We start from the raw sequence: 226,166 nt of genomic DNA, 5'->3' as shown, positions 1-226,166 counted from the left end.
CGAGATCTTCCGGCAGTGGGCGGAGAAGCGCTACCGCAAGCCGAAGGCCTTCACCAGCAGGGATGAGAAGACATGAACGCCGCCGACGAACGCCTGACCGCTCCGATCCCGCCGGCCTGTCGCGGCTGCCAGCACCGCGAGCATTGGATAGTCGTCGGCATCGAGCGCAATCGCTGCCTCACCGGACACCCACTCCACAGTAATTGCGGCTGGCACCGGCCGGCGACGCCTTCGATCGACACCGCAACAACCAGGGAGCATGAATGACCGCAACGACGCTAGAGCCGCTGTTCCGTTCGGCGCATGAGGCGCTGACCTTCGCGTTCAACTACTCGACGCAGCAGTACGAGGCGCCGCCGATGGCGAAGCTGATGCGTGGATCGATCGGCAGCGGGCGCGGGCTCGTCGGGCTCGATGGCGCCGCGCAATCCGGATTTGTGCGCGCCGAGGTCGCGCAGCTCGCGATCGAGCAGCAGCAGGCACTCGCCGCACGGTATGCGCCAGCCATGCAGGACTGTGACTGCGGGAAGGCGTGCTGCAGCGGGAAGATGCCCGGCCGTGAGTGGCAGGAGGCGATTGAGTGGCTCACGAGCCACGCGATGCGGGCGGCACTCGCCGGCTGCGTGTCGCACCACCGCCTGCGCCAGGCGCTCGTGATGCGCGCCTTCGGCAGGAAGGCCGCGAGCCTCGACGCGCTGGCCGAGATCGCATCCGTCCACCGCAATACCGTTTCCGACCAGAACCAGCGCGTGCAGAAGTGCATGCGGGAGATCGAGGCCGCAGCCGGTCGAGCGATCGACGAGCGGCTGCGAAATTGCGGAATGGTTGGAGAGGGGTGAATGCGCGCAACCAAGGAAGAGAAGCGCGAGCGCGAGCGGAAGAAGCGCGAAGAGTGGGACAAGGAAATCGCCCGGCTGTATGCGAAACAGAATGAGCGTAAGCCAGACCCCAAAGTAGAGCGCATCAACGCACGAAACGCAGAAACTTTGCATAAGGCCCATGCGACCATGCGAGGCTCGGAGTTCCGGTCGTGGTATGAAGCGACTACCGGCGAGCCGGTCAGTGAGTTCCTCGAAAAGCACTGCATCTCCCGAGAGGCATTCTCAGAAAAGTTCTCCGGAATGGGGATCACGCAGATCGAATGGACGCGGATGGCGATAGAGCGCGTTACGCAGAGCAATCCATGGACAAATCCAGAGACGCGGCAGTTCTGGGTCGAGAAGATCGCCACGGCGAAGCCCTCTGAGCGGCGTCGCTTCCTGTTGAGACTGGCGACGCCGCGGTGGGCGAATCGGGAAAAGGTGGAGGCGATCTATCGCGAGCGGGAGCGCATCATCGCCGAAACCGGCACCCCGCACGACGTCGACCACATCGTTCCGATCGTGCATACCCATGTGTGCGGCCTGCATTGCGAATTCAATCTGCGGATCATCTCGTCTTTCGATAACAGATCTAAGTCGAACGTCTTCAACGGCATTCGCGCAAGGCAGGTCAGGGCCCCGAAGCAAGCTTGACGAAAAATACTTTGCACTGTATAAGCCCGAAACAGATACACAGGAGAAGTCCCGATGCAGCCCGCCTTCGAAAGATCGCGGGCTTTTTTGCGTCCGAAGGCCGGGCTTAGCGCGGATGTGGCCGATGACATGGAGCAATCCATAGCAGGCAGCGCGTAGCGTGCGAGTGGCGATCGCTTAATCGGGTCAATCAGCCTTTCCTCATAGATAGTCGCCGGGCATCACATCAGCCAATCAGCGCATCCATCCGCGCTGATGCTCATGGCCGCCGGACGCTGTAACCGGCACCAATCCTCAGGATGCGTCACCCGACAGGAGGTGATCTGTGTCCGAGCGGGTGAAAGGCCCGCGCCGCCGTGATGGCGACTGATCCCGTAGCCGGAACCCCGAACACCCGAGCCCGCCATGCGCGGGCTTTTGCATTCCAGGAGCACACAGTATGGCCGTCACCTACAGCACCGCAGTCAAAACCCTCCGCATGCAGGCGGTAGCCGACGCCATCGACGCCGGCGCTTCGGCGGGCACGCTCGAAATTGGCACCGCGGCGATGGGCACCGTCCTCGCGACGTTCGCTCTCGTCGAGCCGTGCGGCACGGTGTCGGGCGCAGTCTTGACGCTGGACTTTGATCCGGACATCAGCGACACCTCGGCGGACGCGACCGGCACTGCGGCGGCGGCGCAGATCAAGAACGGCAGCGGCACGGTGGTCATCTCCGGGCTCACGGTCGGCACCTCGGGTACAGACATCGTGCTCGACAACACGTCGATCACGGCGGGGCAGACGGTGACGCTCACGGCCGGAACGTTGACGCACGCCTAAGAGGCCGGCCGTGATCCAGCTCGCGCTCTACCGCCCGCATAAATGGTGGGATGCCGGTGGCCGTCTGGTCTGCTGGTGGACGAAGTCACCGTATTCCCACTGCGAACTCGTCGTTGAAGGTGAGTGCTATTCGTCGAGCATCCGTGACGGTGGCGTGCGCGCCAAGCGCATCGATCTCAGGCAACGGCACTGGGTCGTCATCGACTTGCCGTGGGCCGATACGCTGCGCATCAAGCTGCACATGGCCGAGACCGACGGCGCGCGCTACGGCTGGCTGGACCTGCTGACGACGCAGCTTTTCAATTCGCATCGCGAGGACAGCGACAAGTGGTTCTGCTCCGAGTGGTGCGCAACCGCGCTGGGCATCCCGCGCGCCGAACTCTATTCACCGGGCCTGCTGGCCGAGTACTGCCAGGAGCGCAACAGACATGGTCATTGATGACATCCGCGCAGCAATTGCTGCCGACTCCGCGCTCCGGGCGCTGATCCCCGACACGCAGGCGATCGCTGCGGCGCTGTCGGTCGGGCGCACCCGGCCCAACGGGCGCGAGATCGGCAACGGCACCGTGCTCGAGACGGTCGGCCTCGTCAGCGGCAATCGCCTGCTGGACGTGATTGACACCGAGCCCTCCTACCGCCACGTCAAGCCGCTGCTGGAGCAGGGGCGCCTCGTCGCCTCGTCGCCGGTAGTGGTCGCGGCGCTGCAGTCGATGGTGCCACTGGTGCTGTCGCAGGCCGAGGCCAACGCGCTGATTGCGCTCGGGCGCGACCCCGACCCGGTCGCCGAGATCGACGTGCGCCGCGCCCTTTGGAATGACGATGGAAGCCTTGCCCTATGACCACGACAACCCTGACCAAGAACGCCCGCACGCTCATCGCCGCTGGCACGAGCAACACTGCGGGAGCGACGACCCGCGGCACACTGGATCTGCGCACCGCACAGGGCGGCGTGCTGACGATCAAGCTCACCAACGGCGCGACCGGCCCAACAGCGCAGTGTGAGGGCCGCGTGCTCGTCGCGCATACCAGCGGCGCGACGCCGGCTGCCGCTAGCGCGGGGGCGGACTGGAAAACTGTATGGCGCTTTGGCGGCGGCGTGACGAGCAACGCGATTACCGAGCAGAGCTTCCCGGTCGATGCTGGCGTGATGCACCTCGAAGTCGAATTCGCCGGCAATACCGGCCAGGCTGTGTTGTGCGAGGCAATCCTGTCCGAGATCACGTCCGTCGCGAGCGTGTAAATGGCTGCGCTGATTCTGCCGCGCCGCTTCACGGCCCAACCGCAGGGCGCGGTCGAGATTGATCCGAATAATCGATTCGGCGTCACTGCAATCGCATTGGGCGGCGGATTCGCTTGTACGGTCAATGGCCCTGTAGTTGCAACAGTTTCAGACGGCGTTACCAAAAGCCTGCTTAGTACAGGACCGGCGTACCGTTTTCCTGGAACCAACACGCAAGCTACGTTCGGATCAGAAGGCGCTTGGAAGCCCCCGGCGCCATTCACCGTAATGATGGCGGCAACACCGTCGTCTGACTCGGTAACTGCGGGGTTCGCCACTTCAGACGATGGCGCGGCAACTTATGCCGGGTGGAGCCTCTTGAGTACCGGGGGCGCGTCTTCGTTCAAGCTGACTTTGCGGCTCGGTAACAATGGCGGGGGCGGGGCTTCGAATCGTTCCGATTTTATCCACTCCACCCGCATCACGCTCGATAGGCACGTATTCGGCGTAGTCGTCCGCGCCGTCGATGCCGCGGACGTGATTCTCGACGCCGTTATTCAAACGCCGGTTCGTTCGGGCACGGCATCATCAGTAGTATATACATCGGCAGAGGCGGGGTTCGGTAATCGCGCAACTGGTATTACGTGCGCCGGCGATTATGAGTTCCTCCTCGTCGCCAATCGCGCGCTGACAGTTACTGAGTGGGAGAGCCTCGCCGATAATCCGTGGCAAGTGCTTTGCACCACGCCACGCCGGCTGTATTTCGATGTCGGTGTGAGCGGAGGGGGCGCGCTAATTGGCGCGCTCGCCACAACCGAAACCGGCAGCGACGTAGCGAGCCTGTTCGGTGCGGCGCGTGTTGCTGGCACCCTCTTGGCGCAGGAATCCGGTAGTGACACGGCGGCGCTGACTGGCAGCGCTACGAGCGCCATCACGGGTACGCTCGCGGCGATAGAATCCGGCGCAGATGCCGCGGCAGTAACGGCTGTCGTCGGGGTTGTGGGTGCGCTGTCCGCAGCGGAAACAGGCGCGGATGTCACTGCGGTGTCTGGCGCTGCGCTTGTGCAGGGCGCACTATCAGCGGCCGAGAGCGGTGCTGACGCGTCGAGCATGACCGGCGATGTCCTTGTCGCAGGCGCCTTGGGCGCGAGCGAGACCGGATCAGATACCGCGGGGTTCGCCAGCAGCACCATTGCGACTGGCACACTGGCCGCTGTCGAGAGCGGCGCCGATAGCGCAGCACTGGCTGGCGTGGTGGCCGTGCAAGGCGCGCTGTCCGCAGCAGAGAGTGGCGCGGATGCCACCACGATCGCCGCTGCCGCGCGCATCCAGGGCGCACTCGCGGCGCTCGAAGCCGGGAGCGACACCGCTGCCTTCGCGGGCGACGCAACGCCCGAGTCCATCGGCACGCTGGCCGCAGCAGAAGCCGGCACGGACAGCGCGAGCGTAACCGGTGTGGTCCTCGTGCGCGGCTCGGCGGCAATCACCGAAACGGATGCCGACACTGCCATCGTGGTTGGCAAGGTGTTCATCAGCGGGACACTCGCGGCGAGCGAAGCGGGGCAGGACACGGCAGCGATCAACGGTCTGCTGGTCGCGCCGACCATCTCGCAACTGACCGCGACATTGACCGTTCGTGCCGCATTGGACGCACGACTGAGCAGCACGACGGCGCTGAATGGACGCGCAAGCGCCAAGACCGCCATCAACGCACGACCGCGACTGCGCTAGCACTGAGGACAGACACATGGACGTGCAAACGCTCTACTACGGCAATGACATGCTGCTGGAAGTCGCCGGCCTGCAGGATCAGGCGACCGGGGCATATCTCAACGACGCGACGGTGACGGTGACGCTCAAGACGGACGCCGGGGTGAGCGTGACCGGCGAGACCTGGCCGCTCGCGCTAACGTATGTCACCGACAGCAACGGCGTCTATCGTGCGACGCTCAAGGACACGCTGAGTCTGACCGCCAACGCGCGCTATGTCGCCACCGTGAGCGCGGATGGCGGCTCGGGCAAGCAGGCGCGGTGGGATCTGGATTTCGTGTGTCGGGTGCGGAGAGAGTGAGGCAAGACGTATGGCGCTGAACGACAAGCAGCGCCGTTTCGTGGCAGAGTACCTGATCGATCTCAATGCCACGCAAGCGGCGATCAGGGCAGGGTATAGCGAGAGAACCGCCGGCTCACAGGGCTTCGATCTCCTGAAAAAACCAGAAATTCAAGCCTGGGTCACAGAAGAGATGAAGGCGCGCGAACAGCGCACCGAGATCACGCAGGATCGAGTGCTCGCGGAACTGGCGAAGATCGGCTTCGCGGACATCCGCAGGGCGGTGAAGTGGGGCGACGGAATCGCAGTCACCGATCCCGAGTCGGGCGCAGTTGAGATTTCAAACGGCGTGGCGCTGATCGGTAGCAAAGAGATCGACGACGCCACGGCCGCATCAATCTCCGAGGTGAGCCAGACCGCGCAGGGCATCAAGATCAAGATGCACGACAAGCGCGCGGCGCTCGTGGATATCGGGCGGCATCTCGGCATGTTCACCGACAAGGTGGAGCACACCGGCAAGGACGGCGGGCCGATCGAGACTGCCGACGTGACGACCGACTACAAGGCGCTCCGAGCACAGATCGATGCCAAGCGTCAGCCTGAGTGACTACGAGCGACTGCAATCGGCGCAGTGGGGCACGGATGGCAGCGCAGTTGTCGATGAGTGGGAGCGGTTCGAGGCGAAGTACGGACGCGCAGAACTGGGCAGGGCGGATCGATTCTTCCTGTTGTGCGTGCTGCTGCACCGGCCCGATGCGTGGCATCCGTGGCTGTATGCGCGCTGCCGCGAGGTGGAGGCTGAGCCGGATGGATGCCTGGATCTATGGGCACGCGAGCACTACAAGAGCACGATTATCACGTTCGCCGGGATCGTGCAGGAGATCATCCGCGACCCCGAGATCACCATCGGGATTTTCAGCCACACCAAGAGCGTGGCGCGCGCGTTCCTCGACCAGCTCAAACGCGAGTTCGAGGGCAATGACGAACTGAGGCGCACCTATCCTGGCGTGTTCTGGGCCGAGCCGACCCGCGAAGCCCCGAGATGGTCGGTCGATGGCGGGCTGATCCTCAAGCGCAAGAGCAACCCCAAGGAATGCACCATCGAGGCGCATGGCCTCGTGGATGGGCAGCCGACCGGTCGGCACTTTGGGCTGCTGGTGTACGACGACGTGGTGACGCTGGAATCCATCGGCACCCCGGAGCAGGTGCAGAAGACGACGGACGCATGGGCGCTGTCGGACAACCTTGGGGCGCGCGACGAGCGCGGCATGCTGCGCAAGTGGCACATCGGCACGCGCTACAGCTTTGCCGACACGTACCAGTACATCCTCGACAAGCAGATCCTGACGCCGCGGATTCACGCCGCGACGGACAACGGCAAGATTGACGGCAACCCGATCTTTCTGAGCCGGGATGCATGGGCGGCAAAGGTCAAGACGCAGCCGAGCGGGATTCTCGCGGCACAGATGCTGCAGAACCCGGCAGCCGGCCAGCAGGCGCTGTTCTCGAAGGACTGGCTGAAGTTCTCGGACATCAGGCCCGCGACGCTGAACGTGTACATCCTGGTCGATCCGGCCAGTTCAAAGAAGAAGGGCAGCGACCGCACGGCAATGGCGGTGATCGGCATCGATGCCGGCTGGAACCTGTGGCTGCTGGACGGTTTTCACCATCGCATGAGCCTGACCGAGCGCTGGCAGGCGCTGAAAGGACTGCGCAAGGTGTGGCAGGCGATGCCCGGCGTGCAGCGTGTCGAAGTGGGCTATGAGCGGTATGGGGTTCGCTCTGACCTCGAATATTTCGAGGAGCAGATGCAGAAGGACCGCGACGGCTTCGAGATCCGCGAACTCAACTGGCCGAAGGACGACACGCGGGCCAAGTTCGACCGCATCCAGCGACTCGAGCCGGATTTCAGGGCCGGGAAAGTTTTCCTCGCTGCGGTGACGCCGAGCGAGACCGCCGCACAGAAGCGCGTGAGGGATGAGGGGCAGGCGTTCCGCATTTTCACGCCGACCAAGCGCCGGGACGAGAACGGCGCGCTGTACGCGCTGAACAAGGGGCTCTTGGACGAATACCTCGTGTATCCGTTCAGCAGCCATGACGACTTTCTGGATGCGGTATCGAGGATCTACGACATCGAGGCGGTCGCCCCGGTCATCGTTGATGAACGGACGCTGGAGCCGGAGACTTTCGAGGATGGTATCTGATGCCAATTGACCCGAACGCCCCGCAAGACCCGAAGACCCGCGTTCGGACCTCCGAGCGGCTGTGGTCGCAGGAAGTCGGCGCTGCCGAGGCGCAAGCCCCGCTGCCGCCGAAAGACCCGGGCTACGAGTTCAGCAACGGGCGGAAATTCAACGACGGCGACGGCCCGTATGCGGCCTGAGCTGGAACAGGCGCTGGTGCGCGGCACGCCGGACTACGAGCTGCTGCCGAAGGCCATCCAGCAGTACTACACCCCGGCTGAATACCTCGCGATTGGCGATGCGCGCCGTGCGCGACTGCTGCGCGAAGAGACGGAGCCGGAGCTATTCGAGGATGGCGCATGAACATCATGGACAACCTGGCGACCGACGCGCCGACGCTCAGCGCCAACGATTACGTCACGGCGAAGCACATGGCCGACACCCTGCACCGGCACTACCCCGGCCATCTGTGGGCGGTGACGTGCGACGGCGACACGGGTATCGCGACGATCCGCAACCTGATGCTGTCGGGCGATTGGGGCTTCATCCTCAAGCTGCCGCTGATCTACTCGGCTTCCGAGTGGGACAAGCGCGTGCTGCGGGCCGGCGGCGAGGTGCTCGAACGCTACCGCATCGCCCGCGCCGGTGCCGCGCGCACGATGGATCAGATGCTGTCGGCACCGAAGGATTTCTCGGGCCGCATCCTCAAGGACCTGGACTGACATGGACATGACCGACAACGGCACTCAGGCGGTTGCGCCCGCGCCGGTCGATTGGCTGGGGCTCGCGCGCAACGCCTACGACATGAGCACGACCTGGTTCGATGCATCGGTGCGGCGCGACATCGAGCAGGACATCCGCCAGTTCCAGTCGCGGCACCCGATGGGCTCGAAGTACAGCTCGGACGCCTACGCCGCGCGCTCGCGTCTGTTCCGCCCGAAGACGCGCTCAGCCATCCGCAAGAATGAAGCCGTGGCCGCCGAGGCGTTCTTCAGCACGCAGGACGTGGTGAGCATCGCCGCGCATGACGAGTCTGACCCGGTGCAGCGTGCCGCGGCCGAGCTGATGCAGCAGATGCTGCAGTGGCGCCTGACGAAGACCATTCCGTGGTTCCTCACGGTGTGCGGCGCGTATCAGGACGCGCAGGCGGTGGGCGTCGTGGCCTCGCATCAGCATTGGGAGTTCGACCCGCGCCGGGGGACAGACAAGCCGGTCATCGATCTGGTGCCGGTGGAGAACCTGCGCATCGACCCGGCCGCGAAGTGGGACGACCCGATTGGGTCGAGCCCCTACGTCATCCATCTGCTGCCGATGTACGTCAAGGATGTGCGCGCGCGCATGTCGCAGGCCGATGCCAAGACCGGTCAGGCCTGGCGGCAGGTGTCGGACGCGGAGATCCTGAGCGCGACCAAGGGCTACGGCGACTCGACGCGCATCACGCGCGAAGGGGGTCGGCAGGATTCCAAGGACCAAGCGAGCACCATCAACGACTTCACCATCGTGTGGGTTCATCGCAACATCGTCGAGATGGACGGACAGGACTGGCTGTACTACACGCTCGGCACGACGCAGGTGCTGTCCGACCCGGTGCCGCTCGATTCCGTCTATCACCACGGCCTGCGCCCGTATGTGATGGGCTGCGCGGTGCTGGAGACGCACAAGACCTACCCGTCGAGCCTGCCGCGGCTGTCGCGCGACACGCAAAGCGAGATCAACGATCTGGCGAACCTGCGCATCGACAACATCCGCTTCGTGCTCAACAAGCGCTACTTCGTCAAGCGCAACAAGCAGGTCGATCTGAGGAGCCTCACGCGCAACACGCCGGGCAGCGCCACGCTGATGGACGACCCGGAATCGGATGTGAAGGCGGTCGATTTCCACGATGTGACCAGCTCCGCGTATCAGGAGCAGGACCGCCTGAACCTCGACTTCGACGACGTGACCGGCTCGTTCAGCCAGAGCACGGTGCAGAGCAATCGCCGCCTGAACGAGACGGTGGGCGGGCTGAACCTGCTCACCAGCAACGCCAACCAGGTGAGCGGCTACCAGTTGCGCACCTTCGTCGAGACATGGGTCGAGCCCGTACTGCGCCAACTGATTGCGCTCGAGAAGGCCTACGAGACCGACGAGAATATCCTCACCCTCGCCGGCAAGCGCGCGAAGATCGACGAGACCTACGGCCTGCAGAACATCGCCGAAGTGTTCGACCTGCTGCTCGACCAGGACATGCTCTTGACGGTCAATGTCGGCATGGGCGCGACCAACCCGCACGACCAGGTGAAGAACTTCATGGCCGGTATCGAGAGCCTGCGCGCGGTGCTCGCCGACGGCGTGATGGAACGCTACGGGCTCAAGGTCGATGAGGTGATCCGCGAGATCTTCGGCAAGCTCGGCTACAAGGACGGCGGGCGCTTCTTCGACATGGAAAACGAAGACCCGCGCGTCACGGCCCTGAAGAACACGGTCAGCGAACTGCAGCAGACGCTCGCGCAGAAGCAAGACCCGGCGCTCGTCGCCAAGCAGATCGAAAAGCTCGACGCCGAGATCGAGAAGATCAAGGCCACGTCGGTCGAGACCGGCACCAAGTCGTTCTTCAGCGCGATGCAGGCCGGGCAAGTCGTCGCCTCGATGCCGCAAGTCGCGCCGGTGGCCGACGAGATCCTCAAGGGGGCCGGATACCAGCCGATTCCGGGCGGCGTCGATCCCAATATCGTCGCACCGCCTGCGCCGATGCTGCCCGAAGAGACCATGCTGACCGGCGCGCCGGGCGACACCTCGCCGAACACGCCGATGAGCCCGGAATCCGGCGCGCTGGACGGCATCGAGACGATGGAGGCCGATAGCGTATGAGTAGCGAACGCGAACTGCTGCAGCGCGTGGCGATGGGCATGGAGGCGGAAGCATTCCTCGGCTCGAACATCGGTCGTTACCTCGTCGAACGGGCCGAAACGGAGCGCGACGACGCGGTGGGCGACCTGAAGGCGGTCAGCCCGGACGACCCGAAGGCGATCCGCGACCTGCAAAACCGCATCTGGCGCGCGGAATCGGTGCAGTTCTGGCTTGCCGACCTCATCAACGACGGCAACAACGCCATGCACGAACTGCAGGCGCGAGAAGCGACCGACTGAACCCTGTAGCACCCCGAACGGCCCGCCACTGTGCGGGCTTTGTCATTTCTGGAGCCCCACATGACCGACGCCATCCCGCAGGACGCGCCGCAAGAAACCATTGCCGCGCAACCCGACAACCAGATCGCAGCGCAGCAAGAGCCGCAACCCGAAGAACGCCAACTGTCGCCGCGCGAACAGGCGATGGAAGCCCTTGCCGCGAGCCGACGCGAGCAGATCAGCGAGGAAACCGGCATTGCGCCCGAGCCGACGCCGGACCCCGCGCCGCAAGACCTGCCCCAAGTCGTTGACCAGATCGCCGCGCAGACCGCGCCCGATGTCATCGCGGGCGACTTCGACAAGGTGCGCGTGCGCGCCAAAATCGACGGCGAGGAGGTGGAAGTCCCGCTCGATCAGGTGCTGCGCCAGTACCAGAAGCACAGCACGGCAGACCGTCGCCTGGCGGAAGCCACGCGCCTGCTGCGTGAAGCCGAAGCGCGCGCCACCGCCGCGCCGACGCCCCAAGAGCCGCCTGCACCGCAAGCGCAGGCCCCCAACACCAAGGAATTTCTCGACGCGCTGTTCCAGGGCGACGAGACGACCGCCGCGCAGGCATTCGAGCAGATCATCCAGGGACGGCAGCAACACACGCCCATTCCTGATGCAACGGTGATTGCGCAGCAGGTCAGGCAGCAGATCGAAGTCGAGAGTGCATTGAGCAGCTTCGCCACGGACTTCGCCGATGTGGTGGCTGACCCATACCTCGCCAACATGGCCGACCGCGAACTGGAGACTCGTCTTCAGCAAGGGGAGGCTTTCACCGATGCGTTACGCGCGTCCGGTGAGACGGTGCGAGGCTGGCTGCAGTCCAAGACCGGCGCAGTCCAGGCGACGCCTGCCTCGACCACCCGAAACGAGAGGCTGGACCGCAAAGCGGACCTCGATACGGTCCGCGTCGCAAATGTGACGGCCGTTTCCCCGACGCAACAACCCCGTTCCGAAGAGCAGATCCGAGCCGATGCGCTCGCCGCTCTCATCAAGGCGCGTCCGGGAATGGCCGGCTGAACCCCTTTCCGATTAGGAGAAAACGATCATGGCAGGACAACTCTGGGTCACCAACTCGCTGGGTGGCTACATGTACAGCGACAATCTGTCGCAAGTGCTTCGCCACGCGGTGCAGCCGCTGGTGAAGTTCCGTCAGTTCGCTGACATCAAGGACGCCGCGGTGCAGGGCAAGGGCAAGGGGGACGTTTTTCACTGGAACGTCTATTCCGACATCGCCACGCAGGGCACGACCCTCGTGGAGACCACGACCATGCCGGAGTCGAACTTCACCATCACGCAAGGGACGATGACGATTACGGAATACGGTAAACAAGCCGCCAATGACGCCGCTTTCGCGGTTCGCATGGCTGCCTAACTGCCGCGTCGCTTAACGGCTTTCGAGCCGTAGTTGTGGGTTTTGTAGTGGCATGAGCGGCACAGCGTAATCAAGTTGTCAGGATCAAGAGCAAGAGACGGATCTTCGCAAAGCGCGATGATGTGATGGACTTCCAGCTGAATTCGGGAGCCTCGTCCTTGGCGGTTCTTGTCGCCGCACTCTTGGCAGGTGTAGTTGTCCCGGACCAGAGTTTCACGGCGTAGGCGCTGCCATTCAGCGGTATCAACAGTACCGCGATGACCGCCTTTCCAGTTGCCGTGGCCCGCTCCGCTTGCAATACCGTTCGGGTACTGCTCGCGCGACAAGCCTGTGTTCCAAGCAACCTGACCGCGTTTGTGCTCAAGCCACTTTTTACGAACTTCGATGTTTGAGCGTAGTAGCTCATTGACGTGTGACCAGTCGTTGTGGGGCGCATGCCCAGGCTGGAACCCCATCCGTTCAATAGATGGATGGTCGGCCTTCTTCATCCCCTTGTTCCACGGTTCGGCTCGTCCGGTCTGCGATTTTCTGCAGTTCGGATGATGGCCGCGCTTGTACTCAGGAACACGGAGCCCGCCACCTTCCGCTTTGCTGCGGTAGGTCGGGAAGGCCGAGAAGGTTTCGCCGCATCCGCAGGCGCACGTTACGACGACACGTTCTCGTTGAAGTTTGCTCGTACCCATGACTATTCCTTTTTACCGGCGCAGCGCAATTATACGCCGGTAAAGTGGAAGCGAATGAAAACTGGGTGAACTGCTGGAAACCCCTTAGAGCCTGATGACCACAGCGAAGCTGGTAACGGCAAGCGCGACGGTTCGAAAACGATCAGGATTGGGCAATCAGCAGCCAAGCCGTCGAGGAATCGGCGGAAGGTTCAACGACTAGGCGAAGTAGTCCAGACCGGACAAAACGCCCACGAGTGCCCGGCCCGAAAGGGAAGATATAGTCTGAGCCTGCGGGAAACCGCAGGAAGCGCGGATAAAGAGCCGCGCGATAACACGACTGAATTCCGTGCCCTACACCGGCAAGCTGGACGACCTGTCCGAGCACCCGGTGAAGGAAGTCATCAACAAGGTGCTGAAGAACGACGCCAAGAAGGCGTTCGATGTCGCGGCGCATGCGCAATTCAACGCGACCCCGCTGCGTGTCGTTCCGACCGCCGGCACCGCGACCGACGCCGTGACGCTGACCACCAACGGCACCGCCACCGCGACCAACAACGTCGCGCTCGGCAAGGAGCACGTCAAGGCCATCGTCGACCTGATGAAGGAACGGAACATTCCGGCCTATGTCGGTGACGACTACATGGCACTGGCGCACCCCTCGACCTTCCGTCCGTTCAAGAACGAACTGGAAGCGGTGCACCAGTACGTCGATCAGGGCTTCCAGATGATCCTGAACGGCGAGATCGGTCGCTACGAAAGCACCCGCTTCGCCGAGCAGACCAACATCGCCAAGGCGGGTTTCACCAACGCGCAGTCGAACTGGGCGTTCTTCTTCGGCGCGGATACCGTGGCCGAGGGCGTCGCCGTGCCGGAAGAGATCCGCGGCAAGATCCCGACCGACTATGGCCGCTCGCGTGGCATCGCCTGGTACTTCCTGGGCGGTTACGGACTGGTCCACACCCAAGCTGCTCAGGGCAGGGTAATCAAGTGGGATAGTGCCGCGTAAACGTTTTCCGCCGCAATCAGGGCGTCATCGGGTAACCGCTGGCGCCCTTTTCTTTTCCAGGAGCACAGAGACATGGCATACGACGATCCCGATTACAGCATTCGCCGCGAGTCGGCCCACATCACCACTGCCGGCGCGACCACCGAGGGCGCGAAGTTCCGCCTGTTCCAAGCCGCGCGGCTCAAGAAGGTGCATGCCGCAGTGATCACCGCCGGCACCGCGACCACGCACGGCTATGACGTGTATCACGGCACGACCTCCATCGGCACCATCGCGCTGAGCACTTCGGCGGCAGGCGTGACCGCCAGTTCCGCGCTACTGGATCGCGCGATTGGCTCGATGACGCAGATGTCCGTCAAGTCGCTGGCCGACGCGACCGGCGTGGCGCACATCATCTACGAGTACGAAATCACCCCCGACGCCGTGCAGTCGTAACCACTGGAGCATAGGACCATGAGCGAATCGAACTACCGCCCGAGCGGCGAGCTGCAGGGCGACACCAAGGCAATGCCGAACCGCGGCACCAAGACCGGCCTGAACGGCGACACCTACGGCGCCGATCTGTCCGGCGATGCGACGAACCGCATCGGCAGCATCAAGGGCGGAGCCAAGAGCGACCCCGCCGACTGCGTGATGCCGAAGAAGCCCTGATTCACCCCTCCATCTTCCGACGAGGAATCCATGAGAACCCTGGACCGCACCCGCCCCTATGGCGAAGTGTTCGGCGCGGGCCCGGCGCGCTTTGAACAGGATCACGTCCTGTTCGATGCGCAGGGCCACGCCTTGACCGAGCCTGCCGAGCCCGCCGAGCCCGAGAAGAAGCGCGCGCGCAAGCCTGCCGAGCCCGTCGAGCCGACCGCCACCGATGCGCAGCTCGACGCGCAACTGCAGGGCTGACGCATGGTTTGGAAAATCACCGATCCGCAGGGCGACGAAGCCTCGAAAGTGAAATACCTCGTCGTGCCCTATACCCGCGGCGTCGGCCTCGATCTGGGCTGTGGTCCGCGTAAGGCGTTCCCGCACTTCATCGGCGTCGATTCGTGCAAGGACACCGAACTCTTCGGCGTGCCGATCCGCCCCGATGTGAAGGTCGCAACGTGCGAGCGGCTGGACGAGTTCGAGCCGGCCTCGTGCGACTTCGTGTTCTCCTCGCATCTGCTCGAGCACATCGAGGACTACCGCGCGGCGCTGGCCGAGTGGTGGCAGGTCATCAAGGTGGGCGGGCATCTGGTGCTGTACCTGCCGCACCGCGACCTGTATCCGAACGTCGGCACCTATGGCGCAAATCCGGACCACAAGCACGACTTCGAACCGGTCGACATTTGCAGCGCGATGGGCGACGTGAGTGCGGCAGCCGGAACAGGCTGGGACTTGCTCGTGAATGAGGTGCGCGGCGCTGGCCGCGAGTATTCATTCCTGCAGGTCTATCGCAAGGCCGAAGCGCATCCCGGGGTTGATCGCTTCCGCCACCTGTGGATGAAACCAAAACCTGAGAAGACGGCTTGTGTTTGCCGCTTCGGAGGCTTTGGGGATATGATTATGGCATCGAACGTGCTGCCGGCCCTGAAGCGCGAGGGCTTCCACGTCACGCTGATGACCACGCCGAAGGGGCAGGACATCCTGCAGCACGATCCGCACGTCGATGCGTGGTTCATCCAGGACGACAACCAGGTGCCGAACCACGAACTCGCGATGTTCTGGCAGGCGCAGGCGACGCGCTTCGACCGCTTCATCAACCTGAGCGAGTCGGTCGAAGGCACGCTGCTGCCGATCCCGGGCCGGGCGAACTTCTTCTGGCCGGACCACATCCGCCGCCGGGAGCTCAACAAGAACTATCTCGAATGGACATCTGACCTCGCGGGCGTGCCGTATGCGTCGGAGTCGAAGTTCTACCCGTCGCCCGCCGAGGAAACCCGCGCGCGCAATCGGCTGGTGCCTGGCGCGTTCAACGTCGTCTTTGCGCTCGCCGGGTCGAGCATCCACAAGTTCTGGCCGCACATGGACAGCCTGATTGCACGCTGCATGCTGGAACTGCCGGACGTGCATTTCCATCTCGTCGGCGATCACGCCTGCAAGATCCTCGAGGCCGGATGGGAGTTGGAACCGCGCGTGCATTGCCTGTCCGGCGAACTGTCGATCCGCGACACGCTGACGCTCGCCAAGTTCGCCGACTGCGTGCTCGGGCCGGAGACTGGCGTCTTGAATGCGGTGGCGTTCGAGGCACTGCCGAAGATCATCCTGCTGTCGCATTCGTCGATCGAGAACCTGACGAAGCACTGGATCAACACGGCGACGCTCACGCCGACCTTTGCGGATGACGTGAAGTGCTGGCCGTGCCATCGGCTCCATTACTCCAGCGAACACTGCCTGCAGAACCCGGAAACCGGCGCGGCACTGTGTCAGCAGGCCATCGGGCCGGAACGCGCGTTCGAGCCGCTACGGAGGGCCTAGAGCGGATTGCCGATCACTGTAAGTCATAACCGCAGTGTGCGAACCAGCCGCGGGCATCGGCGGCGGTCACCGTGTTGAGGACCCGTTTGAGGGCCTCATCCAGTGCTTCGCGCGTCCGCGCCTTGGCGGCCCGCAAGGCAGTCTTGAGTTTCGACCAGCACGGTTCGATGGGGGACCAATCCGGGGAATAGGGCGGCAGATAAAGCAGGTTGGCCTGGGCGCCCTCGATCGCTTCGCGAATGCCTTTGACCTTGTGCGCGCTCAGGTTGTCCATGACGACGATATCACCGGGGGCGAGCGTCGGCAGCAGCACCTGGTCGACATAAGCTCGAAACACTGCAGCGTCGGTCGGGCCCTCGACAGTCATGACAGCGTCGATGCCTCGGCAGGACACAGCGCCCAGCAGGGTGACATTGCGACCGTGATTTTTCGGCACCGCGTCGGGCACCCGCTCACCGCGCAGGGCACGGCCGTAATGACGAGTCATCGCAATGTTCACGCCCGATTCATCGATGAAGCACAATCGTGACGGGGGATGTTGGGCCACCTCCTCCCGATAAGCCGCGCGCGCTTCAATTACCGAGTCGGCGTCACGTTCCGTCGCATGGAGCGTCTTTTTTTTCGCGACAGTTGCATCTGCTTGAGCACCCGACACAGTCGGGGCAAGCCGATAGGAATGTCCAATTCGGTCTTCAGGCGCTGCGCCAACTCGTTGAGCGTCAGATCGGACTGCGTGTGCAGCCACTGCGCCAGACGCTGTCGCGCGGCTTCATCCAGACGCGATCGCTTTCCGCCGGCGTGCGGCTTTGGCGCCACTGCTCCGGTGCTTCGCAGCCGCATGAAAAGCTTCTCGACAAACGAGATACTGACGCCAAAAAGCTCGGCTACTTGGCGCTGTGAACCCACCCCGCGCTCGTACGCATCGACCACTTTCTGGCGCAAATCAATTGAGTAAGGTGCCATTGCCAGACGACCACGCTGGCCGCACTTTGGTTCCTTCTACGCAAAGCAAAACCGCTCTATGAAGCTCGGTGAATTGCTCGCCATCATCCGGCGCGACGAACTGGACGACGAATCGCAGCCCTACCTGTGGTCGAACGCGGCGCTGATCGAATACGCCGAGGACGCGGAGAACGAAGCCTGTCGGCGCGCGAGCCTGTTGCGCGATGCGACGACGCCGGCCATCTGCCGCATCACGCTCGTCGCAGGCACGTCCGAATACGACCTCGATCCGCGCGTCATCCGCCTGCGCCGCGTGCGCCTCACCGGCAACTCGACGCCGCTGGTGCCGGTCACGACCGCGCAACTGGACGAGGAACATCCGGGATGGGAGGACGAGACCGGCGAGCCGTCGTGCTACCTGACCGACTGGGAGACCGGGGAAATCCGCGTCGTCCCGACCCCGACCGCAGTTGGCACGCTGGAACTGCAGGTCGTGCGCCTGCCGCTGGTGGCGCTGAACGACATGGAAGACACGCCCGAGATTCACGCGCGGTTCCACCGTGATCTGCGCCACTGGATCGTCAAGCGGGCGTTTTCGGTGCTGGATTCCGAGCGCCAGGACAAGGATCGCGCGAAAGATGCCGAATCGCGCTTTGCGCTGGCCTTCGGTGATCCGCTGTCGGCGCGCACCGAGGAATGGAACGCTCGCAACCTCCCTTCCACCCATCGAGACGGCAGCGAGTAGCCATGCCCGTCACGGAGAGGCCCATGACCGAACACACAGCGCAGTCGGTAGCGCGCGACATGATGCCCGCTGCGCCTCCCGTGGGGGTGGCCGGCATGAGCTGGATGGGCGTACCGCTCGCTGATTGGGTGCTCATTGCGACGCTGATCTATACCGGCGTGCAGATCGTAATCGTGCTGCCGCGGGCGATTGCGGTGGTGCGCGGATGGGTCAAAAGGACATAGCGCGATGATGCGCGCCTACGACAACGGCACGGTTTCCGTGACGATCAAAGAGCGGCGCAGGCCGCGCATCCCGAAGGAGTAAACCATGCGGTACATCATGATGATGCTGGCAGCACTGCTGCTGGCAGGCTGCAGCACGTCCGGCGAATACCGGGACTACCTCACGGCACAGCACGAGGCCAACAAGCTGGCAGCCAATCAGCCGCCGCTGTTCCGGCTCACGGCGCAGGACGGGCAGGCTATCACCGGCCTGAAGTCCGTCGAGGTGTTCATGCCGCAGGCGCCTGCGCAGATTCAGCAGGCGCGGCCGAACGAGTGGGCCGGCGTCCTGAACAACGCCATCAGCACGGCCGGCGGCGTCGGGCAGGTCATCGCCACCGGGCGCGCGGCGGTCGGCATCGCGGACAGCGTCGGCAAGGCGGCGACGCTCGGGTATTCGCACATCCAGGCGCCCGGGGCGGTCACGACCATCGGCGACAACTCCGGCGCGAACTCGGGCAACAGCGGCAGGATCGCGGGCGGCGACCAGATTGACAGCACATCGGCGCCGACGGTTGTGCTGCAGCCCGAGCCTGTCGTCGTCGAGCAGCCGGCACCCCTCGTTGTGACCGTGCCGCAATGAGAGCGCGCATCGTCGTCACGGCGCTGAGCCTGTCGGCAACGGGGTTCGTCGGGCTGATGCTGAGCGAGGGATACACCGACACGGCCGTACGCCCGACGCCGCTTGATGTGCCGACGATCGGCTTCGGCACGACCGGAGGGGTGAAGCTGGGCGACCGCACGACGCCGCCGCAAGCGCTTGAACGGGCGCTGCGCGACATCACCCAGTTCGAGGGCGCACTGAAGCGCTGCGTGAAGGTGCCGCTGCATCAGGCCGAGTACGACCTGTACGTCGACTTCTCCTACAACGTCGGCGCGACGCAGTTCTGCGGCTCGCGCCTGGTGAAGAAGCTCAACGCGCAGGACTACCGCAGCGCCTGCGAGGAGTTCCCGCGCTGGAAGTACCACAAGGGCTTCGACTGCTCGACGCCGGGCAACCGCATTTGCGCCGGGCTGTGGAACAGGCGACTCGACGCCCGCGAGAAATGTCTGGCCGCTCAACAGGAGGATTGAATGTGCAACTACTGGTCATTGTGGGCGCTGTCGCCCTGGTACTTGGGGGCGGCATGGGTTGGTGGCTGGGCGACGGGCTGGCAGCAGGGGCTTGCGCGCAACGCGAACTGGTTGTCGCAAACGCCTATGCCGACAATCAGGACGCCGCTGTTGCGGCGGCACGTCGAGACGCTGAAGCTGAATCCGCACGCCGGGCAAAGCGCGCCGTATCGGATGCGCGGCGAGCCGCTGCAGCTCGTGCCGCGCGACTGACGGGGCAGGCCCATGCGCGCGCCTCTGCTCCTCGTCCTGACTGCCGCCTGCCTGCTGAGCGGGTGCGCGACTTCACCGCCGCCGTTGCCGCTGCGAATGCCGGAGATGATCCGCCCGGAAGCGTGCCTGACGCCGTGCCCGACCCTGCCGACGATCCCGACTGACGACGACATCGGCGCAACCATCTGGATGCTGGACCTGATCGATGTGGCGGGCCAATGCCGGCGACAGCACGACACCTGCCGCAGCGCCAAATAATCGAGGAATACCGCTGATGGACTTCAAAGCCTTCGCCGGCCTGCGCAACGACGTGCAGCCCGAGCGCATGGAAGCGGGCGACCTCGTTGTTGCCGACAACGTGGATATCGACGCGAGCGGGCAACTGTCGCGCCGCGACGGGCTGACGCTGGCCCTCGCGGGTGACTACCATTCGCTGTGGGCGCAGGGCGACTTGTGCCTGATGGCGGGCGGGACGAGCCTGTACCGCGTGGCGCCGGGCTACACGACGACCGCGCTGCGCACGGGCCTCACGCCGGGCGCGAAGATGGCCTACTGCCCGGTCGATGAGCGCGTCTACTACAGCAACGGGCGCGAGACCGGCGTCATCGATGCCGGCGCGTCCCGCTCGTGGGGCCTCACTCCCCCGGCGCATCAGGGCAGCGCGAGCGAGATCATCGGCTACCTCACGGCCGGCACCTATCAATATGCCGTCACCTACCTGCGCGACGACGGGCAGGAGTCCGGCACCGGGATTGCCGGGCGCATCGACGTGGGCGACAACGCCGGCCTGTATTTCGACGACCTGCCGGTGTCCGCTGATGCGGGCGTGGCCGCCAAGATCCTGTATCTGACCGAATGCAACGGTTCGGTGCTGTACGAGGCCGCAACGCTGCTGCCGGCCGCCACCACGGCGACCGTTACCGCGACCGGCAATACCGTTTTGCCGCTGGCGACGCAGCATCTCTCGCCGCCGCCGGCCGGGCAGCTCGTCGCGTACTGGCGCGGGCGGCTGTTCGTCGCTGCGGGGGCCGTCCTGTACTACTCCGAGCCGCACGCCTACGAGCATTTCGATCTGCGCCACTACGTCGAATTCTCCGGCCCGATCACGCTGCTCGCGTCGGTCGAATCCGCTGCCGGCAGTGGCCTCGTGATTTCCGCTGGTGCGATGACCGCCTGGATCGGCGGCACCTCGCCCGAGGAATTCACCTTCACGCAGCTCGCCGACTACGGCGCGTTGCTCGGCACGCTCGCCTATGTCGAGGGCACGCTGTTCGGTGATGGCGCGCTCGCGGGCGTGAAGCTGCCGATGTGGACCAGCAGCGCCGGGATCTGCGTCGCCATGCCGGACGGGCAATTGCTCAACCTCACCGAACAACGCTACCAGATGGACGAGGCCGGCGAGGGCTGTGCCGTGTTCATGCCTGACGAGAGCCGCTACGTCGTAGTCATCAACCACTGACAACCCCTTTCCCATAGTCCCGAAGCCCGCCTCTCAAGCGGGCTTTTTCATTTCCCCTCCCGCTCCCGTTTTCCCTCGCTGAAAAGCGCGGGCCGGGACGCTTTTGTTTGACGCATCCCTAAGGAGCATATCGTGACCCTTCGCTACAGCACGGCAGCGCGTAACCACATCCTGCAACACGGCTCGCTCAAGAAAGCCTTCCAGAACGGCAAGATCCTGATCTACTCGGGTGCGCAACCGGCTTCCGCCGACTCGGCCCCGACTGGTACGCTGCTGTGCACGATCACGCGCAACTCGGGCGCGCATACCGCCGAAGTGCTCGCGACCGGCACCGTGACGCTGACCGGCGGCGCAAGCGGCAGTGTCGATACCGTGACCGTCGATGGCATCAATATCATGTCCGAGGGGGCGGTCGCTTACGACACCTCGCTCACCGTGACGGCGGCGGCCGTGGCGGCGGCGATCAATCGCAGCGAATCCAGCCCGGAATACACCGCAACGAGTTCCGGTGCGGTCGTCACGATCTCGGCAGCGCGCGGCTCCGGGGCGGCGCCGAATACCTTCGCGGTGTCGGCGACGCTGACGACGATCACCGCGAGCTACGGCAACATGGCGGGCGGCGTCACGGCACTGAACGGTCTGCAATTCGACGTGGCGACAGCGGGCACGATCACCAAGAAGGTGGGCGAAGTGTGGAGCGGCACCAACGTCGCCACCGGCACGGCAGGCTGGTATCGCTTCGTCGGCGCGGTTGCCGATTCGGGCGTCGCGGATTCCAGCGAGACCGAGATCCGCGAGGACGGCGCGATTGCGACCTCGGGCGCGCAGCTCAACATGAGCTCGACCACGCTCACCAGCGGCGCCACGACGACCATTGATACGTGGTCGCGTTCGCTGCCGTCGGCCTAAGCGGTAGGGGCGGGCAGTGGCGATCAAGTACATGGACCCCGTTGGGGGCAATAACGCCAACGACGGGAGTTCGTTCGCGCTGCGCTTCAAGTCCTTTGAGGGCGGCGCGACGACGGCCCGTGTGGCGGCAGGCGACACCGTGCGCATCATCGCCAGCCCCGACCCCAACAGCATCGGCACCGGCACATGGACGGACAATAGCGGCACCATCACCCTCGGGGCCGCGGTCACGCAGACCATCGACAATTGCGATTCGGCTTGGACCGCAAGCGCGAACGTCACCTGCTCGACCAGCACCGACAGGAAGCAGGGCACCGCGAGCGCCACCGCAGCAGTCGCTTCCGGCTTCACGACCGGCAAGATCGCCTACAAGGCCACGGGCACGCTCGACCTGTCGGGCTACGAACAGGTTTCGCTGTGGTTCAAGACCAGCACGAGCCTTGCACCGGGGGTGCTGGAACTGCGCCTGTGCTCAGACACGACGGGCGACACCGCCGTCAATACCGTTCCGTTGCCGGTCACGAGTGCGCAATGGGCGGGCACCGGCTGGTTTGTGGTGCTGAAGGACTTCGCTGCCGCCTTGGGCGCATCCATCCAGTCGGTCGCGCTGTATGCCGTGTCCGATCCAGGCATCGTCACGATCACGCTCGACAACATCATTGCGTGCAAGGCCAACGGCGCAGCCAATTGCCTCACGCATCTGTCGCTCATCGGCAAGAACACGGTTGGCGAACCTGAGTGGTATCCGCTGCTGTCGATTGACGGCACAACGGTGGTGCTCGGCGCAGATCGCAACACGAGCGTATCGAGTCCGGCGCGACCCTACCGTGGCACGACCGAAGCGGTGACGACCTACGCACGTCAGCCGCTCGTGGACATCGACTCGACCGGCTACGACGGCAATTGGGTGTCTGCAGGCGGGAGCATCGCATCGCCCGTGACGTACTCTGGCGGATGGAATCGCACCGACATGAGCACGCAGACCGGGGAGACGTGGATCAGCGGCAGCCACCACTACGACAATGATATGGGCACGCCGATCTACACCAGCGGGCTCAATGATGCGGTGTTTCGCACCATCGGCGTGGCCCATGCGCCGCTCTATGGGGCGTATGTCTCGGGCGACCGGCTGGATTTCGGATTTCTTGGCATGGCGGGATGCAATCTGCCGTTTTCGCTCGACGGCAGCTCGACCAATTGCGTCATTGATGGCGGGAGCGTGGTGCACAACGTCGCGCATTTTGGCGAGTCGGCGACCATCGCAGGCTATGGCAACCAACTGATCGCAAGACGCGTGGAAGGCTCCAATATTGTTGGCGTGCAGATCAACGCCGATTCGCTGGCTGTGGTGACGGCAGACATCGACAAGATCGACAACAGCGGCACGTATGGCGTGCAATCCACCGGCAACCTCATCCTGCGCGACACGGTTTTCCAGAACAACACCAGCGGCAGCATCGTCCCTAACCCCGTCTCCGGCGATCCGCTGACGGTGGTCAATGGCACGTTCCCGTCCGAACCGACCGTCACCTCAACGCGCAACTTCCAGATTCGCCTGCACGACTACAACGGCACCGCGGGCGATCACCGCGTCATCGGCAACGGCTGGAAGCTCGTCACCGATACGACCGTGCGCCATACCGCCTCGGGCGTGGCGTGGAAGATCACGATCAGCTCGACCAGTGGCGGGCGGGCGATGCAGCACATCCCGCTTGCCAAGGTCGCCGTGTCCGCAGGGACGCAAGTCACGATGAAAGCGTGGGTGCGTCGCACCAATACCGCGCTTGCCATCGGAATCAAGGTGCTCGGCGGGCAGATTGCGGGCGTGGATGCGGACGTGAGTGCGGAGATCACGGCGGCAGCGGATACGTGGGAGGAGCGCACGATCACCTTCACCCCTTCCGCGGCGGGCGTGGTGGAACTGCTCGGCTACGCCACGGCGACCGCCACGGGGCATTCCGGGTATTGGGACGACCTCACCATCACGCAGGCGTAAATCATGGCACTCCCGACCCGCGACGACCTGCTGACGCTGGATACGGCGCATCTCGGCACGCCCTTCGTTCGCATCGCCACCGGCACGCTCGACACGCAGACGCTGGATGTGGCGCATGGGGGCACACCTTTCGTCGGCACCGCCGAAGCCGCGCCCAGCACCACCAATGATTCAAGCGCCTCGCTGCCGGCCATCATCGGCGACGGCACAACGCCAGGGGTATCTATGGCAAACACGTCGGACGCGAGCCTGCTCGCACTCACTGGCAGCGGTACGGCAGAAAGCGGGCTGGTCGGGCATTCGCGCAACACGAACGGTTCGCCTCTGCTCTTGCAGGCTATCACCGGATCGGGCGCGGGCGGGCCGGTGTGGAGCCTGCCGGCCATCGTGGCGAGCGGCACCGGCTTTGCTGGGGTCATTGCGACCAGCGACCAGGACATCGCACTCACCGGGTCTGCCACGGCGAATCCGGGCTTTACGGCGAGCAGCGCGGCCACACTCGAGGCCATCACCGGCAGCGGCAGCACACCGCCCGAGTCCGTGCAGACCTTGCCCGCGATCACCGGCAGCGCGTCCGCTCTGGTCGGGCACATTGGACACTCGTCGGTCACGCTCGCGGCGATCAGCGGCAGCGCAGACGGGGAAACGCCGATTGTCGGCAGATCCAGTCTGAGTCTGCCGCTGCCGGTTGCCAGTGGTGCGGCGATCACCGCCAACGTCGGCAGTTCGACGGCGACCCTTGCCGCAATCACGCTGGCCGCGACGGGCTTCAGCGGCGCGCTCGGATCGAGCACGCTGACGCTGCCGGTCATCGCGGGCGAGGGGACGGGTTACGTCGAGGTCATCGGTTCCTCGACCGTCACCCTGCCGGCGATCCTCAGCAGCGGGCAGGCCGGCACCGTCGTCGGTGCGACCTATTCGGCCTACGCGCTGAACACCGAGAATCGCGCGCTGACGACCTACAGCGGACTGTCGATCAAGGGGCTCGCCAAGTTCAACGGCGTCTATCTCGCCGCCGGGCCCGGAGGCTTGTTCGTGCTCGGCGGCGATACCAATGCCGGGGCACTGATCAACGCATCGGCCCGCCTTGCTGTGACCGACTTCGGCGACCCGAAGCTCAAGCGCGTCGAAGCGATGTACGTCAATTACCGCACCGACGGGGATCTGACGCTGAAGGTCATCATCGACGAGCACGAGGAATACGACTACACGCTGGCCGCCGCCGGCCACGCGACGCTCGCGGCGGGCCGCACCAAGATCGGACGCGGCGCGAAAGGCGCTTACTGGCAGTTCGAGATTGCCAACCGCGACGGCGCGGACTTCGAGTTCGACCGGCTCAGCGTCGATCCGCTGATGACATCAAGGAAGGTCGGCTGATGGAGCCGATCCGCAAGCGCTTCTTCGTGAATGGCGTGCCGAGTCCCGCGCTCGCCGTCCATGCGGCCTACCTGAAACCCGCCTACAAGCTGCTCGATGAGGTGCGCCGACAGATGAGCGCAGGCGTCGAGCAGTACCAGCGCACGCTCACGCTGGAAGATGGTACGAACCTCGGCGCCTCGCGCCGCCACGGTCAGACCGAGATCCACATCAACATTCACCGGCATGCCGGCGGCCAGAAAAAGAGTGGCGCGTTCTGCGTGTGGGAGGGCAATACCGAGCAGTACGCGCAGATCCTCGACTGGATCATGTCATCGGCAGTGATGGATACGACCGGGAAATTCATCTATGCCCGCGGCGATGACGAGGAAGTCCCGAACGACGCGGAACTGCACCCGGAGCGCCGTCCTGGCGCGGGAACGGTGTATGCGTTCAATGCCGAAACGATGGCGCAGATCGGTTCGTTCAAACTCGATTCCGCTGGACTGAGCTACGTCGAAGTCTCCATCGACACGCGCAGCAATCGTTTCTTCGCGCCGTTCTACCCCGGCGGCGGCACGGCGCACGCGCTGGCCTACTGGTCGCCGGGCGACATGGTCTATCAGCAGATGACGGTGGACGACTCGGTGGTCTATAGCCCGGTCAATGGCGGGCAGTTCGCGATCGACGGCTTTGCTGTGACACTCTTGCGACGCGATCCGGACTTTCACATCAAGCCCGTGCCGTTTTTTCTGTGCGCCTACGACGGCACCACGCTTGCGCGAGCCGGCGAACTGGAACTGCCGACGGATAACAACCAGATCAGCGTCGCCGGTTCGGCCGATGCGGGACTGGTGGCGTCCTACGCCCATCCGACCGGCACCTTCCCGAACACCAATCAGCAAATCACCTTCACGTCCGTCATCAATGGGACGGCGAGCGTGCCGGCGACGCTATCGAGCGAAGCGCTTGGCGTATCCCATGCGTTCGTGATGGACAACGCAGGGCAAAAGGCGTGGCTGTCGCTGGCCGGCTGGCGCGACCCGGACGTGTCCGAATACGACTTTGCCCTATGGACGTACAGCGCCGCAGCGGGGTGGAGTCAAGTCGAGATCGACGGCCTGGAGACCAGGCCCTTTGCCAACACCTTTGGCGGACTGCATGGCGGAAAGCTTGTCGTGCATGACCCGGTGACCGACGCAGTAGCCTTTTTGCTGCCCGATGCGAGCGGTGTGCATGTGTTCAACGCCAAGGACTGCTTCGGCGACCCGATGCCGGCGTTTTTCGTTCGCCTCGCCCCGCCGATGCCGGTCTATGCCGCGCGCGCCTGCCAGTTGTACGGCGGCGTGCTGATCTTCGAGGTCATTGCCGAGCAATACACCTATCCGCGCTACACCACCATAGGTCGACTCAAGATCGGCCGGCTGTTTCAGCACAAGATCGAGCAACTGTAACGGAGTTCTGACATGCCCATCTACGACGAGAACGGCAACATCATCGGGCTGGAGCCGTTCAACCCGATCCCCCAATACACGCGGCCGTTCAACTTCAACGCCGAGGACATCATCCTGGGTGGGTGGGACAGCTCACAGGCGTACTCATCGACCGCGTTCAACGCGTCGATGAACTTCCTCGGCGAGATCGCGAACATCTCGGGGCAGTTGACCGCGCTGCCCGACATCAACGCAGACGTCGCGCTGGCGTCGACGACGCTGACGCCGATCGAGATCCCCGCCGCGCCAGCACGCCCCGACGGTCTGGAGATGAACCTGCCGGCGCCGCCGACCGAGCCGACGCTCGATGTGGTGGCCTCCCTCGACCTTGGCAATGCGCCGGAACTCACGGCGGCGGCCCCTGACATCGACCTGTCGATCGCCGCGCCGGCGCCGTTCGCCGAGAGCCTGCCAGCCGCGCCGGGACTTGAGACAGTGACACTGCCGGAGGCCGTGGCGTTCGACATGCCGGTCACGCCGGCGATGCTGCCGGTCGAAGTCCCCGGCGTGCCGGCGCTCAACCTGCCAGTGTTCGACGCCGCAGTGCCGGAATTCACCGTGCCGGCGCCGGACATCGGCACGTTCAGCTTCGTCGAGGAGCGCTACACCTCCGAACTGCTGACGTCGTTGCGCGCGATGCTGCAGCGCTGGGTCGACGGTGCGGCGACCGGGCTCGACCCCGACGTCGAGCGCGCGATCTGGAACCGCGCTCGCGAGCGTGAGAACGCCCTGACCCTGCGCAAGACACGCGAGGTGCTGCGCCAGTTCGCCAGCCGCGGCTTCAGCCAGCCGCCCGGTGCGCTGTCGATCGCCCTCAGTGACGCCGCACAGGAAGCGCAGAACAAGGACAGCGAGCTGTCGCGCGAGATCATGGTCAAGCAGGCCGAGCTCGAGCAGAGCAACCGGCGCTTCGCTTTCGAGCAGGCGTGGCAGGTCGAGTCCGGCCTCATCAGCTACGCGAGCCAGATCGCGCAGCGTGCGTTCGAAGCCTCGAAGTTCGCGCTCACGATCGCGCTCGAAGTGTTCCAGGCGCAAGTCGCGCAGTACGACGCGCAAGTGAAAGCGTTCGGTGTGCGCGCTGAAGCATTCCGTGCCCAGCTGCAGGCCGAGCTCGCCCACCTCGAAGTGTTCCGCGCGCAGATCGAAGGGCAGAAGCTCATCGGCGAGCTCAACGCGCAGCTGGTGGAGACGTACAAGGCGCAGATCGAAGCGGCCAAGGCGCGTGTCGATGTGTACCGCACCCAGGTCGAAGCGGCGCGGGTGATCTCCGAAGTGAACCGCACCACCATCGAAGCCTACGCGGCGCGCATCGGCGCCTACGAGTCGCTGGTGAAAGCGAAAGCGGCCGAGTACGACGGCTATGCGACACGCGTGAAGGCTGAGGTGTCGAAAGTCGAAGTCTTCAAGGCCCAGGCCGACGCCTACCGCTCGCAGGTCGAGGGGTTCCGCTCGCTGGTCGAGGCGAAGGCCGCGGAGAAGAACGTCGAGCTCAAGATCAAGCAGGAAGCGCCGATCGACCTCTTCAAAGCCCGCACCGAGGCGTTCCGCACGCAGGCCGGAGCCGAAGCCGAGCGCGTGCGCGCCGTGGCCGGCGTACATCAGGCCGAGGTCGAGGCGTTCAGCGCCACCGTCCGTGCGCAGGCCGCCCGGGCGGATGCGGAAGCGACGATCTACCGCGCCGAGTCCGATGTGAACGTTGCTTCGGCGCAGGTGCGGATCGAGGCGGCGAAAGCGACGATTGCCAAGCTCACCAGCCAGGTCGAGATCCTGTCGCAGAACGTCCGCGCTGGCGCCCAGGTGGCGGCGCAGCTCGCCGCTGCCGCGCTGTCGCAATTCAACTACTCGTCCGGCACGTCAGTGTCCGAGAGCGTCTCGACCAGCGACTCGAACGTCAACACGAACAGCGATTCGAACAGCTTCAACATCAGCATCATCAAGACGATCGATTAAGGGAGCCTCACATGGCAAAAGTCCTGAACAACCAGCAGCTCCTCGACCGCCGCATGAAGGGGCTCAGTTTCGACGGCGCACCGCCGGCCGCACCGGTCGGCGCCGTGCAGGGCACCGGCACCGGCACTTCCGACAGCAACCTCGCGGCGCTCTCGCGTGGCGAGTACGTGCTGCCCGAGGCGACGACCGCTGTGGTCGGCAAGGGGCGGCTCGACCAGCTCGTGCGCGACACGACGGGCCAGGAGCCGGGCGGCAAGCCCGTCGCGCCGATGCACAAGAGGCTCAGCGGCTTTGCGCGTGGCGGTGCGCTCGACACGACTTTCAGCGACGGCAACATCGGCCCGTTCGCGGGCGGTGCGCTCGACACGACTTTCAGCGACGGCAACATCGGCCCGTTCGCGGGCGGTGCGCTCGACACGACTTTCAGCGACGGCAACATCGGCCCGTTCGCGGGCGGTGCGCTCGACACGACTTTCAGCGACGGCAACATCGGCCCGTTCGCGGGCGGTGCGCTCGACACGACTTTCAGCGACGGCAACATCGGCCCGTTCGCGGGCGGTGCGCTCGACACGACTTTCAGCGACGGCAACATCGGCCCGTTCGCGGGGGGTGCGCTCGACACGACTTTCAGCGACGGCAACATCGGCCCGTTCGCGGGCGGTGCGCTCGACACGACTTTCAGCGACGGCAACATCCCTCGCGTGGGCCTGATGGGCTTAGCCGGCGGGGGCATGATCGACGACCTCTACGGCGAGACGCAGGCGAAGCGTGCCGCGCTGCGCAACTACACGCCGCAGCCGGGCAACTTCCCCGAGCAACCCGCGCCGCGTGCGCCGGAACTGCGCAACTTCACGCCGGAGCCGGGCAGGCTGCAGCCGGGCGGCACGCCGCCACGCATCAGTGGGATTGCGCCGCCGCCAGCCGCCCCGAGCGTGCCGCCCGTGTCGTCGCAAGGCATCGCGGATCGCGTCGCGCGCAGCGCCGCGCCGAAAGTGGGCGCCGCCCCGGCGGGGATGACGCCGACCCCCGCCGCAAGCATCAACTACGACATCCCGCCCGGCCATCGCGCTCGGGTGGGCACCGCCACGGCGGCCGAGTTCGAGGCCGCGCAGGCCGCGCAACGCGGCGCCGCACCGGCGGCAGCGCCCGCCGCAGCCAAGCAAGGACTCATCAGCCGCTTGGCTGCCGGCGCGAAAGTGGTGCCGCAAACCGTCGCGAACGTCGCCAAGAGCATCCCGGGATTCCAGGCGGCGACGGGCGGGCTCATCGGGGCCGGCCAATCGCTGGCCGACATGGGCAACGGCTACCGCGACGAGTTCAACCGCAGTGTCGGGGCGGAATCCCCGCTGGGCACGCTGGCGGCCGACACCGCACGCACGCTCGCCAACGTCGGCGATGCGGCCACCTTCGGACTGGCCGGGCGAATCGGACGCGGGATCGCCAGCGCGACCGGCGGCGGATCGTTTGGTGAAGGCTTCACCAGCGACTCTGATCGTGATCGCTTCCTCGCCTCACGGCAACCGCAGCAAGTCGCCCAAGCGCCGCAGATGACCGACCGGGAGCGCCAGGACGATATCGCGCGCCGTCGCGCCGCGCTGGAAGGCCCGCAAGCCGCTGTGGCGCCGACCGCGAACGCTGCCCCTGCGCCTGTCGCTGCGCCGGCTGCCGCGCCGAAGCGTGGCCCCATCGCGGGACTCGCCGCGCGTGCCGCGAAACCTGCCGCGGCTGCGCAACCGAGCGCGCCCGCAATCGACCCCGCCGTGATGGCCGACGCGCAGGCCGCGCAGGCCGAACTCGACCAGTCGCCGATCGCCCGCGTGATCTGGGGCAGCGGAGGGGCGACGGTGCAGTACAAGGACGGCACGACCAAGCAGACCACGAACATGGACGAGGTGAATGCATTCCATGCGCTGACCAATCGCGCCGCGCAGCAGTACGCCGCGCAGCCGGTGGAGATCATCGCCGGTCGTGACCGCGCGCAGGCGGTGCCCGAACTCGGCTATCAGATCGTGCCGGATGCGGTGGCGCGCACTGGTAAGACCGGCGACTACGTGACGGGCCTCGCGCAAGCCGCGATGGACCGCGCCGATCCGGTAGCGGCTGAACTGCGCGCGCGCCTCGCCGAGATCGCCGCGCAGGGCGACAACTCGATCCGAGTGAGCAATGCCGCCCCGGATCGTGACGCAGCGGGACGCGGACTGCGTAATGACCTTGCGCGCATTGAGTTGAGCCGCAAACAGCAAGAAGCAGACTTGGAAAAGCAGGCGCTTTCCGGCAACCAGGAAGCGATTCAGCGGCTCAACCTGCTGCGCAGCAACGGCAAGAGCGACGACAGCCGCGGGAAGCTCGTCACCGATCTGGTGAAAGCGTATTCGTCCTCCACCATGCAGCCCGTTGGCGCGGACGGGAAGCCCATGACGTTGGAACAATTCGTCAGCCAGGGCGTGCAACTCGCATCAGGCGGCACGGCACAACCGGGCCCGTCGTATGAGCAGTTCGCCGCGCAGATCCGCGCCAAGAACCCGGGCGCGAACGTCACGGATGCGCAGCTGCAAGCCGCCTACAAGCAGCAATTTCAGAAGGGGCAGTGATGGCACTCGACCTGAGCTACGATCCGAACTGGAAGCCGAAGGCGGATAGCGGGCCGGACCTGACCTATGATCCGAACTGGAAGGCCCCGCCGTCGCCAGAAAAACCCGGCCTGATTCGCAGTCTCGCCGACGTGGCGCTGGAAGTCCCGGCAGGGGCGGCGAACGCGACCAAGGCGCTGGCCGATGCGTTCGGCGCGGGGAGTGCCGTGTCGCAAGGGATCGGCAGCTTCGCCGAAGGGGCGCAAGCCATGCAGTCGCCCGCGCGCCAACTGGAACGCCAGCAGCAGGCGCAACGCTCGCTTGCCGCAGAAAAGACCGGCAGCACATGGGAGGAGGTGAAAGCCGCTGGGCAGAACTTCCTTGAGTCGCCCGTTTCCGCGACCGCGAACGCCGCCGGTTCGCTCGTGCCGGTCATCGCAGGCGGATTGATTGCGAGTCGCTTCGGCATCAAGCCGACTGCCGCCACGGGAACGATTGGCGCCGGCATGGGCGCAGGCGCGGTCAAGGGCAGCATCTACGACGATCAGGTCAAGCGCGCACAGGACGCCGGCCTCACACCCGAGCAGGCGCAGGCACAGGCAACCGCCGCGCAAGCCTATGCCGGGCCGAACACGGACCAGATCGCACTCGGCGCAGGCTTGGGCGTACTGGCTGGCTCAACCGGCGTGGAGCGCGTGCTAGGCGGGGCAACGAGCGGGATCAAGAGTCTTGTTGGTCGCATCGGGGCGGGAGCGGTTCAGGAAGTCTTGCCGGAAGCTGCGCAGGGCGGACAGGAACGACTGGCTGCGAACATCGCCGCGCAACGCTCGGGCTACGATGCGCCGACGTGGCAGGGCGTCGCAGGACAAGCGACGGCGGAAGGTTTGGCGAGCGCAGGCCCTGGCGGTGTCGCAGGCGGGATGACGCGCTACGCTCCCCCCATTGACCCCAACGCCGGCCCTCTCTCCCGCGCCGCAGCGACCGCGCAGGCGACCGGTGCCGATACGCTCGCGCAGGCCGCCCAAGCGGCGCAGCAGGCCGGAGCCGACGCCACGACCGACGCAACCCGTGACGATTCGTCACAGGTTCAGGCCGACCCGTTTGCGGACATTCTCTCGCGCATCACCCCGCCGACCATGCGCGCGGTGCGCCAGGCCGACGGTTACGGCCCGGAATCCGTCAATGAAGTGCTGCGCGCTGCGGCCATCGCGCGCAATCCGGAGATGGACCCGCTGACGCGCCAACAGGCCGCCGAGGCGCTGAACACGTTCTGGCAAGGCTTCGACAGCCGCCCGAACTGGACGAGGCCGAATGCGCAGCCGGAACAGCCGGCGCAACCCGGCACCGATGTCGTGCCGTTCGGTTCTCAGGGTACGGACCTTGCCGCCCCCGGCCAGTCGTCGCCGTTCGATCCGAACACGCTGGACGGCGAGGCGCGCGAAGTCGGCACGCTGCCGCGTCAGATGCTGACCGGGCCCGAGGATGCCGCGCAGCAGTACCGGCGCGAGCTGCTGGAATCGGTGCTGGCCGACCCCGATACGCGCAATCCGCTGCCGCGCTATGAATCCGTGCTGAAGAAGAACGGTTTCGAGCAGCGCCGCGCCACGCCGGAAGAGCGCAAGCTGATTGAGGATCGCACGAAGCCGGTTGAGCCGGAACGTGCCGAGTTGCCGCCGTTCGCCGCCGTGGATCGGGCAATTATGGATTCCGGGATAACGCCCGATAATTCGCGCCGCCCAGGCCTCCCGATGACGCAGGAAGGCGCCCAACGCCGCGCCGCCGAGCAGTCGCAGGCGAGCGGGCAAGCGTTCGAAGCGGTGCCGCATCCGACCGTGGCGGGGCGGTTTGCGGTGCAGGCGGTTTCGACTAGAAAGGAATCAGCCAGCAGCGCTGATACTGTGTTCGCGAATGAATCGACCAACGGAGGTCGCGCTCGACCCGAACTCGGCAGCGATTTGTCGATGGGTAAGGCCGCGCCTGAGCAGCGCGGCAACATCTTCGACCCGGAGAATGGCGTTCTTCCATCTGGCGTCCCTGGTCGATATTCCACGACGCAGGAATCCAGATCGAATCGAGCTTTGACTGACGCCGAAGCGATCGGCAATGGACCTCAGCGTGAGCCCTTCATTGCGAAGGGCGACGGCAGCGTCAATGCTCCATTTGTGAGGCCCGGTCATGAGGTGGATGCGCTGATGCGTCCGCTGGTCGATGACCTCAAGGTTGTCGATGGAGTTGTTGAGCCCGTTCCCGTCGATGTGGTGAACGACTTCGTTTCGCCGAAGCCGTCTTCCGAGCGCGGCCTCGGCGACGAGACGGTGCTCAAAGCGCTGCCGTCTGATGCCGTCAATCTCAACGCTAATGAGACGGTACGCGGTGTTGTGGCGGGGGAACGTACGAACGTGACCGCCAGTGCTCGGCCTTCCCATTTCAGATCTCCTGAAGCGACAAACCAAGGCGCAACATCAGATTCATCAAACGCAGATACTACTGATATTCCATTCAGTACGAAATGGGCGGTGCGCAAAGGCGACACCCGCAAACCGGTTCAACCTGCACAGGAGACTGCAGTCAATGGCGCTACGCCCGCAAAAGCCGTCGAAGCAACGCCGCAACGAGGAACGGCGCAACAAGCCGTATCCGGCGCCGATGCCGTGCGGCCTCCATCTGGCGTACAACCCGCCGTCGCCGGCAGCGGTGGAGTATATGCGGCAGGTGGACGATATCGCCCGCAAGGCGGGAATGAAGCGGCTGCGCAACCCGGGCAGAAGGTAGGCTCCGACCTCGACACCGTCGCCGAGCGCGTGACCGAGCCGACGCACGACGACCCCGGCAAGCAACCCGAGGTCGCGACCGCTCCGGTGATCCGCGAGGCGATCGCGCCCCGCGCCGAGCAAGGGAAGCAGGCGGACACGGCAGCGGACACGAACGAAGCCGCAGGACAGGAGCGGGTGCAGTTCTCGCGTGCCGGCGCAACCGAGTTCGTGCCATCGCCTGACGGCTCCATCGACTTCGGCGAGATCACGTCCGACATGGCACAGGTAATGCGCCGTCAGCCCGGGAAGATCCGCCTTGAGCGTGGAGATGACTCTTACGGAGAGCGTCACATCGAACTGCGCCACGGGAAGGACATTCGGGCGCTAGGCTTTAGGGGTGCTGCAGAGTTCGTGGCGGATATCGCCAAACACATCGATCAGGTGTGGCAGCCTGGCGCGACATCACAACTCGTCGCCATTCATCAGGTTAGCAACGACCGGGTGATGTTCGTGGAATTGCGGCAGGCTCAAGACGAATCCGGCGACTACTACACCGTGCGTTCGGCCTTCCCGGCGCGGAGCGGATTCGTCAATAACAAAGGGTGGAAGGTGCTTTGGGGAGGCCGGGCCCAGCCTTCTATCGATTCCGGTTCGTCGATCCCGTTTGCTGCGCCGACCCCGAGATCTACCGGGGAGTCGGCCACGATCCCATCGGGCCAAAGCACGGATCGAAATGTAGCAGATGGCATCGACGACGGCAAAGAGGCGCGCGCATCAGTAACCGCGCGAGCCACCACCCCCGACGCCATCCGTTCCGCCATCGCCTCCCTCGTCGGCCCGTTCCGCAAGGGGCGCATCATCGTCGTGCAGTCCGCCGCTGAACTCGTCGAGCAGGGCGTCATCCAGTCGCGTGATGCAGCCGGCGCACAGGCCTTCGTCAAGGACGGCAAAGCCTACTTCATCGCCGACAATATCCGACCGGGCAACGAGCGCGCGGTGTTCCTGCACGAGGTCGGCGAGCACCTGGGGATGGAGAAGATTCTTTCTCCTTTCGCAAGAAAAGTTCTCCTGACGAAGATCCGCAACTGGTCGCAGGAATCCGGTACGGTCGAATCGCGTATTGCCAAGGCGGCACTGCGGCGCGTGGAAGCGGCGGGCGAGACGGGCAGCGATTCCGAGACCTTGGCGTATTTCGTGGAAGAAGCCGTAAAAGCCGGCATCGACCCGACCGCAGAGACGCAATCCGCGCTCGGCAAGTGGTTCGCTCAGTTCATGGCCGCCGTCCGCAAGGCGCTGGAATCGCTCGGCCTCGTCAGCCCGAAGCAGCTCACCGCGCAGGACGTGGTGAATCTCGCGCACGGGGCGGCGAAGGTGGCGATGAGCGAGGATGGGGCGAGCGATTACGACCACATCGTCGTAAACGCAAAACCCCCGGCAGGGCTACCGGAGAGCGGCCGCATTGGCTCAAAAGCCTCTGACGACTCACCTACTCCGCCGTTTGCTGGGGGCGCTTCGAGTATCAATGATCAGGGCAGCAAGATCAAGCCGAGCATCCAGTTCAGCCGGGCGGCTACCCTCGCGCCGGATGCCGAGTCGGTCAGCGCGAAGGCGCGCGACTTCCTCGCCGACGTGGTGAAGCGTCCCGGCGTATTCGGCCCGCTCGCGCGCACGCTGCAGACCCAGTACCACAAGAGCACCAAGAACCCGCTGTTCAAAGCCGTCTGGACGCGCGCGCACGCGATGTTCATGGACTCGTCGCGCGCCATGTCTCGGCCGGCCGAGCTCGCGCCGAACCTGTTGCCGAAGTTCGATCTGTCCAACATCAGGGACGCCGCGAAGGCAGTCTTTGGCCGTGGGCAGACCGAGCGCGCGGACCTGAAGGCGGTCGCCGATGTGCTGAGTGCAGGCACGCTCTACGACGGCGCCGGGCCGATGAACGGCGTCGTCTTCACCGAGCAGCACTTGCGCGATGGGGTAAAGGTCGGCGACCGCTTCGTGAAGCTCACCGACAAGCAGATCGACCTGTACCGGCAGGCGCGCGCCGCGCTCGATGCAAGTCTCGACGAAGCCGCAGCCGGCGAAGCGTGGGGCCTGCTGCGCCGGCACACCGACAACGCGGACCTGCGCACCTGGATCGCCGAGAACCCGCAGGACGCGAGCCGAGCGATGGGCGAGGCGCTGTACGGCGTACTCGAGCAGGAGCAGCAGAACCTCGAGGATGCGAAGCTGCGCGCCGCGGAGATGGGCGACGACAGGTCGAAGGCGGCCGTGACGAAGCAAGAGGGTCGCGTCGCCGACATTCAGGACACCGCCGACCGCATCACGGCGATCTTCGACAAGGCGGCGCGGCTGAAGGAAGCGGGGTACATGCCGCTGATGCGCTTCGGGCAATACCGGGTCGCTGTGACGTCGCAGGACGAGAGCGGCAAGCGCACGACCGAATACGTGTCGCGCTACGAATCCGCGTTCGAAGCCAACCGCGCGCGCCGGCAGCTGCTGCAGGACTTCCCGGCGGCCGAGGGCTTCACCGTCGGCGAGGTCGAGGTCACGAACCCGGACGAGTGGAAGATGTACCAGGGCGTCAATCCCGAGACCCTGATGCTGTTCGCCAAGGAGTCCGGCATCGCGGTCGATGACGTGATGCAGTCGTGGTACAAGGAGGCGACGTCGAGCCGCTCGGCCATGCGCCGCATGGTGCATCGGAAAGGCTATCAGGGCTTCTCGGACGACCTGCCGCGGGTGCTGGCGTCGTTCATCACGTCGAACGGCAAGCGGGCCGGCTACGCCTACCATCTGGCCGACATGCAGCAGATGCTGCAGGACGAGTCCATGCCGGGCGACGTGCAGCAGGAAGCGCAGAAGCTGCTGGAGACCATCACCGAGCCGACCGACAAGGGCGGCAACGTGCGCGGACTGATGGCGACGTGGTATCTGCTGGGCTCGGCCGCCTCCGCTGCCGTCAATGCCACGCAGACGCTGACGATGTCCCTGCCGTTCCTGTCGCAATTCGGCGTCAAGGGCTTTGCGCCCGGCGAGGCGATGGGACACCTTGCGCGCGCCTATTCGATGGCGTTCGGCAAGATCAAGGACGCCGAGCTCGCGGATGCGGTCAAGCGCGCCGAGGAAGCGGGCATCGTCGATAGCAATGAGGTCTTCCACCTCTACGCCGAGTCGATGAAGCCGCTGATCTCGAAGCTCGGCAGCGGCGGGCTTGCCTACCGGGCGCGCGCCTTCATGACGCTGTGGGGCGCACCGTTCGCGATCGTCGAGAAGCTCAACCGCAAATCGACGTTCATCGCCGCGTACAACATGGCGAAGGCGCAGGGCAAGGACATGAAGGAAGCCTACGAATTCGGCGAGCGGGCCGTCGTCGAGACCCAGGGCGTGTATGCGAAACACAACCGACCGAACTGGGCGCGCGGCAACGTCGGCGGCGCCATCCTGGTCTTCCGCCAGTTCTCGATCGCCTACCTCGAGCTCGCCGCGCGCATGTGGCAGTCCGGTCCGGAAGGCAAGAAAGCGGCCGCGCTGATGCTCGGCATCCTGTTCGCCACCGCGGGACTGGCCGGGATGCCTGGCGAGGATGACCTGCTCGACCTCATCGACACGTTCTCGCAGGTCTTCTTCGGCAAGGCGACGATCTCGAAGATGGAACTGCGCAACCACCTGCACGACATGCTTGGGAAAGAGCTGGGCGAGTTCGTCAATTCAGGCGTTTCCGCGTTCCTGCCGCTCGACGTCTCGGGCCGGATGGGAATGGGGAACCTGCTCCCGGGCACCGCGGCGTTCAAACCGTCCGAGGCGAACAAGGAACGCGAGGCGCTCGAAGTGCTCGGCGTACCAGGATCGTTCGCGCTGTCGGCAATGAAGGGGGCGCAGTTGCTGATGGCTGGCAATGCGACCGGCGCCGCCAAGGCGTTCGCGCCGAAGGCGGTACAGGACGCGGTGAAGGGCGTCGAGATGGCGCGGACTGGCGAGGCGCGCGACATGGCGGGCCGCAAGATCGTCGACGTTGATATCGGAGACGCCTTGATCCAGATGGCGGGATTCAATCCGACGGTCAAGGCGGAAGCCGGCAGGAAGGCCTTCGAAGTGAACGAACTGATCGGCTATAACAAGCGAATGGAAGCCGAGATCGTCGGCAAGATGGCGCGCGGCATCTCGGACCGGGATACGGATGCGGTACGATCGGCACAGGAAGAACTGGCGAACTGGAATCACAGGAATCCGGACGCCCCGATCCTCATCAACGCGCGGCAGGTTCAGCACCGCATCAGGCAGCTGCAGATGGAACGTTCAGGCCGTATCGTGAAGCTGGCGCCGCCGGAACTGCGTCGGCGCGTCGAAGAGGCGCTCGACGAATGATCGAGGCGCTGATCTGCTTCGTGTGGCTCGGCGCCATATGGTGCGGCTTTGCCTGGATCGGCAAGAAGATCAGCCAGAAGCAGGACGACGACTGATCACCCCAGCCTCATCAACGCCGCAATGATGCCGATGCCGGCGGCTCCTTCGAGGCGCGCTTCGCACATGGAGCCGCCGTTCAGAAAAACTGCTTCGCGAAGTTGGCGATTGCGACGGCAAGAACAGCGCCGAGCATCCAGGACAGCTTGTCCATCTTGACTTCGACTACCGCGAGCTTGGCGTCGAAATGCTCGCGCGTGACGAGATTGGATTGCGCGTCCGACAGCACCCGAACCACGGTTTCAGCCTGCTTCTCGTCGAAACCGGCGTCTCGCAGCTTGCGGGTGGCTTCCAAGGTGTCGAAAGAGATTGTGCTCATGAGCAGAGGATAGCGGGCGGGGGTGGGGCGGGCAAGCTACGGCCGCGGGGGCGGCGCTTTCTGGGGGTAGGCACCTGTTCCTCGGCGACAAAGCCGACCTTCTCCAGCGACTTCTGGAACGTCTCGTCGAACGCCTCCTCACTGGCTGCCTGGCGCAGCGCCTTGATGACCGAGTCGTTCCCGGCTCGCTTCGTCACCTTCTCCACCAATCTGTCCGCAAACGTTCGCGCGTGATCGAGTTCCGGGATCTGTTCGAGAACATCCTTCGGCACGCTGCGCATCGCGCCGGCGAAGATCATCGCGGCGTACTCGGCCATCGCAACCGAGGCGTCCGACGTCCGCTGCTGAAGCACCACTGCTGCCTTGAGCATCTCGATCAGTTCGCTCGCTTCGGCCAGCCGCTGCAGCGTCTGTTCGTGATCAGGGTTGGCGTCGAAGCTCGCAGCGAGGCGGGCGACGATTTCGGCCCCCATCGAGCGCTGGCTCTCCTTTGCTGCATCGATGAGCCTCGCCTTGAGATCTTCAGGCAGTCGGATGTTGGTTTGGATGTCTTTCGTGCTCATGACCTGCAGAGTACTAAGCAAAGTGCTTGCGAACAAGAAAGCACTTTGCTAGCCTAGCAGTGTGCTTGGTTGTCGCTAAGCCACTAACTAGGAGCCTTGATCATGGCATTACAGAAGAAACTTGACGCATGGCGCGGGCAAATTCGCATGCCGATGCCGCTGGCCCTGTGGGTTCAGGAGCAAGGGCAGCGCAACTTTCGTTCGATGAACGCGGAACTCGTCGAGATGGTCCGCCGTTTCCGCGAAGAAGCCGAAGCGAAGAAGGAGGCGCGGGCATGAACATCGTCACCATCACCGGCGGCCAAGCGGTCACAAGCAGCTTGGCGATTGCCGATGGAACCGAGAACGAACATCGGGCGGTCCTTCAGCTTGTGCGGACCTATCTCGCTGATCTCGAAGAGTTTGGAAGGGTCGCATTTGAAATGCGACCCTTTGAAACCGCTGGCGGCACCCAAAAGCGCGAGGTCGCAATGCTCAACGAGCAGCAATCGACCCTCCTGCTGACCTACATGCGGAACAGCGACATCGTCCGCGCGTTCAAGAAGCGGCTCGTCAAGGCGTTCTGGGAACTGGCGCAACGTCCCGCAAGCGACCCGATGCAGGTGCTCAACGACCCCGCCGCGATGCGAGGGCTTCTGCTGAACTACAGCGAGAAGGTTATCGCTCTGGAAGAGAAGGTGGCCGAGCAGTCGCCGAAGGTCGAGGCACTCGATCGGATCGCTGTCTCGGACGGCCGACTGAACCTCACCAACGCGGCGAAGAATCTCGACGTCCCGCCGCGGCGCCTCATCGACTGGATGATCGCGAACAAGTGGATCTACCGGCGGGCTGGCGGTTCGGGCGCCGTCGCCTATCAGGACAAGATCCAGTCGGGCTACCTCACGCACAAGGTGTACGTCGCGACACGCGAGGACGGAAGCGAGAAGACGTGCGAGCAGGTCATGGTGCTGCCGAAGGGGCTGGCGAAGCTGTCGATGCTGGTCCCGCAATCAGGCTCTGGCGCGGGTCGACCACCGCAAGGCGATGCCGCTTCTGGTGCGAGAGTATGATGATGGCCATAAATGAAAGCGCCCCAGCGACTGGCATCGCTGAGGCGCCGATGAATCAGAACCGACTTGAAAGGGAGTTCCGAAATGAAGATTACTACTCAACCCGCTGACATTCAACCGCAACCGGCGCGGCTCCAACGCAAGCCGCGCCAGGAACTCAAATCTGCGCCCACGCTGAAGGTCGTTCCGATCCATGCCGCGAGTTCCCGAGAATGCGAGAAAACCCTCGAAAAGCTCCTGTATCTTGCGAGAGAGGGGCAGATCACGGGTCTCGACCTCACGGTCCTGACCGACGAGCGTGAGGTTCTGACGGTGAAGGCCGGCGTGCTGCAGCGATCGAGCGATCTCGCGGCGCTGGTGTCGCTGAGCAAGGCTGTGCGGGCGTCGCTCGGCGAAGAGGCGTAGCGCCGACGAGCAGCAGCAACATCAAACCCCCGAGAGCATAGCGCCACTCTCGGGGGATTTTGTCGAACAGCCAGATCCCCAGCGCAACAGTGCCGACGATCAGCGGGAATGCATACGGCTCCATGCAGGCACTATAGGCGATCAGCCACGCGCCGTCTTCGGCTGGATCGGCAAGAAACTCGGGAGCCGACCGGCCCGAGTGAGGCGGAGATGATGCGCTGGGATCTGCAGATGGTGCAGTGGGGCGAGCGCTGCGCTCAGGTGGCGGCGGACTGCAGTGAGGCGTCGAGGTAATGTTGACGCCACAGACGAGCGCAAATAGAGCCGTTATTTGGCGAGCGAGACCCTCAATTCGTCAAGATCAATCCACTGAGGGTCTGGCTTCATCGCTCTTTGGGCTGCACTGCGAAATACGACGTTAATGGGCGGGTTGAACTTCTTGATGTAATACTCTTCGAGGACAGCAGCCCTCGATTCTTCGCACAAGATGAAGTAGTACCCATCGAACTCGACACCGTTATTGTTGTGCTGAGCTACGCGCCGCATCAGGTGGCGCGACTTCCCGATATAGGCGATATTTCTGCCATGGGTCAGGAAGTAGATGCCGGACAGCCGAACGAAAGGAAGCGCGTTTCCGACAATCTCGTCTTCGGACAAATGAAGACTCGACACGGACTTGTTAGCGTGAGGCGATACGTTGACCTTGCCTTCTTGCAGCGACGCCCAGGCTTCGGCGGCATCCCTATTTCCAAACGACTTGGATTTGCGTTTTCGATCTACGCAAACCTCAGCCCTCCACCTGCCGTTCCTTTCCGTGATGTGGCCCACTCGATCCGTTCCCCCATTTTGTTACCATGATAGGCGTAATCTGGCGGAAACACTAGGATTGTCAAGGCTCACGCGGAGCATCGACATTACATATTGGGCCATGGGCTGTGGAGTCTGGGTGAACAGGAATGGTAAGACCGCGAAGGATACCGCAAGGCCGTATCGCGTTGCGCCTCCGGAGCTGCGTTGTCCGACCTCCCGACGAAGCAGAAACAGTCGTGCCGAACTCCTGCTCCCTTCTGCCGGGACGTGACCCGGTTGCCAACACAACGAGACGCGAGCATGGCCAACGACTCTAACATCGCGAGTGCCGGAAGCTGGCCGATGCGCCGTCCCGGCCGGATTCTGACGATGACGCTGCTCGCTGCGGCACTCGCGGCGCTCGCGACGTGGGTGGTGTGGGTACGGCAATCCGAGGAATATCAGCGTGATATCGCCGGCCAGTTCGAGTCCGAAGCTGCTGAGATCGCGGTGCGCATCGACGAACGGTTTCTTGCCTACCGCCTCGTGTTGCGCGGAGGGCGAGGCCTGTTCGAGGTGACGGACGCCGTCGATCGCCGGACATGGCGTGAGTACGTCCGTACGCTCAAGCTGGGAGAGGACATTCCCGGTGTTCAGGGTCTGGGCTTCGCGCTCTGGCTCGAACCCGGAGAGCTCGCATCCCACATCGACGCGCTGCGCGCCGAAGGGTTCGACGCCTATCGTGTGTGGCCGGAAGGGCCGCGCGGCGGCTATTCGAGCATCGTCATGCTCGAGCCGCTCGACTGGCGCAACCAGCGCGCACTCGGCTACGACATGTACTCCGAACCGGTGCGCCGCGAGGCGATGGACCGCGCGCTGCGCACCGGCAGCGCTGCGCTGTCGGGCAAGACCACGCTCGTCCAGGAAACGACTGCCGATGTCCAGGCGGGCGTGCTGATCTACACCCCGGTGTTCGTGAGAGGCATGCCGACCACGAGCGAAGACGAGCGGCGGCGGGCGCTGCACGGTTGGGTATATATGCCGTTCCGCATGACGGATCTGATGCAGGGCATGCTCGGACCCCATTCGGAAGGCGTGCGCCTGAGGGTCTTCGACCAGGATGAACGCCCGCAATCCCTGCTGTATGACAGCCATCCGGGCCGGGTTGCCGACGAGCAGCCCGAATTCGCGAGCGTCAAGCACCTCACGCTGGCCGGTCGCACGTGGCTGGTGAGGTTCGAGGCGCTGCCGGGTTATGCGTCGCGGTTCGATGTGCGAGGTGCCGAACTGGCCGCGATCGGTATGGTCGGATTGCTGTTCGTCATGACGACATGGTTTTTTGCGCTGACCCGCGAGCGCGCGAGGGCGCTGGCGCGCACAACGGCGTCGCTGCTGCAGAGCGAACGCCGGTACAGCACACTCGTGAATGTGGCGCAGGAGGGAATTGCGGCCACCGATGAGGAATTTCGCCTGACTTTCGTGAATCCCAGCCTGGCCGAGATCCTCGGGCGCAGCGAAGGGGAATTGCTCGGCCGGCCGCTGGACGAGTTGTGGCGAGGCGGCGAGGCGGAGAAGCGTGAACAGATCCTTGCGCGGCTGGCCAGGGGGCAGGGCAGACGCTACGAGACGGACTTTGTGCGCGGCGACGGGCAGCTGCTCACCGCGCTGGTGTCGGATGCTCCGCTTGCCCGCGCCGAAGACGGGTTGAAGGGCGCGATCGTCGTGCTGCTGGACATCACCGAGCGCAAGGACGTCGAACGCCGCATCGCCCACCTGGCGACGCACGACGTGCTGACCGGCATTCCGAACCGGCTGATGTTCAGCCAGCAGCTGACACATGCGGTGGATCAGGCGAGGCGGTATGGCCACCGGTTCGCCCTGCTGTTCGTGGATCTCGACCATTTCAAGCGCGTGAACGACGAACTTGGCCACCACGCCGGCGATCAGTTGCTGCGCGAAGCGGTCAGACGGATGCAGCACGCAGTGCGCTCGAGCGACATGCTCGGGCGCCGCGGCGGCGACGAATTCGTCGTGCTGCTGCCGGAGATCGAGTCCGGCCACGATGCGGCGGTGGTTGCCGAGAAGATCCGCCTGGCGCTGGAGCAGCCTTTCGTCGTCGACGGGAAAGAAGCCAGCATCTCGTCGAGCATCGGCATCGCGCTGTATCCCGACCACGGCGCCGACGAGGATGCGCTGATGCGGCACGCCGACGAGGCGATGTACCGCGCCAAGGGCGAAGGGCGCAACCGCGTCGGTTACTGATCGCAGTGAGTTCAGCCGACCAATTCGTCGAGGTTGATATCGGCGATCAGGTCGTTCGAAAGACGCTCGAGATCGGCCTTGAGCGCGTCGGCATCGACATGCTCGCCGGCCTTCAGCTCCGCTTCGGCATGGAACAGCGTCTCCGACGACATCGGCGCGGTCGACGTGCGGGTGACGAGTTTTTCGACGTTGACGCCGTGGCGCGCAAACACCTGCGAGACTTCGCGAACGATACCGATGCGATCGTGCCCGACGAGGCTGAACGAGAGCCGGCGATGGCGGTGGGCGGTTTCGGCGGCGCTGTCCATCGAGCATTCCACCATCACGCGCAGCGCCGAGAGTTTCGCCAGCGCAGTCTCCAGCGCCTGCACCTGTTCGGGCGGCACGCTGATCTTGAGCAGTCCGGCGAACTTGCCGGCGAGCTGGGCCATCGACGATTCGAGCCAGTTGCCGTGATGGGCGGTGATGACCGACGAGAGCTCTTCGACGAGCCCGGGGCGATCGTCACCGATCACCGTGAGAACGAGTAGTCTGGACACGAATGCACCTCCGTCGGGTCGTGGGAAGGGAAAAGCCCCTGCGCTGTGCGAGAGCCGGGTCCGGGAATTCTATCCTTCCGGGCGCGCGGCGCGCTCATGCCGCGGTCCGAAGCGGTGCCGTGCGAGAAACCGCCGTGCGGCCTCAGAGTTTGTGAATCTTTCGTTCGCAGGACCGATTAGACGCGCGAGCGGGGTTAACGCCGTTTTGCTGGGCGCGATAGGGTTTTTGCATCGTTTGTGCTGCTATCGACGGTTCATTTGACGTTTTTCCCCATTTTTCGCCCCTTAAACCCCGATTCCGGGAACTGCGGACGCACCTGTCCCTACCCCGAGCAATTCCGGTGCGAGGCTGACCATGCGCATCAGGTTGTGCGCCAAAGCAAAGATCAGCATCACACACTTGACCTTCGCCAGACCCCGCACCCGGAACTGCTGCAGGCCGCGGTTGCGGCTGTGCGCATTGACGCATTCGGCCGTTGCCGCTCGCCGCTTGTAAATGACCTTGGCCTCGTCCGTGCCCATCCGCTGCCGCCAGGCCGCCACCGCTTCGCTGTCGCCGGCCTTCGCCTGGTGCGGATCGACCGCCTTGTCCTTGGGTTGCGGCACCGGCCCATAAACGACGGTGCTCCGGCTCGCCTGCTCGATCTGCTCGTGCCCGACGTAGCCGCCATCGACCAGCCAAGCTTCGGGGGCCTGACCACAGCGCGCGGTGACCTGCTCGATCATCGGCACCATCTGCCCTTGGTCGCTGCCGACGGTGGCCACCTCGACCCCCACGATCACCAGCGAGTCGGCGTCGCTCGCCAGTTGCGGGTTGTACGCCGGCCGAAAGCCGCCGTCGCCCATCTTCATCACCGTCGCTTCGGCATCGGTCATCGACGCGCGCGCCTGGTCGGGGTTTTTGCCTTGCCGCTGCTTGATCGCTTCGATCTCGGGCAGCCGCGCCAGCGCTTTCTCAAGACGCGCTTCACGCTCTTTCGCCGCCCGTAGCCGGGCCGCTTCCCGCGCCCGTTCGGCCTGCGCCGGGTCCGCCTCCACCTCGGCTTTGAGCCGCGCCACGGCCGCGCGCGCCGCCTCCAGGTAGCCTTCGAGCTTCTCCTTGCGGCGAAACGAGCCCGCCCCGGCGCTGGCGCGCACCCGCATCCCGTCCTGCGCCACCTGTTTGAGCTTGACCACCCCGGCCGCCATCAGGCTGGCGATGCTCACACTCAACAACTCGTCCAGCCCTTCGCCCTGATCCTTGCGAAAGTCCGAAAGGGTGTGGTGATTGACCTGAACCCCGCCGCACAACCAGCGGTAGGCGTCATGCGATTCGAGCAGCCGTGACACCGCCCGCGCGCTGCCCACCCCGTCGAGCGTGGCGTACAACCACAGCGCCAGCAAAATCTCCGGCGCGATTGCCGAGCGGCCCACCCCGCCATCGACCGCACGAATCCCGGCGTAGAACCGTGACAGGTCCTGCCGCTCGACGTACGCCCACACCAGGCGCGCCCGATGCCCCTCCGGCAGCAGTGACTCCAGGTCACTTGCCCGAAACTCCATCTGCCCCCGGTTGGGCAGCAGCACCCGTGCTCGCATCTTCGTCATCGGCGCAAATCCAGACCTCGTAGCAAGACCTAATTATAACAACGGCATATAACTGGCCGGGGATTTTTCACAGCCTCTCAGTCCACTTCGATCGTCGCGATGACTTCGCCTTCGTCGATCGGATCGCCTTCCTCGACGCGCACGTCGATGAGGATTCCGGAATACGGGCTGGGAATGTCGAGAGCGACCTTGCCCGTTTCGAGCACGATCAGCGTCTCGTCCGTGCCGATTTTTTCGCCGTTGCGGACCAGCACGCTCTGGACGAACACTTCGCCGGTTCGGCATGAGCCGCAGCTGTCCCAGCATTCCGGATATTTCGGCATGCGGATTTCGACTATGCGGCCCAACGCCGGCTCCCCTTTTGGCGGGACGGCCACACGGCCGGCGGGCACGGCGTGGTGCGGGTGGCGAGGCCGCGCACCACGAACGTGAGGCAGCTGTCGCGCGAAACACGTGCGGCAGCTGACGGTCTGCAAGGCAGCATCAGGAGTTCCGGGTAGAGAAAGCGGAGAAGTCTACTCCTCCCGGCCTCACTTCTCGACGAAGGCGCGCTCGATCACGTAGTCGCCCGGCTCTCCGATATGGCGCGAGATCTTGAAGCCGCGCGCGTCGAGCATCGCGCAGCTGTCCTTGAGCATCGCCGGGCTGCCGCAGATCATCGCGCGATCGTGCTCCGGGTCGAGCGGCGGCAGGCCGATGTCCTCGAACAGCTTGCCGGTCTCGATGAGGTCCGTCAGCCGCCCCTGGTTGACGAACGGCTCGCGCGTGACGGTTGGGTAATAGATCAGCTTGTTGCGCGCGTCCTCGCCGAAGAACTCGTTGTCCGCGAGTTCCCTCGTGATGAAGTCGCGGTAGGCGAGCTCCGACACGGTGCGCACGCCATGGATCAGCACGACGTGCTCGAAGCGCTCATACGTATGCGGGTCCTGCATCAGGCTCAGGAACGGGGCGAGGCCGGTGCCGGTCGCGAGCATGTAGAGGCGCTTGCCCGGCTTGAGGTCGTGCAGCACGAGCGTCCCGGTCGGCTTCTTGCTGACGACGATCGGATCGCCTTCCTTGAGGTGCTGCAGCCGCGACGTGAGCGGCCCGTTCGGCACCTTGATGCTGAAGAACTCGAGATGCTCCTCGTAGTTCGGACTCGCGATGCTGTAGGCGCGGGTCAGCGGCCGGCCGTCCACTTCGAGGCCTATCATCACGAACTGGCCGTTCTCGAAGCGCAGGCCGCGGTCACGCGTCGTGCGGAAGCTGAACAGCGAGTCGTTCCAGTGGTGGACACTCAGGACACGTTCGACAGCGAGATTGCTCATGGCCTTGCCTTTGAGTAAGTTGAAAGCCGGGTAGGTTGATCGATTGCAATTCTAGGATGGGCGTAATATCTGCTGGATGGGTAATTCAGATATTCGTTAGAGGCATTTTCGATATGCGCTATACCCTGCGGCAGCTCGCGATCTTTGTCGCCGTCGCGCGCAACGGCAGCATTTCACGCGCCGCCGAGAGCCTCTCGATGTCGCAGTCGGCGGCGAGCAGCGGACTCGCGGAGCTCGAGCGCCAGTTCGACGTGCAGCTGTTCGACCGCGTCGGCAAGTCCGTCCGCCTGAACGAGCTGGGCGAACGACTGCTGCCGCGCGCAGTGGAGTTCCTCGATCGCGCCGAGGACATCGAGGCGCTGCTGCGGGGGCAAACCGGCTACGGGACATTGGACATCGGCGCGACGCTGACGATCGGCAATTATCTTGCAACGCTGATCGTCGCCGAATTTCTCCAGCGTCACAGCGACAGTCGCATCCATCTCGGCGTTCACAACACGGCGACGATCATCCAGCAGGTGGCGAGCTTTGAACTCGACCTGGGGCTGATCGAAGGCAAATGCCAGCACGCCGAACTCGAGGTCGTGCCGTGGCTCGAAGACGAGCTGGTGGTGTTCTGCGCGCCGACGCATCCGCTCGCCCGGCGCGCCAGCGCCGACGAGGAAGACCTGCTGGAGCAGCCGTGGATCCTGCGCGAGATCGGTTCGGGGACGCGCGAGACGTTCGACCAGGCGATGCGCCACGTCGAAGGGCGGTTCGACGTGCGGCTCGAACTCGAGCACACCGAGGCGATCAAGCGTGCCGTTGAATCGGGCCTCGGCATCGGCTGCATTTCGCGGCTGGCGCTGCGCGAAGCGTTCCGCCGCGGCAGCCTGGTGCCGGTGGAGACGCCGTGGCTGGACCTGCGGCGGCGCTTCCATTTCCTGTGGCACCGGCAGAAGTTCCGCACGCCGGGGATGCAGGCTTTTCTCGAACTGTGTCGCGAGATGACCGCGGGCGCCCAGCGCAGCGACGAGATCGCGCTGAGTTACATTCGCTGACCGTGGTGCGCGGGACATCGTGCCAAGGTGAAATCGGAACTTGCAGCAGCGTGAGCCTGCCGGCCGCGCGGCAAGGGGCGCGACAAGCCGGACTCGCGCGTGCACCGACGAGGCCGGCACGGCGGGCGGCTGATCCGGAGGGACAGCGATGATTGGGGACCTGATTCGGCTGGCTTGGTGGGCGGCCGTTCTAGCGGCGGTGCTCGTCGCGGGCATTCCGTCCGGTGTTGCCGCCCCGGCCGGGCCGCCCGGTGAGACACTTCATGCGGCCGGTGATGGCGCGGTGCTCGACTACGAAGCGCTCGCCAGGCGGATCGCTGCCGCTGATGTCATCTATCTCGGCGAACAGCACGGCAACCCGCATCATCATGCCGCGCAGCTGAAAATCGTGACCGACCTCGTCGCCGCCGGCCGTCGTCCGGCACTCGCGTTCGAGGTCGTCAGCGTCCCGCAGACCAGCGAGTTGATGAGCTTCGTGTTGCTGCCGCAGGTCCCCGCGCATGACACCGCTGCGGCGCTGCGACTGCGGGACGAACTCGGCTGGCAGGCCGGCACCGAGTGGCGCGACTACGGTCCGCTGCTCGAATTCGCGCGCGCCCATCGGCTGCGTGTCGCCGGGATCGATCTTCCGCAAAGCCTGCGCCGCCGCATCAGCCGCGTCGGCATCGACGGGCTCAACGCCGTCGAGCGCACCCAGTTTCCCGACAGCGGGCTGGTCGATCCGGCCTACGAACAGCTGATGCACGAGCGGCTGAACGCGGCGCACTGCGGCTTCGCTTCGCCCGAGCTCGTGGCGCGCCTGTACGCGACCTGGCTTGCCCGCAACGACACGATGACGATGGCCGTGACCGCGCTCGCAGCCGAAAAGCCCCTTGAGCCGGTGGTCGTGATTCTCGGACTGGGCCATGTTGAAAACAACATGGGAGTCTATGAACGGGTCGCGCAGCGCGCGCCGACCCTGCGTCAGCTCAATATCGGCTTCCGCGCCCGCTCCCCGGAACTGCGCATTGCGGATGAGCTCGCGCCGCTCGACCGCTTCGGCAAACAGTTTGCGGCGGCGCATGAAATCCTCTGGGTGACGCCGCCGGTGGCCGCAGACCGGCGGACGCCCTGCGAGGGGCTGGAGCTGCGCATGAAGAAAATGGAGAAGTGATTCCGGCATCGCTCCCCTCGATACCGGAAATCAACCGCTTCGGCGCCTTACCCTCGCTGTGGCGAGAAGGTGTGACCGGGGTCCGGAGGCAGGTCAGCCGCGCGCACGCATTGCCTCGACGATGGGCGTCGTGCTCGACTCCGCGATCGGGGTGATGCTCGCCGCGGGCTTGGTTTCCGGCGCTGGCTCGACCACCGTTGCAGGGCGTTCGGGCATGTACGAGGCGACCTGACAGGCGATCGCGGCGAGGTAGGGGATGCACTGCAGCGCGAGGATGCCGACCCACAGCTGCGCTTCGAGATCCTGTGCGCCGCGCAACCAGACCAGCACCACCGAGCCGAGAATCAGCGCGATCAGCAGTCCGATTTCCTCGCGGATCGGCGAGAAGAACGCGAGCGTCCCCTTGTCCTTCCAGCCCTTCGGCGTGCGGACGAATTCCCCGCGTCGCCTGACGAGGCCCGCGAACACCCCGCGGGCGATCGCGTGCGCCATGCCAACCGACAGGATCGACGCACCGAGGATGTCCTTCCAGGGCGCATCCATGGTGCGCCGGTACAGGATCGGACCGAGGCCGCCCTTGAACGCCATGAATGCGAGGATCGGCAGCGCGAGCGCCGACACCGGCAGGCCAAACTCCTGGGGCATGTACAACATGCCGATCGTCCACGCGAGGCTCGCGAACACGAACACGAGCTGCAGCGCGTCACCCAGCCACGCGAACCATCCGGTCAGGAAATGGTAGCGTTGCGCGATGTTCAGCCGGCTCGGGCCGATCATCGCCGGCAAGTGATGCTTGAGGATCTGCATCGCGCCGAAAGCCCAGCGGAAGCGCTGGCTCTTGATCGCGGCGAAATCTGACGGTGTCAGCCCGCGGCCGAGGATGTGATCGACGTAGCGCGTGTCGTAGCCTTTTTCGATCAGGCGCAGGCCCAGTTCGGTGTCTTCGCAGATGCACCATTCGGACCAGCCACCCACTTCCTCGAGCGCGAGGCGGCGCACCAGCGTCATCGTGCCGTGCTGGATCAGCGCGTTGCGCTCGTTACGGTGATGCATGCCGATGCGGAAGAAGCCGTCGAACTCCCAGTTGCACATGCGCCGGAACGGCTGCGTTTCCCAGTCGCGGTGCGCCTGCGGCGCTTGCACGACGGCGACGTCGGCGGCGTCGAAGTGCGGGATCAGACAGGACAGCCAGTCGGGCGAGACGACGTAGTCCGCGTCGACGACGCCGACGACTTCGGCGCGCGGGTCGGTCTGCTTGAGGCCGAAGTTCAGCGCGCCGGCCTTGAAGCCCGGCCAGTTCTCGAGGTGGAAGAAGCGGAAACGCGGGCCGAGCTCGGCGCAGCGCGCTTCGAGCGGCTTCCACAGCGCCTCGTCCTTCGTGTTGTTGTCGAGCACCAGGACTTCGAAATTGCCGTAGTTCATCGCCGCCAGGCTGTCGATCGTCGCGATCACCATCTCCGGCGGCTCGTTACAGCAGGCCAGATGGATCGACACGAAAGGTTCGCGTTCGGTGGCGAGCGGCGTAAGGGGCAGGAAGCGGCGCTTCCAGCGTCGCTTGAAGAGCACCTCGCCGAATTCGAAACCATGCGACAGCAGCACCGCGATCGTCAGCACCGTCGCGCCGATCAGCATCATCAGCCCGACCAGGTCGCGCTGCGTCAGGTAGTAATCGGCTGGCACGTTCGCGCCGATCACCAGCGTCACGGCACAGGCCTGGATCAGCGCCGAGAGCCACAGCCGCCCGAGGATGCTCCAGTCACGCAGCAGGAAGCAGATCAGGAACATCGGCACGAGCGCGATCAACGCGGCCATCCGTGCCTTCTCGTGCCAGCGGATATCCTGCACGACGAGGCCTTCGAGCGGGAACTTCGCCTGGCGCTCGGCGTTGAACATGCCCCAGTAGGCGCCGGCCCAGCCTTCCAACTGAATCTTCCATGGCTGGTCGATCGCTTCCATGATGAAGTAGTCGAGCGTCGGGCTGCGCGGATGGGCGAGGAACTCGCGGATGAAGCGCGCCTCGTTTTCGACCGACGGCACGGAGGTCGTTTCCTCCGCGCCGAAACTGTTCATGACCGGTCCGCGGCTCGGCCAGCCGACTTCGCCGATGACGATCTTCTTCTTTGGAAACGCTTTCGCCAGCTCGTCGTAGCGCATCAATACGTATTCGACAGCGGATTCGACCGGCACCCCTTCGTGGTAGGGCAGCAGGTGGACGGTGATGAAATCGACGCTTTTCGCCAGTTCCGGATGCTTCAGCCAGACGTGCCACGGCTCGGCCGTCGACACCGGGACCTTCAGCCGTCGCAGAGCCTTGCGCACCTTGTCGAGATAGGCGGAAAGCTCGGCGACGCTCAGGTCGCCGCGCAGCAGCACTTCGTTGCCGACGACCACGCGCTCGATGTGCCGCAGCTCGCGCACCGACTCGATCAGCGCGTCGATCTCGCGATCGTTCGCTTCCGCGTCCGGCGACAGCCAGGCCCCGGCCGTGACGGTCAGCTTGCGGTCACCCGCCAGCCGCACGATTGCCGGTGCGTCGGTGCTGCCGTAGGTGCGGATGCGCTCGCCCGTCTGCGCGAGCAGGTCGAGATCCGCGGCAATTTCGGCCTCGCTCGGATAAGTCCCTTTGAGTGGGCTCTGGTCACGCTGGAAAGGGCTGTAGGCATAGCCGCGGATACTGTTGCCGGCGCCGATGAACTCGGTGCCGCGGTTCCACCGCTCCGCGATGAGGTATTGGGCGCCGGCGACCAGGCCGGCAAGAATCAACGCTACGATCAGACGGTAAATCAGCGAAGCGGCGTATTTCATTAAAATCGGGGTCCCCTCAGGGGGTTGATCGATCGCCGCGGGCCGTCATTCCTCGTGATGCTTCGGAATTGCGGTTTGATGCAGCGCAAAAATCAATCCTGGCCGGGCTTGTGACACAATTCACCAGCTCGACCGCAACTGATGCGGCGCGAAGTTTATTCGTTTTTTCAGTTGCTTAGCAAAGTTTCCCTGTGTGCAATTTGCAACAGGAAGTAGGTCTGCAGGCGGACGCTTGATTTGTAAGGAAAAAGGGAGTTGAGGGAAAATAATTTGCGTCAATACGATCGAAGCCGTATTTCTCTGGCCGCCGCGAGCGCTGTGCTTCTCGCGGCAGTGCTCGGTGTGCGGTACGGATTGCTCGAAGCGGGTGCGTTCCCGCTCGACTGCGGCGGGTCGCTCGCCGAAGGGCTCGGCGCGTGGTGCGCGGCAAAGTGGCTGCTGGTGCAGTCCTTCGTTCATCAGCGCCTGGGCTGGCTGAGCCTTGCGTGCGGCGTTGTGGCCTTCGTGCTGCGCCATCGCCCGCTCGCGTGGGGCGGTTGGCTCAGTGGCCTGGCGGGGTTGGTGCTGTACAGCTTCGACCCGTCCGCGGTCGGCGCGCTGCTGTCGCTACTGGTCCTCGCGCGCGTCGGCGCGCAGCGTCGGCGCGGCGAGGATGAGACCAATGACGAGCCAGGCGACGGCCTGCGGGTTCAACGGCTCGGATAGCCAGCGGCCGACGACCGACACCGCGATCACCGCGGAGCACAGCCGCTCCTCGATCGCGTGGCGGCTGTTCGCGAACCACCCGAGGACGCCAAAGGTCAGTGCCGGCACGATGAACAGCAGCGACGGGAAGTCGCGGTAGCGCGGATCGACGAACAGCAGCAAGGCGCCGACTGCAGCAGCGAACAGCAGCACGAGACGCAGCAGTCCGAGAGCTGCCGGCGCATCGAGCGCCGCCGTGCGGCCTCGCTGCCACGCCGCCCACACCCCTGCGCCCGAGCGTATCCCGCGACCCGAAGCCCAGCGGGCGAGCGTCAGGGGCACGATCATGCCCACGGCGAAGACTGTCCCGAGCATCGCCCATTCGAGTCCGTCGCGATACGCGAACCGGGCGTGTTCCCACTGCAGGACTGCGACCGTGCCTGCCACCGCGCCCATCGCTGTGATGGCGGCCAGTTGCAGCGGCGTGCGCCTCTTCGAGCGGCGTCCCGCGGCGAGAGCGAGGCACAGCAGCACGCCGAACCCCGCGCCGAGCGCCGGCGCGACGAAGGTGTCGCGTTCCGCGACCGGTCCGGCGAGCGGAAATTTCGCTGCCAGGTCGACATCGAGCACACCCCAGTAGCCGCCGACGGTGCCTTCGAGGCGGCGCTTCCACGGCTGGTCGATGGCCTCGATGAGGTTGTAGTCCCAGCCCTCGTCATGCGCGCGGTGGATGAATTCGCGGATGTAGCGGGCCTGGTTGACCAGGGATGGCAGCGACGCTTCGCGCTGGCGCCCGGCGCTCGGCCAGCCGGTTTCGCCGATCATCACCGGTTTGTCGAAGTGTCTGCGAACCTCGTCGAACACCGTAGCGACATGCGCGACGGCGTGCTCGATCGCCACCGGATCGTCCTCCCAGAACGGCAGGATATGCACCGTGACGCGGTCCACCGCACCGGCGAGGCTGGTGTGCCTGAGCCAGAATTCCCACACGTCCGCATACGTCACCGGCACTTCGGTGCGGGCGGCGGCGTACTCGATCAACCCGCGCAGTTCGTCCTCGGTGCGCTCGCGGCGCAGCAGCACTTCGTTGCCGACGATCAGCATGCGCACGACGTCCGCGTTGTCGTTGGCGATGCGGAGCGCCTGGTCGAGCTCGATCGCGCTGCGCTTGCGGTCGGAGCTGATCCATGCACCGAGCAGCACTTTGAGCCCGAGTTCGCGCGCCACGCCCGGCACCTGCTCCAGCCCCTGGGCGACCGAATAGAGGCGCACGCATTCGGTCAGGTGCGACAGCGCGGTGAGATCGGCGACGATCTGCTCGCGCGAAATCTTCAGCGTCTGGTCGTACGGCGTCTGGCCGGGAAGGTGGTAGGGCGCATACGACACGCATTTCAGCCGTTCGCCGTCCGCCAGCTGCAGGTCATGCATCGGGACGGGCTGCGTCTGGCGCGCGATCAGCACGCCAAGGCCCGCCAGCGCCGCGACGTGGACGAGCAGCAGGGCGAGCCAGGGAACGAAGGACCAGCGTGGCGGGCGAAAGTCGGGCATGGCGAGGATCAGGCGTCGGGTGGATGCAATCGGGATAGGGGCGGCCAGAGTACCTGACCGTTCCCCTCCCACACCACCCGGCATGCGGGTCCGCACCGGGCGGTTCGAGCAGTTGAGGTCATGAGAGCCGGGGTACGCCGAGCCGGTCGAAGTAGGCAATCGGCATCACACGATTGAGCGCGAGGCGGCTGTTATGCCACCATCGGCGACTGTTTGCGGCGATCCGCTGAGCGTCCGTCTTCGAGGCGCCCAGCGCCAACAACTCCCGATACATCGTTGTCCCCCGACGCCAGTGCTTGAGCTGCAGCGCACGCAGCCGATGACGTAACCACTCGTCGAGTTCGCGGAACACCTTGGGCGTCTGCGCAAGCTGGAAGTATGTCTTCCAGCCCGGCATGTAAGTCCGCAGTCGTTCGGCGACCTCCGGCAGGCTGCGCCCGCCCGAGCGTCGCGTCATTTCTCGGATGCGTTGCTTGAAGGTTTCCAAAGCCTTTCTTGCGACGGCGCATTTGATTCGATCACCCGCACTGCGCCACAGCTCGTAGCCCAGAAACTTGCGACCGGTCGCCTGCGCGACCGCCGTCTTGGCTTCGTTGACCTTCAAGTGGAGCCGGTCGTAGAGCCGACGTAGTCCATCAAGCACCCGCTCGCCCGCGCGGCGACTGCGCACATACACGTTGCAGTCGTCGGCATAGCGCACGAACCGATGGCCACGCTTTTCCAGTTCCCGATCCACCTCGTCGAGCAGCACGTTGGCCAGCAACGGCGATAGCGGACCGCCTTGCGGCGTGCCCTCATACCGCTGCGTAACCACCCCGCCATCCATGATGCCGGCCACGAGGTAGCGACGGATCAGCCGCAGCACGGCGCGGTCCGAGACTCGCCTCGATAGCCGATCCATCAGGATGTCGTGATTGACCCGGTCGAAAAATTTCTCCAGATCCACATCGACCACCATCCGGTAGCCGTCCTGCACATAGCGCTGTGCCATTAGCACTGCGTCATGCGCTCGGCGGTATGGCCGGAAGCCGTAGCTGTGTTCGGAGAACGTTGGATCAATCTTCGGCTGCAGGACCTGTAGCAGGGCTTGTTGAATCAGCCGATCCGTCACCGTCGGTATCCCCAACTCACGCACCCCGCCACCGGGCTTCGGGATCTGGACGCGCCGCACGGCTTGAGGCCGGTAACTGCCGTCCAGTAACGCTTCCCGAAGCCGGGGCCAGTGCGTCTTCAGGTACGCCGCCGTCTCGGCAATCGACAACCCATCCACCCCGGCACTGCCGCGATTGGCTTTGACGCGTTTCCACGCCAGCACCATGTTCTCTCTCGCGAGCGCCTGCGCGAGCAGGTCGTCTCGCCCTGAGCCTTCGGTTTCATGCCGCGCCGGACGTGCTTCATCACGCATCGCTTCGGGTCTGGCTTCACCTCGTCCTCCCGCGTTGCGCCCCGGTTGCCCGGGCTTCTGATGCACTGCACTTCCGAGCGACATGGCCTTCGGCCCTCCTACTCGTTCGGCCCTTCGCCCCGTACCGGCAGCTAATACGGCCTCTGCTGACTTCTCGCTCCGGCTTGTCACCGTCGGCCTTTCAGCCACAAGGCGAGATCTCCCCAGGTAAGAACGCACTCCTTCGCTGCACAACCGCCGGATCTACGCCACTTCGCCTTGATCACGAGAGCTTCGCGGTTTTCGGCCCGCTCGCCCTGCTCGGCAGCGCCTTTTATCCGATTCTTGTCCATCGGCTCGCAGCTTCGATCCACGCTTCCTTCCCACACTCGGTCGCCCTCATGCAGTTGCGCTTCACTTCGTTCGCTGTGATCAACTTACGGCGGGACTTGCACCCGCAAGAGTGCGCCCATGCTGGGCGCACCGCAAAAAAGCCACGCCTGGATTGGCGTGGCTTCCCGGCGAAGCGGGGCGATTCTAGCTCGCGTAGTCCTCTACCGGCACGCAGGCGCAGAAAAGATTGCGGTCGCCATAGACATCGTCGATGCGGTTGACGCTCGGCCAGAACTTGTTTTCGGCGACCCACGGCAGCGGGAAAACAGCCTGTTCGCGGCTGTACGGGCGGCTCCATTGCGCGCCGTCGGCAGCGATGAAATCCGCCTGCGTGTGCGGCGCGTTCTTCAGCGGGTTGTCGTCCGCCGGCCACGCGCCGTTCTCGACTTCGCGGATCTCGTTGCGGATCGCGATCATCGCCGCGATGAAACGATCGAGCTCGCCGAGATCCTCGGATTCGGTCGGTTCGATCATGATCGTGCCGGCCACCGGGAACGACATTGTCGGCGCGTGGAAGCCGTAATCCATCAGCCGCTTGGCGATGTCGACCTCGCTGATGCCGGTATTCGCCTTGATCGGGCGGATGTCGAGGATGCACTCGTGCGCGACGCGGCCCTGCGAACCGGTGTAGAGCACCGGGTAATGCTCGGCGAGGCGGTTTGCGACGTAGTTCGCGTTGAGGATCGCGACCTCGGTGGCGCGCTTGAGGCCTTCGGCCCCCATCATCGCGATGTACATCCACGAGATCGGCAGGATGCTCGCCGAGCCGAAGGGTGCGGCGCTGACCGCACCCTGGCCCTTGTTCGGGCGCGTCTCGTCGCCGGTCGCCGCGACGACGTGGTCGGCCATGAACGGGGCGAGGTGCGCGGCGAGCCCGATCGGCCCCATGCCCGGTCCACCGCCGCCGTGCGGGATGCAGAAAGTTTTGTGCAGGTTCATGTGGCTGACGTCGGCGCCGATCGTCGCGGGCGAAGTCAGGCCCACCTGCGCGTTGAGGTTCGCGCCGTCCATGTACACCTGGCCGCCGTGGCGATGCACTGTGGCACAAATCTCGCGGATCGATTCCTCGAACACGCCGTGGGTCGACGGGTACGTGATCATCAGCGCGGCGAGCCGGTCGGCATGCTGGGCGACCTTCGCTTCGAGATCGGCGAGGTCCACGTTGCCGCATTCGTCGCACGCGACGACGACCACTTCCATGCCGCACATCTGCGCAGTCGCCGGGTTCGTGCCGTGCGCCGACTTCGGGATCAGGCACACGCGGCGATGCGTGTCGCCGCGGCTGTCGTGGTAGCGGCGGATCGCGACGAGGCCGGCGTATTCGCCCTGCGCGCCGGAGTTCGGCTGCATCGAGATCGCGGTGAAACCGGTGATCGCTTTCAGGTAGCCGGCGAGGCCGTCGATCATCTTGAGATAGCCGCGGGCCTGTTCGCGCGGTGCGAACGGATGCAGGTTCGCGAACTCCGGCCACGTGACCGGGATCATTTCGCTCGTTGCGTTGAGCTTCATCGTGCACGAGCCGAGCGAGATCATCGAATGGTCGAGCGCGAGATCGCGGTTCTGCAGCTTCTTGAGATAGCGCAGCATCTCGTGCTCGGTGTGATGCGTGTTGAACACCGCGTGCGTGAGGATTGCGTCGTCGCGCAGCAGCGCCGCGGGAATGGCGCCGCCCGCGGCACTAACTTTCGCATCGAGGGCGCCAAGCTCGGCCGTCGTACCGAAGAGGCGCAGCAGCGTCGCAACGTCGTCGCCCGTCGTCGTCTCATCGACCGACAGCCCCAGCACCATGTCCGACACCGGCCGCAGGTTGAAACCGGCAGCGTCGCAGGCGGCGAGGAGGGCGGCCGTGCGTGCGCCGGTCTCGACCTGCAGCGTGTCGAAGAACGCGCCGGCCGGCACGTTGAAGCCGGCTTCGCGCAGCCCTTGCGCAAGAATCGCGGCGAGCCGGTGGATGCGTGCCGCGATCGTGCGCAAGCCCCGCGGGCCGTGATAGACGGCGTAGAAGCCCGACATGTTCGCGAGCAGCACCTGCGACGTGCAGATGTTGGAATTCGCCTTCTCGCGGCGGATGTGCTGTTCGCGCGTCTGCAGCGCCATGCGCAGCGCCGTCTTGCCGCGCGTGTCCTTCGACACGCCGATGATGCGCCCCGGCATCGCGCGCACGTTCGCTTCGCGCGTCGCGAAGAACGCCGCGTGCGGACCGCCGAAGCCCATCGGCACGCCGAAGCGCTGCGCCGAACCGAGCGCGATGTCGGCGCCCATCGCGCCGGGCGACTTCAGCAGCACCAGCGCCATCAGGTCGGAGGCGACCGCGACGACAGCGCCTTTCGCCTTCAGTGCAGCGATCGTGCCGCTGAGGTCGACGACCTCGCCGCGCTCGTTCGGATACTGCAGCAGCGCGCCGAAGGCGTCCGCGTTCGCGGCGTCCTGCGCCGGGCCGAACTTCAGCTCGAAGCCGAAGAACCCGGCTCGCGTGCGCACCACGTCGATCGTCTGCGGGAAGCAGCCTTCATCGACGTAGAAGACGTTCGACTTCGACTTGGCTACGCGCCGCGCCATCGTCATCGCCTCGGCCGCCGCCGTCGCCTCGTCGAGCAGCGACGCATTCGCGAGCTCCAGACCGGTCAGGTCGATGACCATCTGCTGGTAGTTCAGCAGCGCTTCGAGCCGGCCCTGCGCGATCTCGGCCTGGTACGGCGTGTAGGCGGTGTACCAGCCTGGGTTTTCCATGACGTTGCGCAGGATCACCGCCGGCGTATGGGTGCCGTAGTAGCCCATGCCGATCAGCGATTTCCTCGCGACGTTCTTCGCCGCGATCGCGCGCAGGTCCGCGAGGGCCTCGTGCTCGGGCTTCGGCCCCTCGAGTGGCAGCGGCGCGGCGAGCCGGATCGCCGGCGGTACGGTCTGGTCGATCAGCGTATCGAGGTCGGGCGCCCCCACGGCGGCAAGCATCGTGGCGATTTCGGTCGCGTTGGGACCGATGTGGCGGCCGATGAACGCGTCGCGTTGCTCGAGCTGGGCGAGCGGCGCGTTCAGGGGCGAAGCAGGGGAAGCATTCGGCATGGCAGTGACTCGGCAGGATTTCCGGGCCGGCGAACCGGTCCGGGGAAGATGTGGCGGGTGGGGTCAGGCGTTCGCGATCTCGGCCTGGTAGCCCTGGGTGTCGAGCAGCGCCGCGACGTCGCCGGCGTTGGCCGGCTTGAGCTTGAACAGCCACGCCGCGTAGGCGTCGGCATTGACCGACTCCGGCGCGTCGACGGCGTCCTGGTTCGATGCGATGACTTCGCCATCGACCGGCGCATAGATGTCGGAAGCCGCCTTGACCGATTCAATGACGGCGCACGCCTCGCCGGCTGCCACTTGCCGACCGGCTTCCGGCAGTTCGAGGAAAACCACGTCGCCGAGCGCTTCCTGCGCGTGGTCGGTGACGCCGATCGTCAGTGAGCCGTCGGCTTCGACGCGGATCCATTCGTGGGACTTGGTGTATTTCAGCTCGGCGGGAACGTTGCTCATGGTGGGCTCCGGAGGAAAAACGTGACAACCGGACGATGCCGTCCGGTTTCGGGTTTGGGAGGTGGCGAAAGTGCCGTTACGAAAAAAGTCAGTTGGACGACGCGTCGGTCGATCGGCGCAATCAGACCAGCGCCTTGCCGTTGCGCACGAACGGCAGCTTAACCGTGCGGGCTTTCAGGCGACGACCGCGAATGTCGACTTCGACCACCCCGCCCGGCTCGACGCCGAGCGGCAGGCGGGCGAAGGCGATCGATTTTTCGAGCGACGGCGAGAAACTGCCGCTGGTGGTCTCGCCTTCGCCGGCGGCGGTGAATACCGTCATGTGCGCGCGCAACACGCCCTTGTCCTCGAGGATCAGGCCGAGCACCTTGCGGCGGGCAGGGTTCGCGACGAGCGCGGCGCGACCGACGAAATCGCGCGATTCATCTTTCAGGTCGACGGTCCAGGCGAGGCCGGCGTCGAGCGGCGAGACCGTCTCGTCCATGTCCTGCCCGTACAGGTTCATGCCGGCTTCGAGGCGCAACGTGTCGCGTGCGCCGAGCCCGCAGGGCTTGACGCCCGCCGCGGCAAGCGCGTTCCAGACTGCTTCGGCGCGCGCGGCCGGCAGCGTGATTTCGAAACCGTCCTCGCCGGTATAGCCGGTGCGCGCGATCAGCACGTCGCCGATGCGGGCGGCCGAAAACGGCTTCAGGCCTTCGCTTGCGGCGCGCATGTCGGGCAGCGCCGCCCAGGTCTTGTCGCGCGCGTTCGGCCCCTGCACTGCGATCATCGCCAGGTCGCGGCGGCTCTCGAGCGTGACGTTCGCGCCGCTTGCCGCGATGCGCTGGCGCATCCAGGCGACGTCCTTGTCGGCAGTGCCGGCATTGACGACGATGCGGTATGAAGTCGGGGAGAAGTAATAGACGATCAGGTCGTCGATGACGCCGCCGTCGGGATTGAGCATGCAGCTGTACAGCGCCTTGCCCGGCTCGTGCAGCTTGGTCACGTCGTTCGCGAGCAGGCCGCGCAGCCACGTCGTCGCGTCCGGGCCTTCGAGGTCGAGGCCGAGCATGTGCGAGACATCGAACATTCCCGCGTCGCGACGCACGACATGGTGTTCCTCGATCTGCGAGCCGTAGTTCACCGGCATGTCCCAGCCGGCGAAATCGACCATGCGGGCGCCGGCGGCGACATGAACGGCGTGAAGAGGGGTGTGTTTTGCCACGGGAGGCTCCTTGGGGTGACACCGGTTCGGTTACGAAGGTCGAAATGCAAAACGGGGCGAGGCCCGTCCAGGCGAGCGTCGCCCCATCTGTCCTTTGTACCTGAGAGATTCCGGCCGACGCCGGGTGCCCCTTCGGTGGATGCGCCGGTCGGGAACGTTTCGACGTTTCCCGGGCCCGCATCGCTCTCCAGAGTTGTGTTCTGTCGGCGGTCCTTTTGCCTGAGCGATTCCTGGGGGGTTACGCCTTCGGCGACTCTCGGGGAGAGTGCTCTCCCGCGCGACCGGCGGACGATAGCATTCAGGGACCGGAACTGGCAACGGGCAGCAGGGCCTGTTTGCTATCATCGCGGATCCTCGCGGACTTGCCGCTGTCCGATGACCAGAACCTGCCCGAGAAGGATAGCGATGAACGCCGATCTGCACTGCCACTCCACGATGTCCGACGGCTGGCTCACACCCGCGGAGGTCGTGCGGCGCGCGTCGGCCAATGGGGTGACGCTGTTGGCGCTGACCGATCACGATGAGGTCGGCGGTCTCGACGAGGCCATCGCGACCGCGGCCGAAGTCGGGATAAGGCTGGTGCCGGGTGTCGAGATATCCGTTTCCTTCAGCGGCGAGACGGTGCACGTGGTCGGCCTGGGGGTTGATCACCGTCATCCCCGACTGCTTGCCGGACTCGCCGAAGTGCGGGCCGGCCGGGACGGGCGGGCGGTGCGCATCGGCGCGGCGCTGGAAGCGGCAGGGATCCACGGGGCGCTCGGAGGCGCGCGAAAATTCGCCCGTAACCCGGCGCTCGTGAGCCGCGCGCATTTCGCGCGCCACCTCGTCGCGAGCGGCCTGATGCCCGACGTCAGCACGGTGTTCCGCCACTATCTCGCGCGCGGCAAGCCGGGGTACGTCGAGCACGAATGGGCAACGCTCGAAGACGCGGTGGGCTGGATCCACGCCGCGGGCGGCATCGCGGTCATCGCCCATCCGGCGCGCTACCGTTTTGCCGAGGCCGAACTCGAGGCCCTGTTCGACCGCTTCGCGGCATGCGGTGGCGAAGCGGTCGAAGTGGTGTCCGGAGCGCATAGCGACGCGGAAGTGCTCAGGTTCGCGAGTGTTGCCCGTCGCCGCAAGCTGCTCGCGTCGCGCGCTTCCGATTTCCACGGCGAAAAGGAAAGTCCGGTCGATCTCGGGCGCTGTTCGCCGCTGCCGCCGGATCTCGTGCCGGTATGGTCGCGACTGGAATGAAGGTGGGGATGAAATCCGGCCGGGCCAGTCCCGCGCGCTCCTTGGCAATCACAATCGAAAAAATCAAGATCAAGAAAAAACAGAATGGCTCAATATTTCGTACTTCATCCCGAGCAGCCTCAACCCCGGCTGATTCGCCAGGCGGCCGAAATCATGCGATCCGGCGGCCTGGTGGCGTTTCCGACCGATTCCGCATATGCGCTGGGTGGCCTGACCGGTGACGCGAGCGTGCTGCTGCGCATCCGCAAGATCCGCGGGGTGGATGAACGGCACCATTTCACGCTGATGTGCCGCGACCTCTCGGAAATCGCCACTTATGCGCGGGTCGATAACATGCAGTACCGCTTGCTGAAGGCAACGACTCCCGGCCCCTACACGTTCATCCTCGAGGGCACGAAGGAGCTGCCGCGGCGGGTTCTGCACCCGAAGCGCAAGACGATCGGTCTGAGAGTCCCCGACCATCCGGTGGTCGCCGCGCTGCTCGCCGAACTGGACGAGCCGATCCTGACTTCGACGCTGCTGCTGCCGGGCGAGGATCTGCCGTTGACCGACGCGGAGGAAATCCGCGACCGCATGGAAAAACAGGTGGAACTCGTCATCGAAGCCGGCTTCTGCGGGCCGGAGGTAACGACCATCATCGACCTGACCTCAGGCGTTCCGGTGCTCGTCCGGGCGGGGAAGGGCGATCCGTCACCGTTCGGTCTCGAAGCATGGTGCCCGATCACGCCCACCCACGCCTTTACCCACCGCACCGCCCTCCGGAATCCGGACTTCGCCTGTCGTCGGGCACGGCGATGAAGGGGCGCGGTCGCGCTCTGCTAGAATGCGCCGTTTTACACCGTGACGTCATGGATTCGCTGATCTCCACCATTGCCATCTGGGCGCTGCCGGTGCTGCTTGCGATCACCCTCCACGAGGCGGCGCACGGATACGTGGCGAGGCATTTCGGCGATCCGACCGCGGATCTGGCCGGTCGCATCACGCTGAACCCGTTCAAGCATATCGATCCGATCGGCACGATCCTCGTCCCCGGGGCGATCCTGACGCTCAGCAGCCTGTTCGGCGGCGGAGGCGTGCTGTTCGGCTGGGCCAAGCCGGTGCCGGTGGATTTCAGCCGCCTGCGCCAGCCCAAGGCGGACATGCTGTGGGTCGCGGCGGCGGGACCGTTCGTGAATTTCATGATGGCGATCGGTTGGGCAGTGCTGTTCAAGGTCGCCCTGAGCATGCCGCACAGTGTCTACACGATACCGATGATGAAGATGGCCGACGCGGGCATGCAGATCAACGCGGTGCTGATGCTGCTGAACCTGCTGCCCATTCCGCCGCTGGACGGGGGCCGGATCGCGGTGAGCCTGCTGCCGCACCGGCTGGCGTGGAAATATTCGCGGATCGAGCCGTACGGCTTTCCGATCCTTCTCGTGCTGCTGTTCACCGGGGTGCTCGGACAGTTGCTGTGGCCGATGATGGCCGCCTTCCGGCTCCTTCTTGCGACGCTTTTTGGATTTTAATTACCGATCATGTACGCAGAACGTGTTCTTTCAGGCATGCGCCCGACCGGGCGACTCCATCTCGGCCATTACCACGGCGTGCTCAAGAACTGGGTCAAGCTGCAGGCGGAATACCCGTGCCTGTTCTTCGTCGCCGACTGGCATGCGCTGACGACCGCCTATGACAGCCCGCAGATTATCGCGGACAGCGTCTGGGACATGCTGGTCGACTGGCTCGCGGCCGGTGTCGATCCGCAGAAGGCGACGTTCTTCATCCAGTCCAAAGTGCCCGCGCACGCGGAACTCCACCTGCTGATGTCGATGTTCTGCCCGCTCGGCTGGCTCGAGCGCGTGCCGACATACAAGGATCAGCAGGAAAAACTCGAGCACAAGGACTTGTCGACTTACGGCTTCCTCGGCTATCCGCTGCTGATGTCGGCTGACATCCTGCTCTACCGCGCCGACAAGGTGCCGGTCGGCGAAGACCAGCTGCCGCACGTCGAGTTCACGCGCGAGATCGCGCGGCGCTTCAATCACCTGTATGGGCGCGAGCCGGGGTTCGAGGACAACGCGAAGGAGGCGATGAAGAAGCTCGGTGCGAAGGGCGCGCGGCTGTTCGACGAGTTGCGCACGCGCTTCCAGCAGGACGGGGACGCGGCCGCGCGCGATCAGGGCAGGCTGCTGATCGAGGACGCGAAGAGCCTCGGCCACGTCGATCGCGAACGGCTGCACGGTTATCTCGAGGGGACCGGCAAGATGGTGCTCGTCGAACCCGGCGCACTGCTGACCGAAGCCGCACGCATGCCCGGCCTTGACGGCCAGAAAATGTCGAAGAGCTACGGCAACACGATTTTCCTGCGCGAGGAGGCCGACTCGATCTCGAAGAAGATCCGCACGATGCAGACCGATCCGGCGCGTGTGCGCCGAACCGACCCGGGCGACCCTGACAAGTGCCCGGTGTGGCAGTTCCACCTGATCTATTCGGACGACGGCGTGCGGGCGTGGGTGCAGGACGGCTGTCGCAGCGCGGGCATCGGCTGCCTCGAGTGCAAGCAGCCGGTCATCGACGCGATCCTGAAGGAGCAGGCCGAGATGCGCGAGCGCGCCCAGCCCTACGTCGAGGATCCGGCCCTGCTGCGCCGGATCATGGCCGAGGGCTGCGAGCGTGCGAGCGAGCTTGCCGAGGAGACGATGCGCGACGTCCGCGCGGCAATGGGGCTTTCGTACTCCTGAGTCGCCCCGCCAGCGGCGCGGCCCTGCTGCCGCCGCGCGACGGTCAACCGCCCCGGCTTCGGACGTCTTCCGCAATGAATCTTCCTCTCGAGCTCGTTCCCGCGGAGACGGTCGCCCAGGTCGAGGCCGTCGCGCGCCTTTACGGCGAGCCGCTGCTCGAACTGCCGAAGGACCTGTACATTCCTCCGGACGCGCTGGAGGTGATCCTCGAGGCGTTCGAGGGCCCGCTCGATCTATTGCTGTACCTGATCCGCAAATCGAATCTGAACGTCCTCGACATCCCGATGGCAGCGCTGACCGCGCAATATCTCGTTTACGTCGAGGCGATGCGCAGCCACAATCTCGAACTCGCGGCGGACTACCTGCTGATGGCCGCGACGCTGCTCGAGATCAAGTCGCGCATGCTGTTGCCGCGTCCGCAGCGCGAAGGCGCCGAGGACGACAGCGACCCGCGGGCGGAACTCGTTCGCCGGCTACTCGATTACGAACAGATGAAGCTGGCGGCGGGGCGACTGGAACTGCTGCCGCGCGCCGAGCGCGACTACGAGCGGGTGAGCATATTCGTCGCCGAGAAGGTCGTCGAGCGTCTGCCCGAAGTGAGCCTGCATGACCTTCAGCTCGCGTGGCTGACGATCATGAAAAAGGCGCGCCTGACGCAGCATCACCACGTGAGGCGGGACGAACTGTCGGTGCGCGAGCATATGAGCGCGATCCTGCGCAAGCTCGGCGGTGGGGCTTTCGTCGTGTTCGACACGCTGTTCGAACCCGCGCGCGGGTCCGCGGGACTGGTGGTGAGTTTTCTCGCGGTGCTCGAACTCGTCAAGGAAAGGTTGGTGCAGGTGGCGCAGAACGAACCTTTCGCGCCGATATACGTGAAGCTCGCCGATGCAGCCGACGACGCCTGAGGACTACAAGCGGGTCGTCGAGGCGGCCCTGCTCGCGGCATCGGCACCTCTTCCGGTCGCCGACCTGCGGCAGCTGTTCGACGCAGACCCGGGGGCGGACTTCGTCCGGCGCCTGCTCGAAGACCTGCGCGCCGACTGGTCGGATCGCGGCGCGGAACTGGTGCAGGTGGCCTCCGGCTGGCGATTCCAGACGCGGCCGGAATACCAGGTCTTCCTCGACCGGCTGAAGCAGGAAAAGCCGCCGCGATATTCGCGTGCAGTGCTGGAGACGCTGGCGATCATCGCCTACCGTCAACCGGTGACGCGTGGCGACATCGAGGACATCCGCGGCGTCGCCGTTTCGCCGAACGTGCTCAAGACGCTGGAATCGCGCGGCTGGATCGACATCGTCGGTCACCGCGACACCCCCGGCCGGCCCGCGCTGTTCGCGACCACCCGGCGCTTTCTCGACGACCTCGGGCTGCGCAGCCTGAGCGAATTGCCCGCGCTAACCGAAATTGAAAGGATCATGGACCTTGTCGACACCAAAGAAATCGAAGCGGCCGCTGCGGCCCCCCACGAAGAAGAACGCTGAGACGGCGGGGGCGGGCAGGCATCCGCCGGGGCCTCCGCCGCGTGCCGGCGGGCGCCCGTCGACGCCCGGCGCGGGGGAAGGTGCGCGGCTCGCACGTCCGCCGCGCGCCGCCGCGCCCGGGGGCGGGGGGCGCGGCGAACAGGAAAACACGGCATTTGCCGAACCCGAGCGGCTGCAGAAAGTGCTGGCGCAGATCGGCATCGGCTCGCGTCGCGAAATCGAGGAATGGGTGGTTGCCGGGAGAATCTCGGTCAATGGCCTGCCGGCCGAACTCGGCCAGAAAATCGGCCCGGGTGATCGCGTCAAATACAACGGCAAGCTGATTCCGTTGCGTTTCACGGTGCGCACGCCGCGCGTGCTGATCTATCACAAGCCCGAAGGCGAAATCGTCTCGCGCGAGGACCCGGAGGGTCGCCCGACGGTGTTCGAGCGGCTGCCGATCCTGCGCAAGGGGCGCTGGATCGCGGTCGGGCGGCTCGACTTCAATACCTCGGGCCTGCTCCTGTTCACGAACGACGGCACGCTGGCCAACCGCCTGATGCATCCGCGCTACGAACTCGAGCGTGAATACGCGGTGCGTCTGCTCGGGCAGCTCAACGACGAACAGATCGAATCGCTGAAGACCGGCATCCAGCTCGAGGACGGTCTCGCGCGATTCACGTCGATCTCCGACGAGGGCGGCGAGGGAGCCAACCACTGGTACCGGGTGACCCTTTCCGAAGGCCGGAACCGGGAAGTCCGGCGCATGTTCGAGGCGGTAGGTCTCACCGTCAGCCGGCTGATGCGGGTGCGCTACGGTCCGGTGGCGTTATCGTCGCGGCTCAAGCGCGGCATGTGGATGGAGATGCCGGAAGCCGAGGTGTGCGTGCTGGCCGGCTTGCCGAAGCCGCAGGGCCAGGCCGCGCGCCCCGGCGAGCAGGTGCGCAAGACGCGCCTGCACCGCACCACCCCGAGGTGATGCGGAACAGATAGCCGGCGCGGCAGATCCATGACGCGCGCCGGCTAAGGGCTGGCAAACGCGGGCACCTGGTTTTTCCGCATCCGGTCCTGGCTGCGGGCCGGCGGCCGGCGGGAGGTCCGGCAGGTGTTGCCTTTCCCCCGCGCTTTGGTGCTAGACTCCGAAAACTTTGTTCCGGCGATAAGAGTTTGCGCAAATGCAAAACGCCGGGGCTCGTTTTTCAGCCCGTCCGCGACGCAGTGCGAACAGCGCCCGCAACCGGACAGAACAGGAGGACAAGGATGGCTTTCGTCATTCTTTCCGCCGGGACGCTGACACAATCGCGAATGCATACGATCAGCGCCCGGGTTTTTGCCGGCGTCATCATCGCGATCGTGCTCGCGGCGCTTGCCGGCGGTTTCGCGCTTGGCTACATGGTTGACGGCAAGGTCCGGAACCCTCCCCAAACCGCGCCGGTGCAGCCGGCCGAGTCGCAAAGCGACCTGCTGATCGGTCGTTTCGGCGAGCTGGCAGGGCGCATGGTGCAGTTGCAGGCCGAGGCGGCCGCGCTCACGGAGCGGATCGGCGCGATCAAGGATTTCGAAGCGCGGATCAACGAAAACGTCGCCGCCGCGCCAGCGGGCCGTATCGCAAAAACGCCGCTCGGTTCCCCGGCCGGCGGGCCGTTGCTGCAGCCGGTTCCCGCGCGCGCGCCAGAGCTGCCGCAGTTCGGCCTCCTGATGCCGCCGCAGTTGCCGCCTGCCGTGGCACTCCACGGCAAGCCGGAAGGACTGCTGGCCGGAGAGCTCGCAGAAATGGAGCGCGACATCGAGCGCCTTGCCCAGACGCTCGCCGGACTGGACCGGCTCGCCACCGGCTACAGCCTCGCTCACATGTCTTTCCCCGGCCGCTCCCCGGTCGCCGGCTTCGGGATCTCGTCCGGGTTCGGCAACCGCAGCGATCCGTTCCGGCGTCGTCTCGCCTTCCACAGCGGAGTCGATTTTCCGGCGCCGGCGGGCACGCAGATTTCCGCCAGCGCAGGCGGGCGCGTGGTCTTCGCCGGGCGCCGTCCGGACTACGGCCTGACCGTCGAGATCGACCACGGCGCCGGCCTCGCGACGCGCTACGCGCACGCGTCGAAGCTCCACGTGAAAGTCGGCCAGGTCGTGCTGCCGGGAGACAGGATCGCATCGATCGGTTCCACTGGGCGATCGACAGGCGCACACCTGCATTTCGAAGTCATGAAGGACGGCCTGATCGTCGATCCGGCGTCGTACCTCGCGCAATTCTGAATGGTCGGGGCGATGCCGTCGCACCGTCGTTACAGCAACCGCAAGCTGACGCAGGACTCGTACGTCCTGACCTCGGATCCGACCTACGGGCTCAAGCGCATCGTGTTCCTGGGGGGGCTCGTCATCGTCGTCCTGGTGATGCTCGGGCTCGGTGCCCGGTATTTCGAGGACCGGCTGGTATCGGAGTCGTCGGTGTCCGCGATGCGGCAGCAGAACCGCGAGCTGCAGGAAGCGCTGAGCAAGGCACGCTTCGATCTCGAGGTGGAACTGGCGACGCGGGGCGAGCTCGAACGCCAGGTGGTCAGTCTGAACGACGAGCTCAAGCAGATCAGGGAAGAGCTGGCGTTCATCAAGTCGGCGACGCCGGGCGTGCCACCTGCCCGTTGAGCCTTCTGCGCGCCCGGTGCGGACGCCATTCGAGGGACGAAAGCGATGTTCGGACGCAAGCGCAACAAAGCAATCCAGGTCACCAAGCTGTCCAGCCTGGTCGCCGACAATCTCGAAATCGTCGGTGACGTGGTGTTTTCCGGCGGCTTGCGGGTGGACGGAAAGATCGAAGGCAACGTCCTCGGCAAGGAGGGTGAACGCAGTCTCCTCGTCGTCAGCAACAGGGGGTCGATCACCGGGCGGGTGCGCGTTCATGACGCGGTCGTCAATGGCCGGGTGGATGGCGACCTGGAAGTCGAACATTTTCTCGAACTGCAGGCGGGTGCGCACATTTCGGGAAACATCATCTACCGGCAGCTGCAGATGGACTGTGGCGCTGTCGTCGCCGGGCGACTCGAGAAGGTCGAAGAGGCCACCGCGGACAAGAAGGTCGTCAACATCTCGGTCGCAGCCTCGCTCCCGGCACGCGCGACCGAACAATAACCGGCGCTGCGGTCGCTGACCGGCCTCCGGAAGGTCAGCGGCCGGCATGGTGGGGCGAAAAACGGATTACCGGTCCGGCACGCTTGCCCGGGCGCCGCATGTGGTTGCCGGCTCGGGCGCGGGACACGGCGATCGCTTACGCGATCGTCGTAAACCCCTGCCAAAAAGTCTTTTACGATCAGCAGCTTATGCTATCCGCTTGTAAACAGGGACAAAAAGGCGTCCACTCTCGCTATTTGCCGAGAGGTCAAGATGACGCTGCAGGGGGCATTTGGGGACATCGAGGATCACCGCTGCGGGCCGGCGCGGCGCCATGATCTGCAGGAGATGATCGTGATGGCGATCTGCGCGGTGCTGTGTGGCGCCGACAGCTGGGTCGATGTGGCCGACTGGTGCGAAGACGAGGAGCCGTGGCTGCGCACGTTTCTGAAACTGCCCTATGGCACGCCCTCGCATGACACGTTCGGCAAGGTATTCCGGGTGCTCGACGCAACGGTGTTCGAACGCTGCTTCCGTGAGTGGATCGCCAGCGTGGTCGGGGTTGTCGAGGGCGTGGTGGCCTTTGATGGCAAGACCTTGCGTGGCTCGACCGATGGGCCCAATACGGCGCTGCACATGGTCAGCGCCTACGCGACCGCGCTGGGGGTCTCGCTTGGGCAAGAAGGCGCGGCCGGCAAGGGCAACGAGCTCGCCGCCATCCGCGCACTGCTCGAGACCTTGGTGCTCAAGGGGTGCATCGTGACGATGGACGCGCTCGGGTGCCAAACGGATGTGGCCGAAAAGATCATTGCCCGCGGCGGCGAGTACGTGCTGGCGGTCAAGGACAACCAGAAGAACCTGTCGGAGACGATCGTCGAGTTCTTCGACACCGCCCGGGCGTTGGACTTTCGCAGCGTCCCAGTGCAGCAGTGCACGACGGTCGAGAAGGATCATGGCCGTCTCGAGACCCGCCGCGCGAGTCTGGTGACCGAGCTGTCGTGGATGGACAAGGCGCTGCGCGCGAACTGGAAGAAGCTCGGCGGCATTGGCTTGGTTGAGTCCGAGCATGAGGTCGGCGGCAAAGTGTGCCGCGATCGGCGCTACTTCATCGTCAGCGCGGGCATCACGAGCGTTGACGAGTTCGCGCGCGCGGTGCGCGCTCATTGGGGCGTAGAGGCCATGCACTGGGTGCTGGATGTAACCTTTCGCGAAGATGGCTGCCGTGTGCACAAGGGCCACGGGGCACGCAACTTCTCGGTCGTGCGCAAGTTCGCCCTCGCGGCGCTGCGCACCGACACGCACCATGCCGAGCGCAGCCTGCGTCGTCGCCGAAAACTCGCCGACCGCCGCCCCGAATATCGGGCCGAGCTACTCGGACTGAAGCCGAGGCAATGAATCCGGGCCGGTCGTTATGATATTTATGTGTGCGATCGCCGTGGGGCGCGGGAACGCGCAGCGGGCGAACCCGCGGGCGTCGGGTATAATTTCGCCCTTCCGACCGGCGAACCCTGTTCGCGTCCACTTTCCCCTTCGCAACGATAGAAATGGCCGAAATCCTCAAGCTGCGCGGCGCTGCGGCGCTTTCTTCCTCCCGCCTCGCGCGCCTTTCCCGTTCCGCAGCCGACGCGCTGCCGAAGCTCAAGGGGCTGGCCGCGGAGTACTGGTATTTCGTCGAACTCGCCGCGCCGCTGGCAGCGGACGAGCGCGACCGGCTCGTCGACCTGCTCGCGGCCGTCCCCGCGTCGCCGCAGCTGCCTCCGGGCACGCAGTTGCTCGTCGTGCCGCGCCTCGGGACGATCTCGCCGTGGTCGTCGAAAGCGACGGACATCGCGCGCCAGTGCGGCTTTGCCAAGGTGATGCGCATCGAGCGCGGCGTGTCGTACTCGCTCGACATGCGCAACGGGTTCGACGACCGTCAATACGCCGCGGTGCTGCCGCTGCTGCACGACCGCATGACCGAGTCGGTGCTGGCGAACCTCGACGCGGCCGAAGCGCTGTTCCATCACTACGAGCCGAAGCCGCTGATGTCGGTGGATGTGCTCGCCGGCGGGCGTGACGCGCTCGTCGCGGCGAACGCCGAACTCGGCCTCGCGCTGTCCGACGACGAGATCGACTATCTCGTCGACAACTTCACGCGCATCGGGCGCAATCCGACCGACGTCGAGCTGATGATGTTCGCGCAGGCCAACTCCGAACATTGCCGCCACAAGATCTTCAACGCCGACTGGGTCATCGACGCGCGGCCGATGGAGAAAACGCTGTTCGGCATGATTCGCGACACGCACAAGGCGCACCCTGAAGGCACCGTCGTCGCGTATTCGGACAACGCGTCGGTGATCGAGGGCGCGACCATCGACCGCTTCTACGCGGACGCCGACGGCCAGTGGCGCTTCCGCGCCGAAGCGACGCACATCCTGGCGAAAGTGGAAACGCACAACCACCCGACCGCGATCTCACCGTTCCCCGGCGCCGCGACCGGGGCCGGCGGCGAGATTCGCGACGAAGGGGCGACCGGCCGCGGTTCCAAGCCGAAAGCCGGCCTGACCGGTTTCTCGGTGTCGAATCTGAACATTCCGGAATTCGGGCAGCCGTGGGAAAAGCCCTATGGCAAGCCGGACCGCATCGCCTCGGCGCTCGACATCATGATCGAAGGCCCGATCGGCGGCGCCGCGTTCAACAACGAATTCGGCCGGCCGAACCTCACCGGTTACTTCCGCACCTTCGAGCAGGAAGTGCAGGGCGAGGTGCGCGGCTATCACAAGCCGATCATGATCGCGGGCGGCCTCGGCAGCATCCAGGCGCAGCAGTCGCACAAGGTGAAGTTCGCGCCCGGCACGCTGCTGATCCAGCTCGGCGGCCCGGGCATGCTGATCGGGCTGGGCGGCGGCGCGGCTTCGAGCATGACGACCGGGACGAACACGGCCGACCTTGACTTTGCGTCGGTGCAGCGCGGCAACCCCGAGATCGAACGCCGCTGCCAGGAAGTCATCGACTGCTGCTGGCAGCGCGGCGACGCGAACCCGATCCTCGCGATCCACGACGTCGGCGCCGGCGGGCTGTCGAATGCGATGCCGGAACTGGCGGAATCGGCCGGGCTGGGCGCGCATTTCGAGCTGCGCGAAGTGCATATCGAGGAGCCGGGCATGAGCCCGCGCGAGATCTGGAGCAACGAGTCGCAGGAGCGCTATGTGCTCGCGATTGCGCCCGAGAGCCTCGCCGAGTTTCGCGCCATCTGCGAGCGCGAGCGCTGCCCGTTCGCGGTGCTGGGTGAAGCGACCGCGGACGGCCACCTGACCGTGGCCGACCGTCACTTCGGCAACAAGCCCGTCGACATGGAAATGCAGGTGCTGCTCGGCAAGCCGCCGAAGATGACGCGCAACGTGTCGCGCCGCGCGGTGCATGTGCCGCCGTTCGACGTCACCGACATCGACCTGAAGGACGCCTGCCTGCGCGTGCTGCGCCTGCCGGCGGTCGCGAGCAAGAACTTCCTCATCACGATCGGCGACCGCTCGGTCGGCGGCCTGACAGCGCGCGACCAGATGGTCGGTCCCTGGCAGGTGCCGGTCGCCGACGTCGCGGTCACCGCGATGAGCTTCCATGGTTACCAGGGCGAAGCGTTCGCGATGGGCGAACGCACCACGGTCGCCTGCCTCGACGCACCGGCTTCCGGGCGCATGGCGATCGGCGAGGCGGTGACGAACATCGCCGCCGCGGACATCGCCGATATCGGCCAGGTCAAGCTGTCGGCGAACTGGATGGCCGCGGCCGGGCATCGCGGCGAGGACGCGAAGCTGTTCGACACGGTCAGCGCGGTGTCGCAGTTCTGCCAGCAGGCTGGCCTCGCGATCCCGGTCGGCAAGGATTCGCTGTCGATGAAGACCACGTGGCAGGACGACGGCGAGAGCCGTCAGGTCGTCTCGCCGCTGTCGCTTGTCGTCACGGCGTTCGCGCCGGTCGGGGACATCCGCCGCACGCTCACCGCGCAGCTGCAGTTCCCCGAAGGCGTCGACACCGAGCTGTTGCTGATCGACCTCGGCAACGACCGCAACCGCCTCGGCGGCTCGGCGTTGGCGCAGGTGTTCGGCTCGGTCGCCGAGCACGCGCCCGACGTCGATGCCACGCAGCTCGCAAGGTTCTTCGGCCTGATCCAGCAGTTCCGCCGCGACGATCTCCTGCTCGCGTACCACGACCGTGGTGACGGCGGCCTGTTCGCGACGCTGTGCGAGATGGCGTTCGCGTCGAAGTGCGGCCTGTCGGTCGTGCTCGACACCGTCTGCTACGACCAGTACATGAACGACGTCGACGGCCTCGACAAGAAGCCGGACACGATCAAGGGCCGCCTCAACGACCGCTTGTTTGCTGGCCTGTTCGCTGAAGAGCTGGGCGCGGTGGTGCAGATCCGGCGCGATGACCGCGCCCGCGTCACCGCGCCGCTGCGCGAAGCCGGCCTCACCTACCACTTCCTCGGCGAGCCGAACGGCAAGGACGAGCTCCGCTTCTGGCGCAACGCGAAGCTCGTGTTCAACGCGCCGCGCGCCGAACTGCTGCAGGCGTGGTCCGAGACCGGTTACCGCATCGCGCGCCTGCGCGACGATGCCGATTGCGCGCGCGAGGAATTCGACGCGCTCGCCGACGCGACGAACCCGGGCCTGAGCGTATCGCTGACCTTCGATCCGGCCGACGATGTGGCCGCGCCGCTGATCGCGACGGCTGCACGGCCGAAGATCGCGATCCTGCGCGAGCAGGGCGTCAATTCGCAGGCGGAGATGGCTGCGGCGTTCGAGCGCGCCGGTTTCGCGCCGTACGACGTGCATATGTCGGATCTGCAGGCCGGACGCCACCAGCTGAGTGATTTCCACGGCTTCGCGGCATGCGGCGGTTTCTCGTACGGCGACGTGCTCGGCGCCGGCCAGGGGTGGGCGAAGTCGATCCTGTTCAACCCGGCGCTGCGCGCACAATTCGAAGCGTTCTTCGCCCGTCCCGACACGTTCGCGCTCGGCGTGTGCAACGGCTGCCAGATGATGGCGCACCTCGCGTCGATCATCCCGGGCGCCGAGCACTGGCCGACTTTCCACCGCAATCGCAGCGAGCAGTTCGAGGCGCGCTTCGTGATGGCCGAAGTACTCGACAGCCCGTCGATCCTGTTTGCCGGCATGGCCGGCAGCCGCATGCCGATCGTCGTCAGCCACGGCGAAGGGCGCGCAGTGTTCCGCGACGCCGCCGACCCCGAACGCGTCCTGACGGCGCTGCGCCATGTCGACAACCACGGTGCGCCGGCCACGATCTATCCGTTCAACCCGAACGGTTCGCCGCAAGGATCGACCGGTTTCACGACCGCGGACGGCCGCTTCACGATCATGATGCCGCACCCGGAACGCACCGCCCGCAGCGTGCAGATGAGCTGGTACCCGGCCGGACTCGGCGAGGATTCGCCGTGGCAGCGGATGTTCCGCAACGCGCGGCGCTGGCTGGGGTGAACACGCCCGGCGGCCGGTCGCGGCCGGCCGCCGGGCTTGACTGCAGTCAATGGCGCGTGCGGTTCAGCTGTTAGAATCGCCGCACCGTTTTGGTCAACCCGGGTCGCTCCGGTTTTTGCCGATGTATTTCAAGCGTACGGCTCGCAGTTTCACCGCCTGGATCGCGCTGTTCGCGGTCCTGCTGGGTGCGCTTGCGCCGGCGCTGAGCCACGCGCTGTCGCGCGCCGACGGCGAGAAGCGCCTGATCCAGGTGTGCACGGTCGCCGGCATGAAGATGGTCGCGGTCGATGATTCGCGCGACAAGGGCGACGCTCACGTGTTTCCCGCCGAACGTTGTGCTTTCTGCGCGACACACTGTGACGTGCCGGCACTTCCCGCGATGCCGTCCGCACCTTTTGCGCTGAAAGCCCGTTCCGACCACCTCCCCCCGCTTTACCTCCACTCGCCGCGCCCGCTCTTCGCATGGGCAGCGGCGCAGCCGCGCGCTCCACCGCTCCCGCGCGCCTGAGTGCCGTCCCGACCGGCCCCGTCTCCTCGCTTGCAGGAGACGGGGCACGGCCGGATGACGCATTCCTGCAGAAACCCTTCCGCGGCATCCGGTATCAAGGCATTCGCTCGCCCCGATCGCGTCGTCTCGCGTCGGTCGCGGGAGCCTCGGCATGCCGGCTCGCGGGCCGATTTGCGAATCGATGGAGTGAACACCATGAAGAAGACCCTTGTAGTCAGCCTGTTTTCTGCCGTGCTGTCGGGCCCCGTGCTCGCCCAGGTGCAGGTCGACGACCCCTGGGTGCGGGCGACGGTCGCCCAGCAGAAAGTCACTGGCGCGTTCATGCGCCTCACCGCGGCACAGGATGCGCGGCTCGTCTCGGCGGACTCGCCCGCTGCGGGAAAAGTCGAGATACACGAGATGGTGATGGAGAAGGACGTCATGAAGATGCGCGCCGTCGCTGCGGTCGAGCTACCGGCCGGCAAGGCCGTCGAGCTCAAGCCCGGCGGCCACCACGTGATGCTGTTCGACCTGAAGCAACCCGTCCGCGTGGGCGACACGGTGCCGCTGACGCTGGTCGTCGAGAGCCGGAGCGGCAAGCGCGAGTCGATCGAGGTGGCTGCGCCCGTGCGGCCGTTGAACCAGGCGGGCCGAGGTGATTATGGGCATTGATACTTGGCGCAATGTGCTGGTGCTGTCGTGCCTCGGCGCTGCAGGTGGCGCCGCTGCGTCCGATGACGCCGCCACCGTTCTCGAACAGGTGACGGTCACCGCGACGCGCGAAGAGGCGCGACTCGTCGAAACCCCGTCCTCGGTCGGCATTGTCAAGGGGGAGGACATCGCGCTGGACAAGCCCGCCCACCCGGCGCAGGTGATGAGCCAGACGCCGGGTGTCGCGGTCGCGGTGACGAACGGCGAAGGCCACACGACGGCGATCCGCCAGCCGTTCACGACGAGCCCGGTCTATCTGTTCCTCGAGGACGGCATTCCGTCGCGCTCGACCGGCTTCTTCAACCATAACGGCCTGTACGAGATCAACATCCCGCAGGCCGGCGGCATCGAAATCAATCGCGGCCCGTCGTCGGCGCTGTACGGGTCGGATGCGATCGGCGGCGTCGTCAACGTGCTGACGCGCACGCCGCCGACGAAGACGGAAGCGAACGGCTCGATCGAGGCGGGGGAGCATGGCTGGCGGCGGGCGCTTGTCGGCGGCGGCAGCGGCTATGCCGACGGCGGCTGGCGGGCCGACCTGAACCTGACCCGGACGGAGGGCTGGCGCGACGACACGGGCTACGACCGCAACAGCGGCACGCTGCGCTGGGATCACTTCATCGGCGACAGCACGTCGCTGAAGACCGTGCTTGGTTTTTCGGAGATCGACCAGGAAACCGGCGCGAACTCGCCGCTCGTGCGTGACGACTACCGGCACGATCCGACGAAGAACTATCTGCCGATCGCATTCCGCAAGGTCAGCGCGCTGCGCCTGTCGACGAACTACGAACACGAGACGGCCGACTCGCTGCTGTCGGTCACGCCGTACGTGCGCGACAACAGCATGGATCTGCTCGCGAGCTTCGCGCTGCGCTTCGACCCGACGATCGCCGAAACCGGCAACCGTTCGTACGGGCTGATGGCGAAGTGGCGCCGGGACTTCGCACCGCTGCGCGCGCGCATGATCGTCGGCGTCGATTTCGACCTGAGTCCGGGCGAGCGGCGCGAGAACCGCATCGACGCGACGACGCGCGGCAGCGGCGCGAGCCGCGAGTTCATCGCCTACACCGTCGGGCCGCGCATCTATGATTACGACGTCGAATATCGCGGCATTTCGCCGTACGTCCATGGCGAAATCTCGCCGACCGACAAGCTGCGGCTGACCGCCGGCCTGCGCTACGACGACATGCGCTACGAGTTCGACAACAAGCTCGGCGCCGGCGAGGTCGTGCAGGTCGGGAGCAACTTCTACGGCCAGGCGGCGAACACCCGGGTCAGCTATCGCCGCGCGACGCCGAAACTCGGCGCGACGTACGCGCTCGGCGAGAACACGCATCTTTTCGCCTCGTACAACCAGGCTTTCCGCGCCCCGTCCGAATCGCAGATCTTCCGCCCGTCGCGTGCCGGCAGCCTCGACGCCGCCCGTGCATTGACGCATTCGGCGCTCGAGCTCGACGCGATCAAGGCCGAGCAGTACGAGCTCGGCGTGCGCGGCGTCGTGGCGGGCCTGTCGTACGACCTCGTCGCGTACGAGCTGACCAAGCGCGACGACATCGTCAGCCAGCGCGACCCGGTCACGACGCAGACGATCACGACGAACGCCGGCGAGACCCGCCACCGCGGCATCGAGCTCGGGCTCGGTGCGCCGCTCGCGAGGCAGCTGCGGCTGGATCTCGCGTTGTCGTACGCGCGGCACGAGTTCGTCGACTGGGTGACCGCGCAGGGGGATTTCGGCGGCAAGGAACAGCAAAGCGCGCCGCGGCTGATGTCGAACGCGCGGCTGACCTGGACGCCGACCGACGCGTTCCGTGCGCAGCTCGAGTGGACGAGGATCGGCTCGTACTGGCTCGACGACAGCAACACCGTGAAGTACGGCGGACACGATCTCTTCAACCTGCGCGGCAACCTGGCGCTGACGCCGGCCGTTTCGCTGTTCGGCAGCGTGAACAACCTCACCGACCGGCGTTATGCGGACAGCGCGCAGCTGTCGACGGGCAGCACGCCGGCGTACTCGCCGGGCTTGCCGCGTACCGTGATCGCGGGGGTCGAGGCGAAATGGTAATGGTGATGATGATGATGGCAGAGCGTGCCACTGCGGGCGCCGGCAGCGAGGACGGCTCGGCAATGACAATGAAGCGAAAGGGCAGCGCGGGCCGGTTGGCCGCTGCGGTCCTGCTCGCGCTGGGATGCGCAGCGGGTGCTTTCGCGCAGCACGCCGACCACGCGGCCGGGAAAACCGCTGCGGCCCGGCCGGCGAGGCCGGAGCTCGGCACGAGCGCGGCATTCGGCCCCGACGGCGTGCTGTACGCGGTTTCGAAGGACGGGCAGCACGTCGTCCTCCACCGCAGCGCTGACGGCGGGGCGAGCTGGGATGCGCCGGTAACCGTCAACGCCAAACCGGAAGCGATTTCCGCCGACGGCGAGAACCGGCCGAAGATCGCGTTCGCCCCGGACGGCAGCGTGCTGGTTTCGTGGACGCGACCGCTGGCGAAGCCTTTCACCGGCGAGATCCGTTTTGCGCGTGCGGACACCGGGCGAGGTTTCGGCGCTCCCATCACCGTTCACCGCGACCGCCAGGAGATCACCCACCGCTTCGAGACGATGACGGTCAGCGGGAGCGGGCAGGTGGTGCTCGCGTGGATCGACAAGCGTGATCTGGAAGCCGCGCAGGGCGCGAAGCGGGATTACCGCGGCGCGGCGATCTATGCAGTGGTGTCCGACGACGGCGGGCGGACGTTCCGGCCCGAAGTGAAGGTCGGCGACCATTCCTGCGAGTGCTGCCGCATCGCGATCGCCAACGATGTCGACGGCTTGCCGCTGATGCTGTGGCGGCACGTGTTCGAGCCGAACGAACGCGACCATGCGCTGGTGAAGCTCGGCCCCGACGGCACGCCCGGGCCGGTGGCGCGCGCAACGTTCGACCGCTGGCGCGTCGACGCCTGCCCGCACCACGGACCGTCGCTCGCGGTTTCCGGCGACGGCACGCGTCACGCGGTGTGGTTCAACGAGAGGAACGGCGAGGGGCGGGTGTTCTATGGCCGCCTGAAAGACGGGCGCGTCGAGGGACAGCGCACCGTCGGCGGAGAACGCGCCGCTCACGCCGACATTGCCGTCGGCGGTGAGCGCGTCGCGATCGTCTGGAAGGAGTTCGATGGCGAACGGACGCGGCTGCGCGCGGAGGTGTCCGATGACAACGGCAGGCAGTTCCGCAGCCTGTCGCTCGCTGCGACCGAGGGCGCGTCCGACCAGCCGCGGGTGATCCGGCGCGGCACGGAGCTGTTGGCGTTCTGGCGCACCCAGAAGGAAGGCATGAAGGGGTACTGGCTGCGATGAAACGACTGAAAAACCTGCTGGCAGTAATCGTCTGGATGAGCGCCGCGACGTGTTCGGCGAGCGACTTCGCGCCGCTCGACCGGCCGGCTGCAACTGCGATCGCCGATCCGGCCAGCCATGCCAGGCCGACGATCGTCGCGCTGTGGTCGTCCGAATGTGTGCACTGCAAAACAAACCTGAAGCTTTTCGCGGAGATGGCGAAAGCGTATCCGCGCCTCCAACTGATCACGGTCGCGGTCGAGCCGGCCGGCGACGGGCTCGCCGGGCCGCTCGACCGCGCCGGGGTCACGGGGAAGCGTTTTGCCTACGGAGACGAGTCGCCCGAAGCGCTCGCCTATGCGCTTGACGCGAAATGGCGCGGCGAGCTGCCGCGGACGCTTCTCTTCGACGGACGGGGCGGCAAGGTTGCGCTGTCCGGCGTCGTCAGCGAGGCGACCGTATGTGGCTCGCTCGGGCTCGCCGCCCGTCAGTGAAGGCTTCTTCCCATCTTTACCCGGCTAAGGTCTCCAGGTCAGGGCAAAGTGAAAAACAACATCAAGACAAAGCGAAGAACAACATGAAACGCATGATTACCGTGAAACCCTATCTGCGCGAACTCCCGCTCGCCATCGCAATCTCGCTCGCGCTGCCCGCCGTCGCGGCCGAAAGTGAAACCATGCTCCGGACGGTGGTCGTCACCGCGCCGGCCGTCGAAACGCCGCTCACCGTCACCACCGACCCCAAGGCTCCGCGGCAGCCGCTGCCGGCGCACGATGGGGCCGATCTGCTGAAAAGCATTCCCGGCTTTGCGGTGATCCGCAAGGGCGGCACCGACGGCGACCCGGTTTTCCGCGGCATGTCGGGCTCGCGCCTCGGCATCCTGCTGGACGGCCAGGAGATTCTCGGCGGCTGCGGGGGGCGCATGGACCCGCCGACCGCTTATGTGTACCCCGAATCCTATGACCGCGTGACGGTGCTCAAGGGGCCTCAGAGCGTGCTCTACATGGCGGGCAGCTCGGCCGGCGTCGTGCTGTTCGAGCGTGACATCAGGCGCATGACGGAGGCGGGCGGGCGGGTCAACGGCAGTCTCACCTTCGGCAGTTGGGGGCGCAACGACCAGCTGCTCGACGTGCGCGGCGGCAATCCTGCCTTCTATGCCCAGGCTGTTGCCACCCGCTCGGACAGCGACAATTACGAAGACGGCGACGGCAAGGAAGTGCATTCCTTCTACACCCGCTGGAGCACCAGCGCCGCGCTCGGCTGGACGCCGGACGACGACACGCGGCTCGAGCTGAGCCTGGGCCGCAGCGACGGCGAAGCCGCCTATGCCGATCGCACTATGGACGGCACCCGCTTCGAGCGTGAAAACGCCGGCTTGAAGTTCGAGAGGAAGAACCTGTCGCCGCTGCTGCGCAAGGTCGAGGCGCAGGCCTATTACAGCTACATCGACCATGTCATGGACAACTTCAGCCTGCGCAGGCTCGCGCCCGGCAGCATGAAGATGCTGAGCAACCCCGACCGCACCACGCGAGGCGGGCGCTTCAGCGCCACGCTGGCGCCCGCCGATCAACTGCAGTTCATCGTCGGCGTCGATGCGAAGGACGACGAGCACACCGCTCGCGGCACTCCGGCTTATCGCAGCCGGCCGCGCGACGAGGATTTGAGCTTCGAGCGCCGCGGTGCGTTCGCGGAGGGGACTTACCTCTTGAACGACGCGCAACGCGTGATTGCCGGCTTGCGCGTCGATGACCATGAATCGAAGGACCACCGCCGTACCAGTGCGACCCGCGGGAGGACGGCGAGCGACACGCTGACCAGCGGCTTCGCGCGTTACGAGTCGGAATATGCCGACGGTGCGGGGACGTGGTATGCGGGCCTCGGCCATGCCGAACGCTTTCCGGATTTCTGGGAGTTTCTGCGTGCCAATGGCGCTGCCGGGCAAAGTTTCGTGTCGCTCCAGCCGGAGAAGACGACTCAGCTCGATCTCGGCACGCTGTGGTCGTCGGACGAATGGTCGGCGTCCGTCTCGGGTTTTTACGGCAAGGTTGACGACTTCATCCTGCTGAAATGGACTGCGCCGGCCGGGGTGCGCAACATCGACGCCACGACCTACGGTCTCGAGAGCGATGTCGCATGGCGCTTCGCGCGGAACTGGACGGCGACCGGATCGCTCGCCTGGGTGCGCGGCAACAACGATACGGATCACAAGGCGCTCGCGCAGCAGCCTCCGCTGGAGGCGCGTCTCGCCGTCGAGTACAACGACAACGTGTTCTCCTACGGCGCCTTGCTCCGTCTGGTCGCCGAGCAGGACCGCTTCGACGTGGGCTCGGGAGGCATCGTCGCGAACGGCATGGACCTCGGCCCGACGTCCGGTTTCGCGCTGTTGTCGCTCAACGCCGGCTGGCGTCCGTCCAAGAGCGTCCTGCTGACGGCGGGGGTCGACAACGTGTTCGACCGTACCTATCGCGAGCACCTGTCGAAGTCCGGCGCGCCGATCGTCGGCTATGAAACGTTGACCGGCGAACGGATCAACGAACCCGGCCGGACCTTCTGGGTGAAGGGACAACTGGCGCTCGACATCTGAAGGAAAAAGCCCTGCCGGAAGGTAGGGCTTTGGTCAGGCAGGGGCCGGCACGCAATGTGTGCCCTTACATCCCCTGGTAGATCGGCCCTTCGCCGCCCTGCGGCACGACCCAGTTGATGTTCTGCGTCGGGTCCTTGATGTCGCAGGTCTTGCAGTGCACGCAGTTCTGCGCGTTGATCTGCAGTCGCGGGTGGGTGCCGTCCGGGTCGCGCACGATCTCGTACACGCCGGCCGGGCAATAGCGCTGTTCGGGGGCGTCGTACTTCGCGAGGTTGACCGCGATCGGCACCGACGAGTCTTTCAGCTGCAAGTGGCAGGGCTGGTCTTCCTCGTGGTTCGTGTTCGACAGGAACACGGACGACAGCTTGTCGAAGGTCAGCACGCCGTCGGGCTTCGGATAGGCGATCTTGTAGCATTCCGACGCGGGCTTGAGCGCAGTGTGGTCGGCCGTGTTGTGCAGCGTCCACGGCGCCTTGCCGCGGAACACCTGCTGGTCGATGCCGAACAGCAGCGAGCCCATCCACAGGCCTTTTTTCATGTAGGGCTTGAAGTTGCGCGTCTGGTGCAGTTCCTCGTACAGCCAGCTCGCGCGGAACGCTTCGGGGAACGCGGCCAGTTCGTCGCGGCTGCGCCCAGCGGCCAGCGCGCCGAAGGCCGCCTCGGCGGCGAGCGATCCGGACTTGATTGCGGCGTGGCTGCCCTTGATGCGTGCGGCGTTGAGGAAACCCGCGTCGTCGCCGACGAGCGCCCCGCCCGGGAACACCAGCTTCGGCTGGCTCTGCAGTCCGCCCGCTGCGAGCGCCCGTGCGCCGTAGGCGAGACGCTTGCCGCCTTCGAGGAACTTGCGGATCTCGGGGTGCGTCTTGTAGCGCTGGAACTCCTCGAACGGCGCCAGATGCGGGTTCGTGTAGTTCAGGCCGACAACATAGCCGACGGCGACGAGGTTGTCTTCGAGGTGATAAGCGAAGCCGCCGCCGTAGGTGGCGCTGTCCATCGGCCAGCCGGCGGTATGGACGACCAGGCCGGGCACGTGCCGCTCGGCCGGCACTTCCCACAGTTCCTTGAGGCCGATGCCGTAGGTCTGCGGATCGATGCCGTCGCGCAGGCGGTACTTTTCCTCGAGCTGCTTGCCCAGATGGCCGCGACAGCCTTCGGCGAACAGCGTGTATTTGGCGTGCAGCTCCATGCCGGGCTGGTAGGCCGGGCCCGGCTGGCCGTCGCGCGTGATGCCCATGTCGCCGGTCGCCACGCCCTTGACCGCACCGCGCTCGTCGTAAAGGATTTCCGCGCCGGCAAAGCCCGGATAGACCTCGACGCCCATCGCCTCGGCCTGTTCGCCGAGCCACTTGACGACGTTGCCCAGGCGCACGATGTAATTGCCCTGGTTCAGGAAACAGGCCGGCAGCAGGCTGTTGGGCACCCTGCGCCCGCCGGTCTCGCTCAGGAAGATCACGCGGTCTTCGGACACCTGGGTATTGACCGGCGCGCCCTGCGCTTTCCAGTCGGAGATCAGTTCGGTGAGCGCGCGCGGGTCCATCACCGCGCCCGACAGGATGTGGGCGCCGATCTCGGAAGCCTTCTCGATCAGGCATACCGCCAGCTCCGTGCCTTTCTCGCTGGCGAGCTGCTTGAGCCGGATCGCCGCCGCCAGCCCTGCCGGGCCGCCGCCTACGATCAGGACATCGAATTCCATTGATTCGCGTTCCATCCTATTCTCCATTTATGTCCGCGATTGTTGGTCTGTAGTCGAGCGAACGGCAGTGTAATACACGCTCGAGGCACGACGCAGGCGCGGGATCGCTTCGCAGCCGTCGAAAACATACGGAGCCGTATGTTACATTAGCTGCCGGTTCCAACCAACAGGGCGCTGTTTTTCATGGAAGATACCCGCAACCTTCAGCTCACGACGAAGATCCCCGTACGCTGGGGCGACCTCGACCGGTACGGTCACCTGAACAACACACTGTATTTCCGCTTTTTCGAGCAGGCGCGCATCGAATGGATCGAGCAGAAGGAGTTCCGTGTCGATCCGGACGAAACCGAAGGCGTGGTCATCGTTCATGCCGACTGCACGTTCCTGATTCCGGTGAATTATCCGGCGACGGCGATCGTCAAGGTCTTCGCCGGCCAGCCCGGACGCAGCAGCGTGATGAACTGGTACGAACTGTACATTGAAGGCGACGAGCGACTTTTCGCGACCGGCTCGGCGAAAATCGTGTGGATCGACAACCGTACCGGCAAATCCCTGCCGCTGCCGGCCAAGCTGCGCGAAGGGTTGTGATGCGTCGTTCTCCGGCTGTCGCACGGCAACGCTTGGCGCACCTGCACGGACCTCTTTGAGGAACATCGAATGCTCATGAATCCCGCCACCTCAGCGCTTCTCGTCATCGACGTCCAGGAACGCCTCGCCCCGGCGATTCACGACGGGCAGCACGTCGCACGCAACTGCGCCTGGCTCGCCGGCCTCGCGGCGCGCGTCGGCGTGCCGGTCGTGGTGACCGAGCATTTCCCGGCAAAGATCGGCGCCACGCTGCCGGCGGTCGCAGCCGCGGCGGCGGGCGCCGACTTCGTCACCAAGGAATGCTTCTCGGCGCAAGCGGACGGCTGCCTCGACAGGACTGCAGTGGACGCCCGGCGGCAGGTCATCGTTTGCGGCACCGAGGCGCACGTGTGCGTGCAGCAGACGGCGCTCGGACTGCGCTGGGCGGGCAAGCAGGTGTTCGTCGTCGCGGATGCGTGCGGTTCGCGCAATCCCGCCGACCGCGAGCTCGCTTTTGCGCGCATGCGCAGCCACGGCATCGAGATCGTTTCGCGCGAGATGGTCGCGTTCGAGTGGCTGCAGCGCGGGGGCACGGAACTGTTCCGCGAGATCAACCGGGACTTCATCCGCTGACGACAACGCGACGGCGGGGCGCTGCGGCGGTGCCGGAGACGGAATGCGCCGGTCAGGTCCGCTTCCGGACCGGCGGCCTCTTCGGTTATCATCGCGCTTTCCCGCAGCAGCGTTCCCATGACCAAATACGTCTTCGTAACCGGCGGTGTCGTGTCCTCACTGGGCAAAGGCATCGCAGCGGCCTCGCTCGGGGCCATTCTCGAATCCCGCAGCATCAAGGTCACCCACCTCAAGCTCGATCCCTACATCAACGTCGATCCGGGCACGATGAGCCCGTTCCAGCACGGCGAAGTTTTCGTCACTGAAGACGGGGCGGAAACCGACCTCGATCTCGGTCATTACGAGCGCTTCACGAGCGCCCGGATGGGCAAGCGCAACAACTTCACCACCGGCCAGATCTACGAGTCGGTGATCAAGAAGGAACGGCGCGGCGAGTATCTCGGCAAGACGGTGCAGGTGATCCCGCACATCACCGACGAGATCAAACAGTACATCAAGCGTGGCGCGGAAGGCGCCGAGGTCGCGATCGTCGAGATCGGCGGCACGGTCGGCGACATCGAATCGCTGCCCTTCCTCGAAGCGATCCGCCAGATGGGCATCGAAGAAGGCCGCAACAGCACCTGTTTCATCCATCTGACGCTGATCCCGTACATCCCGACCGCCGGCGAGCTGAAGACCAAGCCGACGCAGCACTCGGTGAAGGAACTGCGCGAGATCGGCATCCAGCCCGACATCCTGCTGTGCCGCGCGGATCGCCCGGTGCCCGCCGATGAGCGGCGCAAGATCGCGCTGTTCTGCAACGTCATGCCCGAAGCGGTCATCGAGTGCCTCGACGCGAACTCGATCTACAAGATCCCGGGCCAGCTGCACGACCAGATGCTCGACGAGATCGTCTGTCACAAGCTGAACATTCTCGCGCGCGCGGCCGACCTTTCGGTGTGGGAAAACCTCCTTCGCGCACTCGAAAACCCGAAGCACACCGTCGATATCGCGTTCGTCGGCAAATACGTCGACCTCACCGAGTCGTACAAGTCGCTGATCGAAGCCGTGTCCCACGCCGGCATGCACACCGAGAGCAAGGTCAAGATCCACTACATCGACTCCGAGGACATCGAGCGCGACGGCTGCGCGGTGCTCGAGAAGATGGACGCGGTCCTCGTGCCTGGCGGCTTCGGCAAGCGTGGCACCGAAGGCAAGATCGCTGCGATCCGCTTTGCACGCGAGAACAAGGTGCCGTATCTGGGCATCTGTCTCGGCATGCAGCTCGCGGTGATCGAATTCGCGCGCGACGTCGCCGGCATGACCGGCGCGCATTCGACCGAATTCGAGCGCGACACGCCGTACCCGGTGATCGGCCTCATCACCGAATGGCAGGATCGCAGCGGCAAGGTCGAAAAGCGCAGCGAAGCGTCCGACCTCGGCGGCACGATGCGCCTCGGCGCGCAGGTCTGCCATCTCGTCGAAGGCTCGCTCGCCCGCGAAGTGTACGGCGCCGCCGATATCGTTGAACGCCATCGCCATCGCTACGAAGTGAACAACACGCTGCTCGCCCGGCTCGAAGAGAAGGGCCTGCGGGTGTCGGGTCGCGCGCCGGGCACCGACCTGTGCGAAATGATCGAGCTGCCGGACCATCCGTGGTTCGTCGGTTGCCAGTTCCATCCGGAATTCACGTCGAACCCGCGCAAGGGGCATCCGCTGTTCACGGCCTACGTGAAGGCGGCGCTCGCGCGCAAGGCGGCCGCGACGTCGGCCTGAAGGAGTGGCAATGAAACTTTGCGGATTCGAGGCCGGTCTCGACAAGCCGTTCTTCCTCATCGCGGGGCCGTGCGTCATCGAATCGCGCGACATGGCGTTCGAGACCGCCGGCGCGCTGAAGGAAATCTGCGCCGAACTCAGCATTCCGTTCATCTACAAGTCGTCATACGACAAGGCCAACCGCAGCTCGGGCAAGTCGTATCGCGGCATGGGGATGGAAAAAGGCCTGGAGATTCTCGCCGACGTGAAGAAGCAGCTCGGCGTGCCCGTGCTCACCGACGTGCATGCGATCGACGAGATCCCGGCGGTCGCAGCGGCCGTCGACGTGCTGCAGACGCCGGCCTTCCTGTGCCGGCAGACCGATTTCATCCACGCGGTCGCGGCTTCCGGCCGCCCGGTGAACATCAAGAAGGGCCAGTTCCTCGCACCCGGCGACATGAAGAACGTCGTCGACAAGGCGCGCGAAGCCAACGGCGGCGGCGACACGATCATGGTGTGCGAGCGCGGCGCGTCGTTCGGCTACAACAACCTCGTGTCTGACATGCGCAGCCTCGCGATCATGCGCGAGACCGGCTGCCCGGTCGTGTTCGATGCGACGCATTCGGTGCAATTGCCGGGCGGGCAGGGTACGGCTTCCGGCGGCCAGCGCGAATTCGTGCCGGTGCTGGCGCGGGCCGCGGTCGCGGTCGGCATCGCCGGCCTCTTCATGGAAAGCCACCCCGATCCGGCGAAGGCGCTGTCGGACGGCCCGAACGCATGGCCGCTGCCGAAGATGAGGGCGTTGCTCGCGACGCTCAAGGAAATCGACGCACTGGTGAAAGCGCACGGTTTCCTGGAGATGGCAGGCTGAACTTCGCCGCGCACCGCAGAACGCGGTTCCAAAGTTTTCGATTCCCAAGAACGAGAGGAAAAACCATGAGTGCAATTGTCGATATCATTGCCCGCGAAATTCTTGATTCCCGCGGCAACCCCACGGTGGAAGCCGATGTCCTGCTCGAATCGGGCGTCATGGGCCGGGCCGCGGTGCCGTCCGGCGCCTCGACCGGATCGCGCGAGGCGATCGAGCTGCGCGACGGCGATGCCGCACGCTATCTCGGCAAGGGCGTATTGCAGGCGGTCGAGAACGTCAACACCGAGATTTCCGAAACGCTGATCGGCCTCGACGCCGAAGAGCAGGCCTTCATCGACCGCACGCTGATCGAACTCGACGGCACCGAGAACAAGTCGCGGCTCGGCGCGAACGCGACGCTCGCAGTGTCGATGGCGGTCGCGAAGGCCGCTGCCGAAGAAGCCGGCCTGCCGCTGTACCGCTACTTCGGCGGTTCCGGCCCGATGGCGATGCCGGTGCCGATGATGAACGTCATCAACGGCGGTGCGCACGCGAACAACAGCCTCGACATCCAGGAATGCATGATCATGCCGGTGTCGATGACCAGCTTCCGCGAAGCGCTGCGCTGCGGCGCCGAAATCTTCCATCACCTGAAGAAGCTCACCGACAAGAAGGGTTACCCGACGACGGTCGGCGACGAAGGCGGTTTCGCGCCGAACGTCGGCAGCACCGAGGAAGCGCTGAACCTGATCCAGGACGCGATCGCCGCGGCCGGCTACGAGCCGGGCCGCGACGTACTGCTGGCGCTCGACTGCGCCGCGTCCGAGTTCTACAAGGACGGCAAGTACGTGCTCGCCGGCGAAGGGCTGACGCTGAGCTCCGAAGGCTTTGCCGACTACCTCGCGACGCTTGCCGACCGCTTCCCGATCGTCTCGATCGAGGACGGCATGGCCGAGAACGACTGGGCCGGCTGGAAGACGCTCACAGACAAGCTCGGCCGCCGCCTGCAGCTGGTCGGCGACGATCTCTTCGTGACGAACACCAGGATCCTCGAGCAGGGCATCGACCAGGGCGTCGCGAACTCGATCCTCATCAAGATCAACCAGATCGGCACGCTGTCGGAAACCTTCGCCGCCGTTGAGATGGCCAAGCGCGCCGGCTACACCGCGGTGATCTCGCACCGCTCGGGTGAAACCGAGGATTCGACGATCGCCGACATCGCCGTCGGCCTGAACGCGATGCAGATCAAAACTGGCTCGCTGTCGCGCTCGGATCGCATTTCGAAGTACAACCAGCTGCTGCGCATCGAGGAAGATCTCGGCGATACCGTCAGCTACCCCGGGCGCCGCGCGTTCTACAACTTGCGGGTGCGCTGAGCGCAAGCCCGGGCGGCTGGCGTTTCGGCGGCCGCTGCATCATGACATGACCGGGGCCGGCGCTCATCCGCCGGCCCCGTTTTTTCAACTCCGATGAATAACGCTGCTCTGCCTGCACGGACCCGTGGGCGAGCTTTTCGGCAAGACCTTCGAATATGCGTTGGCCCGTGATCGTTCTCGCCGTGCTGGTGATCGTCCTGCAGTATCCGCTTTGGCTCGGTAAAGGCGGCTGGCTGCGCGTGTGGGACGTGGATCGCCAGTTGCAGGCGCAGCGCGAAACGAACCAGCGCCTCGAGCAGCGCAACGCGGGACTCGAGGCGGAGGTGCACGACCTGAAGTCGGGCAACGAAGCGATCGAGGAGCGCGCGCGCTTCGAGCTCGGCCTGACGAAACCGGACGAGATCTTCGTCCACATCCCGCGCAAGCCGTGATGCCCGCCACACACCCGGAGCGAAGAGCTTAGAGCAGGTCGGTGATCGCGTCGCGCCGCTCAAGCTCGACTTCGAACGCGACCAACTCTTGGCCGAGCGCGTCGCGCGCGGAAACCATGCCGATCGGCCGTCCGTTGTCAACGATCGGGATGTGGCGGAAGCCGCCGTCGTACATCATGTGCAAGGCGTGCCCCAGCGGAATGTCGGGCATGGCCGTTTGCGGACTGGCTGTCATCACCTGGTCGAGCCGCACCGACTCGGCGTCCAGGCCCGCTGCGAGCACGCGAACGAGGGCGTCGCGCTCGGTGAAGATGCCGACCAGCCGTTCCGCGTCGGTGATCATGATGGCGCCGACCCCGGCTTGCGCCATCCGGCGCGTCGCTTCCCGCACCGATATGTCGCGTGGTGCGGTGAGTATGCTCTGGTGTTCGATTACGTCGCGAATTCTGCGTCTCGGCATGTGGCGTCCTCCGTGTCAATGTGGACCATCACGTTCTTGTGCCGGGCTCGCGGCCCGATTTGTGCAATGCCCGTCCGCCATCGCGTCCGGGGAGCTCAGTTTGCCGCAAGGAGACTGCGGGCGCCATCTATCCGGCTTTTGAAATACGGATTTTCCAGTAATTCGATACGGATACGCCCGCGGCTCGACGGAGCATGGACGAATCGGCCGTCGCCCAGATAAATGCCCATATGGGAGTGTCGCTGGTTGCGCGTGTTGAAGAATACGAGATCCCCGGCCTGCAAGGAGGGGATGGGAATCGGGCGGGTGAGTTGCGCGATCTGCGCCGCATTGTGGGGCAGGCGGCGCCCGCTGATCTGCTCGACGATGTAGCTCACCATGCCGCTGCAATCGAGCCCGGCTTCCGGGTTGCGGCCGCCGAAGCGGTAACCGGTGTCGAGCAGGCCGAGGGCGAAGATCACCATCTCCTGCGAATGGAGGGGGTCGTCGAGCGAGAAATAACTGCCGTCCTCGCGGCCGGATACCGGAGCGGACGGCGTGGCGGTGGGAAGGCCGCTGCAGGCGGCGAGCAGTGCGGCCGCGATCGCGATCGCGGCGAGTCCGACCGGAGCCGGTAGGCGAGTTGGCATGATGGGAACCCGTGACCGGTCTGGCTAACGGTGATTGCGATGGCCGCCACCCCTGATGATGAAAGAGAATTCGGGGTGGAAGGAGGCGGGAAGAGGTCGCGCAATTTTTTGGCGGCTCGACCCCGCAAGCTAACGTGACCCGCCGAACTGACTCGTACCCCGGATTGCTTCCATAGAGAGCGCACGTTAAACAGGCCGTCGGCGACTTGTCGCCTTCAGGCACTTTCAGTTCTGGCACCCGCCCCCTTCCACTGTTGAGTGTAATTCGACGGGAGATGGCATGGAACTGGTAGCGCTACACAAACGAGTCATCGGACTGGATGTGCATCAGGCGCAAATTACGGCCTGCGCGATCCTCGAAGAGGCCGACGGCACGACGCGTATCGAACAGCGGCAATTCGGTGCGTTCAAACGCGATCGGCGCGCACTGGCCGACTGGGCGGCATCGCTTGCTCCCGATCAGGTGGTGATGGAGAGCACCGGCATCTACTGGAAGAGCCCGTATGCCGCACTGGAAGCGGTGGGCATCCGTGGGCAAGTGGTCAATGCCCGGCACGTCAAGAATGTTCCCGGACGCAAGACCGATGTCGGCGATGCGCAATGGTTGGCGACGCTCTCGCGTGCCGGATTGCTGCGCGGTTCGTTCGTGCCGCCGGCACGGCTGCGTGAGTTGCGTCTGATTTCGCGGCAGCGGCAGAAACTGGTGGGTCTGCTGGCCTCCGAGAAGAACCGCCTGCACAAGGTGCTGACCGACGGCGGCATCCGCCTGGGCGTGGTGGTGAGCGATCTGCATGGTCAGTCGGCACGCGCCATGGTCAAGGCCATCATCGAAGGGCACTCGCCGAACGAGGTGCTGAAGTTCGCCAGTCGGCGACTCAAGGCCAGTCGCGAGGAAATCTTCGATGCCTTGCAAGGGGAACTGACCGACAGCCATCGCTTCGTGCTCGATGAACTGATGCACCATGTCGAGGAGATCGAGGCGCGCATTGCGCGCTTCGATGCGCGACTTCTGGATGGACTGCAGGACGAACGAAACGCGCTCGCCTTGCTGCAAACCCTGCCCGGCGTCGATCTGATCGGCGCAGCCATGCTGCTGGTGGAAATTGGCACCGATATGGAGGCATTCGGCTGCGCGGATCGGCTGACGTCCTGGGTCGGCATCTGCCCGGGCAACAATGAGTCGGCGGGCAAGCGCAAATCCGGACGCGTTCGCAAGGGCAACCTCTATGTCCGACGCCTGCTCTGCGAGTTCGCTCATGCCGCCAGCCGCACCAAATCGGCCTTGCAGTCGAAGTTCCAGTCGCTCATCGTTCGCCGCGGCCACAAACGCGCCATCGTCGCCTTGGCACACAAGATTCTGCGCACCATCTACTTCATGCTCAAACGTGGCGAACACTACCGGGATTCAGCCACCGACTATGAGGCGCTTTCCGTTCAACGCAACGCTCCACGCTGGATCAAGGCGCTGACTCGCTTCGGCTTCATTCGCGCAGCCGCCTGATTCACCCGCCCTTCCACCCCATGACCTTCAGCGGTCAGGCGCGCGCTCGTCTCGGATGTGGGCTCTTTCACGTTAAAGATATTCCAATCGCGGCCTGTTCGCACCGAAAAAAGCGGTTCTGCAGACCGCCGATTCCGAAGATCAGTCGCTTGAGCATCGCATCGCGGTGGAGCGGTGCTCGCGACGCGCTTTCAAGAAAACGCCGGGCCGCCCTGGGCCGCCCCAAGTTTTCTTGTCCCCTTGGGGGGCGGAAACGGCAAAGCCGTTTCCTGGGGGCGCTCAGAGGCGCTGATCCTGTGCCCTGCAATCGGCGCTGGTCGCCAGGCCCGGACGTTCGAGCCGCGCTTCCGCTCCCTGCAGGCGAAATACCGTGTGGCCGTCGGAATATTTTTCGCCCGACCCCACCGGCTGAACGGCCAGCGCGAAGATGCCCGCCCCGGTGCGCAGGCGGATGTGGTCGCGGAGGTATTCGACGGTGAAGCGCTCGCCGCCGGGACAGGCGTAGCCGACGACGCGCGAGGCGTCGCGGGTATAGGCGGTGCTCGCGAGCATGCCGGTAGCGCCGCTCAATGCGACCAGCAATGCGACGCGGATTTTCAGGTTTGCTGCGCCGGGGCGCGGGACGTTCGTCATGGGGTTCGGCTTACTCGCTCAGTTCTATCGTGCCGCTGACCGTCACGGCAATTTCGCTTTCACCCGCTTCGATCGCAACGGGTGCGGCCTCTGCGGCGAATGCTGTGGTTTTCATCATCGGCCGGATCGGCGGCGATTCACCGCCATAGCCGATCGACAGGTGGCGGATGCGATACGGCTTGCCGAGCGTCGCGGCGACCGCGTCGGCACGTGCCTGGAAAGCCCGGATCGCATCGCCTGCCGCGAGATCGGCGACGCTTCTGCGTGTTTCGGGCGCCGGTTGCATCACGAGGCCGGACAGGGCGAGCTTCGCCTGGAGCTTGCCGAGCAGTTCGGACAGCGCCGGCAGGTCGCGGCTCTCGAGCTGGATTTCGGAGCGCATCCTCCAGCCTTCGATCTTCCGGCCCTCCTTGCCATAGACCGGAAAAGTGCTGGTGCCGGAACTCCTGGCCTTGACCGCGGGGTAAAGGCGCGCCTGTTCGAGAGCCGACGCGATCACCGCATTGACCTGTCTTGCCAGCGGTGCGGGATCCGCGCCGTCCGCTTCGAAATACAGGCTGGCAACCGCCATGTCGTTCGGCGCCGCCCGGCTGGCGTCGGCCGAGAGGTCAACCGTCGGGACGACTCGTTCGGCATGGGCGGTGGCGGAGGGTGAAGCGGCGAACATGACGAGCGCGAGCGGCAGGGCGAGGAAGTGTCGGGTTGCGCGATGTGCCATGGGCGTAGCCGCAATCGGATGGAATGGAGGTGACGTCGATTTCGCGCCAGGGGCGGAAGCGCACAGGCGCGCAGTGTATAGACCGTTTTCTACCCCGGGGGGCCCGGACGTGTAATGTCTTGTAAGTATCCGCCGGATATGGGAGGGCACGATGCTTTCCTGCCCAGCCGGAAATCTGACGGTGCGACGACGCCCGGACTGGCGGTCCGATTCGCGTGCGGGTATGGCGGACCCACGCACGCGACGAGTGTTGCAATGAGGACGTTACTTCACCGATTTCAACGGATTGATGTGGCGCGACTCCGCCGCATACATCTGTGCATTGGCAACGTAGTTCGCCGCGTTCGTGTGCAGCCCGGCGATGTCCTCGTCCGACAGTTCGCGGATGATGCGCCCCGGCGAGCCGACGACGAGCGAGCGGTCGGGAATCACTTTGCCTTCCGGGATCAGCGCATTCGCGCCGACGATGCAGTTCTTGCCGATCACGGCATGGTTGAGCACGACCGCGTTGATGCCGATCAGCGAGCCGTCGCCGACCGTGCAGCCGTGCAGCATCGCCATGTGGCCGACAGTGACGTTCGAGCCGATCGTCAGCGGCACGCCGTCGTCGTTGTGCAGGATCGAGCCGTCCTGGATGTTCGTGTTGTCGCCGATCACGATCGGGTCGTTGTCGCCGCGGATCACGACGTTGTACCAGATGCTCACATTGCGGCCGGTGTGGACCTGGCCGATTACCGTTGCGTTGTCTGCAACCCAGCAGCCTTCGCCAAAATCGGGAACGCGTTCGCCGAGGGCGTATATCGCCATTCTTCATTCTCCATCGGGGCCGGTCGTCCGAACGCCGGCAGGGCGCAATGATAACAGGTGGTGTTAGCATTCGCCGCTCAGTCAGATAGCGCCGTCTTCATGCTCAGTTACCGCCACGCCTTTCATGCCGGCAATCACGCCGACGTTCTCAAGCACTTTGTGCTGATCGAACTCCTGCGCTACTTCAACCGCAAGGAGAAACCCTGGTGGTATGTCGATACGCACGCGGGCGCCGGCTGCTATGCGCTCGACAGCGAGCAGGCGGGGAAGAACGCCGAATTCGCGGGCGGAATCGGCCGGCTGTGGCAGCGGGACGATCTGCCGGAGGCAATGCGCCCCTATCTCGATGCGCTGGCCCAGTTCAACCCGCACGGCCGGCTGACCTTCTATCCCGGTTCGCCGGCCCTGGCGATGACGCAGTTGCGCGAACAGGACCGCATGCGGCTGTTCGAACTGCATCCAGCCGATGTCGCGCTGCTCGGGCAGACGTTCGCGCGCGACGTCCAGCGCGTCCAGGTGCGCAAGGCGGACGGTTTTTCGGCATTGCGCGGCCTGCTGCCGCCGCCGTCGCGTCGTGTTGTCGTGCTGATCGATCCGCCGTACGAGGTCAAGGAGGATTACCGCCGCGCCGTCGATACGCTGGCCGACGCGATCAAGCGCTTCCCCGCCGGAACCTACGCCGTCTGGTATCCGCTGCTCGCGCGTACCGAGGCACGCCAGTTGCCTGAACGCCTCGCGGACCTCGGCGCCGAAAACTGGCTCGACGTGCGCCTCGCGGTGAAAAAACCGCCGCGCGACGGCTTCGGCATGTTCGGCAGCGGGCTGTATGTCGTCAATCCCCCCTGGGTGCTGCCGCAGACGCTGGAGGCAGTGATGCCGTGGCTCGCGGGCGTGCTGGGGGAAGACGGCGAGGGGAGATTCGATCTGGAGCACCACATCGAATGAACGAACGCGACAAGCTGCTCGCGCTGCGCGACGCGCTGCGGGCCTTTGCGGCCGAGCGCGACTGGGAGCGCTTCCATACGCCGAAAAACCTCGCGATGGCGCTGGCCGGGGAGGCCGGGGAGGTGATCGAGCATTTCCAGTGGCTCAGCGCCGATGAGTCGGCGAATCTGTCCGAAGAGCGGCGTGCCGAAGTGGCGCTCGAACTGGCGGACGTGCTGCTGTATCTGGTCCGGCTCGCGGACGTCCTCGATATCGACCTCAGCGAGGCGGCACAGCGCAAGCTGGCGCTCAACGCGGGGCGTTATCCCGCCGACAAGGCGCGCGGACGTTCGGATAAATACGACAAACTGTGACCTTTGCGATGCAGATCCTGCGCGCCGCAATTGGGGCATCGCACCATTTCTGAAACAATACCGGTCCTTTTGATTACGGAATAGAGCACGTGGAGCTTCAGCACATCAGCGAGATCGAGCGGGCGACCCGGAAAGGCCGGGCGGAACTCTTTCGTCTCGGAACAGGCCTGATTTTCATCGTCGGCGCAATGCTGTACGCCGCGATGATCGGGCAGGGCGAGGGCAGCGTCATGCTGGTCGCGGCAGCGGCGATCGGCTGCTACATGGCGATGAACATCGGCGCCAACGACGTGGCGAACAACGTCGGGCCGGCAGTCGGGTCGAAGGCGCTGACGCTGGGCGGCGCGCTCGTGATCGCAGCGATCTTCGAGGCGGCCGGCGCGCTGATTGCCGGTGGCGAGGTCGTCAATACGATACGCAGCGGAATCATCGACCCGGCCAGGATTCCGGATCCGGACACTTTCGTCTGGGTCATGATGTCGGCGCTGCTCGCCGGCGCGCTGTGGCTCAACATTGCGACCGCGGTCGGTGCGCCGGTGTCGACGACCCACTCGATCGTCGGTGCCGTGCTCGGCGCCGGCATCGCGGCGAGCGGGATGGGGATCGCCAACTGGGAGGAGGTGGGCCGGATCGTCGTCAGCTGGGTGGTCTCGCCGCTGATGGGCGGAATCGTCGCGGCGGCGTTTCTCTACCTGATCAAGCGCAGCATCACGTACCAGCACGACATGGTCGCAGCGGCCACCCGCATGGTGCCGTACCTGGTCGCCTTGATGGCATGGACGTTCGGAACCTATTTGCTGCTGAAAGGATTGAACCGGGTCTGGAAGGTCGATTTCCTGACCGCCGTGCTGACCGGCTTCGGCTTTGCCGTTGCAGTGCTGTTCCTGGTCCGGCCGATCGTCGCCCGCCGCGCGCAGTCGATCGGGAACTCGAAGCAGAGTGTGAACCGGCTCTTCACTGCGCCGCTGATCTTCGCCGCTGCGCTGTTGAGCTTCGCCCATGGTTCGAACGACGTCGCGAACGCGGTCGGTCCGCTCGCGGCGATCGTCGACGTCCTCTCCGCCGGGGCGACCGAGATTTCGCGCTCGGCGCCGATTCCGCTGTGGGTGATGTTGATGGGGGCGCTGGGGATCTCGGTCGGTCTCGCGCTGTTCGGTCCGAAAGTCATCAAGACCGTCGGCTCGGAAATCACCGAGCTCGACCAGATGCGCGCGTACTGCATCGCGATGTCGGCGACGATCACGGTGATCATCGCCAGTCAGCTCGGGCTGCCGGTGAGTTCGACGCACATCGCGGTGGGCGGCGTGTTCGGCGTGGGATTCCTGCGCGAGTACCTGAAGAGCAACTACGCGCGCATGGTCGCCGACATCAAGGCGCATCACCCGGAAGGCGACCAGGCCGCCATCGATGCGTTCCTCGCCAGATTCGAAGTCGCGCCGATCGACGAGAAGGGCCAGATGTTGCGCGAACTGAAGGCCAAGGCCAAGCAGCATCTCGATCCGGCCCACTTCTCGAAAATGGAGCGCAAGGGCCTGCGCAAGGTGTATCGCAAGGAGCTGGTCAAGCGCTCGCAGCTGATGCGCATCGCCGCCGCCTGGGTGATCACCGTCCCCGCGTCGGCGGTGATGGCGGCGATCCTGTTCTTCATGATGCGGGGCATGATGCTCGACTGACCGGCGCGTCGCACCGGTGCCGTCATCACTATCCCGCCATGTCCTCTTTCGAACTCGCCGCCCTGATTCTGTTGTGCCTGCTCGGCTGGTTCTGGCTCGACAGCATCAAGGTGCGCGAACTGGGCGTACAGGCGGCGCGCAGCGCGTGCCGGCGCGAAGGGGTGCAGTTCCTCGACGAGACGGTGTCGATCCGCGCGCTCCGGCTGGCCCGCGATGCGGACGGCCGCCTGCGGCTGCGGCGCGTCTATGACTTCGAGTTTTCCGCTTCCGGCGACGACCGGCAGCGCGGTTCGGTGATGCTGCTCGGCAGCGAAGTCACGATGCTCGATGTCGGCCCCCGGCGCACGCCGGATTTCACCGTGCACTGACCCGCCCGGGCATCGCCTCGTCGCTTCAGCGCCCGGGGGCGCGGCCCGAGATCGCGTGCAGGAATTCGCCGCGCAGGTGCTCGCGCGTCTCGAATTCGCCGGCGAACGCCTGTGTCACGACCCGTTCGTCGCCGCGGCGGTCCTCGCCGAGCAGCAGGCACAGCTGCTCGGCCTCGACGATGCAGGCGGCTCCCCGCGCATGGCCGTGCCGCAGCAGCGCATCGGCGATGTCCCGCGTCATCCATTCCTGATAAGTGAAGCGGTGCCCGATCGCGTCGACGAGGCGCGCAATACGTCCGAAGCCGTGCAGCCGACCGCCGGGCAGGTAGGCGACGTGGGCGACGCCGCGGAACGGCACGAGGTGGTGCGGGCACACGCCATGCACGGCGATGCCGCGTATCACCACCATGTCGGTCCGATCATCGGCGAAACCGTCGCCGAGCGCCTCGGCCGGGTCCATATCGTAGCCGCCGAGCAACCGGCGTTGCCAGAGTTCGCGTACGCGGGTCGCGGTTTTCCCGGTATGTACGGCGTCCGGCGCAACGCCGCACGCCCGCAACAGGTCATCGACGGCCCGTTCGAACGCGGCTGGATCAAAGCTTGCGGTACGAGGGATGCCGATCCCGGTTCGGGAGGGCGGCGGAGGATGCTGGTCGTGAAAGTCCGACATGTGGGAATACCGCGGCGGCTGGGCTCCACATGATACGCCCCACACCGATCGCAGCGCCAAGCCAGCCGGTCAGGCGATGAACACCGGGTCGGAGAACACCAGCGTCCCGTCATTGCGCATCATCAGGTTGTCGCGGTTGAGAAGATCGGGCAGCACACCGTAGGCCTCGACGAAGTCCGACAGGGTCTTCAGCGCCTGCGTCAGGCTGGGGACGAGCTGCGATTCTTCGATTGCCAGGTGATAGAGCGCGAGCCTGCCCATGTCCGCTCCGAGCTCACTTCGTTGCATGCATGCAGCGCGGTAGAGTCCGGTCAGCCGGCCAGCGAGGGATGCGGCAGGCGTGTCGCCGCGCAGGGGATAAAGGCGCTCCATTTCCAACAGGTGCAGCGGAAAACCGGAGCTGGCGCGGCCGATCACGCCGTGGTCGGCGAAGACGAGCGGAAAGTGGATGCCACGCGGCCGGTCGACGGCAGTGAGCAGGAAGACGTCCGCAGGCGAGCTGACGATCTTGTACACCCGTTCGCCGTCCTCGTGATCGAGCACGATGCTGTATTCGCCGCGGCCGATCTCGGCCCTGCCGGCAAGCAGCGGATGCTGCGGGACCGGATCCGGCAGCATGACCGGCTGCGGCGCCGGCCTGGCTCGCGCCTGCCCGGGATCGACCACGGCTTGCCGCCTGCGTCAGGCTACGATGTTGTAGCCGGCGTCGACAAAATGCACGCCGCCGGTGATGAGCCGGCTGGCGTCGGAGACGAGAAACGCGGTCAACCCGCCGATGTCCTCCGGGGTGACGAGGCGGTGCATCGGCGAGCGCTCGACCGCTGCCGCCATCAGGCCGTCGAAGCCGGCGATGCCGGAAGCCGCGCGTGTCATCAGCGGGCCCGGGGAGATCGCGTTGACGCGGATGTTTTTCGGCCCGAGTTCGTACGCCATGTAGCGCGTCGCCGCCTCGAGCGCCGCCTTGCACAGCCCCATGACGCCATAGTTCGCGATGACCTTTTCGCTGCCCAGATAGGTCATCGTCACGAGCGAGCCGCCGCCGGATTTTTCCAGCAGCGGTTCCACCATCTTCGCGAGGCGGATGAACGAATGGGTCGATACGTCCATCGCCATCGCGAAACCGTCGGCCGACGCATCGACGACGCGCCCGTGCAGGTCGTCACGTTTCGCGAAGGCCATGCTGTGAATGGCGAAATCGAGCTTGCCGTGGGTCGCCTCGATCCGCTCGTACACCTCGCCGAGGGTTTCCGGGCGCGTGACGTCCATGAGGTACGCGTCGGTGATCCCGAGGCGCTGGAGGACCGGCTCGATGAAGGCGCGGGTCTTGTCGTTCTGATAGGTGACGACGAGTTTGGCACCCGCCTCGACGCATGCTTCGGCGACCCCGGTGGAGATCGATTTCTCGTTGGCGATGCCGGTGACGAGGCCGACCTTGCCGTCGAGATTGACCAGTGATTTCATGAAAAACTCCCAGGTAAGGCAGACTGCTGCATTGCGGCAACATGGTGCTGAATGGTTTTCGTTGTACTCGTTCAGCCCTCTATTGAGAGGACTTGCGGTAAATGACGCAACGCAGCATGCTACCACCGCGGCAACGCCCTGGAGGCAAACAAGAAATGATCGAGACATCCTACATTTTCCTCGACTTCGACGGCGTAACCCATCCCTGGGGCGAAGTCGAGGATTTCCGCTGCCTGCCGCTGATCGAAGCCGTGCTGCGTGATTACGACGAGGCGCGCGTGGTCATCGCCTCGGACTGGCGCATGCTGTTTTCATTGTCGAAACTCGTCGGCCGCTTCGCCGCGGACATCCGCCCGCGCGTCATCGGCGCGACGCCGCAGATGCTTCCGAAGCATGGCGGGGAACTGCATGGGTTACGCGAGCGCGAAGCGATGTCGTGGCTGGCGCAACACGGGGCCGATGTCGCGCGGACGGCGTGGTGTGCGCTGGACGACGCGCCCGGCAACTGGCTGACGCGCTCGCGGCTGTTGCTGACCGACTTCAAGAGCGGATTCACCGGAGAGGATGCCGCCGCGCTGCGCCGCATGCTCGACGGCTTTCGCACGGGCCGCTCGCTTCCGGCATTCCGGCAGCCTTCATTTTTGCGTCGCGCCTGAGGTTCCCTGCGGCTCGACGGGTGACTTCAGGGTCGCTCTCATGTCGACCAGAGCGGCCGCTCGTCCATCAGCGGGATCTGCTCGCGCAGTTCCAGGATGCGGTCCTGCCAGTAGCGCTGCGTGTTGAACCACGGGAAGGCCGCGGGAAACGCGGGATCGTCCCAGCGGCGGGCGATCCAGGCCGAATAGTGGATCAGCCGCAGAGTGCGCAGCGCCTCGATCAAATGCAGTTCGCGCAGCGAGAAATCGTGAAAATCCTCGTAGCCGGCGAGCACCTCGCCGAGCTGGCGGCTCATGTCCTCGCGCGTGCCCGACAGCAGCATCCACAGGTCCTGTACCGCCGGGCCCATGCGGCTGTCGTCGAAGTCGACGAACTGCGGCCCGGGTGCCGGCGGCGACTCGCTCCACAGCACGTTGCCGCCATGGCAGTCGCCGTGCAGTCGAATCCGCGCGAACGGGCCGGCGCGGTCGAAGCAGCGGCGCACGCCGTCGAGCGCCTGCTCGACGGTGCTGCGCCACGCCGGCAGCAGATCGTCGGGAATGAAGCCGTGGGCGAGCAGCCAGTCGCGCGGTTCTTCGCCGAAACTCGCGATGTCGAGCGTCGGGCGCGCGTGGTATGGCGCCAAGGCGCCGACGGCGTGGATGCGGCCGAGGAAGCGGCCCATCCATTCGAGGGTCGCTGCATCGGACAGCTCCGGTGCGCGTCCGCCGACCCGCGGAAACACGGCGAAGCGCAGGTCTGAGTAATGATGCAGCGTGGCATTGCGCAGCACGAGGGGGGCGACGACGGGGATCTCGCGCTCGGCCAGTTCGGCGACGAAACGGTGTTCCTCGCCGATCGCCTCGTCCGGCCAGCGCCGCGGCCGGTAGAACTTGACGACCACCATCGGGCCGTCTTCGATGCCGGCCTGATAGACACGATTCTCGTAGCTGTTGAGCGTGAGCAGACGCCCGTCGGGGATCAGCCCGACGCTGTCGAGCGCGTCGAGGATGCGGTCCGGAGTGAGATTTTCGAACGGCGGTGTGGCCATGGGGTCGGCAAGCCTTCGGGCGAGGGGCGGCCGTCCATTTTCGCAGGAAACGGGCAGGGCACAAGGGCGAAGGCGTTTCCCGGTGTCCGCCCGCGCCGCATCCTTGCCCCGTGGCATTTGCCGGACGCAGTCGCGGGCCTCACAATGGCGCCCTTTTCCCGGACCTCGCGCATGCATCCCGACCCATCCGCTTCTCACTCGCCCATTCCGCCCGACGCGCTCGCGGCGCTCGCCCGGCCGGAAGTGCAAAAACTGGCCGCGCGGATGGCGCAGGACGGATTCTCGCAGGCTTTCCGGCTGACGCTCGACGAAGATGACGAGGGGCGCGTGCGGGGCGTCGAAGCGCTCGCGTCGGCGTTGCGCAACTGGGGCGCCGCGGGTGAGAGCACGGACGCCTGCGGCCTGCGCCTCGCGCTGGTCGTCGCGGGTCTCGACCAGTGGGGTGTGGCATACAGCCAGGCTTTCGGACTGGCGGCGATCCCCGGCCTGTCCGAACTCCTCGGGGCGCTGCGCACCGGCCTCGATCCGCAGCAGGAGGCGCGTTTTCACCAGCAGTTCGCCGCGATCGACGCGGCTGAAGGCAACGCGATCGACTTCAAGATCGAAATGCGCCGCGGCATCCATCTCGCGTTGTGGCACGCGATGATCGCCGGGGACGAGCGCGAACAGGCGAAAGCGGTCCTCGCCCATCTCGCAGGCATGATGTTCGCGTTGATCCGGGCGATGCCGGAGCTCGGCTGGCGGCTCGTCGCGGATGCGCTCGCGCATATCCAGATCCGCTGTCTCGCCGAGGGCCTCGCCGCGGACGGGCTGGCGCGGGAAATGAACGAGGCGCTGTTCGCGGCGCTTTCCGCCGGACTGCCGGCGCCGCAGCGCGACCGCATCATGGCCCACTCGGCGCAGGCCGTGCTCGCCTGGCAACAGGCGCGGCGTACCCCGCCCGCCGGCCCCGTGCACTGACCGGGGTCCAGACGATGGCGCTCAAGGCAACGATTTTCAAGGTCGAATTGACGATTGCGGACATGGACCGCAATTACTACGCCGATCACAGTTTCACGATCGCCCGCCACCCGTCGGAAACCGACGAGCGAATGATGGTGCGCATCCTCGCATTCGCGCTGTATGCCGATCCGGCGCTCGCGTTCGGCAAGGGCTTGTGCGTCGATGACGAGCCGGACCTGTGGCAGCGGGATCTGACCGGCGCGATCGAGCGCTGGATCGACGTCGGCCAGCCCGACGAAAAGTGGATCCGGAAAGCCTGCGGACGGGCGCGCGAAACCGTCGTTGTCAGCTACGGCCGGGCGGCGGACATCTGGTGGAACGGCGTGCGCGACAAGCTCGCGCGGCAGTCGAACCTGACGGTATGGAACCTCCCACCCGAGGTGGCGCCCGCGCTTGCCGCGCTGACCGCCCGCAGCATGCGGCTGCAATGCACGCTGCAGGACGGCCAGGTGTGGATCACCGACGGCCGGCAGACGGTGCTCGTCGAGCCGGAGCGCAGGATGGGCGCGTGAAGATGGCTGCTGTGCACGGATCGCGACGGCCCCTGTACGGCTGAACCGAAAGGTTTACGCCTGCCCGGATTCACCGGATCTCCACCTTCGGCCTTCCTTCGTGGTATTTTGAATGCATGCGAAGGAGAACCGTCATGAGGCCCTGCTTCCTGCTGTTCCCGCTCATCGGATATGTCGCGGTGGCGCCTGCCGCCGGCCCCGGCGATCTTGCCCTGTCTGCGGATGCCGCCGCACCGCCCTTGGCAGTCAACATGCAGGGCGCCAGCACCGCGGCGGCCGGAACGCCGATCGAGGAGGAGGGCGTGATGGAGCAGGGCCGGCGGGGTGTGCGCGCGATCACGGAAGGTGTCGCGCGCACCGTCGATGGCTGGTTCGGCGACGTCCCGTTCGAGGAGGGCGGCAAGGTGTCCGGCAGCGTCCGCTTCGATTTTCTGGCGCGACAGGACGAAGGCCTGGAGAACAACTTCCGCTTTCGCGTGCGCGTCGACCTGCCGAACGTCAAGCGGCTCGGCTATATCTTCATCGGCCAGGACAACGAGCAGGAGGAGATCACCGACCAGCCGGAAACGTTCAGGCGCCAGCACCAGCTGCTGACCGAAAGCCGCCGCGATGACCAGTCGTTCTTTGCAGGCGTGGGCTACGCGCTGCGCGAGTTCCTCGAATTCCGCGCGGGTTTTCGCGGTGGCGTCGATGACGTGTATGCGCAGGCGCGCTACAAGAAGTTGTGGCGTTTCTCCGACCGGGACGTGTTCGGTTTGCGCGAGACGATCTTCTGGCGATCGGACGATGGCTTCGGTTCGACGCTTGCGCTCAATTATGACCACGCCTATTCGCCATCGTGGTCTTTCCGCTGGCAGGCCGTCGGCACGATCTCGGAGGAGACGTCCGGGCTGAGGTGGGGGAACAGTTTCGGGATGTTCAAGGCCTATCCGAACCTGCGCGAATCTGCACTCGAGGTGCTCGTCAATGGCGAGACGGACCGTCGTGTGGGCGTTGGCGAATACGGCCTTAGGGCGACCTGGCGGCAGCCGATCTACCGCGACTGGACCTTCATCGAACTGTCGGTCGGCCATTTCTGGCCGCAGGATGACGACGATCCCGAGCGCAGGCGCAGCTGGGCAGCCGGCGCCATGGTCGAAGCCCTGTTCTGAGCCGCATTGCCGCAACGCATCGGGAGCCTCGGGCTGCAGTGATGGTCGTGAAGCGGGAGCGGGAAGGAGCGGCCCGCGAGGGGGCAGTGCGTGAGTGTCACGAACCAGATCCTTGTCATTGCGCTGCTGATCGGTATCAGCGCGTTCTTTTCGATCGCCGAGATTTCGCTCGCGGCCTCGCGCAAGATCAAGTTGCGCCTCATGGCCCAGCAAGGCAATGCGGTCGCCGAGCGCGTGCTCGCGCTGCAGGAGAACCCGGGCCATTTTTTCACGGTGGTGCAGATCGGGCAGAACGCGGTCGCGATCCTCGGCGGCATCGTCGGCGAATCGACGCTGTCGCCGGCGGTTGCGCAACTGATCGGCGTGTTCTACGACGGGCCGATGCTCGAATCGATGAGCTTCGTGCTGTCGTTCGTGATCGTCACCTCGCTTTTCGTGCTGTTCTCCGATCTCGTGCCCAAGCGCCTCGGCATGACTTCGCCCGAGCGCGTCGCGATCGCGGTCGTCGCGCCGATGCGTTTCTGCGTGCTCGCATTCGCGCCGCTGGTGTGGTTTTTCGACGGCCTCGCGAATGCACTGTTTCGCTTGTTCAAGCTGCCGAACGTGCGCACCGAGAACATCACCTCCGCCGAGATCGTCGCGATGGTCGACGTCGGTGCGCAGACCGGCGCGCTGCTCAAGCAGGAGCGCCAGCTGATCGTGAACGTCTTCGAGCTCGATTCGCGCACTGTGCCGTCGGCGATGACGAACCGTGAAAGCATCGTCTATTTCACGCTGAACGAAACCGAGGACAGCATCCGCGGCAAGCTCGTCGCGCAGACACACGCAAAATTCCCGGTGTGCGAGAGCACGATCGACACGGTCGTCGGCTACGTCGACTCGAAGGACATTTTCGCCCGCATCCTGTCCGGCCAGAAGCTGTCGCTGCGCGCCGACCCGGTCGTGCGCAACGCGCTGGTGATCCCCGACACGCTGACGCTGTTCGAGGCGCTGGAGCGTTTTCGCGCCGCGCGCGAGGACTTCGCCATGATCGTCAACGAATATGCGCTGATCGTCGGCCTGCTGACGCTGCAGGACATCATGAACACGGTCATGGGCGAACTCGGCAGTGCGTTCCAGGAGGAGCTGATCGTCAAGCGCGACGAGGGCTCGTGGCTGATCGATGGCATCACGCCGATCGAGGACGTGATGCAGGCGCTCGACATCAATGAATTCGTCGGCCACGAGAATTACGAGACGATCGCCGGTTTCATGATGTACATGCTGCGCAAGGTGCCGAAGCGGACCGATTCGGTGAGCTATCGCGACTACAAGTTCGAGGTCGTCGACATCGACAATTACCGCATCGACCAGTTGCTGGTCACGCGCGCGCCCACGAGGGAATGACTGCTGCCCGGACGCGCGTCCGCGACCCGTCAGCCGTCGGCAAGGCCGAAGCGTATTCCCTGTGCGAGCGGCAGCGCGCCCGAGTAGTTGATCGTGCAGGTCGCCCGCCGCATGTAGGCTTTCCATGCATCCGAGCCGGATTCCCGGCCGCCGCCGGTGTCCTTCTCGCCGCCGAACGCGCCGCCGATCTCGGCGCCGGACGGCCCGATATTCACGTTCGCGATGCCGCAGTCGCTGCCGGTCGCGGACAGGAAGCGTTCGGATTCCGTCAGGTCCCGCGTGAAGATCGATGACGCAAGGCCTTGCGGCACGTCGTTGTGCAGCGCGATCGCCTCGTCCAGGGTGCGATAGCGCAGGACATAGAGGATCGGCGCGAAAGTCTCCTCTTTCACGAGCGCCGTCTGTTCGGGCATCTCGACCAGCGCCGGGCGGCGATAGCACGCGCCCTCGCATCCGGGCACGCCGACCGCCTCGCCCCCCTGCACCGTGCCGCCCGATGCCCGCGCTTGGGCCAGCGTCCGGTCCATCTTCGCACCGGCCGCGGCATCGATCAGCGGCCCGACGAGCGTGGCCGGATCGAGCGGATTGCCGACCGTGATCCGTCCCCAGGCGGTGCGCAGGCGCTCCAGCAGCGCGTCGGCGATCGATTCATGCACGATCAGCCGGCGCAGGCTGGTGCAGCGCTGGCCCGCGGTGCCGGCGGCGGCGAACAGAATCGCACGTTCGGTGAGCGTCAGGTCGGTGCTCGGGCAGACGATCGCGGCGTTGTTGCCGCCCAGTTCGAGGATCGAGCGGCCGAGCCGGGCCGCGACGCGCGGCGCGAGCGCCTTGCCCATGGCCGTCGAACCGGTCGCCGAGAGGACCGCGACGCGCCGGTCGTCGGCGAGCAGGGTCGCGAGTTCATTGCCGCCGACCAGCACTTCAAGCAGGCCTTGCGGCAGGTCGTCGAATTCGCTGCGCAGCGAATCGAACAGCGCCGCACACGCAAGCGCCGTGAGCGGGGTTCGTGGCGACGGTTTCCACACCACGCTGTCGCCGCACACCCACGCCAGCGCGGCGTTCCAGGCCCACACCGCGGCGGGGAAGTTGAATGCAGAGACGACGCCGACGACGCCCGCCGGGTGCCACTGCTCCATCATGCGGTGGCCGAGGCGTTCGCTCGCGATCGTCAATCCGTGGAGTTGTCGCGACAGGCCGACGGCGAAGTCGCAGATGTCGATCATCTCCTGCACTTCGCCGAGACCTTCCTGGCGGATCTTGCCCGCTTCGATCGACACCAGTTCGCCGAGATCGGTCTTGTGCCGGCGCAACAGGTTGCCATACTGCCGCACCACTTCGCCGCGCCGCGGCGGCGGGACGTCGCGCCACGTGAAAAAAGCCTGCTGCGCGCGATCAAGTGCGACGCCGGCGTGCGCAGGCGTATGCGGCGCAAGCCGCGCGATGATTTCTGCATCGATCGGGCTGCGTACCGGCAGCTCGCCGCCTTCGAGTTGACCGCTCGCGACGCCGAGTCGCGCGAGCAAGGGGATGACGTCCATGGCCGAGGCCTCCACGCTGGATATGTGGGGTGGACCGCCCGGCCGAGCGGAATGTTCTATCCGTTCGGGATCTTATGCAGCCTTATGCAGCCGCCGTGCGCCGGTAGCGGTACATCAGCTTGTCGCACTTCTTGCAGGCGACGATGCGCTGCGCGTCCTCGCCTTCGTGGAGTCCGAATTCGCGCGTGTCGGTCGACGCGCAGCGCAGGCAGGCGGGGGTCTGCTGGCGGTGTGAGGCAAGGTACTCGTCGCGCTGCGGCAAGTCGCGCTGGGCGTCCTGCTGGCGCCGGTGGATATGCAGGACTGCGAGGCAGCCGAACAGGAAAATCGCGGCGACGAGGATCGGATATGGAAAGTTGGACATGTGGGGCGGCCGGTGGGGGAACTGCAGATTAACGCATCGCGGGGCTGCGGTACTTTGCCCAGATCAAGCGAGCCGGCGCAATCGTGCGCGCCGCCGCCCGGCTTTGCCGCTGCTCTTCAATACGCAAAACGATCGCGAAGCTCTTCCAGGTTGAGTTCGGCGAGGATCTGCGCGAGCCGCTCCTGCGCGTTGCCTCGCGGCTGGCCTGTTGCCCGCGCGATGATCAGCTCGTTCTTCATCGAATGCTCCCAGCCGACAAGTTCGGTCACCGTGAGCTGGTAGCCGTGCGATTCGAGCAGCAGGCAGCGCAGCACGTTCGTCAGCTGGCTGCCGAATTCGCGCGTGTGGATCGGGTGGCGCCAGATCTCGGACAGCGGCGTCTTGCCGAAGGATTCGTTCTTGTGCCGGCGCAGCGCGGCGGCGACCTCGGCCTGGCAACACGGCACGAGCACGATGAAGCGGGCGCGCTTGTGCAACGCGAAGCGGATCGCGTCGTCGGTCGCGGTGTTGCAGGCGTGCAGCGCGGTGACGATGTCGATATGTTCGGGCAGCTCGGGCGACTCGATCGAGTCGCCGACCGACAGGTTCAGGAAACTCATGCGGACGAAGCCGAGTCGCGCCGCGAGTTCGCGCGACTTCGCGACCAGTTCGTCGCGCGTCTCGATGCCGTAGATGTGGCCGCCGCTCTGCCCCCCTTCGCGCGCCTTCAGGAACAGGTCGTAGAGGATGAAGCCGAGATACGACTTGCCGGCGCCGTGGTCGGCGAGCGTCAGGTCGCCGCGCGCGCTCATCACTTCTTCGAGCAGCGGCTCGATGAAGTTGTACAGGTGATAAACCTGCTTGAGCTTGCGCCGGCTGTCCTGGTTGAGTTTGCCGTCGCGCGTCAGGATGTGGAGTTCCTTGAGCAGTTCGACCGACTGGCCTGGCCGGATGTCAGGCACCACGGCGGCTGTCGGGGAGGGCGCAGCGCTCGGTGCCGGGGACGGCTGCGGTTTACCGCGGGTGCGCCCGCGACTCGCCGGGTGCCGGCCCTTTGCGTGGGCCTCGCTCACGGCGTGTCGTCCTCGCCGCCGTCGGGAATGCCGAGCGCTTTCCAGCCTTCGTGGCCGAGACGGTTCATCGTCTCGATGTTGCGCTCGGGGATCGTTTCGGCATCCGGGTACGCGGCGACCGCACGCTCGATGCTGTCCTCGCGCAGCAGATGCAACGTCGGATACGGCGAGCGGTTGGTGTAGTTCTCGATGTCGTCCTCGCCGGTGCCTTCGAAGCGGAAGCGCGGATGGAAGCTCGCGACCTGCAGGACGCCTTCGAGCTCGTGCTCGGCGACGGCTTCCTCGGCGATGCCGACGATCTCGTTGAAATCGAGGAAATCGGGGAACAGCGTCGGATGTACGAGCAGCGTCGTATCGATTTCTTCAGGGTTGGCGGCAGCGAGGAAATCGAGTTCGCGGTCGAGCTCTTCGAGGAACGCATCGACGTGCCGGGCGTCGCTGACGACGATGCGCACCTGGTTCTTCACATACACCGCCTTTGCGAACGGACACAGGTTGAGTCCGATCACCGCCTTCTCCAGCCACTGTCGCGTCGCCGCGAGCACCTTGTCACGATTCATCCGCATTCCCTCGAAAGTTCGCCATTTTGCCCCAAGCTGCCGACGAAGGAGGCGATAATGCGCCCCTTCTCCAGGGCTTTCATTCCAGATGTCGATCCAGTGGTTTCCCGGTCATATGACCTCGGCGCGCAAGAAAGCGGCCGAAACGATGGCGCTGACCGACGTCGTCATCGAGGTGCTCGATGCCCGCATCCCGGAGGCGAGCAGCAATCCGATGATCCACGAGTTGCGCCGGCACCGGCAGCGCGTGTGCCTCAAGGTGCTCAACAAGGCCGACCTCGCCGATCCTGCCGCGACGCACGCCTGGCTCGATTTCTTCAACAGTCAGCAAGGTGTGAAGGCGGTCGCGCTGTCGTGCAAAAAGCCGGGGGACGTCGCGCGCGTGCCCGGCCTGTGCCAGGCGCTCGCGCCGCACCGCAACGACGGCACCAAGCTGCTGCGCATCATGATCATGGGCATCCCGAACGTCGGCAAATCGACGCTGATGAACGCGCTGCTGAAACGCCGCGTCGCGAAAGTCGGCGACGAGCCGGCGGTGACGAAATCGCAGCAGACTTTCGACCTCGGCTCGCACATGACGATCACCGACACGCCTGGCCTGATGTGGCCGAAGATCGCGTACGACTCGGACGGCTTCATGCTCGCCGCGAGCCACGCGATCGGGCGCAACGCCGTCATCGACGAGGAGGTCGCAACGTTCCTCGGCGACCTGCTGCTGGAACGTTACCCGGCGCTGCTGGCGGCGCGCTACGCCATCGCGCCGGAACGCATCGAGGCGCTGGACGGCGTCGGCCTCGTCGAGACGATCGCGGCGCGGCGCGGCTGCCGGCTCAAGGGCGGCGCGCCGGATCTCGAGAAAGCCTCGCAAATCTTCCTCAACGATTACCGCAGCGGCGCGCTGGGACGGATCAGCCTGGAAACGCCCGAAAGCCGCCGGGAGATGCTCGCCGCGGCGGCCGGCATTCCCCGGGCCGATGCAAGGGTGGATTCCGACGCCTCGTGACACTCATTCGCCGGGGACATCGATATTTGGTTGATGCGCGCCGTTGCAGCATCAGTCGGTCACGGGAATCGTCCTGAACAGTCGGCTGTCCCAGATCACCGGTTCAGGAATGGAGACCATCAACTTCTGAAATTCTGGATGCCGGGGATTGATGATCGCATTGAACTCCAGGCGGGCCACGACGGACGGAACGACGAGTACCAGGCTTCGGGCGGACACAAGCCAGTCATCGCCGAATCCACGGGCAACGCTGCTGTCCTCGGCATCCCAGCCGGCCGGCAGGGTGAGCGGGTCGTGGCGTTCTACAGATAGTTCATCCGGCACTTCTGCGACAACGAAGCGCTGGGTACGTGGCACTCGGCCGATACCGGCATGCGCCAGGATCTCAAGCATCGCGCAGGCGTAGCTCAACGAGCCATAGATCACGGATTTTCCGGAACTGTTCCAGCGTCCGCCCACGAGAGCCGCCCCCGTTCCGTCCCAGATCGGGTGTCGATCATCTGCAATCCGGTAAACGCGGATCAAGCGGCAATACCGTAGAACAGTCTCCAGAGCAGCGCTTCGACTCGACGCGCGCCCAGTTCTGTCATGGCGACATCGAGCGGCGTTCTGCCGCCGAGCATCGAATGGGGTGTATGCAGGAACGCCAGTGCATCCTCATCCGAATCCCAGACGTGGCGGGCGGTCGCATAAACCCGCGCAAGCCGCTCCGTTTTCTCCGATTCGGAGGCACTCAACCGATCCTGCCGACGCTTCAACGTCGCCTCGGGCACTATCCGGTGCAGAATCTCGCGACGCTCATCGGCATTCCGACCTATCCGCGCCACGCCGGCCTTGAGAGCGGCCTTCGGCAATCCGTCCGCAACCTGTTCGTCCAGTTCGGCAAAGGAGTGTGGGGCTGGTATCAGCGCCATCACGGCGGCAATCTGTTCGACGGTGACAAGTTCCATCTTCGTCTCTTGAGTATCACTTGATACATGAATCATGGTTCAAGTGATCCTATCCGTCAACCTGCGGTAACCGATTCTCCCGCCCCTCTGCGTTCCTTGACCGGGTCGGCTTCGGCCTCGCCGGATTCCACTTTTGAAGACTGCGCCTGTGCCTGCTTCAGCTCATCCGCGTCGAGGCTGCGCGCGATTTCGTCGCGGTCGCGCACGGCTTCAATGTTCAGCGCGGCGGCGGCGCGGTTGAACCAAACGTAGGCGCGCACCGGGTCGCGCGGGAAACCGACGCCGTCGCGGTACAGGCGGCCCAGCTCGAGCATGCCTTCGGCGTCGCCGCGCGCCGCCGCGGTACGGATCCATCGGGCTGCCTGGTCGTAGTCCTGCAGCACGCCGAAGCCGCTGCGGTAGAGCTTTCCGAGTTCCACCATTGCTCCCGGATGTTCACTGTCTGCCGCCGCCCGCAGCCAGCGAACGGCCTCCAGCGACTGCGCTCGGTCGCTCGCGGAGTCGAGCAGCAGCGTCTTCGCAATCCGGAGCTGGGCCGCGGCATCCCCCTCGTGGGCCGCGCGCAGCGTGTAGGGATCGATCGGAGTCGGCACGCCAGGAAGGTTCTGCGCCGGGATTTCATCGCTGGTCCTCGAGCCGAGGGCGATCACTGCGGCCATCACAGCCACCATTACCAGCACCGGCACCATGAAAGACGCCCCGTTCCGCCAGCGGGACCGCTTGCGTTCCGGGGCGTGGAAGCGATGTGCGCAGGCACGGCACCGATATGGGCGGTTGCCCGTATGCACCGGCTTTTCGCTTTCGGACTGCCATTTCGACTTGCGGCAATCGGTGCTCCCGCAACTCGGACAGGTAACAGTGGCATGAAGTGACATCGTGACTTCCCAACCTGGAAATGGGCTTCAGGCAGTTGCCCGGATTGTCATTCTTCCATTTGGACAAATTATGCGTTACTCGCTTCCAATATTCCCGCTGCGCGGCCTCTTCGGGGAGAAAACTCCTTGTAACGGCGGGTAACTGCGGCGCAACCAGAATATTGACAAGCCGGCTCGCCCAAGGGTGGGGATATTTTCCCATAGTTCCATTCGTAATAAAGAAAGGGGATCTCATGCATGACAGCTTTGGCCGGCTTCGGCTATCGTTCATGCCGCTGACCTTGCCCTTCCGCCACTGGAGTTTTCATGAACAAACTTTCCACCCTGCTGCTTGCGGCCGGGCTCGCACTCGCGACGGGCGTGCACGCTCAGTCGAACCTGCTCAATGTGTCGTACGACGTCGCGCGCGACGTCTACAAGGATTACAACCCGCTTTTCCAGAAGCACTGGAAGGAAAAAACCGGAGAAACCGTTGAAATCCGCCAGTCGCATGCCGGCTCGTCGAAGCAGGCGCGCGCGGTCGCCGACGGACTGGAGGCCGATGTGGTGACGATGAACCAGGCGACGGACGTCGATTTCCTCGCCGAGAAAGGCCTCGTCGCGACCGATTACGCGAAGCGCTTCCCGGACAACGCGTCGCCGTACACCTCGACGATGGTGTTCATCGTGCGCAAGGGCAATCCGAAAGGGATCAAGGACTGGAACGACATCGCGAAGCCGGGTGCCGTGCAGCTGATCATCCCGCACCCGAAGAACACCGGCAACGGCCGCTATTCGTATCTCGCCGCATGGGGCTACGCGCTGAAGCAGCCGGGGGGCAACGACAAGACCGCGCAGGAGTTCGTCGGCAACTGGCTGAAGAACGCGCCGCTGTTCGGTTCCGGCGGGCGCGACGCAACGACGACATTCATGCAGCGCCGGATCGGCGACGTGCTCGTGACGTTCGAATCCGAGGCTGAGCTGATCGCGAAGGAATTCGGCCGCGGCGAGTTCGAGGTTGTGTACCCGAGCCTGTCGATCCTCGCCGAATTTCCGGTTGCGGTCGTCGAGAAAGTCGTGGACAAGAAAGGCACGCGCGAGCTCGCCCGCGCCTACCTCGAATACCTGTGGTCGAAGGAAGGCCAGGAGAACGCCGCGAAAAACTACCTGCGCCCGCGCGATCCGGAAATACTGAAGAAATACGCTTCCGCGTTCCCGCCGATCAAGACCTTTACCGTCGATGAAATGTTCGGCGGCTGGAGCAAGGCGGCCGCGACCCATTTCAAGGACGGCGGCACCTTCGACCAGATCTACGTTCAGAAGTAGAATCCGCCGTTTCGCCCGCTCGACGGCCCGCTCAGAGTTTGTGAATCTTTCGTTCGCAGGACCGATTAGACGCGCGAGCGGGGTTAACGCCGTTTTGCTGGGCGCGATAGGGTTTTTGCACCGTTTGTGCTGCTATCGACGGTTCATTTGACGTTTTTCCCCATTTTTCGCCCCTTAAACCCCGATTCCGGGAACGGCAGACGCACCTATCCCTACCCCGAGCAATTCCGGTGCGAGGCTGACCATGCGCATCAGGTTGTGCGCCAAAGCAAAGATCAGCATCACACACTTGACCTTCGCCAGACCCCGCACCCGGAACTGCTGCAGGCCGCGGTTGCGGCTGTGCGCATTGACGCATTCGGCCGTTGCCGCTCGCCGCTTGTAAATGACCTTCGCCTCGTCCGTGCCCATCCGTTGCCGCCAGGCCGCCACCGCTTCGCTGTCGCCGGCCTTCGCCTGGTGAGGATCGACCGCCTTGTTCTTGGGTTGCGGCACCGGCCCATAGACGACGGTGCTTTGGCTCGCCTGCTCGATCTGCTCGTGTCCGACGTAGCCGCCATCGACCAGCCAGGCTTCGGGCAGCCGACCGCAGCGCGCGGTGACCTGCTCGATCATCGGCACCATCTGCCCTTGGTCGCTGCCGACGGTGGCCACCTCGACCCCCACGATCACCAGCGAGTCGGCGTCGCTCGCCAGTTGCGGGTTGTACGCCGGCCGAAAGCCGCCGTCGCCCATCTTCATCACCGTCGCTTCGGCATCGGTCATCGACGCGCGCGCCTGGTCGGGGTTTTTGCCTTGCCGCTGCTTGATCGCTTCGATCTCGGGCAGCCGCGCCAGCGCCTTCTCAAGACGCGCTTCACGCTCTTTCGCCGCCCGTAGCCGGGCCGCTTCCCGCGCCCGTTCGGCCTGCGCCGGGTCCGCCTCCACCTCGGCTTTGAGCCGCGCCACGGCCGCGCGCGCCGCCTCCAGGTAGCCTTCGAGCTTCTCCTTGCGGCGAAACGAGCCCGCCCCGGCGCTGGCGCGCACACGCATCCCGTCCTGCGCCACCTGTTTGAGCTTGACTACCCCGGCCGCCATCAGGCTGGCGATGCTCACACTCAACAACTCGTCCAGCCCTTCGCCCTGATCCTTGCGAAAGTCCGAAAGGGTGTGGTGATTGACCTGAACCCCGCCGCACAACCAGCGGTAGGCGTCATGCGATTCGAGCAGCCGTGACACCGCCCGCGCGCTGCCCACCCCGTCGAGCGTGGCGTACAACCACAGCGCCAGCAAAATCTCCGGCGCGATTGCCGAGCGGCCCACCCCGCCATCGACCGCACGAATCCCGGCGTAGAACCGTGACAGGTCTTGCCGCTCGACGTACGCCCACACCAGGCGCGCCCGATGCCCCTCCGGCAGCAGTGACTCCAGGTCACTCGCCCGAAACTCCATCTGCCCCCGGTTGGGCAGCAGCACCCGTGCTCGCGTCTTCGTCATCGGCGCAAATCCAGACCTCGTAGCAAGACCTAATTATACCAAAGGCATATAACTGGCCGGGGATTTTTCACAGCCTCTCAGGCGGGCTGCGTCGCTTTCAGCCTTTCGTCACGTCGCCCCTCACATGTTTCCTGCCGCAGCCAAACGCGATGGAGTCCTGCCCGGTTTCCGTCTCGGATTGGGTTACACGCTCACGTATCTGACCCTGCTGGTGCTGATCCCGCTCGCCGGCATGATTTTATTCACGGGCCAGATGTCGTGGAGCGATTTCTGGGCGACCGCGAGTAGCGAGCGTGCGCTTGCGTCCTACCGCGTGACTTTCGGCGCGTCCCTGGGGGCCGCCGCGGTCAACGCGCTGTTCGGTCTGATCGTCGCGTGGGTGCTGGTGCGTTATCCGTTTCCGGGCAAGCGCTTCGTCGACGCGCTCGTCGATCTGCCGTTCGCGCTGCCGACCGCGGTGGCCGGCATCACGCTCGCGACGCTGTACGCGCAAAACGGCTGGATCGGCCAGCATCTCGCCAAGCTCGGCGTCCAGGTCGCGTTCACGCCGCTGGGCATCGTCGTTGCGCTGATCTTCGTCACGCTGCCGTTCGTCGTGCGCACGCTGCAGCCGGTCATCGAGGACATCGAGGCGGAGGTCGAGGAAGCTGCCGCAACTCTCGGCGCGACCCGCTGGCAGACTTTCACGCGGGTGCTGCTGCCGGGGATCTTTCCCGCGTGGCTGACCGGCTTCACGCTCGCGTTCTCGCGCGCGATCGGCGAGTTCGGTTCGGTGATCTTCATCGCCGGCAACATGCCGCTGATCTCGGAAATCACGCCGCTCTTGATCATCTCGAAGCTCGAACAGTACGACATCCTCGGCGCGACCGCGCTCGCGGTGGTGATGCTCGTGATCTCGTTCGTGATGCTGCTGGTGATCAACCTGCTGCAGTGGTGGGCGGCGAACCGCCACACGAAGAGCCGGGATGAGGATGCGCCGGCCGATGCACCGGGGGCCATCGCGATTGCCGGAGGGCGGCCATGACGACGACGCGTCGTGCCACTGCGGAGCCGCGCTGGGTTCGCCTGCTGCTGACTGCGGTCGCGCTCGGCTTCCTGTTCCTGTTCCTCGTGCTGCCGCTGATCGCGGTGTTCTGGGAGGCGTTCGCGCAGGGCGCGCAGACTTACTGGGAGGCGCTGCAGGAAGGCGAGGCGCGCTCGGCGATGCTGCTGACGTTGACGATCGCGGCGCTTGTGCTGCCGTTCAACATCGCGTTCGGCGTGGCCGCCGCGTGGGCGATCGCGAAATTCGAGTTCCGCGGCAAAAGCCTGCTGACGACGCTGATCGACCTGCCGTTCGCGGTGTCGCCGGTCGTCGCCGGCCTGATCTTCATCATCCTGTTCGGTGCGCAGGGCTTCTTCGGCCCGTGGCTCGCCGCGCACGACATCAGGATCATCTTCGCGCTGCCGGGCATGATCCTCGCGACGCTGTTCGTGACCTTCCCGTTCGTCGCGCGCGAACTGATCCCGCTGATGCAGGCGCAGGGTCGCGACGAGGAAGAAGCCGCGGTGTCGCTCGGCGCCTCCGGCTGGCAGATGTTCAGGCGCGTGACGCTGCCGAACATCAAGTGGGGCCTGATGTACGGCGTGATCCTCGCGAACGCGCGCGCGATGGGCGAATTCGGCGCGGTCAGCGTCGTCTCCGGCCATATCCGCGGCGAAACGAACACGCTGCCGCTGCACGTCGAGATCCTCTACAACGAATACAACCAGATCGGCGCGTTCGCCGCGGCGACGGTGCTCGCCTTCCTCGGCCTCGTCACGCTCGTCGCGAAGACCATTGTCGAATGGCGCATGCGCAAGGAAACCGAGATGCTGACGGCCGAACTGCCGCCCGAGAAAACCGAACTGCCCCCGTCTGTTGCCACGGAACGCCCATGAGCATCGAAATCCGCAACATCAGCAAGCGCTTCGGCAACTTCGTCGCGCTCGACAACCTGTCGCTCGACATCCCGACCGGTGAACTGGTCGCGCTGCTCGGGCCCTCGGGCTGCGGCAAGACGACGCTCTTGCGCATCATCGCCGGCATGGAATCTCCGGACGGCGGCAATGTGCTGTTCGGTGGCGAGGAGGCGACGCACGTGCATGCACGCGAGCGCCAGGTCGGCTTCGTGTTCCAGCATTACGCGCTGTTCCGGCACATGTCGGTGTTCGAGAACGTCGCGTTCGGCCTGCGCGTGCGGCCGAGAAAGGGGCGGCCGCCGGAGGCCGAGATCCGCGACCGCGTGATGAACCTGCTGAAGCTCGTGCAACTCGACTGGCTCGCGAACCGCTACCCGTCGCAGCTCTCGGGCGGCCAGCGCCAGCGCATCGCGCTCGCTCGCGCGCTTGCGGTCGAGCCGAAAGTGCTGCTGCTCGACGAGCCGTTCGGCGCCCTCGACACCAAGGTGCGCAAGGAGCTGCGCCGCTGGCTGCGGCGCCTCCACGACGAGATGCACATCTCGTCGGTGTTCGTCACGCACGACCAGGAAGAGGCGCTGGAAGTCGCCGACCGCGTCGTCGTCATGAACCGCGGCCGCATCGAGCAGATCGGCTCGCCGGACGAAGTCTATTCGAGCCCCGCGTCGCCGTTCGTCTACCAGTTCCTCGGCAATGTGAACGTCTTCCACCACCGCATGCACGGCTGCTGGGCGGAAGTCGAGCGGGAAGGGGAGGCGCCCGGAGCAGGCTCGATCGCGTTCGTGCGCCCGCACGACATCGACCTCGACGCCGCACCGATTTCGGGCGGCATGAAAGCGGTCGTTAGCCACGTGCATCGCATCGGGCCGCTGGTGCGCGTCGAACTCGAGCACGAGGCGGAGACGATCGAAGTCGAACTGACGCGCGAACGCGCCGCGAATCTCGAACTGTCGTCCGGCCGCACGGTGTGGTTCAAACCGCGGCAGGCGAAAGTCTTTCCCACCGGGCCCACGACCGCGCCTGCGACGAAGCAGCCATTCCTGTTCTGATTGCCGAGGCGGGCAGCCCGACGAAACGTCGATCCCCGACTTCGTTCAGTTTACCTTGGAAAAAACGGGCAAAAGACCTATACCCAAACAGCCCTTCAGCAACCGGACAAGGAGCAAATCATGTCGCTACGCCTGAACGATATCGCCCCTGATTTCACTGCTGACACCACCCAGGGCCGCATCCGGTTCCACGAGTGGATCGGCGGCAGCTGGGCGATCCTGTTTTCACATCCGAAGGACTTCACGCCCGTATGCACGACCGAACTCGGCTACATGGCAAAGATCGAGCCGGAGTTCGCGAAGCGTAACTGCAAGCTCATCGGCCTGAGCGTCGATCCGGTCGAGAGCCATGAATCGTGGGTGGGGGATATCGAGGAGACGCAGGGCTACCGCCCGAGCTATCCGATGATCGGCGACCGGGACCTGGCGGTGGCGAAGCTGTACAACATGCTTCCCGCCGACGAGCCGGGAACGTCGGAGGGACGTACTCCGGCGACCAACGCGACTGTCCGGACAGTGTTCCTGATCGGTCCGGACAAGCGCATCAAGCTGATGCTGACGTATCCGATGACGACCGGCCGCAACTTCGACGAGATCCTGCGCGTGCTCGATTCGGTGCAGCTGACCGCCGCACACAAGGTGGCGACGCCTGTGAACTGGAAGCCGGGCGAGGACGTGATCATCGCCGGCTCGGTATCCGACGACGACGCGAAGAAGCTCTTCCCGGAAGGCTGGCAGGCTCCCAAGCCCTACCTGCGCATCGTCAAGCATCCTCACTGAGCAAGGAAACCGGCGACCCGGTCGGGGGAGGAGACCGGGCGTCTGCTATCGCTTCTGCAGGCAGCCCCAGCGCGTGGCGTCGCCCCGGCCCACGTGAACCGGAGTGCGGCCTTTCAGCGCGGGTGCCGGTAGATGTGCCAGGTCGCGCCGCGAAATGGCATTTCCTGTTCGAACGTTGCCCCGACGGCGAGGGCCAGCGCAATCGATGCCGCGTTCTCGGCGTGGATGAAGCTGATCAGCGAGACGTCCGGAAGATGCTCTTTGGCCATCGCCTGCACGGCGCGCGCCGCCTCGCTGGCGTAACCCTTGCCCCAGTAGCGGCGGGTCAGCGCCCATTTGATTTCGGGTTCGGGCCAGTCCTTCGGGTACCAGAGCCCGACCGTACCCAGCACGTTTCCGCTCGCTTTTTCCTCGACGGCGTAGGGGCCGTAACCTCTCAGATGCCAGTGCCCGACCATGTTCGCCATCGCATACCAGCTGTCACCTTCGGAAAGCGCGCGGCGAAAAGTGAAGCGAGTGCTCTCGGCGTCGGAATAGTGCTCGTGAAGGAAGGGCCAGTCATCCGGGCAAAACGTGCGCAGAACGAGGCGCGACGACTCGATTCGGGCAGGCACCAGGAATGGCGGAGTATTGCTCATGGGTCTATTGGCCTTCAAGCAGATGGGTCACCTTCACCAAATGGGTGAAAGTCGAGAGCAGGGGCAAGCCCGATTTTCTTGTCTTCCTCTTATTTTCCCATTTTTGCATTTTTACCGAGGAGGTCGTCAAGTTGGCTGCATCTCGGTTTTGTGCCAGTCGTCCGGCTACACCCGGTGCGAGGGAAGCGGCGATCATCCGGCGGCGAGCCGCTCCAGCCAGTCGAAAATTCGCGGCCAGATCAGGCGGTGCGCGTTTTCGCCGACCAGCGCGCCGACGTGCTGCAACGCGACGCCGGTGTCCCCGGGGTAGGGCATCGCCTCCTTGTCCTGGCTGCCGACCTGCTCGTAGAACGCGAGGAGCGAGGCGGGCGGAATAATGTGGCTGTTCGGGTCGAAAACCGCAAACACGGGCGACGTCACGTCACGAGGGCGAATGCGCTTGTTTCCGATCGTCAGTTCGCCGCGCATGAACCGGTCTTTGCGATAGAGTTGCTCGACGACATCGTCGAACAGCCTGCGCGGCATCGGGAGTTCGTCCAGCGTCCATCGTTCGACGCGCACGTGGGTTTCGAGGTCCGCGCGCGAACCCAGGCTCGTGACGAAATCGAGATACCGCTCGTGCTGAAAGGTCTTCGGCGACGCCCACAGGCTCATCAGGTTGATCAGCGAACCCGGAACAGGGTGCGACGACTGAAGCACGGCTTGCGCGGGGACCCCGGCGTCGAGCATGCGCTTGAACGCCCCGGAGGCCTCGGCAAAATGGAGCGGCGCCTCGATCAGCACGAGGCCCCTGACGTGTTCGGGATGGCAAGCGCTGTAGAGGCCCGCGAAAGTGCCGCCGAGCGAATGCCCCGCAAGGAAGATCCGGCCGGACTGCGACCGAGCCCGGATCGCCTCGATGCACTCCCCGAGTGCGAGCAGCGCATATTCTTCGAGGCCGAAGCGACCCTCGTCGTCCTGCGCTTCGGTCCATTCGACCAGGTAGACGTCGAAGCCGCGGTCCACCGCCTTGCGCACGACGCTTCTTTCCGGCGAGAGATCCCAGATATACGGACGCTTGATCGGCGCCGGCACGATAAGCAGGACAGGTGACCCTTTCCGTGACTTTCCATAGACGCGCAGACGGACCGCCGGCCGCGAAAAAACAACCTCGAAGCCGGTTTCCTGCCGACCGAGGTTGATGCGATCGAGCGCTCTGCCGGCGTGCCTTCGCATCTCGTCAAGCGCTTCGAACCACCGGAGCGCGGGTGGAACGCCGGGGCGAAAGTCGGGGGTGTCGAGGTACACGGTGGACTCGGGCATGGTGGACCGCCTCTTGATGCTCGTGCCGGCTGCACCTGACGGGCGACCGGCCCCGCGCGGAAGAAAAATGCTTCCATTGGACGGGACGTGGCACGTGCGAGTTCAGGCGCCGGCACCACGTCATCGTCGGACGGACAGAATTCCAATGCGCGACGCGACGACAACGCCCCCCGTGCGGGATGCGAAACTTGGCCTGAATTGCGCTACGCGATCGCTTCGCGCAGCGCGATCACCTTCCCCAGGCGTGCGCGATGCACACCGCTCGGCGCCAGCTTCGCGATCTTCTTCGCCGCAGCGGCAGCCGAGGCGACCTCTTCGGGGTGCCGAAACTGGCCTGGCGACACGCTGACTTCGCCCGCTGCGATTGTCGTCAGCGGGAAAAAACTCGGGAAACCGCGGCGATCCTCGCTGTGGAAGCCTCCCTGCTGGAGCTCCCGCGGGTCGAACAGCGAGCGCGCCTCGCAATTGAACTGCTCGACGATGCGCTCGCAGCGGTCCGCCCAGTTCTCACTCTGGAACAACACCACGAAGTCATCCCCGCCGACGTGGCCGACGAAGTCCTGCGTCGGATTGCAGTGGTGCGCGACGATTTTCGCCGCCAGCTTGATCATTTCGTCACCACGCCAGTAACCGTAAAGATCGTTAAAGGGCTTGAAGTTGTTCAGATCGAAATAGCAGGCGGCGAACGACACGCCGGCGTGGAGCAGCCGGCCGATATGCTCCGTGAGCGGAATGTTGCCGGGCAGGAGCGTCAGCGGGTTCGCGTGGCGCGCCGCTTCGATCCGCAGCTCGGTGACCGCGCGCACGAGACTCTCGCCGGTTGCGATGCCCGCGTATCGGCCGTCCTCGGTGACGATGATGCCATCGCGCAGGTAGCGTTGATCGTCGCCGGTGAGCACGTTGATCAGCGAATCGAGCGGGGAGGAGCGTTCCGCGCAGATCGGGCTCGCATTCATGAACTGCATCACCGGCCGCTTGCTGTAGAGCTCGCGGTGGAACGGTTGAATGTATTTCTCGATGAAATCGCGACGGTTCACCAGGCCCAGGGGCACGGTGCCATCGACTACCGCGACCGCATGCAGGTCCGGATTCGCGCCGAAGATGCGAAACAGTTCGCTGCTCGCGAGTTGCGGTCCGACCGCGGGGGCGGACACCTTCAGCCGGTCGACCGAGTGCCCGATGCGCTGCGGGCGCGCGAGCACCGGCAGCACCGAGATTTTTCCCGACGTCAGCACATTCACCACCGCGTCCGGCAGCGCGACAGCCGGCGCCGCGCTCGGACGGCCGATGCAGTAACCCTGTGCGTAATGACAGCCGAGGTCGCGCAGCACCGCGAGTTCGGCCGCATCCTCGATGCCTTCGGCGACGAGCGGCGTGGCGAGTACTTCGGCCAGCCGCAGCACGCTGCGGATCACCTCGATCTTGCGGCTGTCGCCCTGCAGGCCCCGCACGAAATACTTGTCGAGTTTGACGATCTGCGGCTTCAGTTGCACCCACAGGCGCAGGCTCGAGCGGCCATCGCCGAAATCGTCGAGCGCGAGCGTGACGCCGAGCGCGGCGAGCGTCTTCATCGCCGCCTGCAGCCCCTCGACATCCTCGACGCGCTCGTGCTCGGTCAGTTCGAGCACGAGCCGGCCCGGAGAGAGTCCGGCCTGCTGAGCGCAGTCCAGCATCTGGCGTCCGTTGTCTCGCGCAAAGTGCTCGATCATCGATCCCGACAGGTTCAGGAACAGCTTTCCGGGCACGCCCACTCGCCCAAACGCGCTGATCGCTCCGAGGCAGGCCTCGCGCTCGAGGTCCGCCATGCGCCCGGCGCTTTTTGCGACACGCAACAGGTCGTCGGGTAAGCGCAACGCGGAGCCGACCGGCCCGCGCATCAGCGCCTCGTAGCCCAGCACCGACGCCCGGCCGATGTCGGCAATCGGCTGGAATTCGTATTCGAGCGCATGAGTCTCGAGGAGAGCGTCGAACAGGACAAAAAGGTCGGATTTCGAAAGCATGATGTTCCTCGAAGCAGATAAAGATCTTTCCGGGCGATCGAGCCGCAACGCGGCAAGAGGGTGGGGCATCCGCCCGCGAGCTCCTCGAGCGCCAGCACCGCGGCTACGGCGGCGGCGATGTCGTCGACGATGCACTGCATGCCGGCAGCGGCCTGATCGGCGACGGCCCGACCGTCGACAGAAAGTTCCGCTGCCTGCCGGGCAATCCGGCTCGTGTCCTCGGCGTGCGTGGCGACCTGCTGCACGCTGACTGCGAGCGCCTGCACCGAACTCGACGAGCGCGCGGCCGATTCGCTCTGGCGGGCTGACGCCGCGGTCACCTGCGCGACCTGGTCGGTGAGCTCGCTCGCAGCCGACCGGGTATTGCCGGCCGCCCCGGCGACCTTGGCGATCAGCGCCGAAAAGCTCTCCGCCATCGCATTGAATCCGTTGCCGACGTGACCGATCTCGTCGTGCGTGCGTACCACCACGCGGGCCCGCAGGTCGCCCCCTGCCATCGCGCGAGCGGCCTCTTCGACGAAGGTCTCGCGCAGCCGGAACAGATCGCCGAGGATCGCCTCATGGGCGTTCCGGCTCGCGCCGGCATCCGGGGGCGGGGTCGTGGCGAGCGCCTGCCATTGCCGACCAGTTTCCAGCGGAAATCGAATCGTGCGGAAAGCCAGATCGCGGGGTGCAGGAGGTGCGTCATCGTGGAGTCTCTCGGACCGAGGTGAAGCGAACCGACGCCAGGCTGATGGGGCAGCGGGTCCGCCGATGACAGCGGGGCGAGCAGGGATGAATCCGGCACGTGGTCGCTGAGGTGCTCTGTGACCCCCACCACTCCTTGCCGGATTTGTGATTACAGCTCGCCCTGGACTCGCCCGGCGGGCTTGTCGGTGCGGTGTATCAGGCACGGAATGATCAACTGCTTCGGCGCTGATTCAGTCTCTCGCCCACCGGGCACCCTCCTGCTTCTCCGGCAGGCGAAAGCGCCTCAGGATGTTCTGGTAGGTACGGTGGCTCGCATGCGGGTCGTAGCACTGGAAGACTTTCTCCTGCCGTGCGCGGACTGTTGGCGAAACGGCATCGAGCAGGATCTGTCGTTCATGCTCGATGCACTGACGCATACGGTCGGTGACGAATGCGAAGAGAATAGGCTGATACAGGCCATCGTCCCGGGGCAAATGAAAGCGCGGGACCGGGGGCACAAGTTTCTCGGTGATGTGACGAATCATGGCTGTCTGGCAGGAAGTCTCGGTTTCACCACAATAGGTGAGGAATATGACTTCCATATTAATGAAGCCGGTGGGCGGGACTTGTGCGCCACCGGTTGACGTTCGGGCGCGGTGACGCTTCGATGGGGCGCTATCTGGCCGCGCCGGAATGGGTAGGGTGCCGTTTCGAGATCAACAAGTTTGCGTTAGACTCGGGCCGGGTGCTCACGCAATCAAGCGTGGCAGGTTGATGCGATGGTCGGGCCGCCACGCGGCTTTTCTACGATCCCCATGAACGCACCCACGCTCATTCAGTTCGTCGCCACTGCCTTGTTCGCGGTGGCGATCCTGCACACCTTCTCGACCCGAATCTTCGAGCGCCTCGCCCACACGCGGCCGACACATGCGGGCATCTGGCATTTGTTGGGCGAGATCGAAGCGGTATTCGGCTTCTGGGCGCTGATCCTGGTTTTAAGCATGTTCGCGATCGAAGGCTCGTCGATCGCCATCGAGTACGTCGACTCGCGCAACTTCACCGAGCCTTTGTTCGTGTTCGCCATCATGGTGATCGCCGCCACGCGCCCGATCCTGCAGACGGCGATGAGCGCCACGAGCCTGATCGCACGCGCACTGCCCTTGCCAGGCAGCCTGGGCTATTACTTGACGGTAATGGCGGTGGTGCCGCTGCTCGGCTCGTTCATCACCGAGCCGGCTGCGATGACTCTGGCCGCCCTGATCCTGGTCAACGGCTTCTTTTCGCGCGGCATCTCGTCGCGGCTGAAATACGCCACGCTGGGCGTGCTGTTCGTGAATGTCTCGATCGGCGGCACGCTGACTCCTTTCGCTGCGCCGCCGGTGCTGATGGTTGCGGGCAAATGGGGCTGGGACATCAGTTTCATGCTGGCGACGTTTGGCTGGAAAGCCGCGATCGCGGTCGTGGTCAACGCCATCGGCGTCGCCCTGCTGTTTCGCAAGGAACTGGCCAATCTACCCTTGGCTGGCGGCAGCAAGGGCGCGGTTCCGGTGCCGCCGGCGCTGGTCGTCGTTCATCTGGGTTTCCTGGCCGGGGTCGTCGTATTCGCCCACCATCCCGCGATCTTCATGGGCCTGTTCCTGTTCTTTCTCGGCGTGGCCAGCGCCTACCAGCATCATCAGAATCCCCTGATCCTGCGCGAAGGACTGCTGGTTGCCTTCTTCCTGGCCGGCTTGGTGGTGTTAGGCGGGCAGCAGCAATGGTGGCTGCAGCCGGTGCTGATGAGCATGAGCAGCGAGGCGGTATTCTTCGGCGCAACCGCGCTGACGGCATTCACCGACAATGCCGCCCTGACGTACCTCGGCTCCCTGGTCGAAGGCTTGTCCGATGAGTTCAAGTACGCCCTGGTCGCGGGCGCAGTATCGGGGGGCGGACTCACCGTCATCGCCAACGCGCCCAATCCCGCAGGCGTCGCGATTCTCAAGGGGCACCTCGATGACGAAGCGGTCAACCCGCTCAGTCTGCTGTTGGCCGCGTTGCCGCCGACTTTGATTGCGATGCTGAGTTTTAGCGTTCTGTAAGAGCACTTCATGCCACGGCCCTCGAGTCGCAAAAACACGATAGTTCGTTGTTATACTGACGGCCATAAACCCGGCTGATTAATAATCGTAAAATGAGAGATCCCTACGAAGTCCTTGATATTTCGCCTGTTGCATCTCTTGATGAAATCAAATCGGCCTACCGGAAGGCTGCCCGTCTGTACCATCCCGACAAAAATCCCTCGGCCGACGCTGCGGCGCGGTTTCGGGAAGTGCAGATGGCTTACGAATTGCTGGGGGACGAGGCCAGGCGTCGCGAATACGATGCGCTGCGGCGTCGCAACCTGATCGACGACCCACTGCAGGAAGCGGCCTCGCTGTGGAACGCATATATCGAGAAAGTGATTACATGACGTCGTTTTATTTCGAGGATCTTTCCGAGCGCTACAACAGCGAACTGGATGACCTGCGCACCGATTCAGAAAACAGGAACGTGCTCGCCAGGCGGCTGCAGGAAAAGCGCCAGTGCCTGAAGGATCTGTTGCCGATGATCGAGGAGGCGCCGGAGATGGTCGCGCCGGCGCTGCACGGGGCCTATACGTTCAACGACCGCAGGATTCTTGACCGGGCGGCCAACAGCACTCCGGGGCTCGGTCGCTTTCCCCGCTGGGCCGAAATGGAAAAGACCCTGGACATCGAACCCTGGGCGCGTCCGCTCATCGAAATGTGCCTGCGCAACGCCGATGGCGAAGCGTTCCTCACCACGACCGCGGTGCTCGAGTGGATGCTGACCGAAGACATCCGCAGGCCCGACTCGACCTTTCACGTCGACGATGAAGATGAAGACGATACGGAAGACCTTGGCAAGGCCGGCGAAAGCTGGATGGCCGAACAAGGCTTCGATACCCCTGACCGTTGAGCACTGAACCATGACCCACCCCGTCGTCCTCCAGACCCAAGCCCTGATCCTCGCCGGCGAAATCGCCGAGGCGGAATCCCAACTGGTCGCCATCGCGGAAGCGGGAGGCGACCAGGCGCTGGTGAGCGTCCTCGACGAGATGGAACCGAAGGATCTGCTGGCCATCATGCGCGAGTTCGACTCCAGCAAGGAGTCGGTGATCAACCTGGTGGTCAGTCCGGAACAGTTTGTCGACGCCATCCTGCTCGAACGCAAATATGGCGAGCCGATCGAAAAATACGTGCCGCGCCTGCGCAACACGATGAACGCCGTGATGCACCGGACGCCGGCGTCCTGCGCCGAGATCCTCGAATGCCTCACCGAGCGCGATGAAGGCATTCGCCTGCTGGCCGACTACTTCACCGACTACCACGATCTGCTGCAGAACTTCGCCTTCCACGGCCGGTTCGAAGAAGACTTCGATCTCGAGAAGGCGATGGCGCCGAAACGGACGCACACTTTCGACGCGGAGCAGTTCGACGACATGGAGCAGGGGCTCGAAGCCGGCGACTCGATGGAACTCGCACGTCCGGCGATGCCGCGCTCCGAAGTGGCCGACGGCGACTGGATGGAAACGGCGTGGATTCTTCGCCACGAGTTCCAGGACAGCTTCGAATTGCTGATCATCGAAATCCAGGATCGCAGTCGTCGCGAACTGGAAGCCGCTCATGTGCCATCGCCGCTCCCGGCCGGGGAGCCGGGCGTGCCGAAGATTCCGGAAGACGAAGAAGAATCCGCCATTTGACAGGGAAGCGCGAAGCCGTCGCGCTTCGCGCGCCAGACACGATGTCCAGCAATACCGATCTCGCAACCGTCGATACCCGCCCCTATTTCGAGCAGGTGCTCCGTTATGGCTTGAGTCAGCGTCTCATCGACAGTGAGCGCCTCGCCGCCATCAGGCGTGAAGGCGCAAAGGGGGTCGTCCAGCTGGCCAGCTTTTTCGGCACGGCCAACCTTCGCCCCGAACTCGAGGCAGCGCGTACTCGCCTGGTGACGCTGGTTAGCCTGGCGCTCGAGTCGACATCCGGCGGAAAACTCGGGCCGGCCGCCGACCTGCTGCGCCAGAAAAGTCTCCTCTCGCTGTCGAAGGCCGGCGCCGACGCGCTGCGTGTCCTGCTGCGCCTGCCGGAAGACCTGATCCTGGAACCCCCGCACGCCGTCCCCCAGGTGGAAAAGCAGATGCTGTCCTTGTGGACGCTCGACGCGCCGATGACTCATGCCCGTTACCAGGAGGAACGGAACCGCCGCGAGAGCATCCTGGCCCAGCACGAGTTGAGCTATTGGCTGGCCGGAAAGCTGGGCGTGGCGCGCCAGGAACTCCAGATGAACGAGTCCTGCGAAGCAGTCATCAACAGCGCATTGTTGGTGCTCTTCGTCGAGAAGAAGCCAAAAAAGCTGTTTTCCGCTGGCCAGTTCATGGCACTCCATGCACTGGCCAGCAAGAAAAAGAAGCATGACTGCCCGGTCCTGGACGAATGGAGCGAAGAAGCTCCAGCGACGATCCAGGGCGCGCTGCGTGAAGCGCGTGAAAACTTCCTCGGCAACGTCTTGCCGACCCTCAGGACGCACCCCGCCGCGGATTTCATTCCCAGGGAAGATATCGGCGCGCTGGCAGGCGTTTTCTTCTTCACCAACAGCGGTCTCGACGAGCTGACGCACCACGACCAGGAAACGGAAGACGCGTGGCGGAAGATCACGGGCGGCAAGGGGGAACACCCGGATGTGATGTGCACCGTCCTGCTGATGGTCGCAACCGGCCTGGAACCCCGTCCCGCCCTGCGCAAGAAGGATGCGCTCAGCATCGTGGAAAACTTTCGCAGCGCCGGCTTCGACGAGGCGGCCGTCGCCGAATTCATCCATCGCGTGGTCCCGTTCCAGTACCAGTCCGACGCCCGGCACCTGTGGGCCGAAGACCTGGGTCCGGAAGCTCGCGTCGAGCTGAACGAGGACGATGAGGATCACGTCCTGGCTTACCTGCACGAAACGTGCAGGGCGACATACAAGCTGTACTAGCCGGGTTGCAGAGGCGATCGCCTCCTCAGGGCCAACTGACGGCTTCGCCGAGGATACGCCGGAACGGAGAAAACCGGCGCAAGCCCCCCTCTCTTCGACAGTAAATTCATCAAGCAGGGTGACGCAAAGCCATTGACACGTTCCACCGCGTCTCGAAAAATGCGCTAATAATGTACCTTGAAATGTTGGCGTGATTACGATGACAACTCCTGCGATGACAATTCCTGCGTCTCTTCCCGATGTCGAATCCGTGCGCACACTGCTGCGCCGTGTCATCGACCCTGAAGTCGGGGTCAATATCGTCGATCTCGGGCTCGTCTACCGCATCGACGTGACGGCCGAAGAAGTGCTCATCGAAATGACGATGACTTCACCCGCGTGCCCGATGGGAGACATGATCATGGACGACATCGATGCCGTTCTCGATGCCTCGTTGCCGGAAAACCTGCGGGTGGTCGTAAAAATGGTGTGGGATCCGCCGTGGAATCCAGGCATGATGAATGCCGAAGCACGCGAGCATTTCGGCTGGGAAAAGTGAGCATTTCCCGGAGGATTGTGTAGTAGATATCTTGCAGGCGGAAGGCGAAGCGCAGGCTTGCCTTCCCGGCCCGGCATGCCGGCGCGCTCCGGGCCCCGCTCAAAAAAATCAATCAGGTCCCCGATGATGCAGGATTTACGCCCGCCCGCGCGTCTTCCATTACTCGTGCTCGGAATGCTTTCGCTGGTCGGAGGCGTCCTGGCGGGGCTGTCGCGGCTGGCGCTCGACATGCCGGTTTTTGCCGCGGCCCAGGCCGGCCTGCACGGCCCGCTGATGATCGCCGCCTTCTTCGGCACGGTGATCAGCCTCGAGCGCGCGGTCGCTTTGGCAAGGATGTGGGCCTACCTGGCACCGGCTTGTGCGGGGGCGGGCGGATTCGTCCTTCTCGCCGGGGCGCCCACACTGCTTGCGCAGGCGTTTTTCGTTGCGGCTGCGCTGATACTCGTCCTCGGCAGCGTTCAGGTGATGCGGCGGCAAACGGTGCTGTTTACGGTCGTGCTGGCGATCGGGGCCTTATGCTGGCTGGCTGGTAACCTGGTCTGGCTGATCGAAGACAATATTCAGGCCGCAGTGCCGTGGTGGCTCGGATTCCTGGTGCTGACGATTGCCGGCGAGCGCCTGGAGCTGACGCGATTTCTGCCGTCCCGGCCAGCGGCGGCTCCGCTTTTCAGCGTCGCGGTCGCGGTCGTCCTGGGCGGCGCCGCGACGTCGCTGTGGCGCGAGGAGGCCGGTCTGGCGATCTTTGCCGGCGGACTGCTTTTCCTGGCCGCGTGGTTGCTGCGCTACGACATCGCGCGGCACAATGCCCGCCAGAAGGGGCTGACACGCTTCATCGCGATCTGTCTGCTGTCGGGTTACGCGTGGCTCACCGCTGGAGCCCTGTTGGGCCTGGGGAACGGTTTCGCGCCGGGCGCGACAATGCGCGACGCCGCACTCCATGCGATCGCACTCGGGTTCGTGTTCGCGATGGTGTTCGGCCACGCGCCGATCATTTTCCCCGCGATTGCGAGGGTAAAGCTTCCGTATCACCCGGTGTTTTACTTGCCGCTTGCGGCGCTGCACATATCGCTCGCGGCCCGCATCGCGGGGAGCGCCGGGGAGTGGTACGCGCTGCGACAACTGGGGGCGGTGCTGAATGGCTTGGCGTTGCTGCTGTTCATCGTGACGATGGTCGCGAGTGTGCTGCGCGGACGAAAACGGAGCAGGGCTTGAGGCTCCGCGTGGGCTGCGCGCAGGTGAGGGGGCGAGGGTGATCAGGAGGGCGTCGGCGTCGCGGTCGGGAAGACCTGGCGGTAGATCGACTCGCTGGCGTAAGCCATCACGGGAAGGGCTACCGGCAGGAGCAGGGGCATCGCGATCGACAGCATGACCGTCGCTGCAAGGATCAACGCCCATAGCATGTTGGTAAAAAAGCTGTGGAAAACCGCACGAACGCTCGCATTCACCGCAACGACGAGGCCGGCCCGGCGCTCGATCAGCAGTGGTACCGCGTACGCGGTGACAAAAAACACGATCAGCGCGAAAAATCCTCCTGCGATCGACACCCCGAGATGAAACCGCAGCACAGTGCCGGACAGCGGAAGAAGCAAACTCCAGCCGGAACTGTTGTCACCGACCATGAAACTGTACAGGATGCCGGCGTCGGTCATCCAGATCACGAACACGAAGCCGCAAACCAGCATCAAGCCCCAAAGATCCCGCGGGGTGTTCACAAACCCGGCGACGACGTCTCGAATCCCCGGCTTCCCGCCGCTGCGGCGCACCCGTGAAATCGCAAAAAATCCGGCGAGCAGGCCTGGGGCGATGAGCATGAATCCGCCAATAAGCGGTAGCCCCATGGGGCCGAACCCGAGGCTCGCCAGCGCACCCAACAGACCGAGGCCCGCAAGCATGAAAATTCCGGCGTACACGACGCTGATCAGCGGCGCCGACAGGAATACGCGCAAACCCTCACCCACGGCCGTGGCAATTTGCACGGGACGGATATGCTGCGGTTGCGGGCTGGCATTCATCCGGGAGGCTCACAACGGTTCGGGATCAATTTCGGTCCCACGCGCCTTTCACTCCACGATACACATCAATTGCGCGAGCGGATTGGAAAAGTTGTAGGGTTGACGAGGCCCCGGCTGATCGTTGAATAGAATTTTTGACTTGATTTACATCAACCTGGATCGTATGCGTACACGATAGGATCATTGGTTTTCATTCGGGGCAATGCAAATATCCATCCCCATATAACAGGAGATTATAATGAGAAAATCCACAGTCATTCTTGCAGCATCGCTCGCTGCCCTTTTGTCCGCCTGCGGACAAAAGGAAAGCGACGTTCCTGCAGCCCCCCGACGACTCCGCCCCCGCCCCTGCCGCACCCGAGGCGCCAGCGACTCCGCCCGCATCGGAAGCTCCGGCGGCTCCTGCAGCACCGGCTGCTTCCGAAGCGCCCGCAGCAGCCCCGGCCGCACCCGCCGCGTCGGCGGCAAACGGCGCCAGCGTCTATAACAAGACGTGTTCGCTGTGCCATGCAGCAGGCGTGGCCGGCGCACCGAAGCCGGGCGACAAGGCCGACTGGGGCCCGCGTATCGCCCAAGGCAAGGACACCCTTTACAAGCACGCGATCGAAGGCTTCACTGGCTCGAAAGGCATGATGCCTCCGCGTGGCGGCGGTGCTTCGCTGACCGACGAGGAAGTCAAGGCAGCCGTCGATTACATGGTTGGAAAGTCGAGCTGAGTTCGACGAGGAAGCACGGCCGTCCCGCTCTGTGTGACGGTCGGCAGCAAATGAGGGGCGATCCAATCGCCCCTGTTTTTTGGCTGCAGCAGCGGGATGCGCCCGCAGGCAGGCGCACCGCTCAGGCTTCGCCCTCGATTCCCAGCATGGGATTGTCGAGCAGCGCATGGATCAGTTCAGCGACGTTATCGGCGGGAGCCCGGTCGGGACGCGTCACCGGATCGGCGTGCACCTGACCGCCGGTGTCGTGGAGGTGGTGCGGAAAACTTGCAAGGTCGCGGTGCAGCGGGGCGGTGTCGATACCGGCTTCGGCGTCGCCGTATGTCCAGCGCAGCGAATAGGCGTCGGGCGCGGCGTAACGGATGATCAGCGTGACGCCGTTTTCGAGGGTCGCGATCAGCGCATCCTGTTTCTGCTCGACGGGTACTGCGAGCCGTTCCCCGAAGTCCTTTTCGATGGCTGCCGCGAGTTCGATGTGCAGGCTCATTTGCGGCCGACCTCCTTCAGGCATTCGGCAAGCATCGCGCGTACCGTCTCGCGGGTGTCGGAGAGGATGCGCGCACTGAGGTAGTGTTCGTAGGCGGGATGTTCCGGAACCGCGCCGGTGTAGATCTGCTCGAGCAGCGCGATCTCGTCGGCCACGCCGTAGCCTTTCAGGATGGCGTCGCGATTCTCGCGCAATTCGTAGATCAGGCGCGAGAGCTGTTCGAGCTGGATCGCGTCTTCAGGCTCAAAGTCGTCATAGAAATTTGCCATGGTCACATACTCTTGTCATGGAGCACGCCGCCGTCCAGTATTGCCATGGCAGGCGTGACGTCGGCAAATGCGAGGACCTTACCGCCATGCTCTGCGGCGAATTTCTGCGCGTCCCCTTCGAGCGCGAACGAAGCGATCGTCGGTCCCATCGAACCGTGACGCGAACTGCCGTGGACATACCAAGCGGCTTTCGCGTCGATCCAGTGGTCGCGCGGCTCGGCCCACTCGGCCTTGCCCATATCCTGGACAAACAGTGCGCGCACCTGCCTCACCTGCTCCGGCTTGAAGTAGATCGCGAACATTTCCATCGTGTCGCAGAAGAAATCGGGTTCGGTGCGGTCGGCGTAGTGAATCTGCGCTTTCGGTCCCGGGTAGTCGGCGAGCAGCATGCCGTCGAGCGTGCAGGAGGTGCTGCGGTCGATCTCGACCGGGACGAGCGGGGCAGGCCCGTTGGTTTTCCCGCACGCGGCGAGCAGCGTCGCGGCGAAACAAACAACGAGCAGGTGGCGTACGAGCGAGCTGCGTAGCGGATTGGCGGACGGGCGTCTTGGCGCGTTCATTTGCGAAATCTCCAGGTGGCGACAGCGAGCGGTGTCACGATCCATGCCAGCATCACCAGGCCGAGCAGCCAGGGCTCTGCGAGCGTGCGGGGAAAAACGGTGGCGAGCCCGTACAGCGTGCGGACGTCGTCGAGCGTGAAGATGTTGAGGATGCGGAACACGTCGGCGGGGTTGAGCAGCAGCAGGTACGGAAAAATCTCGCCGCCGTAGCTGCCGCCCGTCACGACCAGGGCGCCGAGCAGCAGCAGGTCGAACACCAGCACGAAGAAGAACCAGGCCGCGATCGCGAGGCCGGAGGCGTGGGTACGATCGGCAGCGAACACCGACAGCATTACTGCGATGCTCAGAAAAGCCATTCCGAGCAGCACCGAGCTCGCCATGAAGCCGAAGTAGTGGAACAGCGCGGGGAGGTCGAGTTGCGCCGACAGCACGACGGCAACAAGGCCGAAGCCGGCAATCGTCGAGAAGGCGAGCGCCGCCGCGAGGCCGAGATATTTGCCGAGCAGCAACTCGAAGCGGGTGATCGGCATCGACAGCAGCAGATCGAGCGAACCGCGCTCGCGCTCGCCGACAATCGCATCGAAGCCGAGCACCAGCGCGATCAGCGGGATCAGGTAGATCACGAGGCTCACGAGGCTCGCGATCGTCACCCCGATCGAACGAAACCCGACCGCGCCCTGCTGCGCGCCGCCGAAATACGCGATCACCAGCGCGAACACCGTGAACACGAGCGCCACCGCGAGCACCCAGCGGTTGCGCAGGCGATCCCAGAATTCCTTGCCGGCGATCGTGCCGACCTGTCGCAGTTCCATATGATTAATCCGAAAAACCGAAGAACACGTCTTCGAGCGAGGGCTCGTGGACATGAAGGTCGAGCACCTTGTCACCGAGCGACGCGAGTGCCTGCAGCACGAGCATCTTCGCTTCGCGTCGGCATTGCACCGCGACGTGATCGTCGCGTGCCTCGACCGCGGTGACCGGCAGATGACCCAGCACCGTGCGGACGCGCTCGAAATCGGCTCGCGGCAGCCGCACGTGAAACCACAGCGGCAGGTCCATCTTCTCGCGCAGCGCCTGCACCGTGCCGATCGCCTGGACCTTGCCGGCCGCCATGATCGCCAGCCGATCGACCCGCTCCTGGATCTCGGCGAGGATGTGCGAGGTCAGGATCATCGTCACGCCGTCGGCTTTGAGGCCGCGCAGGATGAGGTAGAACTCGCGGATCGCTTCGGGATCGAGTCCGTTGGTCGGCTCGTCGAGGAACAGGATCTGCGGCCGGCCGAGCAGCGCCTGCGCGAAGCCGAGCCGCTGGCGCATGCCCTTCGAGTATTCCCGGACGCGCCGCCTGGCCGCGTGCGTGAGGCCGACGCGCTCGAGGACCGGTGCGCATTCGTTTGCCGGCACGCGCTTGAGGCGGGCGAAGAACTGCAGCGTCTCGAAGCCGGTGAGGTTGTCGTAGAGCACGACGTTTTCCGGCAGATAGCCGATCTTGCGCCGCACGGCGCGAAAGCCGCCGCCGCTCACCGGCGCGCCGTCGATGCGGATGTCGCCGGAGGTCAGGGGGACCAGTCCGAGCATCATCCTGAACAGCGTGCTCTTGCCCGCGCCATTGTGCCCGATCAGCCCGAACAGTTCGCCGCGTGCGACGTCGAGGTCGACGCCGTCGACGGCATGAACTGCACCGTAATGCCTGGTCGCGCCACGCACCGCGACGATCGCGGCCGGGCCGGCGCTGCGCTCAGCGCGCGGCGGGGTAGTGCTTGTCACGCCATTTGCTCCAGTTCTCGTGTTCTGGCCGCATGCGCGGCTTCGGGTCGACGATGCTCGGGGCGCGCAGCAGCGGGAACTGCTGGCCGACGAGCCGCAGCGTCTGAACCGCGGGGCTTGCGAGCAGAAGTTTCATCATCGGGTGCCGCCACGACAAGCGGTCGACCATGTCGTTGGCCTCGTAGGGAACGTCGCCGTGGCCGTCGCCATTGCGGTCCCAGCCAAGATAATTGCTCCAGTAATTGCCGTCCTTGACGCCCCACAATTCGTCGCGCGCCGCGACGTAACGGACCTGCTCGCGGTTGCCGATGAAATCGTTGCGCTCGACGACGTTGTTCTTCGAACCTGCCCACAGGTGGGTGCCGACGATGTTGTCGACGACGAGGTTGCCGCGCAAGGTGTTGTACTCGGCGTCATAGATGAAAAAGCCGCGCTGATTGCCGGCGACGACATTGTTCTCGACGATGGAATCCTGGATCGTCCGCAACATGATTCCATGATCGGAATTCGCCCAGGCCCGGTTGTTGCGCACCTCCTGGTTGCGCACCTCCATCAGCGCGAGGCCGCCGCGATTCATATAGACGTCGTTGTCCTCCCACAGGTTGTAGTAGGAGTTCATGTAGTGCGTGCCATAGCGGCTGTGGTGCAGGCGGTTGCCGCGGAACACTGCACGATGTGATACATCGACGTAGATCGCGTCGCGTACGAAGCTGATCTGGTTGCCGAGGATGCGGGCGCCAGTGGTGTTGTAGAGCTGGATGCCGTTGCCGCGCTGCGAGGACTGGTAGTCGCGCTTTCCGGTGATGACGTTGTTCTCGATCCGCACGTCGTTCGCCTTCTCGATCCACAGGCCGAAGAGGTTGTATGTGAGCTCGCAGTTGCGCACAGTGGCCCGGTGCGCGCCGGGGCGCAGGTAAATGCCGGAGTTCTGGCCGCCAAGGTTGTCTCCGGAGTCGCGGACGATCAGCCCCTCGATGACGACGTCCTCGCCGGTGACGCGGATCGTGTCGCCCTTCATGCCGCCGCTGACCGTCGGACGGTCGATCCCGCTTAGCGTCAGAGTCTTCGCGATCAGCAGGTTCTCGATGTAATGCCCGCGCGCGATTTCGATGACGTCGCCCGGCGCGGCGCGTTCGATCGCTGCCTGGATCGACTGGCCGGGGATGACGCTCAGCGTTGCGGCGCGCGCCACGCCACAGACGAGCAGGGACGCCAACAGCGCGAGTTTAAGCAGCGAGCAAGCCATCGTCAGGCGTGCCTACGGAACCAGTAGTCCCAGCGATTTGAGTGCGATGAACAGCGTCGCGCCGATCAACAGGTTCTTGAAGCCCACATAACAGACCATGTCCATGGTGCTGGCGACCCGGTAACGCCGCCCCCACCAGGGGCCTTCCTTGACGTACGGTTTCGAGCCGAGGCGCACGACGACCTCGAACACGCTCCAGCCGAACCACCAGCCGATGACCGCACCGGCGTGAAGCTGGCCCATCGCCGCGAGTATCCAGACGAGGCTGGCGGCCACCGCAAGGGCCAGGCCGGCGGCCTGGACCGCACGCTGCTGCTGAAAACCGGCGCGGCTCCACGGCCAGAGGTGATCCCATATTTCTGCGGCAAGGTGGCCGATCACGCCTTGGTGGTCCGCGTAAGGCGGCTTGGCGGGATCGGTGGGCATTGTCGGATTGATCATTTCGACTCTCCAAATCTTGCAGCGGTCAGGCCGCTTGCGCCTTGGCGGCGGACACCGGCTTGATCGGAATATAGTAGCCGTCGGCGCCGATCGGGGTCAGCGGCAAGCCGGCCTTGGTGCGGCGCTTGCGCTCCTGCGACAGCGGCGGGCACGCATGGCAATCCGTATAGAGCACCATGCAGTCGAGGCAGTGCAGGCATTCGCGGTGATCGATGCGACCATTCGCGTCGATCGCCTGCGAACCGCAGCCCACCGCGCAGGCCTTGCAGTTGCTGCATTCCTGCTTGCGCTCGAGGCCGAACCAGCGGAACGTCGACGGCATCGCGAGCGATGCGCCGAGCGGGCACAGGTACTTGCAGAAAGGGCGCTCGGTGAAGATCGACAGACCGAGCAGGCCGGCCGCGAAGAGCGTGTAGGGCCAACTGCGGTTGAACATTCCTACGAGGAAAGTCGTCTTGAACGGTTCGATTTCGGCGAGCTTCTCGGCGAGCCCCATCGAGAAGAAGGACACGGCGAGCAGGCCGAAAAACACTCCGTACTTCACCCACTTCAGGCGGTCATGCCACTTCCTCGACAACTGGAACTGGAAGCGCTTGAGCCCCACCGCGCCGCCGACCTTGTACAGCAATTCCGACAGCGAACCGAACGGACACAGCCAGCCACAGAACAACCCGCGCCCCCAGATGAACACGGTCACGATGATGAAGATCCAGAACAGGAAGATGAACGGATCGGTGAGGAACAATTCCCACGTCCATTGGAACAGCAGGGCGTGGAACCATGTCAGCACCTGCGTGATCGACGGCTGCGCAAGCAGACCGAATCCGACAAAGCCGATGCTGATGAGCCAGGCGCTGTACTTGAAGATGTTGACCGGCCACTTGTTGGTGCGGCTGGCACGCCGGGTGAGGCGGTCGCGGAACCCGTAGAGCGTGCCGACGGCGACCAGCAGCGCCGCAAACAGGCCGATTTCGATAGCGCGCGCCTTCCATACACGGACCCACGGCGCATCGGGCTTGATGACTTCCGGGCGGCCGCCTTCGAGGTAAATTTCCGGCAGCCAGTATTCGGAGTCGAAGTTCACAAAGCTGCGCGTACCGGTCGCACGGTCGACGCGATTACCGAGGAACACGAATTTCCACGGGTAGGCTGCGGAGAAAGCTTTCGAGCGGACGATGAAAATCGACGACTCGTTGAATGCCGGCGCGCCGGCAGCTTCGAGACCGTAAAGATTGACGGCGTCGAGGTCACGGAACGTGAAGGAGTCCGCGCCCTGGCGGACCTGGACGCGATCGTAGATGCCGCCCCGGACGAAACCCGAGCCCTTGAAGGATTCGATCCCTCCGGTACGAATCACGAACAGCGCGTGCTCGCCTTCCTTCAGGCGGCTCATCAGGCTGCGCCACGGGCCGTCGCCGAGAACGGTGCGGCCGACGTCCGGCTGGTTGAGATAGCCGAACCACAGATCGATGAACGGCTTGCCGCTGCGCGGCAGTCCGACCTGTTCCGGAGTCACGACGAGGCGCTGGACGCTGCCTTCGTTCACCAGCTTCGCCCAGTCGGGCTTGACGCCGGTTTCGATGAATTTGGCCGGTTCGCGTAATGTTGGCTTGAGGATGCCGACCTGGCGGGCAATGTTCGTGCCGGAGGTCATCATCACCTGGTTCTGTGCGATCACGGTGACCGTCGCGCCGGAGATCGCGTCGAGGCCGATGAGGTTTTCCTCTGGACGGGACTGGCCGATCTCGATGTTGTCGCCGACGAACTTGCCGAGATATTGCTGGTTGAAGCCGATCAGGGCCGATTCCGGAATCCCGAGCAGGAGGATCGGTTCGGAATGCTTCAGCACCTTCACGCCGGTAAAGCGGCCCGCGGTGTCCATGCCGATCAGCGTGACGACCGGTTTGCCGGAGTACGCGGGGGTATCGGTGATGTCGGTCGACAGCATCACGTAGCCGATCTTGCGTTTCTGGCCGTTTTCTTCAGCGTAACCCTCGACGTACGGCGGCTGTCCCTTGCGTTCCGAGAAGGACGTCGCGCCCGGCAGGACTTCCGCACAGGGCACGTAGTCGCACATCCTGGGCGAAGTGCCGAGTTCATCCGGAAGGTTCGCCTCGTACGCGTCGGCGAGGGCGACGGATGCAGGCAGGACCAGGGCGAGGGACAACAGGATGCTACGAAATACAACGGGGAATTTCATGACGCTTACCGTTTGGAGGGGTTTAGGGCGCAGTGTAAAAAACCCTATTCCCTGTGTAATTGTTCCTGGTCAATTAATAAATTAACGACTGCTGAAATACGAGGAAAAACAACGCCCGTTCAGCGGTGTCCGAGCACCGGCACGCTTCCGGTCCAGACGCGCGGGAGTATTGATCCTGCCGGAGACGGTGAGTCTCCGGCAGGTCATGGAAGGTCGAAAAGCTTACGCCTCGACGATCATGCGGCTGCGCATTTCCAGGTGCAGGGCGTGGCAGAAGTGGGTGCAGTAGCACCAGTACACGCCGGGTTTGTCGGCGATGAACGTGACCGACTTCGTTTCCTGCGGGCTGACGGCGAAATTGATATCGTGCTTCGGAATGGCGAAGCCGTGAGTCAAGTCCTCGATCTTGTCATGGTTGGTCAGGATGATCGTCACTTCGTCACCCTTCTTGACCCTGAATTCGCGCAGGCTGTAAGCGGGCGCCTGGCTTGTCAGCTTGACCGTGACTTTCTTGCCTTCGCGGAACACGCCCGATTCCTTCGGATCCTTCACCGCGTTCGGGAACTCGTCGAGGGTGTACACCTGGCGCGTCTTGATGATGTCGCGTCGGATGACGATCGAATCGTGCGGTTCGGACAGCACGGAATGGTCGGCGACCAGCATCATCTTGTCACCGCTGATGTCGATCATCTGCGCGGTTTCCGGGTGCAACGGGCCGACCGGCAGGAAGCGGTCCTTGGAGAACTTGTTGTCCGAGATGAAGTACTTGCCGTCCGCCTCTTTGGTCTCGCCCATCGACGTGAATCCATGCCCCGGCTGGTAGTGCACGTCGATCCGGTCGACGACCGGAGTGGCGGTCTTGTCGCCTTGGTACGCCTTGATCGCCGCTTCGACGTTCCACTTGACGATCTGGCTGTCGAGGAACAGCGTGGTGTACGCATTGCCCTTGTTGTCGAAACCGGTGTGCAGGGGGCCAAGGCCGATTTCCGGCTCGGCGACGACGCATTCGCGCGCCTCCTTCACGCCGCCGTCAAACCATTTCAGGACCTGCTCATGGGAGATCACGGTCGCTGTCGGAGAAAGCTTGCCCGAGCAGGCGTAGTATTTTCCGTCCGGGCTGATATTGACCCCATGCGGGTTCTTCGGAATCGGCACGTAGCAGGTCAGCGCAGTTTTCGGATCGGCGTTCGACGCCCTCAGGCCGTCGACCACGGGGACCTTGGAGCCGCCGATATACGTGACTTTCCCCGCCTTGACTGCTTCCTCGATGCGCGCGATGTTGAAGAACAGGCACGCATCCCATTCGGAAGCCATCGTTTCTTCGTAGTGGACACCCATTTCGACGTTGTACTGGTTCGTGCAGGCAAGCTTGCCGTCGTACGAACTGGCGACCAGATCGCAGTTGCCGTCGATCAGCACCTGCCAGCGTACTTCCATCGATTCTGCGTCGACGCATGAAAACACCGAACGGTACGCGGCGACGTCGTCGAGGCCGTGCCCGTCGTTCGGCAGCGGAATCGAAAATTCCGTGCCGCAGAACACGCGCGTGGTGTGGTTGATTGCGGGATCGACCGGGTCGCGCTTGTCAGGGAACGTGCCGTGAAAGCCCTGGACGTTCGGCAACTCGGTGATCTTGTCGCACTCCATCGTGTCAAGACGCACGCGGGCGAGCCGACCGTGGATCTTGTCGTTCACCCAGAGGTACTTTCCGTCATAGGTGCCGTCGGTATAGGACGGGTGCACGTGGTGGGTGTCGCCGGTCTTGTACTTCACGCTGCCGTCGGGCTTGGTGCCGATGATCGCCTTCGACTCGTTCGTGATGCCCCAGCCGACCATGCAGTCCATGTTGAACACCGGAATGCTCTTGAGCTGGCGACCGGATGGCAGCCCGTAGATGCGCACGTCACCCGAATGGCCGCCGCTCGAGAACGAGTAGTAAGTGTCGAGCTGGCCGGGGGCGACTTCGTATTTGCCTACGTGGGCAGGGGCGGCGTCGGCGGGTGCAGCGCCAGCTGGCGCTGCGGCCGGGGCCTGTTCCTGTTTGCACGCGGACAGGCCGACGGATAGCCCGGCCCCGGCAAGACCGGCAAATGCTGCGGTATTGAGGAATTTTCGACGACCGGGGTCCGGCTGGCCGTCAAATTTTTGATCCTGGTTCTGGTCCTGGCTCATGTGGTCCACTCCGTTCTACAAGATGATCAATATTCGCTGAGAGGCTGTGAAAAATCCCCGGCCAGTTATATGCCGTTGTTATAATTAGGTCTTGCTACGAGGTCTGGATTTGCGCCGATGACGAAGATGCGAGCACGGGTGCTGCTGCCCAACCGGGGGCAGATGGAGTTTCGGGCAAGTGACCTGGAGTCACTGCTGCCGGAGGGGCATCGGGCGCGCCTGGTGTGGGCGTACGTCGAGCGGCAGGACCTGTCACGGTTCTACGCCGGGATTCGTGCGGTCGATGGCGGGGTGGGCCGCTCGGCAATCGCGCCGGAGATTTTGCTGGCGCTGTGGTTGTACGCCACGCTCGACGGGGTGGGCAGCGCGCGGGCGGTGTCACGGCTGCTCGAATCGCATGACGCCTACCGCTGGTTGTGCGGCGGGGTTCAGGTCAATCACCACACCCTTTCGGACTTTCGCAAGGATCAGGGCGAAGGGCTGGACGAGTTGTTGAGTGTGAGCATCGCCAGCCTGATGGCGGCCGGGGTGGTCAAGCTCAAACAGGTGGCGCAGGACGGGATGCGGGTGCGCGCCAGCGCCGGGGCGGGCTCGTTTCGCCGCAAGGAGAAGCTCGAAGGCTACCTGGAGGCGGCGCGCGCGGCCGTGGCGCGGCTCAAAGCCGAGGTGGAGGCGGACCCGGCGCAGGCCGAACGGGCGCGGGAAGCGGCCCGGCTACGGGCGGCGAAAGAGCGTGAAGCGCGTCTTGAGAAAGCGCTGGCGCGGCTGCCCGAGATCGAAGCGATCAAGCAGCGGCAAGGCAAAAACCCCGACCAGGCGCGCGCGTCGATGACCGATGCCGAAGCGACGGTGATGAAGATGGGCGACGGCGGCTTTCGGCCGGCGTACAACCCGCAGCTGGCGAGCGACGCCGACTCGCTGGTGATCGTGGGGGTCGAGGTGGCCACCGTCGGCAGCGACCAAGGGCAGATGGTGCCGATGATCGAGCAGGTCACCGCGCGCTGTGGTCAGGCCCCGGAGGCTTGGCTGGTCGATGGCGGCTACGTCGGGCACGAGCAGATCGAGCAGGCGAGCCGGAGCACCGTCGTTTATGGGCCGGTGCCGCAACCCAAGGACAAGGCGGTCGATCCGCACCAGGCGAAGGCCGGCGACAGCGAAGCGGTGGCGGCCTGGCGGCAGCGGATGGGCACGGACGAGGCCAAGGTCATTTACAAGCGGCGAGCGGCAACGGCCGAATGCGTCAATGCGCACAGCCGCAACCGCGGCCTGCAGCAGTTCCGGGTGCGGGGTCTGGCGAAGGTCAAGTGTGTGATGCTGATCTTTGCTTTGGCGCACAACCTGATGCGCATGGTCAGCCTCGCACCGGAATTGCTCGGGGTAGGGACAGGTGCGTCCGCAGTTCCCGGAATCGGGGTTTAAGGGGCGAAAAATGGGGAAAAACGTCAAATGAACCGTCGATAGCAGCACAAACGATGCAAAAACCCTATCGCGCCCAGCAAAACGGCGTTAACCCCGCTCGCGCGTCTAATCGGTCCTGCGAACGAAAGATTCACAAACTCTGAGGCCTGCTCTCTTGCCGGAAGAGTGGCAGGGCGCACAGTAACATGCTGTTACAACAAACGTCATATTCCTTCATGCCGCATGCTAATGAAGGCGGCTAACGAGTTCCTTGATCGAGGACAAGGACGCCGGTGATGCGGAATCTGGCCGCGCCCGGCAGGGCATGAGTGGGCGTCGCTGCCGCTTGGCCGGGAGCGTCCCACCAGGATTCACGTTTGTGCAACAGAGACGAAAATCATCACCATGAGCGGTATCCAGAGGACCACGGCGACGCTGTATACCATGTATGTCACGTGCAGCGCCTCAAGATCGCCGCCGATTTGCAGTTCCCTGCGGATATCGCGATAAAGGGTGCGCAGCGCGACGAAATGCGCGAGCAGATGCACCGCGATGAGTGCGGCGAGGCTTGGAATCGCAAGGACGATTGCCGACGCCCAGAGCGGGGACGCGGCGCGCGCCGCAATCAGGTAAGCCAGTTCGTGCGTCGGGCGCAGTCTGTCGACGGGCGTCGTGAGACGCAACATTGCGGCGAAGAGGTGGACCGAGGCGATTTCGGCGGCAAAAACCAGCAGCGCCACCCATTCCCAGTTCGCCGACGCCGGATTCACGCGGTAGATCCCCGGATGATCGCGCATCGCAAACACGATCATGAAGGGCGGAATCAGCGCAAAGGGGAGCACCACGCGGCCGAATATGGTGCCGCGTGAAGGGCCTGGTGTTTCCAATCCAGTCTCCGTCAGCCCCGCATCAGGTGTCGGAATCCTGCACGATTCCCTGTTCGACGGCAAAAACCGCGGCCTGCACGCGGCTCGTCAGGTTGAGTTTGCGCAGGATGTTCTGTACGTGGATCTTCACGGTGCTTTCAGCCAATTCGAGCTTGCGCGCGATCTCCTTGTTGCTCTGCCCGCGCGCAAGGAAAGTGAGGATTTCGCGCTCGCGCGGGGACAGCTTGTTGAGTTCCGACGCGACCACCGTCTGCGCCGCGGTTTTCGGCGGAAGCTCGCCGCGTACGCCTTTCAGGAGTTTCCCCATCATCTGCGGCGAGATTACGGATTCGCCCGCAGCTGCCTTGTTGATTGCCGCGATCAGCGCGTCGGCCTCGATGTTCTTGAGAAGATAGCCGCAAGCTCCGGCGCGCAATGTCTCGATGAGATCCTCGGCATCTTCCGACACCGTGAGCATCAGGACGTTCGAACTCGGCGACTCTTCCGCCATCATCGCCGCAGCGTCGCGCCCCGAGAGCCCGGGCATGTGCAGGTCGAGCAGTACGACATGGGGCTTGAGCTGCCCGGCGCGCTTGACGCCCTCCATGCCGTCGCCGGCCTCGCCGACAATCTCGAACTCCGCATGGCGCTGCAACAGCGACTTGATGCCGCTGCGGAAAAGGGCGTGGTCGTCGACCAGGAGGACGCGGATCGGATCAGGCATCGATGAGGTTTTCCTTCTTGGTGCGGGAAAGTTCGACACGGATTTCGGTGCCCTTGCCACGCGCGGAACGTATCGAGAACCGTCCGCCAATACGCAGCGTCCGCTCCCTCATGATCTCGAGCCCGATGTGGGCTTCCTGCGCTGCGGTACTGCGGTCGGTTTCATCGAAACCGACCCCGTCGTCGCGAACGACCACCGAAAGTCCGTCGATGCCCCGGCGGATCACCACTTTCACAGACCGGGCATTCGCGTGCTTGCGTACGTTCGACAGCGCCTCCTGAACGATATAGAGGACCTGGGTCTCGGCTTCGGCATCGAGCGGAGCCGCATCACCCAGCACGTCGAGGTCGGTGGCGATGCCGGTTTGCTCGGCCAAGCGCCGCAGGGTCGCGGTGATCGCCAGGCCCAAGTCCTGTTTTTGGACGCGCGTGCGGAAATGCACCAGCAGTTCGCGCACGTCGTCATAGCTCTCCTGCACGCCCTGGCGCAGCATGGCAAGCGTGTCGCGCGCTTCGCCGGCGTCATTGCGGTCGAGCGCGCCCTCGAGCATCTGCACCTGCAAGTTCATGAAGGCGAGACCCTGCGCAATCGAATCGTGCAGTTCGCGTGCGAGCAGGTTGCGCTCCTCCGACACGGCGAGTTCGCGCCCGCTCGCCTGCAGGCGCTGGTTCTCGATCGCGATGCCCAACTGCTGGCCGAGCGTTTCGAGCAACAGGCGGTCGGAGTCGGAAAGGGGCCGGGCGTCGACGAAATACAGGTTGTAGATGCCGAGCGTCTGTTTGTTCGCGGTAATCGCCGTGGCCGTGATGACCTGGAAACCGGCTCGGCGGCATATCCACAGCGTCAGGGCCGGATCGGGGGCACTCAACTCGCACACCAGCGATGCCCCGCGCCGCACAGCCTCGCCGCACAGGCATTCGCCGCATTGGAGCACCGCCTCGCGTTCGATAAAATCCCGGTCGAGCCCGTTGTGCACGGTCAGGCAGAGATTCTCGGAACCGCTGTCGAGCAATCGCGCCGAACTCGCACCAGCGCCGAACGTCCCCTCGACGCGCTGCAGAAAGCCTCTGCAAAGGCTGTCCACGTCATTGGGCTCACGCAAAAAAGCGCCGATATCGTAGAGGATTTCGAGTTCGCGGTTTTTTTCCTCGAGGCTGCGCGTCTTTGCCGCGACCCGCTCCTCGAGCGTGGCGTAGAGGCCTTGCAGGTGGACCGCCATGCGGTTGAAGCCTTCCGACAGTTCGCCGAATTCATCGCTCGCGAGCACCGGCACGCGGGCGTTGAAATCCTCCTGCTCCATCCGCTTCATGCCGTCCTGCAGTTCGCACACCGGCTGGATCACCAGCACGAAGAAGAAACGGATCAGGACCAGGGTGCCGATGATCGCCAGCGCAATCAGGGATACCTGCGAGGCGCGCAGGATATCGGTATTGCGGGCGTAGCTGCGCTCCATCTTGAGCACGACTTCGTTGATCCCGGCGACGAAGCTTTTGACGGTGCGATCGAATTCGGGCAGGCCGGCGCGACGGCGCACGGGGTCGGGAGCGGCGATCAGCTCGGCAAGCACGGGACGGATGCGCAGCGACCAGAACTCGGCCATCTCGTCGAGGTCTGCGGGAATGCCATTGTCGCGCGGGATGAAAAGCGGCCGGTGCGGATCGCCGCGGCGAAGTTCGCCGAGTACCCGTTCGAAGTCGTCGAGTTCCGACTTCAGGGAAGCAGTGAAGGCGACCGGGTCGTTCGATGTCGCGGCGGGGCCGCGCGCCAGCAGGTGGTCGACGCGGTAGGCGCGCATCCGAAGACTGCCGGCATCGTTGATCGCCGCGGCCGCTCCTTCGAGCTGCCAGGAGATGAAAAGCGTCAGACCGATGGCGGTCAGTGCGACAAGAAAAAACACCAGCAGAATGCCGGTGATCTTGGTGGCCAGACTGTTGCGCAGACGCAGCATGGACGCTCATTGCGAAAGAAGGCCTGCAGACTACGACGCAAGTCCTTCCCGAGCAAGAGCGGGCAGCACAAATGTGCTGCCCGGTACTACATTCGCTTCAGGTTCAGGCTGCCTTGATCTGCCGCTTGGTCCGCACGATCTGGTATGCACGACCCAGGTAGCTGATCGGCGCGGTCCAGATATGGACGAGACGCGAGAACGGGAACAGCAGGAAGACCGTCATGCCGAAGAACATGTGCAGGCGGAACACCGGTTCGACGTTATCGAGGAGCGACGGTTGCGGATTGAGCGTCAGCACGCTCTGCACCCAGCCCGACAGCGCCAGCATCACGCCGGGGTCGCCATGGTTTGCGTGACCGATCGACGTGGGCAGCGTCGACAAGCCCAGCAGCAGCGTGATCATCAGCCAGCTGATGATGAAGACGTCCATCGTACGGCTGGCCGCACGCACGCGCGCGTTGAACATGCGCCGCAGCCACAGGATGCTGCCGCCGATCAGGCACATCGTGCCGAACACGCTGCCGGCGACGATCGCGAGCCACTGGTGGTCGAGATCCGACACGCCGAGCGCGATCCACAGCGCGTGGGGCAACACCAGGCCGGCGAAATGGCCGCCGAAGATCGCCAGGATGCCGACGTGGAACAGGTTGCTCGCGACCCACATGTAGCGCTTGGACAGCAGCAGCGACGAGTCGGTCTTCCACGTGTACTGCTCGTTGTCGTAGCGGATCCAGCTGCCGACAATGAACACCGTCAGCGCGATGTAGGGGTACACCCCGAAAAAGAAGTTTTGCAGGTTCATGATGTCTCCTCAGGCGGCCAGGCGAGCGAGGCTGCCCTGTTTCTCGATGATCCGGACCAGCTTCGCGTGATCGCTGCCGGATTTTTCCAGGTTGTCGGCGAGCACTTTCAGCACCTTTGCAACGTCGGCGAGGAACACCCGCGCCTCGTCGAGCTCGATCGTCGACACGAACTCGAGCATCACCGGCAGGTAGTCCGGCAGTTCCTTCTCGTCGACCTTCAGTCCGTAGCTCTGGTAGAACTCGCCCAGATCGATCAGTGCCGGTCCGCGCGTCTTCTCCTCGCCGAACAGGTGGTGGGTCAGGTGCAGGCTGTGCTCGGCGGTGAGGTCGAAGCACTGGACGTAGGTGCCCTGCAGCTCGAGCGGTTCGGCAGCAAGCATCGCGGTGATGAATTCCGCGATCTGGCCTGCTTCGTCGGCGTCGAGGACGTTTTCTTCGTCGAGGCCATCGACGAAGGCGCGGGCGTCATTACCTGCCATTTCGCGCAGCGCCGCGAGAAACTCGTCGTTCGGGTAATCGAGAAGGGCAGCAAGCAATCTGAAAATTTTCATCATCGTCTCCTTTATTCGCGCGGGCCGGCGAGCGGCGCGGGTTCGCGCGGCTCGGCGCTCTCCTTGCGGCGTTCGGGGAACAGCGAGTTGCGCGTCACGCCGCTCGACGAGTCGTTGCCGAACGTGAAGCCGTTCTGGCCCTGGAAGGCGTGGTAGTCGTCGAGGCGGATTTCCTCGTGCGCGGTCGGCACGACGAAGCGGTCCTCGTAGTTCGCGATCGCCAGATAGCGGTACATCTCCTTCGCGATGTTCTCGTCGATGCCGGCGCGCGTCAGCGGTCCGACGTCCGGCTTGCCTTCGACATGGATCGAACGCATGTAGGAGCGCATCGCGAGCAGGCGGTTGAGCGCGCCCGTGATGTATTCGGTCTTGCCCGCAGTCAGCAGGTTCGCGAGGTACTGCACCGGCAGGCGCATCGCCTCGGCCTTCGGGATCACACCGTCGGCTTCGGTCGGCAGCTTCCGCTGGTCGATCTGCGACTGCACCGGGGAGAGCGGCGGCACGTACCAGATCATCGGCAGCGTGCGGAACTCGGGGTGCAGCGGGAACGCGATCTTCCACTCGACCGCCATCTTGTAGATCGGCGACTTCTGCGCGGCGTCGATCCACGTCTGCGGTACGCCGTCCTTCAGCGCCTGGGCGATGATTGCCGGGTCGTACGGGTCGACGAAGAGGTCGAGGTGGGCCTTGTACAGGTCCTGCTCGTTGTCGGTCGACGCGGCGTCCAGGAGCTTGTCGGCGTCATAGAGGATGATGCCGTTGTAGCGGATGCGGCCGACGCAGGATTCCGAGCACACGGTCGGCAGGCCGGATTCGACGCGCGGGTAGCAGCCGATGCACTTTTCCGCCTTCGACGATTCCCAGTTGAAGAACACTTTCTTGTACGGGCAGCCGGAGATGCACATCCGCCAGCCGCGGCAGCGGTCCTGGTCGGCAAGCACGATGCCGTCTTCCTCGCGCTTGTACATCGCGCCGGACGGGCAGGACGCGACACAGGCGGGGTTGATGCAGTGGTTGCAGATGCGCGGCAGGTACAGGTGGAAGGTGTTCTCGAACTGCTTGTACATCTCCTTCTGCATGTTCGCGAAGTTGGCGTCCTGCGAGCGCGCGGCGAATTCGCCGGCGAGGTCGTCTTCCCAGTTCGGCCCCCAGGTGATCTTGTCCATCTTCTGGCCGGTGATCTGCGACACCGGCCGTGCGGTCGGCGTGGCTTCCGACAGCGGCGCGTTCTGCAGCCGGGCGTAATCGTAGGTGAAGGGCTCGTAGTAGTCGTCGATCTCCGGCATGTTCGGGTTGGCGAAAATCTGCACGATCTTCTTCAGCCGGCCGCCGGCCTTGAGTTCGAGCTTGCCGTTGACCTTCTCCCAGCCGCCTTTCCACTTTTCCTGGTTTTCCCACTGCTTCGGGTAGCCGATGCCGGGCTTGGATTCAACGTTGTTGAACCAGGCGTATTCGATGCCCTTGCGGTTCGACCAGACGTTCTTGCAGGTCACCGAGCAGGTATGGCAGCCGATGCACTTGTCCAGGTTGAACACCATCGCGAATTGCGCGCGTATCTTCATTTATATCTCCAGTTCCTTTTGCCTTGTTGGCCGGATGCGGGCTATTTCGTCGCGGGCGTAGGGCGGATGAGCCGCGTCGCGGCGTTATCCGCCATCGGGGCGCAACCGCTGTACGGCGGAAGGCGCTTCGCTTTTCCGCCCTACGCCAGAGCTACGAATTCACCGGGGTCCGACTCCGACCGGATTGCGTTGTTCTTCCCGCTCGGCGGTCAGCGGCCGTTCGAGCCAGTCGATGTCCTGATCGGCGACCTTGTGCAGCACCACCACCTCGTCACGCTGGCAACCGACGGTGCCGTAGTAGTTGAAGCTGTACGCGAGCTGCGCGTAGCCGCCGACCATGTTGGTCGGCTTGACGATCACGCGCGTCACGGAGTTGAGGATGCCGCCGCGCTTGCCGGTGGAAGGCGAGCCGGGCACGTTCACCGTCTTTTCCTGGGCGTGGTACATCAGCGCCATGCCGCGCGGCACGCGCTGCGACACCACCGCCCGGGCCATCGTCGCGCCGTTCGCGTTGATCGCCTCGACCCAGTCGTTGTCCTTGAGGCCGATTTCCTTCGCGTCGTCTTCCGACACCCACACGTACGGGCCGCCACGGAACAGCGACAGCATGCGCAGGTTGTCCTGGTACGACGAGTGGATGCCCCACTTCGAGTGCGGGGTGATCCACGACAGCGTCAGGTGCGGTTTGCGGCGCACCGAATCGGGGATCACATTCTGCGCTTTCATGTCGACCGGCGGACGGAACGCGCAGAAACCTTCGCCGAAGTCGAGGAACCACTCGTGATCCTGGTAGAAATGCGCGCGGCCGGTCAGCGTGCGGAACGGGATGTGCTCGTGGATGTTCGTGTAGCCGGCGGTATAGCTGACCGTCTCCGATTCGATCCCGGACCACGTCGGCGCGGTGATGATCTTGCGCGGCTGGGCCTGGATGTCGCGGAAGGTGATCTTGTCCTCGTGACGGCCGGCGTACAGGTGGTGGTGGTCGATGCCGGTCTTCTTCGACAGCGCCGACCACGACTTGTGCGCGACTTCACCGTTCGTTTCGGGAGCCATGCGCATCACCGCATCGCACACCGAAATGTCTTCTTCGAGCGACGGCATGCCGAACGAGATACCCGGCAGCTTCACAGTGTAGTTGCACTTCTTGAGCTCTTCGTACTCCTGCTCGGTGTTCCAGTCGATGCCCTTGACGTTGTTGCCGATCTTGGTCATCAGCGGGCCGAGCGCGATGTATTTCCGGTAGGTGTTGGCGAAATCGCGCTCGACGAGCTTGAGCAGCGGCAGCGTCTTGCCCGGAACCGGCTCGCATTCGCCGCGCTTCCAGTCCTTGATGCCGCCCAGCGGCTGCGCCAGTTCGAACGGCGAGTCGTGCTGCATTGGCAGCGCGACGATGTCCTTGACGACGCCCAGGTGCTTTTCGGCGAGATCCGAGAAGGTCTTCGCGATCGTCCTGAATATCTGCCAGTCGGACTTCGACTCCCAGCCCGGCGTCACGGCTTCCGACAGCGGGTGGATGAAGGGGTGCATGTCGGTCGTGTTGAGGTCGTTCTTCTCGTACCACGTCGCCGTCGGCAGGATGATGTCCGAGTAGGCGCCGGTCGAATTGAGGCGGAAGTTGATGTCCACCATCAGGTCGAGCTTGCCGACCGGAGCTTCGCCGTGCCACTTCACTTCCTTCGTGCCGGCGCCGTCGCCGCCTTCCTGCAGCACGCCGTTCTGCGCGCCCAGCAGGTGCTTGAGGAAGTACTCGTGACCCTTCGCCGACGAGCCGATGAGGTTCGCGCGCCAGACGAAGAGGTTGCGCGGCCAGTTTTCCGGTGCGTCCGGATCGGCGAACGCAACGTCGAGCTTGCCGGATTTCAGCTCATCGACGATGTACTGCGCGACACCGGCCTCATCCTTCGCGCCGGCCTTCTCGGCCGCGGCGACGAGTTCGAGCGGGTTGCGGTTGAAGTGCGGTGCCGACGGCAGCCAGCCCAGACGGGCGGCGACGACGTTGTAGTCGGCAAGCTTGTAGCCTTTGTACTTGCCCTTCGCAGCCGGCTGCAGCAGCTCGTCGGCGTCGACAGTCTCGTAGCGCCACTGGTCGGTGTGGAAGTACCAGTACGACGTCGAGTTCTGGTGGCGCGGCGGACGCTGCCAGTCGGTCGCGAACGCGATCGGCGCCCAGCCGGCCTGCGGCCGCAACTTTTCCTGGCCGACGTAGTGCGCCCAGCCGCCGCCGCTCTGGCCGACGCAGCCGCACATGTGCAGCAGGTTCATGATCGACCGGTACTGCATGTCATTGTGGTACCAGTGGTTGATCGCCGCGCCCATGATGATCATCGACTTGCCGCGCGTCTTCGACGCGTTGTCGGCGAATTCGCGACCGGTGCGCTCGATGTCCGCCGCCTTGACGCCGGTGACCTTCGCCGCCCACGCGGGCGTGTAGGCAACCGACGCGTCGTCGTACGAACGGGCGACGTTGGCGCCGCCCAGCCCGCGGTCGATGCCGTACTGCGCCACCTGCATGTCGAACACGGAGGTGACATAGACGCTCTCGCCGGACGCGAGCGTCAGCTTGCGCACCGGGACGTTGCGGTACAGCAGGCCCGGTTCGCCGGGCTGGAAGTGCGGGAAACCGACCGACACGACGGCGTCGCTGGCATTGATGCACGACAGTTCGGCCTCGATCTCGTCCTGCGTCGCGGCGTTCTTCGCCAGCAGGTTCCACTTGCCTTCCTCGCCCCAGCGGAAGCCGATCGAGCCGTTCGGCGCGACGAAGGCATTGGTGCGCGCGTCGAAGACGATCGTCTTCCAGTCGGGGTTGTTCGCTTCGCCGAGACTGCCTTCGAAGTCGATCGCCCGCAGGTTGCGGTCCGATACGTAGCCCTCGCCGTGCGGACGCAGGATCACCTGCATCGGCAGGTCGGTGTACTTGCGCGCGTATTCGGCGAAGTAGGGCTCCTGGCGGTCGATGAAGTATTCCTTCAGCGCGACGTGACCCATCGCGAGGAAGGCGGCCGCGTCGGTGCCCTGCTTGACGGGCATCCACAGGTCGGCGAACTTCACGTATTCGGCGTAGTCCGGCGCCATCGACACGATCTTCGTGCCCTTGTAGCGGACTTCGGTCGCGAAGTGCGCGTCCGGGGTACGCGTCATCGGCAGGTTTGCGCCGGTGATGATGAGATACGTCGAGTTGTACCAGTCGGCCGCTTCCGGCACGTCGGTCTGCTCGCCCCAGGTCTGCGGGCTCGCCGCCGGCAGGTCACAGTACCAGTCGTAGAACGAGCCGCAGGCGGCGCCGATCAGCGACAGGTAACGCGCGCCCGCCGCATACGAGATCATCGACATCGCCGGGATCGGCGAGAAACCGTAGATGCGGTCCGGGCCCCACTTCTTGATCGTGTAGATGTTCGCCGCGGCGATGATTTCGTTGACTTCCTGCCAGTCGGTGCGGACGAAGCCGCCCAGACCGCGCACCTTGATGTACTTGTCGCGTTTGGCGTTGTCGGCCTGGATCGCGGCCCAGGCTTCGACCGGATCCTTGCCGGTCTTGCGCTCGGCACGATACAGATCGAGCAACCGCGCGCGGATCATCGGGTGCTTGATGCGGTGCGGCGAATAGAGGTACCACGAGAACGACGCGCCACGCTGGCAACCACGGGGTTCATGGTTCGGCAGGTCTTCACGCGTGCGCGGGTAGTCGGTCTGCTGCATCTCGAACGACACCAGGCCGTTCTTGACGAAGATCTTCCACGAACAGCCACCGGTGCAGTTCACGCCGTGCGTCGAGCGCACGACCTTGTCGTGACGCCACCGGTTGCGGTAGGCGTCTTCCCAGTTGCGATCTTCGTTCGTGACGATGCCGTGGCCGCCGGCGAAGGTGTCCTTCACCTTGTCGAAGAACTTCAGTCGGTCGAGAAAATGACTCATTGCTTGCTCCTGTGATTCTGCGATTCGTAATCGGTCGGTTTTCTGGAAGGAAAGGGGTCAGGGGTTGCGGATGTAGGCGTTCTTCCGCAGATAGAACCACCAGTTGAGGACGAGGCACGCCGCGTAGAACACCGCGAAGCCGTACATCGCGTTTTCCGGCGTGCCGGCCTTGATCTGCCCGCCGATGACGACCGGCGCGATGAAGGAACCGTAGGCCGCGACCGCCGAGGTCCAGCCGAGCACCGGTCCGCGCTGGTCCTGGTCGAAGACGAAGCCGACGGTGCGGAAGGTCGAGCCGTTGCCGATGCCGGAGGCGGCGAACAACAGGATGAAAAGCAGCATGAAGGCGAGGAAGTAGCTCTCGGGCGTCGCCGACTGGTAGGCGAGATGCATCACGTAGCCGGTCACCGCCGATGCGCCGACCAGCACGACCGAGATCACCTGAGTGACGATCGAGCCGCCGAGCTTGTCGGAGATCCAGCCGCCGACCGGGCGGATCAGCGCGCCGACGAAGGGGCCGATCCACGCATACATCAGGGCCGAGGGCGCATTCGGGTTCTTCGCATGCACCCAGACGTTCGTCGCCGGATCGAACACGTGCGTGTTGCCGAAGATCACCGTGATGGACAGCGGCAGCGCCATCGAGAAGCCGATGAACGAGCCGAAAGTCACGACGTAGAGCGCGGTCATCGACCACGTGTGCTTGTTGCCGAAGATCGCGAACTGCTTGTTCAGGTTCGTCTTCATCTCGCCGGTCGCGACCGCTTTCAGCGCGAACAGCGTGCCGAAGATCACCAGCGGCAGCACGATCCACATGCCGTTGCCGGCGAGCAGCCCCGAGCCGTTGGGGGCCGGCAGGTAGAGGTACAGGCCGATGCCGGAGATGGCGAGCGCGATGCCGTACATCAGCAGGATCCGGCCCATCGCCGCGCCGGTCGAGCCGATATTCGGCGACACCACCTTGAGGTTGTTCAGGCCGAACCAGCCAATCACCGCGAGCGGCACGAGCAGCAGCAGCCACACGAAGCCGGCGTTCTGAACGAAAGTCGGCGTGCCGGCGGCGATCTTGCCGATCAGCGTCGCCGAATCCTTCGCGAGCGGAATCGCGTCGCCGCCGAGCGCGCCGAACAGGCCCAGCGTCATCACTGCGGGGATCAGGATCTGCGAGGTCGTCACGCCGAAGTTGCCGAGGCCGGCGTTCAGCCCCAGCGCCGTGCCCTGCAGGCGCTTCGGGAAGAACGTGCTGATGTTCGCCATCGAGCAGGCGAAGTTGCCGCCGCCGATGCCCGACAGCAGCGCCATCAGCTGGAAGACCCACAGCGGCGTGCTCTTGTCCTGCAGCGCGATGCCCGTGCCAAGGGCCGGGATGAGCAGCAGCGTGGTCGTCAGCCACACCGTGTTGCGGCCGCCGCAGAGGCGGATGAAAAAGGAGGCCGGGATGCGCAGCGTCGCGCCGGACAGGCCCGAGATTGCTGCTATCGAGAACAGCTGGTCGGGTGTGAAGGGGAAGCCCGCGTTGGCCATCTGCACCGTGATGATGCCCCACATCAGCCAGACGGCGAAGCCACAGAGCAGGCTGGGGATCGAGATCCACAGGTTGCGGTTCGCAATGCGGCTGCCTTCGCGTGCCCAGAACTGCGCGTCCTCGGGATGCCATTCGGCGATGTCGGGACCGCGCTGGCGCTCTCCCGGACGTACGCCCGCGGTGCCGCCGGCGGCTCCCGGAGTCGCGGTAATCGGACGCAGTTTTGCAGGTGACATGGAATTACTCCTGTTTCAGGGGTTCGTTCACTTCGTTGCAGCCACGGCCGCCGTGCCGCCGTGCAGCACATCCGCCTCGCCGCCGTGCATCACGTCGGTGCGGCGCACTTCGGTCCAGTACATCCAGATCAGCGAAACCCAGGTGACGCCGTAGAGCAGCATGAACGCGCTCGAGCGCACGCCGGTCAGGTCGAGCAGCGCGCCGAACATGATCGGCAGCAGGAAGCCGCCCAGCCCGCCGACGAGGCCGACGATTCCCGACACCGCGCCGATGTCTTGCGGGAACTCGTCCGAGATGTACTTGAACACCGATGCCTTGCCGAACGCCCAGGCCACGCCGACGGTGAACATCAGCACGGTGAAGAACCAGATGTTGTGGTGGATCGCGAACGTCTTCGGGCCGGCGACCGTCATGACCGTGAATTCGGTGTGCGGGTAGGACAGCAGGAACAGGCACACCCAGGACACCCACATCACCCACCAGGTGACCTTGTGCGCGCCGAAGCGGTCCGAGAACCAGCCGCCGACCGCGCGCAGCACGCCACCGGGCAACGAGAAACATGCCGCGAGCAGCGCCGCGGTCTCGAGGCCGAGGCCGAATTCCGCGACGTAGTACTTCGTCATCCACAGCGCCAGCGCGACATAACCGCCGAAAACGATCGAGTAGTACTGGCAGTATTTCCACACGCGCGGATTCTTCAGCACGCGCAACTGGTCGGAGAATTTCACGCTTGACGAGACGCGGTGCTTCGGATCGTCGTACGTGAAGAACCAGAACGCCAGCGCGATGATCAGCATCGCCACAGCGAACGCCTTCGGCACGAACTGCCAGCCGTAGGCGACGACCAGCACCGGGGCGACGAACTTCGTCAGCGCGGCCCCTGAGTTGCCGGCGCCGAACACACCCATTGCGAAGCCTTGGTTCTGGCGTTCGAACCAGCGCGCGCAGTACGCGATACCGACCGAGAACGAACCGCCAATGAGTCCGACGAAGAGGCCGGCGACCAGGAACTGCCAGTATTGCGTCGCCTCGCCGATCAGGTAGATCGGCACCACCGTCGACAGCATCAGCAGGAAAAACACCACCCTGCCGCCGAACTTGTCGGTCAGCAGCCCCAGTGGCAGACGCACCAGCGATCCGGTCAGCACGGGGGTCGCCGCGAGCAGGCCGAACTGGGTTTCGTTAAGGCCCAACTGCGCCTTGATCGGGATTCCGATTACGGCGAACAGCATCCAGGCGGCAAAGCACATCGTGAATGCCGTGGTGCTCATCACCAGAACAGAGACCTGTTTTTGACGTTGTGAGGGCATGTTCCTTCCATCCTCGAATGCGGAGCGGAGGTCGCTCCAGGCTGGGAGGAAGCGTATGCCTTGCGTGAGCTACCCGCCATTCGCCAAAAGCATGGGAAGGGGGTAGTCCTTCGTCCCGAGAACTAGTCATTTAGAGCTAGTCCTTGAGCGCTCCCCGGCGTGAGGCAACCGATCAGGAAGAGGAAAACCGGACGGCCCGCGGCGATCCGGGCGCCGGAATGGCGAAGGCCGCCAGGACGGCGGCCTTCGAGAAGTTCTGCCAAACGTTCCCGTTCAGGCGTTGCGGGCGATGCGGTAGGCGCCGAGGACGCGCAACAGGTTGGCAAACAGCAGGCCGAACTCGAGCATCACCAGCACCCCTGCGGCCCGGACTACGAGCGTGCTGCCGCTGAGCGCAGCGATCAGGAGCACCGTGAGAGCCACCGCGTGGGCGATGAGATGCTTGCGGACCGGCCCGTCCGGTTGCAGCTTCTTCATGTTCGGTGCCTTCATCCCCGCTTGCGAAAGATGCAGCCACGCGAGGAACGGGACGATCTTGTAGAGCATGCCGACGATCGCGGTGACGAAACCGCCGTGCAGGATCAGGATGCCGGCGAGCACCGGCCACGCATCATGATCGAAGCGGTGCGCGGCGACGATGCACAGAAGTCCGGCGATCATGCACGACATCGCGAGCTGGAACGCTCGCGTCGTGTTGTCCGGAACCGAACGGCGGGAGCGGCTCTGCAGGCGCAGCGTCGTGATCGCAAACGCGCCGGACAGGGCGGCCAGCGCGATCGCCAGAATGAATTCGAGCAACGAAAACCCGGCGAGCACGGCCGCGCTCCATGCGACGAGCGCCGCGCAGGTCAGCAGCGCCCAGTAACGCGTGAGCCGGGCCGGATAATTCGGCGTGATCTGGAACATCGGCACGACGACCCAGCTCGTCGCCGCCAGCAGCAGGCCCGACCCGCCAAGCCATGCCCAGCCGACATGCAGCTTGACGACGGTCGCCAGCGGCAGCGACAGCCCGCCCGACAGGATCATCGCCAGCGCCATTCCGAGCGTGGCCGCGATGCCGAAGCCGAGCAACGCGAAGCGCAGGTCGCGGGGCGTGGCCTGGGCGATCGGCGTGCGTCGCAATCCATAGCCCGCGGCCACCAGAAACACCCCGAACGTGATCCCCAGCAGCACGACCGCGGCCGTCAGGAACGGCGGCGAGCCGGCTCCGAGCCCCCACGTCAGGCTTGCCGCACCCGTCGCGAGACCGACGTGAACGATTCCCGCGACGACCCGCGCGTTCGGAATCGCCGCCCCGGCCACCACCGGCAGTATCTGGAACAGGGCGCCGAACATGATGTTCAGCATGAACCCCACGGCGATCAGATGGGTCAGCGCGAGCGCCCCGGGAGTCCATCGCGACCCGAGCAGGTCGGGAACGAGGAGGAGCACCCCCCCTGCAAGCGCTCCGAACAGCGGCGCCGTCAGGAAAAACCTGAGCGGCGTCGAAAACGTGGGCGCAGCTTCGTAGCTGAGGCTGAGGTCGGCGGCAGTCATGGGGCGACGATGTCGATTTCGACCACACCGTCGTCGCGAACCCGGCTCTCATAGCGATAGCGGTCGCGGTCGAGGATGCGGAACAGTGGATAGGGCATGCGATCGAGGAGCAACTTTACGCCTTCCCCCGGACGCAGGTCGGCGATCGCCTCCATGACGAGTTCGAAAGGCTGTGGGGGCTCCAGCCCCCGCGCATCGATGACCGGCTTCATGCTGCCTGTTCGCGGCCCAGCTGCTTGGTGAGCGTGGGCGGGAGGTTTTCCCCCGCAAGCTGCGCATCGCACATCGGGTAGAGAACGTTCTCTTCCTTCATGTTGTGCTGCTGCATCAGGATCAGCAGGGTTTCGGCTTCGCCCGCGTAGTCGTCCTTGTCGCGCCGGGCGACCGCGTCGCGCATGCGCTCGACCGCATCGCGCATGTCCGCGTGCTCGCCGCGCATCACTTTGGTCGGACCTTCGGTCATCCCGGTGACGGATTCGAAACGCGGAAACAGGATCGATTCCTCGGCGGTGAAATGCGTCTCGAGTTCGGCGATGAATTTTTCCAGTTCGGCAGTCCCCTCATCCCACTTGCCGCGCGAGATGGCGGTTTCAGCACGAGCGAAGGATTCGTCGCAGCTGCGGTGATCGTGGCTCATAAGGGTGGTGATGTCGTTCATGGTCGGCGTCTCCTTTAAGGTGAGCCCATTCTCCGAATTCACACACTGCCGACCTTGATTAGAGTCAAATGATCCGGGAGACCAACTTTAATTCGTACGTTGCCGGCGGCCCGGCAATGCAGGCGGGATTATCGCGCGGGCGCTCCGGGGGTCTGGCCGTCACACGAACTGGCCGGCCGCGTGCCCGGAAGACCACGCCCACTGGAAATTGAAACCGCCGAGATGGCCGGTGATATCCATCACCTCGCCGATGAAATGAAGGCCCTTGCACGTGCTCGCCTCCATCGTCTTCGACGACAGCGCGCGGGTGTCGACGCCGCCCAGCGTCACTTCCGCCTTCGCGTAGCCCTGCGTGCCGGACGGCATGATCTCCCATGCCGACAATGCAGTGGCGACGACCTTCAGCTCGGCTGGGCGGAACTGGTTCAATGGCCGCTCCCAGCCGTGCAAGGCGCACCATGCGTGTGCGAAGCGCCGCGGCAGGCGCTCGGCGAGGAGGTTCGCGAGCAGCCCGCGCTCGCCGGCGTGCTGCTCCAGCCAGGCCTGCGCGTCGATTCCGGGCAGCAGGTTGAAACATACCGGCGCCCAGTCCTCGTCGTCGTACGCCTGCGCCTGCCAGTAGCTCGACACCTGCAGCACGACCGGCCCGGACAGCCCGCGGTGGGTGATCAGCGCGGCTTCGCGAAAGCGTTCGCCGTTGCATTGCGCTTCGATGTCCAGCGAAGCGCCGGCAAGCGACGCGAAGCGCTGCAGCGTCTCGGGCGGCAGCGTCAGCGGCACCAGCGCCGGGCGCGGCGGCACGACCGGAATGCCGAATTGTTCGGCGATGCGGTAACCGAACGGCGTGGCGCCGATCTTCGGAATCGACAACCCGCCGGACGCGATCACCAGGCTGGTGCACGTATATCGTCCCCGGGCCGTATCGACCGCGAAGCGGGCGAGGGCGTCATCCTGACGGGCGACCGCCTCGACCCGCAGCGGCATCGCGAAGCGCACGCCGCCGTCTTCGCATTCAGCCCGCAGCATGTCGATGATCTGCTGCGCCGATTCGTCGCAGAAGAGTTGCCCGAGATTGCGCTCGTGATAGCGGATGCCGTGGCGCTCGACGAGTTCGATGAACTGGACGGAGCCATAGCGCGCCAGCGCGGAACGGGCGAAATGCGGATTGCGCGACAGGAAGTTTTCCGGCCCGACGCGGCGGTTCGTGAAGTTGCAGCGCCCGCCGCCCGAGATGCGGATCTTTTCCGCGAGCTTTTCGGCGTGATCGATGATCAGCACCTTGCGCCCGCGCTGGCCCGCCTGGGCCGCGCACATCATCCCGGCCGCTCCTGCGCCAATCACGATCACATCGAAATTCAGCTCGGCCAACGCAGTTGCTCGACACGTGGAAAAGCGGCGCAGCATACGCCGCCGCGCCGGGTGCGGCAATTCGCAGGCCGGCAGCTCACATTCCCAGGCCACGCTCCGCCTGCTAGATTGTTGTCATTGACGGCCCGGATCCGGCATGACAATGGGGGTAGGCTGTGGCGGAAGCGCAAGAGACGGGACGACTGAACAAAGTGGCGGCAAAGCTCGGGCGGCCCCTCAAGTGGATCGCCGGTATCGTCGTGGCCATCGCGATCCTCGGATTCCTGATCCTGCCGCCGGCCGCGCGCCACTTCGGCGCACGCTTCCTTGGCGACTCGATCGGGCGCACCGTGACGATCGAGAAGGTCCGCATCAATCCTTTTGCGCTGTCGATGACGGTCAGCGGCTTCAACATCGCCGAAGCCGACGGGCAGGGCAGCGCCTTCTCGTTCGGTACGCTGTACGCGAATCTCGAAGCCGAATCGCTGCTCAGGGGCGGCCCGGTGTTGCGCGAGCTGCGGCTCGAGCGCCCGCAGGCGCATTTCGTGCGGCTCGATTCCGGGCGCAACAACTGGTCCGACGTGCTCGAACGCTTCGCCAAGCCGCCGGCAGAGCAGGAGGAGAAAAAGGGTGAGGCGCGCTTCTCCCTCAACAATATCCGCGTCATCGACGGGAAGCTGCTGGTCGAGGATCGTCCGGTCGGACTTGAACACGAACTGTCGGCAATCAATATCGGCTTGCCGTTCCTGTCGAACCTGCCGTCGAAAGTCGAGCTCTTCGTCGAGCCGGACCTGTCGGCGCTCATCAATGGCCGACCGCTGCATGTCGCCGGGCAGTCCCGGCCGTTCGCGAAGGACCGCGAGACCGCGCTCGACATCGTGCTGGACGGTTTCGATTTCACGCCGTATCTGGCCTACCTGCCGTTCGAAGCCGCGTTCAGGGTGCCCGAGGGGCGGCTCACGACGCGCCTGCGGCTGGCTTTCTCGCAGCCGCCCGAGGCCGCGCCGGAAGTCGCGCTCACGGGTTCGGTGGAACTCGCGGGCCTGCGGCTGCAGGGAGCGAAAGGGGAGCCGATGCTGAGCGTTCCGGCGCTCGCGCTGAGCCTCGCCGACGTCCAGCCGCTGATGGGCAAGTGGCATTTCACGCGCCTCGAAATCTCGCAGCCCGAGGTCGACGTGGTTCGCCTCGCCAACGGCCAGATCAACTTCCAGCAGATCATTCCCCGTCCGGGTCCCGCCATGGCGGCCGGGCAACCGGCAGATAGCCGCGCAACGCCCGCGCCACCGGGCGAGGCAACGAAAAACGCCGACGCGAAGTCGCCTGCCGTGTTCCTGCTCGACGAGGCGAAGATCTCCGGGGCGACCGTGCGTTTCGAGGACCGCGCCGCCGCGGCGCCATTTCGCACCGAGCTGAAGGATCTCGTCCTCGAAGCGAAGAGTGTCGGCTCGGCGCCGGAGGCCGTCGCCGAGGTCGCGCTGGATTTCGTCACCGACGCGGGCGAAAAGAGCAGTCACCGTGATCGCCTGCGCCTGAAGCCGTTCGAACTCGATGGCCGGGTCGTCGCGGAGAACTTCCAGGTCAGCCGCTATGCGCCGTACTACGCGGCGGCGCTGCCGGGTGGCGAGATCCGGGACGGACGCCTCGACGCGACCGTCGGATACAAAGTGAGGCTCGGCGAGAAGGACGCGGTGATCGACGTGCTCGCCGAGTCGGTCGTGCTGCGCCAGTTCGAGCTGGCGCTGAAAGGCCGGAAGCAACCGCTCGTCAAGCTGCCGCGGCTTGCGCTCCAGGCGGTCGCCGTGTCGCCGGCGCAACGGACGGTGACGATCGGTGCGGTCGAATCGAAAGGTGCATCGTTCGCGCTGGTGAAGGCACGCAACGGCAAGCTGGACGCGCTTGCGCTGTTCGACGATCCGGCCGGGGCAAAAGAACAGGCTGGCGACCGTTCGGCGAGCGCGAACGGGACCGCGCCCGAAAAACCGTGGTCGCTCGCGCTCGAACGGCTCGCGCTCGACGACTGGGCGGTCCGCTTCGAGGATCGCACCCAGGATGCGCCGATCGTGTTGCAGGCCACCGCGATCAAGCTGAAGGCGGACGGGTTCGGCACCGCGAGGGGGACCACGACGAAATTCGAGCTCGACGCGGGCATCAACAAAAAGGGACGGGCGGCAGTCGATGGGACGATCGCGCTCGATCCGTTGAAAGCTAACTTTCGTGTCGATCTGCGCAGCGTCGACCTGTTGCCGCTGCAGCCCTACGTCGTCGAACAGCTCAACATTGCCATTTCGCGCGGCACCGTGACCACGCGCGGCACGCTCGCTTTCGAGTCCGCGCGCGACGGCAACGTGAAAGGGGGCTTCCGCGGCAATCTGGATATCACGGACTTTTCTTCGATCGACAAGAACCATGCGACCGATTTCCTGCGCTGGCGCAGCCTCGCGCTCGCAGAAGTGGATGTGCAGACCGCGCCGCTGGCGGTTTCGATCGGCGAAGTCGCGCTGACGGATTTCTATACCCGCCTGATCCTCGACGAGACCGGCCAGCTCAATCTGCGCGAAATCCGTCAGCAGCCGGAGGCAGCTCCTGCCACAGCTGCAACGAAACCTGCACCGGAATCCTCGGGCCGTACGACGAGTATCGAAGTTCCGCCTCCCGCGACTGCGCCGCCGCCGATCTCGATCGGCAAGATCCTGATCGAGCAAGGCAACATCGCGTTCAGCGACCGCTTCATCCGTCCCAACTACGACGCGAACCTGACCGGAATGGAAGGCCAGCTGGTCGGGCTGTCGTCCGACCCGGCAACACTGGCGCGGCTCGACCTGCAGGGCAAGGTCGATGACAACGCGCCCGTCACGATCAGCGGCGAATTCAATCCGTTCAGGGAGGATCGCTACCTCGATATTGCCGCGTCGGTGAAGGATTTCGAGCTGACCGGAGTCTCGCCCTATTCGAGCAAGTACGTGGGCTACGGGATCGAGAAAGGCAAGCTGTCGGCCGACCTCACTTACAAGATCGAAGACCGAAAACTGACCGCGACGAATCGCCTCTTCCTCGACCAGCTGACGTTCGGCGACCGCGCGGACAGCCCGGATGCGCCGAATCTGCCGGTGCAGCTCGCCGTGTCGCTGCTCAAGAACCGGGCCGGCGAGATCAACCTCAACCTGCCGATCAGCGGTTCGCTCGACGACCCCCAGTTCAGTATCGGCGGGCTCGTCGTCAAGGCGATCCTGAACCTGATCGGCAAGGCCTTCACCGCACCCTTCGCGTTGCTGGGCTCGATGTTCGGTGGCGGGGAAGAGCTGTCACAGCTCGATTTTGCGCCCGGGCGCAGCGGCTTCGACACGGCGGCGGAAGAGAAGATCGAGACGCTGGCAAAGGCGCTGACCGAGCGGCCGGCGCTGCGGCTCGAAATCACCGGCCAGGCCGATCGAGAGAGCGACACGGCGGGGCTGAAGAAAGTGATCCTGTTGCGAATGATGAAAGCGGCGAAGCTCAAGGAATCGGTCCGGGGTGGCGCCGAGGCGCCTGCGCTCGACGACGTCGTCATCGACGCCGAGGAGTATCCGAAATGGCTCGAGCGCGTGTATCGGGACGCGGATTTCAAGCGGCCGCGCAACGCCATCGGTCTGCTCAAGGATCTGCCGCAAGCCGAGATGGAAGCGCTGATGCTCGCCAACATCGCGGTCGATGACGAGGCGCTGCGCCACCTCGCGCAGGAGCGGGCGCAGTCGGTCAAGAATCGCCTGCTCGAAAAAGGCGGGATCGCCGCGAACCGGGTCTTCCTGCTGGCGCCGAAAGTCGAACCGGCGCAGGACGCGGAGGGCGGCGCGCGCAGCGCGGTTTTCTCGCTGCGCTGAAGGAATTTTCCGCCCTCGGTGCGGATCGCGGCGCGTCGGTCAGGCCGCCGTGAGCGCCCCGTCGAGGTCGGCGATCAGGTCGTCGATATGCTCGATGCCGACCGACAGCCGGATCATGTCTTCGGAAACGCCGGCCTTCGCCATCTCGTCGGCCGACAGCTGGCGATGCGTCGTCGATGCCGGGTGGCACGCGAGCGTCTTGCAGTCGCCGATGTTGACGAGGCGGGTAACGAGCTTCAGTGCGTCCTGGAAGCGTGCGCCGGCGGCGCTTCCGCCCTGCACGCCGAACGTGAGGATGCCCGACGCGCGCCCGCCCATGTAGCGCTGCACCAGTCCGTGATCCTCGTGATCCGGCAAGCCGGCGTAGTTCACCCAGCTCACTTTCGCATGGTTCTTCAGGAAGCTCGCGATCCTGACGCTGTTTTCGCAGATGCGGTCCATGCGCAGCGCGAGCGTCTCGATGCCCTGCAGGATCAGGAACGCGTTGAACGGCGAGATCGCCGCGCCCATGTTGCGCAGCGGCACGACGCGCGCGCGGGCGATGTAGGCGGCGGCGCCGAGCGCTTCGGTATACACGACACCGTGGTACGAGACGTCCGGCTCGTTGAGCCGCCTGAACCTCGCCTTGTGCTCCGCCCACGGGAACTTGCCGGAATCGACGATGATGCCGCCGAGCGAGTTGCCGTGCCCGCCGAGATATTTCGTCAGCGCATGAACGACGATGTCAGCGCCATGCTCGAACGGGCGGCACAGGTATGGCGACGGGACGGTGTTGTCGACGATCAGCGGCACGCCGTTGCGGTGCGCGACCTCGGCGAGCTTCTCGAAGTCGGTGATGTTGCCGAGCGGGTTGCCGACCGATTCGCAGAACACCGCTTTCGTGCGTCCGTCGATCAGGCGCTCGAACGCTTCCGGGTCGCGGTAATCGGCGAAGCGCACTTCGACGCCGTATTGCGGCAGCGTGTGCGCGAAGAGATTGTAGGTGCCGCCGTAGAGCGTGCTCGACGTGACGATGTTGTCACCGGCTTCGGCGATCGTCTGGATCGCTGCGGTGATCGCCGCCATGCCGGAGGCCATCGCCAGGCCGGCGATCCCGCCTTCGAGCGCCGCGACGCGCTTTTCCAGCACGTCCTGGGTCGGGTTCATGATGCGCGTGTAGATGTTGCCTTGCACCTTGAGGTCGAACAGGTCGGCGCCGTGCTGGGTGTCATCGAACGCGTACGAGGTGGTCTGGTAGATCGGCACCGCGACCGCCTTGGTGGTCGGGTCCGGACTGTAGCCGCCGTGGACGGCGAGCGTTTCGAGCTTCATTCGGGAGTTCCTCGGGTGGGTGACCGGAAAAGTATAACCAGCGCGGTTTCGAACCCGGAACAACTATTCATCCGCGGCCGAGGTCCACGCGGAACAGCCCGCGCACCGCATTCGCGAGATATATCGCGCTCGCGCCGTCTAGATCCGGGCGCCTCAGGCGGCATTCCCTGGTGCGGCCGTCGATCAGCAGCTGGCGCCGATAGACGCCATCGAGCGCGCCGCTCGCCAGAGGCGGCGTCAGCAGCATCCCGTCACCCGGGTCCAGGAACACGTTCGTGCGGGCGCCCTCCGCGAGCTCGCCGAGTTCGTTGAAAAACAGTGCGTCGAAATGGCCCTGCCGGCCGACGCGCTCGAGTTCCGCGTCGTACAGCTCGCGCGCGGTGGTCTTGTGCCGCGTCAGGGGATCGTGGCTCGAGATGTGGATCGGAGACACGACAACACTCGGCCTCGACCCCGCTTCCGGCTCCTCCAGCCGGGCCGAGCCGATCCGGAAGCTCCCTGACGGGTCGAGCACCAGACGGACGCGATGAACTCCGACGAGTGATGCCGCGGTGTGCATCAGTGCCTCACGGAGCGCCTCGTGGTCGAGCCGAAAGCCGAAATGCGCGGTCGATGCCGCGAGACGCGCGAGGTGCAGCGCGAGCAACGGGTAGGGCTCGGGTGAGGCGGGCTCGCAGCGCAGGGTCTCGATCAGGCTGAAGCGGGGCGCGAGGTCGGTGAGAAAACGCCCTTTCAGCAACGATTCGTCCCACTCGCCGTCGGCATCCGAATCGGCAACGATTCCGCTGCCGAGGCCGAGGCGGACATCCCCGGTGCTGCCGATCTCGATCGTCCGGATCGGCACACTGAAGCGAAAATCCCCGTCCGGTGCGATCCATCCCAACGCCCCGCAATACAGCCCGCGCGGGCCGGTTTCGAGTTCGCGAATGATCTCCATGGCGCGGATTTTCGGCGCCCCGGTGATCGAGCCGCAGGGGAAGAGCGCGCGAAAGATCGTCGACAGCGTTGCACGCACCGGCTCGGCGACGACGGTCGAGGTCATCTGCCAGACGCTGGGGTAGGACTCGATCGCACACAGCCCCGACACCCGTACCGCTCCGGGGGACGCGAGGCGCCCGAGGTCATTGCGGATCAGGTCGACGATCATGACGTTTTCGGCGCGGTTCTTTTCCGACGCGGCGAGCAGCGCGGGGTCGGAATCGCGGGGCGCGGTGCCCTTCATCGGCCGGCACGTCAGGCGCGTACCCTGGCGCTCCACGAACAGTTCCGGCGAACGCGAAAGGATCGCGCCGCCGGCGTGGCGGACGAAAGCGCCGTAGCGGACCGGCTGGGCCTCGCGCAGTCTGCCGTAGAGCGCGAGCGGGTCGCCGTACGCCTCGCCGCGGAGCGCGAAGGTGAAATTCACCTGGTAGCAGTCCCCCGCATCGATGAGGTCGCGGATGCGCGTCACCGCGGCGCGGTGTCCGGACTGCGCGATATCGCTGGCGATTGCGGCGACACCGGCAAGACGCTCGTGTTCACCCAGGCCGGCGACGGCGCGATCGAGCAACGCGGCGGTCTGCACCGGCGTTTTTCGCTCGGCCTGGCCGAACACCCACGCGCTCAGCAGCGGATCGGGGGCCGGCGGCAGCAGCGGCGTGAGCCGGGGCTCGAGGGCATAGCCGAGTTCGTAGGTCGCGGCGAGCGCGATCCAGCACCCGCGCGAGCGCGCCTCGTCGATCGCTTCGAAAGCCTGCGCGACGTCATCGGGACCGCTGCAGGTGATGCACGCGCGAAGCTCCGACAGCAGCAGGTCACCGGCGTTGGCGAGGTTGTCGTCGAACAGCGCGAAGGGAGCGGAATCAGGCAACATCGGGAAAGCCGCCGGATTCAGGCTGTTACGGCAACAGGGCGCAACCGTTCTTCGCGGATCGGCAGGTTCACCAGCGCCGCCGCGGCCGCGAGCGCCATGTCGGCATACCACATCCACGTGAAATCGCCGCGCTGCGTGATCGCCAGCCCGCCGAGATACGCGCCGAGGAAGCCGCCGATCTGGTGCGACAGCAGCGTCAGGCCGAACAGCGTCCCCAGGTAGCGAATGCCGAACAGCTTGCCGACGAGCGCGGCCGTCGGCGGCACGGTCGCGAGCCAGGTGAAACCGAGACCCGCGGCGAACAGGTAGAACGTCAGGTCGGTTTTCGGCATCAGCAGGTAGGCGCCGACCAACAGCGCGCGTGACCCATACATCGCGGCGAGCACGTATTTGCTGCGATAGCGCGACACCCAGGCGCCCGCATAAAGGCTGCCGACGATGTTGGCAAGGCCGATGATCGCGAGCGACCAGCTCGCCACCGACGGCGGCAGGCCGCACAGATCGACTTCGCCCGGCAGGTGAGTGACGAGAAAGGCGATGTGGAAGCCGCAGGTGAAAAAACCGGCGTGCAGCAGCAGGTAGCTGCGGTCGCCCATCGCGCTGCACACGCTGTTCCACAAGCCGGTATCGTCATGCGCGTGCCTGACCGGCGCATTGCCGGACGTCGTCAGCCTGCCGACGAGCGGCAATGCGGCGAGCGTCATGACGGCGAGCGCCCACATCGCCCCCATCCAGCCGATGCTTTGGATCAATTTTTGCAGGACCGGCGCGAACACGAACTGCCCGAACGAGCCGCCGGCGTTGATGACGCCGGACGCCGAGCCGCGCGCTTCCAGCGGCAGCCGCTGGGCAGCGGCGCCGATCAGCACCGAGAAGCTGCCGGCACCCGAGCCGATCGCCGACAAGAGCCCGAGCGAGACGATCAGGCCGAACCCGGAAGTCATGAACGGCGTCACCGCGCTGCCCAGCGCCAGCACCAGCAGTCCGGCGACCAGCACTTTCGCCGGGCCGTAACGGTCGGCAGCCGCGCCCGCCAGCGGCTGGATCGCGCCCCACATGAACTGCCCGATTGCGAGCGCGAGACTGATCGTCGCGATGCCGAGCCCCGTCGAAGTGTTGAGCGGCGACACGAACAACCCCATCGATTGCCGTGCGCCCATCGTCACCATCAGGATGCCGGCCGCGGACAGGGTGACGATCAGCACATCGCGTTTTGCCAGAGAACGAAGCATGAAGGAAATCCCGTTGCGGCATAGCCGGTTGACCACCAGCGCAGCACAGTAACCAGCTTGCGGCGCAAAGCCAATGCCTTTGCGACATCGGTCACGGGCCGCAAAAGCACTTGGATTGCCGGACGGATCGACTTAGGCTGGCGCCTGCGCCGGTTCGGAACACGGGGCCGGGACCGGCGCCCGCCAACGGAAATCCTGTCGGGAGCACGCACATGCAGATCTGGGTCGATGCCGATGCCTGTCCGAAAGTGATCAAGGAAATCCTCTACCGTGCTGCCGAACGGACGGGCGTGCTGTTGACGCTGGTCGCCAACCAGCCGCTGTTCCCGCCACGCTCGCTGTGGATCAAGACCCTGCAGGTGCCACCCGGCTTCGACGTCGCGGACAATGAAATCGTCCGGCGGCTCGCCGCGGGCGACCTCGTGGTGACTGCGGACATTCCGCTGGCCGCCGAAGTCATCGCGTGCGGCGGCCACGCACTCAACCCCCGGGGCGAATTCTATTCGAGCGAGAACATCCGCGAGCTGCTGAACCTGCGCGATTTCATGGACACCTTGCGCTCGTCGGGCGTACAGACCGGCGGTCCGGCGGCGCTGACGCAAGCTGACCGGCAGGTGTTCGCGAACCGTCTCGACCAGTTTCTCGCCCGCATCGGGTCGCGCTGAGCCGCGGCGCGCGCGCCGGTTTTTTCGGTCGTCGCTTATCCCCACTCGCCGTGGGCAGGTGTGTGGACAACTTGTGGGGATACCGGGCAGGGCGTTGAACACAAAGGAAATGTTGCGTCTGCACAAAAATGAGGCATTCGCGCCACAATCCACTCGGGAAGGCGAAGCGGGCGGCCCCGGCGCACTCCGCGCTAGAATCCCGGGCCATCTTTTTTCCGCGGAATTGCACATGACCGGTCTGCCGCCCGTCCGTTACACCATCGCGCCGATCCGGCCTGCCTCGCATCTGTTCGAAGTCACGTGCACGGTCAGCGATCCGGCCCCCGGCGGACAGGTGTTCCGCCTGCCGGCGTGGATTCCGGGCAGCTACATGATTCGGGAATTTGCCCGCAACATTGTTACCTTGCGGGCGGAATGCGAGGGCAGGGCGGTCGCGGTCGACAAGCTCGACAAACACACCTGGCGCGCGGCGCGCGTTGCGCCCGGCCGTGCCCTGACGCTGACGTACGACGTCTACGCGTGGGATCTGTCGGTGCGGGCCGCGCACCTCGACCCGACTCACGGATTCTTCAACGGCACAAGCGTCTTCCTCGCCGTCGAAGGGCATGAGGACCGGTGCTGCCTCGTCGAAATCCTTCCACCACCAGCGCCCGTTTCCCGGCGCTGGAAGGTCGCGACGACGTTGCCGCGGGCGGTCGGCGAGATCGGCGCGGCGATGCCGATGGGGTTCGGGTGCTACCGCGCCGACAGCTATGACGAACTCGTCGATCATCCGGTCGAGATGGGAACCTTCACCCACGAGGTGTTCGAGGCGGCGGGCGTGCCGCACGAAATCGCGCTCACCGGCCGCCACGACTGCGACACCCGGCGCCTGTGCGCGGACCTCGCGCGCATCTGCGCCTGGCAGATCGAACTCTTCGGCTTGCCGGCGCCGGTTGATCGCTACCTGTTCCTGACGATGGTTGTCGGCGACGGCTATGGCGGTCTCGAACACCGCGCGTCGACCGCCTTGCTGGCGAGCCGCAACGACTTGCCGTACCCCGGCATGAACGGTCTGCCCGACGGCTACAAGACTTTTCTCGGGCTGTGCAGCCACGAGTATTTCCACACCTGGAACGTGAAGCGGATCCGGCCGGCCGCTTTCACGCCGTACGACCTGCGGAGCGAGAACTACACCCGCCTGTTGTGGGCCTTCGAAGGCTTCACGTCGTATTACGACGACCTCGCGCTCGTCCGTTCGGGCGTGATTCCGATCGAGGACTATCTCGGCCTGCTGGGCAAGACAGTCTCGAACGTGCTGCGCGGCAGCGGCCGGCTCAAGCAGAGCGTCGCCGAGTCGTCGTTCGATGCGTGGATCAAGTACTACCGGCAGGACGAGAACGCGCCGAACGCGATCGTCAGCTATTACGCGAAAGGCGCGCTGATCGCGCTGGCGCTGGATCTGCAGCTGCGTGCCGCGAGTGCCGGCAGCGCCAGCCTTGATGACGTGATGCGCCTGCTGTGGCAGCGGCACGGCCGGACCGGCGTCGGGGTCGAGGAGGACGGGCTGTTCGCGCTCGTCGAGGAAGTCGGCGAACGCGGCCGGAAAGGCGCGGGGCGGCGACTCGCACGCTGGCTCGCGAAAGCCGTGCACGGGACCGAAGACCTGCCGCTCGCCCGCCTGCTGAAGCCTTTCGGTGTCGCCTGCGACGTCGAAGCGGCATCGAAAAGCCCGACGCTCGGCGCGAAGCTCGCCCCGAATTCGGGCGAAGCGAAGCTCGCCAGCGTCTACGACGACGGGCCGGCACAGGCGGCAGGACTGTCGGCCGGTGACGTGCTCGTCGCGATGGATGGTTTGAAAGTGACGGGAAGCTCGCTCGAGGCGCAGCTGGCGCGGCGCAAGGCGGGCGACCGGGTCGAGATGCATGCTTTTCGCCGTGACGAGCTGATGAGCTTCGATGTCGAACTGGCGGCGCCGCCGGCCGACACGGCAAAGCTGTCGCTCGCCGCCAAGCCCGTAGTGGCGGCGCTCGCGCTGCGCAAAGGCTGGCTGGGCGGCTGAGCGCTCAGGCCCGCGCGTCTCGCGGGCGCCGCATCACGACGCGCAGCAGCCAGCCGAACAGTACGGACGCGAGGATCGTTGCGACGACACTGGCTTCCCAGAAGCCGGCCACGGTAGGCGACTGTTCGCGCCCGGGGGCGTGGAACGCGAGCCAGTAGCCTCCGGCCAGCGCGATCCCCCAGAAACACAGCGCGTGCAGCAGCATCGGCATGAAGGTCACCTTGTAGCCGCGCAGCGCGTGGGCCGCGACCGTCTGCACGGCGTCGAAGATCTGATAGATGCAGATGTAGAACACCAGCCCGAGCGCCACTGCGCGCACTGCCGGGTCTGCGGAAAACAGCGCGACGACCGGCTCGCGTCCGACCCACAGCAGCACGCCGATCAAGGCGACGAGGGCGACCGTCAGGCCCATCCCGACGCGGACCGTCGTCCGCGCGCGCGCCGGCTCACGTGCGCCCGCAGCCTGCCCGACGAGCACCAGGATCGAGATCGATATCGCCAGCGGAAGCATGTAGATCAGCGCGGCCAGGTTTGCGACGACGCGGTGTCCGGCCACCGCCTCGGCACCGAGCCGGGCGGCGAACAGCGCGATCAGCGTGAACGACGAGACTTCGATGAACGTCGACAGGCCCATCGGGATGCCCAGTTTCAGCAGGGCAAGGATGTCGCCGCGGCGGGGCGGCTGCCAGTTGGCAAACAGCCGATAGGGACGGTAATCGCGATTGCGGGCGAGATAGCCTGCGCCGCACGCAAACGCGATCCAGTTCACGATTGCAGTCGAGATGCCGCAGCCGAGCACGCCGAGGGGTGGCAGGCCGAAGCCGCCGTGCACCAATGCCCAGGCAAGCGGAACATGCGTCGCGGTGACGATGAAGCTGATCATCATCAGCGCGCGGGGGCGGCCCAGCGCGTTGTTGAAAGCGTAGAAAGTGCGGTACAGCAGGACCGCGGGCAGGCCGAACGCGGTCGCGAGCAAATAATCGCGGGTCTTCCCGGCCACGTCGGCGGGCACGCTGCTGAATTCGAGCAGGAAACCGGGGAAGGCGAGCAGCGCGATGCCGGGCAACGCGAGCATCAGCGCCAGCCAGAATCCTTGCTGCAGCGCCGGGCCGATGGCATCGACGCGGCGGGCGCCGAAATGATGGGCGACGGTCGGAGCGACCGCCTGCAGCACGCCGACAAGCAGCATCACGATCGAAATGTACACGCCGCTGCCGACCGCGACCGCGGCCAAGTCGAGGGTGCCGTAGCGTCCGGTGATGAGGGTGTCGGCGATCAGCATGCTCATCGACAGCAGCTGTGCAACGAGCACCGGCCAGGCGTGATGAAACAGGCGGTAGGCGAGGGTGAGCGACGACTCGGGAGCGCTCAATGGTAAAAGGACCGGGGCGGACATCGAGCGGGGGTTCCCGGTCGGTTGCGGAAGAAGGCGGAGTTTAGCCAAAAGAACCATCTACATACCAGCCGGCCCGGCGGATCCAGTTCCGCGTGCGGCACGCGCGCCTCTCCGGCACTGCGTCGGGAGACTGCTCTCCTTTCATCGCAGCGGGACTCCACGCTTTCTTATGGTCGTTCGGCGACGGGGATCAAGTCCGGCCGGCGAGTCTTTTTTCGACTGCTCCAGGGAACGCAGAGCCTGAACGATTTCCCCTTGGCTGGTGGTGAGGAGGAGGGCGAGTTCATGGGCGCGTGAGCGCTCGGCGTCGAGCGCAGCCTGCAGGGTTGCCTGAACCGCGTCGGCCTGGCGGAGTTCGGTCTCGAGGGTGTGCACCTTGCTTCTGGCTTCCAGCGCCTGCGCCTTTCCGGCTGCCAGAGCGTCCTCCAGCGTGACATTTGCCTGAAGGGCGATTTTCCGCTCTGCGTCCACCGTCGCAAGCTGCTTCGTCATCGAAGCCAGGGCGGTGTCTTGCGCAGAAACGTGTTGGCGAAGTTCCGCCAGCGCGTTTTGCGCCACCCGGGCTTCGCTGCGCGCCTGATCGAAACGAAGGAGCGCCTCCTTGATATCGCGGTCGCAACCCGCCTTGACGGCGCCGATCTCGTTTTGCAGGGCGATCAGCTTTTCGCCGGCTGCTTCGAGCCTGTCTTTGAGCGTTTCCCGCTCCGCGTCGAGTTGCGCAATTTGCCGTTCATGGCTTGCAATAAGGGACACGCGTTCCGCAACGGTGGCGTTGAGGGCGGCTTTGGCATCCTCCACTTGCGTCTTCAGCGTGTCGATAAGCGTCTGTTGTGTTTCGGCTGCGTCGGCGAGGCGAATCCGTTGCCCAGCCAAATCGGCACGTTCCTTCTCGATGCGGGCGGCTTCCTGCGCAAGGGCCTCGCGATCCAGGGTCAATTCATCCGTGCACACCTGGCGCGCCGTCGTCAAGGCCGCATGCCAAAACGTCCGGGCGGCCTGGCTGATCGCATCGGGCGCCTCGGACGGTGCACAAAAGGCCGAAGGATCCTGGATTCGGCCACCGAGCGCCTTGAACCACGAATCCAGATGGGGTCCGACCGTGTTCGGCGAACCTCGTCCGATCTCGGCCCGGATACGTTCGACGGTGGGCCGGAATCCCTTCAGCAACAACGCGTCCGCGGCTTCCCAAACGTCCCGTTGGCCGACGCCGCCACGCTTCCCACTTTCGAGCATTTCGCTTGACCTCCCCTCTTTCTCGCATTGATTATTACCTACGATAATTGAAAGTTATCGTAGGTAACAGCCACATTTGTGTAAAATACACTACACATTACAGCATACAAAAACACGAAGAGCACGACATGGACCTAGACGACACTCTGCCCGCATTGGCAAACACTGTTGCAGTACTGGATCCGGACGCTTTGGCGCCGATGACGCAACAGGCTGTCGATGAAATCCTCGCCGAGGGAACATCCGCCAACACCGATGCCAGCTACCGTGCCGCACTTCGCTACTGGGCTGCCTGGTTTGCCTTGCGCTATCGAAAGCCGCTCAAGTTTCCGGTGCCGGTACCCGCCGTGATCCAGTTCATCGTCGATCATGCGCAGCGAACGACGTCCGGCGGGCTGCGCTGCGACTTGCCCGATGCGCTCGACGAGATCCTGGTAGAAAAGGGATACAAGGCGAAAATCGGCCCGATGGCGCTATCCACGCTCAATCACCGGGTGTCGGTCCTGTCATCGCTGCACAAGCGCAGCCCCGAACTCGAGAACCCGTGCCGAAGCCCGGCAGTGCGGGATCTCATTGCCCGCACCCGGCGTTCCTACGCAAAACGCGGCGAGCGCCCGCGAGGCAAGGCTGCCCTGACCCGGGAACTGCTTGAGCAGCTGGTCGGTACGTGCGACGACTCGCTCAAGGGCTTGCGGGACCGTGCGATCCTGCTGCTGGGATGGGCTTCAGGTGGGCGCCGCCGCTCCGAAATCGTGAGCCTTCGCGTGGAAGACCTGAAAAGGGTCGGCGCCGATGAATTCATCTTTGAACTCGGCGCATCGAAAACGAACCAGTCGGGAACCGTCAAGGCAGACGACCTCAAGCCCGTGGTCGGCGCCGCCGGCAGCGCTGTGGCCGACTGGCTTGCGGCAACCGGTCTGGCTTCCGGGCCGTTGTTCCGCCAGATCGGCAAGGACGGATATTTGCGTGGAGCTCTGTCCGCTTCCGCAGTGCGCGCGATCGTCCGGGAGCGGTGCCTGCTTGCCGGCCTCGACGGCGATTTCAGTGCTCACTCCCTGCGTTCCGGGTTCGTGACCGAGGCTGCGAAGCAGCAGATTCCCCTGGGAGAAACCATGGCGTTGACCGGGCATCGCAGCATCCCGTCGGTGATGCGCTACTTCCGCGCGGGATCGGTCACCACCAGCAAGGCGGCGAAGCTTTTCGACGAGGGTGACAAGACGGGGTAGATAAGGTCTTGGCGGTCTTGGCCCGATTCAGTCCGGCAAGGCCGTGGCGGAAACCGCCGTGCTGCTGCGCGCCTCTTGAGATGAGTCCCGCAGCGTGTCGAAGAACCGGTAAGTGTTCTTGCCCGCCCTCTTCGCCCGGTACATCGCCGTGTCGGCGTGGCGTACAAGCTGGTCCGCATCGACCTTGTCCTGAGGGAAAAGCGTCACCCCGATGCTGGCGGAAACGCCCAGCATGAGCGTGCCGACCGGAACCGGATCGGCCGCTGCGTGGAGCAGACGCTCGAGCACCGGCTGGCAGTCCGCGGGATTGTCGAGGTCGACGAGCACGGCCGCGAACTCGTCCCCGCCGAGGCGCGCCAACGTATCCCCTTCCCGCAGCACTTCCCTCAGCCGCAGGGCGATGTTGACCAGCAACTGGTCGCCAACGGGGTGGCCATGGTTGTCGTTCACTGCCTTGAAGCCATCCAGATCGATATAGGCTATTGCCACGTGCTGACTGCGCCGGCTGCACTGGGCCATCGCTTGTTGCAGGCGGTCCGAGTACAGCGCGCGGTTGGGCAGGTTCGTCAGCGGATCATGGTAGGCGATGTGCTCCAGCTGCTTCTGGTGGTCCTTCAGCGGCGTGATGTCGGTAAATAGCAAAACGTAGTTCTGCGTGCGCCCGTGGGAATCGCGCACTGCGCTGATGTTCAGCATTTCGGCATACACCTCGCCATTCTTGCGCCGGTTCCACATCTCGCCGTGCCAGTGCCCGCTTTCAAGGAGCGCGCGCCATATCGCTTTGTAATACTTCTCCGGATGGAGCCCGGACTGGAGGGCCTGCAGCGACTGGCCCGACACCTCGTCGCGTCGATACCCCGTGACGGCGGTGAAGGCTTCGTTGACCTCGATGATCCTGGCCTGTGCGTCGGTGATGATGATGCCCTCCCGGGCGTGCGTGAACACGCTGGCGGCGAGCCGCAGGCGGGCTTCGGTCTTGCGCTTGTCGGTGACGTCGATGTGCGCGATGACCACTCCGTAGAGTGGGTGGTTCAGCGGCGTCGCGCTGACGCGCAGCCAGGTGCTGCTGCAGGGCGTGCGCACTTCCATGCTGCTGTAATGGATCGGACGCTGCTCGGCGAGCGCCCGCGCGCCCGCATACTCGGCCGCTGCCATCGGGGTGCCGTCCGCCTTGAAAACGTCCCATCCGGCCCCGCCGACCGACTGCGTGAGCAATTGCGACTTGCCGATTCCGAGCATCCGTTCGGAGGCGGAATTGCACTCGACGATCCGCCCCTCGCGATCGGTCAGCATGATGCCGACAGGGATGATCTCGAAGATCGTGTGCAGCCGCTCCTTGTCGCCGGCGACGAGCGCCGCGGCCTTTTTTTGCGCGCTGATGTCCTGGCGAGTCCCCGACATCCGGCGCGGCCGGCCGTCGTGCGTCCATTCCACGACGCGGCCTCGATCGAGCACCCAGACCCAGCTGCCGTTCTTGTGGCGTGTGCGGATTTCGCACTCGTAGGTTTCATTTTCACGCCTGAAACAGCGCTCCAGCAGAGCGTTCGAGCGTTCGAGATCGTCGGGATGCGAAAGATTCCTGCCGGTGTTGATGTCGACCGGCGAGATTTCGCCGAGCGTGTACCCGCTGATTTCCGCCCAGCGCTCGTTGAACGTGGCGAGGCCGGTGTCGACCTCCCATTCCCAGGTACCGATATTTGTGCCCCAGATCACTTCCGCGAGGCGCTGGCTCTGTTCGCGCAACCTGCGCTCGCCACGAGCCATGCGGATCGTCATCCCCGTCAGCAGCAGCAGGAGCGCCGACAGCGCGAGGATCCAGGCCTGGTAGTTTTGCCACAGGTCGATGACCGTGACGTCTGGCGTGGCGTCGAAAGGAGGCAAATGCAACGCCTTGGCCAGCTTCTCGACCGACAGGTAATCGGCGGCGATCGTGAAACCTGCGATGCCGGCGGCACGCGCAGCGGGATGGTTGTGCTCCAGGGCGAGCAGCGCGCGGGCAATGCGTCGGGTCGTGCGGGCGTCGACATGAGGCAACGCGACCAGCGGCCATTCCGGGTACAGGCGGGTCGATACTTGATAGGGAAAGCCCGGGAGATACTGACGGTTGATGATCTTGAAATCCGCGGAATCGATTCTGCCCGCTGCAGCCAGCGACTCGAGAATGCCGGAGCGGATGAAACCCACCTCGGCCGTGCCGGACAACACCGCGTCGATCACTGCGTCGTGGTTGCCGACTTCGAGGATTTCGGCATCCCTCGGCAGGCGGATGCCGCGCTGCAGGAGTTCGTAGGCCTGTGCCTGATGGCCTGCCAGGTATTCCTGGCTGGGGATCGCGATCTTGCGGCCCTCCAGGTCGTCGAGACCCTGGATGTACTTTCGTCCCGAGGCGGTAACGATCACGCCTCCCAGTGAATCCGCCGCCTCGCCCTCCCTGCGGCTGACCACGGTGGCCAATGCGCCGGTGAGCGCGTTCTGGGCGCGCAGGACGAGATAGTGGCTCGGAGTTGTGAAAGCGAGGTCGAGACGATTGTTCGCCATCGCCGCTTTCATTTCGTGTCCGTCGAGCACCGTGAGGACGACCCGGGTGTCCCGCAATTCGGTGCTCAGGTATTCGGCCAGCGGCTGGTAGCTCGCTTCGACGAGGGGTTTGGGGCGATAGGCCAATACCCCGAGTGTCAGGGTTTCGCCTGCTGCGGCAGGCAGTGCCGAAACCAAGAACACGAGGACAGCGAGGAGATATTTCATCCGCTTAGACAGATCCTGACAGACAGCAGTCCGGGAAAAAATTCTGGCCGGAATCCGCAGGCGCGAGGCAGGCGGTTGAAATCGCGGGCAATGAAGCCAGGCCGAACATCAGAGTAAGCGAAATAAATAATCTTGGGTGCATTTCCGGATACGGAACCGCTGGTGCCAGGGACCGGCGGGACGGCCCTTCGCTGCCTCCCGGGATTGACCGACGCGGACAATCGTAGCCGAGCCGAAGTTGATGCAGGAGGAATTGTCGGGCGCGCCGTGCAGGAGTTCACAACTACCACCAAGGCAGTAGCATATATTGGCGTCCTCGCAGGCTGGACGCACGAATGCGCCGACCTGCGGCACACGCAAGGCGTGCTTCCTGGAGCCCCCTGCCCTGTCGCCCTGACCGGCACCCCCTTGAAAACGGAGCCGCTACCCTGAACCGGAATGCAAAGGACGTGGAAAGAGCATGATCAGCAAATGGCTTTCCAGAATGCACGCCCGCCTGCTGCTGCTGATCTTCGTCACGGCGCTCCCTGCCCTTGCGATCATCGTCAATACGGGTCTCGAACAACGCAGGGAGGCAAGCGCCGCCGCCGAGAAAACGGTGCTGCTCACCGCGCGGCAGATCGCCACCCGCCAGCGGGACATGGTGAGCCACATCCACCAGTTGCTCGAAGGGCTCGCCCAGTCTGCGGAAGTGCGGCAGCTCCATTCCGCCGAAGAATGCAGCGCCTGGCTCGCCGAACTGGCCAAGCTCCACGAACTGTATGCGGAAGTTTTCGTCGCCGGACTCGACGGCAGGATCACCTGCCGCTCGCGGTCCTTCAGCCATACGGTCGACGTCTCCGATCGCAGCTATTTCCGCCGCGCTCTGGAGCGGCGGGATTTCGCCATGGGCGATTACCAGACCAGCCGTTTCGACGGCCAACCGGTCGTCATCTCGGCGCACCCGGTGTTCGACGGCAACGGCAAGGTCGCGGCGGTGGTGGGAGTCGGCGTCACCCCGGCCGCGTTCGCCGCGCTGCTGCGCGAGATGTCCCTGCCCGACGGCTCGGTGGTGACGATCGTCGACAAGCAGGGCGTCATCCTCGCCCGCCTCCCCGATCCGACGGGCCTGGCGGGGAGCACGATTCCCGAACTGAGTCAGTTCCAGGCTGCGCTCGCCGGTGCCGGCGATCTGCTGGTGAAGTCGGTATGGCTCGACGGGGTGTCGCGGATCGGGGCGATCGCGCCGGTGCTGAGCAGATTCGGCGACCTCTACGTGCGTGTCGGCATTCCCACGGCGATCGTCGAGAACGCAGGGGCGGTTGTCGCCCGGCACAACCTCCTGCTCCTCGCCGGCGCCACCGTTCCGCTGCTGCTGTTCGGCTGGTTCGTCGCGCAGCGGCTCGTGCTGCGGCCGCTGCAGGATCTCACCGAGACCGCAAGACGCCTGGGCGAGGGGGATCTGCAGGCTCGCACCCGCCTGCCTCCGGGGAGCGGCGAACTGGGGGACCTCGCGCGGACGCTGGACCGGATGGCGGACGGCATCGGACAGTCAATAGCGCGGATCGAGACTGCGGAGCGGGAACTGCGCCGCAGCAACCGCGCGTTGCGGGTGCTCAATGAAGTCACCCGCGCGGTCGCGCAGGCCGACGACGAAGTACAGCTGATGGGGCTGATCTGCAACGCGGCCGTGGGGGCGGGTGGTTATCGCATGACCTGGGCTGGCCTGGCCGCGCAGGATGCCGGAAAATCCGTGCGACCGGTGGCGTGGGCGGGACATGAAGCGGGTTTCCTCGAGGTGGTGAAGGAACTCCTGAACGATAGCGAAAGCGCCCTGTGTCCGTCGTCGATCGCCATCGGCACCGGCCGGCCCTGCATCGTCAGGAATGTTGCCACCGACTGCCGCTTCGCCGGCTGGCGGGACGAGGCGCTGCGGCGCGGGTATGTCTCCGCAATCAGCGTCCCGCTGGTGGCCGACGAAGCGTTCGGCGTGCTCACGGTGCTGGCCGATGAAGCGGAGGCTTTCGACGCGGAGGAAACGCGTCTGCTGGAAAATGCCGCGCGCGAACTGGCGTTCGGCATCGTCATGCTGCGCAGGCGGGCCGCGCACGAGAGGGCCGAAGCCGCGGTGCAGCTGCGCAACCGCGCGATCCAGGCGAGCCACAGCGGTCTGCTCATCTACCGCTATGGGCCGCCGGCCGGCATCGTCAGCGCCAACCCGGCGCTCCTCCGGCTGCTGGGGATGGACGAAGAACAGCTCATCGCCACGGATTTGCCGGCGCTCGGACGACAGGGTTTCGACGCCGGCGGCTGGGAACAGCTCGACGCGCTGGTCACCGCCCGGCGCGCTGGCGAGGTGTCGCTGAATCTGTCACGCGGCCCCCAGGAGGTGGCTTGGCTCGACGCCGGCGTGACGCTGGTCGGCGACGACGTGACCAGCGTCGACCACGCGGTCATCGAATTCCGCGATGTCACCGAAAGACACCGCTACCAGGAACAGCTGGCTTACCAGGCCAACCACGACGCGCTGACCGGCTTGCCGAACCGCAACCTGCTCGGCGATCGCCTGCAGCAGTCGCTCGCGCTCACGGCACGCAACCAGAGCGCCTGTTTCGTGCTGTGGGTCGATATCGACCGCTTCCAGGTCGTCCATGACAGCTTCGGCAACGAAATTGCCAACGCCACGCTGGTCGTCATCAGCCAGCGCCTGGTCGCCGCGGCAGCCGGTTGCAGCACCGTCGCGCGCGTGGCCAGCGACGAATTCGTCCTGATCACCGAGGAGCTGCCGAGCCAGCAGGCCGTGGTGTCGCTCGCCACCCGGCTTCTCGACGCCTTGCGAGCGCCGATTTCGGCCGGCGGCGAGGAACTGTGGCTCACCGGCAGCATCGGCGTCGCGGCGATGGCAGGGACCAACCTGGACGTCGATGCGCTGCTGCGCAACGCCAGCGTGGCCCTGTTCCGTGCCAAGGAAATGGGGCGCGACACATTCTGCTTCTACGAGACCGACCTGAACGCGCGGGCCGCGCCGCGGCTGCGCCTCGAACTCGCGCTGCGGCGCGCCATCGAGCAGGACGAGCTGTTTCTTGCCTACCAGCCGAAGGTCGATCTGCTGACCGGCGAAGTGGTGGGCAGCGAGGCGCTGTGCCGCTGGCGGCATCCTGAACTGGGACTGGTGTCGCCGGGCGAATTCATCCCGATCGCCGAAGAAAGCGGACTCATCCTGCCGATCGGCCGCTGGGTGCTGGAAACCGCCTGCGCCCAGGCCCGTCGCTGGATCGACGACGGCATCGACTACCGCAGCGTCGCGGTGAACGTCTCGCCGCTGCAGTTCTTCCGCGACGATCTCGTGGCCGACGTCGCGGCATTACTGTCCCGCTATCGCCTCGAACCGGCGTCGCTGATGCTCGAGATCACCGAAAGCGCGCTCATGGGCAACCCTGCGCGGGCCATCGTGATGATGCAGCAGCTGAAGGCGATTGGTGTGAAGCTGGCGATCGACGATTTCGGCACCGGCTATTCGTCGCTCAGCGCGCTCCAGCGCTTCCCCATCGATTATCTGAAAATCGACCGCGCCTTCGTCACCGACATCACCACCAATGCGAGCGATGCGGCGATCGCCGTGTCGATCATCTCTCTCGCCCACAGTCTCAACTTGCGCGTGATCGCGGAAGGGGTCGAAACCGAAGGGCAGGTGGTCTACCTGCGCGGTCGCACCTGTGACGAGATGCAGGGCTACCATTTTTCCCCGCCGGTCGCGCCCGAGGTGCTGGCCTCGATGATCCGGGACCACCAGCGGCTGGTTTTCCCGATGCAGATCGATCGGCCCGACCGCACGTTGCTGCTGGTCGATGACGAGCCGTCCATCCAGTCGGCGCTGCGCCGTATCCTGCGCAGCGAAGGCTACATCCTGCTGTTCGCCGGCAACGCGGCCGAAGCCCTCGATCTGCTCGCAAAGCACGCCGTCGGGGTGGTCATGTCGGATTTCCGCATGCCGGGCATGGATGGCATCCAGCTGCTCGACAAGGTCAAAACCCTGTATCCGGACACCGTGCGCCTGGTCCTTTCCGGTTATGCCGATATCGGAACCATCACCAACGCGATCAACCGCAGCTCGATTTTCCGCTTCCTGCACAAACCGTGGGACGACCGCGAACTGCTGCAGTCGGTGCGCGACGCGTTCGAGCGTTTCGACCGCCGCAGGAATACGCTGGCCGGTTGAGCGGCAAAGCCGGCTGCGGAATCGGAATCCGGCTACGATTTCACCAGGGGGCATGCCGCGGCGCACAGGAGCGCACTCGGTTTGCCCCGCAGGATGTTGAGCAGTTCCGCACGCGCCCGTTCGCGTTCGAGCCCCTTGGCCACCAGCGAGTCGACCAGCTCGTTGAAACGCGCGCGCCGCCGCAGCCCCGCCTCGCTGGTGTCGCGGCGATTGTTGAAACAGTCCATCAATGTCGAGCCGCAGACGCAATTGCGGAAGAGTTCCAGGATCACCTGCCCGTTGTCGTCCTTCGTCTGCCTGAGGCCGCTCCGCCCAGAGCCGACGCGCTGCGTTTGGGCGACGTAATCGTCGGCGTCCCGGTAGCTTCGGCCGCATACGGCGCAGTGCTTCGGAAACGCACCCGCGGCGACCGCCTGCAGACCGGCGTAAAGCTCGGCATCGACAGCGGCAACGTCGCGCGAATCCAGCTGTTGCGTCATGTTTGCCCCGAATGTGGTGGTTGTTTTCGGCGACATATTATGAACAACGATTCGTGCTTCGCAAGAGCGAATCGGCTGTGCAGCGGGTCAGGCCGCGCGGCGGAAATATCCGGATACGCCGAAAACCGTACGCGTCGCTCAGGTTTTGCAACCTGCGCCGCCAGCGTCGCGGACGTGTAGCGGCAGCAGGATGCGGAACGTGGTGCCCCGGCCGGATTGACTGCGAATCTCGATGCGGCCGTTATGCCGCTTCACGATATCGGCCGAAATCGACAGCCCTAGCCCGGTCCCCTTGCCGATCGGCTTGGTCGTGAAGAACGGTTCGAAAATGCGCTGCTGCACTTCGGGTGGCATCCCCTTGCCGGTGTCCGCAATCTCCACCCATGCATGCTCGTCCATCGTTCCGCTGCGCAAGGTGATCGTCCCGGAGGTTTCGATGGCCTGCGCGGCGTTTACCAGCAGATTCATGAACACCTGGTTCATCTGCGCGGGAATGCAGCGCACCGGCGGCAAGTCGCCCAACTCCCGCACCACCTCCGCCTTGTACTTGATTTCGTTCCACACGATATTGAGCGTGCTCTCGAGGCCGCGGTTGAGATTCGCGTCCTGCCACTCGCCTTCGTCGGCGTGCGAAAAATCCTTGAGGTCGGCGACGATGTGCTTGATCCGCGCAAGCCCGTCGACCGATTCGCGCAGCAGATCCGGGATGTCGGCGCGCAAGTAGTCGATCTCCGCGATCGTGCGCGCTTTTTGCGCCGCAGTACGCGCCGGGTGATCCGCGGGCAGTTCGCTTTCGAGACGCTCGTAGGCCTCGATGACGCTGAACAGGCGATCCACGTACGAGGTCAGCGAACCGAGATTGGAACTCACGAATCCGACCGGATTGTTGATCTCGTGGGCAACTCCTGCAGCCAGCTGTCCCACCGCAGCCAGCTTCTCCGACTGCAGCAACTGGTTCTGCGTCCGTTCGACGCGTGCCGCCGCTTCCGCCAGCACCCGACGCTCGCGCTCGCGTTCGCACGCCTGCTCCGCAAGCTGCGCGCCGAGCCGCTCGTTGGCCACGGCAAGTGCCCCGCATCGTTCGGCGAGCAGGCCGACGAGCTCCGTCAAATGCGCTTCGATTCCGGTTTCGGCCGGGTTTTCGCCCTGGGCATCGACCGCGCCCCGGCCGCGCTGCAGTGCGAAGGCATTGATCCGGCCGATCGCCTCGCTGATCCGCTCGTCCGTCCGGGCAATTGCGCCCAGCTCTTCACACCATGCACCCGCTGTCATTCGCCCTGTTCCTCCCGCCCGGACTCGAGCATCAGGATTGCCTCTCCAGCGTCAGTTCGCGCAGCGTCAGTCGCATTCGGCAGCGACATCACAGTTTGTCGCGACGGACGTGCAGCGTCAGGGCGATGCCTTCGCGGCGGGCGTAGTCCTGGATCTGCCGCACCAGAGAGGCGTCGAGGATATATTCGGCGGCGAGCAGCAGTGTGCCGTCGCGGCCGACGAGATCGCGCGCGAGGACCATCCCCGCCTGGAGGTTGAGCGCCGACACAGCGACATCCCGTGCAGGCGGTTCCTGCGCCACTCCGCCCAGCATCTCGACGAGCGCGTCCACCACCTGCGGATCGTAGCGCCGGTTGCGCGACTGCACGAGCATCGCTTTCGCCTCATCCGCACTCAGGCGGTTCTCGGCCAGCGTGCCGACCTGCAACCCATCGAAGTCATTGACGACCGACAGGATGCGCGCGCCCAGCGGAATCGCAAGCCCCCGCAGACCGTCGGGAAAACCCTGTCCGTCGAAACGTTCATGGTGCGAGCGCACGATGCGCGCGGCTTCCTTCAATTCGTCGAGCGGCATCAGCGCGGATTCGCCGGCGATCGCATGCTTGCGGTAGTACCCCATCTCGTCGCCGTTCATTTTCGAGACAGGCTTGGCGAGCAGCGTGTCGGAGAAACCGATCTTGCCGATGTCGTGCAGCAGGCCGGCAAGGAAGATGTCCTGCTGGCTCTTGGTGTCGATGTCGAGGCGGGCGGCAAGCTTGCGGGCGAGATCGGCGACTCGCCGCGAATGACCCGCGACCCCGCCTCCGCGCAATTCCATCAGGCCGGAGAAGGTCTTGATCGAGACCATGAAATTCTGCTTGAGCCGCTCGTTGGCCTGCTTGAGCGAGTCGTTCGTCTGTTCGAGGGCGGCGGTGCGTTCCTGGACCTTGTGTTCGAGATCGGTGTTGAGTTCCTTCAATTCATCGTTCTGCTGCTGCGTCAGTGTCTGCAGCCGCGTGTTTTCCGCCTGCAGCCGCTGCCGGTCGAGCGCATCGCGAATGATCAGCGTGAGATCGTTGTCGTCCCACGGCTTGGCAATGTAACGGTAGATCTCGCCGCGGTTGATTGCGTCGATCGTCGAGCCGACATCCGCATAGCCGGTGAGCAGCACGCGCGTGACCTGCGGCCAGCGGTTGCGCACGTGTTCGAGGAACTTGGCGCCGTCCATTTCGGGCATGCGCATGTCGGAGATCACGAGGTCGATGTGTTCCCGCTCGAGAATCTCGAGCCCCGCCTTGCCACTCTCGGCAAGATGCACTTTGTAGCCGGCTGGCCGCAGCAATCGCCGGAGCGAAGAAAGGATGCTTGCCTCGTCGTCGACGAGCAGCAGGCTTGGTGCGCTGTCAGTGATCTCGATCATCGGATTCGCTGTGTGTATCGCCCGCCTCGTCGCGGAGGCTTCCGGGCCGGGCTGTGGGGCGCGATTATACCCCGTCGTCACGCACCGGACGCCCGTCGCGGCGGCGCCGATTCGCCGCCGCCGTGCACCGTCGGGCGGGTCTATCTGAGCTGTCCGCGAATCTCGCCGCCCGGCCGGCTCGCGCTGATCCTCCTTACCGCCCAGTTCCCGCGCAATATCCACCGCGGCACGCCGCAGCCTTCGCCTTCGATCCGCTCGCTTGCGGTAAACTTCCCGTCCGTGCCGAGCAGCCATACCGCCCGCAGACACCTGTGCGGAACGGACTCGGTTCGGCGCCAGCCGTTCCAGCGAACCTCTCTTCGCAGACCTCCGACTCGATACGAACCGATCCTCATGCATCAAGACGACACCAACGACATCGACGCGCTCCATCAACTCTTCGACCACATCATCGACGAAGGCGTCGGGGTCATCCTCGACACACACTCCTTCGACGCCCTGCACGTCCGCCTGCGCGAGTTGATGCGGCCGTTGGCCCAGGCCATCGTCAGCGAGGCGGGCGAGGACGCCGACGACAGCCAGGTGGATCAGGCCGCCCGCGCAATCGCCACGCGCGCCGCACTCGACCTGTGGAACCACACGCCGATTCCCGACAACCACTTCCGGCCGTACAAGATGGACAAGCCGGAGCGCAACGCGCCGTGCCCATGCGGCTCGCAGCGCAAGTACAAGCAGTGTTGCGGCGCGGTCGACTCGCCGAGCCTCACGCTGCCCCCGGACGAGATGGCCGCGCGGGTGCTCAAGCGCCTGCCGAAGGAGCGTATCGGCGAGATCGGCGCCCTCGGCGTGCCGGTGCACACGCTCGGCATGGTGGCGCAGGCCTGGTTCGAGCAGGAACGATTCGACGACGTCGTCGCCTTGCTCGAACCCGTGTTCAAGGATGTGCGCGGGCTCGACGAACGCGCCGAACTGGCCGCCGACGTGCTGGGCAACGCCTGGCTCGCCCTCGGCGACGAAGCCCGGCGGCTTGAGCTCATCGCCACGTTGAAGCGTGCGCCGGACAAGACGCTGAAGAGTGCTGCATTTCAACGCGAGGCCACGCTGAACTGCGACCGCGGCGACTTCCCGGCCGCGTGGGCCGCCTTCGGGCAGGCTCAACGCCTGACACCGAACAACCCGACGCTCGCGCACCTCGAAGTCCTGCTGCTGCTCGCCGATGGGCGGGAGGCCGAAGCGCGGGCGCGGGTCGATTTCTGGACCGCGAAACTCTCCCGCGACCCCGAGTTCGACCATTCGGAGCTCATCGGCCTGCTCCACCAGATGCTCGACCTCGGCCGGGTCGACGAGCGCCTTGCCGCGCTGCCCGAAGACTACCCGGAACGGCGCCTGCTGCTGCACGTCGAGATCGAAGGCATCGAGCCGCCGATCTGGCGCCGCCTGGAAGTCGAGAACAGCCTGACTTTCGCCGAACTGCACGACATCCTGCAAACGGCGATGGGCTGGGACGACGCGCATCTTCACGAGTTCATCGTCGGCGAGTACCGCATCGGGCCCGCGTTCGAAGCCGAGTGGGACGAGCCGGCCTTGCCCGGCGAAGAGGTCGAGCTTGGCCAGGTGATCGGCCGCAAAAAGTCCTTCCGCTACCTGTACGATTTCGGCGACGGCTGGAGCCACCGCATCACCATCGAACAGCGCCTGCCATCGACGCCAACCGAGCGGCCCGCCGTCCTCCTCGCCGGCAAGCGCGCCTGCCCGCCGGAAGACTGCGGCGGCGTGCGGGGCTATTACCGGCTCCTCAATGCCCTCGCCAGGCCGGACAGCGAAGAAAACCGCGAAACGCTCGAGTGGCTGGGCGACTACAAGCCGGACGCGTTCAGCCTCGCGAGCGTTCGCAAGGACGTGGCGTCGCTGTTCCGGCGCATCTAAGTTTCGAGCGCGCGAGGATGCGCGGCCTCAGGCGCTCGAAATCCTGCCCGAATGCTTGCCGCGCCAGAAGCGAAGCGCATCGGGCGCAATGCGCGTCGCCTATTGCGCCCGATGCGTCCTGATCCTCGATGACGCGCCATGCCGCCGCCGTTACGCGTCGGGTCGTCTCAGATGCTCGAGGAAGGACGCCGCTTTGACGATCGGACAGATGAAACCCGCCGCCACGGCATGCAGGTCCGCATCGCCTGTCACGAGCCAAGCCGCTTCGCCGGCAATCGCCAACTCGAGAAAGGGCAGGTCATGCGCGTCACGACAGGCCGGCGTGCGTGGCGGCGGATCGGGGATGGTGACCGTCTCGCAGAACGGCAGATAATCGGCGAGCAGTTCTTCCTGCTCGGCGGCGCCCAGTTTGAACTTGGGGTAGGTCAGCACCCGCACGAGCTCGGCCGCGGTGACGCGCGAGACCAGCGGCAGGAAGTCCCCACTCTGCCACGCCCTTCGCAGCGCACCGGGAACCCCGCCGCCGAAAACCAGCGCAGACAGCACCACGTTGGTATCGAGCACCGCGCGCGGCACGGCGGCCGCCGAGTCCCGCCCCTCGACCTGCCCCATCGTCACTGCTTGCCGCGCGGCGAATCGACGCTCGCGCGCGCCCACGCGACGGCATCGGCCACATCCTGCTCCGTAAGGTCGAGCTCGGCGAGCTTGGCGCGCACCGCGTCGGCACGCTGAATGCGTACAGGCGTGAGGATGATCTGGCCATTGCGGGCTTCAACCTCGAAGTAAGGGCCAGCCCCGACCGCCTCGGTCACGCTCTTCGGAAGAGTGAGCTGGTTCTTGGAAGTCATCTTGGCAAGCATCTCGGCAACCCTGTAAGTAAGGTTTCCTTACTCTATCGCTGAGCGTGAATCATTGCAATGTGCTTGACGGTGTCCACCAGCATTTCCTCGGCAGACACGGCGTAGGGCTGCCGCTGGGAGTTGCGGAAACCGTCGGCCTGGGTTCCAGCACGGCGAGCGACTCCACGTCGGTCTGCGCCTGCGTGGCGTCGGTGCGGCCCGGGGTGAAGGGCACCTCCATCGGGTGACCGGAAGAGATGGAGCGCCCGTTCGACAGCGAGCGTGCCAGCACCCGTGCCTCCGGGTTGGAGCGGGCGAGGAACACCGCCCGATGCAGGGCCACAATGGTCTTGCCCGTCCCGGCCGAACCGGCGATCCGCGCCGGGCCGGCATAGTCGCGTTCCACCCACTGGCGCTGCGCCGGATGCAGGAACAGCATCCACTTGTCCCACGGGCAGTCGTCATCGGCGTCCAGCACGATTAGGATCCAACCATCGCCAGCGCACTTGGCCGCAGCTAGAAGCAACTGCCTGCGGAACTCTTCTTCCTTGTTCAAGAACTTGTCGCGTCGGATCCGAATTGGCTGCAGAGGATTGACCAGTGCGACAGGACCGCGCTCGGTAGCCAATCTTCGCAACAAGACCGGCAAGGCTGACGCGCCGAATGAAAACGGTATGGGACATGGAGGCCTCTCTGTCCTGTAAAGATGACTCGAAGTGCACTGGTTATGGACGAGGCTACACCCGAAACACCTTCATCACTTCGTCCCCGAGGTGATTGATCACCTTCACCGCGATCCGCCCCGACTTCGGCTTGTCAAACGGTCGTGAGGTGTCGTTGTTCAGGGTGGCCCAGGCCTCCGCGTCGATTTCCGCCTTCAACGTCGTCTTCAGTGCCTTGTACGGATCGTTGGCGCCGAGGAAGTAGGCGTGGCGGACGAAGAAGGATTCCATGTTGTAGTCGGTGTCGATGAACCAGCAGGCGATCCCTGCGGGACCGTCGCTGCGGACTTCGCCGGTGTTGGGGTGGAAGACGTCGACGCCGTTGACCTTGACCTGCAGCTTGCCGCCGTCGGCTTCGAGGATGTCGATGTCGGGTTCGCCGAAGATGACGAAGAGGTTGCCCTTGCCGGTGTTCTTGAGGTCGTCGGCCATGTGGAGGTCGGCGTTCATGCGCGCCTTGAGGACGGGAATGCGGCCGAGCTTTTCGAACTCGCTGGAGTGGGCGTCGTAGTTGAAGGCGCAGGCGATGAGGACGTCGAAGTCGGCGTCGCCGGCTTCGCGGGCGGCTTCGACGAGGTCGGGGCGGGAGACGGTGCCGAACTCGGGGCCGATGAAGATGGCTGCGCGGCGTTCCTTTCCCGATTCGGGGTCGCCTTCGATGTAGCGGCCTTCGGCGCAGATCAGCTCGCCGGGCCAGGGAACGAGGGAGGTGAAGGCGATGCGGTCTTCCTTGTGCGCCTGTTGCACACCGGCGGTCTTGAGGTTTTCGAGGATCATGCGGGTGAAGTCGCGTTCCTCGCCTCCGTCGCCATAATCCGCACCGGGTTCGGTGGCGCGATTGCGGTCGTCGATGATGTCGCCGTTCTCGTCGACGCCGAGCATGCGGTGGGGTGAAAGGCTCTCGACGGTGAAGGGGCCGGCGACGCGGACCTTCTTCCTTTCCTCGTAGGGCTTGTCGTACAGGTACTCAGTGTCCGCCTTGGCGGCGATCGAGGCGTCGATTTCCTTCTGGCGGGTGATGCGGGCCTGCCACCAGTCGGCGTGGGCCCGTTTGGCCGTATCCGGCCACCTGGCGTCGGCCTCGCGCGGGATTTCCCATTCTTCCCAAGTCTTGCCGAGAGCCTGATTGAGTTGCTGACGCAGCGGTTCGAGGGTCTGCTGGTACTGCTCCCAGATGACGTCGATCTCGGCGTTGTTGGCGATGGACTTCAGCGTGATGTGCGGGACGCGCTCGTAGACGAAGCCGTGGGTGATGCTGCCGCGGGTGGGCTGGCTCGACGGGGCGCTGCGAGCGAGCTCGGCTTCCTTCAACTGGCCTTCGCGGCTGTCGGCGAGGAGGTAATACGGATAGCGGGCACCCATGATGCGGGCGCGGGCGAGGGCCAGGGCGACGCGGGAGGTGTCGATGGTGATCCAGCGGCGACCCCATTGTTCGGCAACGTAAGCCGTTGTGCCACTACCGCAGGTCGGGTCGAGGACTAGATCGCCGGGGTCCGTAGCCATGAGGATGCAGCGCTGAACAATGGTCGCGCTCGTTTGCACGACATAGACCTTACCGGCTGCCCCCGCCACATCGGTCCAGATGTTTGAGATGGGGTAGGCAGGAAAATCGTTGATGAAGCGGACGTATGCAATTGTGGACTTGCGCGCTTCGATCCTGTCCGCTTTGGACAGGGTGTCCAGTCCGTCCAAAGACGTTTTCCAGTTCGACGTGAGTCCAGGATGAAACCTTTTTCCTTGGAACTTCCACTCTGTAGTGGTGTTTGCTCTCACCCCACTTGAAATCAGGCTTGTCAGTTGATACGCCGATGCTCCACTTGGGATGCTGTCAGCACCTTCTCGTTCAGCCGTAGTCAGTGGGCGAGTTTCACCAACGTTGATTCGAACCCTGTCATAACGCTGACCGCTGCCTTCTCCTATGCCCAGCTCCTTTCGCTGATACGGTTGCCTGAATTTGGCCTTCTTCGATGTCTTGCCGTACCAGAGGATGTAGTCAGCGACGTTTGGCAGATACGACGTCTCTTGACCCCCAGTCTTCTGCACGCAGATCTCTGATATTAGATTGTCCTCCCCGAAGACCTCATCCATCACCGCCCGCACACGGTGCACGTTCTCGTCCCCAATCTGCACGAAGATCGACCCCGACTCCGTCAACAAATCCCGCGCCACCGTCAGCCGGTCGCGCAGATAGGTGAGATATGAGTGAATCCCGTCGCGCCAGGTATCGCGAAACGCCTTGACCTGCTCCGGCTCGCGGGTGATGTGCTCGGCATTGCCGTCCTTGACGTCGCGGCTGGTGGTGCTCCACTGGAAGTTGCTGTTGAATTTGATGCCGTAGGGCGGATCGAAGTAGATGCATTGCACGCGCCCACGCAGACCTTCGCGCTCGGCGAGGCTGGCCATGACCTGCAGGCTGTCGCCGAGGATCATGCGGTTGGACCAGTGGCCGTCGTGGCGGTAGAACTCGGTCTTGGCGTTGTCGTCGGGCAGGCCGTTGAAATCTGCGAAGAGGTCGGGCTGGGTGTCGGTGCCTTCACTGCGGGTTTCGCTCTGCTTGCGCAGATCGTCGATCAGCGCCTTGGGGTGGACCTTCTCCTGAATGTAGAGCGGCGGAGCGTTGACGACGAGGTCGGACCAGTCCTGCTGGTCCTTGCCGCGCCACACGAGCTGCGGGTCGAGATCGCGGTTGCGGCGCTCGTAGGCGACGCGCACCGGCGAGCGCTCGTCCTTCTGCATCACCGACTGGTATTCGGCGGTGGGGATGTTCTTGCGCGTCGCGTCCTCGTGAGTGAGTGTTTCGACGGCGAGCGGGCTTGCGTTGTTCTTGGCCATGGTGATCGGCGGAAGTATCAGGAGTCGAGCGTATCGGGCTTCTTGAGCGCCTTCTTGTCTTCGGCCTGCAGTCGGCGTTCGACCTTCTTGACGTCCTCGTCGGGTGGCAGGTGTTCAGGACGGATGCCGCGATCCAGCAGGGTGTTGCGTACCGCATTGTTGTTGCTGACGTGTTCTCTGGAGATGGCCGCCTCGGTGTGCATTCGGTGCTGGCGAGCATTGAAGATGGTGATCTCGGTCGCAAAGTCCTTGGCCTTGAGGATGATCGTCGGCGCGAAATCGGCCAGCGGACGGCTGTCGGGCACGTTCCACTGCGCTTTCATCGCCTGCGTGGTCTTGCCGAACAGGGCGTGGTCGCCTTTGCTGCGGATGAGGGCGAAATCCTGGTTGCCCCCGGTTTGCTCGTAGATGACTTGGGAGAGTTCCTTTTCGGTCTCGGAGAGCTTCTTCCGCGCCTGCACCCGTTCCGCTTCCAGGAGGCGTTGCTCGATCAGCTCGGCGCGGCGCGTTTGGATGGCGAAGTAAGTCTGGGCAAAGGCGATCTGCTGCTTTTTGGGATCGCCGTTCTGAGCAATCAGGTAGCAGGCATAGCGGGTCAACATGATGTCATCGACTTCGCGCTGACTGCCCGAGCCGAGACCGACCATTTTGGTGACCTCAACAAAATGGTCTGCAACCGGGTGATTCGACAGCTCACAAGCAGTCTTGGCCTTGGTCACGACAGCCGTGAAGTTGCGCCACTCCGTATAGCCCAACAAGTGCTGGAGATCCCGCGCCAGCCAAAACTCGACGCCGTTTTCGGTCCGCTGGGCGTGACCTTCGAAAGTGTCGGTAAGGGATCGAACGATCTCGGTCTTCATATCTTGGCCTCAGACTTCATTGATGGAGTGGGTCGCATTTGCGGAAGACACCGCTCGTTCAGATCATCAACGAGCGACGTGTATAGAAACGGGCGCTTTTCTATGCACGTCCCGCCAGACATGCATAGCAATGGGCCATTCTTGCGCACGTTCAAACTCACGCCCCCATCCCCGGTGCGGCCTCGTCGAGCATGCGATCGAACTCCGCCTCCACCTTCTTGGCGAAGTCGTCCTGCATTTGCCAGACGTCGGTGAACTCGGCAAAGGCCCAGCGGCCGTACTTGGCGAGGTTGTTCACGGCCGGCACCCAGTAGGTATCCATGGTGGCCTTCTTCTCCTTGGCGTCCTCGCGACGGTAGCCCTTGATCTCGACGACGAGGTGCAGCGGGTCGCTCATCTGGCCACTCTCGCCGCTGCCGTCGTCGACGAGGACGACGAAGTCCGGCAAGTACTTGCGCGTTTCGGAGCCGTAGCGGTAAGGCACCTCGAGGCCGAGATTGTGGTTCTTGACGTAAGCCAGCACCTTCGGGTGCGCCTCGGCGACGCGGCAGAATTCGGCCTCCCAGTCGCTGTCGAGGATCACCCAGTTGAGGTGGCTGCGGCGCGGGTCGGTTTGCCAGCGCTCGGTCTTCGAGGTGTTGAAGCTGACGTGGGCGGTGGAGCCGGTGGGGTTGTAGGGGTCGAGCACGGCCTTGATCGGGCGCTCGCCTTCCAGTGCGCGGGTGATGCCGGCGGTGATGCGCGTGCAGGCCATGTCGGCAAGCTCCTGGTACATGAGCTGGGCGGGATAGGTGCCGCCCTTGCACTGCAGGCAGGTGTCGAGCCACTCCTTGGTAATGCGCTTGAGCTGGCCGAAGAGGTGCAGCTTGGGCTCCTCGCCGGGGTCGCGCCACTTGCTGTAGAGCAGGCGCTTGGTGAGATGCATCAGCAGCGTCGAGTGGCGCATGTCGCCGAGGTGTTCGAGGCTGAGGTCGATCACCTCGCCGATGATGCCGGCGTTCTTGGTGATGGAGGGGCCGACGAGATCGGGCGTGAGCACGAGCACCGAGTCGTCGTTGAAGGCGGCGGTGAGCCGCTCCTCGGGAAGCTCGACGCGATAGCCCTGCACGCGCGGAAAGCGGATCTCCAGCGCATCGCGCTCGGGGCGCACGGCCTTCACCTGGATGGTTTCGCGCGGCGGCTGAGGGGGTGCGACGACCGGCTTGGCGGTGAAGTCGAAGGGGATGCCGAGCACGTCGGCGTACTCGGTGTTGAAGAAGCCTTCTTCGTTGAGGTCGTAGGACTGGCGACGCAACGCGCGGCCGATGACCTGCTCGCACAACAACTGGGTGCCGAACGCGCGTACGCCCAGCACGTGGGTGACGGTGTTTGCGTCCCAGCCTTCGGTGAGCATCGACACGGACACCACACAGCGGATGGACTCGCCGAGCCGGCCTTCCTTGCCGACGGTGTTCATCACCTCGCGCAGCATGTCCTGGTCGGTGATGTTCTCGGCGCGCTGGCGGTCGCCGGTGCGCTCGATGATCTCGCGGCGGAATCGCTCGATCTCGTCGGCGGCCATCTCTCGGAAGTTACTGTCGAGCGCCTCGCCGGATTCGAGCTGTTCGCTGTCGATGAGCAGCGTGCGCGGGCGGGCGAGCGGGTTGCCGTGTTCGTCGAAGTTGCGGAAGAGCGGCAGGCGGCCATTCTCCAGCGTACTCGATCCGTCGTCGTTCTCACGCTGGAACCCGGAGATGTAGTCGTAGACGAGCTTCGACGTGGAGGTGTTGTTGCAGACCACGATGAAGCACGGCGGCACGCGGATGCCGGCCTGCTCCCACAGCGCGTAGGTCTTCTGATAGTGGCCGTAGAGGGCTTCGAGCGCGGTTTGCAGTTCCACCGGCAGGCTGAGCGGGTCGAGCGTCCTGGCCTTGCCGCGGCCCTTCTTCGGCATGCGGCTGCGGATGTGTTCCCACAGGTTGCGAAACTTGGGCATTTCGCCGCCGGGGATGTTGTCGGCGACCGGCACCCGGGGCAGTTTGACGATGCCGCATTCGATGGCGTCCATCAGCGAGAAGTCGCTCATGGTCCAGGGGAACAGGGTGCCCTCGGCGTAACCCGAACCGCGCAGGAAAAACGGCGTGGCGGAAAGGTCCATCACCCGGGCAATGCCGAGCTTGCGCTTGACCGCTTCGAGGCCTGAGATCCACAAACGGGCGGCCTCGTTGTTCTGTTCGGCTTCCTTCTTCTCGTCACCCTTCAGGTCATCGTCGCCGAGGGGCTCGGCCTTCTCGCGGTAACAATGGTGCGCTTCGTCGTTGATGACCATGACGTTCTTCATGCCCATCAGTTCGGGCATGACACGCTGAAGCATTTGCCCTTCCGTTTCCAGCGTGTCGAGCGGCGCACCGTCGCGGCCCTGCAGCAGCAGCCGACCGCCCTTCGACAGCGGTATGCGCTCGCGCAGCTTGAAGGCGTGGTAGTTGGTGATGACGATGCGGGCTCGGTCCAGCTCACCCAGCATGTCGCTGGGCAGAAGCTCGCGACTGGCGTAGTAGCTGTCCGGATCGTTTGGTTGCAGCACTCGCAGACGGTCGCGGATGGTCAAGCCGGGGGCGACGAGCAGGAAGCCGCGGGTGAAGCGGCGGCTAGCGGGGTAACGCACCGCATTGATCGTCTGCCAGGCAATGAGCATGGCCATCACTGTGGTCTTCCCGGCGCCGGTGGCGAGCTTGAGCGCGAGGCGCATCAACTCGGGGTTGGCTTCGGCGTTGGCGTTGGCGAGGTGATCGAGGAAACGTTGCCCGTTCTTGCCGATCTGCGGGGCGACCTCGGTCAGCCAGATGGCGGTTTCGACGGCCTCGATCTGGCAGAAAAAAGGGCGGATACCGCTGAAGGGGTGATGCCGCCAGTGTTGGAGGAGGCGAGCCGTCTCGGGGGTGACGCGCCAATCACTGGGATTGGGTAGCTGGCGCCACTTGTCGACTTCCGCACGCACTGCGTTGATCGTAGCAGTGTGGTCGTATTGCTGAGTTTCGGAGGAAAGCCCCTTGCCCTCGTCGAACAGCAGCGCCGCCTGCTGACCGCCTTTTTGCTTACGGGGCTTGGGTATCGGCGTGATGAACTCGGCCCGGCGCCGGCTTTCGACGATTCGTTGGGTCGGCTGCCCCTGCTCGTCCAACTCCCAGTGGCTTGCCGGATAGCCGTAGGGCGAGTTGAGGATGGGATGTTCGAAGAATGGATTATTCATGCTTCATGCGCGCTTGCGGTTATCCGTTCGCAGGTTTCTACCTCGCGAGACACATTTACGGGGATCTCGCGATCATTGCGGAATGGAACACCAGCGTCCGCTTCGTTCAGCGCCAGCAATTATGCCAATGTTTATCGCGTACCCCCCGAAATTCCCTTACCCGTTCCTGCACCTCGTATCCTCCGGCCACAAGAAGCAGGGGCCGAACTTCGAACTCATCCGAAACCTCGGTGCGCCATAGGATGAATCGCTCACCCGTCCGGCATCACTTTTTGTAGAAACGGGATGAATGGTACATAGCCGCAATCGAGTTTGAACAGCACAAAGTCACGGCGGGGCGGACTGCCTGGGGCGCCGATCGGACGGCAATGCCGCCTTTCTTGACGCGTCTCAAGTACTTGTCCGCTTGGCCGAGTATCTTGCTCACCACATCCCGCCCTGCCCGTCCTGTCACCCCGAGAATGGCAAAGAAATTCCCGCTGCATCCCAAACATCCCGAACGCATCTGCTGGGGTTGCGACAAGTATTGCCCGACGGATTCGCTCGCGTGTGGGAACGGCTCGGGGCGGACGATGCACCCGGCGGAGATGCTCGGCGACGACTGGTACACCTACGGCGACTGGGACCTGGAGTCCGCCGAGGAAGCGAAGAAGCCGGAGGACAGCTCGTCCTGATAGCCGGGCGGCCGCCAGAAGGTCTCCGGCACGATGCCCAGATCGGTCGTCGCCGGGGGGCGCTTCGGATTGAAGGGTTCGTCGTCGCTGCCGGTCCACGACGGCATGACCAGCGTGCCGTCGGGGGACCGAGGCCGGTCAGCCGGCGCGGTTCAGCGCCTCATCGAGGTAGCGGACGGTGCGCTCGACGTCGTGCAACTTGTCCAGGCCGAAGAGGCCGATGCGGAACGTGCGGAAGTCCGCCGGTTCGTCGCACTGCAGCGGGACGCCCGCGGCGATCTGCAGGCCCTGTGCGGATAATGCCCGGCCGGACTGCATTTCCCCGTCGTCGGTGTAGCTGACGACCACGCCTGGCGCCTGGAAACCTTCCGCGGCGACGCTCCTGAAGCCTTTGCGGGTCAGCAGCGCACGCACGCTGTCGCCCAGTTCCTGCTGCTCGCGGCGCACCTTGTCGAAACCGTAGTCGCGCGTCTCCTTCATCACGTCGCGCAGCGTCGTCAGCGCGTCGGTCGGCATCGTCGCGTGGTACATGTGGCCGCCGTTCTCGTAAGCCTCCATGATCTGCAGCCACTTGCGCAGGTCGCACGCAAAGCTGGTGCTCGTGGTGGTCTCGATTTTCGCGCGGGCGCCTTCGCCCAGCATCACGAGCGCGCAGCACGGCGAACCGCTCCAGCCTTTCTGCGGCGCGCTGATCAGGATGTCGATGCCAGTGGCCTGCATGTCCACCCAGATCGTGCCGGACGCGATGCAGTCGAGCACGAACAGGCCGCCGACCGAATGCACCGCGTCGGCGACGGCGCGCAGGTAGGTGTCGGGCAGCATCATGCCGCTGGAGGTCTCGACGTGCGGGGCGAAGACGACGTTGGGCTTCTGCTCCCGTATCGTCCGGACGACTTCCTCGACGGGAGCCGGTGCGAACGCGGCCTGCGGTCTGTCCTCGACGGGGCGCGCCTTCAGGACGATCGATTCGGCGGGGATGTTCCCCATGTCGAAGATCTGCGTCCAGCGATAACTGAACCAGCCGTTGCGGATGACGAGGCACTTGCGGCCGGTGGCGAACTGGCGGGCGACGGCTTCCATGCCGAAGGTGCCGCTGCCGGGGACGACGATCGCGGATTTCGCGTTGTAGACTTCCTTGAGCATGCGCGAGATGTCGTTCATGACACGCTGGAAGGCCCGCGACATGTGATTGAGCGAGCGGTCGGTATAGACCACCGAATATTCGAGCAACCCGTCCGGGTCGGGATGGCGCAACAAGCCTGGCACAGTGAGCTCCTGCAAGAGAAACGGAAAGGACGGGCGAGGATACCCCGGACTGACTGCCGCGGACCATCCCCTGCCGGCGGCTGCGGGGGGCACGGGCTGCGGGCGATGCGTGGCGGGCGAAGTGCCGCGGCGAGGGATCTCGCCGCCGGTGACGAAGGCATTCACGTTCCGCTGTCGGCGTCGATCTGGACGATGCCGCGTACGACGCGGACCGCGAAAGTCGCGACCGGCTCGTAAGCCGGGGGCGACAGCGCCGCGCCGGTCCGCAGCGAGAAGTGCGCGCCGTGGCGCGGGCAGATGACCTCCTCGCCTTCGATGACGCCCCACGACAGGTTCTCGTCCTCGTGGCTGCAGCGGTCCTCGAGCGCGTGGAACTGCCCGCCGGCATTGAACACCGCGACCTGCCGGCCGTCATCGAGCATGACCACCCGGGCGGAACCTTGCGGGAAATCGTCGACCGCGGCGACGTCGAGCCAGAGTGCCATGTCGCGTTCGCGCTCAAAGCAGCCCGAGTTCGAAAAGCGCGATCTCGCTCATCAATTCGCGCGACCACGGCGGATCCCAGACGAGTTCGACATGCGCTTCCCGCACCCCTTCGACGGCCTTCACCGCCTCCTCGACGGTGCCGGGAAAAGTCGCTGCGACCGGGCAGCCCGGCGCGGTGAGCGTCATGCGGATGTCGACCCTGCCGCTCGCGTCGTCGATATCGAGGCCGTAGATCAGCCCGAGGTCGTAGATGTTGACCGGGATTTCCGGGTCGTACACGGTGCGCAGCGCAGCGATGACATCGGTGCGCAGTGCTTCGCCCGGCGCGCTGCCCTCGCCTGCCGTCTGCTTTTCGCCCTGGTGCAGCCAGTCGAACACGCTCATCGCTCACGCCTCCGTCGACACCGGCTGCGTGTCGCCGCGCAGCGCCGCCTGCAAGGTATGCCAAGCGAGGGTTGCGCATTTGACCCGCATCGGGAACTCCGCGACGCCGCCGAGCACTTCGAGCTTGCCCAGCGCAGGCCCGCCCTGCTCCGCGGCATGGCCGGTCACGAGCGCATGGAAGGCGTCGAACATCGCCGCCGCCTGCGCTGGCGTCTTGCCTTTCAGGGCTTCGCTCATCAGCGACGCCGACGCGATCGATATCGCGCAGCCGGCGCCTTCGAAATGCACGTCCTCGATGACCCCGTCGCGCGTTTTCAGGTGCAGCGTGATCCTGTCGCCGCACAGCGGGTTGAAGCCTTCCGCGTGCCGGTCGGCGTCCGGCAGCGGACCGAAATTGCGCGGGCGCCGGCCGTGATCGAGGATCACTTCCTGGTACAGGTCGCGCAGCTCACCCATCGAACACCTCCCGCACGCGGCGCAATGCGGCAAACAGCGCGTCGACCTCGTCGTGCGTGTTGTACATCGCGAACGACGCGCGCACCGTCGCCGGCACGCCGAAGCGTTCCATCAGCGGCATCGCGCAGTGGTGCCCGGTGCGGACCGCGACCCCTTCGTGGTCGAGGATCGTGCCGACGTCGTGCGCATGGATGTCGTCGAACACGAACGACAGGATCGCGGCCTTGTTGCGCGCGGTGCCGACGAGGCGCAGGCCTGGCATCGCGCGCGCCTGCCGGGTGGCGTGCTCGAGCAGCGCGTGTTCGTGCGCGGCGATCGCGGCGATTCCTGTCGCTTCGACGTAACGGATCGCCGCGCCGAGCGCGACCGCGCCGGCGATGTCCGGCGTGCCCGCTTCGAACTTGTACGGCAGCTCGTTGTACGTCGTGCCCGCGAAGCTCACCTGCCGGATCATGTCGCCGCCGCCCTGCCACGGCGGCATCGCGTCGAGCAGCGCAGCCTTGCCGTACAGCACGCCGATGCCGGTCGGCCCATAGAGCTTGTGCGCCGAGAACGCGTAGAAGTCGCAGTCGAGCGCCTGCACGTCGACCGCGACATGCGGCACCGCCTGGGCGCCGTCGAGCAGCACCGGCACGCCGCGCGCGTGCGCCATGTCGATGAGCTCGCGCACCGGGTTGATCGTGCCGAGCGCGTTCGACACATGCGCCAGCGCGACGATCCGCGTGCGGTTCCCGAGCAGACGCTCGAACTCCGCGACGAGCAGTTCACCCTCGTCATTGACGGGCGCGACTTTCAGCACCGCGCCGCTCCGCTCGCAGGCGAGTTGCCACGGCACGATGTTCGAATGGTGCTCCATGGCGGTGATGAGGATCTCGTCGCCCGGGCGGAAACGTCCGCCGAAACTGTTCGCGACGAGGTTGATCGCTTCGGTCGTGCCGCGCACGAAGACGATCTCCTCGCGCCGCGCGGCGTTCACAAAGCGCTGCACCGTGTCGCGCGTGGCCTCGAAAGCGTCGGTCGCCTCCTGGCTCAGGCGATGCACGCCGCGGTGCACGTTCGCGTTGAGTTGGGCGTAGTAATGCGCTTGCGCGTCGATCACGCAACGCGGTTTCTGGCTCGTCGCGGCGTTGTCGAGATAGACGAGCGGCTTGCCATTGACCTCGCGGGCGAGGATCGGGAAGTCGGCGCGCAGCCGAGCGACATCGAGCGGCGGGGCGATCCCGCCCGCAGCGGGTGCCGCGACACGCAGCGCGTTCAACTCGTTGGCAGAAGTTCGCATTCCAGTTCCCCCATGTCCTCAGGCAGTTGTCCGGGCAGGAGCGTGGACAGCCGCGCCCGCAGCCCGGCGTGAGTAATATCACGAAGCACGTCGGCCGCGAACGCGTGAATCAGCAATCCGCGCGCCGTCGCAGCGTCGAGGCCACGCGCGCGCAGGTAGTGCAGCCGGTCGGCGTCGAGCTGTCCGACGGTCGCGCCATGCGCGCATTGGACATCGTCAGCCCAGATTTCCAGTTGCGGCTTGGTGTTGACCTCGGCGCCATCCGACAACAGCAAGTTGTGGTTCGACTGCTGCGCGTCGGTGCGCTGGGCGCCGGGGCGCACGATGACGCGGCCGTTGAAAACCGCGCGCGACGCGTCGTCGAGCACGCCCTTGTAGAGCTCGCGGCTCGTGCCGCGCGGGCGGGCGTGGTCGATGCAGGTGTGGTGATCGTGATGCTGGCGCCCGCTGCCGACATACAGCCCGGCGAGCTTCGCGTTGCAGCCTTCGGCCTCGAGCCGGGTCGCGATGTCGTTGCGCGCGAGCTGGCCGCCGAACGCGAACGAATGCGACGCGAAGCGACTGTCCGCCGCCTGCAAGGTGTGGATGCCGGCAATATGGAAACCCCGCCGGCTCTCCTGTTGCACTTTGACATGCGTGACGCGCGCGCCCGCGCCGGCGTCGATCCGCGTCACTGCGTCGGTGAGGTAGACCGCGTCGTCGCTGCCCGCGTAATGCTCGATCACCGTTGCTTCGGCGCCCGCCCCGGTGCGGACGACGATACGCGGGAAGCTCGCGAGATCCATGCGGGTGGCGACGAACAGCAGATGGACCGGCGCGTCGATCGCGACGCCGGGTGCAAGGTCGATATACGCGCCGTCCGTCCAGAACGCCGCATTCAGCGCCGCAAGACCGTTCGCCTCGGCTTCCGGATCGGTGTCGAGAAGCTCGGCCGCGACCTCCGGGCGAGTCGCGACCAGTTCCGCGAGGCTGCCGATTTCCGCACCACGCGGCAGCGAGGCGACATGCGACAGCCCCGGCGCATAGCGGCCATCGACGAACACCAGCCGGTGCGTGTCGTCGAGCGCGTGACGCGCAAGTTCGCGCTCGGCGACGTCATTGCGGAAGCCTGAAAACTGCGCGCCGTCGGCCACGACGTCGAACAGCCGCCGCTCGAGCGCCGACAGGTTCGTGTATTTCCAGTCTTCCTCGCGGGTCGTCGGCAGGCCGAGCCCGGCGAAGCGCTCGATCGCCGCGTCGCGCAGGCGCTGCAGCCAGGGCAGCGACGCGCCCGCAAGCCGCGCCCGGTGCGCGGCGAACCGGCCGAGATAGTGCTCGCGCGCGCCGGTCGTCATGGCCGGGCTCCCGCGGCCGTCTCCAGCGCTTTCGCCTCGACCCAGCCGTAGCCGCGCCGCTCCAGTTCGAGCGCGAGTTCCGGCCCGCCGGACAGCGCGATGCGCCCGTGCGCCAGCACGTGTACGCGGTCCGGCCGGATGTGGTCGAGCAAACGCTGGTAATGCGTCACGAGGATCATCGCGCGCTCGGGGCTGCGCATCGCATTGACGCCGTTCGCGACGACTTTCAGCGCGTCGATGTCGAGCCCGGAGTCGGTCTCGTCGAGGATCGCCAGCTGCGGTTCGAGTACCGCCATCTGCAGGATCTCGTTGCGCTTTTTCTCGCCGCCCGAAAAGCCTTCGTTGACCGCGCGGTACAGCAGGCTCTCGTCCATCTGCATCAGGCGCAGCTTCGCCTTCACGAGCGCGAGGAAATCCAACGCATCGAGCTCCGCTTCGCCGCGGTGCTTGCGCGCGGCGTTGAGTGCCGCCTTCAGCAGATAGATGTTCGCGACGCCGGGAATCTCGACCGGGTACTGGAACGCGAGGAAGATCCCTTCGCGGGCGCGCGTCTCGGGCGGCAGATCGAGCAGGTTCGCGCCGCGGTAAAGCACTTCGCCCGCGGTCACGACGTAGCCTTCCCGCCCTGCGAGCACATGCGCGAGCGTGCTCTTGCCGGAGCCGTTGGGGCCCATGATCGCGTGCACTTCGCCCGCGCCGACCGCCAGGTCGAGGCCGCGCAGGATCGGCCGCTTTGTCGTTCCCTCGTCGACCGTCACGTGCAGGTTGCGGATCTCCAGCATGTCCCGCCTTCCTCCGGTGATTACCCGATGCTGCCTTCGAGGCTCACGCCGAGGAGCTTCTGCGCTTCCACCGCGAACTCCATCGGCAGTTCCTTGAACACTTCCCTGCAGAAACCGGAAACGATCAGCGACACCGCATCCTCGGCGCTGACACCGCGGCTCTGGCAGTAGAACAGCTGGTCCTCGCCGATGCGCGACGTCGAGGCTTCATGCTCGACGCGCGCGCTCGCGTTCTTCACTTCGATGTACGGGAAAGTGTGCGCCGCGCAGCGGTCGCCGAGCAGCAGCGAGTCGCACTGCGTGTAGTTGCGCGCGTTCGCCGCGCTCTTCGCGACCTTCACGAGGCCGCGATAGGCGTTGCTGCCGTGGCCCGCCGAAATGCCTTTCGACAGGATCGTGCTCTTCGTGTTGCGGCCGAGGTGGATCATCTTCGTGCCGGTGTCGGCCTGCTGCCAGTGGTTCGTCAGCGCGACCGAATGGAATTCGCCGACCGAATTGTCGCCCTGCAGGATCACGCTCGGATACTTCCACGTGATCGCCGAGCCGGTCTCGACCTGGGTCCACGAGATCTTCGAATTCGCCTCGCGACAGTCGCCGCGCTTCGTGACGAAATTGTAGATGCCGCCCTTGCCGTCCTTGTCGCCGGGATACCAGTTCTGCACCGTCGAATACTTGATCTGCGCCCCTTCGAGCGCGACCAGCTCGACGACCGCCGCGTGCAGCTGGTTTTCGTCGCGCATCGGCGCGGTGCAGCCTTCGAGGTAGCTCACGTACGCGCCGCGGTCGGCGATGATCAGCGTGCGCTCGAACTGCCCGGTGTTCTTCGCGTTGATGCGGAAGTATGTCGACAGCTCCATCGGGCAGCGCACGCCCGGCGGGATGTAGCAGAACGAGCCGTCCGAGAACACCGCCGAATTGAGCGTCGCGAAGAAGTTGTCGGTGTAGGGCACGACCGAGCCGAGATACTGCCGCACGAGCTCCGGGTGGTGCTGCACCGCTTCCGAGAACGAGCAGAAGATGATGCCCAGCTCGCCGAGCTTTTCCTTGAACGTCGTCGCGACCGACACGCTGTCGAACACCGCATCCACCGCGACGCCCGCGAGGAGTTCGCGCTCCTCCAGCGGCACGCCGAGTTTCTCGTAGGTCCGCAGCAGCTCCGGATCGACCTCCGCGAGGCTTTTCGGCCCGTCCGTCCTCGACTTCGGTGCCGAGTAATAGACGATGGCCTGGTAGTCGATCGGCGGGTGACGGACCGTCGCCCAGCGGGGTTCGGTCATCGTCAGCCAGTGGCGAAAAGCCTTGAGCCGCCAGTCGAGCATGAAATCGGGCTCGTTCTTCTTCGCCGAGATCAGGCGGATCACGTCTTCCGACAGTCCGGCCGGCGCGCTGTCGACTTCCATCGGCGTGTAGAAACCGTGCCGGTAATCGTGGCTGATCAGTTCGTCGAGTCGAGATGCCTGGTTTCCCATCGCTCCACCCCCGTTCTGCCGGTGTTTCCTCGCCGTGCCGGCAAGAGGCCGTACGTGACTCACGCCGGGTGCGCAAACGCTGCAACTTCACCGCTTCGACGCCGCCTCCGGCGCTGAAATTCCCCTCGCTGCCCGTTCCGGATCACCCGGTCGCGCCGGCAGGAGCCGGGCGACGGTCTACAGTAAGAAGGGTTAACCAATCGGAGGCTCCGATGCAAGGCAGCGACGGACCGATCGGCCTGACGGCCGGCGATGCGCTGGTCGTGGTCGACGTGCAGCAGGATTTCCTTCCCGGCGGCAGCCTCGCCGTATCCGGCGCAGATCAAGTCGTGCCGCCATTGAACCGGCTGATCGTTGCTTTCACCGACCGGGGGTTGCCGGTCTTCGCGACGCGCGACTGGCATCCGCCCGATCACTGCTCGTTCCGCGACCGCGGCGGCCCGTGGCCGTCCCATTGTGTCGCCGGCACTCCCGGCGCCACGTTTCCGCCCGGACTCGCGCTGCCGGCGTCGGCGGTGATCGTGTCGAAAGCGACCACCGCGGACGCCGATGCGTATTCCGGCTTCGACCGCACCGACCTCGACGAACGCCTGCGCGCCGCGGGCGTGCAGCGCCTTTTCGTCGGCGGGCTGGCGACCGACTACTGCGTGCTCAACACCGTCAGGGACGGGCTCGCAAAGGGATACGCGGTGATGTTGCTGACCGACGCGATCCGTGCCGTCGACGCTGCGCCCGGGGACGGCGCGAAGGCGGTCGCGCAGATGCTGCGGCTCGGCGCCCTTCCTGTCGCGAGCGGCGCTGTGGCTGTTTGATGCCATGACCGACCTGCCTCCCGCGCCCGCCCTGCTCACCGATCTCTATCAGCTGACGATGCTGCAGGCCTATTTCGACGGCGGCATGACGCACACCGCGGCGTTCGAGTTCTTCGTCCGCAAGCTGCCCCCGCAGCGCAATTTCCTCGTCGCGGCCGGCCTCGAGCAGGTGCTCGACTACCTCGAAACGCTGCGCTTTTCCGACGCCGAACTCGAGTGGCTTGCCGCCTGCGGCCGCTTCCGGCAGGAGTTCATCGATCGGCTCGCGGCGCTGCGCTTCACCGGCGACGTCGACGCGATGGCCGAAGGCACGGTGTTCTTCGCCGACGAGCCGATCCTGCGCGTGACCGCCCCGCTGCCGCAGGCGCAGCTCGTCGAAACGCGGATCATCAACCTGCTGCAGTACCAGAGCATGGTCGCGTCGAAGGCGGTGCGCTGCGCGATCGCCGCCGGAGGCCGGCTGCTCGTCGACTTCGGGCTGCGCCGCGCGCATGGCGCCGAAGCCGGGCTGCTGTCGGCGCGCGCGAGCTACCTCGCCGGTTTCAGCGGCACCGCGACGGTGCTCGCCGGCGTCAAATGGGACATTCCGCTGTACGGCACGATGGCCCATTCCTTCATCCAGGCGCACGAGGACGAAGTGTCCGCATTCGAACACTTCGCGCGCTCGCAGCCACGCGCGAACACGATGCTGATCGACACCTACGACACCGAGGCGGCGGCCCGCCAGCTCGTGGCGTTGGCCCAACGGCTGCGGCCGGATGGCATTGCGATCCAGGCGGTGCGCATCGACAGCGGAGACCTCGCGGAACTGGCACGGCGCGTGCGCGTGATTCTCGATGCCGGCGGACTGGACGGCGTACGGATTTTCGTCAGCGGCAATCTCGACGAGCATGCGGTGCGCGACCTCGTCGCCGCGCAGGCGCCGATCGACGGCTTCGGCGTCGGCACGCGGATGAACACCTCGGCCGATTATCCGTATCTCGACTGCGCCTACAAACTGCAGGAATACGCGGGGCAGCCGCGACGCAAGCGCTCCGAAGGCAAGGCCACGTGGCCGGGACGCAAGCAGGTCTACCGCAGCCATGACGCGCAGGGCCGTTTCAGCGGCGATCTGCTGACCACCGTGGATGAGCCCGCTTCCGGCGAACCGTTGTTGCGGCCGATGATGCGCGCGGGCAGCCGGCTGGAGGCGGCGCCTGCGCTGGCCGCATTGCGCCGGCACGCTGCCGCCCAGGTCGCGGCGCTGCCCGACGCGCTGCGCGGGCTCGATCCGGCAGCGCCCTATCCGGTCACAGTGGCCGACCGGCTGCGCGCCCTTGCCGACGCCGTCGACCGGCGCATGCGCCGTGGGCAACAACAGGGATCGCCATTCCCGTCCCCCGCTCCCGACGCACCGGATCACCCCTGACGGGCGAGGCGCAAACCGGTCCCCTAACCCACAACCGGAGCCACGAACATGAGCCTGAATCTGAGTTCCACGGCGTTTGCCCACGGCGGCGCGATTCCCGCCACCTACACTTGCGACGGGCGTGACGTGTCCCCGCCCCTGGGCTGGTCCGGCATCCCCGAAAACACTCGCAGCCTGGCGCTGATCGTCGATGACCCCGATGCGCCGGATCCGGCCGCCCCCCAGCGGACGTGGGTGCATTGGGTGCTGTACAACCTCTCGCCGACAACGGCCGGCCTGCCCGAAGCCGTCGCCATGGCCGACCTGCCGCCCGGCACGCGCGAAGGGACGAACGACTGGAAGCGCACCGGCTACGGCGGCCCTTGCCCGCCGATCGGCCGGCACCGCTACTTCCACAAGCTCTACGCCCTCGACGTCGTCCTCGCCCCCCTCGGCGCACCGACGAAGACCGAACTGGAACGCGCAATGCAGGGCCACATTCTTGCCCAGGCGGAACTGGTCGGCACGTACCAGCGGCCGTGAGCCCGGAAAGCCGCGGGCCACGCGGCGCGGGCAAAGTCGAAAGCGAGCGGACCGGAACTCGTCTTCGGTCCGCCAGTCGCATGAAGGGCGATTTCCACCACAGGAGGTATCCCGATGAACAAACACAACATCGCCGCCGGTCTGTTGGTTCTCGCCACCGGGTTGTGGGGCGGCGCCGCAACGGCGCAGGAAGCGGGTCCGGCACTCGACGTGCGGGAGTTCGGGGGCGTGCGCTACATGACCGGCGGGGTCGGCGAGGAGGAGCGCAACCAGCTTCTCGCGTCCGCGCAGGACTTCAACATGAAACTCGTTTTCGCCGAAAAATCAGGCGATTATCTCGCTGACATCAACGTCGCGATCGCCGATTCGACGGGCCGCAAGGTTCTCGAAGCGAGAGCCGACGGTCCGCTCATGCTGGTGCAACTGCCTCCCGGCAACTACCGCGTCACGGCGATGGCGAACGGACGCGAGCAAACCCGGAACGCCAGCGTGGCGCGCACCGGACAGCGATCGCTGACCTTCTACTGGTAGCCCGGACATTGCCGGCGCGCCCGGGCGGGCACGCGCCGTCGTCAGGACTTGCAGACTTCCTCGAGGACGCGGCGCACGCGCACCATCGCATCCTGCAGCACCACTTCGATGCTGTCGAAGAGGATGCCCCGCTCGCTCGCGCCGCGCCCGGCGGCGTAGTTCGCGATGACATTGATCGCGGCATAGGGCAGACCGATTTCGCGCGCGAGCGCGGCTTCGGGCATCCCGGTCATGCCGACCAGTTCGGCGCCATCGCGCTCGAGCCGGTTGACCTCCGCCGCCGTCTCAAGGCGCGGCCCCTGCGTCGCGGCGTACACGCCGCCATTGACGATGTGCTCCCCCGTCACCATGCCCGCGGCGAGAATCCGCTGGCGCAACGGCTCGTCGTACGGATGGGTGAAATCGATGTGATGCACCCCCTCGTCGCCACCTTCGAAGAACGTGCTCTTGCGTCCCCACGTGTAGTCGATGATCTGGTGAGGCACGACCAGTGCGCCGGGGCCGAAATCGTCGCGGATGCCGCCGACCGAGGCCACCGAGATCACGCCGGTCGCCTTGACATGCTTCAGCGCCCACAAATTTGCGCGGTAATTGACCAGATGCGGCGGGATCGTGTGTCCATAGCCGTGGCGCGCGAGAAAGACCACCGGCCGCTCGCGCAAGCGGCCGAACGTCAGCGCTCCGGACGGTTCTCCGTAAGGGGTGCGTACCACTTCGCGGCGGGCGATCTCGAGCGTCGAAAGCTGCGTGAGTCCGCTACCGCCAATGATTGCGAGCATCGGGTCGGTCTCCAGAAAAACGGCGCCGATTCTAGCATGAGCCCCGCCGCCCCCTCGTTCGCGGCCCCGCATGAAAAGGGTGAAGGGCGCGATGCTGCAATGCGGCGTCCGTGCTAAAATTAAAAACTTTTCAAAGACTTCTGGACCCAAATGTCCCGCTCCATCCGCAACATCGCCATCATCGCCCACGTCGACCACGGCAAGACCACGCTCGTCGACCAGCTCCTGCGCCAGTCCGGCACCTTCCGCGAGAACCAGCAGGTTTCCGAACGGGTGATGGATTCGAACGATCTGGAGAAGGAGCGCGGCATCACGATTCTGTCGAAGAACTGCGCAATCCAGTACGGCGACACCCACATCAACATCGTCGACACCCCGGGACACGCCGACTTCGGCGGCGAAGTCGAGCGCGTGCTGTCGATGGTCGATGGCGTGCTGCTACTGGTCGACGCGGTCGAGGGCCCGATGCCGCAGACACGCTTCGTCACGCGCAAGGCGCTCGCGCTCGGCCTGAAGCCGATCGTCGTCATCAACAAGATCGACCGCCCGGGCAGCCGCCCGGACTGGGTCATCAACCACACGTTCGATCTCTTCGACAAGCTCGGCGCGACCGAAGAGCAGCTCGATTTCCCCGTGGTGTACGCGTCGGCGCTCAACGGCTACGCGATGCTCGACGCGAGCCAGCCCGGGGCCGACATGACTCCGCTGTACGAAGCGATCCTCGAGCACGTGCCCCAGCCCGAAGTCGATTCCGACGGCCCGCTGCAGCTGCAGGTCTGTTCGCTCGATTACTCGACCTACATCGGCCAGCTCGGCATCGGCCGCATCAAGCGCGGCCGCATCCGTCCGAACCAGGAAGTCGTCGTGATGTACGGCGACGAGAACCGCGGCCGCGCCAAGATCGGCCAGGTGCTGACGTTCAAGGGCCTCGAGCGCACCCAGGCCGAATCGGCCGAAGCCGGCGACATCGTGCTGGTGTCGGGCGTCGATCAGGTCAATATCGGCGTCACGCTGTGCGATCCCGAGAAACTCGAAGGCATGAAGCCGATCGCGGTCGATGAACCGACGCTGACGATGAACTTCATGGTCAATTCATCGCCCTTGGCCGGGCGCGAAGGCAAGTTCGTCACGAGCCGCCAGATCCGCGAGCGGCTCGAACGCGAACTGCTGAAGAACGTCGCGCTGCGCGTCGAATACACCAACGACTCGGACGTGTTCCTGGTCTCGGGCCGCGGCGAACTGCATCTGACGATCCTGCTCGAGAACATGCGCCGCGAAGGCTTCGAACTCGCGGTCGGCCGTCCGCGCGTGGTGTTCCGCGAGATCGACGGCGTCAAGTGCGAGCCGTACGAGCTGCTCACCGTCGACGTCGAGGAAGACCACCAGGGCGGCGTGATGGAAGAGCTCGGCCGGCGCCGCGGCGAGCTGCAGGACATGCAGTCCGACGGCAAGGGCCGGGCGCGCCTCGAATACCGCATCCCTGCCCGCGGCCTGATCGGCTTCCAGGGCGAGTTCCTGACGCTGACGCGCGGCACCGGCCTCGCGAGCCACGTCTTCGACGACTACGGTCCGATGGCGGGGCCGATGGGCGAGCGGCGCAACGGCGTGCTGATCTCGCAGGACAACGGCCACGCGGTCGCCTACGCGCTGTGGAAGCTGCAGGATCGCGGCCGCATGTTCCTCACGCACAACGACCCGGTGTACGAAGGCATCATCATCGGTATCCATTCACGCGACAATGATCTCGTCGTCAACCCGATCAAGGGCAAGCAGCTCACCAACGTGCGCTCGTCGGGCACCGACGAAGCCGTGCGCCTGATCCCGCCGATCCAGCTGACGCTCGAGTCCGCGATCGAATTCATCGCCGACGACGAGCTCGTCGAAATCACGCCGAAGTCGATCCGCCTGCGCAAGCGTTACCTGACCGAGAACGAGCGCAAGCGCGCGGCAAAGGCCGACAACGCCTGACGCGCATCCCGCGCCCGGATACCGTCGAGCCACGAAAAAGCGCTGCTTCGGCAGCGCTTTTTTCGGTGCGCCCAGCATGGGCGCACTCTTGCGGGTGCAAGTCCCGCCGTAAGTTGATCACAGCGAACGAAGTGAAGCGCAACTGCATGAGGGCGACCGAGTGTGGGAAGGAAGCGTGGATCGAAGCTGCGAGCCGATGGACAAGAATCGGATAAAAGGCGCTGCCGAGCAGGGCGAGCGGGCCGAAAACCGCGAAGCTCTCGTGATCAAGGCGAAGTGGCGTAGATCCGGCGGTTGTGCAGCGAAGGAGTGCGTTCTTACCTGGGGAGATCTCGCCTTGTGGCTGAAAGGCCGACGGTGACAAGCCGGAGCGAGAAGTCAGCAGAGGCCGTATTAGCTGCCGGTACGGGGCGAAGGGCCGAACGAGTAGGAGGGCCGAAGGCCATGTCGCTCGGAAGTGCAGTGCATCAGAAGCCCGGGCAACCGGGGCGCAACGCGGGAGGGCGAGGTGAAGCCAGACCCGAAGCGATGCGTGATGAAGCACGTCCGGCGCGGCATGAAACCGAAGGCTCAGGGCGAGACGACCTGCTCGCGCAGGCGCTCGCGAGAGAGAACATGGTGCTGGCGTGGAAACGCGTCAAAGCCAATCGCGGCAGTGCCGGGGTGGATGGGTTGTCGATTGCCGAGACGGCGGCGTACCTGAAGACGCACTGGCCCCGGCTTCGGGAAGCGTTACTGGACGGCAGTTACCGGCCTCAAGCCGTGCGGCGCGTCCAGATCCCGAAGCCCGGTGGCGGGGTGCGTGAGTTGGGGATACCGACGGTGACGGATCGGCTGATTCAACAAGCCCTGCTACAGGTCCTGCAGCCGAAGATTGATCCAACGTTCTCCGAACACAGCTACGGCTTCCGGCCATACCGCCGAGCGCATGACGCAGTGCTAATGGCACAGCGCTATGTGCAGGACGGCTACCGGATGGTGGTCGATGTGGATCTGGAGAAATTTTTCGACCGGGTCAATCACGACATCCTGATGGATCGGCTATCGAGGCGAGTCTCGGACCGCGCCGTGCTGCGGCTGATCCGTCGCTACCTCGTGGCCGGCATCATGGATGGCGGGGTGGTTACGCAGCGGTATGAGGGCACGCCGCAAGGCGGTCCGCTATCGCCGTTGCTGGCCAACGTGCTGCTCGACGAGGTGGATCGGGAACTGGAAAAGCGTGGCCATCGGTTCGTGCGCTATGCCGACGACTGCAACGTGTATGTGCGCAGTCGCCGCGCGGGCGAGCGGGTGCTTGATGGACTACGTCGGCTCCACTTGAAGGTCAACGAAGCCAAGACGGCGGTCGCGCAGGCGACCGGTCGCAAGTTTCTGGGCTACGAGCTGTGGCGCAGTGCGGGTGATCGAATCAAATGCGCCGTCGCAAGAAAGGCTTTGGAAACCTTCAAGCAACGCATCCGAGAAATGACGCGACGCTCGGGCGGGCGCAGCCTGCCGGAGGTCGCCGAACGACTGCGGACTTACATGCCGGGCTGGAAGACATACTTCCAGCTTGCGCAGACGCCCAAGGTGTTCCGCGAACTCGACGAGTGGTTACGTCATCGGCTGCGTGCGCTGCAGCTCAAGCACTGGCGTCGGGGGACAACGATGTATCGGGAGTTGTTGGCGCTGGGCGCCTCGAAGACGGACGCTCAGCGGATCGCCGCAAACAGTCGCCGATGGTGGCATAACAGCCGCCTCGCGCTCAATCGTGTGATGCCGATTGCCTACTTCGACCGGCTCGGCGTACCCCGGCTCTCATGACCTCAACTGCTCGAACCGCCCGGTGCGGACCCGCATGCCGGGTGGTGTGGGAGGGGAACGGTCAGGTACTCTGGCCGCCCCTATCCCGATTCTACGTCCTTACGTATCTGCCTCTTGACGTATCGCGCGGTACGGCTAGTACGCGTGCGCGTCTCGAATCACCAGCCGGATCGTCATCAGGATGATCTTCAGGTCCAGTGACAGCGACCAGTGACGCAGGTAATCGAGGTCGTATTCGATCCGCCGCGCCATTTTTTCCACGGTGTCGGTTTCGCCCCTGCAGCCGTTTACTTGCGCCCAGCCGGTGATGCCGGGTTTGACCTTGTGGCGGATCATGTAGCCTTTGATGACTTGCCGGTAGGTCTCGTTGTGCGCCACCGCGTGCGGACGCGGCCCGACGATGCTCATGCGGCCCTGCAGCACGTTGATGAACTGCGGCAGCTCGTCCATCGAGGTGCGCCGCAGCCAGGCGCCGAAACGCGTTACGCGCGTGTCTTCCCTGACGGCCTGGACGATCTGCGGGCCGTCCTCGCAGACCGTCATCGAGCGGAACTTGTAGACCAGGATCTTGCGCCCGTCGAGCCCGTAGCGGTTCTGCTTGAAGATGACCGGCCCCGGCGAACCGAGCTTCACGCCGATCGCGATCAGCACCATCAGCGGTGCGATGAGGATCAGGATGGCGGTCGCGAGGACGATGTCGGACAGTCGCTTGACGAGGCGGTTGACGCCGGTGAAGGGCGTCTCGCAGACCGCGACGACCGGTGTGCCGGCAACATGATCGACGCGGCCCTGGATCAGGTCGGTCACGAACATGTCGGGCACGAAGAAGATCGACGCGGTAGTGTCCTTCAGATCGTCGAGGATCCGCAGGATGCGCGGCTGGCTCACCATCGGCAGCGCGATGTAGATATGGTCGACGGCCTGCTCCTTCGCATAGGCGGCAAGCTCGCGAAGATGGCCGAGGCGCACGCCCGCGGTCGTCCCGGACAGGCGTGCAGGGGTTCGGTCGTCGAAGAATCCGAGCAGATGCACACCGAGAAAAGGGTTTTCCTCGATGCCGCGCGCGAGTTGCATCGCGATGTCGTTCGAGCCGACGATCACTGCGCGGCGTTGCGTCCCGGCCCTCGACATGAGCCGCGGCAGCGCAACGCGCGACACCGCGTGCGCCGCGATGAGGGCAAGCGGCGTGCCGGCGAGCCACATCGCCAGCACCGGCACCGCAAAATAATGGATATAGCCGGTGACATACCCGAACAGCACCAGCGCGCCTGCGATCAGCAGCCAGTTCAGCGCCGTCTTGCGCACCATCACCCGCCTTCCGTCGCGCAGGTGACTGTCTCCGGGAAACGTCAGTGAAAACGTCAGCAGCGCGAGAATCACATAGTGGCTGTCGGGAACGACCTCGTAGAAATATGCCGAAGCAAATAGCAGACCGACCGCGATGAACGGGTCGACGACCGATTCGATTATGCTTGCCGTCGAAAAACTCCCGTAGAAAAACGCGGCATTCGTCTCCGCGACGGGAGCCGATTCGGGAGGATGAGTGAAGATCGACGAGTTCGGCACGGCTTGCTCCTGACACAGGCCGGGGCGGACGCGCCTCCGAGTGGATTATTCATAGCATCACCCACCAGCCAGGGGAGCTTGCGAGTCATGACGGATGTAACAATTCTTTATCGTGCCCGGGGGTGGACTTCCTGCCGGGTTCTCGGCTCGCGCCGCCGGGCCGCACGCCATGTCTTGCACGTGCTCGCCGCGAGCTGGGCGCTCCACGGTTTCGCTGCCGCAGCCGCGGCGGACGACGGGGAGCCGGAGGAAGGTTTCACGGTGGGGCTGGGGCACTCCGTCTCTCGGGAAGACAATCTGTTCCGGCTGCCCGACGACGTCCGGCCCCCGGAAGGGGGATCGAGGAGCGATCGCATCAGCCGCACGACGGCCGCGCTGGGATTCGAACACACCTACAGCCTGCAGCGCGTCATTGCAGGAGTGGAGATGACACACCGCAACTACGATCGGCACAATCAGCTCGACCGCACGACCGCCAGCGGCGCGCTGCGCTGGGACTGGGCGGCGGGACGGCAATGGACAGGGACGGCGACGCTGCTGCAGCGCCAGGCGCCGCGAAGCTTCGCCGACACCGACCGGCGCATCCGCAGCATCAACACGCTGCGCAGAATCGGGGCCGACGCGGACTACTGGTGGCATCCCGACTGGTCTTTTCTCGTTGGTGCGGAACACACGCGCAGCCGCTATTCGGATGAGCGTTCGGACGCTTCGGAGTACGACGAGAGCGCGATCGAAGCGGGCATCGGATACCGCCCCAAGTCCGGCAACCGGCTGTCACTGGTGGCCCGCCAGGCTGACGGCGACTATCCGAACCGCACCCCTTCCGCACGGGTCGATTCGGGCTACGAACAGCGCGACCTGCGGCTGCGGGGGAGCTGGGTATTGTCGGGAATCAGCAGTTTTTCCGGCTACGTCGGCTACACGCGGCGGGAATACGAACACGTGAGCAGCCTCGACTTCAGCGGGCCGACCGGACGCATCGCATTCGGCTGGGAGCCGACCGGCAAGCTGTCGTTCCAGGTCATTGCGCGGCGGGAAATCGGCTCCGAATACGAAGTCATCGACAACTACGTCGTCACCCGCGGAGTCGGCGTCGAGGGGACCTGGAAGGCCACCGACAAGATCACCGTTATCGCGCGCGGCGAGCGATATCGCAGAGACCGCAGCGACGTCGAGCTGCCGGCGCTCGACGACGACCGGACGCGGGTTTACGGCCTGAGTGTTGGCTACGCGCCCTTGCGCGACCTGACGATCACGGCCTCGGTGCAGCGCGCGAAACGCTCGGCCGCCGGAGAGCGGTTTGACTACACGGCGAAAATCCACGGGATCGACGTGAGGCTCGACTTCTGATTACCCGTTTGCGCGTCTTTGGGGCTCGCGGCGCGTCTTCGGACAGCAGGCGGGCCCGCCGCCCAATAAAAAAAGTTTCGAAATATTTCTGAGCCGGTGTTCGGCTAAATCCAAGTAAAAAGCATTTACGTTTTATCACTTTCCGGAGATTGGGAAGCGGCGACGGAACACTACTCTTATCTGCGTGAGGTACCCATATGGCGAACCTGTGCAGAGTGTTCCAGATCCTGGTTGGGGCGATCTTCATCTGGATTTCGTATCCGGCCCAGGCAGTCCGGACGATTGAACTCGTTCCCGACGAGGAACTGGCTCTCGTGACCGGGGGAACCGGGTGGATCCCCGCATCATCGTCGGCCCTGGCGCCGCTTTCGGGCAGCTCCGGGGACGCCGATGTTTCCTTCGCGCTACTGGAGCGGGAGCAGGCGAAGGCCGCCGCGGCGCTGCGCGCTGCGGGCGACGTCTGGCGCTTCGACGAACCGGAGGTCGTCGATATTCCGGAAATCCTCGACGACGCGCGCCCTGCCAGCGGCGCATCCCGGTCGCGGCGCGCCGATGGGTGGGTTGCGGAAGCGATTGCCGCGCTCGCGGTCGGTGCACTCGTGGCGCGGCGTCGACTGGGCAGGCATTGAGGCGCAAGGACATGCCGCCAAAGCGGAATCTCGCGAGCATGGCTGTCGCCGCAGTCCTGGCGATCGTGCTCGCGGCGTGTTCCCCGGCGCCTCCCGAAGATGTCGCGGCGCGCGTCAACGGGACGGTGATTTCGGCCGCGGAGCTCGATCTCACGCTGCAGCACCTCGGCGTGCCGCAACACGATAACGAGGTCCGTCGGCGCCAGCTGGAAAAACTCGTCATCGAGGAACTGCTGGCGCAGCAGTTCCTGCGCAGCACTCCGGGGAGCGCCCGGGTGGACGAATCCGCGGTGAGCGCGGCGCGGCGCGAGATCCTTGCGCGGCGCTACATCATGGACCTCGTCAACGGCATTCCGCCCCCGCAGGACGGCGAGATCGAGGCGTTTTACCAGGCCAATCCGGCGATGTTCGCGCAGCGGCGGATATTTGCGCTGCGCGAGTTCGAAATCTCCGCGCCGGCATCGAGGGAAACCGAACTGCGCCAGCACCTCCGCGCGGCGCACTCGCTCGCAGAGTTTGCGGACTGGCTGCGCCGCGAGGAGCTGCCTTTCGTCATCACCGAAGCCGAACGCGGGGCGGAGGAGCTTCCACCGGAGGTGGCGGCGCAACTGGCGACGCTGAAGGAAGGCGAGGTCGCACTGCTGCCCGCCCCCACCGGCCTGCGCGTGATCGAGATTGTCCGCGCGAGCGCCTCCGCGCTCGACGAGAACGCCGCGCGGCCGCTGATCGAGCGCCGCCTGTGGACCGAGAAACGGGTCGCGGCAGTCGACGCGGAGGTCCGCCGCCTGAGCCGGATGGCGGCGATCTCGATACTGGACGGCACCGGCCGCAAGGACGCTGGCGGCATTCCGGGGCTTTCGCCGGGCGCGGCGGCAGTGCTGGCGCCGGCGCTTTCGCTCCCGTAAGCGCCGGCGCAGCGAAGGTTCGACAACAGGCGAAGGAGACAGAGCAATGCGAGGGCTGGCGAAAACAGCGGCAATCTGCGTCGTGACGGGATGGGCGGTCTGTGCGTCGGCGGGGGGCGAATACCTGCTTTCCCCCGGGGACGTGATCCGTATCACCGTCTTCGAGAATCCCGATCTGACGACGGAGGCGCGCGTCTCCGAATCCGGCCAGGTGTCGTTTCCACTGGTGGGCGCGACACAGGTCGGCGGCATGAGTGTCGCCGCGGCGGAGAAACGGATCGCGGGCGGGCTGAAGAAAGGCGGTTACGTGCTGGAACCCCAGGTAATCATTTTTCCGCTCGAGATCCGCGGCAACCAGGTGTCGGTGCTGGGCCGTGTCAATCGCGCCGGCCGCTTCCCGCTGGAGACATCGAACATGCGCGTCGCCGACCTGCTCGCGCTCGCGGGCGGAGTCGCCCCCGACGGCGCCGACGTCGTGGTCCTGACGGGAATGCGCGACGGGCAGCCGATGCGCCAGGAGATTCCGCTGGCGCAGCTTTTCTCGCGCGATCCGGCCGCCAATGTCGAACTGGCCGGCGGAGACATCCTGTTCGTCGACCGGGCGCCGATTTTCTATGTCTATGGCGAAGTCCAGAAACCCGGCGCCTATCGCATCGAGCCCGGCATGACGCTGATCCAGGCGCTCGCGACCGGCGGCGGCCTGACGAACCGCGGCACGGAACGCGGCATGCAGGTCCATCGCCGCGACGCGTCCGGCAAGGTCGACGTGCTGTCGATCGACCGCAACGCTCCGCTCCGGGCCGACGACGTGATCTACGTGAAGCAGAGCCTCTTCTGAGGGACCCGGCCATGACGATCCGCCAGATTTTCGTGATCCTGCGGGCGCGCAGCCGGCTGATCCTCGCGGTGTTCATCGCCGTAGCTGCGCTCGGTGCCGTCGTCGCGGTGATCCTGCCACGCAACTACACGGCGAACGTGGCGCTCGTCATCGACGCCAAATCCGCCAATGCGCTGCTCGGGCAGATGCTGTCGTCGCAGATGCTGGGTGGTTACATGGCCACGCAGGTCGATATCATCGGCAGCCGGCGGGTCGTCGAGCGTGCCGCGGCGGCGCCGGAAGTGGCCGACGACGAGGCATTGCGCGCGGCCTGGCGGACGGAAACGGGGGAGGAAGTCGCCTTCCCGCTGTGGCTCGCCGACGAAATCGAGAGCAATCTCGACGTCCAGCCTTCGCGCGACAGCAACGTCGTGCAGATCGCCTATACGTGCGCGGTCGCCGAGCAATGCGCAAACGTCGCCAACGCGGTGGCGAACGCATACATCGCCACCAATCTCGAAATGAAGGTTCAGCCGGCGCGGCAATACGCGCAGTGGTTCGAATCGCGCAATTCCAGCCTGCGCGAGACCGTCGAAGCGGCGCGCCGCAGGCTGTCGGACTATCAGCGCGAACACGGCATCGTCACGACCGACGAGCGGCTCGATGTCGAGACCGCACGCCTCGACGAGCTTTCCCGCCAGCTCGTCGCGGCGCAGTCGGACCGCAGCGACAGCCGTTCGCGGCGCAATCAGTCCGGTAGCGGCGAGATGCTTCCCGAGGTCGTGCAGAGCTCGCTGCTCGCCAGCCTGAAAGGCGAACTGGCGCGGCTCGAAGCGCAGCGTGACCAGGCCACCGCACGGTTGGGGCCCCGGCACCCCGAGATCGTGCGGGCCGATCGCGAGATCGCCTCGCTGCAGCGGCGCATCGCGCTCGAGACGAGCCGCATCGTCGGATCGATCGACACGACCGACCGGGTGAATGCGGACCGCGTCGCCGAAATGCGCCAGGCGGTGGACGAACAGAAAGCGAAGGTGCTCAAGCTCAAGGCGCAGCGCGACCAGATCGCGGTGCTGCAGAAGGATCTCGACAGCGCGCAGCAGGCCTACGACGTCGTCAATGGGCGCCTCGCCGAAACGAACCTGGAAAGCCAGGCACAGCAGACCAACGTCTTCGTGCTCGCGTCCGCGACACCGCCGCGCCTCCCCTCGTCGCCGCGGCGGGCCCTGATCGTCGTTTTGGCCTCCGTGCTCGGCGTGCTGCTCGGCGTGAGCCTTGCCCTCGGCCTCGAGATGATCCGGCGCCGCGTGCGCTCCGAGGCGGACGTCGTCGATGTGCTCGGAATTCCGGTGCTGGGCGCGTTGCCGCGCGCCGGAAACACCCTGCTGCTGCGCTAGCCCGTTGAGTGCGCACTGTCTCCGACCTGAACCGGGAGCTGCAATGGACGCGACACCGAACATCATGGACATGAGGCCCGCCGCCGAAGAGCAGTCGATCGGTGCGATTCTCGTCGAAACCGGCCGCCTCACGGCCGAGGACACCCAGGTCGTGCTGCGCGAGCAGAAGGCAAAAGGCGTTCCGTTCGGCGTGGCGGCGATCGAGCTCGGGCTGATCAGCCAGGCGGACGTCGATTTCGCGCTCGCGCGGCAGTTCGACTATCCGTACCTGCCGGCGCGCAGCGGCATCGTCGCGCGCGAGGTTGTCGCCGCGTATGCCCCGTTCGGGCCGGTCGCCGAGAGCCTGCGCCAGTTGCGCAGCCAGGTGTCGCTGCGCTGGGCGAACAGCCGCTACGGCGCGCGGGCGCTGGCGCTCACCGGCGTCAATCGCGGCGAAGGGCGCAGCTTCGTCGCCGCGAATCTTGCGGTGGTGTTCGCGCAGATGGGCCTGCGCACGCTCCTGATCGACGCCGACTTGAGGCATCCGTCACAGCACACGCTGTTCCACCTCGACAACCGCTTCGGGCTGTCGAACATGCTCGCGGGGCGCGTCGGCAGCGAAGCGATCGTGCGGATCGGTGCGCTGCGCAACCTGTTCGTGCTGCCGGCCGGCCCGACGCCGCCGAACCCGCAGGAGCTGCTCGCGCGGCCGCTGCTCGCCAAGCGCCTGCGGGCGCTGGAGGACCTGTTCGACGTCGTCATACAGGACACGTCGGCAGCCCGCGTCGGCGCCGACGCGCAGGTCGTCGCCGCCGCAAGCGGCAACACGATGCTGGTGGTGCGCAAGAACATGACGCCGATGAAGGAGCTGCGGGAACTCCAGGTGTCGCTCGAAGCGAGCGGCAGCCGGATACTCGGCGCCGTGGTGAACGAATGACGTTGCACCGGCACATTTCCCGTCGCAGGCGGAACGGCGTGCGATGCTGACTGCGCTCTATCCCGGAAAGCTGCCGTCCGCAGCAGTGTCACAAGCCCGCTCCGGCGAGCTCACGCTTGGCTACGTGAATGCGCTGGTGCTGCTTGCCGTCAGCCACCAGTTATGGCTGTGCCTGCTGTACACGCAGTTCGGCATCGGCGGGAAGAGCACCGTGATGATCGCCGAGATCGTCATGCTCGCGGCCGCCCTGCCGCTGCTGTTGAAGCGCCTGCCGCTGGGGTTCTACCTGGCCGCAGCGCTGCTCGTTGCCAACGCGGTCACGCTCGCGCTGCTGCGCGACTCGCTCGACCCGAAGCCGCTGCGCGATCTTCTCGTTCCGCTGGTCTTTCTCGGCGTCGGCATGAACGTGGGCGGCGAAGGCAACGCCGACCGCCTGCTCAAGCGCGTCGTGTGGCTGGTCCTCGCCTTTGCGATGTTCGAATTCATGGCGCTCGGCGTGTTCACGCGCTTCTTCGACATCCAGTCGTACTACCTCGCGCGCGGCGTCGGCGACCCCGAGATGGGCCTCTACCGGCCGGACAAGCTCGTTGCGAGCGGCATGCGTCCGGACGCGATCGGGCGCACGCTGGCTGCATTCCTCGGCCCGCACCGCGTCTCATCGATCTTCATCGAGCCGGTGTCGCTCGGCAATTTCGCCGTGATCTGCGCAGCCTGGGGCCTGGCGAAAGCACGCGAACAGTGGCGGGAGGCGGCCTTCTTCGTCACCGCCGCGGCCGTGATGACGGTGCTGAGCGACTCGCGTTTCGCCACGCTGTCGATTGGCGTGCTGCTCCTGCTGCGGCTGGTGCCGCTGCGCGGCGCCGAAACGCTCCTGATGCCGCTCCCGTTCCTGTGCGTCGGCGCGCTGGCGCTCATCGCTTTCGCGACTGGCGGCGAGTATTCCGACTCCGTTGTCGGGCGCCTCGCGCTGACGGGCAGGACGTTGATGACGATGGGCGGCGGCGAGCTGTTCGGGTTCGATCAGCCGGCACGCCGCTATTTCGACATGGGATACCCCTACGTGCTGGCCAATTTCGGCCTGTTCGCGTGTCTGTGGTTATGGGCCGCCTTCTGGTTGCTGCCGGCGCAAGGCACTCCCACCACACGCCGCTTCCATGCGTGTGTCGCCGTATATCTGGTGCTGATCCTGTGCGTCAGCGGCAGTTCGGCGTTCGCGTTCAAGACCTCCGCCGTGCTGTGGTACCTGCTCGGCAGCCTCATCGTCAGTAGTGAAACTGCGCTCCGCGAATCCGCGGGGGCGGTCGCGTCCGTCGAGCGACGCGGGATCGATCGGCCCGGCGGAGGATGAACATGCGCATCGCGCACGTCGTCCGCCAGTACCACCCGTCCGTCGGCGGCATGGAGGACGTCGTGCGCAATATCGCCCGGCACCAGCTCGCGTCGGGGTTCCGGCCGGTCATCGTCACGCTCGACCGGTTGTTCCGCGACCGGGAACAGCCGCTGCCGGCACAGGACGAAGTGGATCGGGTGCCGGTGCGGCGCCTGTCCTACGCCGGATCGTCCCGGTATCCGCTGTGTCCGCAGGTGCTGCGGCTGCTCGGCGATGCCGATGTGGTCCATGTGCATGGCGTGGACTTCTTCTTCGACTACCTTGCAGCGACGCGCTGGCTGCATCATCGTCCGCTGGTCGCCTCGACTCATGGCGGCTTCTTCCATACGCGCTTCGCCGCGTCGCTGAAGAAAGTCTTTTTCCACACCGTGACGCGGGGCAGCGTGCGAGGCTACGACCGCATCATCGCGACGAGCGACAGCGATGGGCGGATTTTCGCGCCGATCGTCGGCAACGGCCGGCTGCAGGTCATCGAAAACGGCGTCAACGTCGGCAAGTTCCGCGCTTGCAGTGCATCGGACCCGGTGCCCACGTTGATCTACTTTGGCCGCTGGTCGGAAAACAAGGGCCTCCCGGCGGCGCTTGATCTGCTCGCGCGACTGCGCCGCACCGACCCCACCTGGCGGCTGATCGTGGCGGGGCGCGAGTACGACTACTCCGTCGCCGCGCTGCATGCGCTGATTGCCGCGCGCAATCTCGCGGCGGCGGTCGAGGTCGTGCCGAATCCGGGCGACACCGAGTTGGCGGCGCTGATCGGACGCGCGAGCTACTTCATCTGCCTGTCGCGCCACGAAGGCTTCGGGCTGGCCGCGATCGAGGCGATGAGTGCCGGCTTGGTGCCGGTTCTGAGCGACATTCCGCCGTTCCGCTCGCTCGTCGAGCGCTCGCAGATCGGCGTGGTCGTCGAAAGCGGCCGGGAGGACGAGGCTGTCGCGTCGCTGAACCGGGAACACCACTTGCCCCGCGAGCGCCAGCGCAGACGGCGCGAGCGGGCGATCGCGTTCGCCGAGCCGTACGACTGGCAGCACGTCGCGGGCTGCTACCTGCGCGTCTATCGCGAAGTGGAGAGAGCGACATGAGCATACGGTGGCTGCGAAGGCTGGCAATCGCAGGGAGTTTTCTTGCGGCGTCCACCTCGTGGGCGGGGTGCGTGGATGACAGCCCCCTGACCGGCGTCAATATGGCCGGCGCGGAATTCAACTCGAAACGCCTTCCCGGCACGATGTACAAGGACTACGTCTATCCCACGGCGCAGGATCTGGGTTATTTCGCATCGAAAGGCGCGACCGTGATCCGGCTGCCGTTTCGCTGGGAACGGGCGCAGCTCAACCTCATGGGAGCACTCGACGCGGCGCAGATGAACGCGATCGCGAAAGTCGTCGCCGCTGCGGCCCCGCTCGGCCTGTGCGTGATTCTCGATGCGCATAATTACGGCACCTATCACGGCAAGGCGATCGGCTCCGCGGAAGTGCCCACGGCGGCGTTCTTCGATTTCTGGACCAGGATGGCCCAGCGCTTTCCGGATGCCTCGCAGGTCGCCTTCGGCCTGATGAACGAGCCGAAAGCATTGCCGATCCCGCAGTGGGCGGAGGTCGCGCGAGGAACCGTCGCGGCGCTGCGCGAGGCCGGTGCGGACAACCTGCTCCTGGTCGGGGGCGGGCGGTGGAGCGGCGTCCACGAGTGGTTCAAGGAGTTTTCCGGGATATCGAATGCGCAGGCGTTCGCCGACTTGTCGGACCCGCTCGGCCGCACGCTCATCGAAGTCCACCAGTACGCCAATCCCGGCTATTCCGGCACGACGACCGACTGTTTGGCACCGTCGCATTTCGACCGCATGTTCGCGTCGATTTCCGACTGGGCGCGCGCGAACGGACACAAACTCTTCCTCGGCGAATTCGGAACGCCCGGCACCCCCGAGTGCCTCGCGACCCTCGACCACCTGCTGGCGCTGACGAGCAACCGCGAAGTCTGGCGCGGCTGGGCGGTGTGGGCGGCCGGGCGCTGGTGGGGCGGCTATCCCTTGAGCATCCATCCGAAGGATGGCGCCGACGCGCCGCAGATGAGCGTCGTGTCGCCATACCTCGGAAAATGAGCAGCCGAGATGATGCTCGCCATGACCGTCGGCGTTACCGCCGCCATCGCCGTGGTGGTCCACCTGCCACGCCACGGCCTGGCCTCCGCCGGACCCCATATCGAGAGCACCGGCGCGGAACTGGGGAGGCCGGTATCGCCGTGAAAATTGCCTTCTTCACCGCCCGCTTTCCGGTTCTGTCGGAGACCTTCGTGATTCGTCAGGTCGCGGGGCTGAAGCGACTCGGGCACGACGTCAGCGTGATCACCGCCGAGTGGGGCGACCCGGGGCTCGCGCATGCGGTCTATTGCGATAACCAGTTGGGCAAGCATGTGCGCGCGCTTCGAATGGTCCACGGGGCGCGCTGGCGGATGCTGACGCTTGCCCGCTTTCTCGTCGGGAGCCTTGTCACCACGGCGGGGCTGCACCGGCTCGGCGTCGCTCTGCGCGCCGCGCTGACTGGCAGCTCCGCGGCCCTGCTGGATATCGCCGCCCAGGCCCCGCACGGTTCGATCGGCCGTTTCGACGCCATCGTTGCGCACTTCGGACCAATGGGCGTGCGCGCGATGTATTTGCGCGAGGCCGGGCTCGTCGAAGGGCCGATCGCAACGATCTTCCACGGCCACGACATGAGCGACCGGAACACGGTCGCGCGCCACCTCGGCAATTACCGTCGGCTGTTCGCCGACACCGAACGTATGTTGCCGATCAGCGCCCTGTGGGGACACCAACTGCAGAAGTGGGGCTGCCCGCCGTCCCGCATCGAGGTGCTGCGCATGGGCGTCGATGTCGATGCACTGCCCGCGCTGCCGCCCGAGCGCCCGCTCGGACGCCCGCTGCGCGTGCTCAGCGTCGCACGCTTCACCGAAAAGAAGGGGCTCGACTACGCCATTCGCGGGGTCATCGGCGCCCGGGCTGATGTTCGCCTCGAGATCATCGGCGGCGGCCCGCTGGCAGCTGAACTGCACGCCCTCGCCGCGCCGGCCGGCGAGCGCGTAAGTTTTCTCGGTGAGCAGCCGCAGCAGGCGGTGTTCGCCGCGCTCGCACGTGCCGACGTCTTTCTGCTGCCGTCGGTGACCGCTGCTGACGGGGATATGGAGGGCATTCCGGTCGCGCTGATGGAAGCGATGGCGAGCGGAATCCTTGTGTTGACGACGCGACACAGCGCCATCCCCGAGCTTGTCGAACATGGCGTTTCCGGTCTCCTCATCGACGAGCGCGACGCCGGGGCGATCAGCACTTGGCTCGAACGCATCGCTACAGGAGCCGTCGATGTCGTGGCGATCCGCACCGCGGCGCGGGACAAGATCGAGCGCGAATTCAATAATGCCCTGCTCGATACGGAGCTCGCGCGACATTGTGCCGAACTCGGCTGCGCATCCCCCAAGCATGATGAGCAATGCATGGGGGCCAAGGTATCGAGGAGCCCGACATGAATCGAGACATGCAGGGCATAACGCACGGCACCGAAAGCTTCCTCGTCCTCTCCGCGCACGACTATCGTTCGCCGCGCAAGGCCAATATCCACTTCATCGCCGGCGAACTCGCACGCCGCGGAACGACGCGCTTTTTCTCGCTGCGCTACAGCCATCTGTCGCGCTACACCGCCGATCCGCGGCTGCCGATCGATACCTGCGCGAACCGGATCGAGCAGCACCAGGGTGTCGAGTGTTTCCTGTGGAAAACGCCGCTTCATCCGTTCAACACACGTCACGCGCTGCTTCGGCCGGTCGAGTCGCTGATGTTTGGCTGGTATGTACGGACAGCCAGCCCGGTGCTGTTGCGCTGGATCGCCGAGGCGAATGTGATCCTCTTCGAGAGCGGCACCGCACCGGTGTTCTTCGAACTCGCGAGGCGGATGAATCCCATGGCAAAGACGGTTTATGTCGCCTCCGACGACCTCGACACGATCAACTCGGCCGACTACGTCAAGCGCACCTTCCGCCGCATCGCGCCGTCGATCGACATCATCCGCCTGCCTTCCCGTGCGCTCACACGGACGATCCCGAGCAGCGGCAACCTTTATTTCATCCCGCACGGCATCGACCCCGGGCTCGCTTCACAGGGCGATCCCTCCCCGTACGGCCCGGGCATTCACGCGGTGTCGGTGGGCTCGATGCTGTTCGACGCGGAGTTCTTCGCCTGCGCTTCGCGCCGCTTTCCGCACATCAGTTTCCATGTCATCGGCTCGGGCCGGCCGCGGTGCGCCGACTACGGCGGCAACGTCACCGTCCATGACGAGATGCCGCACGCCGACACCGTGCGCTTCATCAAGCATGCGCACTTCGGCATCGCGGCCTACCGCACGACGCAGCTGCCCGACTATCTCGCCGACACGTCGATGAAGTTGATCCAGTACGACTTTCTCGGCGTGCCCGCGGTGTGCCCGCGCGAGGTCGTCGGCGACTATCGCAGCCGCTTCGGCTACCGGCCCGGTGACGGGGAGTCGATCTTCGCAGCGATCAAGGCCGCTCTCGCGGCCCCGCGCGGACCGAGCCGCGCGCACCCGAGCTGGTCGGACGTCGCCGATCGCATTCTCCAGCCGACCCGCTATTCAGATACCCGGATACGCCCATGAACTCCCCGACACAACCCATCGAGACCCTGTCGATTGCCGGCTTCCCGGTCCTGCACAGCAGTGCATCGGCGTTGACGGAACGCATGCTGGCGGTGCTGGAAGGCGGCGAGCAGACGGCACTGTTCTTCGCCAACACCAACTTCATTGTCCAGTGCGCGGAGTTGCGCGGGCGCATGCACGCGGCGGACATCCTGATCGCGAACGACGGCGTCGGTCTCGACATCGCCGCTCGGATGATCCACCGCCGCCGCTTCGTCGAGAACCTCAACGGCACCGATTTCATCCCGCCGCTGCTGGAGCGGGCGAAGCGTGCGGTGTTTCTTCTCGGCGCCCGTCCGGGTGTGGCGCCGCGGGCCGCGGACCGGTTGCGCAGCGAACACGGAGTCACGGTGCGCGGGGTGTGCGACGGCTACGCGGGAACGGCCGACCCGGAACACCTGATCCGGTGGATCAACGAGTCGGGCGTCGAGGTCGTCCTCGTCGCCTTCGGCAATCCGCTGCAGGAGGAATGGATCCTGCGGCATCGCGCACGTCTCGATGCGCGCCTGCTGATCGGGGTCGGTGCGCTGTTCGATTTCCTCGCCGGCGACAAGGCACGCGCGCCCGACATCGTCCGGCGCCTGCGGCTCGAATGGCTGTATCGCCTCGGCCGGGAGCCGCGCCGGCTGGCGCGGCGCTACACCATCGACATCGCGCGCTTCCTCGTGTTGTGCCTCGCTGCCGACAAGGAAACGGCTCGCGCGTCGGAGAACTTCAAGTCCGGTCAGACCGGGCGGGGCATTTAACCCAAGAGTGCATCGCTCGGGTCCCGATCAGCAGATGAAACGGTCGCAAGCCCACGCTCACTTCGACAGATGGAGCATGCATGTTGGTGTCAGTCATCATTCCGGCGTTCAATGTCGCCGGATGTCTGAACCGCGCAATCGATTCGGTGCTCGCGCAGACGATGGCGGACTTCGAGATCATCGTGGTCGACGACGCTTCGAGCGATACGACGGCCGATCTCGTGCGGCGGCGTGCCGCCGAGGATTCGCGGATACGCTTGCTGCAAAACCCGGTGAACGCCGGGCCGTCCGTCGCCCGCAATCGCGGCATTGCGGCTGCCCGCTCCGAGTGGGTTGCGATACTCGATGCGGACGATGCCTATGAGCCGGGCCGGCTCGCAGCTCTGTGCGCCGTCGGCGAGGCCCGGCAAGCCGCCTTGGTTGCGGACAATCTCGTTCTCTACGATGCGGCCGCCGGATTGCGCACCGGCGTGGGGTTGGAGGACCGGAGCGAAGACGCGGTCGAGACGGTCAGTGTCGAAGACTTCCTGCGCAACTGCATCACCGGCCGTTCGCCCTTCGACCTCGGGCAGTTGAAAGGGTTGATGCGGCGGGACTTCCTGCGCGAGCACGCGCTGCGCTATGTGGACGATCTGCGGCATGGCGAGGATTTCGATCTGTACGCGCGGCTGTTGCTTGCAGGCGGCAGATTCGTGCTGGTCGGTAAACCGTATTATCTGTTCACGCAGCGGGTCGGAACGGTCAGCGCCAAGCCGTCGGAGTTCTCCCGCACCATTGCCAACTACGATGGCATGCGCAACGCGACGCTGGCGCTGCTTTCGCATCCGGCTGTTCGCGGGAACGCGGTACGCGAGAATTTGTTGCGGGACCGAGCCGATGCGATCCGCTGGCACAAGAGCGGCACGATTTTGCGGGGCTTGCTGCAGAGCCGTGACGTTCCCGGGCTGCTGCGCGCTTGCGTCATGGACTGGCGGATCGGCGCCGTGCTCGTACGCAAGCTGGCGCGCCGGTTGCACCGGACTCCGTTCGCTTCGAGCATGCAGAGCACGCTCATCGCGGCCGTCGCAGTCAGATTGCTGGACTCGACATGACCACGGCCCGGATCTTCTTTTCGAGCATCGCCTGGAGTTCGGCCGCAGATATCGGCCAGCGGGCGTTCTCGTTCCTGGTATTGCTGGTCCTCGTGCGGCTGCTCACGCCGCAGGAATTCGGCACGGCGGCGACGGCATTGATGATCATCCAGCTGCTGCAACCGGTCAGCCGCTTCGGCCTCTACGATTACCTGATCTTTCGCGAAGAAGCCGACGAGCCGGTCAAAGGCGCCGCCTGGCTGACTTCGGTCGGGTTTGGGCTGTCGGCTTCGATCCTGCTGTTCGCGCTCGCCGGGCCGATCGCGCTGGCATTCTCCGATGCGCAGCTGGCCCCCGTGCTCCGCGCCTTGAGCCCCGTGTTCCTGCTGCGCTCGCTCAGCTGCGTGCACGAGGCCTCGCTGGCGAAGCAGTTCGGGTTCAAATTCCTGGCCCTGAGAACGGTGAGCGCCGTGTTCGTCGCCGGCGTGATCGCGATCGCCCTCGCCTATTCGGGATGGGGCGTCTACAGCCTCGTGATCCAGCAACTGGTGAACGCCTTGGTGTCGAGCGTGGTGTTGTGCCTCTCCTATCGCTGGTGGCCGCGCTTC

The 226,166-nt window shown here is 65.1% G+C and carries 212 protein-coding genes and 1 riboswitch (2 of these 213 running past the window's edge); of the genes, 123 read left to right on the top strand and 89 right to left on the bottom strand.

Annotated features, from left to right (window positions below; translation table 11 throughout):
* The 19 genes from GO606_RS13720 to GO606_RS13630 form a co-directional block, all read left to right on the top strand.
* Positions 1 to 76: the 3' end of a hypothetical protein gene (locus tag GO606_RS13720; protein ID WP_246979578.1), read on the top strand. 137 nt of this gene lie to the left of the window's left edge; 76 of the gene's 213 nt are visible here — the last part of the coding sequence; its start codon lies off the left edge, out of view; its stop codon occupies positions 74 to 76.
* Entirely contained in the window at positions 73 to 267 is a 195-nt protein-coding gene (locus GO606_RS13715) for a hypothetical protein (protein WP_169119943.1), read from the top strand. Before GO606_RS13720 ends, GO606_RS13715 begins: the two co-directional genes overlap by 4 nt.
* Positions 264 to 839: a DNA-binding protein gene (locus tag GO606_RS13710; protein ID WP_169119942.1), complete on the top strand. Its 576-nt coding sequence runs from the start codon at positions 264 to 266 to the stop codon at positions 837 to 839. Before GO606_RS13715 ends, GO606_RS13710 begins: the two co-directional genes overlap by 4 nt.
* On the top strand, positions 840 to 1,514 hold the full coding sequence (locus GO606_RS13705) for a hypothetical protein (RefSeq protein WP_169119941.1): 675 nt from the start codon (positions 840 to 842) through the stop codon (positions 1,512 to 1,514).
* A gap of 439 nt (positions 1,515 to 1,953) precedes the next feature.
* Positions 1,954 to 2,334, top strand: a complete 381-nt coding sequence (locus GO606_RS13700; protein WP_169119940.1) for a hypothetical protein — start codon at positions 1,954 to 1,956, stop codon at positions 2,332 to 2,334.
* A 10-nt stretch (positions 2,335 to 2,344) separates the two neighbouring features.
* Positions 2,345 to 2,773 (top strand): hypothetical protein, encoded by a 429-nt coding sequence (locus GO606_RS13695; RefSeq protein ID WP_169119939.1) that lies wholly within the window; start codon positions 2,345 to 2,347, stop codon positions 2,771 to 2,773.
* Positions 2,763 to 3,173 carry a hypothetical protein gene (locus GO606_RS13690; protein ID WP_169119938.1) on the top strand — a complete coding sequence of 137 codons (411 nt, stop codon included), beginning with the start codon at positions 2,763 to 2,765 and terminating at the stop codon, positions 3,171 to 3,173. The genes GO606_RS13695 and GO606_RS13690 overlap by 11 nt, the downstream gene beginning before the upstream one ends.
* Entirely contained in the window at positions 3,170 to 3,574 is a 405-nt protein-coding gene (locus GO606_RS13685; protein WP_169119937.1) for a hypothetical protein, read from the top strand. Before GO606_RS13690 ends, GO606_RS13685 begins: the two co-directional genes overlap by 4 nt.
* Positions 3,575 to 5,284 (top strand): autotransporter outer membrane beta-barrel domain-containing protein, encoded by a 1,710-nt coding sequence (locus GO606_RS13680; protein ID WP_169119936.1) that lies wholly within the window; start codon positions 3,575 to 3,577, stop codon positions 5,282 to 5,284.
* Positions 5,285 to 5,300: 16 nt separating this feature from the next.
* Complete coding sequence (locus GO606_RS13675) at positions 5,301 to 5,624, top strand: hypothetical protein (RefSeq protein WP_169119935.1); 324 nt, start codon at positions 5,301 to 5,303, stop codon at positions 5,622 to 5,624.
* A 10-nt stretch (positions 5,625 to 5,634) separates the two neighbouring features.
* On the top strand, positions 5,635 to 6,210 hold the full coding sequence (locus tag GO606_RS13670) for a terminase small subunit (RefSeq protein WP_169119934.1): 576 nt from the start codon (positions 5,635 to 5,637) through the stop codon (positions 6,208 to 6,210).
* Complete coding sequence (locus GO606_RS13665; protein ID WP_169119933.1) at positions 6,188 to 7,807, top strand: hypothetical protein; 1,620 nt, start codon at positions 6,188 to 6,190, stop codon at positions 7,805 to 7,807. Before GO606_RS13670 ends, GO606_RS13665 begins: the two co-directional genes overlap by 23 nt.
* The gene (locus tag GO606_RS13660) at positions 7,807 to 7,986 is read left to right on the top strand and encodes a hypothetical protein (protein ID WP_169119932.1); all 180 of its coding nucleotides are present in this window, start codon (positions 7,807 to 7,809) and stop codon (positions 7,984 to 7,986) included. The genes GO606_RS13665 and GO606_RS13660 overlap by 1 nt, the downstream gene beginning before the upstream one ends.
* Positions 7,976 to 8,149, top strand: a complete 174-nt coding sequence (locus GO606_RS13655; RefSeq protein ID WP_169119931.1) for a hypothetical protein — start codon at positions 7,976 to 7,978, stop codon at positions 8,147 to 8,149. The genes GO606_RS13660 and GO606_RS13655 overlap by 11 nt, the downstream gene beginning before the upstream one ends.
* On the top strand, positions 8,146 to 8,508 hold the full coding sequence (locus GO606_RS13650; RefSeq protein ID WP_169119930.1) for a hypothetical protein: 363 nt from the start codon (positions 8,146 to 8,148) through the stop codon (positions 8,506 to 8,508). The genes GO606_RS13655 and GO606_RS13650 overlap by 4 nt, the downstream gene beginning before the upstream one ends.
* 1 nt (position 8,509) lies before the next feature.
* Positions 8,510 to 10,636, top strand: coding sequence for a portal protein (locus tag GO606_RS13645; protein ID WP_169119929.1), 2,127 nt, complete (start codon positions 8,510 to 8,512; stop codon positions 10,634 to 10,636).
* Positions 10,633 to 10,914, top strand: coding sequence for a hypothetical protein (locus GO606_RS13640; RefSeq protein WP_169119928.1), 282 nt, complete (start codon positions 10,633 to 10,635; stop codon positions 10,912 to 10,914). The genes GO606_RS13645 and GO606_RS13640 overlap by 4 nt, the downstream gene beginning before the upstream one ends.
* Before the next feature lie 60 nt (positions 10,915 to 10,974).
* Positions 10,975 to 11,958: a hypothetical protein gene (locus GO606_RS13635; RefSeq protein ID WP_169119927.1), complete on the top strand. Its 984-nt coding sequence runs from the start codon at positions 10,975 to 10,977 to the stop codon at positions 11,956 to 11,958.
* Positions 11,959 to 11,986: 28 nt separating this feature from the next.
* Complete coding sequence (locus GO606_RS13630; RefSeq protein WP_169119926.1) at positions 11,987 to 12,313, top strand: hypothetical protein; 327 nt, start codon at positions 11,987 to 11,989, stop codon at positions 12,311 to 12,313.
* Here GO606_RS13630 and GO606_RS13625 read toward each other — a convergent pair.
* Positions 12,310 to 12,996 (bottom strand): HNH endonuclease, encoded by a 687-nt coding sequence (locus GO606_RS13625; RefSeq protein ID WP_211166787.1) that lies wholly within the window; start codon positions 12,994 to 12,996, stop codon positions 12,310 to 12,312. The two genes, GO606_RS13630 and GO606_RS13625, sit on opposite strands and share 4 nt — an antisense overlap.
* Positions 12,997 to 13,324: 328 nt before the next feature.
* On the opposite strand from GO606_RS13625, the gene GO606_RS13620 reads away from it, so the two are divergent.
* From GO606_RS13620 to GO606_RS13600, 5 genes are all read left to right on the top strand, one after another.
* The gene (locus tag GO606_RS13620; RefSeq protein WP_169119925.1) at positions 13,325 to 13,984 is read left to right on the top strand and encodes a hypothetical protein; all 660 of its coding nucleotides are present in this window, start codon (positions 13,325 to 13,327) and stop codon (positions 13,982 to 13,984) included.
* Positions 13,985 to 14,056: 72 nt separating this feature from the next.
* On the top strand, positions 14,057 to 14,419 hold the full coding sequence (locus GO606_RS13615; RefSeq protein WP_169119924.1) for a hypothetical protein: 363 nt from the start codon (positions 14,057 to 14,059) through the stop codon (positions 14,417 to 14,419).
* A gap of 18 nt (positions 14,420 to 14,437) precedes the next feature.
* Positions 14,438 to 14,635, top strand: a complete 198-nt coding sequence (locus tag GO606_RS13610) for a hypothetical protein (protein ID WP_169119923.1) — start codon at positions 14,438 to 14,440, stop codon at positions 14,633 to 14,635.
* Between the two features lie 30 nt (positions 14,636 to 14,665).
* Positions 14,666 to 14,881, top strand: a complete 216-nt coding sequence (locus tag GO606_RS13605; protein ID WP_169119922.1) for a hypothetical protein — start codon at positions 14,666 to 14,668, stop codon at positions 14,879 to 14,881.
* A 3-nt stretch (positions 14,882 to 14,884) separates the two neighbouring features.
* Complete coding sequence (locus GO606_RS13600) at positions 14,885 to 16,435, top strand: methyltransferase domain-containing protein (protein WP_169119921.1); 1,551 nt, start codon at positions 14,885 to 14,887, stop codon at positions 16,433 to 16,435.
* Between the two features lie 13 nt (positions 16,436 to 16,448).
* Here GO606_RS13600 and GO606_RS13595 read toward each other — a convergent pair whose 3' ends face one another.
* On the bottom strand, positions 16,449 to 17,090 hold the full coding sequence (locus GO606_RS13595) for an IS630 family transposase (protein WP_169120952.1): 642 nt from the start codon (positions 17,088 to 17,090) through the stop codon (positions 16,449 to 16,451).
* Positions 17,012 to 17,398 (bottom strand): helix-turn-helix domain-containing protein, encoded by a 387-nt coding sequence (locus GO606_RS13590; protein WP_169120950.1) that lies wholly within the window; start codon positions 17,396 to 17,398, stop codon positions 17,012 to 17,014. Before GO606_RS13590 ends, GO606_RS13595 begins: the two co-directional genes overlap by 79 nt.
* 58 nt (positions 17,399 to 17,456) lie before the next feature.
* Between GO606_RS13590 and GO606_RS13585 the strand changes: the two genes are divergently transcribed.
* The 13 genes from GO606_RS13585 to GO606_RS13525 all read left to right on the top strand — a co-directional run bounded on the left by GO606_RS13585 (position 17,457) and on the right by GO606_RS13525 (position 31,465).
* Entirely contained in the window at positions 17,457 to 18,122 is a 666-nt protein-coding gene (locus GO606_RS13585) for a phage adaptor protein (protein WP_169119587.1), read from the top strand.
* A 23-nt stretch (positions 18,123 to 18,145) separates the two neighbouring features.
* Complete coding sequence (locus tag GO606_RS13580) at positions 18,146 to 18,346, top strand: phage holin family protein (RefSeq protein ID WP_169119586.1); 201 nt, start codon at positions 18,146 to 18,148, stop codon at positions 18,344 to 18,346.
* Positions 18,347 to 18,431: 85 nt separating this feature from the next.
* Positions 18,432 to 18,968, top strand: coding sequence for a hypothetical protein (locus GO606_RS13575; protein ID WP_169119585.1), 537 nt, complete (start codon positions 18,432 to 18,434; stop codon positions 18,966 to 18,968).
* Positions 18,965 to 19,459 (top strand): lysozyme, encoded by a 495-nt coding sequence (locus tag GO606_RS13570; protein ID WP_169119584.1) that lies wholly within the window; start codon positions 18,965 to 18,967, stop codon positions 19,457 to 19,459. Before GO606_RS13575 ends, GO606_RS13570 begins: the two co-directional genes overlap by 4 nt.
* Positions 19,460 to 19,711 (top strand): hypothetical protein, encoded by a 252-nt coding sequence (locus GO606_RS13565; RefSeq protein ID WP_169119583.1) that lies wholly within the window; start codon positions 19,460 to 19,462, stop codon positions 19,709 to 19,711. It begins immediately after the preceding gene.
* Between the two features lie 12 nt (positions 19,712 to 19,723).
* Positions 19,724 to 19,969 carry a hypothetical protein gene (locus GO606_RS13560; protein WP_169119582.1) on the top strand — a complete coding sequence of 82 codons (246 nt, stop codon included), beginning with the start codon at positions 19,724 to 19,726 and terminating at the stop codon, positions 19,967 to 19,969.
* A 16-nt stretch (positions 19,970 to 19,985) separates the two neighbouring features.
* Positions 19,986 to 21,170 (top strand): hypothetical protein, encoded by a 1,185-nt coding sequence (locus tag GO606_RS13555; RefSeq protein ID WP_169119581.1) that lies wholly within the window; start codon positions 19,986 to 19,988, stop codon positions 21,168 to 21,170.
* 132 nt (positions 21,171 to 21,302) lie between these two features.
* Positions 21,303 to 22,079: a hypothetical protein gene (locus GO606_RS13550; protein WP_169119580.1), complete on the top strand. Its 777-nt coding sequence runs from the start codon at positions 21,303 to 21,305 to the stop codon at positions 22,077 to 22,079.
* A 16-nt stretch (positions 22,080 to 22,095) separates the two neighbouring features.
* On the top strand, positions 22,096 to 24,075 hold the full coding sequence (locus GO606_RS13545; protein ID WP_169119579.1) for a hypothetical protein: 1,980 nt from the start codon (positions 22,096 to 22,098) through the stop codon (positions 24,073 to 24,075).
* Positions 24,076 to 24,078: 3 nt separating this feature from the next.
* The gene (locus GO606_RS13540; RefSeq protein WP_169119578.1) at positions 24,079 to 25,452 is read left to right on the top strand and encodes a hypothetical protein; all 1,374 of its coding nucleotides are present in this window, start codon (positions 24,079 to 24,081) and stop codon (positions 25,450 to 25,452) included.
* Positions 25,452 to 26,885, top strand: coding sequence for a hypothetical protein (locus GO606_RS13535; protein ID WP_169119577.1), 1,434 nt, complete (start codon positions 25,452 to 25,454; stop codon positions 26,883 to 26,885). The genes GO606_RS13540 and GO606_RS13535 overlap by 1 nt, the downstream gene beginning before the upstream one ends.
* A 12-nt stretch (positions 26,886 to 26,897) precedes the next feature.
* On the top strand, positions 26,898 to 28,874 hold the full coding sequence (locus tag GO606_RS13530; protein ID WP_169119576.1) for a hypothetical protein: 1,977 nt from the start codon (positions 26,898 to 26,900) through the stop codon (positions 28,872 to 28,874).
* Positions 28,875 to 28,885: 11 nt separating this feature from the next.
* Entirely contained in the window at positions 28,886 to 31,465 is a 2,580-nt protein-coding gene (locus tag GO606_RS13525; RefSeq protein WP_246979577.1) for a hypothetical protein, read from the top strand.
* A 1,058-nt stretch (positions 31,466 to 32,523) separates the two neighbouring features.
* On the opposite strand, the gene GO606_RS22155 is transcribed toward GO606_RS13525, so the two are convergent.
* Positions 32,524 to 33,270 (bottom strand): hypothetical protein, encoded by a 747-nt coding sequence (locus GO606_RS22155; protein WP_169119574.1) that lies wholly within the window; start codon positions 33,268 to 33,270, stop codon positions 32,524 to 32,526.
* A gap of 51 nt (positions 33,271 to 33,321) precedes the next feature.
* Positions 33,322 to 33,870, bottom strand: coding sequence for an HNH endonuclease signature motif containing protein (locus GO606_RS22150; protein WP_169119573.1), 549 nt, complete (start codon positions 33,868 to 33,870; stop codon positions 33,322 to 33,324).
* A 145-nt stretch (positions 33,871 to 34,015) separates the two neighbouring features.
* Between GO606_RS22150 and GO606_RS22145 the strand changes: the two genes are divergently transcribed.
* Together GO606_RS22145 and GO606_RS22140 are read left to right on the top strand one after the other, a co-directional pair.
* Positions 34,016 to 34,216, top strand: a complete 201-nt coding sequence (locus GO606_RS22145; RefSeq protein WP_169119572.1) for a hypothetical protein — start codon at positions 34,016 to 34,018, stop codon at positions 34,214 to 34,216.
* Between the two features lie 257 nt (positions 34,217 to 34,473).
* A complete protein-coding gene (locus GO606_RS22140; RefSeq protein WP_425532216.1) occupies positions 34,474 to 38,562 on the top strand; it encodes a PLxRFG domain-containing protein in 4,089 nt (1,362 codons plus the stop codon).
* Positions 38,563 to 38,737: 175 nt separating this feature from the next.
* Here GO606_RS22140 and GO606_RS13515 read toward each other — a convergent pair whose 3' ends face one another.
* Entirely contained in the window at positions 38,738 to 38,977 is a 240-nt protein-coding gene (locus GO606_RS13515; protein WP_169119570.1) for a CCDC90 family protein, read from the bottom strand.
* Positions 38,974 to 39,540, bottom strand: a complete 567-nt coding sequence (locus GO606_RS13510) for an Arc family DNA-binding protein (RefSeq protein ID WP_246979574.1) — start codon at positions 39,538 to 39,540, stop codon at positions 38,974 to 38,976. The genes GO606_RS13515 and GO606_RS13510 overlap by 4 nt, the downstream gene beginning before the upstream one ends.
* 102 nt (positions 39,541 to 39,642) lie before the next feature.
* Between GO606_RS13510 and GO606_RS13505 the strand changes: the two genes are divergently transcribed.
* The 3 genes from GO606_RS13505 (at position 39,643) to GO606_RS13495 (ending at position 40,994) form a co-directional block, all read left to right on the top strand.
* On the top strand, positions 39,643 to 39,819 hold the full coding sequence (locus GO606_RS13505) for an Arc domain-containing protein (RefSeq protein ID WP_169120644.1): 177 nt from the start codon (positions 39,643 to 39,645) through the stop codon (positions 39,817 to 39,819).
* On the top strand, positions 39,816 to 40,589 hold the full coding sequence (locus GO606_RS13500) for a phage antirepressor KilAC domain-containing protein (protein WP_169120642.1): 774 nt from the start codon (positions 39,816 to 39,818) through the stop codon (positions 40,587 to 40,589). The genes GO606_RS13505 and GO606_RS13500 overlap by 4 nt, the downstream gene beginning before the upstream one ends.
* Before the next feature lie 84 nt (positions 40,590 to 40,673).
* Entirely contained in the window at positions 40,674 to 40,994 is a 321-nt protein-coding gene (locus tag GO606_RS13495; protein ID WP_169120640.1) for a hypothetical protein, read from the top strand.
* 327 nt (positions 40,995 to 41,321) lie between these two features.
* On the opposite strand, the gene GO606_RS13490 is transcribed toward GO606_RS13495, so the two are convergent.
* Positions 41,322 to 41,822: a GIY-YIG nuclease family protein gene (locus tag GO606_RS13490; RefSeq protein ID WP_169120638.1), complete on the bottom strand. Its 501-nt coding sequence runs from the start codon at positions 41,820 to 41,822 to the stop codon at positions 41,322 to 41,324.
* Between the two features lie 282 nt (positions 41,823 to 42,104).
* Here GO606_RS13490 and GO606_RS13485 point away from each other — a divergent pair, with 282 nt between their 5' ends.
* Positions 42,105 to 44,045 carry a CHASE domain-containing protein gene (locus tag GO606_RS13485; RefSeq protein WP_169120636.1) on the top strand — a complete coding sequence of 647 codons (1,941 nt, stop codon included), beginning with the start codon at positions 42,105 to 42,107 and terminating at the stop codon, positions 44,043 to 44,045.
* Between the two features lie 11 nt (positions 44,046 to 44,056).
* Here the strand turns inward: GO606_RS13485 and GO606_RS13480 are convergent, their stop codons facing one another.
* The 4 genes from GO606_RS13480 to GO606_RS13465 all read right to left on the bottom strand — a co-directional run bounded on the left by GO606_RS13480 (position 44,057) and on the right by GO606_RS13465 (position 47,478).
* On the bottom strand, positions 44,057 to 44,584 hold the full coding sequence (locus GO606_RS13480; protein ID WP_169120634.1) for a glycine cleavage system transcriptional repressor: 528 nt from the start codon (positions 44,582 to 44,584) through the stop codon (positions 44,057 to 44,059).
* Positions 44,585 to 44,869: 285 nt separating this feature from the next.
* Complete coding sequence (locus GO606_RS13475) at positions 44,870 to 46,171, bottom strand: IS1182 family transposase (RefSeq protein WP_246979332.1); 1,302 nt, start codon at positions 46,169 to 46,171, stop codon at positions 44,870 to 44,872.
* A 77-nt stretch (positions 46,172 to 46,248) separates the two neighbouring features.
* Positions 46,249 to 46,494 (bottom strand): biotin/lipoyl-containing protein, encoded by a 246-nt coding sequence (locus tag GO606_RS13470; RefSeq protein WP_244857014.1) that lies wholly within the window; start codon positions 46,492 to 46,494, stop codon positions 46,249 to 46,251.
* 207 nt (positions 46,495 to 46,701) lie between these two features.
* Positions 46,702 to 47,478 (bottom strand): ferredoxin--NADP reductase, encoded by a 777-nt coding sequence (locus GO606_RS13465; RefSeq protein WP_169120454.1) that lies wholly within the window; start codon positions 47,476 to 47,478, stop codon positions 46,702 to 46,704.
* Positions 47,479 to 47,591: 113 nt separating this feature from the next.
* On the opposite strand from GO606_RS13465, the gene GO606_RS13460 reads away from it, so the two are divergent.
* The gene (locus GO606_RS13460) at positions 47,592 to 48,518 is read left to right on the top strand and encodes a LysR family transcriptional regulator (protein WP_169120456.1); all 927 of its coding nucleotides are present in this window, start codon (positions 47,592 to 47,594) and stop codon (positions 48,516 to 48,518) included.
* A 148-nt stretch (positions 48,519 to 48,666) separates the two neighbouring features.
* Positions 48,667 to 49,671, top strand: a complete 1,005-nt coding sequence (locus tag GO606_RS13455) for a ChaN family lipoprotein (protein WP_169120458.1) — start codon at positions 48,667 to 48,669, stop codon at positions 49,669 to 49,671.
* 93 nt (positions 49,672 to 49,764) lie between these two features.
* Here the strand turns inward: GO606_RS13455 and GO606_RS13450 are convergent, their stop codons facing one another.
* Positions 49,765 to 52,476, bottom strand: coding sequence for a glycosyltransferase (locus GO606_RS13450; RefSeq protein ID WP_169120460.1), 2,712 nt, complete (start codon positions 52,474 to 52,476; stop codon positions 49,765 to 49,767).
* A 318-nt stretch (positions 52,477 to 52,794) separates the two neighbouring features.
* Between GO606_RS13450 and GO606_RS13445 the strand changes: the two genes are divergently transcribed.
* Complete coding sequence (locus tag GO606_RS13445) at positions 52,795 to 53,181, top strand: hypothetical protein (protein ID WP_169120462.1); 387 nt, start codon at positions 52,795 to 52,797, stop codon at positions 53,179 to 53,181.
* Here GO606_RS13445 and GO606_RS13440 read toward each other — a convergent pair.
* The 5 genes from GO606_RS13440 to gcvT all read right to left on the bottom strand — a co-directional run bounded on the left by GO606_RS13440 (position 53,083) and on the right by gcvT (position 61,202).
* On the bottom strand, positions 53,083 to 54,708 hold the full coding sequence (locus tag GO606_RS13440) for a glycoside hydrolase family 17 protein (protein ID WP_169120464.1): 1,626 nt from the start codon (positions 54,706 to 54,708) through the stop codon (positions 53,083 to 53,085). The genes GO606_RS13445 and GO606_RS13440 overlap by 99 nt on opposite strands.
* 118 nt (positions 54,709 to 54,826) lie before the next feature.
* Complete coding sequence (ltrA, locus tag GO606_RS13435; RefSeq protein WP_246979573.1) at positions 54,827 to 56,179, bottom strand: group II intron reverse transcriptase/maturase; 1,353 nt, start codon at positions 56,177 to 56,179, stop codon at positions 54,827 to 54,829.
* A gap of 450 nt (positions 56,180 to 56,629) precedes the next feature.
* Positions 56,630 to 59,548 (bottom strand): aminomethyl-transferring glycine dehydrogenase, encoded by a 2,919-nt coding sequence (gene gcvP / locus GO606_RS13430; RefSeq protein ID WP_169120574.1) that lies wholly within the window; start codon positions 59,546 to 59,548, stop codon positions 56,630 to 56,632.
* A 63-nt stretch (positions 59,549 to 59,611) separates the two neighbouring features.
* Complete coding sequence (gcvH, locus tag GO606_RS13425; protein WP_169120572.1) at positions 59,612 to 59,998, bottom strand: glycine cleavage system protein GcvH; 387 nt, start codon at positions 59,996 to 59,998, stop codon at positions 59,612 to 59,614.
* Between the two features lie 121 nt (positions 59,999 to 60,119).
* Positions 60,120 to 61,202 carry a glycine cleavage system aminomethyltransferase GcvT gene (gene gcvT / locus GO606_RS13420; protein ID WP_169120570.1) on the bottom strand — a complete coding sequence of 361 codons (1,083 nt, stop codon included), beginning with the start codon at positions 61,200 to 61,202 and terminating at the stop codon, positions 60,120 to 60,122.
* A gap of 198 nt (positions 61,203 to 61,400) precedes the next feature.
* Positions 61,401 to 61,488: riboswitch (glycine riboswitch) on the bottom strand.
* A gap of 119 nt (positions 61,489 to 61,607) precedes the next feature.
* Between gcvT and GO606_RS13415 the strand changes: the two genes are divergently transcribed.
* The 18 genes from GO606_RS13415 to GO606_RS13330 all read left to right on the top strand — a co-directional run bounded on the left by GO606_RS13415 (position 61,608) and on the right by GO606_RS13330 (position 82,286).
* The gene (locus tag GO606_RS13415) at positions 61,608 to 62,438 is read left to right on the top strand and encodes a 3',5'-nucleoside bisphosphate phosphatase (protein ID WP_211166829.1); all 831 of its coding nucleotides are present in this window, start codon (positions 61,608 to 61,610) and stop codon (positions 62,436 to 62,438) included.
* A gap of 84 nt (positions 62,439 to 62,522) precedes the next feature.
* Positions 62,523 to 63,236 (top strand): L-threonylcarbamoyladenylate synthase, encoded by a 714-nt coding sequence (locus GO606_RS13410; RefSeq protein ID WP_246979572.1) that lies wholly within the window; start codon positions 62,523 to 62,525, stop codon positions 63,234 to 63,236.
* A 50-nt stretch (positions 63,237 to 63,286) separates the two neighbouring features.
* The gene (locus tag GO606_RS13405; protein WP_169119303.1) at positions 63,287 to 63,946 is read left to right on the top strand and encodes a site-2 protease family protein; all 660 of its coding nucleotides are present in this window, start codon (positions 63,287 to 63,289) and stop codon (positions 63,944 to 63,946) included.
* A 9-nt stretch (positions 63,947 to 63,955) separates the two neighbouring features.
* A complete protein-coding gene (locus GO606_RS13400; protein WP_169119304.1) occupies positions 63,956 to 65,158 on the top strand; it encodes a tryptophan--tRNA ligase in 1,203 nt (400 codons plus the stop codon).
* Positions 65,159 to 65,232: 74 nt separating this feature from the next.
* On the top strand, positions 65,233 to 66,063 hold the full coding sequence (locus GO606_RS13395; RefSeq protein ID WP_169119305.1) for a segregation and condensation protein A: 831 nt from the start codon (positions 65,233 to 65,235) through the stop codon (positions 66,061 to 66,063).
* Positions 66,044 to 66,637, top strand: a complete 594-nt coding sequence (gene scpB / locus GO606_RS13390) for an SMC-Scp complex subunit ScpB (RefSeq protein ID WP_169119306.1) — start codon at positions 66,044 to 66,046, stop codon at positions 66,635 to 66,637. The genes GO606_RS13395 and scpB overlap by 20 nt, the downstream gene beginning before the upstream one ends.
* Positions 66,579 to 67,595, top strand: coding sequence for a 23S rRNA pseudouridine(2605) synthase RluB (gene rluB, locus GO606_RS13385; protein WP_169119307.1), 1,017 nt, complete (start codon positions 66,579 to 66,581; stop codon positions 67,593 to 67,595). Before scpB ends, rluB begins: the two co-directional genes overlap by 59 nt.
* A gap of 281 nt (positions 67,596 to 67,876) precedes the next feature.
* Positions 67,877 to 68,866, top strand: coding sequence for a peptidoglycan DD-metalloendopeptidase family protein (locus GO606_RS13380; RefSeq protein ID WP_169119308.1), 990 nt, complete (start codon positions 67,877 to 67,879; stop codon positions 68,864 to 68,866).
* Complete coding sequence (locus GO606_RS13375) at positions 68,867 to 69,253, top strand: hypothetical protein (protein ID WP_169119309.1); 387 nt, start codon at positions 68,867 to 68,869, stop codon at positions 69,251 to 69,253. It abuts the gene before it with no gap.
* A gap of 45 nt (positions 69,254 to 69,298) precedes the next feature.
* Positions 69,299 to 69,736: a bactofilin family protein gene (locus tag GO606_RS13370; protein WP_169119310.1), complete on the top strand. Its 438-nt coding sequence runs from the start codon at positions 69,299 to 69,301 to the stop codon at positions 69,734 to 69,736.
* Positions 69,737 to 69,988: 252 nt separating this feature from the next.
* Positions 69,989 to 71,110 (top strand): ISAs1 family transposase, encoded by a 1,122-nt coding sequence (locus GO606_RS13365; RefSeq protein ID WP_169119311.1) that lies wholly within the window; start codon positions 69,989 to 69,991, stop codon positions 71,108 to 71,110.
* A 149-nt stretch (positions 71,111 to 71,259) separates the two neighbouring features.
* Positions 71,260 to 75,192 (top strand): phosphoribosylformylglycinamidine synthase, encoded by a 3,933-nt coding sequence (purL, locus tag GO606_RS13360; RefSeq protein ID WP_169119312.1) that lies wholly within the window; start codon positions 71,260 to 71,262, stop codon positions 75,190 to 75,192.
* Between the two features lie 121 nt (positions 75,193 to 75,313).
* A complete protein-coding gene (locus GO606_RS13355) occupies positions 75,314 to 75,700 on the top strand; it encodes a DUF2946 domain-containing protein (protein ID WP_169119313.1) in 387 nt (128 codons plus the stop codon).
* Between the two features lie 195 nt (positions 75,701 to 75,895).
* Positions 75,896 to 76,351: a copper chaperone PCu(A)C gene (locus tag GO606_RS13350; RefSeq protein WP_169119314.1), complete on the top strand. Its 456-nt coding sequence runs from the start codon at positions 75,896 to 75,898 to the stop codon at positions 76,349 to 76,351.
* Entirely contained in the window at positions 76,341 to 78,452 is a 2,112-nt protein-coding gene (locus GO606_RS13345) for a TonB-dependent receptor (protein ID WP_169119315.1), read from the top strand. Before GO606_RS13350 ends, GO606_RS13345 begins: the two co-directional genes overlap by 11 nt.
* A 5-nt stretch (positions 78,453 to 78,457) precedes the next feature.
* Entirely contained in the window at positions 78,458 to 79,723 is a 1,266-nt protein-coding gene (locus tag GO606_RS13340; RefSeq protein WP_246979569.1) for a sialidase family protein, read from the top strand.
* On the top strand, positions 79,720 to 80,196 hold the full coding sequence (locus GO606_RS13335; RefSeq protein ID WP_169119316.1) for a TlpA family protein disulfide reductase: 477 nt from the start codon (positions 79,720 to 79,722) through the stop codon (positions 80,194 to 80,196). The genes GO606_RS13340 and GO606_RS13335 overlap by 4 nt, the downstream gene beginning before the upstream one ends.
* Before the next feature lie 83 nt (positions 80,197 to 80,279).
* Complete coding sequence (locus GO606_RS13330; protein ID WP_246979566.1) at positions 80,280 to 82,286, top strand: TonB-dependent copper receptor; 2,007 nt, start codon at positions 80,280 to 80,282, stop codon at positions 82,284 to 82,286.
* Between the two features lie 64 nt (positions 82,287 to 82,350).
* Here GO606_RS13330 and GO606_RS13325 read toward each other — a convergent pair whose 3' ends face one another.
* The gene (locus GO606_RS13325) at positions 82,351 to 83,994 is read right to left on the bottom strand and encodes an electron transfer flavoprotein-ubiquinone oxidoreductase (protein WP_169119317.1); all 1,644 of its coding nucleotides are present in this window, start codon (positions 83,992 to 83,994) and stop codon (positions 82,351 to 82,353) included.
* A 168-nt stretch (positions 83,995 to 84,162) separates the two neighbouring features.
* On the opposite strand from GO606_RS13325, the gene GO606_RS13320 reads away from it, so the two are divergent.
* The 6 genes from GO606_RS13320 to ftsB all read left to right on the top strand — a co-directional run bounded on the left by GO606_RS13320 (position 84,163) and on the right by ftsB (position 89,570).
* Positions 84,163 to 84,567: an acyl-CoA thioesterase gene (locus tag GO606_RS13320; protein ID WP_169119318.1), complete on the top strand. Its 405-nt coding sequence runs from the start codon at positions 84,163 to 84,165 to the stop codon at positions 84,565 to 84,567.
* 69 nt (positions 84,568 to 84,636) lie between these two features.
* Positions 84,637 to 85,179 carry an isochorismatase family protein gene (locus tag GO606_RS13315; RefSeq protein ID WP_169119319.1) on the top strand — a complete coding sequence of 181 codons (543 nt, stop codon included), beginning with the start codon at positions 84,637 to 84,639 and terminating at the stop codon, positions 85,177 to 85,179.
* A gap of 117 nt (positions 85,180 to 85,296) precedes the next feature.
* Entirely contained in the window at positions 85,297 to 86,934 is a 1,638-nt protein-coding gene (pyrG, locus tag GO606_RS13310; RefSeq protein ID WP_169119320.1) for a CTP synthase, read from the top strand.
* A 10-nt stretch (positions 86,935 to 86,944) separates the two neighbouring features.
* Entirely contained in the window at positions 86,945 to 87,784 is an 840-nt protein-coding gene (gene kdsA, locus GO606_RS13305) for a 3-deoxy-8-phosphooctulonate synthase (protein WP_169119321.1), read from the top strand.
* Between the two features lie 65 nt (positions 87,785 to 87,849).
* Entirely contained in the window at positions 87,850 to 89,139 is a 1,290-nt protein-coding gene (gene eno / locus GO606_RS13300) for a phosphopyruvate hydratase (RefSeq protein ID WP_169119322.1), read from the top strand.
* 155 nt (positions 89,140 to 89,294) lie between these two features.
* The gene (gene ftsB, locus GO606_RS13295; protein ID WP_169119323.1) at positions 89,295 to 89,570 is read left to right on the top strand and encodes a cell division protein FtsB; all 276 of its coding nucleotides are present in this window, start codon (positions 89,295 to 89,297) and stop codon (positions 89,568 to 89,570) included.
* Between the two features lie 28 nt (positions 89,571 to 89,598).
* Here the strand turns inward: ftsB and GO606_RS13290 are convergent, their stop codons facing one another.
* Positions 89,599 to 90,030: a CBS domain-containing protein gene (locus tag GO606_RS13290; RefSeq protein ID WP_169119324.1), complete on the bottom strand. Its 432-nt coding sequence runs from the start codon at positions 90,028 to 90,030 to the stop codon at positions 89,599 to 89,601.
* Positions 90,031 to 90,125: 95 nt separating this feature from the next.
* Positions 90,126 to 90,659 (bottom strand): C40 family peptidase, encoded by a 534-nt coding sequence (locus GO606_RS13285; protein ID WP_169119325.1) that lies wholly within the window; start codon positions 90,657 to 90,659, stop codon positions 90,126 to 90,128.
* Positions 90,660 to 90,939: 280 nt separating this feature from the next.
* On the opposite strand from GO606_RS13285, the gene GO606_RS13280 reads away from it, so the two are divergent.
* The gene (locus GO606_RS13280; RefSeq protein ID WP_246979205.1) at positions 90,940 to 92,160 is read left to right on the top strand and encodes an IS110 family RNA-guided transposase; all 1,221 of its coding nucleotides are present in this window, start codon (positions 90,940 to 90,942) and stop codon (positions 92,158 to 92,160) included.
* A gap of 279 nt (positions 92,161 to 92,439) precedes the next feature.
* Here the strand turns inward: GO606_RS13280 and GO606_RS13275 are convergent, their stop codons facing one another.
* The 3 genes from GO606_RS13275 to GO606_RS13265 form a co-directional block, all read right to left on the bottom strand.
* Complete coding sequence (locus tag GO606_RS13275; protein ID WP_169119655.1) at positions 92,440 to 92,793, bottom strand: MliC family protein; 354 nt, start codon at positions 92,791 to 92,793, stop codon at positions 92,440 to 92,442.
* A 10-nt stretch (positions 92,794 to 92,803) separates the two neighbouring features.
* Positions 92,804 to 93,511: an SIMPL domain-containing protein gene (locus GO606_RS13270; protein WP_169119654.1), complete on the bottom strand. Its 708-nt coding sequence runs from the start codon at positions 93,509 to 93,511 to the stop codon at positions 92,804 to 92,806.
* A 264-nt stretch (positions 93,512 to 93,775) separates the two neighbouring features.
* Positions 93,776 to 94,318, bottom strand: a complete 543-nt coding sequence (locus GO606_RS13265) for a gamma carbonic anhydrase family protein (protein ID WP_169119653.1) — start codon at positions 94,316 to 94,318, stop codon at positions 93,776 to 93,778.
* Between the two features lie 99 nt (positions 94,319 to 94,417).
* Between GO606_RS13265 and GO606_RS13260 the strand changes: the two genes are divergently transcribed.
* The 4 genes from GO606_RS13260 (at position 94,418) to GO606_RS13245 (ending at position 97,657) form a co-directional block, all read left to right on the top strand.
* The gene (locus GO606_RS13260) at positions 94,418 to 95,263 is read left to right on the top strand and encodes a 23S rRNA (adenine(2030)-N(6))-methyltransferase RlmJ (protein WP_169119652.1); all 846 of its coding nucleotides are present in this window, start codon (positions 94,418 to 94,420) and stop codon (positions 95,261 to 95,263) included.
* Positions 95,260 to 95,616, top strand: coding sequence for a nucleotide pyrophosphohydrolase (locus GO606_RS13255; protein WP_169119651.1), 357 nt, complete (start codon positions 95,260 to 95,262; stop codon positions 95,614 to 95,616). The genes GO606_RS13260 and GO606_RS13255 overlap by 4 nt, the downstream gene beginning before the upstream one ends.
* An 89-nt stretch (positions 95,617 to 95,705) precedes the next feature.
* Positions 95,706 to 97,289 (top strand): inorganic phosphate transporter, encoded by a 1,584-nt coding sequence (locus GO606_RS13250; protein WP_169119650.1) that lies wholly within the window; start codon positions 95,706 to 95,708, stop codon positions 97,287 to 97,289.
* 38 nt (positions 97,290 to 97,327) lie between these two features.
* Positions 97,328 to 97,657, top strand: coding sequence for a DUF3301 domain-containing protein (locus tag GO606_RS13245; RefSeq protein WP_169119649.1), 330 nt, complete (start codon positions 97,328 to 97,330; stop codon positions 97,655 to 97,657).
* Between the two features lie 25 nt (positions 97,658 to 97,682).
* Here the strand turns inward: GO606_RS13245 and folE are convergent, their stop codons facing one another.
* The 3 genes from folE to fabI form a co-directional block, all read right to left on the bottom strand.
* Positions 97,683 to 98,327: a GTP cyclohydrolase I FolE gene (gene folE, locus GO606_RS13240; protein ID WP_169119648.1), complete on the bottom strand. Its 645-nt coding sequence runs from the start codon at positions 98,325 to 98,327 to the stop codon at positions 97,683 to 97,685.
* Positions 98,328 to 98,396: 69 nt separating this feature from the next.
* A complete protein-coding gene (locus GO606_RS13235; protein WP_425532212.1) occupies positions 98,397 to 98,993 on the bottom strand; it encodes a hypothetical protein in 597 nt (198 codons plus the stop codon).
* A gap of 15 nt (positions 98,994 to 99,008) precedes the next feature.
* Entirely contained in the window at positions 99,009 to 99,788 is a 780-nt protein-coding gene (gene fabI, locus GO606_RS13230) for an enoyl-ACP reductase FabI (RefSeq protein WP_169119646.1), read from the bottom strand.
* A gap of 155 nt (positions 99,789 to 99,943) precedes the next feature.
* On the opposite strand from fabI, the gene GO606_RS13225 reads away from it, so the two are divergent.
* Entirely contained in the window at positions 99,944 to 100,444 is a 501-nt protein-coding gene (locus GO606_RS13225) for an HAD domain-containing protein (RefSeq protein WP_169119645.1), read from the top strand.
* Positions 100,445 to 100,482: 38 nt separating this feature from the next.
* On the opposite strand, the gene GO606_RS13220 is transcribed toward GO606_RS13225, so the two are convergent.
* A complete protein-coding gene (locus GO606_RS13220; RefSeq protein WP_169119644.1) occupies positions 100,483 to 101,475 on the bottom strand; it encodes a serine/threonine protein kinase in 993 nt (330 codons plus the stop codon).
* 171 nt (positions 101,476 to 101,646) lie between these two features.
* On the opposite strand from GO606_RS13220, the gene GO606_RS13215 reads away from it, so the two are divergent.
* The 4 genes from GO606_RS13215 to paeA all read left to right on the top strand — a co-directional run bounded on the left by GO606_RS13215 (position 101,647) and on the right by paeA (position 105,526).
* Complete coding sequence (locus tag GO606_RS13215) at positions 101,647 to 102,435, top strand: hypothetical protein (protein ID WP_169119643.1); 789 nt, start codon at positions 101,647 to 101,649, stop codon at positions 102,433 to 102,435.
* Positions 102,436 to 102,449: 14 nt separating this feature from the next.
* Complete coding sequence (locus GO606_RS13210; protein ID WP_169119642.1) at positions 102,450 to 102,989, top strand: YaeQ family protein; 540 nt, start codon at positions 102,450 to 102,452, stop codon at positions 102,987 to 102,989.
* Positions 102,990 to 103,123: 134 nt separating this feature from the next.
* Positions 103,124 to 104,140: a hypothetical protein gene (locus GO606_RS13205; RefSeq protein WP_169119641.1), complete on the top strand. Its 1,017-nt coding sequence runs from the start codon at positions 103,124 to 103,126 to the stop codon at positions 104,138 to 104,140.
* A 90-nt stretch (positions 104,141 to 104,230) separates the two neighbouring features.
* Positions 104,231 to 105,526 (top strand): polyamine export protein PaeA, encoded by a 1,296-nt coding sequence (gene paeA / locus GO606_RS13200; RefSeq protein ID WP_169119640.1) that lies wholly within the window; start codon positions 104,231 to 104,233, stop codon positions 105,524 to 105,526.
* A 29-nt stretch (positions 105,527 to 105,555) separates the two neighbouring features.
* Here the strand turns inward: paeA and amaB are convergent, their stop codons facing one another.
* The 4 genes from amaB to GO606_RS13180 form a co-directional block, all read right to left on the bottom strand.
* A complete protein-coding gene (amaB, locus tag GO606_RS13195) occupies positions 105,556 to 107,064 on the bottom strand; it encodes an L-piperidine-6-carboxylate dehydrogenase (RefSeq protein WP_169119639.1) in 1,509 nt (502 codons plus the stop codon).
* Positions 107,065 to 107,146: 82 nt separating this feature from the next.
* On the bottom strand, positions 107,147 to 107,428 hold the full coding sequence (locus GO606_RS13190; protein WP_169119638.1) for a hypothetical protein: 282 nt from the start codon (positions 107,426 to 107,428) through the stop codon (positions 107,147 to 107,149).
* A gap of 116 nt (positions 107,429 to 107,544) precedes the next feature.
* Positions 107,545 to 108,372 (bottom strand): class I SAM-dependent methyltransferase, encoded by an 828-nt coding sequence (locus tag GO606_RS13185; protein ID WP_169119637.1) that lies wholly within the window; start codon positions 108,370 to 108,372, stop codon positions 107,545 to 107,547.
* 104 nt (positions 108,373 to 108,476) lie between these two features.
* Entirely contained in the window at positions 108,477 to 109,040 is a 564-nt protein-coding gene (locus tag GO606_RS13180; RefSeq protein WP_169119636.1) for a DUF1415 domain-containing protein, read from the bottom strand.
* Positions 109,041 to 109,128: 88 nt separating this feature from the next.
* Here GO606_RS13180 and ylqF point away from each other — a divergent pair, with 88 nt between their 5' ends.
* The gene (ylqF, locus tag GO606_RS13175) at positions 109,129 to 110,043 is read left to right on the top strand and encodes a ribosome biogenesis GTPase YlqF (protein ID WP_169119635.1); all 915 of its coding nucleotides are present in this window, start codon (positions 109,129 to 109,131) and stop codon (positions 110,041 to 110,043) included.
* Positions 110,044 to 110,094: 51 nt separating this feature from the next.
* Here the strand turns inward: ylqF and GO606_RS13170 are convergent, their stop codons facing one another.
* Genes GO606_RS13170 through GO606_RS13160 form a run of 3 tightly spaced genes read right to left on the bottom strand, consistent with a single transcriptional unit; the run spans position 110,095 to position 111,682 of the window.
* On the bottom strand, positions 110,095 to 110,568 hold the full coding sequence (locus GO606_RS13170; RefSeq protein WP_211166744.1) for an RES family NAD+ phosphorylase: 474 nt from the start codon (positions 110,566 to 110,568) through the stop codon (positions 110,095 to 110,097).
* Positions 110,565 to 110,993, bottom strand: a complete 429-nt coding sequence (locus GO606_RS13165) for an antitoxin Xre/MbcA/ParS toxin-binding domain-containing protein (protein WP_169119634.1) — start codon at positions 110,991 to 110,993, stop codon at positions 110,565 to 110,567. Before GO606_RS13165 ends, GO606_RS13170 begins: the two co-directional genes overlap by 4 nt.
* Positions 110,994 to 111,049: 56 nt before the next feature.
* Positions 111,050 to 111,682, bottom strand: a complete 633-nt coding sequence (locus tag GO606_RS13160) for a tetratricopeptide repeat protein (protein WP_246979564.1) — start codon at positions 111,680 to 111,682, stop codon at positions 111,050 to 111,052.
* A 492-nt stretch (positions 111,683 to 112,174) separates the two neighbouring features.
* Between GO606_RS13160 and GO606_RS13155 the strand changes: the two genes are divergently transcribed.
* Positions 112,175 to 113,173 carry a sulfate ABC transporter substrate-binding protein gene (locus tag GO606_RS13155; protein WP_169119632.1) on the top strand — a complete coding sequence of 333 codons (999 nt, stop codon included), beginning with the start codon at positions 112,175 to 112,177 and terminating at the stop codon, positions 113,171 to 113,173.
* A gap of 174 nt (positions 113,174 to 113,347) precedes the next feature.
* On the opposite strand, the gene GO606_RS13150 is transcribed toward GO606_RS13155, so the two are convergent.
* Entirely contained in the window at positions 113,348 to 114,649 is a 1,302-nt protein-coding gene (locus tag GO606_RS13150; protein ID WP_246979563.1) for an IS1182 family transposase, read from the bottom strand.
* Between the two features lie 124 nt (positions 114,650 to 114,773).
* Between GO606_RS13150 and cysT the strand changes: the two genes are divergently transcribed.
* From cysT to GO606_RS13130, 4 genes are all read left to right on the top strand, one after another.
* Positions 114,774 to 115,673: a sulfate ABC transporter permease subunit CysT gene (gene cysT / locus GO606_RS13145; protein WP_169119965.1), complete on the top strand. Its 900-nt coding sequence runs from the start codon at positions 114,774 to 114,776 to the stop codon at positions 115,671 to 115,673.
* On the top strand, positions 115,670 to 116,569 hold the full coding sequence (cysW, locus tag GO606_RS13140) for a sulfate ABC transporter permease subunit CysW (protein WP_169119964.1): 900 nt from the start codon (positions 115,670 to 115,672) through the stop codon (positions 116,567 to 116,569). Before cysT ends, cysW begins: the two co-directional genes overlap by 4 nt.
* Complete coding sequence (locus GO606_RS13135; protein WP_169119962.1) at positions 116,566 to 117,636, top strand: sulfate/molybdate ABC transporter ATP-binding protein; 1,071 nt, start codon at positions 116,566 to 116,568, stop codon at positions 117,634 to 117,636. The genes cysW and GO606_RS13135 overlap by 4 nt, the downstream gene beginning before the upstream one ends.
* Before the next feature lie 120 nt (positions 117,637 to 117,756).
* Complete coding sequence (locus tag GO606_RS13130; RefSeq protein WP_169119960.1) at positions 117,757 to 118,416, top strand: peroxiredoxin; 660 nt, start codon at positions 117,757 to 117,759, stop codon at positions 118,414 to 118,416.
* Between the two features lie 113 nt (positions 118,417 to 118,529).
* On the opposite strand, the gene GO606_RS13125 is transcribed toward GO606_RS13130, so the two are convergent.
* The 5 genes from GO606_RS13125 to GO606_RS13105 all read right to left on the bottom strand — a co-directional run bounded on the left by GO606_RS13125 (position 118,530) and on the right by GO606_RS13105 (position 123,627).
* Positions 118,530 to 119,054 carry a GNAT family N-acetyltransferase gene (locus tag GO606_RS13125; protein ID WP_246979562.1) on the bottom strand — a complete coding sequence of 175 codons (525 nt, stop codon included), beginning with the start codon at positions 119,052 to 119,054 and terminating at the stop codon, positions 118,530 to 118,532.
* A 192-nt stretch (positions 119,055 to 119,246) separates the two neighbouring features.
* Entirely contained in the window at positions 119,247 to 120,356 is a 1,110-nt protein-coding gene (locus GO606_RS13120; protein ID WP_169119956.1) for an alpha/beta fold hydrolase, read from the bottom strand.
* 203 nt (positions 120,357 to 120,559) lie between these two features.
* Entirely contained in the window at positions 120,560 to 122,329 is a 1,770-nt protein-coding gene (locus GO606_RS13115; protein ID WP_246979633.1) for an EAL domain-containing protein, read from the bottom strand.
* On the bottom strand, positions 122,233 to 123,249 hold the full coding sequence (locus GO606_RS21940; protein ID WP_281503922.1) for a methyl-accepting chemotaxis protein: 1,017 nt from the start codon (positions 123,247 to 123,249) through the stop codon (positions 122,233 to 122,235). The genes GO606_RS13115 and GO606_RS21940 overlap by 97 nt, the downstream gene beginning before the upstream one ends.
* A 27-nt stretch (positions 123,250 to 123,276) precedes the next feature.
* Positions 123,277 to 123,627 (bottom strand): hypothetical protein, encoded by a 351-nt coding sequence (locus GO606_RS13105; RefSeq protein ID WP_246979559.1) that lies wholly within the window; start codon positions 123,625 to 123,627, stop codon positions 123,277 to 123,279.
* Between the two features lie 213 nt (positions 123,628 to 123,840).
* Between GO606_RS13105 and GO606_RS13100 the strand changes: the two genes are divergently transcribed.
* From GO606_RS13100 to GO606_RS13070, 7 genes are all read left to right on the top strand, one after another.
* Positions 123,841 to 125,103, top strand: coding sequence for a putative Na+/H+ antiporter (locus tag GO606_RS13100; protein WP_169119953.1), 1,263 nt, complete (start codon positions 123,841 to 123,843; stop codon positions 125,101 to 125,103).
* Between the two features lie 92 nt (positions 125,104 to 125,195).
* A complete protein-coding gene (locus GO606_RS13095) occupies positions 125,196 to 125,474 on the top strand; it encodes a DnaJ domain-containing protein (protein WP_169119952.1) in 279 nt (92 codons plus the stop codon).
* Positions 125,471 to 125,980, top strand: a complete 510-nt coding sequence (locus tag GO606_RS13090; protein ID WP_169119951.1) for a hypothetical protein — start codon at positions 125,471 to 125,473, stop codon at positions 125,978 to 125,980. Before GO606_RS13095 ends, GO606_RS13090 begins: the two co-directional genes overlap by 4 nt.
* A gap of 10 nt (positions 125,981 to 125,990) precedes the next feature.
* A complete protein-coding gene (locus GO606_RS13085; protein WP_169119950.1) occupies positions 125,991 to 126,764 on the top strand; it encodes a hypothetical protein in 774 nt (257 codons plus the stop codon).
* A 41-nt stretch (positions 126,765 to 126,805) separates the two neighbouring features.
* On the top strand, positions 126,806 to 128,032 hold the full coding sequence (locus tag GO606_RS13080; RefSeq protein WP_169119949.1) for a hypothetical protein: 1,227 nt from the start codon (positions 126,806 to 126,808) through the stop codon (positions 128,030 to 128,032).
* Between the two features lie 214 nt (positions 128,033 to 128,246).
* The gene (locus GO606_RS13075) at positions 128,247 to 128,570 is read left to right on the top strand and encodes a metal-sulfur cluster assembly factor (RefSeq protein WP_169119948.1); all 324 of its coding nucleotides are present in this window, start codon (positions 128,247 to 128,249) and stop codon (positions 128,568 to 128,570) included.
* Between the two features lie 126 nt (positions 128,571 to 128,696).
* The gene (locus GO606_RS13070) at positions 128,697 to 129,782 is read left to right on the top strand and encodes a hypothetical protein (RefSeq protein WP_169119967.1); all 1,086 of its coding nucleotides are present in this window, start codon (positions 128,697 to 128,699) and stop codon (positions 129,780 to 129,782) included.
* 41 nt (positions 129,783 to 129,823) lie between these two features.
* Here GO606_RS13070 and GO606_RS13065 read toward each other — a convergent pair whose 3' ends face one another.
* Positions 129,824 to 130,582: a DUF2189 domain-containing protein gene (locus tag GO606_RS13065; RefSeq protein WP_169119947.1), complete on the bottom strand. Its 759-nt coding sequence runs from the start codon at positions 130,580 to 130,582 to the stop codon at positions 129,824 to 129,826.
* 518 nt (positions 130,583 to 131,100) lie between these two features.
* Here GO606_RS13065 and GO606_RS22135 point away from each other — a divergent pair.
* On the top strand, positions 131,101 to 131,298 hold the full coding sequence (locus GO606_RS22135; RefSeq protein WP_425532211.1) for a c-type cytochrome: 198 nt from the start codon (positions 131,101 to 131,103) through the stop codon (positions 131,296 to 131,298).
* A gap of 121 nt (positions 131,299 to 131,419) precedes the next feature.
* On the opposite strand, the gene GO606_RS13055 is transcribed toward GO606_RS22135, so the two are convergent.
* From GO606_RS13055 to nosZ, 9 genes are all read right to left on the bottom strand, one after another.
* Positions 131,420 to 131,785 carry a toxin-antitoxin system TumE family protein gene (locus GO606_RS13055; protein ID WP_169120379.1) on the bottom strand — a complete coding sequence of 122 codons (366 nt, stop codon included), beginning with the start codon at positions 131,783 to 131,785 and terminating at the stop codon, positions 131,420 to 131,422.
* Complete coding sequence (locus GO606_RS13050; RefSeq protein WP_169120378.1) at positions 131,782 to 132,054, bottom strand: hypothetical protein; 273 nt, start codon at positions 132,052 to 132,054, stop codon at positions 131,782 to 131,784. The genes GO606_RS13055 and GO606_RS13050 overlap by 4 nt, the downstream gene beginning before the upstream one ends.
* A gap of 2 nt (positions 132,055 to 132,056) precedes the next feature.
* Positions 132,057 to 132,614, bottom strand: coding sequence for a nitrous oxide reductase accessory protein NosL (locus tag GO606_RS13045; RefSeq protein WP_169120377.1), 558 nt, complete (start codon positions 132,612 to 132,614; stop codon positions 132,057 to 132,059).
* The gene (locus GO606_RS13040) at positions 132,611 to 133,426 is read right to left on the bottom strand and encodes an ABC transporter permease (RefSeq protein ID WP_169120375.1); all 816 of its coding nucleotides are present in this window, start codon (positions 133,424 to 133,426) and stop codon (positions 132,611 to 132,613) included. The genes GO606_RS13045 and GO606_RS13040 overlap by 4 nt, the downstream gene beginning before the upstream one ends.
* 4 nt (positions 133,427 to 133,430) lie before the next feature.
* Positions 133,431 to 134,381 (bottom strand): ABC transporter ATP-binding protein, encoded by a 951-nt coding sequence (locus GO606_RS13035; protein WP_425532210.1) that lies wholly within the window; start codon positions 134,379 to 134,381, stop codon positions 133,431 to 133,433.
* Complete coding sequence (locus GO606_RS13030; RefSeq protein WP_169120373.1) at positions 134,353 to 135,627, bottom strand: nitrous oxide reductase family maturation protein NosD; 1,275 nt, start codon at positions 135,625 to 135,627, stop codon at positions 134,353 to 134,355. The genes GO606_RS13035 and GO606_RS13030 overlap by 29 nt, the downstream gene beginning before the upstream one ends.
* A gap of 12 nt (positions 135,628 to 135,639) precedes the next feature.
* A complete protein-coding gene (locus GO606_RS13025; RefSeq protein WP_169120371.1) occupies positions 135,640 to 136,068 on the bottom strand; it encodes a transcription regulator in 429 nt (142 codons plus the stop codon).
* A gap of 25 nt (positions 136,069 to 136,093) precedes the next feature.
* Positions 136,094 to 138,268 carry a NosR/NirI family protein gene (locus GO606_RS13020; protein ID WP_169120369.1) on the bottom strand — a complete coding sequence of 725 codons (2,175 nt, stop codon included), beginning with the start codon at positions 138,266 to 138,268 and terminating at the stop codon, positions 136,094 to 136,096.
* 222 nt (positions 138,269 to 138,490) lie between these two features.
* On the bottom strand, positions 138,491 to 140,440 hold the full coding sequence (gene nosZ / locus GO606_RS13015; RefSeq protein ID WP_169120367.1) for a TAT-dependent nitrous-oxide reductase: 1,950 nt from the start codon (positions 140,438 to 140,440) through the stop codon (positions 138,491 to 138,493).
* Positions 140,441 to 140,557: 117 nt separating this feature from the next.
* Between nosZ and GO606_RS13010 the strand changes: the two genes are divergently transcribed.
* Entirely contained in the window at positions 140,558 to 141,859 is a 1,302-nt protein-coding gene (locus GO606_RS13010) for an IS1182 family transposase (protein WP_246979332.1), read from the top strand.
* Between the two features lie 350 nt (positions 141,860 to 142,209).
* On the opposite strand, the gene GO606_RS13005 is transcribed toward GO606_RS13010, so the two are convergent.
* From GO606_RS13005 to GO606_RS12945, 13 genes are all read right to left on the bottom strand, one after another.
* Positions 142,210 to 142,788, bottom strand: coding sequence for a hypothetical protein (locus tag GO606_RS13005; protein WP_169118208.1), 579 nt, complete (start codon positions 142,786 to 142,788; stop codon positions 142,210 to 142,212).
* Complete coding sequence (locus GO606_RS13000) at positions 142,748 to 143,428, bottom strand: response regulator (protein WP_169118209.1); 681 nt, start codon at positions 143,426 to 143,428, stop codon at positions 142,748 to 142,750. The genes GO606_RS13005 and GO606_RS13000 overlap by 41 nt, the downstream gene beginning before the upstream one ends.
* Entirely contained in the window at positions 143,421 to 145,376 is a 1,956-nt protein-coding gene (locus tag GO606_RS12995) for a histidine kinase (RefSeq protein WP_169118210.1), read from the bottom strand. The genes GO606_RS13000 and GO606_RS12995 overlap by 8 nt, the downstream gene beginning before the upstream one ends.
* 103 nt (positions 145,377 to 145,479) lie before the next feature.
* A complete protein-coding gene (narI, locus tag GO606_RS12990) occupies positions 145,480 to 146,178 on the bottom strand; it encodes a respiratory nitrate reductase subunit gamma (RefSeq protein WP_169118211.1) in 699 nt (232 codons plus the stop codon).
* A 9-nt stretch (positions 146,179 to 146,187) separates the two neighbouring features.
* Positions 146,188 to 146,733, bottom strand: a complete 546-nt coding sequence (gene narJ, locus GO606_RS12985) for a nitrate reductase molybdenum cofactor assembly chaperone (RefSeq protein ID WP_246979557.1) — start codon at positions 146,731 to 146,733, stop codon at positions 146,188 to 146,190.
* A gap of 8 nt (positions 146,734 to 146,741) precedes the next feature.
* Positions 146,742 to 148,292 (bottom strand): nitrate reductase subunit beta, encoded by a 1,551-nt coding sequence (gene narH / locus GO606_RS12980; protein ID WP_169118213.1) that lies wholly within the window; start codon positions 148,290 to 148,292, stop codon positions 146,742 to 146,744.
* Positions 148,293 to 148,451: 159 nt separating this feature from the next.
* Positions 148,452 to 152,207, bottom strand: a complete 3,756-nt coding sequence (locus GO606_RS12975) for a nitrate reductase subunit alpha (protein WP_169118214.1) — start codon at positions 152,205 to 152,207, stop codon at positions 148,452 to 148,454.
* A 57-nt stretch (positions 152,208 to 152,264) separates the two neighbouring features.
* A complete protein-coding gene (locus GO606_RS12970) occupies positions 152,265 to 153,968 on the bottom strand; it encodes an MFS transporter (RefSeq protein ID WP_169118215.1) in 1,704 nt (567 codons plus the stop codon).
* A 27-nt stretch (positions 153,969 to 153,995) separates the two neighbouring features.
* Positions 153,996 to 155,279, bottom strand: a complete 1,284-nt coding sequence (locus GO606_RS12965; RefSeq protein ID WP_169118216.1) for an MFS transporter — start codon at positions 155,277 to 155,279, stop codon at positions 153,996 to 153,998.
* A 273-nt stretch (positions 155,280 to 155,552) separates the two neighbouring features.
* Complete coding sequence (locus GO606_RS12960; protein ID WP_169118217.1) at positions 155,553 to 156,815, bottom strand: hypothetical protein; 1,263 nt, start codon at positions 156,813 to 156,815, stop codon at positions 155,553 to 155,555.
* A complete protein-coding gene (locus GO606_RS12955) occupies positions 156,812 to 157,027 on the bottom strand; it encodes a DUF2249 domain-containing protein (protein ID WP_169118218.1) in 216 nt (71 codons plus the stop codon). The genes GO606_RS12960 and GO606_RS12955 overlap by 4 nt, the downstream gene beginning before the upstream one ends.
* Positions 157,024 to 157,473 carry a hemerythrin domain-containing protein gene (locus GO606_RS12950; RefSeq protein WP_169118219.1) on the bottom strand — a complete coding sequence of 150 codons (450 nt, stop codon included), beginning with the start codon at positions 157,471 to 157,473 and terminating at the stop codon, positions 157,024 to 157,026. Before GO606_RS12950 ends, GO606_RS12955 begins: the two co-directional genes overlap by 4 nt.
* 159 nt (positions 157,474 to 157,632) lie before the next feature.
* Complete coding sequence (locus GO606_RS12945; protein WP_169118253.1) at positions 157,633 to 158,877, bottom strand: BaiN/RdsA family NAD(P)/FAD-dependent oxidoreductase; 1,245 nt, start codon at positions 158,875 to 158,877, stop codon at positions 157,633 to 157,635.
* A gap of 155 nt (positions 158,878 to 159,032) precedes the next feature.
* Here GO606_RS12945 and GO606_RS12940 point away from each other — a divergent pair, with 155 nt between their 5' ends.
* Complete coding sequence (locus GO606_RS12940; RefSeq protein ID WP_246979550.1) at positions 159,033 to 162,677, top strand: DUF748 domain-containing protein; 3,645 nt, start codon at positions 159,033 to 159,035, stop codon at positions 162,675 to 162,677.
* 39 nt (positions 162,678 to 162,716) lie between these two features.
* Here GO606_RS12940 and GO606_RS12935 read toward each other — a convergent pair whose 3' ends face one another.
* From GO606_RS12935 to GO606_RS12925, 3 genes are all read right to left on the bottom strand, one after another.
* Positions 162,717 to 163,988: an O-acetylhomoserine aminocarboxypropyltransferase/cysteine synthase family protein gene (locus GO606_RS12935; protein WP_169118221.1), complete on the bottom strand. Its 1,272-nt coding sequence runs from the start codon at positions 163,986 to 163,988 to the stop codon at positions 162,717 to 162,719.
* A gap of 67 nt (positions 163,989 to 164,055) precedes the next feature.
* Complete coding sequence (pabB, locus tag GO606_RS12930; protein ID WP_169118222.1) at positions 164,056 to 165,840, bottom strand: aminodeoxychorismate synthase component I; 1,785 nt, start codon at positions 165,838 to 165,840, stop codon at positions 164,056 to 164,058.
* Between the two features lie 17 nt (positions 165,841 to 165,857).
* On the bottom strand, positions 165,858 to 167,072 hold the full coding sequence (locus GO606_RS12925) for an MFS transporter (RefSeq protein WP_169118223.1): 1,215 nt from the start codon (positions 167,070 to 167,072) through the stop codon (positions 165,858 to 165,860).
* A gap of 212 nt (positions 167,073 to 167,284) precedes the next feature.
* On the opposite strand from GO606_RS12925, the gene GO606_RS12920 reads away from it, so the two are divergent.
* Together GO606_RS12920 and GO606_RS12915 are read left to right on the top strand one after the other, a co-directional pair.
* On the top strand, positions 167,285 to 167,737 hold the full coding sequence (locus GO606_RS12920) for a YaiI/YqxD family protein (RefSeq protein WP_169118224.1): 453 nt from the start codon (positions 167,285 to 167,287) through the stop codon (positions 167,735 to 167,737).
* Between the two features lie 229 nt (positions 167,738 to 167,966).
* Positions 167,967 to 169,778, top strand: a complete 1,812-nt coding sequence (locus GO606_RS12915; RefSeq protein WP_169118225.1) for a M61 family metallopeptidase — start codon at positions 167,967 to 167,969, stop codon at positions 169,776 to 169,778.
* A gap of 4 nt (positions 169,779 to 169,782) precedes the next feature.
* On the opposite strand, the gene GO606_RS12910 is transcribed toward GO606_RS12915, so the two are convergent.
* Positions 169,783 to 171,174 (bottom strand): MATE family efflux transporter, encoded by a 1,392-nt coding sequence (locus GO606_RS12910; RefSeq protein ID WP_169118226.1) that lies wholly within the window; start codon positions 171,172 to 171,174, stop codon positions 169,783 to 169,785.
* 141 nt (positions 171,175 to 171,315) lie between these two features.
* Positions 171,316 to 172,407 (bottom strand): DNA-binding protein, encoded by a 1,092-nt coding sequence (locus GO606_RS12905; RefSeq protein ID WP_169118227.1) that lies wholly within the window; start codon positions 172,405 to 172,407, stop codon positions 171,316 to 171,318.
* 128 nt (positions 172,408 to 172,535) lie between these two features.
* Here GO606_RS12905 and GO606_RS12900 point away from each other — a divergent pair, with 128 nt between their 5' ends.
* The gene (locus GO606_RS12900) at positions 172,536 to 173,633 is read left to right on the top strand and encodes a site-specific integrase (RefSeq protein ID WP_169118228.1); all 1,098 of its coding nucleotides are present in this window, start codon (positions 172,536 to 172,538) and stop codon (positions 173,631 to 173,633) included.
* Positions 173,634 to 173,660: 27 nt separating this feature from the next.
* Here GO606_RS12900 and GO606_RS12895 read toward each other — a convergent pair whose 3' ends face one another.
* Positions 173,661 to 176,378: a PhnD/SsuA/transferrin family substrate-binding protein gene (locus GO606_RS12895; RefSeq protein ID WP_169118229.1), complete on the bottom strand. Its 2,718-nt coding sequence runs from the start codon at positions 176,376 to 176,378 to the stop codon at positions 173,661 to 173,663.
* A 460-nt stretch (positions 176,379 to 176,838) separates the two neighbouring features.
* On the opposite strand from GO606_RS12895, the gene GO606_RS12890 reads away from it, so the two are divergent.
* Entirely contained in the window at positions 176,839 to 180,576 is a 3,738-nt protein-coding gene (locus tag GO606_RS12890; protein WP_169118230.1) for an EAL domain-containing protein, read from the top strand.
* Between the two features lie 32 nt (positions 180,577 to 180,608).
* Here the strand turns inward: GO606_RS12890 and GO606_RS12885 are convergent, their stop codons facing one another.
* From GO606_RS12885 to nosR, 3 genes are all read right to left on the bottom strand, one after another.
* Entirely contained in the window at positions 180,609 to 181,055 is a 447-nt protein-coding gene (locus tag GO606_RS12885; RefSeq protein ID WP_169118231.1) for an oxidoreductase, read from the bottom strand.
* A 138-nt stretch (positions 181,056 to 181,193) separates the two neighbouring features.
* Positions 181,194 to 182,327: an ATP-binding protein gene (locus tag GO606_RS12880; RefSeq protein ID WP_169118232.1), complete on the bottom strand. Its 1,134-nt coding sequence runs from the start codon at positions 182,325 to 182,327 to the stop codon at positions 181,194 to 181,196.
* An 88-nt stretch (positions 182,328 to 182,415) separates the two neighbouring features.
* Positions 182,416 to 183,726 (bottom strand): response regulator c-di-GMP phosphodiesterase, NosR family, encoded by a 1,311-nt coding sequence (nosR, locus tag GO606_RS12875; RefSeq protein ID WP_169118233.1) that lies wholly within the window; start codon positions 183,724 to 183,726, stop codon positions 182,416 to 182,418.
* Positions 183,727 to 184,119: 393 nt separating this feature from the next.
* On the opposite strand from nosR, the gene GO606_RS12870 reads away from it, so the two are divergent.
* On the top strand, positions 184,120 to 185,652 hold the full coding sequence (locus GO606_RS12870) for an IS1096 element passenger TnpR family protein (RefSeq protein WP_169118234.1): 1,533 nt from the start codon (positions 184,120 to 184,122) through the stop codon (positions 185,650 to 185,652).
* Between the two features lie 150 nt (positions 185,653 to 185,802).
* Here the strand turns inward: GO606_RS12870 and GO606_RS12865 are convergent, their stop codons facing one another.
* From GO606_RS12865 to GO606_RS12840, 6 genes are all read right to left on the bottom strand, one after another.
* A complete protein-coding gene (locus GO606_RS12865) occupies positions 185,803 to 186,264 on the bottom strand; it encodes a putative toxin-antitoxin system toxin component, PIN family (protein ID WP_169118235.1) in 462 nt (153 codons plus the stop codon).
* Positions 186,265 to 186,266: 2 nt separating this feature from the next.
* Positions 186,267 to 186,512, bottom strand: a complete 246-nt coding sequence (locus GO606_RS12860) for an AbrB/MazE/SpoVT family DNA-binding domain-containing protein (protein WP_041646569.1) — start codon at positions 186,510 to 186,512, stop codon at positions 186,267 to 186,269.
* A gap of 49 nt (positions 186,513 to 186,561) precedes the next feature.
* Complete coding sequence (locus tag GO606_RS12855) at positions 186,562 to 187,047, bottom strand: hypothetical protein (RefSeq protein WP_211166602.1); 486 nt, start codon at positions 187,045 to 187,047, stop codon at positions 186,562 to 186,564.
* A gap of 181 nt (positions 187,048 to 187,228) precedes the next feature.
* Complete coding sequence (locus GO606_RS12850; RefSeq protein WP_169118236.1) at positions 187,229 to 190,045, bottom strand: site-specific DNA-methyltransferase; 2,817 nt, start codon at positions 190,043 to 190,045, stop codon at positions 187,229 to 187,231.
* Positions 190,046 to 190,062: 17 nt separating this feature from the next.
* The gene (gene dinD, locus GO606_RS12845; protein WP_169118237.1) at positions 190,063 to 190,905 is read right to left on the bottom strand and encodes a DNA damage-inducible protein D; all 843 of its coding nucleotides are present in this window, start codon (positions 190,903 to 190,905) and stop codon (positions 190,063 to 190,065) included.
* Positions 190,906 to 191,062: 157 nt separating this feature from the next.
* Positions 191,063 to 194,134: a BPTD_3080 family restriction endonuclease gene (locus GO606_RS12840; protein ID WP_169118238.1), complete on the bottom strand. Its 3,072-nt coding sequence runs from the start codon at positions 194,132 to 194,134 to the stop codon at positions 191,063 to 191,065.
* 461 nt (positions 194,135 to 194,595) lie between these two features.
* Between GO606_RS12840 and GO606_RS12835 the strand changes: the two genes are divergently transcribed.
* Positions 194,596 to 194,808, top strand: coding sequence for a DUF3079 domain-containing protein (locus tag GO606_RS12835; RefSeq protein ID WP_169118239.1), 213 nt, complete (start codon positions 194,596 to 194,598; stop codon positions 194,806 to 194,808).
* Between the two features lie 138 nt (positions 194,809 to 194,946).
* Here the strand turns inward: GO606_RS12835 and GO606_RS12825 are convergent, their stop codons facing one another.
* The 8 genes from GO606_RS12825 to sufB all read right to left on the bottom strand — a co-directional run bounded on the left by GO606_RS12825 (position 194,947) and on the right by sufB (position 202,264).
* The gene (locus GO606_RS12825; protein WP_169118240.1) at positions 194,947 to 196,074 is read right to left on the bottom strand and encodes an aminotransferase class V-fold PLP-dependent enzyme; all 1,128 of its coding nucleotides are present in this window, start codon (positions 196,072 to 196,074) and stop codon (positions 194,947 to 194,949) included.
* Between the two features lie 161 nt (positions 196,075 to 196,235).
* Positions 196,236 to 196,559: a Rieske (2Fe-2S) protein gene (locus GO606_RS12820; protein WP_169118241.1), complete on the bottom strand. Its 324-nt coding sequence runs from the start codon at positions 196,557 to 196,559 to the stop codon at positions 196,236 to 196,238.
* Positions 196,560 to 196,572: 13 nt separating this feature from the next.
* Entirely contained in the window at positions 196,573 to 196,944 is a 372-nt protein-coding gene (locus tag GO606_RS12815) for an SUF system Fe-S cluster assembly protein (RefSeq protein ID WP_169118242.1), read from the bottom strand.
* A 3-nt stretch (positions 196,945 to 196,947) separates the two neighbouring features.
* Complete coding sequence (gene sufU / locus GO606_RS12810; protein WP_169118243.1) at positions 196,948 to 197,400, bottom strand: Fe-S cluster assembly sulfur transfer protein SufU; 453 nt, start codon at positions 197,398 to 197,400, stop codon at positions 196,948 to 196,950.
* Complete coding sequence (locus tag GO606_RS12805; protein ID WP_246979547.1) at positions 197,393 to 198,679, bottom strand: cysteine desulfurase; 1,287 nt, start codon at positions 198,677 to 198,679, stop codon at positions 197,393 to 197,395. The genes sufU and GO606_RS12805 overlap by 8 nt, the downstream gene beginning before the upstream one ends.
* A complete protein-coding gene (sufD, locus tag GO606_RS12800) occupies positions 198,655 to 200,013 on the bottom strand; it encodes a Fe-S cluster assembly protein SufD (RefSeq protein WP_169118244.1) in 1,359 nt (452 codons plus the stop codon). Before sufD ends, GO606_RS12805 begins: the two co-directional genes overlap by 25 nt.
* Positions 200,010 to 200,795 (bottom strand): Fe-S cluster assembly ATPase SufC, encoded by a 786-nt coding sequence (sufC, locus tag GO606_RS12795; protein WP_169118245.1) that lies wholly within the window; start codon positions 200,793 to 200,795, stop codon positions 200,010 to 200,012. The genes sufD and sufC overlap by 4 nt, the downstream gene beginning before the upstream one ends.
* Before the next feature lie 20 nt (positions 200,796 to 200,815).
* Positions 200,816 to 202,264 (bottom strand): Fe-S cluster assembly protein SufB, encoded by a 1,449-nt coding sequence (gene sufB, locus GO606_RS12790; protein ID WP_169118246.1) that lies wholly within the window; start codon positions 202,262 to 202,264, stop codon positions 200,816 to 200,818.
* 212 nt (positions 202,265 to 202,476) lie between these two features.
* On the opposite strand from sufB, the gene GO606_RS12785 reads away from it, so the two are divergent.
* The 4 genes from GO606_RS12785 (at position 202,477) to GO606_RS12770 (ending at position 205,537) form a co-directional block, all read left to right on the top strand.
* Entirely contained in the window at positions 202,477 to 203,076 is a 600-nt protein-coding gene (locus GO606_RS12785) for an isochorismatase family protein (protein ID WP_169118247.1), read from the top strand.
* A gap of 4 nt (positions 203,077 to 203,080) precedes the next feature.
* Positions 203,081 to 204,484 (top strand): nicotinate phosphoribosyltransferase, encoded by a 1,404-nt coding sequence (locus GO606_RS12780; protein WP_169118248.1) that lies wholly within the window; start codon positions 203,081 to 203,083, stop codon positions 204,482 to 204,484.
* Positions 204,485 to 204,532: 48 nt separating this feature from the next.
* Positions 204,533 to 205,006 (top strand): YbhB/YbcL family Raf kinase inhibitor-like protein, encoded by a 474-nt coding sequence (locus GO606_RS12775; RefSeq protein WP_169118249.1) that lies wholly within the window; start codon positions 204,533 to 204,535, stop codon positions 205,004 to 205,006.
* Between the two features lie 114 nt (positions 205,007 to 205,120).
* Entirely contained in the window at positions 205,121 to 205,537 is a 417-nt protein-coding gene (locus GO606_RS12770; RefSeq protein ID WP_169118250.1) for a carboxypeptidase regulatory-like domain-containing protein, read from the top strand.
* Positions 205,538 to 205,578: 41 nt separating this feature from the next.
* On the opposite strand, the gene GO606_RS12765 is transcribed toward GO606_RS12770, so the two are convergent.
* Positions 205,579 to 206,316, bottom strand: coding sequence for an S-methyl-5'-thioinosine phosphorylase (locus GO606_RS12765; RefSeq protein WP_169118251.1), 738 nt, complete (start codon positions 206,314 to 206,316; stop codon positions 205,579 to 205,581).
* Between the two features lie 150 nt (positions 206,317 to 206,466).
* Between GO606_RS12765 and typA the strand changes: the two genes are divergently transcribed.
* Positions 206,467 to 208,284: a translational GTPase TypA gene (gene typA, locus GO606_RS12760; protein WP_169118252.1), complete on the top strand. Its 1,818-nt coding sequence runs from the start codon at positions 206,467 to 206,469 to the stop codon at positions 208,282 to 208,284.
* Positions 208,285 to 208,746: 462 nt separating this feature from the next.
* Positions 208,747 to 210,087: a group II intron reverse transcriptase/maturase gene (ltrA, locus tag GO606_RS12755; RefSeq protein ID WP_246979544.1), complete on the top strand. Its 1,341-nt coding sequence runs from the start codon at positions 208,747 to 208,749 to the stop codon at positions 210,085 to 210,087.
* Between the two features lie 135 nt (positions 210,088 to 210,222).
* On the opposite strand, the gene GO606_RS12750 is transcribed toward ltrA (GO606_RS12755), so the two are convergent.
* Entirely contained in the window at positions 210,223 to 211,653 is a 1,431-nt protein-coding gene (locus tag GO606_RS12750; RefSeq protein ID WP_246979542.1) for an undecaprenyl-phosphate glucose phosphotransferase, read from the bottom strand.
* A gap of 87 nt (positions 211,654 to 211,740) precedes the next feature.
* On the opposite strand from GO606_RS12750, the gene epsL reads away from it, so the two are divergent.
* The 15 genes from epsL to GO606_RS12680 all read left to right on the top strand — a co-directional run.
* Positions 211,741 to 213,003, top strand: coding sequence for an XrtB/PEP-CTERM-associated polysaccharide biosynthesis outer membrane protein EpsL (gene epsL / locus GO606_RS12745; RefSeq protein ID WP_169117178.1), 1,263 nt, complete (start codon positions 211,741 to 211,743; stop codon positions 213,001 to 213,003).
* A 215-nt stretch (positions 213,004 to 213,218) separates the two neighbouring features.
* Positions 213,219 to 213,632, top strand: coding sequence for a hypothetical protein (locus tag GO606_RS12740; RefSeq protein WP_169117177.1), 414 nt, complete (start codon positions 213,219 to 213,221; stop codon positions 213,630 to 213,632).
* Positions 213,633 to 213,670: 38 nt separating this feature from the next.
* The gene (locus GO606_RS12735) at positions 213,671 to 214,537 is read left to right on the top strand and encodes an EpsD family peptidyl-prolyl cis-trans isomerase (RefSeq protein WP_169117176.1); all 867 of its coding nucleotides are present in this window, start codon (positions 213,671 to 213,673) and stop codon (positions 214,535 to 214,537) included.
* A 46-nt stretch (positions 214,538 to 214,583) separates the two neighbouring features.
* A complete protein-coding gene (epsE, locus tag GO606_RS12730; protein WP_169117175.1) occupies positions 214,584 to 215,375 on the top strand; it encodes a polysaccharide export protein EpsE in 792 nt (263 codons plus the stop codon).
* Positions 215,376 to 215,386: 11 nt separating this feature from the next.
* The gene (gene epsF / locus GO606_RS12725) at positions 215,387 to 216,748 is read left to right on the top strand and encodes a chain length determinant protein EpsF (RefSeq protein WP_169117174.1); all 1,362 of its coding nucleotides are present in this window, start codon (positions 215,387 to 215,389) and stop codon (positions 216,746 to 216,748) included.
* 43 nt (positions 216,749 to 216,791) lie between these two features.
* Entirely contained in the window at positions 216,792 to 217,664 is an 873-nt protein-coding gene (gene epsG / locus GO606_RS12720) for a chain length determinant protein tyrosine kinase EpsG (RefSeq protein WP_169117173.1), read from the top strand.
* 43 nt (positions 217,665 to 217,707) lie between these two features.
* Positions 217,708 to 219,012: a polysaccharide polymerase gene (locus GO606_RS12715; protein ID WP_169117172.1), complete on the top strand. Its 1,305-nt coding sequence runs from the start codon at positions 217,708 to 217,710 to the stop codon at positions 219,010 to 219,012.
* Between the two features lie 2 nt (positions 219,013 to 219,014).
* Positions 219,015 to 220,133, top strand: a complete 1,119-nt coding sequence (locus GO606_RS12710; RefSeq protein ID WP_169117171.1) for a glycosyltransferase family 4 protein — start codon at positions 219,015 to 219,017, stop codon at positions 220,131 to 220,133.
* Between the two features lie 71 nt (positions 220,134 to 220,204).
* Positions 220,205 to 221,146, top strand: a complete 942-nt coding sequence (locus GO606_RS12705) for a glycoside hydrolase family 5 protein (protein WP_246979539.1) — start codon at positions 220,205 to 220,207, stop codon at positions 221,144 to 221,146.
* Between the two features lie 9 nt (positions 221,147 to 221,155).
* Entirely contained in the window at positions 221,156 to 221,290 is a 135-nt protein-coding gene (locus tag GO606_RS21935; protein ID WP_281503921.1) for a hypothetical protein, read from the top strand.
* The gene (locus GO606_RS12700) at positions 221,287 to 222,561 is read left to right on the top strand and encodes a glycosyltransferase (RefSeq protein WP_169117169.1); all 1,275 of its coding nucleotides are present in this window, start codon (positions 221,287 to 221,289) and stop codon (positions 222,559 to 222,561) included. The genes GO606_RS21935 and GO606_RS12700 overlap by 4 nt, the downstream gene beginning before the upstream one ends.
* Positions 222,558 to 223,703, top strand: a complete 1,146-nt coding sequence (locus GO606_RS12695) for a glycosyltransferase (RefSeq protein WP_169117168.1) — start codon at positions 222,558 to 222,560, stop codon at positions 223,701 to 223,703. Before GO606_RS12700 ends, GO606_RS12695 begins: the two co-directional genes overlap by 4 nt.
* Positions 223,700 to 224,488 (top strand): WecB/TagA/CpsF family glycosyltransferase, encoded by a 789-nt coding sequence (locus tag GO606_RS12690; protein WP_169117167.1) that lies wholly within the window; start codon positions 223,700 to 223,702, stop codon positions 224,486 to 224,488. The genes GO606_RS12695 and GO606_RS12690 overlap by 4 nt, the downstream gene beginning before the upstream one ends.
* Before the next feature lie 86 nt (positions 224,489 to 224,574).
* The gene (locus GO606_RS12685) at positions 224,575 to 225,579 is read left to right on the top strand and encodes a glycosyltransferase family 2 protein (RefSeq protein WP_169117166.1); all 1,005 of its coding nucleotides are present in this window, start codon (positions 224,575 to 224,577) and stop codon (positions 225,577 to 225,579) included.
* A protein-coding gene (locus GO606_RS12680) for a lipopolysaccharide biosynthesis protein (RefSeq protein ID WP_169117165.1) crosses the window boundary here: on the top strand, positions 225,576 to 226,166 show its start. The gene runs 870 nt beyond the window's last position; 591 of the gene's 1,461 nt are visible here — the first part of the coding sequence; it begins with the start codon at positions 225,576 to 225,578; its stop codon lies off the right edge, out of view. The genes GO606_RS12685 and GO606_RS12680 overlap by 4 nt, the downstream gene beginning before the upstream one ends.

It is taken from the genome of Aromatoleum anaerobium (genome assembly GCF_012910705.2).
Classification (GTDB): domain Bacteria; phylum Pseudomonadota; class Gammaproteobacteria; order Burkholderiales; family Rhodocyclaceae; genus Aromatoleum; species Aromatoleum anaerobium.
Note: the sequence above shows the minus strand (reverse complement) of the source record. Positions and strands in the feature narration are given on the sequence as shown.

What these genes read in the sequence shown, in the direction of transcription:
- GO606_RS13215 (WP_169119643.1), top strand. Translation starts at nt 101,647, where the DNA reads ATGCATCCCGACCCATCCGCTTCTCACTCGCCCATTCCGCCCGACGCG.
- GO606_RS13680 (WP_169119936.1), top strand. Translation starts at nt 3,575, where the DNA reads ATGGCTGCGCTGATTCTGCCGCGCCGCTTCACGGCCCAACCGCAGGGC.
- GO606_RS13180 (WP_169119636.1), bottom strand. Translation starts at nt 109,040, where the DNA reads ATGAATCGTGACAAGGTGCTCGCGGCGACGCGACAGTGGCTGGAGAAG.
- GO606_RS13450 (WP_169120460.1), bottom strand. Translation starts at nt 52,476, where the DNA reads ATGAAATACGCCGCTTCGCTGATTTACCGTCTGATCGTAGCGTTGATT.
- GO606_RS12695 (WP_169117168.1), top strand. Translation starts at nt 222,558, where the DNA reads ATGAATCGAGACATGCAGGGCATAACGCACGGCACCGAAAGCTTCCTC.
- GO606_RS13125 (WP_246979562.1), bottom strand. Translation starts at nt 119,054, where the DNA reads ATGAGCAATACTCCGCCATTCCTGGTGCCTGCCCGAATCGAGTCGTCG.
- GO606_RS13085 (WP_169119950.1), top strand. Translation starts at nt 125,991, where the DNA reads ATGACCCACCCCGTCGTCCTCCAGACCCAAGCCCTGATCCTCGCCGGC.
- GO606_RS13165 (WP_169119634.1), bottom strand. Translation starts at nt 110,993, where the DNA reads ATGGAACTTGTCACCGTCGAACAGATTGCCGCCGTGATGGCGCTGATA.
- GO606_RS13470 (WP_244857014.1), bottom strand. Translation starts at nt 46,494, where the DNA reads ATGCCGAAATATCCGGAATGCTGGGACAGCTGCGGCTCATGCCGAACC.
- GO606_RS13315 (WP_169119319.1), top strand. Translation starts at nt 84,637, where the DNA reads ATGCTCATGAATCCCGCCACCTCAGCGCTTCTCGTCATCGACGTCCAG.
- folE (WP_169119648.1), bottom strand. Translation starts at nt 98,327, where the DNA reads ATGTCGGACTTTCACGACCAGCATCCTCCGCCGCCCTCCCGAACCGGG.
- GO606_RS12960 (WP_169118217.1), bottom strand. Translation starts at nt 156,815, where the DNA reads ATGACTGCCGCCGACCTCAGCCTCAGCTACGAAGCTGCGCCCACGTTT.
- GO606_RS13710 (WP_169119942.1), top strand. Translation starts at nt 264, where the DNA reads ATGACCGCAACGACGCTAGAGCCGCTGTTCCGTTCGGCGCATGAGGCG.
- GO606_RS13000 (WP_169118209.1), bottom strand. Translation starts at nt 143,428, where the DNA reads ATGCCTGATCCGATCCGCGTCCTCCTGGTCGACGACCACGCCCTTTTC.
- GO606_RS13510 (WP_246979574.1), bottom strand. Translation starts at nt 39,540, where the DNA reads ATGAGCACGAAAGACATCCAAACCAACATCCGACTGCCTGAAGATCTC.
- GO606_RS13625 (WP_211166787.1), bottom strand. Translation starts at nt 12,996, where the DNA reads ATGGGTACGAGCAAACTTCAACGAGAACGTGTCGTCGTAACGTGCGCC.
- GO606_RS13160 (WP_246979564.1), bottom strand. Translation starts at nt 111,682, where the DNA reads ATGGTGCCGGTGCTGGTAATGGTGGCTGTGATGGCCGCAGTGATCGCC.
- GO606_RS13095 (WP_169119952.1), top strand. Translation starts at nt 125,196, where the DNA reads ATGAGAGATCCCTACGAAGTCCTTGATATTTCGCCTGTTGCATCTCTT.
- GO606_RS13210 (WP_169119642.1), top strand. Translation starts at nt 102,450, where the DNA reads ATGGCGCTCAAGGCAACGATTTTCAAGGTCGAATTGACGATTGCGGAC.
- GO606_RS12835 (WP_169118239.1), top strand. Translation starts at nt 194,596, where the DNA reads ATGGCAAAGAAATTCCCGCTGCATCCCAAACATCCCGAACGCATCTGC.
- pabB (WP_169118222.1), bottom strand. Translation starts at nt 165,840, where the DNA reads ATGTTGCCTGATTCCGCTCCCTTCGCGCTGTTCGACGACAACCTCGCC.
- GO606_RS13555 (WP_169119581.1), top strand. Translation starts at nt 19,986, where the DNA reads ATGGACTTCAAAGCCTTCGCCGGCCTGCGCAACGACGTGCAGCCCGAG.
- GO606_RS13370 (WP_169119310.1), top strand. Translation starts at nt 69,299, where the DNA reads ATGTTCGGACGCAAGCGCAACAAAGCAATCCAGGTCACCAAGCTGTCC.
- GO606_RS22145 (WP_169119572.1), top strand. Translation starts at nt 34,016, where the DNA reads ATGGCGCTACGCCCGCAAAAGCCGTCGAAGCAACGCCGCAACGAGGAA.
- GO606_RS13135 (WP_169119962.1), top strand. Translation starts at nt 116,566, where the DNA reads ATGAGCATCGAAATCCGCAACATCAGCAAGCGCTTCGGCAACTTCGTC.
- typA (WP_169118252.1), top strand. Translation starts at nt 206,467, where the DNA reads ATGTCCCGCTCCATCCGCAACATCGCCATCATCGCCCACGTCGACCAC.
- narH (WP_169118213.1), bottom strand. Translation starts at nt 148,292, where the DNA reads ATGAAGATACGCGCGCAATTCGCGATGGTGTTCAACCTGGACAAGTGC.
- GO606_RS13670 (WP_169119934.1), top strand. Translation starts at nt 5,635, where the DNA reads ATGGCGCTGAACGACAAGCAGCGCCGTTTCGTGGCAGAGTACCTGATC.
- nosZ (WP_169120367.1), bottom strand. Translation starts at nt 140,440, where the DNA reads ATGAGCCAGGACCAGAACCAGGATCAAAAATTTGACGGCCAGCCGGAC.
- GO606_RS13155 (WP_169119632.1), top strand. Translation starts at nt 112,175, where the DNA reads ATGAACAAACTTTCCACCCTGCTGCTTGCGGCCGGGCTCGCACTCGCG.
- GO606_RS13635 (WP_169119927.1), top strand. Translation starts at nt 10,975, where the DNA reads ATGACCGACGCCATCCCGCAGGACGCGCCGCAAGAAACCATTGCCGCG.
- GO606_RS12890 (WP_169118230.1), top strand. Translation starts at nt 176,839, where the DNA reads ATGATCAGCAAATGGCTTTCCAGAATGCACGCCCGCCTGCTGCTGCTG.
- GO606_RS13260 (WP_169119652.1), top strand. Translation starts at nt 94,418, where the DNA reads ATGCTCAGTTACCGCCACGCCTTTCATGCCGGCAATCACGCCGACGTT.
- GO606_RS13010 (WP_246979332.1), top strand. Translation starts at nt 140,558, where the DNA reads ATGACGAAGATGCGAGCACGGGTGCTGCTGCCCAACCGGGGGCAGATG.
- GO606_RS12690 (WP_169117167.1), top strand. Translation starts at nt 223,700, where the DNA reads ATGAACTCCCCGACACAACCCATCGAGACCCTGTCGATTGCCGGCTTC.
- GO606_RS13650 (WP_169119930.1), top strand. Translation starts at nt 8,146, where the DNA reads ATGAACATCATGGACAACCTGGCGACCGACGCGCCGACGCTCAGCGCC.
- GO606_RS13500 (WP_169120642.1), top strand. Translation starts at nt 39,816, where the DNA reads ATGAACATCGTCACCATCACCGGCGGCCAAGCGGTCACAAGCAGCTTG.
- GO606_RS13515 (WP_169119570.1), bottom strand. Translation starts at nt 38,977, where the DNA reads ATGAGCACAATCTCTTTCGACACCTTGGAAGCCACCCGCAAGCTGCGA.
- gcvP (WP_169120574.1), bottom strand. Translation starts at nt 59,548, where the DNA reads ATGCCGAATGCTTCCCCTGCTTCGCCCCTGAACGCGCCGCTCGCCCAG.
- GO606_RS13320 (WP_169119318.1), top strand. Translation starts at nt 84,163, where the DNA reads ATGGAAGATACCCGCAACCTTCAGCTCACGACGAAGATCCCCGTACGC.
- epsF (WP_169117174.1), top strand. Translation starts at nt 215,387, where the DNA reads ATGACGATCCGCCAGATTTTCGTGATCCTGCGGGCGCGCAGCCGGCTG.
- GO606_RS13090 (WP_169119951.1), top strand. Translation starts at nt 125,471, where the DNA reads ATGACGTCGTTTTATTTCGAGGATCTTTCCGAGCGCTACAACAGCGAA.
- GO606_RS12880 (WP_169118232.1), bottom strand. Translation starts at nt 182,327, where the DNA reads ATGACAGCGGGTGCATGGTGTGAAGAGCTGGGCGCAATTGCCCGGACG.
- GO606_RS13585 (WP_169119587.1), top strand. Translation starts at nt 17,457, where the DNA reads ATGAAGCTCGGTGAATTGCTCGCCATCATCCGGCGCGACGAACTGGAC.
- GO606_RS13380 (WP_169119308.1), top strand. Translation starts at nt 67,877, where the DNA reads ATGGCTTTCGTCATTCTTTCCGCCGGGACGCTGACACAATCGCGAATG.
- GO606_RS13535 (WP_169119577.1), top strand. Translation starts at nt 25,452, where the DNA reads ATGGAGCCGATCCGCAAGCGCTTCTTCGTGAATGGCGTGCCGAGTCCC.
- GO606_RS13485 (WP_169120636.1), top strand. Translation starts at nt 42,105, where the DNA reads ATGGCCAACGACTCTAACATCGCGAGTGCCGGAAGCTGGCCGATGCGC.
- GO606_RS13715 (WP_169119943.1), top strand. Translation starts at nt 73, where the DNA reads ATGAACGCCGCCGACGAACGCCTGACCGCTCCGATCCCGCCGGCCTGT.
- GO606_RS13640 (WP_169119928.1), top strand. Translation starts at nt 10,633, where the DNA reads ATGAGTAGCGAACGCGAACTGCTGCAGCGCGTGGCGATGGGCATGGAG.
- GO606_RS12900 (WP_169118228.1), top strand. Translation starts at nt 172,536, where the DNA reads ATGGACCTAGACGACACTCTGCCCGCATTGGCAAACACTGTTGCAGTA.
- GO606_RS13080 (WP_169119949.1), top strand. Translation starts at nt 126,806, where the DNA reads ATGTCCAGCAATACCGATCTCGCAACCGTCGATACCCGCCCCTATTTC.
- GO606_RS12950 (WP_169118219.1), bottom strand. Translation starts at nt 157,473, where the DNA reads ATGAACGACATCACCACCCTTATGAGCCACGATCACCGCAGCTGCGAC.
- GO606_RS13045 (WP_169120377.1), bottom strand. Translation starts at nt 132,614, where the DNA reads ATGAACGCGCCAAGACGCCCGTCCGCCAATCCGCTACGCAGCTCGCTC.
- GO606_RS12920 (WP_169118224.1), top strand. Translation starts at nt 167,285, where the DNA reads ATGCAGATCTGGGTCGATGCCGATGCCTGTCCGAAAGTGATCAAGGAA.
- GO606_RS12715 (WP_169117172.1), top strand. Translation starts at nt 217,708, where the DNA reads ATGCTGACTGCGCTCTATCCCGGAAAGCTGCCGTCCGCAGCAGTGTCA.
- GO606_RS22155 (WP_169119574.1), bottom strand. Translation starts at nt 33,270, where the DNA reads ATGCGGCACCGCTTCGAACGCTTGCCCGCTCGCCTGCGACTGCTCGGC.
- GO606_RS13265 (WP_169119653.1), bottom strand. Translation starts at nt 94,318, where the DNA reads ATGGCGATATACGCCCTCGGCGAACGCGTTCCCGATTTTGGCGAAGGC.
- GO606_RS13565 (WP_169119583.1), top strand. Translation starts at nt 19,460, where the DNA reads ATGTGCAACTACTGGTCATTGTGGGCGCTGTCGCCCTGGTACTTGGGG.
- GO606_RS13055 (WP_169120379.1), bottom strand. Translation starts at nt 131,785, where the DNA reads ATGAGCCTGCACATCGAACTCGCGGCAGCCATCGAAAAGGACTTCGGG.
- fabI (WP_169119646.1), bottom strand. Translation starts at nt 99,788, where the DNA reads ATGAAATCACTGGTCAATCTCGACGGCAAGGTCGGCCTCGTCACCGGC.
- narJ (WP_246979557.1), bottom strand. Translation starts at nt 146,733, where the DNA reads ATGATGAAAATTTTCAGATTGCTTGCTGCCCTTCTCGATTACCCGAAC.
- epsG (WP_169117173.1), top strand. Translation starts at nt 216,792, where the DNA reads ATGGACGCGACACCGAACATCATGGACATGAGGCCCGCCGCCGAAGAG.
- GO606_RS12815 (WP_169118242.1), bottom strand. Translation starts at nt 196,944, where the DNA reads ATGAGCGTGTTCGACTGGCTGCACCAGGGCGAAAAGCAGACGGCAGGC.
- GO606_RS13345 (WP_169119315.1), top strand. Translation starts at nt 76,341, where the DNA reads ATGGGCATTGATACTTGGCGCAATGTGCTGGTGCTGTCGTGCCTCGGC.
- purL (WP_169119312.1), top strand. Translation starts at nt 71,260, where the DNA reads ATGGCCGAAATCCTCAAGCTGCGCGGCGCTGCGGCGCTTTCTTCCTCC.
- narI (WP_169118211.1), bottom strand. Translation starts at nt 146,178, where the DNA reads ATGAACCTGCAAAACTTCTTTTTCGGGGTGTACCCCTACATCGCGCTG.
- GO606_RS12935 (WP_169118221.1), bottom strand. Translation starts at nt 163,988, where the DNA reads ATGAAGCTCGAAACGCTCGCCGTCCACGGCGGCTACAGTCCGGACCCG.
- GO606_RS12735 (WP_169117176.1), top strand. Translation starts at nt 213,671, where the DNA reads ATGGCTGTCGCCGCAGTCCTGGCGATCGTGCTCGCGGCGTGTTCCCCG.
- GO606_RS13100 (WP_169119953.1), top strand. Translation starts at nt 123,841, where the DNA reads ATGAACGCACCCACGCTCATTCAGTTCGTCGCCACTGCCTTGTTCGCG.
- GO606_RS13630 (WP_169119926.1), top strand. Translation starts at nt 11,987, where the DNA reads ATGGCAGGACAACTCTGGGTCACCAACTCGCTGGGTGGCTACATGTAC.
- GO606_RS13685 (WP_169119937.1), top strand. Translation starts at nt 3,170, where the DNA reads ATGACCACGACAACCCTGACCAAGAACGCCCGCACGCTCATCGCCGCT.
- pyrG (WP_169119320.1), top strand. Translation starts at nt 85,297, where the DNA reads ATGACCAAATACGTCTTCGTAACCGGCGGTGTCGTGTCCTCACTGGGC.
- GO606_RS13375 (WP_169119309.1), top strand. Translation starts at nt 68,867, where the DNA reads ATGGTCGGGGCGATGCCGTCGCACCGTCGTTACAGCAACCGCAAGCTG.
- GO606_RS12945 (WP_169118253.1), bottom strand. Translation starts at nt 158,877, where the DNA reads ATGCTGCGCCGCTTTTCCACGTGTCGAGCAACTGCGTTGGCCGAGCTG.
- GO606_RS13560 (WP_169119582.1), top strand. Translation starts at nt 19,724, where the DNA reads ATGCGCGCGCCTCTGCTCCTCGTCCTGACTGCCGCCTGCCTGCTGAGC.
- GO606_RS12765 (WP_169118251.1), bottom strand. Translation starts at nt 206,316, where the DNA reads ATGCTCGCAATCATTGGCGGTAGCGGACTCACGCAGCTTTCGACGCTC.
- GO606_RS13440 (WP_169120464.1), bottom strand. Translation starts at nt 54,708, where the DNA reads ATGCCCGACTTTCGCCCGCCACGCTGGTCCTTCGTTCCCTGGCTCGCC.
- GO606_RS12885 (WP_169118231.1), bottom strand. Translation starts at nt 181,055, where the DNA reads ATGACGCAACAGCTGGATTCGCGCGACGTTGCCGCTGTCGATGCCGAG.
- GO606_RS12915 (WP_169118225.1), top strand. Translation starts at nt 167,967, where the DNA reads ATGACCGGTCTGCCGCCCGTCCGTTACACCATCGCGCCGATCCGGCCT.
- GO606_RS13460 (WP_169120456.1), top strand. Translation starts at nt 47,592, where the DNA reads ATGCGCTATACCCTGCGGCAGCTCGCGATCTTTGTCGCCGTCGCGCGC.
- kdsA (WP_169119321.1), top strand. Translation starts at nt 86,945, where the DNA reads ATGAAACTTTGCGGATTCGAGGCCGGTCTCGACAAGCCGTTCTTCCTC.
- GO606_RS12785 (WP_169118247.1), top strand. Translation starts at nt 202,477, where the DNA reads ATGCAAGGCAGCGACGGACCGATCGGCCTGACGGCCGGCGATGCGCTG.
- GO606_RS13065 (WP_169119947.1), bottom strand. Translation starts at nt 130,582, where the DNA reads ATGAATGCCAGCCCGCAACCGCAGCATATCCGTCCCGTGCAAATTGCC.
- GO606_RS12820 (WP_169118241.1), bottom strand. Translation starts at nt 196,559, where the DNA reads ATGGCACTCTGGCTCGACGTCGCCGCGGTCGACGATTTCCCGCAAGGT.
- GO606_RS13205 (WP_169119641.1), top strand. Translation starts at nt 103,124, where the DNA reads ATGAGGCCCTGCTTCCTGCTGTTCCCGCTCATCGGATATGTCGCGGTG.
- GO606_RS12770 (WP_169118250.1), top strand. Translation starts at nt 205,121, where the DNA reads ATGAACAAACACAACATCGCCGCCGGTCTGTTGGTTCTCGCCACCGGG.
- GO606_RS12840 (WP_169118238.1), bottom strand. Translation starts at nt 194,134, where the DNA reads ATGAATAATCCATTCTTCGAACATCCCATCCTCAACTCGCCCTACGGC.
- GO606_RS22150 (WP_169119573.1), bottom strand. Translation starts at nt 33,870, where the DNA reads ATGGGAAGGCCGAGCACTGGCGGTCACGTTCGTACGTTCCCCCGCCAC.
- dinD (WP_169118237.1), bottom strand. Translation starts at nt 190,905, where the DNA reads ATGAAGACCGAGATCGTTCGATCCCTTACCGACACTTTCGAAGGTCAC.
- GO606_RS13335 (WP_169119316.1), top strand. Translation starts at nt 79,720, where the DNA reads ATGAAACGACTGAAAAACCTGCTGGCAGTAATCGTCTGGATGAGCGCC.
- GO606_RS13465 (WP_169120454.1), bottom strand. Translation starts at nt 47,478, where the DNA reads ATGAGCAATCTCGCTGTCGAACGTGTCCTGAGTGTCCACCACTGGAAC.
- GO606_RS13050 (WP_169120378.1), bottom strand. Translation starts at nt 132,054, where the DNA reads ATGGCAAATTTCTATGACGACTTTGAGCCTGAAGACGCGATCCAGCTC.
- GO606_RS13340 (WP_246979569.1), top strand. Translation starts at nt 78,458, where the DNA reads ATGATGATGATGGCAGAGCGTGCCACTGCGGGCGCCGGCAGCGAGGAC.
- GO606_RS12955 (WP_169118218.1), bottom strand. Translation starts at nt 157,027, where the DNA reads ATGAAGCCGGTCATCGATGCGCGGGGGCTGGAGCCCCCACAGCCTTTC.
- ftsB (WP_169119323.1), top strand. Translation starts at nt 89,295, where the DNA reads ATGCGTTGGCCCGTGATCGTTCTCGCCGTGCTGGTGATCGTCCTGCAG.
- GO606_RS12975 (WP_169118214.1), bottom strand. Translation starts at nt 152,207, where the DNA reads ATGAGTCATTTTCTCGACCGACTGAAGTTCTTCGACAAGGTGAAGGAC.
- GO606_RS13475 (WP_246979332.1), bottom strand. Translation starts at nt 46,171, where the DNA reads ATGACGAAGATGCGAGCACGGGTGCTGCTGCCCAACCGGGGGCAGATG.
- GO606_RS13530 (WP_169119576.1), top strand. Translation starts at nt 26,898, where the DNA reads ATGCCCATCTACGACGAGAACGGCAACATCATCGGGCTGGAGCCGTTC.
- GO606_RS13075 (WP_169119948.1), top strand. Translation starts at nt 128,247, where the DNA reads ATGACAATTCCTGCGTCTCTTCCCGATGTCGAATCCGTGCGCACACTG.
- nosR (WP_169118233.1), bottom strand. Translation starts at nt 183,726, where the DNA reads ATGATCGAGATCACTGACAGCGCACCAAGCCTGCTGCTCGTCGACGAC.
- cysT (WP_169119965.1), top strand. Translation starts at nt 114,774, where the DNA reads ATGTTTCCTGCCGCAGCCAAACGCGATGGAGTCCTGCCCGGTTTCCGT.
- GO606_RS12780 (WP_169118248.1), top strand. Translation starts at nt 203,081, where the DNA reads ATGACCGACCTGCCTCCCGCGCCCGCCCTGCTCACCGATCTCTATCAG.
- GO606_RS13330 (WP_246979566.1), top strand. Translation starts at nt 80,280, where the DNA reads ATGAAACGCATGATTACCGTGAAACCCTATCTGCGCGAACTCCCGCTC.
- GO606_RS13255 (WP_169119651.1), top strand. Translation starts at nt 95,260, where the DNA reads ATGAACGAACGCGACAAGCTGCTCGCGCTGCGCGACGCGCTGCGGGCC.
- GO606_RS13070 (WP_169119967.1), top strand. Translation starts at nt 128,697, where the DNA reads ATGCAGGATTTACGCCCGCCCGCGCGTCTTCCATTACTCGTGCTCGGA.
- GO606_RS13395 (WP_169119305.1), top strand. Translation starts at nt 65,233, where the DNA reads ATGAATCTTCCTCTCGAGCTCGTTCCCGCGGAGACGGTCGCCCAGGTC.
- GO606_RS13350 (WP_169119314.1), top strand. Translation starts at nt 75,896, where the DNA reads ATGAAGAAGACCCTTGTAGTCAGCCTGTTTTCTGCCGTGCTGTCGGGC.
- GO606_RS12970 (WP_169118215.1), bottom strand. Translation starts at nt 153,968, where the DNA reads ATGTCACCTGCAAAACTGCGTCCGATTACCGCGACTCCGGGAGCCGCC.
- GO606_RS13120 (WP_169119956.1), bottom strand. Translation starts at nt 120,356, where the DNA reads ATGCCCGAGTCCACCGTGTACCTCGACACCCCCGACTTTCGCCCCGGC.
- GO606_RS13655 (WP_169119931.1), top strand. Translation starts at nt 7,976, where the DNA reads ATGCGGCCTGAGCTGGAACAGGCGCTGGTGCGCGGCACGCCGGACTAC.
- GO606_RS12905 (WP_169118227.1), bottom strand. Translation starts at nt 172,407, where the DNA reads ATGCTCGAAAGTGGGAAGCGTGGCGGCGTCGGCCAACGGGACGTTTGG.
- gcvH (WP_169120572.1), bottom strand. Translation starts at nt 59,998, where the DNA reads ATGAGCAACGTTCCCGCCGAGCTGAAATACACCAAGTCCCACGAATGG.
- GO606_RS13495 (WP_169120640.1), top strand. Translation starts at nt 40,674, where the DNA reads ATGAAGATTACTACTCAACCCGCTGACATTCAACCGCAACCGGCGCGG.
- GO606_RS12850 (WP_169118236.1), bottom strand. Translation starts at nt 190,045, where the DNA reads ATGGCCAAGAACAACGCAAGCCCGCTCGCCGTCGAAACACTCACTCAC.
- GO606_RS12710 (WP_169117171.1), top strand. Translation starts at nt 219,015, where the DNA reads ATGCGCATCGCGCACGTCGTCCGCCAGTACCACCCGTCCGTCGGCGGC.
- GO606_RS13605 (WP_169119922.1), top strand. Translation starts at nt 14,666, where the DNA reads ATGAGAACCCTGGACCGCACCCGCCCCTATGGCGAAGTGTTCGGCGCG.
- sufU (WP_169118243.1), bottom strand. Translation starts at nt 197,400, where the DNA reads ATGGGTGAGCTGCGCGACCTGTACCAGGAAGTGATCCTCGATCACGGC.
- GO606_RS13700 (WP_169119940.1), top strand. Translation starts at nt 1,954, where the DNA reads ATGGCCGTCACCTACAGCACCGCAGTCAAAACCCTCCGCATGCAGGCG.
- GO606_RS13610 (WP_169119923.1), top strand. Translation starts at nt 14,438, where the DNA reads ATGAGCGAATCGAACTACCGCCCGAGCGGCGAGCTGCAGGGCGACACC.
- GO606_RS12865 (WP_169118235.1), bottom strand. Translation starts at nt 186,264, where the DNA reads ATGGGGCAGGTCGAGGGGCGGGACTCGGCGGCCGCCGTGCCGCGCGCG.
- GO606_RS13150 (WP_246979563.1), bottom strand. Translation starts at nt 114,649, where the DNA reads ATGACGAAGACGCGAGCACGGGTGCTGCTGCCCAACCGGGGGCAGATG.
- GO606_RS13405 (WP_169119303.1), top strand. Translation starts at nt 63,287, where the DNA reads ATGGATTCGCTGATCTCCACCATTGCCATCTGGGCGCTGCCGGTGCTG.
- GO606_RS13105 (WP_246979559.1), bottom strand. Translation starts at nt 123,627, where the DNA reads ATGGAAGTCATATTCCTCACCTATTGTGGTGAAACCGAGACTTCCTGC.
- GO606_RS13040 (WP_169120375.1), bottom strand. Translation starts at nt 133,426, where the DNA reads ATGGAACTGCGACAGGTCGGCACGATCGCCGGCAAGGAATTCTGGGAT.
- GO606_RS22140 (WP_425532216.1), top strand. Translation starts at nt 34,474, where the DNA reads ATGGCACAGGTAATGCGCCGTCAGCCCGGGAAGATCCGCCTTGAGCGT.
- sufD (WP_169118244.1), bottom strand. Translation starts at nt 200,013, where the DNA reads ATGACGACCGGCGCGCGCGAGCACTATCTCGGCCGGTTCGCCGCGCAC.
- cysW (WP_169119964.1), top strand. Translation starts at nt 115,670, where the DNA reads ATGACGACGACGCGTCGTGCCACTGCGGAGCCGCGCTGGGTTCGCCTG.
- GO606_RS13270 (WP_169119654.1), bottom strand. Translation starts at nt 93,511, where the DNA reads ATGGCACATCGCGCAACCCGACACTTCCTCGCCCTGCCGCTCGCGCTC.
- amaB (WP_169119639.1), bottom strand. Translation starts at nt 107,064, where the DNA reads ATGGACGTCATCCCCTTGCTCGCGCGACTCGGCGTCGCGAGCGGTCAA.
- GO606_RS13570 (WP_169119584.1), top strand. Translation starts at nt 18,965, where the DNA reads ATGAGAGCGCGCATCGTCGTCACGGCGCTGAGCCTGTCGGCAACGGGG.
- GO606_RS13400 (WP_169119304.1), top strand. Translation starts at nt 63,956, where the DNA reads ATGTACGCAGAACGTGTTCTTTCAGGCATGCGCCCGACCGGGCGACTC.
- GO606_RS13325 (WP_169119317.1), bottom strand. Translation starts at nt 83,994, where the DNA reads ATGGAACGCGAATCAATGGAATTCGATGTCCTGATCGTAGGCGGCGGC.
- GO606_RS13410 (WP_246979572.1), top strand. Translation starts at nt 62,523, where the DNA reads ATGGCTCAATATTTCGTACTTCATCCCGAGCAGCCTCAACCCCGGCTG.
- GO606_RS13225 (WP_169119645.1), top strand. Translation starts at nt 99,944, where the DNA reads ATGATCGAGACATCCTACATTTTCCTCGACTTCGACGGCGTAACCCAT.
- GO606_RS13220 (WP_169119644.1), bottom strand. Translation starts at nt 101,475, where the DNA reads ATGGCCACACCGCCGTTCGAAAATCTCACTCCGGACCGCATCCTCGAC.
- epsE (WP_169117175.1), top strand. Translation starts at nt 214,584, where the DNA reads ATGCGAGGGCTGGCGAAAACAGCGGCAATCTGCGTCGTGACGGGATGG.
- GO606_RS13600 (WP_169119921.1), top strand. Translation starts at nt 14,885, where the DNA reads ATGGTTTGGAAAATCACCGATCCGCAGGGCGACGAAGCCTCGAAAGTG.
- GO606_RS12870 (WP_169118234.1), top strand. Translation starts at nt 184,120, where the DNA reads ATGCATCAAGACGACACCAACGACATCGACGCGCTCCATCAACTCTTC.
- GO606_RS13675 (WP_169119935.1), top strand. Translation starts at nt 5,301, where the DNA reads ATGGACGTGCAAACGCTCTACTACGGCAATGACATGCTGCTGGAAGTC.
- GO606_RS13275 (WP_169119655.1), bottom strand. Translation starts at nt 92,793, where the DNA reads ATGACGAACGTCCCGCGCCCCGGCGCAGCAAACCTGAAAATCCGCGTC.
- scpB (WP_169119306.1), top strand. Translation starts at nt 66,044, where the DNA reads ATGCAGCCGACGACGCCTGAGGACTACAAGCGGGTCGTCGAGGCGGCC.
- epsL (WP_169117178.1), top strand. Translation starts at nt 211,741, where the DNA reads ATGACGGATGTAACAATTCTTTATCGTGCCCGGGGGTGGACTTCCTGC.
- GO606_RS13505 (WP_169120644.1), top strand. Translation starts at nt 39,643, where the DNA reads ATGGCATTACAGAAGAAACTTGACGCATGGCGCGGGCAAATTCGCATG.
- ylqF (WP_169119635.1), top strand. Translation starts at nt 109,129, where the DNA reads ATGTCGATCCAGTGGTTTCCCGGTCATATGACCTCGGCGCGCAAGAAA.
- GO606_RS13705 (WP_169119941.1), top strand. Translation starts at nt 840, where the DNA reads ATGCGCGCAACCAAGGAAGAGAAGCGCGAGCGCGAGCGGAAGAAGCGC.
- GO606_RS12775 (WP_169118249.1), top strand. Translation starts at nt 204,533, where the DNA reads ATGAGCCTGAATCTGAGTTCCACGGCGTTTGCCCACGGCGGCGCGATT.
- GO606_RS13355 (WP_169119313.1), top strand. Translation starts at nt 75,314, where the DNA reads ATGTATTTCAAGCGTACGGCTCGCAGTTTCACCGCCTGGATCGCGCTG.
- GO606_RS13660 (WP_169119932.1), top strand. Translation starts at nt 7,807, where the DNA reads ATGCCAATTGACCCGAACGCCCCGCAAGACCCGAAGACCCGCGTTCGG.
- sufB (WP_169118246.1), bottom strand. Translation starts at nt 202,264, where the DNA reads ATGGGAAACCAGGCATCTCGACTCGACGAACTGATCAGCCACGATTAC.
- GO606_RS13665 (WP_169119933.1), top strand. Translation starts at nt 6,188, where the DNA reads ATGCCAAGCGTCAGCCTGAGTGACTACGAGCGACTGCAATCGGCGCAG.
- GO606_RS13645 (WP_169119929.1), top strand. Translation starts at nt 8,510, where the DNA reads ATGGACATGACCGACAACGGCACTCAGGCGGTTGCGCCCGCGCCGGTC.
- GO606_RS13590 (WP_169120950.1), bottom strand. Translation starts at nt 17,398, where the DNA reads ATGGCACCTTACTCAATTGATTTGCGCCAGAAAGTGGTCGATGCGTAC.
- GO606_RS12995 (WP_169118210.1), bottom strand. Translation starts at nt 145,376, where the DNA reads ATGCTGCGTCTGCGCAACAGTCTGGCCACCAAGATCACCGGCATTCTG.
- GO606_RS13690 (WP_169119938.1), top strand. Translation starts at nt 2,763, where the DNA reads ATGGTCATTGATGACATCCGCGCAGCAATTGCTGCCGACTCCGCGCTC.
- GO606_RS13290 (WP_169119324.1), bottom strand. Translation starts at nt 90,030, where the DNA reads ATGCCGAGACGCAGAATTCGCGACGTAATCGAACACCAGAGCATACTC.
- GO606_RS13130 (WP_169119960.1), top strand. Translation starts at nt 117,757, where the DNA reads ATGTCGCTACGCCTGAACGATATCGCCCCTGATTTCACTGCTGACACC.
- GO606_RS12965 (WP_169118216.1), bottom strand. Translation starts at nt 155,279, where the DNA reads ATGCCCTCACAACGTCAAAAACAGGTCTCTGTTCTGGTGATGAGCACC.
- GO606_RS13415 (WP_211166829.1), top strand. Translation starts at nt 61,608, where the DNA reads ATGAACGCCGATCTGCACTGCCACTCCACGATGTCCGACGGCTGGCTC.
- GO606_RS12805 (WP_246979547.1), bottom strand. Translation starts at nt 198,679, where the DNA reads ATGCGAACTTCTGCCAACGAGTTGAACGCGCTGCGTGTCGCGGCACCC.
- GO606_RS13580 (WP_169119586.1), top strand. Translation starts at nt 18,146, where the DNA reads ATGACCGAACACACAGCGCAGTCGGTAGCGCGCGACATGATGCCCGCT.
- GO606_RS13280 (WP_246979205.1), top strand. Translation starts at nt 90,940, where the DNA reads ATGGAACTGGTAGCGCTACACAAACGAGTCATCGGACTGGATGTGCAT.
- GO606_RS13615 (WP_169119924.1), top strand. Translation starts at nt 14,057, where the DNA reads ATGGCATACGACGATCCCGATTACAGCATTCGCCGCGAGTCGGCCCAC.
- GO606_RS13190 (WP_169119638.1), bottom strand. Translation starts at nt 107,428, where the DNA reads ATGTCCAACTTTCCATATCCGATCCTCGTCGCCGCGATTTTCCTGTTC.
- GO606_RS13025 (WP_169120371.1), bottom strand. Translation starts at nt 136,068, where the DNA reads ATGATCAATCCGACAATGCCCACCGATCCCGCCAAGCCGCCTTACGCG.
- GO606_RS13540 (WP_169119578.1), top strand. Translation starts at nt 24,079, where the DNA reads ATGGCACTCCCGACCCGCGACGACCTGCTGACGCTGGATACGGCGCAT.
- GO606_RS13030 (WP_169120373.1), bottom strand. Translation starts at nt 135,627, where the DNA reads ATGGCTTGCTCGCTGCTTAAACTCGCGCTGTTGGCGTCCCTGCTCGTC.
- GO606_RS12910 (WP_169118226.1), bottom strand. Translation starts at nt 171,174, where the DNA reads ATGTCCGCCCCGGTCCTTTTACCATTGAGCGCTCCCGAGTCGTCGCTC.
- GO606_RS13525 (WP_246979577.1), top strand. Translation starts at nt 28,886, where the DNA reads ATGGCAAAAGTCCTGAACAACCAGCAGCTCCTCGACCGCCGCATGAAG.
- eno (WP_169119322.1), top strand. Translation starts at nt 87,850, where the DNA reads ATGAGTGCAATTGTCGATATCATTGCCCGCGAAATTCTTGATTCCCGC.
- GO606_RS12895 (WP_169118229.1), bottom strand. Translation starts at nt 176,378, where the DNA reads ATGAAATATCTCCTCGCTGTCCTCGTGTTCTTGGTTTCGGCACTGCCT.
- GO606_RS13455 (WP_169120458.1), top strand. Translation starts at nt 48,667, where the DNA reads ATGATTGGGGACCTGATTCGGCTGGCTTGGTGGGCGGCCGTTCTAGCG.
- GO606_RS13245 (WP_169119649.1), top strand. Translation starts at nt 97,328, where the DNA reads ATGTCCTCTTTCGAACTCGCCGCCCTGATTCTGTTGTGCCTGCTCGGC.
- GO606_RS12860 (WP_041646569.1), bottom strand. Translation starts at nt 186,512, where the DNA reads ATGCTTGCCAAGATGACTTCCAAGAACCAGCTCACTCTTCCGAAGAGC.
- sufC (WP_169118245.1), bottom strand. Translation starts at nt 200,795, where the DNA reads ATGCTGGAGATCCGCAACCTGCACGTGACGGTCGACGAGGGAACGACA.
- GO606_RS13020 (WP_169120369.1), bottom strand. Translation starts at nt 138,268, where the DNA reads ATGAAATTCCCCGTTGTATTTCGTAGCATCCTGTTGTCCCTCGCCCTG.
- GO606_RS21935 (WP_281503921.1), top strand. Translation starts at nt 221,156, where the DNA reads ATGATGCTCGCCATGACCGTCGGCGTTACCGCCGCCATCGCCGTGGTG.
- GO606_RS12925 (WP_169118223.1), bottom strand. Translation starts at nt 167,072, where the DNA reads ATGCTTCGTTCTCTGGCAAAACGCGATGTGCTGATCGTCACCCTGTCC.
- GO606_RS13285 (WP_169119325.1), bottom strand. Translation starts at nt 90,659, where the DNA reads ATGCCAACTCGCCTACCGGCTCCGGTCGGACTCGCCGCGATCGCGATC.
- GO606_RS13575 (WP_169119585.1), top strand. Translation starts at nt 18,432, where the DNA reads ATGCGGTACATCATGATGATGCTGGCAGCACTGCTGCTGGCAGGCTGC.
- GO606_RS13365 (WP_169119311.1), top strand. Translation starts at nt 69,989, where the DNA reads ATGACGCTGCAGGGGGCATTTGGGGACATCGAGGATCACCGCTGCGGG.